Raw genomic sequence first — 164,320 nt, forward strand, 5'->3', positions numbered from 1 at the left:
AGTCGACCATTTTGCGGTTGCGCCACGAGCCATATTCCGTGACCAGATGCATCGGCACATCAAAATGGCAGAGCGTCACCAGCGGTTCGATATTGTATTTACGGCACTCTTCGAATACCGCGCGATAAAAAGCAATCCCTTCCGGATTAGGCGTCAGTTCGTCGCCGTTGGGATAGAGGCGGCTCCAGGCAATCGACGTGCGGAACACGCTGAACCCCATCTCGGCCATCAGCGCGATATCCTCCGGATAGCGGTGATAAAAATCGATGGCCTCATGGCTGGGATAGAATTCATCATCACGCAGGGTAAAACGCTTCTCCAGACCCAGCTTGACCGGCATACGGTGCGGACCATGCGGAATCATATCAACGGTGGTTAAGCCCTTTCCGCCTTCACGAAAACCGCCTTCACTCTGGTTGGCAGCCAGTGCGCCACCCCATAAAAACCCTTGCGGGAACCTTGAATCAGACATGCAATCCTCTTTTCCGGGTCAGCATGACCCTTTCCTTAAGTGGCAGTTTAAAGGCTATTAACCGCGTTGGTGCGCTCAGTAACAGGCGCAGGTGGCGGGACGGTCCCGGATTCGGGTTTCGTTTCAGGCTCTGTTTCAGGAATATCTTCAAACCCTAACAGCAGCGTCAGCACAAACGACAGCACCACCGACAACACCATGACCGCACCGACCCAGACAATACTCATGGGATTAGCAGGATCGAAGAACTGTACGCTGGTAAACAGGCCGGGAGAGGCCATTGAGTGGCTGGCCAGCCCGCCGATACCCGCGACCGCGCCACAGATAAAACCGCTGATCAGACAGGCGATCAGCGGACGCTTAAGCCGGACCGCAACGCCATACAGCGCCGGTTCTGAAATTCCGGCAATAATGGCGGAAGCCGCTGCCGCCAGCGCAGTCTGACGCAGTTCCCGGTTTTTGGTGCGAAACGCCACCGCCAGTGATGATCCACCCAGCGACAGGTTGGCACCGATCTCTGACGGCATTACCATGCCCTCTTTGCCGGTTTCGGCAATGGTCTGGATGATGGTCGGCGTAAACACCCGATGCATCCCGGTCATGACCAGCAGCGGCCAGATAGCCCCCATAATGGCGACGGACAACCAGCCAAGATAGCCATGGACGGTGTAAACCAGTGCGGAGATGCCGCTGCCGATCCAGATGCCAATCGGGCCAATCAGCACAATCGCGATAGGGGCAGCAATCAGTACGATCAGCATCGGTTTAAGGAAGTTTTTCGTCACGGCAGGCGTAATGCGATCTACGCCGCGCTCAATGTGCGACAGGATCCAGGTCATCACCAGCGCCGGAATCACCGTGTAGGTATATTTCACCGCCGTCACCGGGATGAAGGCGAATTCGACCGGTTGACCCTGTGCCGCTTTGGCCATCAGATCAACAAAGTTGGGATGGACCAGCACCCCAGCAATGGCGATCGCCAGCGACATATTGGTTTTGAATTTCAGCGCTGCAGAGGCGGCTACCATGATCGGCAGGAAGAAGAAGGCCCCGTCGCCAATGACGTTAAGGATCACCAGCGTTGACGACCCTTTTTCAAACACGCCCGCCATATCCAAAATCATCGCCAGCAGTTTAACCATCGACCCGCCAATAATGGCCGGGATCAGCGGCGACATGGTGCCCACCAGCGCATCCAGAATACCCGCACCGATGCCTCTCAGGGTGATTTTACGTTTCACCGGCACCCTCGGTGCAACGCCAGGCGATCCCAGTTGCAGTACCGCCTGATAAGCCTGCGAAACATTGTTGCCAATGATTACCTGGCACTGGGTATCGTTATGCACCACACCCATTACGCCCTTGATGGCTTTGAGGCGGGGAGTATCGACCTGCGTTTCATCTTTCAGCACGAACCGCAAACGGGTCATGCAGTGAGTGACGGCTTCGATATTGGTGAGGCCGCCTAGCGCATCGACGATGGCGCGTGACACCTCGGCATAATTTATGGGCATGATCGTTTTTCTCTGTAGGGTAAATCGGTCAAAGTTTTTTATGTTTTAGCGCCTGCACGCAGGCAAATAGGAAACCGGTTTCACAAAATCATGAAGTGCTTTGATTGCGTCGACAAGAGGTTAAATCAGCCACATTTATTTTTTGTGAAGTGGATCACCCGTCTGGCTCAGATTACTTCGTGCTGAGTCCGGGTAAATATTTCCAACATTGAGAGGCTTAGGTAAACTGCAGGACGACGCAGAAAAGGGACATCATCATGGCAACGATTCAGGAAGTGGCTAACAGGGCGGGCGTCTCAAAAGCGACAGTGTCACGTGTGCTCTCCGGCAATGGCTATGTCGGGCAGGAAAAGCGTGAGAAAGTGTTGAAGGCGATCGCAGAAACCGGCTACCGGCCCAATCTGCTGGCGCGCAACCTGGCGACGAAAACCTCTCAGACTATCGGGCTGGTCATCACGAATACGCTCTATAGCGGCAGCTACTTTACTGAGTTAATGGCGCATTCCGCGCGCATGATGGAGCAGCAGGGGCGCCAGCTGATTCTGGCGGACGGCAAACACACCGCTGAACAGGAAGAGGCAGCAATACAGTTTTTGCTCGACCTGCGCTGTGACGGCATCATCATCTACCCGCGCTTCCTGAGCATTGACGCGCTTGATGCGATTATCACCCGCCACAAACAGCCTATCCTCGTCATCAACCGGCGGCTGCGCGTCAATCATAGCTACTGCATTTACAGCGATCAGCACGCCAGCAGCGCTATGGCGGTAAGCCATCTGCTGAATCAGGGACATCGTGATATTGCATTTATCACTGGCTCGCTGGATTCCCCGACCGGTGCAGAACGCCTTTCCGGCTATCACGCTGCAATGGCTGCAAAGGGTGTTGAAACCGACGACCGTCGGGTGGTGGCGGGTAAATGGACGGCCAAGAGCGGGATGGCCGCCGTGGACACGCTGCTGGAACGCAGCGTGCCATTCACAGCGCTGGTGGCGAGTAATGATGAGATGGCGATTGGTGCCATCAAGCGTCTGACCGAGTGCCATATTGCGGTGCCTGAACAGGTCTCGGTGATTGGTTTCGATGATATCCCGCTGGCACCTTATATTACGCCGTCATTATCCAGCATGAAGTTGCCGGTCACGGAGATGATCGATGAGACGATTAACCGGCTGCTGACGATGCTGGATGGCGGTGACTGGCGTACCCCGGCGCCGTTCACAGCCAGCCTGATGTTGCGCGATTCCGTCACTAAAGGGCCAGGATTAACTTAACCCGCCGTGATCTGCATGACCTCAATCGTCTGATCTCTGAGCTGCGCGACCGTTGCTGCATCCAGCGTCTCATCAGTGATCACATGCCCGACCTGATAACCGGAGGAGAGCGGATAAGGGTGAATCAGACCAAATTTGGAGGCATCAGTCAGGGCATAGCTTTCAGCGCCTTTCGCCAGCACCGCATCCACCACATCACAGCGCAGCATGTTGCGGCCGGTAAAACCGGTCTCCGGATGCCAGCCATCCACGCCAACAAACGCCCGGTGAAAGTGGATCTGTTGAATGGAATAACGCGTCAGCGGACCGACTACAGACTCACTGCTTTTCTGCAGTAATCCCCCGAGCACAATCACTTCACAGGCGGCTTCCCGAAGAAGCTGGGCAATATAGTGGCTGACGGTAATCAGCGTGAGATCGGCCCGGTCAGCCAGCGCACGCGCCAGCAGCGCATTGGTACTGCCGCCTTCGATGAATACCGATTCGCCTGCCTGAACCAGGCTGGCCGCATGTCTCGCCAGCGCCTGCTTGATGGGATAACGGGTATTCATTCGGGTGCCGACGTTATCGCTGTCCAGCGCCAGCGCTGAGCCGTGAACCCGGCGCAGCAGACGATCGCGTTCCAGCAGCGTGAGATCCTGACGCACCGTCACTTCAGAAACCCCGGTGAGCTGCGCCAGTTCACTAACGGTCACGCTGCCACGGCTATTAACCAGTTGAATAATCTGATGATGTCGCGGATTCATAATTGCGTTTCGCAGAAAAAAAGGAGCTTCAGTGTAACAGGGATATCCCGCGCCGGTGTACAACGCGGGATTCGGGTCAGGACAAATCCAGCGATCGGCGTCCGTTAAGATTGAGATCCTGCAGCGTAAAACGCTGGTCCCACTCTGTTTCATAATCTTCCGGTGGAAAATCTCCTGGCGAACGTCCGTGCTCCAGCGCCTGTGCAACCCGCCGGGCATAGGTGCGATTTTTGTCGCACATCGGCGCAGCGGGGATATACATTACATTGCCCCAGCCCTGCTGATCCTCCACCGGCGCTACAGCGTGGATCACATCACAATGCCACCATACCGAATCGCCCGCCTCTAAGGCAGGTATCGAACAGAGTCCGGCCATCAGGTGTGGATGCCACTGCTCATTGACGGGCAATACCCGACCCGGTGCGACGCCGCACAGTTCATCTTCTGGCACATCTGAAAGCAGCGGACGCAACAGAACATAAGCCATCGCCTGCGGCACAGGCACCACATGCAGCAGCCCCTGACCTGGGATCATGTCGGACATTGCGGTCCAGCCCTGAAAAGTGCGGAATACGGAACATTTGGTGGTACCCGGCAGATCGTATTCATCCACTTCGGTGCGGTATGCCGCATCCCAGGGATCGTAAGCGGCAAAATCACCGTGAAAAAGCTTACTGAAAACCTGCTGATACGCGGGGAGTAACCAGCGTTCCAGCGCGCCAGAATCAGTGTGGGCGCCCAATCCTTTTGAGGTCGTGCCCGGCAAGCGGCGACGGATACGATCGGGATAGATAACGCTGATATCCGGATTGAACCACTGCTTACCCTGAGATTCAAACGTCCATAACCGGTTCAGAAAGGATTGCGCATCAGCCATTGCCGCGCTCTGCCGCGCCTGCATTTGCGCCTGCGACCAGTAAACGGGATAGATTTCGGGGCGGGAGGCGGCCAGCGATCCAAAGAAGTCATCGCCAGGGCCGCGATACTGTTCGTCAAACCGGTTGTGATCGAGATAGTCGAACATTGACTTATCCCATGCCAGCGCCTGCTCACGCGCGAAATGCTGCTTAATTACCACACAGCCGCGACGTTTAATCCGCGCCCGGGTTTCATCCGAAACCCTTCCTGCTGCAATGTCCTGCATTGGCACCCTCGGCCAGGCGCTGCCCGTGCGCTTTTCATCTGCTTTTGCTTCATCAATCGCGGCTGTGATGTTGTCGCACACCTGTTGAAACAGCGTATCGACATCACCGATTTGCTGGCGTAACTGCTTTTTCATCGCGCGGATTGCAGCTTTAACGTCGTCAGGTAATGGGGTAGATCGGGTTTCATCACGCATCACATGCTCCTCAATATTCGGGTTGAGTTACGAATGTAATTAAAATAACCTTCATTCGTAATTTGCGATTGAGGCTAACATTTTTTTAACGGAGAAAAACGTGCTTGATAACACAACTTTTGAACCGGAACGCTCTGAAAGCCGTTAGCAAAGTCACTATTTGCATTCTCATTAATCCACACAGCGAGTAAGCTTTATGAATCAAATCAATCAGCCGAAAGGACAGAACGGCGAACGTAAAGGGGCAGGCGAGATGGCGGTTAAGATGATTGCGGTGGATATGGATGGCACCTTTCTGGACGACAATAAGCAGTACAATGTTCAGCGGTTTTCACGTCAGTATGCGCTGCTGAAGCAGAAGGGCATCCGTTTTGTGGTGGCCAGTGGTAATCAGTATTACCAGTTGCAGCGCTATTTTCCCGATATCAAAGATGAGATCGCTTTCGTGGCGGAAAATGGCGCATGGGTCTCTGACTGCAACGAAGAGATTTTCTGCGGCGAGTTAGCGCAGGAGAAGGTGCATAAGATCCTCGATATTCTGGCGCATGAGCCTGACATCGCGGTGGTGGTCTGTGGACGCAATGGCGCGTATATGCCTTCATCCACCTCTGACGAGGTGATGGCGATGCTTGCTAACCACTATCACCGGCTTGAAAAACGCGATGACCTCTATGCCATCGACGACACCATTTTCAAATTCTCGCTGAAGCTGGAGAATGAAGGTGTAGAAGCACTGCTGCAAAGACTGCATTCCAGCCTGGGCGAACTGGAGAACATCATGCATCCGGTTTCCAGCGGGTTTGGCTTTATCGATCTGATTATCCCCGGCTGCCATAAAGCACATGGTATTGCGCTGCTCCAGGAAAAATGGGGTATCAGCGACTGCGAAGTACTGGCGATTGGTGACAGCGCCAATGACATCGAGATGCTGCGTCAGGCCTGCTTTAGCTTCTCAATGGCGAATGCTGCTGATGCTGTAGCCGCCGTGGCGCGCTATCAGACTCAGAGCAACAATGACGAAGGTGCGCTGAATGTGATTGCGCGCGTGCTGGCGCGCGAATTCCCGTTCGATTAACCTCTTTAACGTGCAACACGGGCGGTTCTACCCGTTACTCTCGTGATGGCTGCGCGCGTGATTTTCCATTTCATCCAGCGCAGCCTGATTCTCCAGACCCCACTCATACATCAGTTCAATCGGCTCTGCGAAAGTATGACCGAGTGCCGTGAGGCTGTATTCCACTTTTGGCGGCACCACCTGCCAGACCCGTCGTGACACCAGTCCGCGCTGCTCCAGCTCCCGCAGCGTCTGAATCAGCATCTTCTTTGAAATGCCCTGCAGGCTGCGCTCAAGTTCCCCCGTGCGTGCCCTGTTATCTGGCCAGTGATAGAGCGCATGCAGCACCATCGTGCTCCATTTCACTGAAAAAAGTTCCAGCAGTCGGCGCGGCGGTGAGTCCGCATAAAAGCACAGTTTTCCTTCAACCCAGACCGGCATAATCACACATCCTTTTTCATGGTAACCAAAAGGTAACTACTACCAAATGAGTTTCCGTGTGTCTATAGTTGGCCGCTTTCTTTACGACCATCAGGTGATAAGAGGCAACAGATGAAAATTAACGCGCTGGTAGCATTCCACTCAGATCAACCGCTAAAGGCCGGCCAGATTGAGCTACGTGACATGCAGGCTGACGATGTCAAAATCGAAATCCTTTTCTGTGGCGTCTGTCATTCTGACCTTCACATGGCGCGCAATGAATGGGGCGTCAGCCGCTATCCCCTGGTTCCGGGGCATGAGATTGTTGGAAACGTCGTTGCAGTGGGTGACAACGTCACTAAGTTTTCGGTCGGTGATACGGTAGGTGTTGGCGTAATGGTCGACTCCTGCCGCGAATGCCACTTCTGCAGGCAGCATGAAGAGCAATATTGTGAGGCGGGTTTCACGCCAACCTACAACGGCACTGATAAATACACGGGTAACACAACCTCTGGCGGCTATGCGCAGCATGTTATTGCCGACCAGCATTTCGTGGTTACGGTACCCGACAATCTGGCGCTGAACGCGGTGGCTCCACTGCTGTGCGCTGGCGTGACTGTCTGGTCACCATTGCAGCACTTCAATGTCAAAGCGGGCGATCGTGTAGGTGTGGTGGGTCTTGGCGGGCTGGGTCACATGGCAGTCAGGCTGGCTAGCGCGATGGGCGCAGAAGTTACCCTGTTTACGACCTCTCCGGCGAAAGGGGTGGATGCACGCCGTCTTGGCGCTGAACATGTAGTGATCTCGCGCGACGCTGCACAAATGGCAAGGTGTCAGGCATCGCTGGATATCATTCTGGACTGTGTCGCTGCGCCGCACGACCTCGATCCCTATCTCAACGCGCTGAAAACCAACGGCCAGCTGGTACTGGTTGGGATCCCCGATCAGCCGCATCCATCACCGAATGTCACACCAATGGTGTTTCGCCGCCTGAGCATTACGGGCACCTCAATTGGCAGTATTCAGGAAACGCAGCAGATGCTCAACTTCTGTGGTCAGCACAACATCACAGCTGACGTAGAGATGATCTTGGGGGATGAGGTGGAAACGGCTTTTGAGCGTATGCTGACCAGTGATGTGAAATATCGTTTTGTCATCGATATGCAGAAAACCCGCTGGTAAGTCATTGACCCGCTGTGAAAGCGGGTCTATTTCCTCCCTGCAGCAGGTCTGAACAGAGAAAGGCAGATGAGAGGCTTATAGTTACAACATACTTTAATCTGCTGACGTTATTGCCTGTTGAAGCCTCGGTACTCAATCGGTCTTGCAACAAAATCCGGGCAAAAAAAAACCCGGTTTAATGACCGGGTATCTGTTTAACCTTATAAAGATGCCAGTTAATCCTGCTCTTTATCCCCGTCACGCTTTACTGTTTGATCCTGCTCAACCACATGAATAAAAGGTTTAAGCAGCTGAATGTCCAGGATCACATACACCATGGTGCTAATGAACAGAGAAATCACACTGCCAAACACGCCGCTGGTGGTAAAGGTCAGATAGTTGTAAATCACCAGCCAGGTCACGCAGATAAACAGCGAGAGCGAAATGGAAAGATTGGGCACAGAGTAATTGCTGGTGCCACCGCCCTGGGTGTGTGTCGCTTTGAACAGGTTTCCGATGGAGTATTTCTCCAGCACCAGAATACTCTTTTCCCAGTTGCGCTGTTTCCGCGCACTGGTACGGGTCAGAAACAGATAGAGGATGGAGATGAAGAACCCGGAGAAGGCGATGAGTACCGGTATGGCTTCCAGCGCATAGGCAATACTCTTATGTGCCGTGCCGGCGGCGCTGAGATCAAGCGTCAGTGAGGCGCCCAGTGCAGCATACAGAAAGAGAAACAGCAGCAGAAAGGTCAGGCTACGTTTCCAGTCGCCATCGGCCTCTAATCCTTTTTGCTGAATGGCCAGCTGTAGCGATTGCTGAATCTGTTGAGCTTCAGGTGAGCCTGTTTCAATGGTGTGGCATGGCGCGGCAAAGAAGTTGTGCATAAACAGCTCATCTTCTTTGTGAATGGTGATTTTCATCAGAAACCTGTATTCGGGGAATTTTCTTTATTCTAATCAGCACGCGATGAATTAACAGTAACTTTGGCTAAACCGGCGGCCCCACACCGGCTTACCGGGATATCAGGCTCAGCAGACTGCTTATTACTGAATCAGTTGCAAAGGAGTGTGCGGCATTCTCTTCTTCATAACGCATCTGTTGATAGCGCAGCAGGGCGGCATCCGCGTTATCGGCATGCACCTCGTGCCACACTTTCTTATAACCCTCGGAAGTTAACGCGTCTTGCTGCTCCTGCCGCACTATGTTCACGGCTTTGAGTGTGTGATCTTTCTGAAACAGGCGATAGTCTGGCATGGTTATTTCTCCACAGGATTATCCAGCGCTTTAAACTGTCTGATGGCTTCATTAATATTATTCGTATCGACAGTCGCAATGCAGCGATCACCGTTAAAAACATCATATCGGGTATTGTGCAGCTGAAACAGCAGATCCCTGCCGCGAAAGTGTATACGTTTTTGTTTCACGCCAATCCCATGCCGCCGTAATAATGCCTGTGACAGGCGATCGGTCTCTTTTATCATTCCTTCAGCTCCTCGGCAGTACGTGGTCACTGCCAGTAAACCTGATAAACATTAGTTTTATATTAAGAGATAACCCTGTTTTTAGCAGGGCTTAAGCGTGAGTTTCTGAAGAATTACCCGGTGGGTGGGCTGTAGAAACTATCATGCGATCTGATTAATGCCATTCGCTGCGTTAACGGACCGCAAATGCGGTACACTTGCCCGGATAACTCGCCACAGGACACGCCGCTATGAACGATAAAAAGATGATTTCCATTGATCAGTTCAACGCTGATGAACGACTGGCCGTCGAGCAAACCTATAAGGGCCTGGCGGAGAAGTACCGTCAACGAACCGGTAAAGAGCCCGATAGTAAGAAAGATAAAGAATTTAATAGCGAAGCGCGTCAGATCGTTATGACCAGTAAAATGGAGAAGGAAAGAGCGCTGGCAGAAAAGGCGAAGAAAAAACCGCTGCGCAAAAAGAAACCTTCTTCACTGACCGCCAGTGAAGTCAGCGATTTCAACTGGTCGGCTTCAATCGTTAAAGGCCGCAGATAATCCACAACCGCGTGCCATGCAATGGCGCGCGGCCTGTTTTCCCCGCTGGTTTCGTTTCAGGCCTGCCACTAACGGCTATAATTTGCGAGAATTTTAAGCTGCAATAAGAATATTCTGCAAAATACTAACCCTGCTCCATCATTTGCCGATAAACTGCCATAACCTTTAGCTGCTTCAGTACGCATATGAATTATTACACACACGATGATGTTCAACTGAAGCAGCGCTCAAAGCGATTTGTGCGTCGCATGTTTATGATGCGCCAGCTGGGCACTTTTCTCTGTTTTCTGCCTATTTTGTCCGTTCTGATGGAGATGGGTAAAAGCCCGGAACTCTGTGCTCTGCTGTTTACTAATGCCTTTGCCTGGCCTTATGCAGCCTACAGACTGGCATTGCAGTCGCGCGATCCCACAGGATTTGAGCGTAAGAATCTGACGCTGGATGCGGCTTTTGGCGGTTTCTGGGTGGCCTCCATGGCGTTGAGTCCGCTCCCCTCGATTATTATCATGGCGGTGCTAATCTCCGATCGTTATTCGGCGGGAGGCTGGGTCCAGCTTAAGTCCGCATTGCAGGCCTTTCTGTTAGCTTTCGTGCTGGTGTGGCTGGCGGAAAGGGCAACTCTTTTACTGACCTTTAGTACCCGTACCGTCTGGCTGACACTACCGCTTGCAAGCGTATATCTACTGGCATTAAGTATCGTTTCGCACAATCTGACCCTGACTCTGCGCAAAAAGAACCGCGAACTCGAACGCATTGCGCTGATGGATCCCGGTCTGAAGATTCCAAATCGTCGTCTGTTTGAGCGGCGGCTTGAAAGTGAATTTTTGCGGACGCAGCGAGGTGAGGGTAAAGCCTGGTTAATGCTCCTGGATGTCGATCACTTCAAACAGGTTAACGACACCTTCGGGCATGAAGCGGGTGACTTTTTACTGTCAGAAATCTCGGCACTGCTGCGAGACAGCGTCGGCCTGAAGGATATTCCTGCCCGTTTTGGCGGTGACGAATTATGTGTGATTGTACGGGACGCGGATGAACCCAGCATCCTGTTGCTGGCAGAAAAGATTAAACAGGGGATTGCCCTGTTGCGGTTGCCAGCGTCATCCACCTTTCAGTGTTCGGTGAGTATCGGCATTGCACCAGCGAGTGATGCATCATCAATTCATGAGTGGCTAAGATGCGCTGATGAGGCGCTTTATCAGGTCAAGCGCGCCGGACGCAACAATGTTCAGGTGTGGCATGCCGGTACGCGGGAAACGCTGAGTGAAGTCAGCAGCAAACAGAGAATCTAGCCTGAGACAGCATCTCAGGCTGAAGGGTTAAATCGCCGGGTAGTCGCCGGTGCCTTCAGGCCACGGCGTCAGCAAATCAAAACCCTTTTCGGTGACGGCGATGGTATGTTCCCATTGCGCAGAAAGCGAACGGTCTTTGGTCACGACCGTCCAGCCATCTGACAGCACGCTGGTTCCGGCTTTACCGGCGTTAATCATCGGTTCGATGGTGAAAATCATCCCCGCCTTTAGCGGCATGCCTTCGCCTGGCGTGCCGTAGTGCAGCACCTGCGGATCAGTGTGGTAAATCTCACCGACGCCATGACCGCAATACTCCCTCACCACAGAGAAGCCAGCGCCTTCCGCTACACGCTGAATCGCCGCGCCCACATCGCCCAGCGTTGCGCCAGGACGGACGGTTTTAATGCCTGCGACCATTGACTGATAGGTGATCTCAACCAGACGTTTGGCGCGAACCGACGGCGTGCCGACAAAGTACATCCGGCTGGTATCGCCGTACCAGCCATCTTTAATAATCGCCACATCGATATTGACGATATCACCATCCTTGAGCTTCTTGCTGGCCGGAATACCGTGGCACACTACATGATTGACCGACGTGCAGGTGGTGCGGGTATAGCCGTGATAACCGATGTTAGCGGGCGTCACCTTAAGTTCATTCACAATGAAGTCGTGGCAGATATCATCCAGCTCTTCAGTCGTAATGCCAGGGCGGACGTGAGGGGTGATCATTGCCAGCACCTGAGCCGCAGCCTGTCCGGCTGCCCGTGCCATTTCAATCTCCGCGGCGGTATGAATTTTAACGGTGTTCATGACACGTCTCCTTGTGTAGTGAGGCTCTCTTTAGGGAGCATATTGCGGATGTCAGCGCTGCCTTCCAGTTCGAGCCGGATCAGCATCTGCGCCAGTTGGTGTTGAGTTTTCTGTGGATAGAGTTCAGCCAGCATGCCAAGCTTAAGCCAGTGTTCTGCCTGCGAATTAATTGAGCGGCTCATCGCCTGACTGGCGATGCGCAGATTCTCATGCATCAGGTCGGAGATTTTTACGATACCCATGTGAGCCTTATATAAAACGTATATGTTTTATATATATTAACGCCAGCGGGGTGGTTTGAAAAGAGGTGAAATTGTTGCCTGGCTGAAAGGCGGTATAGCGCTTTCACCTGCAGCCATGCATTTGTTGAAAACAGAAAGACTTACACGTCACAGAGAAGTTCATTTGGCCGGGTAACTGTGATGCAAGCCTCAACAAACCACACTGAAGCGATGCGAGGTTCGAATGAGCTGTGTATGCGCTGGCGGAGAGTGAGTAAATCTATCGTCTGCTGCGTGGCTGTACATCATAGCCGCTGAAACCTGCCTGGAGTAAGCGATCAACATGGCGATCTCTGGCGTCATAGGTTCCGGGACCGACTGCTTAAACGTGAAGTGCAGATGTACACTGTGAACCGTCATGCGTCATACGTTGCCAGCTGCAGACTGCAAATTCTTACGTCGGTACGCACTCCATTCTGGCCAGCAACGTTCAGGATTGATATCAAAATAACCGCGGCATTCAGCCATAGCGAAAGCAACGTCACCCGGCACTTCAATACAGATAGCATTATCCCGGATGTGGCTGACTTCTGCCTCTGTAAGCGGGCTGCCTTTCTCATTCTCATTTTTCATCAGTAATGGGATAAGCGCGGGTATGTAAACAATGCTCATTAGCCATTTCCTTTAATGCTTAAAGTCCACATTGCCAGGGAGAAATCAGCATGTGGCCTCTCCGTTATGTTGCAAATACCGTTCCGGACGTTTCTGCTTCCTGTAATATATTGATTCATAGTCGTTCCAGTGCCGCGAGGCTTCTAAATAAATTGATGTTGTCCTTACAGACAGTCAGGGCAGAACGCCATTTATGACTTCTCCCGTTTTATTCTTATTCACTAGTCATATTTTCGACAAGCGTCGGGATATCTTCAGCCATATATGCAATATTTTTCAGATTGACTTAAGTTATTAACGACAGGCTGTTTATGCACAACATCCGTAATTTGACTTACCGGGACTGAAGACCGATGAAATTATTGATATCGCATTGCTACTATGCTGGTCAGGTGAGATATTTACTTCGTGATCGGCGCGTTTAAGGCGGTTATTATCAGATATAGCCTTTTCTAAAACCAAATTCAGGAGGTTCTTTTGCAGCCAGACGCTATGCGGTTGTTTATACGTCCCGTCACGCCAGCAGATGTCGATGATCTTTTCAGAATCTATGGCGATCCAGCGACCAACACGTTTAATCCAGCGGGTCCGCATCCGGATATTCATCATTCCTGGGAGGTTTTGTCCCGCGCGATTAGCCACTGGAAATCGCATGGTTTTGGCAGTTGGGCTATCCTGCTCCGGGACCATCCTGAAAGAGTCATCGGTTTTGGCGGATTGAGCATCAGAAAATTTGCCGATATCACCATCAACAATCTGGGTTATCGCTTTTCTACTGATTCCTGGGGGAAAGGTCTGGCGACGGAGTTTGCGAACTATGCGGTCGGTTACGGATTCAATGAATTAACACTCCCTGAGATATCTGCAGTCGTGAGAGCGAATCACCTGGCTTCACAAAAAGTTCTCGTCAAAGCGGGACTAAGGCATATCAGGGATATTCATGATGTCGAAAACGCGCCCGCCAGCATGCTGTTTAGCCTGAAGCGGGATGAGTGGCACCATGGAGAAGGGTGAGGCACTCCCGTCAATTTTTGCCATTGCTTTCACGGTTGCTCAGTTTGACACCAAACACGCAGAAACCCAGTAAATCCTTTGCTTCATCTTCCACTCGCGTCACCATGACAAGATCGGACGAACCGTCAGGCAGCACCACCTCATAAGGAGGATAGGGAAGTCCTTTTTTACGGAACGCCTGCAACCAGAGTAACTTGTCAGCCTGAGACGGTATCACCTCATAAATATATTTATGGATAACATCCTGCGGGGCCCAGCCGACCCTTTCCGCAACTGTGTCGCTTGCATCAACAATCATTAACTCTGGATTAAGAAAGCAAATGGAGGTGCCTGGAACAGCATACATTGATGATATCTGATGCGCTCGCTGATCGAGAGAAAGTCTCGCAACCCGCTGGATGAACCCCTTGTCATTGGCCGTCGTTAGCAGCTGGCAGCTTTCTGCAGCTGATACCGGCCGTCCAAAAAGATAACCCTGCGCATACAGACAGCCAATGCCCCGTAACATTTCAGCCTGCTCCACTGTTTCAACCCCTTCAGCAATGACATCCATATCAAGGCTTCTGCCCAGACCGACCACGCTGGAAATAATTTTCCGGCTGTCTTTTTTGTCCAGCATGGACCGGATAAAGCTGCTATCAATTTTAAGTGTGTTTACTGGTAATTGAATCAGCCACGCAAGGCTGGAATAGCCTGTACCAAAGTCATCCATCGCGATCGTACAGCCCATCTCTGATAAGGCTTCAATTTCGGTCCGGGCGGATTTTATGTCATTTAGCAGGGCCGTTTCGGTAATCTCAATCTTTAACCTGGCCAAATCAAACTGAGATTTAAGGGCCGTTTTCCTGATGGTTTCAGTAAGATACCTGCCGTTAAGCTGAGATGGGGAAACATTCATTGATAAAAATTGATGGTCCGGCCACGCCGCCGCCGCTTTAAACCCCTGGACCATAAGACTGAACATCAGTTCGTCAAGCAGGCCTGCTCGCTCCATAGCCGGAATGAAATTTGCCGGAGGCGTGATCGACCCTTTGGGCGAAATGTGTCGCGCAAGCATTTCAAACCCCATCACGCGCAGATCTTCCAAAGAGACTATCGGCTGGAAAAACGGATGAAATTCTCCTCTTTTTATACGCTGCTGCAAAAGTTCGCGCGGCTCGCCATTTCTTACGCCATGTTTCATTTTATTCCTGTTACGACCTGATTTTCTGAGGGTTAACAGACAATCGTTCAGGTCTTATGCGTGGTAATATTCAGCAACATCAGTTGAGCTTAATTATTTTATATTGTGTCAGTAAAGCTATTCAGGAGAATACTGTTTCACGGGGTGGATATATTGAGACTCCCTTAATTTAGATGGGTCATTAACAATTCAAAGTAAGTACAGTTATATTATAACTCTGACACAGAATACAATTTTATCATTATCGGCTAAGGCTCATTTTTCATTAGATCGCAATAGCAGGACCGTTAGTAAAATATCGCTCGGCATTATGGCATTCGTTTAGCCTTTCTGAGGTCGGGAGCGTGTGCGCAACCGGTTCCGTACGAAATCACGAGGTCATAATCCGAATCAATGTGGGCTCGTTACGGCGTTTCCGTAAGAGAGTATAAGAACATTTATATCATGTTGTAAAAGATCATGAACGATTGAGTAGTCTGGGTCATTTACATGATACAACGTAACATCATCAAAAAATAATGGTGTCCAGCATGATCAAAATCGAGGATTTTTGATGGCCATTCATATTGTCATTCCAGATGATTATCAGCTTGCAACTAAGCCGTTAGGTTTCCTCCAGCAAAACGAGAAATTCCACTGCTCAGCATTGGGAGACCTTAGCAAGGACTCGCGGGCAGATCTTCAGTTATCCTCTGCAGAGGCATTAATTCTGATCCGGGAAAGGACAGTGATCGATGAAGCCTTTCTGCGACGCACACCAAAACTTAAATTAATCAGTCAGACGGGCAAGCTTGCCAGAAATGTAGATATTGATGCCTGTACACGGGCGGGTATCGCCATTGTGGAAGGCAGTGGATCCCCGATTGCGCCTGCTGAGCTAACCTGGCTCCTGATCATGGCCTCCCGAAGGAAATTAGTCTCGTCAGTGCAAGCGATGGTTCAGGGGAACTGGCAAACAGAAATCGGCTCGGCGGTTCACAATCAGGTCATTGGCATTCTGGGTTATGGAAAAATAGGTAAACGCATCGCGGCCTGTTCAGCCGTTTTTGGGATGCAGGTGCAGGTATGGGGAAGCCCGCGTGCGCAGGAAGAGGCGCGTGCTGACGGATGGCGGGTTCCCGGAAGTCGCGAGCAATTTTTCGCCACGTGTGATGTATTAACCGTGCACCAAAGGCTGGTGACGGCTACGGAAGGTAACATTACGCCAACAGATCTTGCGTTGATGAAAACAGATGCGTTATTCGTGAATACCAGCCGTGCCGAACTTGTTGCTGAAGGCGCGTTGTTGAACGCCCTGAAACAGGGTCGACCTGGATTTGCGGCACTGGATGTTTATGAAGAAGAACCGATCTACAACACCCAACACCCTTACCTGCAGATGCCGAATGTGCTTTGCACGCCACATCTGGGCTATGTCGAGAAGGCCAGCTATGAACTTTATTTCAAAACGGCCTTTGATAATGTCGTGCGTTACTTTGAGGGCGACAGGTCACATGTCATTAATGGCTGAGGACCTGGGAGTGAAAACTGCTTACTAACAGGCCGATTAATCGCTCTGTCCTGATAGGGAACGGCTTGTGACTCAGTCAGATATTTTTAGCCAAATCGAAGAAACGGTGATGGGGTCTACTGTTTTGCGTAGGAGAGTGTCATGTTAATACTGCTTCTGATTTACAAAATTGACTCTGCATACTGGAGCGATGATGGCCGTCGATCTTAATGCCGTAATTTCTCTGCCTAAACGGATAGAAATCCAGCCTGCATATTCAGAGGTAGTTAAATCTGTTGTCACCAAACTCACACTTAGTTTTCCTGAGCTTGTACATAGCTTATACGTCTATGGGAGTGTGGCTGAAGGCAGGGCAGAGGCTGGTAGATCTGATCTGGATATGACTATTATTCTCACGCATAAAGCCAATCAGGCTGATTCAGAGGAACTTGAAACTGTTCAGTCGATGCTTGAAAAAGCTAATCCACTTATCAGCAAAATTGATTTTGATTATGGTCATCTGGAACAGGTGCTGGATCCGGAAAATCTACTCAGCTGGGGATACTGGCTTAAACACCACTGCCGCTGCGTTTATGGCGAGGATCTAAGCTGTCGTTTTCAGGCCTTTAAACCTTCAAAAGCTATTGCTTTAGCCGTAAACGGGGATTTTTTGCAGGTACTGTACAGTCTGCTCATTCAAATGAAAACCTCTTCTGATGTGCATAAAAAGTTGCAGCTTCAGCGCTCTGCTGCGCGAAAACTCATAAGGGCAACCAATATCCTTCGAAGCGAAGGGGATAAGGACTGGCCTTTCTCGCTTGAAGAGCATCGTTACAGATTTAATGCACGATATCCGGGTTTGGCTAAGGAGATGGATTACTTACTCAAGATGAGTAATCAACCCGCAGGAAGCGTCAGTGTATTCGAAAATCGGCTTCTGGACTTTGCTCGCTGGCTTAATGCTGAGTTCCATTACGATACAACCTAAAAATTTTGCCTATAAGCTCTACGAACTTTAAAAGTAACCTGTCGTTTGCTATCTTTAAGAAAAAGAGTCACTTCGATTTATTCATATTTTAATGCTTATCTGAACTCTCAAATTTGCTTCCCGCTGAGTTACTTTCGACATTCAATCATTAAGGTCTTTATGTTAATAGCGCAGATTTCAGATATTCATGCGTTTTCAGATAATGATCACTTATGCCGATTTGACCGGTTGCTGACGTGGCTAGCGAACCTGCAACCTGCCGTACTGGTCCTGACAGGTGATCTTACAGATGGACATTGGCGTGAAGGTTACAAACAGATTGCCGCGCGTCTTGACCAGCAGAGTTATCCTTCATTTGTGTTGCCGGGTAATTCTGATGACCGTGATTTAATGCGTGCAGAGTGGGGTAGTAAAAAATGGGCACACGATAGCCCTGATGAAGCTCTGCACTTCTCATATGATGCTGGGGATCTGCGATTAATCGGACTGGACTCGACGGTTGATGCACAAGCTCATGGTAGCGTTTGTGAACATGTCGGGTGGCTGGAAAAACAATTCAATGATGCTGATGCCGCCCCAGCATTGCTGTTTATGCATCATCACGTAGTTAAATCAGGTATACCTACGTTGGATGAAACGATTTGCAGAGGCGGGGACAAGTTAGAAAAGTTCATCAAAGATAATCCGCAACGCGTGCTGGCTGTTTGCTCCGGGCATGTTCACCGACCGATAGCTGGCACGTTTGCGGGAATTCCGGCTTATATCTGTGGCTCCGTCTGCCCGGCCAATCCTGTATGGTTTGGAACACCCAACATCCCCCCTGTAAGTGACCCTCCCGCGTTAATGATTCACCGCTTCGCCAGTAATATTCTTACCAGCCATCATGTCTGTGTTTAACAATTAAATGCTGTCCCTGTTTATTCAAATGTCAGGTGCTGTCCTCATTCCTGGATATACAGAGGTGGCGTGACAGAATATAGGAAATGTGGGGCTTACGGATAACTTCATACTCCATCCAGACGCAGCTTTGGATGTTTTAATGACCCTTGAAGCGCTCTTTGAACTTATTCTTATCGACGCTAATAAAGTGAATAGTCCACAGTATCTGGAATGAGCAATAAGATTATCGCATTCAGGCTCTATTATTATCGATGATAATACGGTGCATGGTAGCAGTGTTATTGATTCAGGAACTCATGATCCAAATGTCATAGGCTTTAAAAAATTATTCAGATGATCTCTGGAGATGAGCGACTTGATTTTACCGCGATTCAGACTGTGCGTTAAAAGGGATGGGTTAGTAATATCTATCGTCAGGGTGATATAAATCATCTAAAAAAAACTCATCAAAAGAAAATAATATTTATCGTTCTTAACCCATTTTTTGCTAAGGTTGATTTTACTAATGTATTTTTTTGATATTAAAAGTAGATGCTCGTCACTCCTGGCGGGCCGCAATGCAGCCAGCCAACGCTAATAGGCGCCGGAGCGTCTTTATTATCAACTCACACATTGTCGTAGTAAGGATCTTTACCAGTATTACGTCATGCGCGCCAACCAGCAACACAGCGTAAACTGCCAGCAGCACCCGCATAAATTCACTTTTTGTCTGGCTTACATCCCCGTTAGTGAAGGTCCTTAAACCGCCCAGGATTCTTCTGTTTGCTACCAACACACTTTATGTGCACATGACCAGCAAAAATAGTCATTGCATCCCGCCTCATCTTATTTTAGTGTTTACTTAATTTAGCAATCTCTAAAGTAATGAAATGAAAAAAAGTCAGCTTGTCCGGTTGCAGGAAAGCGCTTCGCTGGCAACCACGTTGCTTAAGTCGATGAGTAACAGCCATCGACTTTTAATCCTCTGCATCCTTATCGAAAAACCCGGAACATCGTCAGGGGAGCTGGCCCTGCAGAGCGGTCTGACGCCTTCAGCCACGTCTCAGCATCTGGCGAAAATGAAAGAGGACGGTCTGATTTCGTCTTCGAGGGTGGCGCAAAGAGTGAATTATTTCATCAAAGACGACGCCGTCAAAAAAGTGGTGTCCACGTTAAAAGAGATTTACTGCCCGGAGGATTTCAAATGAAGCCAGAAATACTATCGCCGTTGCAAGCCAGTAAACTCCTGGAGCAGGGCGCGGTGTTGGTCGATATCAGGGATCGTGCTGATTTTCTTAGAGAGCATATTCCACAAGCCCTCTCCCTGCCGCTGACAGAAATTACCACGGGTAAAACCGTTGAAGGTTCAGACCAGCAGCCAGTGATTTTTCACTGTCAGGCAGGCATGCGAACCACCAATAATGCTGAACAACTCATGAGAGCAGTCAGTTCCGGGAACGTGTTCCTGATGTCTGGTGGTATTAATGCGTGGAAGAGTGCCGCACTCCCGATTATTGAAGATAAAAAACAACCACTGCCCATCATAAGACAGGTTCATATCACCGCAGGTATTCTTGTTCTGGTGGGTGTGATAGCGGGTTATGCCGTTGATAGTCGCTTATTTTTACTGTCAGGCTTTATTGGTGCCGGGTTAATTTTTTCTGGCGTCAGTGGTTTTTGTGGGATGGCGAGCCTGCTGCAAAAAATGCCCTGGAACAAAGCCGCTAAATAAACGTGTGCCCTGTTTACCCATAATAATCGCAGCGCCTGACGGGTTACTGCGTTCGCCTGAAGGTTTCAGTCTGAAAAAATCAGGGCGCGCGGCATGCAACGCACTTCCTGTCATGCACCGTCATTCAACGCGAGTTGCAGATGATGCTCAATAAACTTCGCTTTTAGCGCACTGTAGCCTTGCGGATCGTTGTGACAAACCCGTGCAGCAGCACGCTTTATCTCCGCATAGGCTCCAGCAGAATCACTGTTTTTTCTGAGATAATCACGAAAGGCAAGGTGCCTTTCAATCTGTTCATGTCCCGTCGAAAAGGCATGAACCTGGTGGCTGCGGCGATTGCCACCCTTTATGAAGTATCTGCGCCCCGGTATGTCGTTCTCACCGCGACCAACGTATCCAGCGTTGCTCATTGCTGTCTGGCACTTATCCAGTTCGTCTATAGTTGAAACCTCCAGCAGTATGTCGATCACGGGTTTTGCTGACAGACCCGGTACTGCTGTACTGCCAATGTGGTAAATAGTCACCGCGACGTCGCCGAGCATTTCCTTTATCAGCGAACGTTCATCAGAAAAGGCTTCAGGCCATTTTTCATCGTATGGCACCACTACGATTGCGCGCATAATTACGTCCACTCTTTATGTATCGATGCCTGCATTCAAACTGTTTGAATGATCTTGGCAGGACTGATTAGCCGGTTGGTCAGCATATAATTATCAGGACAAACATGAATATGCTGAACTTCATAAAAAAATGAATCTCTTAGTCCTTCATATTTTCTCCCTTTAACAGGCTGACATCAAACCTGAGTTTGCCAGCCTGCTCCGCACAAAATCGTGACGTCTGCGTTTTTTCATTACTGTAATTTCCTTGATTGCTACCGATAACCAGATCAAGTACCAGCGAGCCATAGATGCGGAACGTCGGTGATAACCCAATAAATCAGACGTGAGGTCTTCTATGTATCGGAATAAAAAAATGAAATTGAGCGTGATGCTCACTGGCGCATTCCTTGCTGTCATCTTAACGGGTATTTTTGTGACAGGCTTTGCCGGATTCAAGCTCAACACGGCCAGCGATCAGCAGGAATTGACGCGCGCGCGACTGGGTGATCTCCAGGCCCTTCAGACGCTGAAAGACAACTTAACCCAGCAAACGGTGCTTTTACTTTCGGTAGCATCAGGCACTCAGCCTGAGGAAAAATTAAAAACGCAGTTCTTTGCATTGCAGACCAACAGTGACAACACCACTGCGCATTTTCGGGAACTGATCAACGGTGCCAAAAGTATTCCGGGGATCAATCTTGCTGAAGTTGAAGAGGCTTCCACGCAACTGAATAAAATTGAAGTCGCGACGGGTCCGCTTCAACAGGCAGAGAAAAATCTGTTTATGTCCGATGCCGTTGCATTCCAGCAAAAACTGCGTAGCGAACTGATTCCCGCACTCTCTGTTTACCGCAGTGCGGTGGATGGGATGGTTGATTATCAGGCGAGGGTAACGAGTAAAACGGCGGAAACGTCCACGCAGGCGCTCTCTGGTGTCTACATGACGCTGGCTGGACTGACTACTCTGTTTGTGATTATGGGCTTTGTGATGAGTGGCCTGATTACCCGCTGGCTTAAGGTGCAGCTGGGTGGGGAACCTTCCCATGCGCAGGGCCTGGCTGCCGCGATCGCGGCTGGTGATCTGACGACAACCGTAACCCTTCGTCAGGGAGATACCACCAGCATGATGGCGTCGCTGGATAGCATGCAGAACAATCTGCGCAGCCTGGTTTCGCATATCAAAGACTCTTCCACTTCGGTCGCGATGGCCGCCGATGAAATTTCTCAGGGCAATACCGAACTCTCTTCCCGCACCGAGCAGCAGGCCGCCGCTTTGCAGGAAACCGCTGCCAGTATTGAGCAGCTTACCGTCACGGTAAAAAGTAACGCGGCAGGCGCACAGCAGACCGCAGATTCAGCCCGTGAAACCGCTGCGCTGGCGCGTTCGGGTGAACACAATATGCAACGCATGTCAGAGACAATGAATGATATTTCAAAAAGCGCGGTGAAAGTCCGGGACATCACTTCCGTCATCGAAGGGATTGCATTTCAGACCAACATTCTGGCGCTTAACGCTGCGGTCGAAGCCGCAAGAGCAGGCGAGCAGGGCCGCGGTTTCGCCGTTGTTGCGGGTGAAGTCAGGACGCTGGCTCAGCGCAGTGCGACGGCAGCCAGAGACATTAAACATCTGATTGAAGAAGCTGTGGCGCAGGTTGAAAGTGGCGTCGTCGTGGCAACCGGAACCGGCAAGAGCATTCTTGATATCAATGAGATGGTCGGAAAATTAGCCGTCGCGATGGATAACATATCACTGGCCTCCGCTGAACAGATGCAGGGTATTTCACAGGTCAGCATCGCGGTAAACGAGATGGATGGCGTCACGCAGAATAACGCCGCGCTGGTTGAGGAATCCTCTTCCGCTTCGCAATCGCTTTCAGCTCAGGCGCACTCTTTACGTGAAGCAGTGAATGCCTTCCGCATTTAAATGATGGGATAAGATGAGCCCTGCTCAGGCGGGCTCATGCGATATCGCCTTAGCCTGAACGTCCCTGCTCAAAAAAATTAAATTTTTTTGCATCCGTTTTCCTTCCTCATTCGTATTAACAGGTAAGGGCACTCTGGCCCTGCCTGTAAACTCAATAGGGGAAGTGAAAATGAAACCAATCCTGCCAACTCTGATTTTTTCTGCCTTAGTCTTCAGCGGCGCCTCTTACGCGGCCAGCATGAACAGTGACACGGTGATGGTCGGTGGTGCTGCCATGTACCCATCTAAGAATATTGTTGAGAACGCTGTTAACTCGAAAGATCACACCACGCTGGTGGCCGCCGTTAAAGCTGCCGGACTGGTCCCGACACTGGAAGGCAAGGGGCCGTTTACCGTTTTTGCCCCGACGAATGCCGCTTTTGAAAAACTGCCTAAGGGCACTGTTGACTCCCTGCTTAAGCCTGAGAACAAACAAAAACTCACCAGCGTGCTGACCTATCACGTGGTCGCAGGAAAACTGGACATGAAAGCACTGGAGAAAAAAATCAAAGCCGGAGGCGGTAAAGCCGAGCTTAAAACGGTCAATGGTGAATCGCTGTGGGTGATGGCGAACGGGCCACACAACATTCAGCTTAAAGATGCTCAGGGCAATGTTGCCAGTATCACCACCTATGATGTGAACCAGAGCAACGGTGTGATTGACGTTATCGATACCGTTCTGATGCCGTAAAGCATTACCTATACTGAGTGTGGCCACTTATTTCGTGGCTACACCATTTACAGGGAAGCCGATGACAAAAAATGTGCCCCACATTCAGGCCGACTTAATGAACCTGATAGCCTGCGGCGATAAAGCTGCTCTTGAGCAGCTTTATCGCGTCCTGTCGCCCCGACTTTATGGGATCATCCTGCGGATGGTCAGACGCCGGGACTGGGCAGAAGAGATTCTGCACGACACGTTTATTCATATCTGGCAGTCGGCAAATTATTACGACGATAAGCGCAGCGAACCGCACATCTGGCTCAGCCACATCGCCAGAAATCGGGCGATTGATTTCCTGCGTAAGCATGAGAACAGATGCTGTTCAGTGGATGATATCAGTGAAGCGGAAGCGGGTGTCCAGATGCCACTCGTTTCAGATGAGAGTCATGCGGAGGCTCGTCGCCTCCAGCACTGTATGGCGCACTTACCTTCAGAACAGCGACAGAGCATCTCGCTCGCCTATTATCGTGGCCTGTCGCAGAGTGAGATTGCGCTCTCCATGAGCCAGCCTGAGGGTACGGTGAAAAGCTGGATCCGTCGCGCGTTAATCCATCTTCGGGAGTGCATAGGCCTATGACTGCTCAGGAACACCATGATCTAACTGCGGCGGAATATGTGCTGGGTCTTACCGACGATGCGACACGTCATCGGCTTGATAAACGCCTCAACGACGATTCACACTTTGCTGCAGAAGTGCTGCACTGGCAGAAAGCATTCAGCGGCATCGATCTGCTCACCCACGATGTTATCCCGCCTCCTACAGTCTGGCCGCTGATTGTGCAGGATCTTCACCTGAATGCTGGCATCTCAGGCACGTCATCAATACGCAGGCAACCTGGCTTTTGGCTCGGCTGGGGTCTTGCAGCAGCAATGGCAGGCATCCTCATATACAACCAGGTGATTAAACCGGATACCCCGCATTCCCTGCAGCCCATTGCGGTACTCAATGGCGCGCAGCCCAACGCACAGTTTGTTGTGAGTCTGGATAAGTCAGCGTCACGCATTCAGGTCTCCGCGCTCAACATCACGCTGCCAGAGAATAAAGCGCTGCAACTCTGGCTGATCAGGGGCAGTGCTGCGCCACAATCGTTGGGACTGATCAATCACACGAATAACAATGCTTTCCGTTTACCGCCCGGTGAGTTGAATAATCAGACGGTACTGGCGGTAAGTCTGGAGCCGGTGGGGGGATCTAAGCTCAGCGGGCCGTCCGGGCCGGTGATTTTCCAGGGCAAAGTGACGCTGCTTTAAGCTTTGGTGGTGCGGATTAAGGAGGCGTGCGTAAAAATGGAAATCCGGGACGCGACTGCATCAGATACGGTAAGCATCAGTAAGCTGATACATGAGGTATCGTTGCAATGTAATTTTTCAGAGATGGAGCCCTGTCCGCAATGGTTTGCCGACAGTATAAAACCCGATGTGCTTAAGCCATTTATCGTTTCAGATGACTATCTCTGGCTGATTGCCGAGGAAAGAGGTGAGGTAACAGGCGTACTCACCCTTTTCGAAGGCAACTTAGTGAAATACTTTTTTGTGCATCCGAAGTTTCACCGTAAAGGGGTAGCGAGGGCACTCTGGCAGCAGGTAGTTCCCGTGCTACATTCAGAAATCAGTGTACGGTCCTCACTCTTCGCTGTTTCCTTCTATGAAAAACTGGGATTTAAGAAAGTGGGCGAGGTTAAGTTTTTCAACGGCGTATCATTTCAGACAATGATGGCTACGTTCTGAAAGAGCATAGGAATGTTCAGACTCTCTGCTTCTGCACTAAACGACCCGGCGACGCATTCATCAAACCCGCTTCGGGGGCGAGTAGACCTGGGGCACCCCCTCCTCTTTATTTATTACTGCATGCCCTCCCTGTATTCAACTCGCTGATTTTTCGCGGCCGCTCATGTTGAGACGGCGGAGACTTTGCGGCGTTTTTACATTTCATCTGCCACTTTTTACGCCTTTTTTACAGGCCGAACGGTTTAATTAACGGCACCGGGCGCTGATGCGCCTATCTTCAGGGAAGCCGTGGATGAAATGTATTAACAAGCCCTGGTCCATATCGGGATGCAGCGATGCTGCAGTTGCTGAGCTTGCTGAACAGCAGCGTCTTCGCCTTATTTCGCCTCGCAAATGGTTCAGAGATGCCATAGAAGCCAGTACCGATCCGGCACTGCTGAACTATCGCCTGATTGCTCAGTGGCTGGGCGAATCGATACCGGATACCCGTTCTCTGACTCTGGCGCTGAACAACAGCCTCTGTTTTGGACTTTATCGCAATGGCCGTCAAATTGGGTTTGCCCGTGTTGTGACTGACATGGCGGAGACCTGGGTAATCCGCAATTTGTACATCTCGCCGGAATATCGCTTTATCGGCCTCGGCTCATGGCTGCTGCACTGCTGTCTGTCTCATCCTTGCGCCAGAGGCTGCCGCAGCATCGTTGCGATGGGTGAGCCCGCACCGGATTTCTTCGAACGCAACGGATTTATGGCTTTTCCCTCTTTGCCCGGCATCTATGTAACAACGTTGCACGATGGGGGCTACGACCCGATTTGCGCCCAAAGCCGCAGCCGGCATTAAGTCCAGGTGCACGCTTATGAGCGGTTTTCTCCAGTTCATTCTCCGACCTCCGATTAATAGCGGCTCGCTGCCAGGCACGATTGCCTTTTCGCAGCGGGTTCTTAAGGAACACACCATGTCAGGCCTTGTCCTTGTTTCTCATAATCAGTGTCAACGATCGACGCTTACTGCCGTCTATGAAGGCATACTTTCCCGTCAGGGAGGGCTGTGGATTAGCTGGGATGGTGAAAGCGCTGTCATGCCTCGGGATGTGTCAGGATCCTACTCCGTGCAGCAGGCCGGCCAGTATGAAATCGTAACTTTCCCCTATACGCCGGGCGAATTGAATGAGGGTTACCACAACTATATTCACAAAGGACTCTGGCCTGTGTTTCACCAGCGCCCTGACATGGCCCGATTTTCAACCAGTGGCTTTCAGGAATATAAAAACCTTAATAAGGCCTATGCGCGCGCCATTTGCGAAAATGCCACACCCGACGATGTTATCTGGATTCAGGATTATCATCTGCTTGGCTGTGCTTTTTATATTCGTGAGGAAGGACTGATTAACCCGGTGGGTATTTTTCTGCATCAGCCTTTCCCGGCTGGCAGAATGTTTGAAACCATTCCCGAATGGCGCTGGTTGACGGACTCATTACTGTGTTGTGACCTTATTGGCTTCCAGACAGTACAGGATATGAATAACTTTCTCGTCTGGCTGGAGAGCGAATTCCGGCTGGAGCGGCTGGAGGCCCAGAGCTTCCGCATTCATGGCCGGATTATCCGGGTGGGTGTGTTCCCGGTCGGAATTGACCTTGATGACGTCCAGTGTCTTCGCGAGAGCAACAGTTGTGCTTACATGGAGATGCAGTGCCGTGAAAGCCTGCCAGAAAATACCGTGCTCAGCGGTGGCCATCTTGATGAGAGTTCAGGGCTGCCTTACCGGATCAGCACCCTGGAGGTGCTACTGAGAAGGCATGATTGCTATCAGAAAAATATCACGTTGTTGCAACTGGCACCGCCGTCAGCCGGACACGCACATGATGCGTCAGAACTCGGCCATGCACTGGAAGCACTGTGCGGCGAGCTCAATGGCGTGCATGGCACAATGAACTGGTATCCGGTCAACTATCTGACTCACACCTACAGCCGGGAAGAACAGGCCGGTATCTATCGTGCCTCACGCGTTGCGCTGGTAACGCCATTAATGGCGGGCATGAGCCTCATGGCGAAAATGTATGTCGCCCTGCAGGACCCGAAAAATCCCGGCGTGCTTATTCTCTCGCAGTTTGCCGGGGCAGCAGAGCAAATGGAGGGTGCCATCATCGTCAATCCTTATGACCCAGATGCCATGGCGAGTGCAGTGCATCGTGCCCTGCAGATGCCGTTACACGAACGGCGAAGTTTGCATGCCCGTCTGATGAAAGGTCTGCATATGCACAACAGTCATCATTGGGCTGGGTCATTTTTGCGCCTGCTGAACGCTGAGCCTGCTGCCCCGGAAGCCTTGCCGCCGCCTGCCTTTTCTCCGCGCCTTAGCAGTAGCCGGGCGAGGTACTGAGTTTTAAAGTTATAAAGCAGGAATTGATAAACTGAGTGTATCGGAGATCAGGATTCACTATTAATTAAGGGGGCTTTGTGCGTATTCGACCGTCATCCCGACTCATCATTCTTTCACCTGAAAATCACGTTCTTCTTTTTAGTTTCTGCCATAAAGGTGATGCTCTGAGCGGAAAATCATACTGGGCGACACCGGGTGGCGGGCTTGAGGACCAGGAATCTTATGAGCAGGCGGCTTTGCGCGAGTTATTTGAAGAAACGGGTCTGAGAAGAACAACGCCAGGGCCGCAGATAGCGTCGCGGGACTTCACCATGATGTTGCCCGATGGGGAGAATGTTCTTGCTAAAGAGCGTTACTTCATCATTTATGCAGAAAGATCAGATCCTGACGCCTCAGGATGGAGTCGCAATGAAAAGGATGTCATTCGCGGGCATCATTGGTGGACTTTAGAAGAACTCATAAAGTCTGATGAAACGATCTTCCCACGCGACCTCATCATTAACCTGCTTAAAAGCAAATTAGCGGGTTCCTCAGCGCTTACGCCATCCTGATCCGACGTTCGCTAACCCGTCTGTTGAGGGGCAGTCTGACTCACAGGTGTGCATGATGCATGTGCGGTACAGCACAGACGACCCCGTTTTTCGGGCTATCAGGCTACTGATCGGCTCATACCGAGCCGATCAGTAGAACGTAGCCGGCACGTTGAACTATTTTATTTACTGATTGCGTCAGCTACCAGGTTTGCTGCGCTGGCCAGTACATCTTTCCGCGCGGCTGCGTTTTTACCGTGCTGCGTGAAGTAGGCCGTCAGAATGATGGGGGCGTGATTCTTTGGCCAGATGACGGCAATGTCATTAGTTGTGCCATAGTCTCCGCTGCCGGTTTTATCTGCCACTATCCAGTCAGCCGGAAGACCCGCTTTAATGCTATTTACACCCGTAGTATTGCCCTTCATCCATTCTGAAAGCTTTGTTCGTTGCTCTTCTTTGAGTGCAACTCCCAGAACAAGCTTGTTAAGTGTGTCAGCCATCGCTGATGGTGTCGTTGTATCACGCACATCACCCGGAATTGCTGTATTAAGTTCAGGTTCCTTTCTGTCCAGACGAAAAACTGTATCACCTGTTGTCCGGGCAAATTTGATGGCCTGCTGCGGGCCCCCCAGATAAGTGAGTAATTTATTCATCGCAGCGTTATCACTGTATTGCAACGCCGCAGCACTCAACTCAGCGACAGTCATGGATGAGTCGATATGTTTCTGGGTAATTGGGTTGTAATTAACCATGTCACTTTTATTTATATGAATTTTTTTATTAAGCAAACCAGGGTTACTTTCACTTTTCTTTAATATTGCCGCAACCACCATCACTTTACTCGTACTGCAGAGCGGAAATCTCTCATTGCCTCGCCATGAATATTTTGAACCATCTGAGGTGTCAAAAACTGTCACGCCGAGTCTTCCACCTGATTGCTTTTCCAGTGTCTCAAACTGGCTTTTTAACGTTTGCTGGTCGAACGCAGCATAGGCTGAGACTGAGCAACCTGCAGCGGCGAGCAGTGCAATGCCGGCCAGGCTTGTTTTAAAATTCACCTTCATATTTTACCTTTTTCAGAAATCAATAAATCAGAGTGTGCTTGAGTTCACGCGGGAATAACTTCTCATCCCTTAAATTACTTGCCTCAAAATAAATCAATTTTCCTGTAAGAAAAAACGGTATAAATTGATGCCAGTCATAAGGATTTCTGGGGTCTGATGTGAAAAGTGACATCCCGCTCAATGCGCTGCGTGCGTTTGAAGCTTCTGCCCGACACCTCAACTTTACGAGGGCTGGCATGGAACTGTTCGTCTCTCAGGCGGCGGTCAGTCAGCAGGTCAGGCTGCTTGAAGAAAGATTAGGGTTGGTTTTATTTAAAAGGCTTTCACGGGGCCTTGAGCTGACCGATGAAGCCCGGTTACTTTTCTCCAAAATTTCAGAAGAATTTCATGGAATTGAAAAGGCTTATCGCCAGTTTGAAGGAGGGAAAGTCAGGGAGGCACTGACTATTTCCTGTGTGGGCACATTTGCACTGGGCTGGCTTTTACCACAAATTGAAGATTTTCAGCAGAGGCATCCTGCTATCGAACTGAGTATCCAGACGAACAATAACGTTGTAAGCCTCGCCGGAGAGGGTGTCGACTTTGCTATAAGATACGGTTCTGGCAACTGGACCTCATCGCATAACCTGTTAATCATGGATGCGCCGCTAACGCTACTGTGTCGGGCTCAAACAGCGAAGAGACTGCTAAAGCCTGGTGATATATCCGGCGAGACTTTATTACGTTCTTATCGTCTGGAAGAGTGGGAAAATTGGTTTGCTGCGGCAGGCATCCCGCCATTCAGAATTAATGGACCTGTTTTCGATTCTTCACGCCTTATTATTGATGCCGTGATGATCACTGGCGGCGTAGCACTGGCTCCTGATGTCATGTTTCAACCGGAAATAAAGCAAGGCTTACTTGCCAGACCCTTTGATATTTATTCAGGACATGATGGGTACTGGTTAACGTGGCAGAGATCCAGAAAAATAACCCAGTCGATGCATATATTCCGGGAATGGATTATTCAGCAAATAATTACACCGTGATTTATCCAGTTCGATCTGTCATTACGTTACGCAGTTCCTCCCTGAGCCAGCTCAGCGGCATATCGTTATCAAAGCGTTTATGCCAAAGCAATGAAAGGGCGATTTCAGGCGTTGCTACTGGTACAGGACTGCAGCATAAGCCGTAATGAGTCACCCAGTCATCGGTCAGCCCGGCAGGGACGGTAGCCAGGGCGGGTGTGCGAACCAGCAGTGGAGGCAAAGAGGAAAAATGCGGCGTCACGTAGCGAATCGAACGTGCCTTTCCCACTGCTGCAAGCTGGTCATCAATGGCGCTCCAGGTCGCTCCACGATAAGAGACCAGCAGATGATCGTGCGCCACGTAATCCTCCAGTGTTAGTGGTGCAGGCAACGAAAGCTGTCGCGGGTGCCACACCGTACAAAATTCATGTGAGACAATCTTCTCGCGCCGCAGCGTGGCGAGCATATTATCACCCACTGAAATAGCAAGATCGATCTCTCCACGCGCGACCAGTTCCGCATCCCGAAAGGGATCGCTGGCTATGACCTGAAGCGTAACGCCCGGAGCGGTGCGCGAAATGCGCGTATACAGTTCTGGCATCAGCCAGCGTTCAACCCAGTCACTCATCCCCAGTCGGAAAACATGCGTCGCCTTAGAAGGCGTGAAGGATGCTGGCTGAAACAGAATGTTCTGCATATGCGCCATTAAAGGGCCCAGCTCAGCGATCAACGATTCAGCTCGCGGGGTAGGCTCCATGCCTCTCGCCGTGCGCACAAACAGGGGATCGCTGAACATCACCCGCAACCGGGCCAGAGCATTACTGACCGCAGGCTGACCCAGATGCAGCTTTACTGCTGCACGAGTAACGCTGCCTTCCCGCTTCAGAACTAACAGCACCATCAGTAAATTCAGATCGATACGATGAAAATCATCTTCTTTGATAGTCAGCATCAGTTTAATCAATTTGAGTGATACAGGTTGCGTAAGGATACTGCCCACCAGGTTGTGATGACACTTTCCAGGAGAGAAATTGATGAAAATTTCACTAATACTGTTGGCTTCACTTATCGCGTTCGGTTCTGTCCAGGCTGCCGAACAGCCGTCTGCACTGGATCAGCAGGCCCCGGGCTATTACCGGATGAAGTTGGGGAAATTGCGCATTACCGCCGTTTCCGACGGCACGGTGACGATTCCTCTTGATACATTACTGACAAATATTTCACCGGATAAACTCAGCAAAGCAATGGCCACAGACGCAATGACGCCGCAGGCCGAAACATCGATTAACGCCTTTGTCATAGACGATGGCAAACAGCGAATCTTAATCGATACCGGAGCCGGCGAGCTATTCGGTCACCATGGCGGCCATCTGCTAACTAATCTGGCAGCCGCTGGCTATCCGGCAGAGTCGATCGATGCCGTGCTTCTGACCCATATCCATGCCGATCACTCAGGCGGTGTCTCGCGTGCAGGCAAGCCTGCCTTTCCAAATGCCGGGGTGTTCGTCGATAAACGGGATGTCGATTTCTGGCTTGATCCGGCTAATGTCAGCAGGGTGGAGGCCAGTCAGACTCATACCTTTGCTGAGTCTGAACGGACGCTTCGCCCGCTCATCAATGCTGGCCTGCTTAGAACGTTCATGGCGCCAGCCACCTTACCGGGAGGAATTCGCGCTGAGTCGACAGCCGGTCACACACCGGGCAGCGTACTTTATCACGTAGAGAGTGAAGGGCAGACGCTGGTATTGTGGGGCGATATCATCCATGCCAGAGCAGTGCAAATGCCCGATCCGGAGGTAGCTATACACTTTGATGTCGATCAGAAACGGGCTGTCACTACACGTGAAAGGGTACTGAAACAGGCTGCTGATAAGGGCTACTGGGTCGCTGCGGCGCATATCGCCTTCCCTGGTCTGGGCCATGTTATGTACGAGGGTGATGCTTATCGCTGGGTGCCTGCTAATTACACCACGCAGCTCGGGCAGTAAGTTTTTAGTGAGGCTAACTATTGCAATACGTTATAAATAATTGGTTTAGTTAAGCGTTTTAGGCGGACTTATCCGTCACAAGCGTAAAACTAAGCAGGTTGAGCCATCATCGGGCATCCATTCCGGATGCCCCTTAAATTCACTCTTTCATCGTGCTGCCTCTGGCACCAGGCCTGAAGGCATGCTCTCTTGCACGCCAGGCGATGATAAACGCAACAACCATAAAGGCCAGGAGCGCCCAGGGGAAAGAGACCGCACCGGCGTTATTAAGAAGCAGACCTCCAATGACGCCACCGCTGGCGATGGCCAGATTCCATGCGGTTGTCACCATCGCCTGAACGACATCGACATGATTGCCTGCCGCGTCAGCAGCGGCCGTCTGCATCTGAGTGGATGCCCCCCCAAAAGACCATCCCCATACAATGACAGCCACATAGACCACAATCTGTTCCCACATGCCAGCGGCCAGCGCCACAGAAACCGCCGCCAGTGCCACAAGGCTGAGCAGAACCAGATTACGCAGATGGCGATCCACCAGCATGCCGGTAATCCAGATGCCAGCCAGTGCCGCAATGCCAAACATCAGCAGAATAAGCCCAACGTTTTCGGTCAGCCCCGACAACTGCAGAAACGGCCCGATGAACGTATAAAGAATGTTGTGAGCCGTCATCCACAGAAAGATAACCGCCAGAACGGGTCTGACGCCGGGCATACGGAAAACCTGCCATACCGGCAGTCGACGGTCAGCCTGCTGGCCCGGCAAGTCAGGAACCGCGACCCATGTCCAGATAAAGAGAATAATGGCCAGTGCTGCCATGATCCCAAAGGGGACTCTCCATCCCATCATACTGCCCAGCCATGCGCCTGCCGGGGTTCCCAGCGACAGGGCAACCGGTATTCCGACCATCGCAATGGCCAGCGCGCGGCCCTGCAACTCAGCAGGAACGAGGCGGCGCGCATAGCCCGCCAGGATTCCCCATGCAAGTCCGGCAGCCACACCGGACATGAAGCGGGCTGCCATCGTCAGCCAGTAGCTGGACGAAAGGGTGGTAACGGTGTTGAAAATCAGGAATATCCCAACGGCAAGCAGCAGCACTTTTTTACGTCGCCATCCACTGGTCAGAACCGTTAACGGGATCGCCGCCAGCAGCGATCCAAGCGCATAGATGCTGACCAGCTGGCCTGCCATTACCTGAGAAACACCCAGCCCTTTTCCGATCTCCGGCAGCAGACCCGCCGGAAGGGTCTCGGTCAGGATGGCAATAAAGCCTGTCATGGCAAATGCCAGCAGGGAGGCCAGAGGCAGGCCTCGGTGTGTTGTGGTTTCACTGAATGCGCTATTGGCGTGCACGTTGAGTCCTTTTTTAAGTTTGTAACGCTTAAAAATTGAGAAAATCCGTGTGGTCACGGGTGGGTTGATATATATAACGATCGGTATATATATTCGAAAGTATAGGCCGTCACGTAGCTTGTCAAGCACATATGTATCGATTAGTATTTATCTAAGGCAAGTTTAAAAAGGAACGGATGTGGCTCAGATGGGACGTCCACGAACATTTGACCGTGACGCGGCAATTCGTCAGGCAATGACACTTTTCTGGCAGCATGGTTACGAGTCCACTTCGCTTGCCATGCTCAAGGCGAATCTTGGTAACGGTATCACCGCACCCAGTTTTTACGCCGCGTTTGGGTCTAAAGAGGCGCTATTCGAAGAGGTTGTCGAATGCTATATGACGACATATGGTCAGGTGAACGATTGTCTTTGGGACGACACGCTTGAACCACGACAGGCTATCGAACTCGCGTTGCGGCGTTCCGCAAAGATGCAGACCGATCAGGGGCATCCCAGTGGTTGCCTGATCGCGCTATCCGTTAATACCTGTTCACCTGCAAACGCACACATTCGTGAGATTCTGGCAGCGCAACGCGCCAGGACCAGAGCGGGATTTTTGCGATGTGTTAACAGCGCGAAAGAGGCGGGAATTCTGGCTTCCGATACAGACGTGCAGGCACTGGCCAGGTTCTTTCACAGTTTTGAAATCGGCCTGTCTACCGAAGCCCGCGATGGTGCAACCGGTAAAGAACTTGATGCGGCGGTATTAACCGCCATGAAGACCTGGGATGCCGCTGTCCTTAACGCTGTTGATTGACAGAAAACGACGCCCAGGCTTAATACGACGCGTGTTCATCTCAGAGGGCAGTTGTGCGTGAACGTAATACCCGCCGTTCTCAATAAGGAAAAGACGAATCGTGGCAATCAAGCTTATTGCTGACGCGAAAACGTGGGCGCGAAACATCAAACGAGATGTGCATGCGGTATGGCTTGCCGCACGCGATCCCCTTACGCCGTTGGTTGCTAAAGTGCTGGCGTTGATCGTCGCGGCTTATGCGGTTTCACCCATCGATCTGATACCCGACTTTATTCCCGTTATTGGCTATCTCGACGACCTGATTATTGTACCGCTGGGGATCATGCTGGTGGTGCGTCTTATTCCCCCCGAGGTGATGCGCGAACATCGTGAAACTGCAGCGCAAGCCAGTGAACGTCCGGTCAGTCGTATAACGGCTGGGATCTTTATCGTGATATGGATTGTTTGTACCACCGTACTGTTAAGTCAGCTCATGGCTGCGTTCAGGCATCATTTTTTCTGAAAGCACGGTAGTCGATTTTCCATGCATTCAGCTTGTTATATAACGCCGTGCGTGAGATCCCGAGCAGTTGCGCCGACTGACGCAGATTCCCCTGTTGTTCACTGACAACCTGTAAAATATGCATGCGCTCCAGGTTTTGCAACGAGGGTTGACTATCCCCGGACGCATCACTGGCTAAGACGTCCTGCAGAGATTCAGGCAAATCGGCTCGGGTAATCTCTAACCCTTCACTCAGGTTGATGACCCGCTCGATGACATTTTCCAGCTCGCGCACATTTCCCGGCCAATCCCAGGCTTGCAGACAGGCCATTGCGTCAGGCGCGACCACCGGCGGAATACGCTTTATACGGGTACAGAGTGCCTGAATAAAGATGTTAACCAGCTCCGGAATGTCTTCGCGACGATCGCGCAGCGGCGGGATTTCCAGTGAAATCACATTAAGACGATAATAGAGGTCGCGCCGGAAGGCGTTTTTCTCCACGGCGTCCAGTAAGTTGCAGTGGGTTGCCACGATAATGCGCACATTCACTTTCACTGGCTGCGCCGCGCCGATACGCAGCACTTCGCTCTCCTGTAAAACCCGTAATAAGCTGGTTTGCGCTTCGAGTGGCATCTCACCAATCTCATCCAGAAAAAGGGTGCCGCCGTCAGCCAGTTCAAATTTGCCCGCTGAACCGCCACGCCGTGAACCCGTGAAGGCACCATCGGCATAGCCAAACAGCTCGCTTTGCACCAGATCCCGCGGTAACGCGCCGCAGTTCAGGGCGATAAATGCTTCCTGCTGGCGCGGACTGGCATTATGAATGGCCTGAGCAAATAACTCTTTGCCGGTGCCGCTTTCACCGCTGAGCAACACTGTGCTGTCGGTACGGCTGCTGATACGTGCCTTGTGTATCGCCTGCTGCAGGCGGGGTGAATGGCCGCGAATCATCTCAAACGTGTAACTGGCGCTGACACCCATTACCCGTCGCGTAATGGCGCGGATACGCTGATTTTCACGCAGTGACAGTACCCGCCCGCCATCCGGTGCGGGCATCAACGATATCAGGCAGGAGAGGGGCGCGAGGCCGTCAGGCCGGAACTGCAGTTCGAGGTCATTACAAAAAGGCATAGAAAGCAGCGATCCACTCTGCGGCTTGAGCAGTTCATCAATCGGAGTATCGCGTGGATCCAGCCCGCTGAAAATCTGGCGCGCATAGCGGTTAAGCGTTTTGATGCGCCCCTGTTTATCACAGACAATGACACCTTCATTCAGCGTCTCAAGAATGGACTGCTGTTCAGCCAGCAGGCGTCGTAACATCAGTTGCTGCCCGACAGCTTCCGCTGCCGCCTGTACGGTACCGAGCGTGTGGGCGTTAAAGTTATCCGGCGTGGCGGTCAGCGTCAGCACGCCAATCAACTGTCCATTTTCATCGCGCACTGGTGCCGCAGCACACTGGCGGCGACGTTTACGCAGATCAAATTTCCAGTTCTCACCGCTCAGCACATACACCAGCCGCTGTTCAATCAGGCAACGCGCAGTACAGTTAGTGCCCAATATCTCTTCACGCAGAATACTGCCGACGGGTGTCAGGTCGGCACCGCAATAATGCAGCGTCACGCCCTGGGCGTCGGTGAGGTTTATGTGCCCGTCCGGATTATAGGCGAGCAAATTTTCCATAATGCTGCGCGCAACAAGTATCAGTTCAGCATTGTTCTCAAGAATTGCTGTCAGCTCACTGGCTGGCGGGGCGGTATAGCTAAAACAGTGGGGATCGATAGCGTACTGCTGCGAGCGCTGCCAGGAGTGCAGAATCGTTTGTCGCAGCGCTGGCGGTTGTTCGCCCTGGGTAAAACGCTGCCAGCTCTGCCATAGCAGGGCGTCCCAGCTATCAGCGCCTTCCCGGTCCGGCAGGCTGAAAATCGCATCACTCTCATCCCGTAATAACAGTTGCTGATTCACCGGCTACTCCCTCTCAATTTAATGTCCATTTTATTGACATGTTAAGTTGACATGTAAACTTTGCTGCCAGTTTGTGACGTGGCGCTGTGGCAGCGCTCACAAAATTTGCCCGATTCCGGTTGGCATCACCTTTGCAACAGGAGTTGCAACGACATAAATCCAACAAGCCAGGGGAAATAAGTGGTTATGCGCAAACATAATTTACGGCTGATTCTGTTTATCTGTGCCATTGCTTCACTGAGTGGCGTGATTCTGGGTTATGACGCTTCCGTGATTTCAGGGGTTATCGATCCGCTGACAGAACATCTGAATTTAACCCCGTGGGAAAGTGGCTGGGCGGTGTCAAATGTCATTCTTGGCTGCATCGTCGGTGCATGGGGCGTTGGCTTTATTTCAGATCGCATCGGCCACAAATCAACCTTAATTGTCACCGCCATACTCTTTTTGATCTCTGCGGTGGGCGCTGCGCTGGCCAGTTCGCTGACGGATTTCGTTATATGGCGACTCACCGGCGGGCTGGCGGTCGGGATGGCTTCTGCGATTACGCCGCTTTATATCGCGGAGATTTCGCCGAAAGACTGGCGCGGACGGATGCTGGGCCTGCAGCAGATGCTGATGGTCGGCGGACAGGTAACGGTCTATATCGTGAATTACCTGATTGCACGCGGTATGCCGCATCAGTGGATTGTCAGTGAAGGCTGGCGCTGGATGCTGGCCTCGGGCGTTGTGCCCTGTTTGCTATTCCTGTTGCTGGTGCCGTTCATGCCAGAGTCGCCGCGCTGGCTGGCACTGAACGGCAAAAAAGAACGTGCCCTCGCCGTGCTGACCCGTCTTTCAAATGCCCGGCACGCCGAGCGGCTGCTACAGGAAATCCTGACGGCAAATCGGGATGACAACATCCAGACCAGTCAGCGCGGCATCCTGCGTGATGCGCGCGCCCGCTATATCCTGATGATTGGCTGTGCCATTGCTATTTTGCAACAGATCTCAGGTATCAACATCCTGCTCTATTACGCGCCGTCACTCCTGCAAAACATCACCGGCAGTACGCAGGCTTCCCTGTTTCATAGCATTTTCCTTGGCCTTGCGCTGCTGGCAGGTGTGGCCGTTTGTCTGAGTACCATTGATCGTCTGGGCCGGACGCTGCTGCTGCGCTGGGGGGCGCTGGGATGTGCACTTTCAATGGCCTTCACTGCCTGGGCTTTTATCGCCGATGCAGGTGGCATGCTGCCAGTGATTGGGCTGTTAGCCTTCGTGCTGATATTTGGCCTCTCATGGAGCCTGGGTGCCTGGCTGTTGATCTCAGAAATCTTCCCTAATCGTATACGCGCCGTGGCGATGGGCTTTGCCTTTGCCTCCATGTACGTCGCGAATTTTATCGTTACCCAAAGCTTCCCAATGATGAACCGCAGCCGGGTGCTGATGGAGCAGTTTCATGGTGCCTTCCCGCTGATGCTGTGTGCAGTGGGATGTGTTATCGCATTCTGGTTTGTCCGCCGTTTTTTACCGGAAACCCGGGGCGTTTCGCTGGAGCAAATTGAACCGCTGATGCTCTCCAAATCCCGTCGTTTCGCCGCTGATGCGCAGCGACCTGATCAAAACCCTTCCTCGCCCGCCTGGGCTAAAGCGAAATAATAAGGAGTTTCTATGAACCATCAAACAGTGCGCGTGGGTTTAATCGGCGCAGGGCGCATGGGCAGCTTCCATGCAGAAAATCTGGCCTGGCGTGTGCCTGGTGCTACTCTGGCGGCGGTGGCCGATCCGTTTCCTGGCGCGGCGGAAAAGCTCGCCAGCCGGCTTGGGGTTAGCAAATCATACAGCGATCTGCATGCGCTGCTTCAGGATGATGAAATCGACGCCATTGCGATTGCCGCGCCAGCGCGGACGCATGCGGAGTGGGTGATTGCCGCGGCCAGAGCCGGTAAACATGTGTTCTGCGAAAAGCCTATGGCTGTCACGCTGGAAGAGGCTGATCGCGCCATCGCGGCGGCAAAACAGGCAGGCGTTGTGTTACAGGTGGGCTTTAATCGCCGCTTTGATTCCGGGTTTGCGGCAGCGATTGCGGCGGTAAAAAACGGTGAAAATGGCACGACGCAGCTTAGCCGCTCGGTGACCCGTGACCCGGGCCTGAACGATCCTGCCCCGATTCCGCAATGGACAATCTTCCTTGAAACGCTAATCCACGATTTTGACACGCTACTGCACTTCAATCCTGGCGCAAAGCCGGTAGAAGTCTATGCGCTGGCCGATGCGCTGGTACGGCCAGATTTTAAAGACAAAGGACTGCTGGATACCTCAGTTGTCACTATTCGCTTCGACAACGGCGCTATTGCTATTGCTGAGGCTAACTTTCAGGCGGTCTATGGCTATGACGTGCGCGGCGAAGTCTTTGGCAGCAAAGGCATGCTTCAGGCGGGCCACATTAATGCCAATCACTGTGTGCGTTACACCGCCAGCGGAATAGCGGTCGATACGTCGAGGCTGGATTCAGATCTGCTGCGTGAAGCTTATGTGGCTGAAATGACAGAGTTTGCCCGCTGTATTCGCAGCGGTGAGACGCCTCGCGCCACCGGAGAAGATGCGCGTAACGCGCTGGAAATTGCGCTGGCCTGTATTGAATCTGTGCAGTGCAACCTGCCCGTTAAGCTGGGAGTTCGCTGATGGCCGGTTATCAACTTTCCGTATGCGCTGAAATGGTTTTTCTGGAACTGCCATTTGTTGAGCGCGTAAAACGCATTCACGAACTGGGTTTTGGCGTTGAAATCTGGGGGTGGGCCAATAAGGATATTGATGCGCTGGTGTCGACCGGTGCGCGCTTTACCTCTATGACCGGTTACCTGAGCGGCAACCTGACGGATGAGGCGGAAATACAGCTGTTGCTACAGAGTGCTGAAGCGTCGCTGGCGGTGGCTGAACGTCTCGGTTGTCCGGTACTGAATCTGCACGGAACCGGGCTGGATGAGCGCGGCTTGCCGGTAAAACCTGTGGAAACGGTAACGGGCGCAATGTGGCTCAGGGCCGCCGATACGCTGCGCCAGGTCGCGCTACTGGGCGAACGTGCCGGACGGGTTTTCACCCTGGAGAACCTTAATCTGCCTGTTGATCATCCGGGCACGCCCTTTGCCCTGGCCTCTGAGACACTGGCGCTGGTTGAAGCGGTTAACAGCCCGGCCCTGAAGATGAATCTCGATCTCTATCATGCACAAATTGGCGAAGGCAATCTGATTGAACTGTTGCGGCGCTGCGGAACCGCCATTGGTGAAATTCAGGTTGCCGATGTCCCGGGCCGTCAGCAGCCCGGCACCGGAGAAATTAATTACCGTGCTATTGCCCGGACGCTACAGGAGATGGGTTACAGCGGCACCGTCGCCATGGAGGGCTGGGCCAGCGGCGATAGCACGGTCGCTATCCAGCAGTTCCGCGATCACTTTACGTTGTAAGCAGCATGCGTCGGGTATTTGCCTGTTACCCGACGCAGAAATAGTCAGTGAAAACAATAACAACCTTAACCCTACAGGAACACACTATGAACATCAGAAACCTTTTTCTTTGCTTTTGCTCCCTGCTAGTGAGTTTAAGTGTCAGCGCCAAAACGCCGACCGTTGGCGTCGCGCTGGCTAACTTTGATCTTAACTTTGTCTCGATCCTGCGCACTCAGATGCAGCAGGAACTCAATGCCAGCCAGCTCAACAGTCAGTTTGTCGATGCCAAAGGCGATGTCGCACTACAGGTACAGCAGGTGGATGACTTTATTAACCAGGGCGTGGACGCCATTATCCTCAATCCGGTTGATACCCAGGGCGTTTTACCCATGATCAATGCGGCAAAACAAGCCGGTATTCCGCTGGTTTTTGTGAACCGAAAACCGGAAGTGAAACTACCCGCAGACATGGCGTATGTCGGCTCTGATTCGGCGCTGGGTGGTGACATGCAGATGGAAGCACTGGCCAAAAAAATGAACTACAAAGGCAATGTTGCGATACTGATGGGCGCGCTGTCGAATGAAGAGGCCCGTGAGCGCACCCGCGCCGTGGAAGCGGTGATCGGCAAATATAAAAACATGAAAGTTATTGAAAAGCAGACGGCGAAATGGCAACGCAATGAAGCGGTCGATGTGGTGTCTGGCTGGCTGCTGAATCAGCGCCCGATTGACGCCATTGCTGCGAACAACGACGAGATGGCCATTGGTGCCATCATGGCGTTAAGCCAGGCGAAGAATGACAAAATCCTTGTGGCGGGTATTGACGGAACCCCGGACGGTCAGCAGTTCATTAAAAACGGCAAGATGGCACTGACCATTTTTCAGGATGCGAAAGGGCAGGCCACCGGCGCCGTTCAGGTGACTAAAGCCCTGCTGAATAAGCAAAAGGTAGAGACGCTTAACTGGGTGCCTTACAAGCTTATTACACCTGAAAATTACCAAAGTTTTACTGCTGAAAATTCAAAATAGTTTTTCGGTTAACATTTTTCTCACTCGCACATCATCCATGAGAAGGTGAATCACCCTGACGGAGAAATAATGAATATGCGCGCGGGTTCAGGATCGCTCTAAGTAAAAAGCGGTAAGTGGTCAGGACCGTGCGCATATTGCCAGTTTACCTTTCTTACATTTTCATGCCCATCAGCGACCCACTGCTGTTTATTCAGGACGCGCATGATGTTCTGTTCCAGAGCGGCAGCCCTGATGGACGGCTTCTCTACCGTTCTATCAGAGTGCCTGGTCAAGATAACGTGAGCACCAGGCCACGATGCATTCCCCCACATAGTCGGCATCTTTATTATCCGACAGGAGGTGATCGGCACCGTGCAGGGCAATGAAGCTTTTCGGATGCCGTGCCGATCTGAATATATGCTCAGCCTGCTCTATCAGAACCGTATCATCTTCCGGCGCGTGAAAGACAAGAAGGGGCTTATTCATGCTGAAAACTTTTTCCGCTACTTTCTGATGTAACCGCGGGCCGGGTCCGCCTGTTGATCGATATTGCTTCGCCTTATCCGCTCTTTTACTGGACGTTCTGCCCGGTTGCGGTGGCGATACAGATTCACGGACTGCGGGACTTTTCAGCGCCACTGATCAGGCCAATGCCAGCCAGAATAATGACGGCAGACACGATGATGTGCAGATCCAGCGTTTCCCCCATGAACATGACGCCGCCCAGCACGGCCAGACAGGGAACGCTCAGCTGGACGGCTGAGGCCATCGTGGAGGAAAGACCGGGCAGGACCGAGTACCAGACTACGTAGGCAAGGGCAGACGTGATGGCGCCTGAAGTCAACGCCAGCAGGATACCGGCACTCTCTGCATGGGCATCATGCCGGTTCAGCAGCATTAACAGCGCAGCAAAGGGCGCTGCCATCAGAAAATTGCCGGCGGTGGCCGCAGTTGCGTGCCTGACTTTTTTACCGGTAATACAGTAAGCTGCCCACGCTGCGCCAGATATCACCATCAGCAGTGCCGCAGAGGGTGATGGCGCTCTGGCTGTCGGGAACAGTAAAATGCCTATCCCCGCCACGGCCATCGCGACCCCTGTTGCTTTAAGCACCGTCATTTTTTCACCCTTACAGAGCCCCCATGCCGTCATAATCAGCTGAACCGTGCCGAATAAAAGCAGGGCACCTGTTCCGGTATCTATCGCAACATAGGCCACCGAGAAGGCAAATGCATACGCTGACAGCAGCGATGCATTGACCCAGCTTAATTCCGGATATCGCCGGGGGCGGGAGCCCAGAAGCATAAGACCCAGCATTACCGCGCCACCGACGATCCTGAGCCCGCTAAAGCTGATGGGATCGATGTGCTGCTGTTGAAGTGCAAGGCGACAAAGCACTGAATTAGCCGCAAAAGCCACCATTGCCAGTGCAACCCGGCTGTACATAGGCATTCCTTCATGTTCAGAAATAAGGGAGTCAGGACGGTAAATTACGTAATAACCTGATCACCTTCAATGAGCATCCCTTTACCGATAATCCATCGGTTAGGCGAGGTGGCTATGACGGACTGATGGATCTTTTCAAACTGGGAAACGGAGCCGGAACCGCTTACGGTGATTACGTAGCGCACGATTTCCCGTCCCGGTGTTCCTGTGATTTCCAGACCCAGAAAGCGATTCACATCGAGCGTACCTGACGTCATGATCTTCAGCCTGTCGAGATGCACTTTTTCTGCTCGCGCCGCCATGACATAAGATGCGGTCAGGCAGGCATTAAACGCGGCCAGAAGTAGTTCCTGAGGGCCTGGTGCGGAACCGCTGCCGCCCAGCAATTCAGGTTCATCAGAATAAAGGCGGTGTCCTTCGCCGTGGAGTGTCTGGCCATTGACGACGGAGGCATGACAAACCGTCTCACTTTTCAGTCCACCCTGCCAGCACGTACTGACGCTGAAAACCGCCTGTCCGGGAGCCTGTTCAGCTGAACAGCTCCCCGGCTGATGATGCAGCGGGACCGGTACAGCCTTATTCGTGTATGTGTCCATTTGAATGACCTTTCTGGCCCGGACCCAGGGGGCCGGGCCGGGTAAAATCAGGCATTACGGCCAGCCATCACCCCACCATCAACGTCCCATACAGCACCGGTGACCCAGCCGGCTTTGTCAGACAGCAGGAAACACACGGCTTCAGCAACGTCCTGCGGTGTGCCGACACGTCCAATCGGATGGAAGCTGTCAAAGCTGTTCATTACGCTCTTAACGTCATCTTTGGGAATAAAGCCTTCATAGATTGGCGTATGAACCACTGCCGGGGAAACAGCGTTCACGCGGATCCCTTTTTCACCCAGTTCAACAGCCAGATTTTTTGTCAGGGCATGAAGTCCGGCCTTCGCCATGGAATAGGCGGATGACGGCGTTGCGCCGATAGCCTGCTGTGCCCACATAGAACCGATGTTCACGATAGAGCCTTTGATATTCCCGCTCACCATATTGCGGACCACGTCACGGGTAATGAAGAATGACGCACGGTTAATGGACATATACATGTCGTAATCCGCTTCTTCATGTTCGGTGAACGGTTTTGGGAAGAAAACGCCGGCAGCGTTAACCATCAGGCTGATATCTTTGTGCTCACGGTTGATGACGTCAGTCACGTGCTTCAGGCCTTCTTCTTTCATCAGATCGGCAATAATGATCGAGACCTGACCGTCTGCTGACAGCGTGCTGCGTGCCTGCTCAGCTTTATCCTGACGATTCCCTACCAGAACCACGCTGCCGCCGTTTTTGAGCACCTGACGGGCGGTTTCAAAACCCATACCGCTTGTACCACCAACAACCAGAAGCTTTTTACCTGAAAATAATGCTGTCATCGTATACCTCGACCTTTAAATTAATTTATGGAGTAGCGGAATATGCCGCTCTCTCCCTGCCAGAAAGAGATTGCCATGTCAGCATGCGCTGCACGAGGCATAAGAACTAACCTAACGGGAAAGAAAAACTATCTCACTGCGCGGCACTGTGGCAGCATAAAGGCCGGAGGGAACGTATGCGATCACTTAACAGGTTGAAATGGCTTCATGCTTTTGAGGCAACAGCGCGTCATGGAAGTTTTAAAGGGGCTGCTGACGAGCTGGGCGTAACGCCTGCAGCCGTTGGCCAGCTGGTCCGGGCACTGGAAGAGTGGGTCGGACATCCTCTGCTGTTGCGTTCACGCAGTGGAAAAACGCGATTAACGCTGGTCAGTGAGGCTCAGGAGGCCTTGCAGGACATCTCACATGGTCTGGATGAGCTTGAATCAGGGCTGAACAAGCTGCGCGGGCGCAGAGCACGTTCAGTGATCCTGTTGACGGCTTCTCAGGTTCTGCTGATGAACTGGCTGATGGAGCGCCTGAACCGCTTTTCTGAGCAGCATCAGAACATCGACATCCGTTTTGATGTGACAGAAAGGTTGTCTGATGTGATTCACGGCGAAGCCGATCTTGGTGTGAGATGTGGACCTGGCGACTGGGCAGGGCTCAGCAAAACCTGGTTGATGAATGAAGAAGCCGTCATCGTCTGCAGCCCACGGCTTCTTGCGTCGGGCGTCCGCCCCTCGCCGCAGTGCCTGGCCAGCGAAAAACGGATACAGGACGATACCCCCCATCCGGGTGCCGGATTTCCTTCATGGGAAACAATTTTTGAACGCCTGAAGGCACCGCCTGCAGACACGACAAATTTACACATTAACTCAACGGCAGCTGCGATCATGACTGCGCTCAGCGGACGAGGCGTAGCGGTCGTCCGACGCGCACTGGTTCAGCAACTTATCGACACTAACCAGCTGATATTACTTTTCCCGGAGTATCGCTGGCCCCTGACGTGGTCTTATTATCTCGTTATGTCAGAGCACTCAAGGATGCGTCCTGAAGTTAAAGTGTTGCATGACTGGCTGGTTCAGGACGTCACAGATCTTCATACTGGAGATTAAGGTTTATCGCTACGGCCTGCTCAAAGTATCCACTGCCATCACAGCCCATCGTATCCTCAAGCGTTTTGACCCGTTGTCAGACGGCTGCCGGGGTGACATCGCATTCTTCTGGCGCCGGGCAAAAGCTTTATGGTGCGTGCTGGCTTCTGCTGCACGCAGCACATTCAGAAGGACAGCTATTCTCACCTGAGAAAGAAATTCTTTTTCGGTAGTCAAGATTATCTGAGTTGTCCACCCCTGGCAATCTTCCCATAATGCCTAACAGCAACAGGGTACTGCATGATGCGGTCGGGCAAGTTTCCCACTGAAAATATTAAGCTGTATGAATTTATTGCGATGTCAGGTTACGGAGACCGTTTCCGCCACGACCTCCGACAGGCAATACCGTATGGCTTATCTGCAAATTACGCTGAACATCAGTGAAGAATATCGCTGCCGCTCGTTCCAAAGAACGGCTCGTGCAGGATGACGACGTGCATGTGTGACATGGCGTTATGTCTGTCACTCAGGCGCCTGCCTGCATGCCTGCCTGACCTCACCGTTGTCTGACATGCTGGCGAACACTTCGCTTTAATTTTTTATTAACTACCGGAGATTATTATGCTTTTAGACTGGAATGGCCATCGCGATGAACTGCTTGGCGTAGTGGGCGAATATGCAAAACTGCAACCAGAGTTCATGAAAGGCCTGATGAAAATGGATGCCGGTGCGTCGGCAATGGGGCATCTGGATAAGAAAACGCACGAACTGATTGCGCTGGCCGTGGCAATCACCACTCGCTGTGATGGCTGTCTGTCCGTTCATGTTAAAGCGGCAGCCAGACATGGCGCTACGCGGGAAGAAATCGCCGAAGCGCTTGCCGTTGCGATTTCACTGAATACCGGTGCCGCACTGACCTACACGGCTCACGCACTTGATGCGTTTGATGCATTACCCAACGCATAAGCAACTGATGACGGCGCTTCGCACCCGCGTGCTGAGCGCCGCCTTTTCTGAAATGGATATAACCATGTTAGTTAATCACGATTTCACTCGCCGGGCCTCTGTCAGACCCACAGATTATGACTGGGTTTCTTCGCCCCGGGCCGGAGTCGATCGTGTCATGCTTGATCGTACCGGCGCAGAAAAAGCACGTGCCACCAGCATTGTTAAATACCATCCGGATTCTCATTTTCCTGAACATCATCATCCGGATGGTGAAGAAATCCTGGTGCTCGCCGGCGTGTTTTCAGAAGGAGAGCATCACTATCCTGCTGGCTGGTATATGCGTAATCCGCCTGACTCTACACATCAGCCATCAAGTGTCAGTGGTGCCACGATTTTTGTGAAACTCCGGCAGATGCAGCAGGGCGAACATACCCATTTAAGGCTGGACACAAACGACAGTGATAACTGGCATAAAACTGTTGACGGTGAGGAGTGCCCGCTTTTCAGCAGTGCGCATGAAAATGTGTCGCTCCGCCGGTTTCATCCCCATCGCCCGATTCTGCCGGATGACCTGAACAGGGGAGCTGAAATTCTCGTGCTAAGCGGCACCCTTTATGAAAAGGGAGAGGTGTGGCCTGCAGGTAGCTGGCTCCGGTTTCCCGCGGGTGACATTCCTGGCCTGACTTCCGGAGAGACGGGTACGTTGATTTATCTTAAAACCGGCCATCTTGATCAGGTCGCGCTGACAGGAGCCCAGCATGAATGAACATGTGCAGGTCGCCATTATCGGCGCGGGCCTCAGCGGGCTTTATGCCGCTTACCAGCTTGAAAAGGCTGGTATCAGTTATGTGGTCCTGGAAGCGCGAGCGCAGACCGGAGGCAGGATCCTTTCCTGCGCTAACGAACCGGCTGACGCCGCACGCTCTGCGGACGCGGAAGGGCGGGTTGACCTTGGCGCAACCTGGATCTGGCCTGCTTTTCAGCCCCTACTGGCAGCCCTGACGACAGAGCTGGATATTGCGCTGATACCGCAGGCTGAAGAGGGCGACATGCTCTATGAACGCGCTCACCATCAGCCTCCCTCCCGCCATCCCGGCTATGCGTCGTCTCCTCCGTCTATGCGGATCGCCGGCGGGATGCGCCAGCTCACTGAGCGGCTGGAGGCGCGGATAGCGGCTGAGCAGGTTGTCACCGATGCCCGCGTCATGCGCATTGAACGGACCGTCAGTGAGGTTCAGGTTCATACCGTTTCGTCTGACGAACACGGTCGCATGTTTACGGCGCAGACCGTTCTGCTCGCGCTTCCGCCTGCTCTCGCTGCCGGTATCGAATACCTTCCGACACTCCCTGCCGGTTTAGCCGGTGAGTGGGCCGGAACCGGCACATGGATGGCTCCTCATGCCAAATACGTAGCCATTTATGAGCACGACTTCTGGCGACAGGCGGGACTGTCAGGTGAAGCCCGGAGCAGCGTCGGCCCGATGGCTGAGATCCATGACGCCTCCGTTCCCGGCCAGGTTCATGCTCTTTTCGGCTTTATCGGCATCCCGGCACGGTCCCGCTGGACTACCAGTGAAGAGAACCTGAAGGCCTTATGCCGGGCGCAGCTCACCCGGCTGTTTGGTGAGAAAGCCTCAAAGCCCGTGGCTGAATACTTCAAGGACTGGGCAGATGATCCCTTTACCGCCACGGAAAAAGATTTACTTATTCAGGCCGGACATAGCGTGCCTGCGGCTTATGCCGATCGGGGACCCTGGGCGGACTGCCTGCGCGGAATAGGCAGTGAATGGTCAGCGCAGTTTCCGGGATACCTTGCAGGCGCAATTGAGGCCTCACTGGAGGGCGTCAGGCAGGTGCACCAAAGCATCGCCCAAAAGAACTGAGCAAATATGGCTGGCGGCCTGAATCAGCACGCGCCGGTTTCCCGTTTCTGAATACAGGCTGGAGAATAATGATGACCCGACACTTTGATTACATTGCAATTGGCGGCGGCAGCGCCGGAATCGCCTCCGTAAATCGCGCGGCTGCACATGGACAGAAATGTGTCCTTATTGAGAAAGGGCCCATCGGCGGAACCTGTGTGAACGTGGGATGTGTGCCAAAAAAAGTGATGTGGTATGCCGCACAGGTGGCAGAAACCCTCCGCACTTACAGTCCTGGCTATGGCTTCAGCGTGTCGGGATGGGAATTTGACTGGGCTACACTGGTGAAAAACCGCAGCGAGTACATTGAACGCATTCACGGTTCCTATGATGCGGTGCTCAGCAGGAACGCGGTTGAAGTCATTCACGGAACAGCCCGTTTCACAGGCCCCCGCAGCATTGAGGTCAATGGCGAAACGCTGACGGCCGATCATATTCTTATCGCCACCGGCGGGCACCCCGTTCGTCCTTCTGTACCCGGCGCAGAGCTGGGCATTGACTCGGATGGTTTTTTTGAACTGAGCGCACTGCCCCGCAGGGCAGCCGTCATCGGCGCTGGCTACATTGCCGTTGAACTGGCGGGCGTGCTGCATTCTCTCGGGACGGAAACACATCTTCTTGTTCGAGGTGATAAACCTCTGCGCCATTTTGACCCCCTTCTCGGGGATACCCTGGCTGCCATGATGGAAGAATCCGGGCTCCGCCTCCATCGTCAGACCGTTACCACGTCACTTTCAGAAGAGCCGGATGGTTCTGTCGCAGTGGTCACGGGTTCAGGAGAAAAGATTGTTGTGGATGTCGTGATCTGGGCAACTGGCCGCAAACCCAATACCTCTGGCTTAAACATCAAAGCAGCAGGGGTGGCGCTCAGTGACGAAGGTTACGTCACTGTGGATAAATATCAGAACACCTCTGCGGAAGGCATCTATGCCGTTGGTGATATTACCGGTCAGCTTGAACTCACACCGGTTGCCGTTGCCGCCGGTCGTCGCCTGGCTGAGCGCCTGTTCAACAACAGGCCGGATGAGCATCTGGATTACCAGAATGTCCCCACTGTCGTATTCAGTCATCCGCCTATCGGCACTGTCGGACTTACTGAACCCCAGGCCCGTGAAAAATTAGGCGACCAGAACGTTAAAATTTACAGTGCGTCATTTACCGCGATGTTCACTGCAGTAACGTCCCACCGTCAGGCGACAAAGATGAAGCTGGTATGCGCCGGGCCCGATGAGAAGGTTGTGGGTATTCACGGCATCGGAGAAGGTATGGACGAAATCCTTCAGGGCTTTGCGGTGGCCCTCAAAATGGGCGCAACCAAGCGGGATCTGGACAATACCGTGGCCATTCATCCCACCGCTGCCGAAGAGTTCGTCACGATGAAGGGCTGAGCGGATAAATAGCCGCCGAATGTGGCTCTACCCAATCGGTGACCAAATTTGCGCTTCCCGGCAGTCTCACGGCACCTGCGCGGCAACCAGTTTTACATATCAGAGAGTGGGGTAAAAATGAATACATTCAAGGCAATGCAGATTACCGAACCTGGCAGGATGGAGATGGTAGAGCGTCCTGTGCCGGAACCCGGTCACGGCGAGGTTCTGCTGAAGGTGGAGGCCTGTGGTATCTGCGGCGCGGATGCAGGTGCAGTCGAAGGCTTTGAAAAAAGCACAACCTATCCGCGCATTCCCGGCCACGAAGTGGTGGGCCGCATCCTGGCATTGGGGCAAGGTGTGCCCTCATATCTTTCTCCAGGGCAGCGGGTCGGCGTAGGGCGCCTGGGGGGATACTGCGGCGAGTGCGAGCAGTGCCGGCAGGGTAAGTTTGTTCTGTGTACTGACCAGCCCGTCACCGGCAGCTCCTGTGATGGTGGCTATGCGGAAATGATGCTGGCACGTGCCACGGGTCTGGTGATCATTCCCGACGAGCTTCAGGCAGCAGAGGCCGCTCCGCTGCTTTGTGCAGGCATTGCCACTTTCAACGCGCTGAGCAGGTCAGGCGCCCGACCCGGCGATACAATTGTTGTTCAGGGTATCGGTGGTCTGGGTCATCTGGCCATACAGTATGCACAAAAAATGGGTTACCGGGTTATTGCGGTCGGACGCGGAAGTGACATCCGGCAGGATGCCCTGAACTTAGGGGCACATCAGTATATTGATACGTTACAGTCAGACGCCGTGGCAGAAATCAAAAAAGCGGGTGGCGCGCAGGTTATCCTGACCACCATCACTGACAGTGAAGCGGCTTCAGCACTGGTAAAAGCACTCGCGCCACAGGGTAAATTTTTGGTCGTGGGCGCAGGCAGTTCTCCGCTTTTAATCATGCCCGGCGCGATGGTCGGAAACGAGCTAAAGCTGGAGGGCTCTCTTACCGGTACGCCTTACGAAACGGAACGTGCCCTTAAATTCAGTCTGCTGACCAGCGTTCGCGCACAGATTGAAACCGCGCCGCTGGCTGAGGCTGAAAAAGCTTACCAGCGTATGCGATCCGGTGATGTGAAGTTTCGTATGGTGCTCACAATGGATCTTTAACTTTTGTGAAAGATGTTTGCCCGACACACGACCCTTTGCTGGGGTTGGCACCCTGATAGGTGTGCCAGCTGTATAAGCGCTTATGCATGGCGGCGAGCATTGAAATAATGGACAGGCATCGTCTGAATAACGCGACAAGAGGCTTGATGTGAATAAGGTTGTATCGGTTATGTGTTGAGAGCACAACAACGTCCTGAAAGCGAGGAGGAAGCCTGACGCAGAATGTCATAGCGGGTGTCTGTTTTGCGCTTCCAGATTCCTCTCCTGACAGTCTAAACCCGCGCTACACGGGCTTTGTCTGCATTACAAACCCACCAGCGTAATATGCTTTTTGGTTGTCAGCGCTTTATACAGCGCCTGTGCCAGGCTGCCGGGTTCCACGCCCGAATGAACCCCATCTGGATCGGTCCAGAAAGATTTAATGCGCAGTATGGTGTTGATACTGGTGACACGCTCCATTTCCAGCACGGCCAGCACAGGATGGCGCATTTCGCCGTGTTCCTCTGTCGCGTCCGCCTCAATTACCGCGGCGCGGGAGGCCTGACTATCGAAAATAACGTGGCAGCGTATGCTATTCAGGTTGAGCATACCGATGACTTCATAAAGGCACTCAACAGCCTCTGCACTGTAGGAGGCGGACGCAATAAACATAACAGATCCCTCTGACCCAAAACGTAGTGAGCAGCCAGCATAGGCGAACTCTAATCAGAGGAGAAGTTACTGTTTTTGAATGAGAAATGTAGAGTTCTAATGTTACGATAACGCGCGTTATTTTAACTCCAGTTTAGACTGGCACTATAAATAAACGAAGCGTAAGCGGCTCCTGGCGGTAGAGCGCGGATTTGACTTAAATAAACGCCAGCACAGTGAAGACTAATCGTTCCAGTGAGGAATGTATTTACAGACGCGCTTAACGCTTTAAGGGCGTGTTTCAGCCATTTTACAGAATGAACATTAGATTAAGTTTAAGATTTATCGCTGTGTTAAGGCATCGATTCTTACTCTGACCATCATGTTTAATTAAAGGGCCTGTATGTGAAATCTGCTGATGACTCACTCGCGTTGCCTTCAGCGCACAAACGTCACACACAGGTGATGTCGGTATGCCTTGCTGCGGAATACCCTTAACCGAAGGCGGTTGTGAAAGATGACGAGCCTGTCATTAGTAACAAGTAAACTCCTAATAATCATCTAATAATTTACTGGTATAGTGACGCACAAAAATAGTGACGGGAGTTTATTTATGCTGAAGAAATACAGAGGTTCTCAAATCCTTTTTCACTGGCTGACGGTTTTGCTGATTATTGTGGCCTACGCTACGGTTGAGCTGCGCTGGATGGCGGAGAAGGGAACCTGGCAGCGCAATGTGGTGATGATCACGCACTTCTCCGCAGGCTTCTGCGTGATGATTCTAATGATGGCCCGTCTTTTCCTGCGCACCCGGACAAAAACCCCGCCGATCACGCCACCTGTTGCGCGATGGCAGACCGGTATTTCTCATCTGGTGCACACGCTGCTTTATGCGCTCTTTGTGGTCCTACCGGTGCTGGGGCTGAGCTCGCGTTTCCTGCGTGGCAAGGAGTGGGCCCTGTTCGGGATAAACATGCCTGTCGCGACGACTCCGGATCCCGTCACAGCCAGTATGCTAATTGACTGGCACGAAACCCTGGCGCCACTGGGCTACTGGTTAATTGGTCTGCACGCGGTAGCGGCTTTATTTCACCACTATTTTATGAAAGACGACACGCTGCGCAGAATGATGCCGTAACCACGCGTTTAACAATCCTGAGCGTGATGTCCTGGCAGCCAGAGGAAAGTAGCTCCTGGCTGTCAGTAACCAGGCACTCACTCTTCTTCTGGTCGTGCCGTTTTTAGCTACAGTTGATATCACCACAATCAAAGCACAATGGTTTTACGATGCCGACATCTTTAACTGCCACGCTTTATGCACGCCTGCGTTTGCTGCTCTCTATCACGGCCGGACTGATTTGTTATTTTTTGCTCTCAGATAACTTTGGACAGATGCAGCGTTTATTGATTAGCTGGAACGTCTGGGCCTGGCTCTATCTCTGTATTCTCTGGTTTCGCATGTTGCGTACCGATGCGGCGGGGATCAAGCGGATTGCTCAGCAGCAGGATCAGAGTGCCGCGCTGGTGCTCGGCATTGTGATCGTCGCCTGTATGGTTAGCATTGTTGCCATTCTGAGTGAACTCCCCACGCTTAAAGGGCTCTCTGACACGCCGCGATTGCTGCATCTGCTGCTGACAGCCATGACGTTAATAGCCTCGTGGGCCATGCTGCCCAGCGCGTTTGCGATGCATTATGCCCATCAGCACTACCTTTACCGTAACAACGAGGTGAGTCCGCTGATCTTCCCGGATAAAACGAAGAATCCCGGCTACTGGGATTTCCTCTACTTCTCCTTCACCATCGCGGTTGCCTCGCAAACGGCGGATGTCGCCACCGGCACCACAGAAATGCGTAAACTGGCGCTGCTGCAGTCTGTCATCTCTTTCATTTTTAATCTGGCTATTCTTGGGTTATCAGTAAATGTCGGGGCAGGGTTGCTTAACTAAGCTGTTTTATAAATCGACAGACAAGCGTCATTTTAACGGCATGACCTCGCGCAACCATCTTGTCACTTATCGTGATTATAACAATGTGTAATAAGGTATTATCAGCCTCTTCAACAGACACCTGATGCCGTGTAAGTTCCTAAGTGTCTTACGCTTGTTGTCCCCATAATCCGATAAGGAGATAGAGAGTGAAAGTAACCGCAATGGTCACGACCAGCCTGTTAATGATGATGAGCAGTGTTCATGCTGAAGGTCTGACAACGGCAGAGGGTAAAAATCTCACCGTCAGTTTCGGCCGGCCTGCTATCAAACAGGTTCTCCACTACCGCAAAATGTATGACAAAAAGCCGTTTCCTGATGCTGAGATTTATTATTACGACAACGGGACGTATAAGATCATTTCTCAGGGCGAAAACCACTATGGCGTTTATGTTTTGCAGGGGAAGTTTGATGATGAAACCTTCACCGTGCGTTTTATCTCTTTGCCTTCTGCTGACTGGGGCAATAAAACGGCCTTTCACCAGTTAACCTTTATTAAAAGTGAGAAGCAGAACGTCTTTATTCAAAACGCCATTGTGGATACCGGCGAGGCCATCGCGCAGCAGAATGGCACCTATACTCAGGAACAAAATACGGTTACCAATCCGGTCTCCACCCGCTGGGAAAACAAATAATCATCGGGTGGCAGCGGGTCTGCCGCCCTGATTCAACCTGATACAACCCCATCATTCTTTAAAGCTCCTGAGGCGTAAAAATGGACGATGCTTTGCCCCTGCTGGATGTTAAGGACGTTGCTTTTTCAGTCGGGGACCGTCAGCTACTGCGACCGGTGTCTCTGCAGTTACATGAGGGCGACTGCGTGTTACTGACCGGACCATCCGGCAGCGGAAAAAGTACGCTCCTGAAAATTATTGCTTCGCTTCTCACCCCCACTTCCGGGCAACTTATTTTCAGGAACAGTGACATCACCACGTTGAAAGCAGAGGCCTATCGGCAGCAGGTGTCGTACTGTTTTCAGACGCCGCAGCTGTTTGGCCAGACGGTTTATGACAATCTTGCGCTGCCGTGGCAGATTCGTCGCCAGAAACCTCAGCAGGAGAAACTCGTTGCGCACCTGGAAAGCGTTAACCTCTCACCGGACATGCTGAATAAATCGATTGAACAACTTTCAGGGGGAGAAAAACAACGTGTCGGACTGCTCCGCAATCTGCAGTTTATGCCTCAGATACTGCTACTGGATGAAGTCACCAGCGCGCTTGATGAAGAGAACAAACTGGCCGTGCTTTCCCTGATTAACCGGATCGCAGCGGAAGAGAAGGTGGTCGTGGTGCGGATCAGCCATGATGTTAACGATATTCAGCAGGCTGAGCAGGTGCTTCGCCTTGAGCCACCAGAAAAGGAGAATGCGCGTGAATCAGCATAATATCAGTGACACTTCTCTGATGCTGTCGCTGACGCTGGTCGTTATCGCGCTGCTTATCAGCCAGAAAGAAAAGCTCGGTATGAGCAAAGACATTATCTGGAGTGTCTGCCGGGCGATTATTCAGCTGGTCATCGTGGGCTTTGTGTTGAAGTCCATTTTCGATATCAATAACAGCTGGCTGACGGTGTTAATGGTGTTGTTCATCTGCGTGAATGCTGCGATCAATGCACGCAAACGTGGCCGCAATATCGATAACGCCTTTACGATATCGTTTGTCGCTATCCTGAGTGGCACCGTCATCACGCTGACTATTCTGGTGCTTAGCGGCGCGATAGCCTTTGTGCCGATGCAGGTCATTCCCATCTCAGGCATGATCGCAGGTAATGCGATGGTCGCGGTCGGACTCTGTTACAGCAATCTGAACCAGCGCTTTCGCGATAATCACCAGCGCATCATGGAGATGTTGAGCCTGGGCGCATCGGTGAAGCTGGCGTCGGGACGTATTATCGCTGACAGCATTCGTACAGCCATGATCCCGACCGTAGATGCCGCCAAAACCGTTGGTCTGGTCAGTCTGCCAGGTATGATGTCAGGATTAATTTTCGCCGGGATAGATCCGCTTAAGGCGATTAAGTATCAAATTATGGTAACGTTTATGCTCATTGGTACCGCCAGTCTGTCCACCATCATCGCAGTCTACTTATCGTATCGACGTTTTTATACTGCAAGGGCGCAGCTGAAAGTTATGGATGGTTCGCTGGGTGAGTGAGACAGGTTTGCGGCTCGGTAGGTCAGGCCACTGACATAAGCACTACCACCGTGCACTACCACCGGAACATAATTACCCTTGGGGAGCCGGTAGTTCGGGCAATTGCAGAATCATCTCTCTCAGCTTTGCACGATGACTTATATCTTCTCTTCGACAAAACCTACATTTCCACCGAGCCAGCAGCCCTGAACCTGCCCCTCGGCATTGTGCCGAAAGCGCAATGAAATTTCGGAAGGTCGGCCCATGGCTCGGCCCTGCCGAATTCTCACCGTTCGATCATCTGCGCTGACCAGGCCGAGTTCCAACAGTCCGAAGGCCAGTGCGGCCGCAGCAATGCCGGTTGCTGCATCTTCGGGATATCCAGAGGACCTGGGAAACTGCCGCGCATCGAATTGTCGGGCATCAGGATCCGAGGCAGCGTAGGGATATAAACCGGTCGAGCCAATACGCTCACACAACGGTTCTATTCTGCGGAAATCAGGTTTCAGACTGTCCAGCACGGCGACGTCCCTGAGTGGGATTAAAGTTTTGACCCTGCTGGTTGAGGCATTCTGGATTGGTAGCGGTGCTAATTCATTTGAACTGATGCCAAGCACCGAAAGGATCTCTGCTTCGATGTCTGGCGCCAAAAGTGTCTCAACTGAGCCTTGAGGCTGGGTGATTTCAACGTGCGCCCTATGGGCTTCGTCACGCGACACTCTCGCCTCTACCCGGCCACTCAGCGTCCAGATTGACAACTGATCCTTCGGCAGCAGTCCGAGTTTGTCCAACAACCATACCGCCCCGACCGTGGCATGTCCGCACATCTCCATCTCATGATTAGGCACCCAGAAACGGAACGCGAAATCGTAGTCCGAATTGGCCGGCGGTGAACAAACAAAGCCACATTCATGCCCGTACGCGTGGGCGACCGCCTGCATGTCGGCTAATGTCATGCCATCCGCATGAGCCACGATGGGCGCCGGATTACCGCCGTTACGGTCCGCAGGAAAAACATTAATCAAATGAACTTCTGGTGTCATTTCGGTGTTCCTTAAGCTTGAGGCATCGCAGGTGCAACTGCGTCTACGATAGCTTTTGTGTATTCCGCTACAGACGCCGTGCGTCCGTTTTGCTCATCGTTGAAACATAGCAGTCCATGCCTCGGCACCACGAGCGCCGGTTTCGTAAGCACCGCTGGAATTAAAGACGCTGTAAATCCCACGCATTGGCGGCACCTATTGCGCATCTGAAAGCCAATATTGGGACATGGCAGTCGGCTGTAGATTCAGTCGGTGGATGCAACACACTGGCCAAACCTCTGGGCTTGCGTGTCATAGTTTAGTGTATTGCGCGGTCGTTGATTAAGGACGCGAGCAATATCGTGGCGTTGTCTCTGTAAGTAGAGGGGGAGGTCGCTCCCTTCTGAAAGGTATTGTCCTGGCAAGCCGTTAGTCTTTCCGATGGCCCTCATGACCCTGGCTTTCGAGGTTCACAGAAACTGCTATATCAGCAGACTTCAGCCTATAATTTCTACAAATCTTTGGCGTGGGTATCAGATATGTTTGAGGGATTTACGCACACACAAATCAGCACTTCAGAAGCAGTACTCGATGTTCGTTATGGCGGCTATGGTCCGCCGGTGCTGCTATTGCATGGCCATCCCCGTACGCACGTAACCTGGTCAAAGGTGGCCCCGCAACTTGCCAAATCTTTTACCGTTGTTTGCACTGATTTGCGGGGCTTTGGCCGCTCATCTAAACCTGCTGACGAGCCTGATCACGCTGGCTCTTCTAAACGCGCTAAAGCAAAAGATTGTATTGAGTTAATGAGCCAGTTAGGGTTTCAGCAATTCGCGATAGTGGGGCATGACAGAGGAAGTTACACCGCTTACAGGGCCGCACTTGACTACCCGGAGCGAATTACGCGACTCGCTGTACTGGACTGCATCCCAATCCTCGAAGCGCTCAATCGTTGCAATGATAAGTTTGCCAGACAGTGGTATCACTGGTTCTTTTTTGCTCAGCCAGAAAAACCTGAGCGGGCAATTTTAGCCGATCCGGATAAGTGGTATGGAGGCCAGCCTGAAACAATGGGGAATGAGGAGTACACCGAATTCAGGCGCGCCATACATGATCCTGACACGGTACATGGAATGATAGAAGATTATCGCGCTGGTTTTTCTATAGACAAAGAGCATGAGCTTGATGATCGTCAGAATGGGCGACAGATCAAATGTCCGACACTCTGTTTATGGTCAAAGTATGATGATCTGGAAGATATTTATGGCGATGTACTGGGTATCTGGAAATCATGGGCACCGCATGTTCAGGGTCATGCCATAGCCAGCGGTCACCATATGGCTGAAGAGGCCCCGCAAAAAGTTACCGCTGAACTCCGGCATTTTTTATCGCAAGAAATCCAGTAGCCAGCGTCACTGCTAATGAGGCATCAACCTTAATGCCCCATAAGCCATAGACATTGCTCATTCTAAGAAACGTGGATCACGACAGGGGCTGCCCCCATGGCCAGTGACTCTTTTGAACCCGTCATTGAAACTAAAAACAACACGAACATAAGCATACACCAGCGCCCTAGCTGGTGACATTACCGGTCAGATGGCCTGATTTTTCTAACATGTTTAGCGCATATTCAATGCGTTTATCGATAGCTTCAGAAGAGGTTTCTTCAGAATGGCCTATCAGCGCTGCCAGCAAAATTGGCGAAAACGTCAAATCTAAAAAGTGCCGGGTAAGGGCATTCGCATCAGCCTTACTGAGCATATCGTTTTCCATCAAGCTTTCAGACACAATCTCTATGACACGATCCCGAGCCATTTGGTCGAAAGATTGAATAAGCCCATTAAAGCGTGGGGCTTCAGTCAGAAAAAGCCGCATCAATCCAAGCGGAACGGGCTCTATTGCTTGCCTGATTACGGCTTTACCTGCCATCGCCAGTCGGGTACGGAGCGAAGCCGAAGGGATGTCTGCTTTCGTCAGTAATAATTCGCTGTTATCAATCGCCTGGCGGATAACGGCCTCAAACAACGCATTTTTGCCAGAGTATCGTGAATAAAGACTGGCTTTCCCAACCTTAGCTTTTGCAACGACTGCTTCGCAACTCGTCGCAGCCAATCCTCTTTCTAAGAAAAGCGCTGTCGCGGCAGAAAGGATTCTTGTGTCTACATCCCCTGCGGCTTCGCGTCGGGGACGACCGACTCTTGAAGGCTTGTCTGTTTTAGGTTCATCTGTCATGTGCCGAGTATACCAACAATCAACAGAATATAAAATTGAACGGTGCCGTTCCATTTTTTGCAGAAGTGCCTATACTGACTTTTTAGTCCACCTGAATGCGGGAATAAAATATGGGACTGAACACAGTGGTTCTGGCTGGTGTTACCGGAGACCTTGGAGGTCGCATTGGTCTGCAGCTTATGCACAAAGGGGGGCTGGTTCGGGCCATCATAAGGCCGACAACATCAAATGAAATCAGACGTACTCTTCAGGCACAAGGATTTGAATGTGTTGAAAGTTCGTATGATTTAGCCTCTTTGACCGCCTTATGTCGCGGGGCTGACTGTGTGGTATCTGCTATTAACGGTCTTGAGGATACGATTATCACTCAACAGGGTGCCTTACTTGATGCGGCTGTGGCCGCTGGCGTACCACGATTTATCCCTTCAGATTTTTCACTGGATTATACCAGGACACAGCCGGGCCAGAATCGGAATATGGATCTACGGCGTTTATTTCGGGCACGGTTAAACGCAGCACCGATTCAGGCTACATCAATACTGAATGGCGCTTTCTCAACGGTCCTGACTCAGGATGCACCTATCTTGCTGCCGAAATGGAACCGTGTGTTGCATTGGGGACACAAGAGTCAAATGCTGAACTTTACGACTAAAAATGATGTTGCTGACTTTACGGCAGATGCGGCATTAGATAGAAACTCACCGCGTGATCTCCGAATTGCGGGTGGCAGCGCTTCACCTCAGGAAATAGCAAGTATTGCCTCCCAGCTCTCTGGAAAGAAGTACCGAACTATACGCGCGGGCAGTATTAACACGCTTAGCTGGGCAATTTCATTGATTAAAACAGTGGCACCCTCTCCTCATGATATTTTCCCTGCCTGGCAAGGTATGCAATACCTGCGCGATATGATGAGCGGACGAGGTTTGCTGACGCCGCTGGACAACGAGCGTTATGGAAAAAAAGACTGGACGAATATTGAAACAATGTTGGCGACGCTCTTAATTACCTGAATTAAAAAGGATGTATCATGAAAGCCATTATTTCACCCATGAAACTGGATATTGCTCAGGCAGATCTTGATGACCTTACCGATCGTCTTGATCGAATTCGCTGGCCGAGTGCTTCGCCAATAGAGGGTACTCAGCAAGGGCCGTCATTACAAAATCTTCAGGCACTTGTAACGCACTGGCGTACATCGTATGACTGGCGGCGATGTGAGCATAAGTTAAATTCTTTAGGTCAAAGCCTCACGACTATTGACGGCATTGACATTCATTTTTTGCATATTCGATCAAAACACGAAAACGCAATGCCGTTGCTTCTTACACACGGATGGCCTGGCTCGGTACTTGAATTCAGACATATCATTGACCCCTTAGTTAACCCTACAGCGCATGGAGGCACTGAACAGGACGCTTTTCATTTAGTTATACCGTCTATGCCCGGTTTTGGCTTTTCGGGTAAGCCAACTGAACCTGGCTGGCATATCGGTCGTATTGCGCAGGCCTGGGTTGAATTAATGTCCCGTCTTGAATACAGCCGCTGGGGAGCACAGGGTGGAGACTGGGGGGCTTTGGTCACTCAAACACTCGCTCAAATGAATCCGCCAGGCCTGACCGGTATTCACTTAAACTTTGTGCCTTTTCAGCCCACCGGGCAGGAAGTCGCAGACGCAACAAAAGAAGAGCAAAAAATGCTCGCTGATGCCAAACGATACAGTACTGACTATGCTGCTTACATGAATCTTATGAGTACACGTCCACAATCAGTTGCATTTGGTCTGTCCGATTCACCAGTGGGTTTGGCTGCCTGGATCTATGCTTTATTTCAGGACGTTTCAGACAGCGACAGGCAGCCTGAACGTATATTTTCACTCGATGATATGCTCGATGACATTATGCTTTATTGGCTTCCAAACGCTGGCCCCACTTCTGCCCGATTATATTGGGAGAGTATGCAGGCAATGCGTAACCGTCCTGAAGCGTATGACAAAATACGGATACCCACCGGCATCAGTATGTTTCCTGCAGAACAAGTCCGACTGTCCGAACAATGGGCAAAGAATCGATTTGAAAAGTTAGTGCACTTTGCAGAACATATTCGTGGTGGTCACTTTGCCGCAATGGAGGCGCCTGAAAGTTTAGTTTCAGATATTCGCCAGACTTTTCTCACGCTGCGCTAACAGGTTTATTATCGGGAAAGCCCATTTAGCGCTGTCCTTTTTTTGATCACGTACTACTGATAAATTCTTATTACTGTCAGCGTTCATGTCGGGAATGAAGCCTGACCGCTCAGTCTTGCGCCGCTGGCTGCTAAAGAGGGTTCCTTTTCGAAGCTGAATGTTATTTTTTCTATAAAACCATGAGGGAGTCCCTGCATACGTACTTTATTTTCTAACGAACTGCGGACGCAATCTGTTGCTGACTGTGTGAATTCATTTAATTCTCTTCATGGGTCCTGTGCAGCATCGCTGCTGCTTTACGGGTACAGAAAAAAAGGGGGGTGAGTGGCGCAACAGCCATAATGCATAAATTATCGCGGAAAAGTATTTTAACGGCGGGGAATATTAACGATCAGCTGAGTACATCATCTTAGTAGATCTGCTGTTATCCTGAAGCAGTGTTAATAATTAACAGATTCAGAACAGTTGACGCTCATTAATTACCGGACAAAACGTGTCCGGTAACCGCTGGTTTACCTCAGCATTAGCTTTCAGCTTAGTTTTGTGCCGGCTGAGCCTGCTGGTTTTTGTCAGCTTCTTTATGTTTTTTCTTCGCCATATGATGGCCGACTGCGCAGCCTGCTGCTGCCCCGGCGACACCATGATGAGCAACATGACCTGCAACGCCTCCCACTGCGGCGCCTTTCAGACATCCTTCGGCATTAGCCGGTAAATTCACTGACAAAAACAGGCCAGTAGCAATAACGATAACTGATAATTTTTTCATCACGTAATATCCTGATAGTCATAGTTGCACATTGAACTCATCAGAGCATAGCCATAGTCTGTGGCGTTTCGCTGTCCGCGATACAGTAATCATGAAGTTAGTTACCTGTGGTTACGCTTTTCACACAATAAGCAGAGCAGTTGGCGATTTATTAATCATAACTTCAACTCTTCAGCACCCTGAGATGGCATTTCAGTCAGATTTTATAAGCCACCTGCCCGGGGGACTGGCCTTCACACCTGGAAGCCATCAGCCTCGCGTTCAATGTAAAACATGCCAGTGGCCCGAGCAGAGTAGCCAGTTAAGACTCCCGCAAGGTAAGCATCACTTCTGACAACGGTCACTGCGCGCCTCAGGATTCTGCTGGCAGTTATTTTAAGACAGGAAAAAATTGATATTAATTAAACAATGATTAAACACAGTTGCTGAATAATAATTTAAACCTGCTTCGTTTAACATGCAGAAATAGTGTGCAAAGCTTCCGGCCTAAATAAATTCTTAAGAAGCCGCATTTATAAAATCCCTATAAAGTTCATCAAAAATAAAATAAATAAAACTTGATCCTGAATAGCGGAAATTGTTCAAATCAGATCATGCAATCAGCAGGAGTGTGAGTGTTTAAGCATTCTTTTTTGAGCATTAAGCATAAACAGAATCTAAATAGAAAATTTTCATAAAATATCTGCAGTGCTGTTTAACCTGGCGATACTTATTAGCGATATACTGATTTGGTGTAACGTGATGTGTGATTAAGACATGAGGATGAGATTTAGCGTCAAACCTTAATTTATCCTTAAGCTCAGCATAAATAATCCATCCACAACAATTTCTTTTATTTTTAACCTGTTCGGAAAGCGTTCCGTTAATGCTCTCCTTTGATCAACTAATTTAAATGGCACTATCATGAAAAAAATCCTTATTACTGGTTCTACTGGTTTTTTAGGCGGGGCTGTCGTTGCAAATTTATTACAGAACAGGGTTAAGGATCGACTGTTGCTGCTGGTCAGAGGCGAGACTGTTGAGGAGGCGCTAAACAGGCTTAAAGCAAACCTGAAAAATTTTGGCTTAAGTGAGTCAATTATCAACACGATAGCACCTGAAAACATCATTCTGGGTGATCTGGCTTTAACTGAGAACTTTATTAGTGACTCACGTATTGACGACATTACCCACGTCATTAACTGTGCTGCCGTTGCCTCTTTTGGTAACAATCCCACTATCTGGAAAGTGAATGTTGAAGGCACATTCAGGTTCGCTGAACGCATGAGCCGCGTCGCGGGACTAAAGAAATTCATTCACGTTGGTACCGCAATGTCATGCGCGCCGGAACCTGGCTCGCTGGTCACTGAGGGCGGACTCAATTCCAGCCGGGATCAGCATGTCGTCGAATATACGTGGAGTAAGGCCTCGATTGAAAAGCTAATGACCGAAAAGCTACCGGATCTGCCGCTGGTTATTGCCCGGCCATCAATTGTAGTGGGTCATTCCGATCAAGGCTGTCTGCCGTCAGCCAGTATTTTCTGGGTATTCCGCATGGCGCTGGCACTCGGAAAATTCACCTGCGACCTGGATGATCGTATTGATGTGGTTCCGGTTGATTACTGTGCCGATGCGCTGGTCTTACTGCTTGACGCACAAGACGTCATCAATGAGGTGATCCATATCTCTGCCGGCACACAGAGTAGTGTGACTTTCGCAGAAATTGACGAGGCAATGGCAAAAGCATCCGGGAGCAGGGCGCTCGGCGTTGATTATCAGAAGGTTTCCTATAAACAGCTTTCTGACAGCAGAAGAACCTTTAAGGATCTGTTCGGGCCTTGCAACGAACGAATCATGCTGCGCGCCATGAATTTGTACGGGCATTTCTCAAACCTGAATGTGGTCTTTGATAATTCCAAACTGCTGCAGCTTGGCATGAAGAAACCTTCCCGGTTCACTGATTATCTGGATCGCTGCGTAGTAACGACGCGTGATTCAACGATTGCCGAACTGATGCAGGTCGATTTCAAATAGTCAGTCAGGATAGCCCGGGAATAAAACCCGGGCTATTGCCCGTTAAAACCCCATAGAAAGACCTGCATCAGACATCGAAAACTTTCTCAGAATCCGTCAAAACACGCCTTAATGACTCCAGACTTATTAGGTCTGGAGTCACAGATAAAGTGTCGTTAGAATGGCCCGCTTCACATGTAGTAAACAGGCATCAAAATGACGACAGATTTAACTCACACCGACGACCATTCTGCGCATGTCGGGCGCCATGTCATGATCTGGCTGAAGCAGGTGAAGACCGCTTCGCTTGGCGAGCTGGATAATTTTGGTGATGAAGGCACGGTAGAGCAGGTGATGAAGGTCTGGGTAAAACTGTCTTTGCTGATCAGCCGGCGACGGCCTGAGATCGCCATCTCTTCTCTGCTGAAACATGTCCTGCCCAACATCGGTTCGCAGCCACTCAAAACGCTAAACCGTCTCCGCCTCAACCGGCTTTACAACATCCTGATCGCTGACGGTAAAAAAGAAGAGGCGCGTCGGGTATTTGCACTGACCAAACAATTCCTCGCCTGGGCGGAGATGCAGGGCTATCTCGAACATTCACCCCTCGCTTCCATGAAAAAACGGGATGTTGCAGGTCGTGCTACGCCGCCGCGCAGTCGGCAACTCACTGACGCGGAAATCTGGGTTTTCTGGCACGGACTGGATAACTGGGCATTATCGGAGCAGGCGCGCTGGGCGCTGCGTTTATGTCTGGTCAGCGCCCGACGGCCGGATGAGATTGTTCAGGCGCAGAAAGCCGAGTTTGATCTGCCGTTAGGATTGTGGATGCAGGGTACACGCAATAAATCGCAGCGCGAGCATGTGCTGCCGATTTCACCCCTGATGCGTCAGTGCATTGAAGCGTTGCTGCGCGCCGCCGATCCCGACTCACCCTGGCTCGTTCCCGCGCCCCGCGATCCCCAACAACCGCTGTCAAAAGGCGCGCTGAATCAGGCACTGCGCCGGATGATCCGCGCGCCAAGAGGGCTGGGGCTGGAGGCTTTTACCCCTCGCGACCTGCGTCGCACCGCGCGGTCCAAACTTTCCGCCCTCGATTCGCCGAATGACGTTGCCCGAAAAATCATGAACCATGCGCTGGAAGGCATCGACAGGGTTTACGACACTCATGACTATCTGAGCCAGATGCGCAGCGCGATGAACATCTTTTCAGATGCGGTTGAGCAGATTATTGAGTGCGACAGTTATCATCTTCTGCGACATCGCTATGAGGGTGAGACTCTCTCCCTGGACGATCTCTCTGTCATGGCGATGTCGCGCTAAATAACGATCAGAAGTGATAGCGAAGCCAGGCAAAATAAACATTCCCGTTGTTGTGGGTGCCCGGAATATAGGTCATCTGGAAGTCGAGATCGCCATAGCCGATGGAAGCCAGCGGCAGGACGGCAGGCACCGGCATATAGTCCCAGTTATGCCTGGCAGTGACGCCCACTGTGTAACCTGCGCCCCAGTGAAAATTCTGGTCGGCCAGCGGCCGCCAGGTTGCCACCCAGCCATAGCCACCAAAGGGTTCCCATTTGTTAAAAGAATCCTTAAATGCCATCAGGTAGAGGCCGTGCCAGTTTCCTTTTTCATCGTAGCGGGAGATACCACCGCCCGCGCCCCAGGGTCTTTCATTATATTTATCGATGTGTTCACGGTCATAAGTGGCACGATTGTGCCAGGTAATGGCGGGCAAATAAAAGTCGATACCCTCTGGCTGGTGCCATGTCGTGGCAACATTATCACTGAAGCTTTCCCAGCCCGCATTTACATTCTGCATTAACGTGGCGGCATGAGCTGAAAACAGACTAAAAACGGACGTCATCATCAGCGCTTTAAGAGGTAAGATTTTGCGCATGTACTTATTCCTGCAATATCTGGTGTTAAATAAGGAAAAAAATGGCTTAAGGCGGGTATTGTTGCATCAGGAAGGAAAACTTCAGTTAAATGAGCGGCTATTACAGGATTTTTTAATTAATTAAAGCGAACGAAATTCACCTGGCCTTGCTCATTCAGCAGGCATAATCAGGTAAAGCATGTCTTCTTCTGGTTATCGCCTTGTATAACCTCATCTCGCCCAAAAATCCCCTGAAAAATTTCGCATTATTCATTAACAAAATCTTGCATTGATAATCGCAATGCGTATATTTCTCATTTGCTTTAAATGTTAATCACACCCGCGCGAAGGCGCTCACGGAAAGGTTTTGATTCCTCAAACCTTAAGCAGGGCAGCAATGCTCGCAGGACGCAGGGTCGTGACAGTGGCAGCTCAAAAACATAAAGATAATTGAGGAATTAATGAACGCTTTCGATCTTCAGCACGCCAGGGTGAAGAGCGCCTCTGCTCTTCAACGTCCATTCCGCCTCTCCTTACTGACTTTTTTGGTCGGCTCATCGCTGACGCATAATATTGCTCATGCGGCAGAGACGCCTGTCAGCAATGATAAGACTCTGACCGTGACAGCTTCAGCCGATGATGCCGTGACAACGTCACCTCAGACCGATTACAGCGTTCCGGTTACCCGTGCGGGCACGAAAATGCTGGGTACCGTGCGTGATGTGCCGCAGTCAGTTAGCATTGTGAGTAAGCAACGAATGGCGGATCAGCAACTTCAGTCGCTGAATGATGTGCTGGTAAACACCACCGGCATCCGGGGCATCAGTGGGGATATGGACCGCACCAACTACTATGCGCGCGGGTTTATGATCGACAACTACATGGTTGATGGTATTCCTACCGCGTTTGCAGAACGCTGGAATCTGGGCGATGCGCAGACCGATATGGCGCTGTATGAGCGCGTTGAAGTGGTTCGCGGGGCGACCGGCCTGTTGACCGGGCCGGGAAATCCTTCAGCCGCCATCAACATGTTACGCAAACATGCGGACAGCAAAGAATTCGGCGGCACCGTCTCTGCCAGCTACGGCAGCTGGAACAAACAGCGTTATGTTGCCGATCTCTCTGCGCCGCTGAGTGAGTCAGGCAATGTGCGTGGCCGCCTGGTGGCTGGCTGGCAGGACAACAATAGCTTCATCGAACGCTACGGCGCGAAAAAACAGTTCATCTACGGCGTGGTAGACGCCGATCTGACTGACTCTGCCACACTCTCTGTCGGTTATGAGTTCAGCCAGGTTAATACCGACTCCACCATGTGGGGCGGTGCACCACGCTGGTATACCGACGGCACACAGATTCATACCCGTCGCGGCTACAACACCGCGCCTGACTGGGCCTACAACGACAAAGAGAACCGCAAACTCTTTGTGAATCTGAAGCAGGATTTCGACAACGGCTGGAACATCACCCTGAACGGCGCGCACAACGAGATGCGTCTGGACAGTAAGCAGATCTATCTCGATGGTTATTTCGATCGTAATACCGGCGCGGGTGTCTCTTCCTATGCTAATTATCCGGTAGTGGGCGGAACCGGTTATAACACCGGCAAACGCAAAGTGGATGCAGTGGATGCCTTTGCCAGTGGACCGTATGAACTGCTGGGGCGTCAGCATGAGCTGATGGTGGGCGTCAATTACACCCGTCAGGATAACAAGTACTTCAGCACCTTTGAGAACATCTCTTCAGCGTCACTGGGTAATTACAATGACTTTAACGGTCAGTATCCGGAATCTGCCTGGACGCCACGTTTGCCAGCCAGTGATAGCCAACTGGTCCGTCAGAAATCGACTTACATGGCGACCCGTCTGTCACTTGCCGATCCGCTGCACCTGATTCTCGGTGCCCGCTATACCAACTGGAACCGTGAAACCTTAACGGGCGAAGCGGAGGAAAATAATATCACTCCGTATGGCGGGCTGATTTATGACTTCGCAGAGAACTGGTCGGCTTACGCCAGCTATACCTCGGTATTCCAGCCTCAGGATTATCGTGATGCCAGTGGCGCCTACCTGTCGCCGGTCATCGGTAAAAACTACGAGGCAGGCCTGAAATCGGACTGGCTGGACAGCCGCTTAACCACCTCGGTATCGGTATTTCGCACTGAGCTGGATAACGCAGGTGAAGCGACTACCCAGACGATTCAGGGTTCAGGCGATGTTGCCTACATTGGTCGTAAAGGCGTGGTGAGTCGTGGCGTGGAATTCGAAGTCAACGGTGCATTAACTGACAACTGGCAGATGACTTTAGGTGGCACGCGCTACATTGCGGAAAACCGCGATGGCAGCACCTTTAATCCGCAACTGCCGCAGACCAGCTTTAACCTGTTCAGCAGCTATCGTCTTCCGATGCTGCAACAGCTGACGCTGGGTGGCGGCGTGAACTGGCAGACCCACGTCTGGAACGACGTCGGCGGCCCGGAAGGCAATGGCACCTGGCGCGCGCGTCAGGGCAGTTATGCGCTGGTTGATCTCTTTGCCCGCTATCAGGTGAACAAAAATCTTTCGCTGCAGGGCAACCTGAACAATCTGTTCGACAAAGAGTATGACACCAACGTGGCCAGCTCCGTGGTCTATGGTAAACCACGTAACGTCTCGGTAACGGCCAGTTACACCTTTTGATTGTGGTAACGGTGAAAAACGCCTCAGTTGAGGCGTTTTTCACCTCTGTCTGTGCCTTGCGCCGCCACAATCTGCAGCGCACGCGGCACCAGCTGGGTGAAGTACGCCACCGCCGGGCCGATCAGGGCTTCATCCGGATCGAAGGCGGCATGATGCAGCCCAAATTTACTGGCGCTGCCGATGCTGACAAACGCACCCGGCACCTGTTGCAGATAGAAGGCAAAATCTTCCCCGCCCATCTGTGGCGACTCAGCATGCTCCGCGAGATAGCCGCTTTGATGTGCAACCTCCAGGGCTACATCTACCCAGCCTGGCGTATTAATCAGGGCAGGCGGACCCTCTGTCCACTCCAGCTCAGCCGTTGCGCCAAATCCGGCGGCGATACCCTGGATCAGCGTCTGGATGCGGTGCGGGATCTGCGCGCGGATCTCGCCGTTGTGAGTGCGCACAGTGCCCTCCAGCTCTACGCTTTGCGGCAGCACGTTCCAGGTATTCCCGGCGGTAAAGCGGGTCACGCTCAGCACCACCGTTTCCAGCGAGCTGAATACCCGGCTCGGCAGAGTCTGCAGAGCCGTCACGATATGGCTGGCAATCACAATTGAATCGATCCCCTCCTGTGGTCGTGCGGCATGTGCGCCTTTGCCCTCAATGCGGATCGCAAAGCGGTCGACGTTGGCATAAAACGCGCCCGCCCGGCTCTGAAGCGTACCCAGCGGTAAATCGGGCGCGTTATGCAGGCCAAATATCGCCTGAACGCCTTCCAGCGCACCGGCTTCAATCAGCTGACGTGCGCCATTAAACGTCTCTTCAGCGGGCTGAAACAGAATTCTCACCCGACCCGGCAGTGTTTTTTCCTGCTGCTGGAGCTGCAGGGCGACGCCGAGCATCACGGCGCTGTGAACGTCGTGACCACAGGCGTGCATCACGCCCGGCTGTTGTGATCGCCACGGGCGCCCGGTGGTTTCTTCAATCGGTAACGCATCAATATCCGCGCGCAGGGCGATCAGGGGTTCGCCTTGACCGATTTCTGCCACAACGCCGGTTTTCAGCCCCAGCGGCAATAGCCGGATTCCGGCCTGACCCAGCCAGCGGGTAATACGTTCCGTGGTGGCAAATTCATGATTCGAAAGTTCGGGGTGCTGGTGCAGTTCGCGACGCCACTGCACCAGTTGTTCGGTTAAAGGCAAAGTCATGGTTATCCCTGTTATTCCGGCAGAAAAGGTTCGCCCAGCGTCGATCAGGATGCGTTTGTCAGCCAGGATGCTGTCACGGGTCAAAACGTAAATACCTTTAAAGGAGCCTGCGGGGGCATGAAGAATGATGTGCCTGCTAAATCAGCGTATGGCTTTTAGCCAGCGTGTAAGTTGAGATTGCCTCAGCAGGCGGAATCATCATCGAATGACGCAACACACAGATAAAGTAACGATTTGGTCAAAGCTTATCTGAAAATAATCAATGCGGAATCACAGGGATTTAAACGGTGTGGTGAGTTTGCGGAATGACTAATAAGGTTCAGCCATTCCGCGATTTCTTTAATTAATGGCTTACCGCAGGTTAATTATGTTTCCACGCATAATTTTCGCTCACCTGCGCGCAGGAAAGCACTCACCAGACCCAGCCATAGCAGACCGCAGACCATATTCACCATGCTGAAGCCCCCGTTGCCAAAGCTGAAATAGGCCGTTTTGGCGGCTTCAATGCCCAGCGCAATGATCAGAATACTCACCATGCCGAGCATCGCCGCCACGCTGCCTTTTCCGCCACTGCTGGAAAACAGCGTCATGCGATACAGTCCGGCGTTAACCAGCCCGGTGCCGAAACCGTAGAGACTCATTCCGGCGGTGAGCCACAGATAGCTTTGCGCGTTCAGCACAGTGGCGGTCACCGCGATTGCCAGCCCGCAGACCACCGGCCAGGCACCGAGTCTTATTGGCTGTTCAATCGGCAGACGGCTGGATAAGCGCCCCAGCGTCAGGTTGCCTGCAATCATGGCGGCAAAAACGGGCAGCTGAAGCAGGGCATAGTCGATGCGGCTAAGTTGTGCGCCGTGAATTAAAATCACGGGCGACAGCGCAACCCAGGCGATGCAGGGCACAGTGACCAGTCCGATAGCCAGCGAACCGCGCATCACCTGACGCTCTTTCAGCAATGCCGCATAACCGCTGATAATCGATCGCAGTGACAGCGGTGTCTGCCGGTCACCCGCCGTTTCAGGCATGGCATACCACAACCCCGCCAGTGACAGCGCCGCGACAGCGCCAATCAGCCAGAACAGGGTACGCCATTCTCCTACGGTAAGAAAAGCCGCGCCGGCCAGCGGACCGGCCAGGGGGGCCAGCAGGGCGACGTTGGCCATCAGCGCCATCATTTTTATGCTGAGCGACTCCGTAAAGGCTTCCTGCACCGCCGCGTAGCCTACTGCGCCGATAAAGCAGAGGCTGATTCCCTGCAAAAACCGCAGCAGGACGAACTGCTCAATACTCTGCACCCAGTGGGTTGCAATGCACGAGAGCATAAAAAAGGCCACGCCGCTGAGCAGCACCGGACGCCGCCCGATACGATCCGATAGCGGGCCAAGCAGCCATTGCAGCAGTATGCCGCCGGCCAGATAGGCGGTCAGCGAGGTAGAAACCCATTCAGGCCCAACCTTAAATTCCTGCGTCACCAGCAGCATGCCGGGCTGGATCATGTCGTGGGCGATATAGGTGGCGAATTCAAACAACACCAGCGACAGCGGAAAGATCAGATGTCGGCGGGTCAGTTGCGCCACCGGTAGAAAAGAAGCCATTACGAATACCTGCAATAAAACCATTAAAAAGCGGCCACCAGGGTGACCGCATAGCATTAGAGTGACAGCGTAACGTTTAGCGCCAGCGCGCTATCGGGTTGACCAGCGTTCCAGCGAACTTCAGGTTCTCCGCGGGATCAGCGAGGTTGATCATCTGCTGATTATTCGCCAGCTGCAGGCGGTTCAGGCAGGAGCGGGTAAACTCCGGCGCGAACATGTCATAGCGCGCAAACTTAGTGGCATGCTCCGGGTGCGCCTGCTGGTAATCCTTTACGCACTGCGCCACCGCCTGCCAGAATTCATCCTCGGGTAGCGTCGCTGACTGATGCAGGATCGCGCTGACAAAGCGGAAGATGCAGTCAAACACATCCGTGAAGATCGACAGTAATTTGAGGTTCTCCGGCACATCCACCGCCAGGCGCTGCACGCCCTCCGGCAGCACCGCATCCGGGTTCATCACGGCGATCTCTTCGCCGATATCCTTCATGTATGCACTGACCGGCACATTGTTTTCCAGCAACATGATCAGGTTTTCACCATGTGGCATAAAGACCAGGTCATGCTGATAGAAGCAGTGCAGCAGCGGGCTGAGATAGCAGGTCAGATAGCGATCAATCCACTGCTTCGCAGGCAAACCGGAGTCCGCTATCAGCGCGGGCAGCAATGCCTGCTGGTGGTGATCAACGTGCAGGAATGAGGCCATGGTCATCAGACGCTGGCCGGGTTGCAGGCTGGCCGCAGGATTATCCCGCCAGAGCGCCGCGAACATCTTTTTATAGGCGGAATCGCCTTTGATAGCCTGCTCGTAGTAGCGGTTTTGATAGCCGACGGAGGCGACTTCGCGCAGGATGCGGAAATCACAGCGCTGCAGCCAGGCATCGCCCGCCACCAGCTCCTCAAGCCAGCCGTTTATTGCGGGTGTTGTCGCCATATAGTAGGGCGACAGACCGCGCATAAAGCCCATATTCAGCACCGACAGCGCGGTCTTCACGTAGCGCTTCGCGGGCTGGCTGCGATTAAAGAAGGTGCGGATAGACTGCTGCGCCTGATAAGCATCGTCACCGCTGCCGAGATAAACAATATCGTGATTAGCAATGTCCGCCGCAAACACAGTCAGCAGTTTGTTCTGCCACTGCCACGGATGCACCGGCATCAGGATATAGTCTTCAACCGCCAGCCCTTTGTTCACCAGCTGCGTATTAAAGTGTTCCACGGTGCTGTCGCCCAGCTCATCACGCATCAGCTGCTCATAGCTCAGCTCGCTGAGGCTGGAGAAGTGGGCGTTGCGCCGGTGAACCGCAACCCAGATGAGGTGAACGGGCGCGGCGGCTTCCGGCGCGTACGCCAGATAATCCTGTGCATCGAAGCCAATACGGCCGTTGTTGGCGACAAAGCAGGGATGGCCTTCGGTCATCGCCGCTTCTACCGTCTGGAAATCGGCTGCGACCAGCGCCTGGCTGTCAGGATTATTCTTCTGCAGCTTGTAAACGCTGCTGCACAGCGTGCTGCTGATCTCTTCCATGTAGGTCGCCAGCAGCGCCTGCGGAATCCCGATCTCTCCGTTGAACTCGACAATAAATTTCAGCGCATCCAGTGGCAGATCACGACCGTTCTCCTGCTTGCGCAGTGAATCTGCATCGATCTCCCAGTGATCCAGCGCCAGCCGCGCTGCCCGGAAATGGTATGTCGCTTCACCGCCCGGCACCGCAAGCTGATAAGTTCCGTTACCGGATGCCTGCGGGGCAATGATTTTTTCATGCGCGAACTCGGCAATTGCTTTGCGGATCAGCATGCGGTTTGCCTTCGTCCAGTTGTCGCCCGTCAGATGTGTGCCGTCGGTCAGTGAAGAGGGGGTGTTCATAGTCTGCGACTCCTGCTGTAACGCGTGTTGATAATCTTCCCGCTGGCAAAAGGCCAGCCAGGCGGTTTTATGACCCATGTCGATGGTGTGCTGGTAGCGGAATCCGGCGCGTTTATTCAGCACGTGAATCTTTTCGTTGCGCTCGTCCGGCTCCACCACCACACGCTGCACCTCGGGGCGGCTGAACATGTAGTCCATCACCAGCGTGAAGACCTGCCAGCTAAAGGCTTTGATCGGCTGGCTGGCCGGGGCAATCAGAATGTGCATGCCGTAATCATCAGGCGCGGCCGGATAAAATTTGCCCACCTCGTCGTCGCAGGCGCGATAGCACTCAATCAGGCAGACGGGCTCGTCATTGCAACATCCAATCAGCGCGGCATGGGGATCAGATGCGGTCAGCGTCTGATAAAACGCCGCGACCTGATCCAGGCTCTGCTGCTGCATGCCCCAGAAGCGGGCGTAATCGCGGGTGACCCAGCTGTGGATGAGCGACGCATCGCTCTCAAGCATCGGTCTCAAGGTAAAACGGCCTGCGGGACGATCGGCCCTGAACAGTATGGGTGAACTCATCTCAGTGCTCCGATTTAGCCGGGAAGGTCTGGAAGGCGATCTGACGTTCGATGGGATAAACCTCGCGTCCGGTCAGTTCACGCAACAGCACCGAGTTGCGGTAGCAGGCCATACCAAGATCAGGCGTGACAAAACCGTGTGTATGCAGCTCGGCGTTCTGCACGAAGATCTGATTGTGATGGTCGATGCTGTAGTTGCGCTGCACGTCATAGCGGCCTTTGTCATCCCAGCGCAGACGGGCGTGGATGCCTTCTAAAAACATCGGTGGCTGGTAGTGATAGCCGGTTGCCATCACCAGTCCCTCGGTGCGACGGGTGAAGGTGCAATCCTGCTCCTCCTGATGCAGCGTCAGCTCGAACTCGCCCTGGGGCAACCAGCGCATCGCGGTCAGCGCCGAATGGGTAAAGAGGTTGACGTTGAGATCCCCGTCGAGCTGTTTGACATACATCAGGTCGTAAATATCGTTGATTAAGCTGCTGTTAATCCCCTTGTAGAGATTCTTATGGCGGGCATTCAGTTCGTCGCGGGTGCTGGCGGGCAGGGCGTGGAAATAGTCCACCCACTCCGGCGAGGTCATCTCCAGCGTCAGCTTGGTGTACTCCAGCGGATAGAAACGCGGCGCGCGGGTGATCCAGTTGAGCTGATAGCCAAAGCGATCGATATCGGTCAGCAGATCGTAGTAGATTTCCGCCGCGCTCTGGCCGCTGCCCAGTACCGTAATTGAACGCTTCTGCTGCAGTTCCGCTTTGTTGGCCAGATAATGGCTGGAGTGTGTCAGGCGCTGACGGTGCGGCTGGCTGCACGCCGGCATCCAGGCTTTTGGTCCGGTGCCGAGCACCAGATGACGCGCCTGATAGTGCTGCTTCTCGCCGCTTCGGGTATCGGTCACCTGAAGCTGATAGATCCCGGCTGCTTCATCGTAGCTGACATACTCGACATGGCTGTTCCACCGCAGGTTGGACAGGCGCGAGCTGGCCCACTGACAGTACTGGTTATACTCTTTGCGCATCAGGAAGAAATCTTCACGGATATAAAAAGAGTATAGTTTTCCTTTTTCCTTCATGTAGTTAAGCAGGCTGTAAGGACTGGTGGGATCGGCAAGTGTCACCAGGTCGGCCATAAACGGCGTCTGCAAATGAGCACTTTCCAGCATCATGCCGGTGTGCCAGTCAAAGCCCGGATTCTCATCCAGGAAAATACCGTTCAGTCCCTCAACCGGCTCACTCAGACAGGCCAGACTCAGGTTGAAAGGGCCAATGCCGATGCCAATAAAATCGTAAACAGGATTATTCATTTCAGATTGCTCCCTGATTTGCCGCGCTCAACGCTGAGGCACGAACCTGTTCGCGGCCATAATGCGCAATCAGGCTCAACACATCTTCGATGTCGGCAATGGTCGTGGTGGGATTTAACAGGGTGAATTTCAGATACTGGCGTCCATCCACTTTGGTTCCCGCAATCACCGCATTACCGGAGCGGAACAGCGCTTTACGGATGGCAGCATTGATCTCATCGATCTGCGCGTCGCTGGTATGTTTGCCGGGAACGTAACGGAAAATCTGCGTGGTCAGCTCAGGCGCGTGCAGCACTTCAATGGCCGGATGCGCCGTTAACAGCTGATGCGCGGCCTGTGTCAGATCTATCAGGGTATCGAAAGCGTCACCCAGCGCCGCCGGGCCCATGACGCGCAGTGTCAGCCACATCTTCAGCGCATCAAAGCGGCGGGTGGTCTGAATACTTTTATTGACCAGATTCGGCGTGCCTTCCTGCTGTGCGCTGAGTGGATTGAGGTAATCCGCATGGTGCGTGACATGCTTCAGATTGTGGCTGTCCCGCACAAAGAACGCGCCACAGCTGACGGTCTGGAAGAACGATTTGTGATAATCAACGGTCACGGAATCCGCGCGCTCAATGCCATTCAGACGGGAACGATGATTTTCAGAAACCAGCAGGCCACAGCCATAGGCGGCGTCAACGTGCATCCATAAACCGTAATCGTCACAGAGACGAGCGATTTCCGGCAGCGGATCGATGCTGCCAAAGTCGGTGGTGCCGCTGGTGGCGACCACGGCAATCGGGATCAGCCCTTCACTGCGGCAGCGCGCAATCTCCTGCGCCAGGCACCCGGCGTCCATGCGGTAATGATCATCGTGATCGACGGCGATAACCGCGTCATAGCCCAGCCCTAAAATCGCCATCGACTTCTGAATGCTGAAGTGGCTCAGTTTTGAGGTAAACACCCGCCATTTCGACGCGGTCTCTGGCAGGCCACGATGCTTGATCAGGTGTCCCGGATGATGCGCGGCACACCAGCTGTCTCGCGCCAGCAGCATCGCCATCAGGTTGGATTGGGTGCCGCCGCTGGTAAAGATCCCATCGGAACCGGCAGGCAGACCGATACGACCAAGCGTCCAGTCAATCACCTTCTGCTCAATCAGCGTGCCGCCTGCACTCTGATCCCAGGTATCCACTGAACTGTTCACCGCGGCCATGATCTGCTCTGCCATCAGCGAGGGCAGCACCACCGGGCAGTTCAGGTGGGCCAGGTATTTAGGGTGGTGAAACCAGACGGCGTCACGAAGATAGAGCTGGCTCAACTCCGCCAGTGCATCATCGTTATTGCCCAGCGGGCGATCGAGATCGACCTCGCTGAACTCCGCCGCCAGTTCGTGGGGCAGAATACCGCTGAAGGGCTTCTCTACGCCGGTAACGGTACGGGTCATCAGCGCCAGCACCTCCTGAGTCTGCTGCGACCAGGCCGCCAGTTGCTGATCGTTAAAAATGGCCGTTTCGGCACCGCTGGCATTGGAGGCTGGCGCGAGATCCAGAGCCGCCTGAGTGGATGAGCGTAAAAGCATGTTCAGTTCCTGTGCGTGATTACCAGTGACCCTGCCAGCAAAAAGCCAGCAGCGTTGGATGTCCGCTCAATAACTCCAGTACACATAAAACTAACTAACCAGATAAAAACCCTGACAACACTGTGGGCCAGGGTTTTTACCTTAAAAAGGGAAAATACCGCATATTATTTGTGGATTTAGCAGCGTTTAACGCTTTGTTATATGCGGATGAGAGTGTAAATGTTAATCATTATCATTCAAATGTTTTGTTGTTAAATTTTATTTATTAGCATGCCTAATGTGGAAAATGTGATTCAGATCACGTTATGCGATCGGAATCGTCCTTTTTTTGCAGCAGTCAGTGCCAGTAAATGTCAGGTAAAGAGGGCTGCGATGAGTGACTACACATCAGTGGCGGGCAAAAAAGAGCGGGAAAAGAGACTTTTGTTGACGTTAAGCGCGGGTCATTCTGATGGGAACCAGGGTGGAATTTAAGCGGAGCCGGTAAGGGATTTACAGAAACTCCCGGAAAGGGCGCATTGCCCTTACCGGGTTGCATTACACGTTATGTTTACTCTGTATGGGTTTCAGCAGGGACCTTCTTTTTGGCCATGAAGTTATAAATCACTAACAGGCCAAATATACCCGTGATGATCAGGGTAATGGTGCCCTTATTCATAAAGTGAGCCATATTACCCAGCAGGATGCCGGTCACGCCGAAGTCAGTATCTGAGAAGGTGGTATTGGTCAGTCCAATCTGTCCAAGTACCGGTAGCAGGGCAACAGGCAGGAAAGTAATTAACAGGCCATGAGCAAAGGCACCGCAAATCGCCCCGCGCTTACCGCCGGTAGCATTACCAAATACACCCGCCGTGGCACCACAGAAAAAGTGGGGAACCACACCCGGCAGAATCAAAACCCAATGTAGCTGACCGAGGACAAACAGCCCCACCAGGCCACCCACAAAGCTGGAGATAAAGCCAACCAGTACTGCATTCGGCGCGTAGGGGAAGACAATCGGGCAATCCAGCGCAGGTCTGGCATCCGGGACCAGTTTTTCAGAGAAGCCGGTAAAGGCCGGGACGATCTCAGCCAGGATTAAGCGCACACCCTGCAGAATGATAAAGACGCCCGCTGCAAACGTTATGGCCTGAATGAAGGAGTAAACCAGGTAGTTCTGACCATTGCTGAAGTTGGCCTCTACATACTCTTTACCTGCAGACACCGACAGGATTAAGTAGATAATCATCATCGTAAGAGAGATGGAGATCGTACTGTCGCGCAAAAAACTGAGGTTTTTGGGCATGTTCATTTCTTCGGTGGATTTCGAGCCTTTACCCACTAAAGAGCCTATCCAGCCTGATAAGACATAGCCAATGGTTCCGGTATGCGCCAGGGCGACATGGTCACCGCCGATGATCTTACGCATATAAGGTTGTGCAATCGCCGGGAAGGTGGCCATCAGAATACCCAGGAGCAGTGACCCGGTGTAGATCAGCTGAATACCTTCAAAGCCAGCAACCGATAAAATAATCGCGATCATACAGGCCATATAGAACGTCACATGCCCTGAAAGATAAATATATTTCAGTCGGGTAAATCGGGCGACAATGATATTGGCGACCATACCAAAGGCCATGATCATCGTGGTCGGTGCACCATATTTTGCCAGTGCGATAGAGACCATCGCTTCGTTATTAGGAATGATGCCCTGAACATCAAACGCATGTTTGAAAATGTCGCCCAGTGGCGTCAGGGAACCGACCAGGACAGTCGCTCCGCCAGCCAGCACCAGAAAGCCCAGAATGGTTTTAACCGTTCCCTTGATAACATCAGGAAACGGCTTCTTCTGCGCAATGAGTCCGAAACATGCCACCAGTCCGACTAATATGGAGGGCACTTTCAGCACATCGACGACGAACTGCAAAAGATTTTGAGTAAACATATTAACCTCGAGGGTAAGGTGTTTATCTGATTATTCGTGTCAGTTTTTCTCAAAATACTCGCGTATTTTTTGCTCCACTTCGTTCAGGTCGATAATGTTATTGATGATGATGACCTTCTGTTCCGGAAGGTTAGCGCTGTAGGCAATGTCTTTCGCCATAACAAAAACATCTGCCACATCAGGTGTAACAGAACCGAGATCCGAATGTTCGACTTCCGCTTCAACACCGATTTTTTTAAGCACCTTCTTGATGTTCATTTCCATCATAAAGCTGCTACCCAAACCGGAACCACAAACCGCCATAATTTTCATATCCAACCTCATTAACTGTTAATGATATTTCGCGTTTCAGCGGGCAGATTAGACGCCCGATAAAATCGCCATGAGCGCTTCTTTGCTGGTCACATTAAAGAGCTGTGTCATGATCTCTTCATCGGACAGCACCTCTGCCAGTTCGGAAATCATTTCGATATGGCTATTACTGTCCGGTGCGGCAAACATAAACAGGGCCTTTACCGGATCGTTCTCTTCAGAGTCAAACTTCACGGGTGTACCCAGCAGCACAATCGACAATCCCAGCTTGTGTGCGCCCTGTTCCGGACGCGCGTGGGGCATGGCAATCTGCGGAGCGATAACAAAAAAGGGCCCGATCTCCTCTTTTTGTCGAATGATGGCATCAATGTAATCCTGCGATATAGCGCCCTCAAGGAGCAGAGGACGCCCCGCAATGACTAACGCTTCCCGCCAGTCTGCAACGCTTTCGACGTACTGGATTTTTTCGTTATTTAACCACTTAGCCAGGTGTGACATCGCCTTGCTCCTGCTGAAAAATGTCTGAATATGTACAGTCAGTTTATTGAAAAAGCTGCCTTTTAACGTTGTCACTTAAATTCCTGACAACCACTGTGCATGAAAAGCGAAACAAACTGAAAAACACAAAATGGTTAAAAAAAACGTTTTTCATAGAGTTACGGAAACAATAGTTTCTCACTGTGTTCCTGAGTTAATATTTCGCCGGCGCTATCAAATCTGTACATGTTTAAGGTGTCTAGTCATCCTGATGATGTCCTTCGACGTGTACGGACACAACATGTAAAGTTAAAATTTGGCTGCACAGGCTTAACATCAGTGCCAATTTGATAAGTTGATCACATATTCAGCGAGCCGTAGTGGTACTCATCCGGCAATGTCAGGCAGAACTGTACTGACACGGATTAGAGGGAGACTGTCCTTCACTCAAATGGGAAGAAAGCCAATGGCTGATGGCATGACTGAAAAGCAAAAAGAGGTGGTTAATTACATCCTCAATAAAATTAAGGATGATGGCCTTCAACCCGGAGAAAAGCTGGATACCGAAATATCAATTGCCAAAAATATTGGCATTACACGTGCTACGGTGCGTGAGGCGACACGTATTCTGGTGGAACAGCAGAGAATATATCGGGTAAAAGGTTCGGGTATTTTTGTAGGTTCCACGGAGATAAGTAGCCAGGCGCACAGGTATCATGTGCTTTCACCTTTTGATTATCAGGCGCAGAGAAACGGCCATAAAGGTGTCAGAAAAATCATTTCTGTGAGTATCATCAGGGTGCCTTCAGCGGACATGGCCCAGGCACTGCGTATCAAGAACAGCGATCAGATTTATAAAATTTTACGACTGATGTGTTTCGATGATATTCCCGTGGCGCTGGAACATATTCATTTGCCAGTAAACCTGTTCAACAGCATGGAGTTCAGCAAGCTGGAAATCTCCAAATATGCCTACATTGAAGAGGTTACTGGTAAGAAAGTCCAGCTCAGAGATCAGCATTTAACGGCCGTCAATCTTGCGGATACACAGTCAATTGCGTTACTTAATTTAACGGAAGGCGATGCGGTCATTCAGCTGAATGAAACCGTTTTTCTCGACGACGGTGTCCCCTGTGAAGTCAATGTAGCAATCATTAATACCCGGTATTTCCCGTTGAAACAAAATTCGCAACGGCCGTAGAAAAAATAATGCTGTAGTCACTTATCTTCTCCTCAATTGAAAGCTCAGTATGCTTATTTAATTGCCTGACGTTCTGCGCTTTCTTCCGCCAGTACAGAATGGACTTCAATGTATTGTATTGCAGATGTCTGTTATTAAGGCAGCGTCGATGCAGAACGCTTGAGAGCTTTCCATACTTAAGATGATTTTCTGCATAACTTTGCCAGTTTGCTGGTTTTAATCGCATTTCCTTCAGGTAATAAGCCGTGTTATCCGCGAGAGCTTACTATCAAACCCTGTTTCAGCGCCGTTACCCGCCTTTTTCCTTTCAGCCTTTCCCATTATGACGAATCCAGAAAATCATAAAACAATATGATGTTTTACCAATATTCGACTGCGCAGCACACTGGTCAGCAACCGGAATCAACAAGGACCAGGTGAATGGCATATCGATTAAGTCTGTTAGATAAGGCACCCGTGCTGCAGGGCGAGACGCCCACCGCAGCATTGCAGCGTACCCTGGAGCTGGCCCGGCTGGCAGAAGAGTGGGGATATCATCGTTTCTGGCTGGCGGAACATCACAATACCTCACAGCTTGCCAGTCCTTCACCGGAAGTGTTGATTGCCTGGATCATTGCCCAGACCCGTCATATTCGCGTCGGGTCAGGCGGAGTGATGTTGCAGCATTACAGCCCCTATAAAGTGGCAGAAAACTTTAATCTGCTCGCCTCCCTGGCCCCGGGCCGTATCGATCTCGGCGTAGGGAAGGCACCAGGCGGGTTACCGCTCTCAACCCATGCGCTGCAGCAGGGTGTCGATGCCGCCAGAAAAGGAAGCTTTGCTGAACAGCTTCAGCGGCTGGATAACTGGCTGAAGCCTGCGCAGGCACATCCTGACGACGAGGGTTTAGCCGCGACGCCGCTGCCGTCACGTCCGGCCAATCGTTTTCTGCTGGGTGCCAGTGAAGAGAGCGCCCGGCTGGCCGCCTCTCTGGGCTGGCAGTTTGTCTTTGCAGCCCACCTGAATGGCGATCGTCAGTTGCTGGAGCACGCATTGAGTACCTTCTCCCGTCTGAGTCATGGCCAGCGCGCATTGGTTGCCGTGCAGGTGGTGGTGGCCGATTCACCCGCCGGAGCAGACCTGCTGGTTTCCGGTCTGCGTCATTATCACGTGGCGGTGAAAGATGGCCCGGGCGTTAACGTTGCCAGTCTGGAGCAGGCTGAACGTTATGTACGGCAGGGTGGTTATCAGGATTACACAATAGAGCCACGCACGCCGTCACTGCTGAAAGGCACGGCGGCACAGGTTCATGCCCAGCTGGACGCGCTTCATCATAATTTTGATATCGACGAGTTCATTATCGACACGCCGATTACCGAGCCGGTTGCCCGCCTGAAGTCACTTGAACTGCTGGCCACGCATCATCTGGTCGCAGCCTGAACCTCAGTGGAGAATCATCATGAACCCTACGTCACAACTGATCGAATGGCGACGCGAACTGCACATCTGGCCAGAGCTGTCGGGGCAGGAGTTTGCGACCACCGCGCGACTGCGGGGCTGGTTAGAGGCCGCGGGCATCAGGCTGCTGGATTATCCACTGGAAACGGGCCTGGTGGCGGAGACGGGCAGTGGGGAGACGGTCATTGCGCTGCGCGCCGACATTGATGCACTGCCGATCCATGAAGCGAGCGGGGTACGTTTTCATTCCCGCCATCCTGGCGTGATGCATGCCTGCGGTCACGACCTGCACAGTGCGGTGATGCTGGGCGCGGCGCTGCAGCTCAACGCGCAGGCCGATCAGTTGCCTGGCCGGGTGCGTATCCTGTTTCAACCCGCCGAGGAGATTGCTCGCGGTGCGCGTCAGTTTATTGACGCGGGCGTACTGGATGAGGTGCAGGCCATTTTTGGTATGCATAACGAACCTTCGCTGCCCGTCGGCACCTTCGCTACCCGCAGCGGGGCGTTCTACGCCAATGCGGACAAGTTTATTATTCGCGTTACCGGCAAAGGCGCACATGCTGCGTATCCGGAACAGGGCGTCGATAGCATTGTCACCGCCAGCCAGATCATTCAGGCACTGCAGGGACTCACCAGCCGCAGCTTCAGTGCGCTGGATAGCCTGGTGCTAAGCATTACCCGCATTGACGGCGGCAAAAGCTGGAACGTGTTGCCGGGTGGCGTTGAGTTTGGCGGCACGGCCCGAACCCACGATTTGCAGCTGCGTGCGGAACTCGAACAGCGGGTGCGCACACTGGTTGAACACTTTGCCGCAGCCAATGGCGCGCAGGCGACACTGAGCTGGCATCCCGGCCCGCCGGTGCTGATCAACGACGCGCACTGGGCGAACTTCAGCCGTGAAGTGGCGCAGCAGTCGGGTTATCGGGTGCAGGCCGCCGATTTGCATCTGCTGGGTGAAGATTTTGCCTTCTATCTGCAACAGGTGCCGGGTGCGTTTGTCAGCATCGGCAGCGCCAGTGATTTTGGTCTCCATCACGCCAGTTTTACCCCGGATGAGGCGCTGATTGCCCCCGCCGCCGACTACTTCGCCCGACTGGCCCGCCAGGCGCTGCAACATCTTAATGCGCGATGTCGGGAAGCCATTCTGAACTGACTTCATCTGCAGCCCACTCAATCACGACGGTTCTGATAACCGCCGTCGGGCATCGCTACGACAAAAAAAGAGAGAGCATCATGACTACAAGACAACTTCGGCTGGGCACTATTCTGCATGGCGCATCGGGAAATATGTCCGCCTGGCGTCATCCGGCGGCGCAGGCCGATGCCAGCATCAATCTGGATTATGCAAAAAAAATCGCCCGCAAGGCGGAGCAGGGCAAGCTCGACTTTCTGTTTGTCGCCGACGGATTGTTTATTAATGAAAAGTCGATCCCGCACTTTCTCAATCGCTTTGAGCCGCTGACACTCCTGTCTGCCCTGGCAGGCGTCACGGAACACCTGGGGCTGGTCGGCACAGTCTCCACGTCCTACAGCGAGCCATTCACCGTGGCGCGTCAGTTTGCCAGCCTCGATCACCTCAGCGGCGGTCGCGCGGGCTGGAACGTGGTTACATCACCGCTGGAAGGGTCTGCGAAAAACTTTTCCCGCCAGAAACATCCCGAGCATGCGTTGCGATACCGCATTGCGGATGAGTATCTGCAGGTAGTGAAAGGCTTGTGGGATTCGTGGGAACAGGATGCCTTTGTACGCGACAAAGAGAGTGGGCAGTTCTTCGATCCGGCAAAGTTACATACTCTCGATCATCACGGTGATTTCTTCCAGGTGCAGGGGCCGCTGAACATCGCCCGCACGCCGCAGGGGCGTCCGATTATCTTCCAGGCTGGTGCCTCTGAGGACGGTAAAAAGCTGGCGGCACGCCATGCTGATGCCATCTTTACCCACCAGCCTACCCGGGAAGAGGCGCAGGCGTTTTATCAGGATGTGAAGCAGCAACTGGTGGCGAACGGTCGTCAGCCAGAGGATCTGCACATCTTCCAGGGTGTCAGTGTGATTGTTGGCGATGATGCAGCCGACGTGGAGCGACAGTATCAGACTACGGCGGCGCTGGTATCGATTACCGATGCGCTCAATTACCTTGGGCGTTACTTCGACCATCACGACTTTTCACAATACCCGCTGGATCAGCCATTCCCGGACATTGGCGACATCGGTCAGAACAGCTTCCGCAGCACCACCGACGAGATAAAACGCAAAGCCAGAGAGCACGGTCACACCCTGCGTCAGGCGGCGCTGGAAGCGGCAACGCCGCGCCCGCTGTTTCACGGCACACCGGAACAGGTAGCCGATGGTCTTCAGCAGTGGTTTGAGACCCAGGCCGCTGACGGCTTCATCATCAATGGCGGCACGCCCGATACTTTTGAGCGTTTTGTCGATCGTGTGGTGCCTATTCTGCAGGCTCGCGGCCTGACGCGCCGCGACTATCCGGGCAGCACCCTGCGCGACAGCTTCGCCCTGAAACAACCCGTTAATCAGTTCACCTTAAAACAGGGCACAAGCCATGAATAAAAACTCGCGTCTTCTCGCCCTGCTTGTTCTGGCGGCCAGCAGTCATGCGCTGGCTGAAGAGAGCAGCGTTTCCTATAACGGCCAGCGCGTCAGCCTGGAAGCGAATAAAGCGCCGATTAATACCGTGAAAAATCCGGACGCCATCGCTCAGCTACCTGCCAGTCATCACTTTGTGGTGCCGGGTTCGTTTACCGTGGCGGTCGCGGCACTTAACTCGCCACCGCTGACCGTGTTTTCCGATGACAACAAAACCCTGCTCGGCAGTGAAGTCGATATTGCACGGCTGGTTGCTGACAGTCTGGGACTGAAACTCAACGTCGTGCCTGCGTCGTGGGAAGACTGGCCGCTGGGCGTGACCTCGGGCAAGTATGACGCGGCGATCTCCAACATCACCGTGACCAAAGATCGCAAAGAGAAGTTTGACTTTGCTACCTACCGCAAAGACTCCCTGGGTTTTTATGTCAAAACCACTAGCCCGATAAAGTCACTGACTAAAGCAGAGGATATCGCCGGGCTGCGGATCATTGTGGGGTCCGGTACCAATCAGGAGGCGATCCTCCTGGCGTGGGATAAAGAGAATCAGGCAAAGGGCCTCAAAGCCTTTACGCCTATCTACGCCAAAGATGACGCTGCTCAAACGCTGGCGCTGCAGGCGGGCCGTGCGGATGCCTACTTTGGTCCTAACGTGATTGGCGCCTGGAAAGCGGCACTGACCGGTAAAACCCGCCTGGTGGGCAGCGTCGATGGTGGCTGGCCAAAAGCGGCGCACATCGCCGTTACCGTGAAGAAAGGCAGCGGCCTGGCGGTACCGATCAGCACCGCGCTGAACGGCGTGATCGGCAACGGTGACTATCAGAAGGTGCTGAACCGCTGGGGCGAGGGTGTTGAGAAGATCGACCGTTCAGAAATCAATCCCGCCGGGCTGGGCGACTAAGGAGCTGACTATGTGTGAATCCACTTTTCGCGAAGTTTCACCCGATGCACCAGAGCTCCAGCCCATTCTCAGCGGCCTGTTTGGTGAATATTCCGCGCGCTACGGCGACTACTTTGCCCGGCATAAAGAGCAGGAACTGACCGAATGGTATCTGCCGCCGCAGGGGCTGTTTATTGTGCTGGAACGTGACGACGAAATCATCGCGATGGGCGCTTACAAACCCTATGACTCGCAGACTGCCGAGCTGAAACGCATCTGGACCCGCAGCGATCTGCGCCGTCAGGGGCTGGCGCTGGTGGTGTTGCAGGCGCTGGAGCAGCGTGCGCTGCAGGCGGGTTATCAGCGGCTGTTCCTCACCACCGGCTTCCGCCAGCCGGAGGCGGTGCGGCTCTATACCGGTCACGGCTATCAGCCTCAGTTTGACCTCAGCGGCGATCTGGAGCGCTACGGCCAGCCCCCGCACGACGGGCGACTGCGGTTTATCAAAGTGATCGGCGGCTATAACGTCGCCGAAGCGAGTTAAGGAGTAAAAATGAGCAAACATCAACAGTTACAGGTGGTGCCGGCGCGTTATCCGGCACGCACTGCCGGGGCTATCGTGGCGCTGTTTATTCTGGCGGGCGTGGTGCAGTCGGTCGCCTTTAATCCGCGCTGGGAGTGGAGCGTATTTGCCCGCTGGTTCTTTGATCCGGTGATCCTGCATGGACTGGGCCAGACGCTGCTACTGACCCTGCTGGGTACGGTATTCAGCCTGTTTTTTGGCGGTCTGCTGGCGCTGGCACGGCTCTCCTCGTCGTGGCTGCTGAGCACGCTGGCGTGGGGGTATATCTGGCTGTTCCGTTCACTGCCGCTGATTGTGGTGCTGATTATTCTTTATAACTTCTCCTATCTCTACGACACCCTGTCGCTTGGCATTCCATTTACCAGCCTGTCGTGGGGCGCGTTTCAGACGATTAACGTGCTGGGTCAGTTTCAGGCAGCCGTTATCGGTCTGACGCTGGTGCAGGCGGCTTACAGTGCGGAGATTATTCGCGGCGGAATCCTCGGCGTCGATCACGGTCAGGTAGAAGCCGCCTCCGCGCTGGGTCTCTCCGCCACGCGCCGCACCTTCCGCATCATTCTGCCGCAGGCGTTGCGCGCCATTATTCCCACTGCATTTAACGAGATCATCAGCCTGGCGAAGGGCACATCCGTGGTTTACGTGCTGGCGATGCCGGAGCTGTTTTACACCATCCAGATGATCTACAACCGCAACCAGGAAGTGATCCCGTTGCTGATGGTGGGGGCCGCCTGGTATCTGATCATTACTACCGTCTTGTCCGTGATTCAGTACAACGCTGAACGCTGGATGGCCCGCAGCGTCACGCGTGAACCGCAACTCTCTCGCTGGCGACAGTGGCGCAACCGCGTTACACCCCTTCATCCAACCGAGGAGACCAGCCATGTCCGAAGCCATTGATTACCGCACCTCAAACACGACAGGTGCCATCAGCATTACCGGCGTCAGTAAACGATTTGGTAAACACAACGCGCTGGATGATGTCTCGCTGTCGCTGGAACCCGGATCGGTTACGGTGATCCTCGGACCGTCCGGTTCCGGTAAATCCACGCTGCTGCGCACCATCAATCATCTGGAGCGGGTTGACAAAGGATTCATTCAGATTGATGGCGACTATATTGGCTATCAGCAGCGCGGCAATAAGCTCTATGAGCTGAAAGAGAAAGCGATTCTGCGCCAGCGCATTAACGTCGGCTATGTGTTCCAGAATTTTAATCTGTTCCCGCACCTCAGCGTGCTGGATAACCTGATTGAAGCGCCGATTGCGCATCGGCAGTTAACGAAAACGGAAGCGATACAGCGTGCGGGCGAACTGCTGGATATTGTAGGGCTGCGCCATAAAGCGGATGCCTGGCCGCGTCATCTGTCGGGCGGACAGCAGCAGCGTATCGCTATTGCGCGCGCACTGATGCTTAATCCGCGTGTCATGCTTTTCGATGAGCCGACCTCGGCGCTGGACCCGGAGCTGGTCGGTGAAGTGCTCGACGTGATTAAAAAGCTGGCGCGTTCCGGAACTACGCTGGTGATTGTGACGCATGAGATCGGTTTTGCCCGTGAAGTGGCAGACAATGTGGTCTTTATGGTGGATGGCCGGATTGTAGAGCAGGGCAGCACGTTGCAGGTGCTCAATAATCCGCGTCATGAACGTACCCGCCGTTTCCTGGCGCGCGTGTTATGAGAGCGCTGACGTTAACGGTACTGGCGTTGCTCCCGTCACTGGCTTGTTCGGCGGACGAAAGGCTCAGTGTCCAGCAAAACGAGACGCCGATACATGCCCCGGCCAATCCGCAGGCAATCAGTAAAATTCCGGCTGACTTCCACTTTATTGAACCCGGTACGCTGACGGTGGCGACCTCGGCGACCAACTCACCGCCGCTGTCACTGCTGGCGTCAGACAATGTCACACGGATCGGCAGCGATCCTGATATTGCCAGGCTGCTGGCTGACAGCCTGGGATTAAAGCTGAAACTGGTTCCGGCTTCGTGGGAGGACTGGCCGCTGGGCATCAGCGCCGGACGCTATGATGTCGCGATGTTCAATATTGCCGTTACCGAAGAGCGCAAAAAGAAGTTCGATTTTGCGACCTATCGCGCCGACAATCACGCCTTTGCGGTGAAAAGCGACAGTAAAATCAGCCGTATTAACAGTCCGGCTGATATTGCCGGTAAGCGGATTATCGTCTCGTCGGGCACCAATCAGGAGCGCATATTGCTGAGCTGGGATCAGCAGAACCGGGCCAAAGGTCTGCCTGCGGTAACGCCTGTCTATCTGACTGATGATGCATCCGCAACGTTGACATTGCTGTCGGGGCGGGCCGATGCAATGTTCGGGCCTCACTCCATGGCGGCCTGGAAAGTGGCGTCACGCGGGCAGACAAAGCTGGTTGGCAGTGGGCCGTTTCGCGCCTGGGTTGCCGTGACCACCAAAAAGGGCAATGGTCTGGCCCCCGCGCTGCAGGCTGCACTCGATGACACCATCACGGGCGGGCAGTATCAACAGGTGTTGTCCCGCTGGGGCGAACAGGATGAAGCCATTGCGCACTCCACGATCAATCCACCGGGCATTGTTTACTGAGTCTGCAGAACCGGCTCGCCTGCTGCGGCCGGTTCTCAACCTGATGAGCACAGAATTGAACTACACTCTCCAGCGTTAGTGATTTATCCTGCCCGCCTGTTTCCGTAAAATCCTCACTGTGTGGCGGAGTAATTGACCTGGAAGCCCCATGAAAATCAGATTCCTTTCTGCCAATGAGCCAAAACTGGCTGAGGTGCGCAAAATACTCGAACCCATCGGGGTCGAAGTCCTGCCCATCGCCCGTCGCATCGAAGAAATTCAGACAGAAAATGAGCTCGACCTGGTACGCGATAAACTGACCAAAGCTTTTTCACTGATTGGGCGACCGCTGTTTGTGGAGCATACCGGCCTCTATCTGGATGGCCTCAATGGTCTGCCTGCCGGTCTGACCCGCATCTTCTGGAACCGTCTGGACGCGGAGCGCTTTACCGCGCTGGTGCAGGGGCTGGACAGTCAGGCCGTGACGGCCAAAACGGTGCTGGGCTACTGCGATGGCCGCAAAATGTACCAGTTTTCGGGTGAGCTGCGCGGTACTATCGCCGCGAAACCTGCCGGGACGCGCGGCTTCCAGTGGGACTGCGTGTTTATTCCTGAAGGCTATGAGCAGACCTTTGCCGAAATGGGCGAACTCAAGAATGAGATTTCGATGCGGCGCATCGCGCTGGATCGCTTCGCCACCTTTTTAAAAACCTCGCGGGGAGTGGCATGAAACCTGAACTCAAACGCGCCTATGATTCCGGCAAACTGATTCTGTTTGCCGGTGCCGGTATTTCGCGCAATTTTGGCCTTCCCGAGTGGCATGAACTGATCGCTCATCTGGCTAACGAACTGGGCTATGACCCAAAAATCTTCAATACTTATGGCACGCATCTGTCGCTGGCGGAGTATTACAAACAGAAAAAGGGGTCGCTTGGCCCGCTGCGCAGCTGGATGGATCGTGAGTGGCATCGCCCGGATATCGATGTCCGGTCTTCTGAAATTCATACCATGATTACGCAGGGTAACTTCTCGCGTATCTACACCACCAATTACGATCGCTGGCTGGAAGCGGCGCATGAAGCGCACGGCGTACCCTATTACAAAGTGGCCAACGCTGCCGATCTCGTCTCTTTAACAGAAGATAAGCGTCACATCATCAAACTTCACGGTGACTTCGATGATGACACCTCAATCGTGCTCGATGAGAGCAGTTACTTTGAACGTCTCTATTTTGACTCGCCGCTCGACATCAAACTGACTCACGATGTGATGGGCAATTCCGTGTTGTTTGTCGGCTACAGCATCAGTGATTTCAACATTCGCCTGCTGTTTTACCGCCTGACCAAAATGTGGGGCCGCACCGGGCTGGCGACCGCCAGGCCAAAATCGTATCTGTTCACCAACCGCAATAACCCGGTGGCTAAAGAAGTGCTGGGGCAGTGGGGGATCGAGGTGATCGTTTCCGAAGAGGACGATCCACGCAAGGCGCTGGCGATGTTCCTTGAAGAGTTGCTGGTGTAGTCGGCCTGATTTCCCGCAGAGAAGCGTCAGGAAAAAGAAAAAAACCTGCGCCCGGTTAAGGTTAGCCTGCGCACGACGGATATATCCTATTCTCTGCTGGCAAAGGCTAACTGGCATGATATACTGTATGTATACACAGTACCTGAGGGCGAAAAGATGGCTGTTGAAACAAAATTTGTTGTAGTCAGAAAGGGTGAAGAGAAGATGACGTTTGCCAACAAGAAAGAGGCCGATGCCTACGACAAAATGCTCGATATGGCCGAAGCTTTCACCGACTGGCTGTTACAGCATCAACCTGCACTGGATGAATCTCAGGCGGAAACGCTGGGCCTGCTGATTGCAGAACAGAAAGATGCGGTTCAGCATATTCTGCGTACCAGCAAACTGCCTGAAGCCGCAGCAACGATCACCCAGGCTGAAGCCGTGCCAGACGATGGTACGGATGAGCAGGCAGACGAGCCTGCAGCAAAGAAAGTGCGCGCCGTTAAAGCCGCTTAATCGCCACAACGCCGGAAGCGAACCTTCCGGCGTTGCTGTTTCAGAGGGGATAATTCGTTCCTCCCTGACTATTTATAACTTTTGCTTTTGTCGTTACATTCTCCCTATTCTGTCGCCTGTAATTTCTTATCCCAGCACCTCATTGTTATCCGGAATGTTGATCTGATTCACCCTTATTCTCTGCGCTTGTCTCTGTTGCATTAAGCTGGAGCCAATAATATTGATTTTACACTATGAATTTTAGAATCTCGTTTCCACTGGCTTCGTTCCGCCCTTCGCTAATAATTATCATCAGGTTTCATTACATGCGTTAGTGGGAAGGGTTATCTGACCTGCTGTTATATTTCTCTTGCTCTGACTCCAACAAAAAAACCTGTCATAACCAGGCGGGAATAATAGTGCTGTTAATTTTTAATTAACTCACAGTTTCTCGAAATAGAAATATTCGTTCCTGTTCATTTTCAAAAACCAATGATAAGGTGGCCCTGTTTTCAGCGAAGGGTTGTTACTGGATAACAGGCAAAACCTAAGCGTCCCCTGGTGTTTACCGCTATGGGTCGCTTAGGTTTTTTTTTGCACTTTATTTAATTTTTTTGAAAAGCACTGTTAATCAATAGTTTATTTAATTAAAGCACCTCAAGGTAGTTAAGGTCTGAGCATGATGATAGGAGAGCTGACGCTCTCTTGTGAACCATGACGCCATTAATATTTAATAACAGGTTGCCAAAATGAAATATAAAAGCATGCTGTGCGCATTTTCATTTTTAATTTTCTCGCCCCTATCAGAAGCACAGGAGTGGAACGGGGCTGTGCCAGGATTTGAATCTCCACCTGACCCTCTTTTCGGCGAGATGTTCGGCCTTCGTAAAACGCTTAGTGATAATGGATTTACCTATAACTTTGGCTACCTCAGTCAGTTCGGATGGAATGGCGGTGGCGGTTATAACCATGATTCACATCTCGCCTATATTGATCAGTTCGCACTAACGTTCAATCAGGATCTCGAACACTGGACAGGTATTCCCGATGCGCGTATCGAAGGAAATATCGTTAACCGTAATCACAATGATAACCTCACTACCAAACGGACACAGGATACCCGAGTCAATTTTAATGATTTAACGCAGGAGAGCTGGGGCGGACAATCAATTACCCGACTGGGTTGGCTGACTTTTGCCAGGAGTTTCGATGACAGGCGTCTGACATGGCGTATCGGAATGATGAACAAGGTTCAGACCTTCGATCAGATTATACCCTGTGACTTTCAGATGCTTTCTCAGTGTGGCGGAAAATCCGCAAACTCACTGACCTGGAACAACTGGAATGTTCACACCTGGGGAACCACACTGGAATATAACGTGACGCCTGTCGTCACCCTGAAAGGCGGTGTGATGGAGCAAAACCCTGACGCTTCCAGTCGTCATCACGCCTGGAGTAGTTCCACCAGGGGCAGTAAAGGCGTCTTGCTGCCGGTGGAGATCGAAGCCCGCCCGATATTTAATGGTCTGCCCGGTGCCTACAATCTGGGGGTGGTTTTTACCAATGCCCCACAAACTGATCTCTACCGCGGCCGCTCAGGCGGCGCGGGTGCAGATGATCCCAGCGGTTATGATAAGCACAATCGAACGTGGTTTCTTTACGCCGGGCTTAACCAGCAGTTGACGCGACATCAGGATGATGTGAATCGCGGGTTAAGTACCTCCGTCAGTATGAGCCTGGCCGATCAGCGCACTAACTACATGCATTCGGTTTATGCGGCTTCGCTTCGCTATCGTGGTCTGTTTGACGCCCGTCCGGAGGACTGGATCGGCGTTGGCCTGACCTGGACGGAGATGAGCAATCAATACGCGCGTAATCAGCGCTTCATGAATACAATGGGCGCCTTTTCTGACTATAACGATTCTGCTTATCATCCGGTGCCGGGGCATTCGCTGAATGGGGAATTTTATTACCGGTTTCGTCCCTTCTCATGGCTGGAGCTACAACCTGGTATTCAATACTGGCACCATCCGGCTGGGATTTCCCGCACGCAGGATGCCTGGGTCACTGAACTTAAAACGGTCGTCACTTTTTAAGTTCATCAGCGGATGACGATCGCTGTCACGTTTCTGTTGGTGAGATATTGAGGTCACAACTGGAAATGATACAGTGCCCGAACTGGATTGTTACTGCTTAGGCAGGCAAAACCTGATTTCTGGCCTTTGCCGGAGGTCAGGTTTTTTTGTTTCTGGGGTTCCGATGAAAATCGCCAAAATTCTTAATAATAACGTGGTGATGGCTCAGGATGAACAGGGGCGCGAGCAGGTCGTTATGGGGCGTGGGCTGGCGTTCCAGAAGCGCGTCGGTGACGCTCTCAATAGCGCGCAAATTGAGAAAGTGTTCGCACCGCAAAGTGATCTGCTGGTCCGTCGGCTGGAGGAGCTATTAAATCAGATCCCGCCAGAAGTGATGACCACCTGTGACCGCATAATTGATCTTGCGACACAGCGCCTGGGTAAACTGCAGGAGAGTCTGTATATCACTTTAACCGACCACTGCTTTTTTGCCATTGAAAGGCAGAATAAAGGACTGCCGATTAAAAATGTGTTGCTGTGGGATATCAAACGCCTCTATCCCAAAGAGTTCGAACTGGGGCAGGAGGCCAGGGCAATCATTGCTCGTCGTCTGAACGTTGAACTGCCTGAAGATGAAGCTGGTTTTATCGCGCTACATCTGGTGACGGCACAGCTTCATAACGAAATGCCGGAAGTGATGGATGTCACACGGGTTATGCAGGAGATTCTGCAACTGGTGAAGTATCAATTGCAGCTGGAGTACAACGAATCGTCGCTGAGTTATCAGCGGTTCGTCACCCATCTGAAATTTTTTGCCCAGCGGATGCTGACGCGGACCGTGGTAGAGGATGACGATGTTTCGCTGCATACAGCAGTAAAAGATAACTATCCCAAAGCCTGGGAATGTGCGGTGAAAATCGCGCTGCATTTGCAACAAAGTTATCAGCGTGAGCTGACCGCAGAAGAGATCATGTTTCTCGCCATTCATATCGAACGGGTGAGAAAAGAGGGGCATTAAGTCCCATAAACTGGATTGTTACTGCTTACCGCAGGCAAAACCTGAGCGCGGCCTCTGAAAAGAGGCCGTTCTCGGGTTTTTTTATTTTTGGCTCAGTACCGGATTATCCACTGACATTGGGTGTAAGGAAATAGAGATGGAATATCACACGCTGGCGCAGGATATCCTTAGCCATATTGGTGGCAGGGAGAACATCGTAAGCCTGGTGCATTGTGCCACCCGGCTTCGTTTTAAACTGAAAGATAACGACAAAGCGGATGCTGAAGGACTAAAAAAAAATCCGGGCGTCATTATGGTCGTCGAAAGCGGCGGGCAATTTCAGGTGGTGATCGGCAACCATGTTCATGATGTCTGGCAGGCAGTCCGTGCTGAAGCGGGACTGTCGGATGATAGCCCCGCATCAACAGAGGATGAGAAGTCAGGAAACCTTTTCAGTCGCCTGATCGATATTGTGTCAGGCATTTTTACGCCGTTTATCGGCATTCTTGCCGCTTCCGGTATTCTCAAAGGTCTGCTGGCGCTGGCCGTGGTCTGCGGCTGGCTCTCTGTTGAAGGTGGAACGTATAAAATCTGGTTTGCGGCAAGCGATGCACTGTTTTACTTTTTTCCGCTGATATTGGGCTACACCGCGGGTAAAAAGTTTGGTGGTAATCCCTTTATCACCATGGCCATCGGCGGAGCTCTTACCCATCCGACATTGATTGCCGCCTTTAATGCCAGCCAGCAGTCTGGTGAAATGACCCAGGCGTTTCTCGGCATCCCCGTTATCTGGTTCAACTATAGCGCGTCGGTCATTCCTATTATTCTTGCCGCCTGGGTAAGCTGCTGGATGGAGAAAAAGAGCACCCGACTGCTGCCCGCCTCGATGAAGAACTTTTTTGCGCCATTGATCTGTCTGAGCGTCACTGTGCCGCTGACCTTCCTGTTAATTGGCCCACTGGCGACGTGGCTGAGTCAGCTACTGGCGAACGGCTACCAGTGGATTTATGCGTTTGCACCCTGGCTGGCTGGCGCCGCCATGGGGGCGCTGTGGCAGGTCTGTGTGATTTTTGGTTTGCACTGGGGACTGGTGCCACTGATGATCAACAATCTTGCCGTACTGGGACATGACTCAATGCTGCCTATGCTGTTGCCAGCTGTTATGGGCCAGGTTGGCGCAGCGCTGGGGGTGTTTCTGCGGAGTCGGGATACACGACAGAAGATGCTGGCAGGTTCATCCGTGACAGCAGGGATCTTTGGTATCACTGAACCCGCTGTCTATGGTGTTAACTTGCCGCTGCGCCGTCCCTTTATCTTTGGTTGTGTAGCCGGTGCCATCGGCGGTGCCGTTGTTGGCTTCAGCAGCACCCACGTTTATTCCTTTGGCTTTGCCAACATCTTTACCATCGCTCAGATGATCCCGCCTGGCGGTGTCGATGCCACGTTATGGGGCGGAATTGCTGGCACGCTACTGGCACTGCTCCTGAGCTGTGGTATGACGCTGGTAGCGGGTATGCCCCGTAACAGCACACCAGACACAGCGATCCCGATTCCCCCTGGCGATGATGACATCCTGTCACCGATGACCGGCACGGTGCTGGCGCTTGATCAGGTGCCGGATTCCACCTTCGCCAGTGGCCTGCTGGGACAGGGCGTGGCCATCATTCCTTCCGACAATAAAGTCATTGCGCCCTTCGCGGGTGAAGTTGCCTCGCTGTTTCAGACCCGACACGCTATCGGACTGTTGAGTGACAGCGGGATTGAGCTGCTGATCCATGTGGGTATCGATACCGTCCGGCTCGACGGCAAACCTTTCACGTCACATGTCCAGGCAGGCGATAAGTTTAAGTCCGGCGATCTGCTGCTGGAGTTTAATCGTCAGGCCATTCTTGATGCCGGATATGACCTGACAACACCGATCATTATTACTAACAGCGATGAGTATCGTGAGGTAATGAAAGTAGCAGGGAGCGCTGTTACTGCCGGAACACCTTTACTCAGCATCATTCATCAATAAAAGGAGAACAGGATGAAAACTTTTCCGGATTCATTTTTATGGGGCGGTGCGATTGCCGCTAATCAGGTTGAAGGTGCATGGCGCGAAGAGGGCAAAGGCCTCTCAACCTCTGACATGCAGCCACAGGGGATTTTTGGCCCCGTAGTGGAGCGCGTTGCGGGAAGCCAGAGTCTTAAAGATGTGGCGATCGATTTTTACCACCGCTACCCGGACGATATCAGGTTATTTGCAGAGATGGGATTTAGCTGTCTGAGGGTTTCAATCGCCTGGACGCGTATTTTCCCGAACGGTGACGAGCAACAACCCAACGAGGCGGGACTGGCTTTTTACGACCGATTATTCGACGAACTGGCCGCACATAACATTACTCCTCTAGTGACACTGTCACATTACGAAATGCCCTGGCACCTGGTTATGCAGTATGGTGGCTGGGGGAATCGTGAGGTGATTGGCTTCTTTGAGCATTATGCCCGTACGGTGTTTGCCCGCTACAGGAAAAAAGTCAGGCTCTGGCTGACCTTTAACGAAATCAATATGTCTCTGCATGCGCCACTCACCGGCGTGGGTCTGCCGGAAACCAGCAGCAAAAGTGAGGTTTATCAGGCTATTCATCACCAGTTGGTCGCCAGTGCGTGGGCGGTGAAAGCCTGTCGCGAGATCAACCCTGATGCCAGCATCGGTAATATGTTGCTGGGTGGTCTGGTCTATCCGCTAAGCTGTAAGCCTGATGATGTGCTGGAAGCACTGCAGGAAAACCGGAAATGGCAATTTTTTGGCGACGTTCAGTGCCGTGGCGCTTATCCGGGCTACATGTTGCGGTTCTTTCGCGAAAACGACATTCACCTCGATATCACGGATGCCGATCGCCAGATACTCCAGTCGACCGTCGATTTTATCTCGTTCAGCTACTACATGTCCGGCTGTGTCACCGCCGATCAGGCGCTGAATGAGAAGATGCGCGGTAACATTCTGAGTATGGTGCCCAATCCCCATCTGCAGAGTTCTGAATGGGGCTGGCAAATTGACCCGGTTGGCTTGCGTACCTTGTTGAATTTACTGTGGGATCGTTATCAAAAGCCGCTGTTTATCGTTGAAAATGGCCTGGGGGCCAAAGACGTTTCGGATGCTACGGGCGTCGTGCAGGATGACTACCGCATCAGCTACCTCAATGATCATCTGGTTCAGGTGCGCGAGGCCATTGAAGATGGCGTTGACGTCATGGGATATACCAGCTGGGGGCCGATCGATCTGGTCAGCGCATCAAAAGCCGAATTGTCTAAACGTTACGGTTTTATTTATGTTCGCCGCGATGATAACGGGGAAGGTTCGCTGGCCCGCAGCCGTAAGAAAAGCTTTTACTGGTATAAAGAGGTTATTGCGACAAACGGGGCCTCACTGAAAGCCTGATTCCCGTGCTCAGTGGTACAGCGCGGTTGCCGCGCTGTACCACTTATTTTATTCCCACTCAGTCCGTTTCGCGGGATTTAACCTGATAGCGGGTGCTCCTGCCACCTCCCTCAAGCCGGTAAAGACAGCCTTTTTCAACCAGATAGGCCAGATGACGGGTCGCGGTGGCTTTACTCACTTTCGCCACCTTCTGATACTGGCCGGCACTGATTCCCAGTTCAAAACCCTGCTCGCCGCCATCTAACAGTCGGTTCAGTACTTTTACCTGCTCCGGACTCAATCCTATCCCCTGATGCCGGAGCCAGAAACGCGCTTTGATCTGGATACGATCAATAACGCTCATCGCCTGTTTCAGGCTCTCATCCAGAATATCCAGAAACCACACCAGCCAGCTGGTGATGTCCAGACCGCCTTTCTGAGTCTGCTCCAGGATGCGGTAATAACCGGCACGCTGCGCCAGAATGGCCGGTGACATGGCATAGAGGCGAATACTCTGGCTGTCGGCCTGCGCCAATGCCAGGTCGGTTAACGCGCGCGTGATACGACCGTTACCGTCATCAAAAGGATGCAATGTGACAAACCACAGATGGCAGATGGCGGCACGCAGCAGCGGGTCCAGCATCACATCATTCTGACTGCTATTGAACCACTCAATAAATTGCGTCAGCTGGGATTCCAGACCCTGTCGCGGTGGAGCCTCAAAATGAACCCTGGGCCGATCGATTCGTCCCGAGATGACCTGCATCGGTTCACTGCCACGCAGCGTGCCAACGCTCAGGCGCTGCACTGTCCATTCATCGGCCGGGAAGAGCCAGTGATGCCACTGACATAATCGTTCCAGCGTCAGCGGCTGGCTGCGATTGTTTATCGCATCCAGCATCATCGCGGCCAGGCCTTCTGATCGATCAGAAACCGGATAGGGTTGTTCTTCCGTCACGCCTAACCGGCGCGCCAGCGAGGAGCGCACTGACTGCACGTTGACCCGCTCCTCTTCAATCGCAGAAGAGGAGAGGATATTGCTCAGCAGGGTATCAAGTGTCTGGGACTCGCTGTCTGACTGAAGGCTGGCACGGCCCAGCAGCAAACCGCGCTGCTGTTGCAGGTGGCGCAGACGAGGTAACAGCACAGCATCCTGCCACTGAAAATGGGGCCAGTCCGGCTGTTGCCAGATCCAGTTCACGCTCATAGTCGGCTCACAATCAGAAAGAATGAGCCGAATAGATGATTCTATTCGGCTCACATAATGAGTCGATAATAACGCATATTTGGCTCACAGGCCAGTCGGGCGGAATTGAGTGCAAAAAAAAGGACCCGAAGGTCCTGTTTGCTTAGCGGGAGAACTGCATAAAGGTGTCTGAATAGTAGTGAACGATCCAGGCGACATACGCTAACCAGACAACCATCCCAACAGCCAGTCCTGATTTACCGATCATTGTTTTTTCTCCACTGCGATAAGGGGGCTACAACAACTGTTGACATAAACTGACAGTAATAGCGGGCAGCAGTATTGTTGCAGATCAAAAAAAGCCCCGGTGATGAGCAAAGGCATAACCCCTTTGCGATCAACTTCCCTGCATCACGCCCAGTGAGACGCCTGTCACGTCGGGATGACCCCCATTAAAGTTCAAAAAAACGCCGCCGATAGATGATCTCAGGAGCACCACTAACAAAAGGAGTTATAGAAACGGGTAAATTCCAGGGGAATCACTATGGCCAGTCAGGTAACACATAAGAAAAAAATGAGCACCCGTGCGCAGATGTTAATCATGGGTGGTTTAACGATAGTGCTGGGATTTACCGTGACTATCGGGGTCCTCAGCTGGCAGTCAGGTAAAGAACAGAAAGAACTGGCAGAAAAGTATCTGCATCAGATTGCCCAGAGCCGCGCCTTACAGGTACAGCAGGAGCTGGGTCATGCACGCGATGTCGCCAGTCTTCTCGGCCAAAGTCTGATCGCGTTACCTCAGGCTGGCATTACCGATCGTAAAGCCGCCGATAAGGTGATGGAGTATGCGCTGCGCGCGAATCCTGACTATCTGTCGATGTCAGTCATATTCGAACAGAATGCCTTTGATGGCCGTGATGCCTCGTTCGCCTCACAGCCGGGTCAGGCCCCCCAGGGCCGCTATGCCTTTTTTGTGGATCGTGACGCATCAGGGAAATACGCGATGCATCCGCTGCTCTCCTATCTGACGCCGGGTCAGGGCGACTACTATCTGGTCCCGCAAAAATCACAAAAAGATACGCTCACCGAACCTTACAGTTATGCCTATAACGGCGTGCCGACTCTGCTCACCTCCGTCGCTGCCGTGATTGTGGATCAGGGCAACTTAAAGGCGGTTGTCACCTCTGACATTTCACTGGCATCACTGCAACAGAAAGTGAATCAGATTAAACCCTGGCAGGGCAGCGGCTATGCGCTGTTGCTCTCCAGTAACGGGAATGTCGTCTCCTCGCCGGTGAAAGATGAAGCCGGGAAACCCTGGAAAGGCGAGAAAGATGGTTTTACGTCCAACGTCGTACAGCATTTTGATGCCGTACTGGGTGAAGACGCACTGGTCACCTGGCAGCCGGTAGTGATTGGAAACAGTGACAAGCCCTGGTATCTTGGCGTCGTTGCACCAGTCAGTCAGGTAATGGCGGCGACTAACCGTCAACTGACCTGGGCCGTAGGTTTAATGGTACTCAGTGTGCTACTGGTTGGCGCCGTACTCGGCATGCTGTTCAGCCGTAAAGTGCTGCGCCCAATTGGTGGCGAGCCAATTGAAGCAGCCCATATTGCGCTGGCCGTGGCCGATGGCAAGCTGGATAACAGGATTGCGGTGAAAAGCGGCGACAGTAGCAGCCTGTTCTTCGCGCTTCACACTATGCAAAGCCAGCTCCGGCAGATTGTTGGGCAGATTAAAGACTCCAGTGAATCGGTGCGTCAGGGCGCGGGCGAAATTGCCAGCGGTAACCTGAACCTGGCATCACGCACTGAAGAACAGGCTGCCGCGCTGGAGCAGACTGCAGCCAGCATGGAGCAGATCAGTGCCACGATTCGCCTGAATGCCGACAACGCGCAGCAGGCAACCAGCCTGACTGAAAATGCCACGCATATTGCCAGTCGCGGTGCGTCGCTGGTGGGTGAGGTGGTGCAGACTATGGCGCAGATCGACGATAGTTCGAAAAAGATCGGCGACATTACTACGATGATCAACAGCATCGCCTTCCAGACCAATATTCTGGCACTGAACGCGGCGGTAGAAGCGGCACGTGCTGGTGAACAGGGCCGGGGTTTTGCGGTGGTCGCCTCCGAAGTGCGTAATCTGGCCCAGCGCAGTGCGAATGCGGTAAAAGAGATCGGCGCACTGATTGAAGAGTCGAGTGTACGGGTTGAGAGCGGTGTCCGGCTGGTAAACGATGCCGGTAAAACCATGCAGGAGATGATGCACGCGGTGAATTCGGTGCAGGGCATAATCGGTGAGATTGTCACAGCGTCAAGCGAACAGGCGCGTGGTATCAGCCAGGTAACGATTGCCGTCAATGAAATGGATGGTGTCACTCAACAGAACGCCGCGCTGGTGCAGCAGATGTCGGCAGCCGCCAGTTCGCTGGAAGATCAGGCGCAGCAGCTGTCACAGACGGTGGAACAGTTCCACCTGGCATAAGGCGAGCGCAGGGTTCCTGAGCCAGCCTCCGCTTTGCAAAAAAACAGACCCGCCATCGGCGGGTTTGTTTTTATCCCTGTTCCATCAGCCGCACGCCGCTGCTGGCATCAAACAGATGCATTTTATCTGGATTTACAGTCACCGAAAGCGTGCCGCCCGGCACGGCGTCACTGCGGCCACTCAGCTGCATATGCAGCGGAAAACCCTGCCAGTTCAGATGCAACAGCGTCGATTCGCCGGTAATTTCTACAATATTCACCGCCGCCGGTTGCCCGCTGACATCACTGATCAGATCGTGAGGGCGTACGCCCAGCGTAACAGGCTGATCAGCCTGCTGCTGCGCGGCACTGTGCCAGCGAGTCGGCAGTGGCAGCCACTGCTCACCACAGAGAACGCCAGGCACGCGGTCTCGTATCTGAAAACGGGCATCCAGCAGATTCATCGGCGGTGAACCGATAAACCGCGCCACAAAGGTGTTAACCGGACGATCGTAAATCGCCAGCGGCGCACCCTGTTGCACTATCACCCCTTCTTTCATCACCACAATCTGATCCGCCAGCGTCATCGCCTCGACCTGATCGTGAGTGACATAGACCATCGTGGTTTTGAAACGCTGATGCAAAGACTTAATCTCGGCGCGCAGCTCCATGCGCAACTGCGCATCAAGGTTAGAAAGCGGCTCATCGAACAGAAAAACCTGCGGGTTGCGCACCATCGCCCGTCCCATCGCCACGCGCTGCCGCTGTCCACCCGACAAGGCGCGTGGATAACGCTGCAGCAACTGATCAATACCGAGAATACCGGCGATTCGGGCAATTTTGCTTTTCTGCTCGTCGCGCTTCACCTTTTTTACCTGCATATGAAACGCCAGATTCTCGGCGACGGTGAGGTGCGGATAGAGTGCATAGCTCTGAAACACCATGGCGATATCCCTGTCGGCAGGATCGAGATCGTTAATCTGCTTTTTATCCAGCATGATCGCGCCGTCAGAGACCGTATCCAGACCCGCAAGCAGTCGCAGCAGGGTGGATTTACCGCAGCCGGAGGGGCCGACCAGCACGGTAAAACTGCCGTCAGGGATGGTTAAATCCAGCGGGTGCAGCACGCTCTGTTTACCGAAGCGCTTTGCCACCTGTACAAGTTCAACACTGGCCATGTTCAGCGCACCTCATGTGATAGTTGGAGTTGTTGCCAGCTGGGGTAGCGGCGCGGAGAGCTGCTTATCGCCTGTGAGGCCACGTCAATGCCCCAGCGCAGCGCGGTGAGCGATGACTGGCGGTAGAGCAGTGCAGTGAGAAAACCGGCATTAAAACTGTCACCGGCACCAATGGTATCGACCACCGTCACCGGCTGGCCGGCGGCAAATTGCACAGAGGCGGCAGACCAGAGACGCGCGCCCTCTGCGCCACACTTAATCACGCAGCCGCCGCGGCCACTGAGCTGAGAGGACAGCCATTTACCGCTTTGTTCCAGCAGGTCTGCACCTGCTAAACCCAGCGCTTCTACCTCATTCAGCAGCAGCCAGTCACAATCCGCTAACCAGGCCCCCATCTCCAGACGAAGCCCATCGCTCCAGCCCGCGGGCGGCCAGCCGGTGTCCACGGCCACACAAAAGCCACGCTGCTGCAGCTCGGCCAGTAGCGCCGGATAGTGATCATAAAGTTCAAGACAAAGAAAGGTGCCGCATAGCAGCACGATGTCGCCGGGTGTCGCCTGCAACGGCAGCTGGGCCAGCACATCGTCTGCGGACAGTACGGTAATATGGCCGTGATTGCTGAGAAACGATCGTTCGTTATCGGGATGGGTCACGCCCACCGTCAGTGAGGTTTCACAGGCATAACGCGGCCAGTGTGCGGCGCTGTGGGGAAAGTGACTGGCGAGCCAGTGGCTGAATCCATCGTCACCCTGATTGGCGATGGCCCGATGCGGCACCTGCATTGCCTCCAGCGCCAGCGCGCAGTTACCGGCCGATCCACCAGGACGTAACTCGCTGTGCTGCAGCATGACTTCTGTGCCGCGCTTCGGCCAGTCGCTGAGCGTACTCATGATTAAATCGACATTAATATTGCCCACCACATAAAGCGTGGACGCGTGGGTAGTATCCATATTTATCCCTTACTTCCGCCGCTGGTGAGGCCGCTGACCAGCGTCTTCTGCAACCAGATGGCAATAAACAGAGGCGGCACCGAAGCCAGAATGCCAATCGCCGCGACCAGTCCGTCGTCAGTCGCGCGTCCGGCGGTAAAACCGGCAATGGCGACCGGCAGGGTCTGTGCCGAAATGTTGCTGGTGAACAGCAGCGCGTAGAAAAACTCATCCCAGGCGAGCAACCAGCCAAACAGCGCAGCGGCACCCAGAACCGGTTTCGCCAGCGGCAGTGTGATGCGCAGCAGAACCTGCCAGAAGCGCAGGCCATCCAGCCGTGCCGCCTGTTCGATGTCACGTGGCAGCGAGTCGAACTGGTTCTTGAGCATCCAGGTCAGGAACGGCAGGATTAGCGAGCAGTAGACCATCACCAGGCCGGGACGGGTGTTGAGCAGCCCCAGTTGTTGCAGCAGAAAATAAAGCGGCAGCACAAACGCCACCGGCGGCACCATGTAGATTGCCAGTGCGCCGGAAAGCCAGGCATCGCGACCGCTGTAGCGTGAGAAGCTGAACGCCGCCGGTATCGCCAGCAGCAATGAGATCACCGTGGCCACCGTCGCCACCAGCAGGCTGTTCCCCAGCGCATGCAGGAAAATGTTGCCTGGCTGGTTCGGTGCCAGCGAAACCAGCCCCTGATAGCGACTGAAATCCCACTGACGCGGCACCCACTCCAGCGGCACGCGGGAAAGATCGCTGGCAGAACTGACGCTCATCAGAAACAGCCAGCCCATCGGGGCCAGAATGCTGATGGCCACCAGCAGCGCCGCCCCATAACGCAGCACCCGTCGCAGTTTAGTTTTCATAAGCAGAACTCCGGCGGCGCTGATGCCATAACATCAGCAGATAGAGCGTGATCAGCAGGGCGCACATCAGGGTCATGAGTATCGCATAGGCGGCACCACTGCCGGCACGCAGGTAACTGAACGACTCCTGATACACGAAAAAGCTCAGGGTTTTGGTACTGTCTACTGGCCCGCCGCGCGTCATCACGTAGATGATGTCGAAGATCTTAAAGGCATCGATAGTGCGTAACACCAGCGCGACGCCGAGTGGAGCGACAATCGCCGGGAAAGTAATTGCCCGGAACCGGCGCCAGGCAGATGCGCCATCCAGTCGTGCTGCTTCAAACAGATCTTCCGGGATTGACTGCAGCGCCGCCAGCACCAGCAGGGTGACCAGCGGATAGTTTTTCCAGATATCCGCGAACATCACCGCATTGAGCGCTGAATCCGGCGATCCCAGCCAGCTGCGATAGCCATCAATGAAGCCGATCTGACTGAGCAGGGCGTTGATGCTGCCGTAATCGGGGTTAAAGTTGAGTCGCCACATCATCGCGTTGACGATGGTCGGCAGCGCCCAGGGCAGAATCACCAGCACCCGCAGCACATTACGCCCGATGAATTTCTGATTCAGCAGCAGCGCGACCAGCACGCCGATGATTCCTTCAACGGTGACAGAAACCAGAGTGAAATAGAGTGTGCGCCAGATCGACGCCCGGAAATCGGGATCGCTAAGCGCATAAAGATAGTTTTCCAGCCCAATCCAGGCAGGGGTTTCACCGCTGCCAATGAGCGCCGCATCGGTAAAACTAAGCCAGATGGTACGCAGAAGAGGCCAGGCGGTTAACAGCAGCATCACCAGCAGCATGGGTGCCAGTAGCACCCATGCCTGACGCTGTTCGCGTTGACGCAAACTCAGCATCATGACTCCTTAACGCAACCGGGCGGCGCTTTTATCAACCGTCGCCATCGCGTCCTGCGCGGGCATTTTACCCAGCAATACCTGCTGTAACTGCTGCTGCAGCTGGTTCGACAGGCGCGAATAGTCAGCCGTCTCCGGACGTGACAGCATCACGTTTAACGATTTGTCCGCTGCGGCAATCAGGCTCTCCTGATCCTTTTTCACCGCCTCATCCTGATAAGAAGATTTCCAGATCGGCAGGCTGAGCTTCGCATACTGGTTCTGAACCGGCTGTGAGGTCATGTACTGGATGAACTGCCACGCCTCATTAGCATGCGTACTGCCTTTGGTGATACCCAGTCCCATTGAGCCGTTCACTGCACCCACTTTTCCAGGCGCATCGCCCGGCGCGGGCATGATGCCAACGTCGCCCGCCACTTTGCTCTGCTTAGGATCGTTCGCCATGTTGTACATGTAGGTCCAGTTCAGCGCGAAAGCTGCATCACCATTAGAGAATGATTTACGCACATCTTCTTCCAGATATTCACGCGAAGCCGGATTGCTCAGCCCATCATCGAGCGAACTTTTCATCATGTTCAGCGCTTTAAGTGAGGCCGGACTGGAGAAGTCGAGTTTGCCGTTCTGATAGAACTTTCCACCAAAGCCCGACACCAGCGTGGTGTAGTCACACACCAGCGCCTCAGCCTGAGACCAGCTCCAGACCAGCGGATAGGTGACAATCTTCTTATCTTTGATGATCTTCGCGTCATCCAGCACCTGCTGCCAGGTCTGCGGCGGCGAGGTGATGCCCGCTTTAGCCAGCATCGCTTTGTTGTAATAGAGGTATTTGGTATCAAGGATCCACGGCATACCCAGCGTTTTACCTTTGTAGACCACCGTGTTCATTGCGCCGGGGAAGACCTTCTCTTTCTCCTCTGGCGTAATGCGTGCGCTCACATCCTGCAGCAAATCGAAACGGGCAAATTCCGCAGGCCAGATGGCATCGAACAGCACGACATCATAGCCATTACCGCCTGCGCCGCGCGCCGCCACGATTTTGTCGTGCAGCGCTTCATAAGGAACAAACTCCAGATTGACGGTGACATCCGGATGCTGCTTCTGAAAATTTTGCGTCATCGCGCGGATATCATTTTCGCTATAGGCCGCCTGGGTCATAAACAGCGCATTGATCTGGCTGGCCGCCGCCGCGCTGCCTGCGCTTAACATCAGTAAGGCGGCAAACCCGGCTTTCAGTTTAGGGGTATAACGCTGTGACATGGTCTTCTCCACTATGCAGCAACAGGCTGATGGTTAATTAAATCAATTTGATTGATTTAATCAGGGGCAAAATTCTGGTCAGTGTGCAGACTGACCGTAGAGAACTAAGCAAACGGCGTGCCACAAGTAGTAGAAAGCAAGCAACAAAGCCGTAACAACGCTGAAACTCAGACTGCACTTTTATGGCAAAATTGCCTATTCTGATGCGCGAGAATTGCGTGCTGCATCAAAGATATTGTTTGCCGGAATGCTCCCGGGGACGAATACTGTCGGGTCCCGCTGTAATGGAAAACAACATGAAAACCTCGGGTACCAACCTTGAACATGCGCGGGCGCATAACCGGCGTGTGGTGATTGAAGCCATTCGTCTGCACGGTGAGCTGACCCGTGCCGAACTGGCCCGAATGACGGCACTGACGCCGCAGACCGTTTCGAATATCGTGGCAGAGCTGGAGCAGGCCGAACTGCTGACCAGCCGCCAGCCGCGCCGTAGCGGACGCGGTCAGCCATCCATTCCGGTCACGCTTAATCCCACCAGTGCCTGGTCGATCGGCATTCATCTTGATCATCAGACATTGCTGCTGGTGCTGGTCGATCTTAGCGGCGAAGTCCATTTCCGCCGCCTCGTTATGGTGCAAAAGCCGCAGCCTGCTGCCACTCTGGCGTGCATTGCCGGCGTGCTTGAGGAGATGCGTGCCTTCCTCGGCGCGCAGTGGCAGAAAGTCCTGGGGATTGGCGTGGTGATGCCGGGTCCTTTTGGGGTTGAGGGCATCTCTTCAGTGGGGCCAACCACACTGAACGGCTGGGAGCAGGTTGATATCGGGACGGAGCTCGGCACCCTCAGCGGCCTGCCGGTGACGCTGGAAAACGACGCCACAGTAGCCGCTATTGGCGAACGCTTCCACGGTACGGCGCGCCACCTTAACTCCTTTATCTATCTCTACATCGGCACCGGCCTTGGCGCGGGGATCTTCACTGATGGCCACATCTATACCGGCCACGCCCATAACGCAGGCGAGATTGGACACATTGTGGTGGAGCCGGGCGGTCGCGACTGCTACTGCGGTAATCAGGGCTGCCTGGAACGGTATGTCTCGTTACAGGCAGCTTATGAATTCTGCGGTCTCGATCCGATGCGGGCGTTACCTGACGATCTGCTGCAGATTGAACCCGCGCGTTTCACCGCATGGATTGAGAGCGTGATGACGCCATTGCGCCAGGCGATCAATATTCTGGAGTCGGTGTTTGATGCAGAGGCGGTGATAATTGGTGGGATGATGCCTGCGTCCTTGCTGGAGCAGATCGTAGAACGGTTGCCACCCCTTTATCAGTCAGTGCGGGGACGGTATCTCTTTGATATGCGATTAAAGACTGGCATGACCGGTAGCGATACCGCTGCGCTGGGTGCTGCAGCCTTACCGATTTTTGATGAGTTTAACCCGAAGTTTCAGGTGCTGATGAAGTAGGCAATGAAAACGGCGCTGTTGCAGGCAACAGCGCCATAAGCATTAACCCGGATAGATACCGCGATCTTTACGCGCCATCAGAATACGTTCGCAGGCCACGATATAAGCCGCCGTGCGCAGTGAGCAATCTTTCTCCTTCGACTTCTCCCAGACGTGAACCATCGCTTCCGTCATAATCTTGTCTGAGCGACGATTGATCTCATCTTCACTCCAGAAGAAGCTGGCCATGTCCTGAACCCATTCGAAGTAGCTGACGGTCACGCCGCCGGCATTACAGACCACATCCGGAACGACGATAATGCCGCGCGTTGCCAGCATGTCATCCGCATCCGGATAGGTCGGACCGTTTGCCCCTTCCAGCACGATTTTGCAGCTCAGGACTTCAGCACGCTCGCGGGTAATCTGACCTTCCAGTGCCGCCGGAATCAGAATATCCATTCCTGTGGTCCAGAACGCCTCTTTCTCAATGCTCTGCGCGCCAGGGAAGCCGGCAATCTGCTTGTTGGCAATCTGCCACTCGGTCAGGGCAGCCATGTTGATGCCATCGGCATTAAAGAGTGTCGCGGTATGATCCTGAATCACAACCACGCGGGCGCCCGCCTCTTCAAACAGGCGTGCCGCTTCGCTGCCAACGTTACCGAAACCCTGCACTGCAACGCGCGCGCCTTCAATCTCAATGCCGGCACGACGTGCCACTTCTCGTCCAGTGATAAATACACCGCGACCGGTGGCTTTTTCACGGCCCAGAGAACCACCCAGATGAATCGGTTTGCCCGTGACAACGCCGGTAATCGTTGTGCCGTGGTTCATGGAATAGGTATCCATCATCCATGCCATCACTTTGCTGTTGGTGCCGACATCTGGCGCAGGAATATCTTTTTGCGGTCCAATGATGATGCCGATCTCGCTGGTATAACGGCGGGTCAGTCGCTCAAGTTCACCATCGGACAGTTTGAAAGGATCAACGCGAATACCGCCCTTAGCGCCGCCATAGGGCAGGTTAACCGCCGCACATTTGATGGTCATCCATGCGGAGAGCGCCATGACTTCATTAAGGTCGACATCCGGATGATAACGAATACCGCCTTTACCTGGACCGCGCGAAAGGTTGTGCTGAACGCGATAGCCTTCGAAGTGGCGAATTGAGCCATCGTCCATCTGAAGAGGAATATCAACAATCAACGCACGTTTTGGATGACGCAAAGTATCTATCCAACGTGAAAGATCGCCCAGATAAGGCGCAACCCGGTCAATTTGCTGTAAGTAGGTGGACCAGGCAGATGTGCTGCTTTCAGACGCATAAGATAACTTATCCATAAAAAACCTTTCTTAATGAAGTCATTTATTGGGTGGAACAGTGGACGGTGAGCGCATTATCTTGCGCGGACATAATCTAACACTTCTGAAACAAATATGATGGGGGCACTGCCCTGTTTAAGTGCAGTGGCGCCCCGTTTTGGGGCAGAGAAAGTGAATAGATAAGGTTCAATGACCGCTTTAAGGCGAATAAAGATGCGACAGAAGTGCGTAATGACTGCATATCAAAGAAAAATCGCTATCTTTCAATTCTTTGAGGATGTTCAAAAAGTTAAATAATTGATCGTTACCTGATTGACTTTGATGCCCCGGTTCAGTGCATGAGAATAAGTAATCAAAGGATTACCTTAAGTAATGAATCGAAGAAGAATTGCACAGGCTAATCAGTGATTTAGAGCAGTAAGAACAGTGATAAGTAAAAAGTGTATAGCAGTGGGCCAGCAGACGGGTCTGGCCCGGAAGGATTACTGATGCAGAGCCTGTTCGGCTTCTTTCAGCTCCTGGCGAGCGTTGACCAGTTTATCTTCACGCTTCTGGATTTTGCTGGCGCTGCGTCCTTCCGCTTTCGCTTTTGCCAGTTCCTGTTCGCGTTCCTGCACCTTAACCTTTTTCTCAGCTACTTTTTCCTGGCGCTGCTTTAACAGACTGCCTTCGGTGCAGTTCTGATTCACTTCGCGAAGGGCGGTCTCAAGGCCGGCAACCTGATGGGTATTATTGTGCTGGCGGGCAAAAGAGAGCTGGGTCTCAATCTCCTGCTTTTTGGCGGCACAACCGGTCAGGGCAGACGCCGCATGAGCAGCAGTGAAAGTCAGTGGAAACAGGCAGAGGCTGAATGTCAGTAACGTTTTTTTCATCGTAGTCTCGTCAATGAGTCAGGGTTGAGGCGTCAGTATACGCAGTCACCTTAAGTGATTCTTAACGGGAAAAAATATTTACTGGAGCAGAAAAGCGGAGAGCAGAAGGAGCTGCCTGCTATCAGGCAGCGCTGGAGGCGTCAGAGTGTGAATAATGCAGGTTACGATCAGGGCCACTAAGCATCACAGGATGACCATCCTGACTCTGCTGTTCGAAATAATCCTGCATCTGCTGACTAATCCCGGCCCCACACCACATTACATGATGCTGATGGAGTTCAGTTTTTATGGCGGGCAAGCCGGTCGCACGTGAGTCAACCGCAACATTAAAGCCCATCGCAGTAAGACGAATCGCTTCCAGCCAGATTTCAGTTTTATCAAGCACGCTCACCGCTTCCAGGAACAGAGGAATCGCAGATTCATTACGCGATGAAACGCGCATAACTTTGTCAGCCTGCTGCTTAACGGATTGCTCAAAACGATCAAGGCGTCGTGACGCTCCCCGACGGTGATCAGCATTAAGCCAGACACTCAGCGGCCGCAGCAGATTAATGATGAAATCATCACCGCTGTAGTTACTGGACATGTTATGCATCTGACGTGAAAGCGACAGCGGTGTGCCAAATTCCAGTTGCCAGAGCATGTCGCCTTTGCGCGCCGCCCAGCCATGCGTGATCACCGTTGAGGCGGCCAGCTGCCCCTGTCTGATTTCTTCGAGCGTGGCACCTGTGGCAGTTAAGCCAACCAGGGTATAGATTTCGCTGAGGTGTTCATCACTCCAGCAATCCGGATTTTGCTGTGGCGTCAGCAAACCCTGCTTCATCCAGCGTTTAAGGTTCGCGGGATGGGCGCCCGTTATGGCGCAAACAGTATCGGTAGTAAAAGAATGCATATCGTGCCCTCTTTTGAGGGAAAGGCCGCCGACAGTAGCCGGGGATGAGCAACCACTATGAACCTTCTTACAGCCGATTAACAGGGAAAAGCAGTCTGAAATCAACGAACAGGCCCTGTTACGCTACGCTTATTCACCTTTATTCGCTGGTTAAATTCATGATGATCAGAGGGTTAAAAGCGCCTCTGCAAGTCAAAAAAGACTGTGTATTTATTCAGTAAATATTCTTTACACAAACTGAACCGGTTATGAGCCTGATCTATCGTTTTTAAGAGCATGCCGACTCTTTTCCCTCTTACATCCGCCGATCAAATTGCTAAAATAGCGGGTTCTGATGATCAGGAGAAAGAGTGCCCAATGCGTTATCGTTATACTCTCGCCGTTGTGACGGTTGCTGCTGTGCTGACCGGCTGCGCGAAGAAAAATGCCGCCGCCGATGCACAAAATGAATTTGCTGCTGGTCCGACACAAATTGATGTCTCACACATTTTGACCCGCGCAGATGATGGCTCCAGTGTCTTCCTGACTGTAGATGGTAAAGACGCAGGCAGACTGCCTAACGGCGAAAGCATGCTGCTGCATGTTCCGGCCGGAAAGCATCAGATTGGTGGCTATGTGCCAACGCTGTTTGGTATGGGACGGGTTACCATTGCGCCGGTAGAAGTGACCACGTCACCGGAAGATGTCAAAAAAGTGGCTTATACAGTCACGCGCAACAAAGCTACCTTTGTTGAGAACAAGGGCGAGCAGGGCTGAGCAGATAACGGCGGAGAGCAGCGCTCTCCGCTGAATGCGCCTCCGCTATAAGCCGAGTTCGCTTAGTGAAGGGTGGTCGTCAGGGCGCCGTCCCTGTGGCCAGTGAAACAGCCGCTGTTCTTCACTGATTTTCAGATCATTAATGCTGGCAAAGCGCTGCATCATTAATCCCTGCTGATCAAACGCCCAGTTCTCGTTGCCGTAAGAGCGATACCACTGGTGCTCCTCGTCATGCCATTCATAGGCAAACCGCACCGCAATCCGGTTCTGGTCAAAACTCCATAACTCTTTGATCAGCCGATACTGCTGCTCCCGCTGCCATTTCTGCTGCAGGAAGGCGACAATGGCTGTCCGACCGGTCAGGAAAGTATCGCGATTACGCCACTGGCTTTCCGCTGAATAGGCCAGCGCAACGCGCTCAGGATCCCGGCTATTCCAGCCATCCTCAGCCAGCCGGACTTTTTCAATCGCCTGTTCGGGCCGGGTAAAGGGGGGTAAGGGCGGACGTGAATTTTCCAACTTTCTCTCCTTAACAACACAGGAAGATGCGTGAGCCGCATCCAGAATAATCAGAGTTCCAGTGCGTGGATCTGGCAGACGGCACGCGCCGCTTCCTGACCTTTCTTCACGAAGTGCTGCGTATAGAAGTCGATAAACTCTGCTGATGGCTGGAAATTATGAGGCGTCAGGGACACCGAGAAAATGGGTACGTTGGTCGCCAGTTGTGCCTTCATCAGACCACTGACCACCGCCTGTGCGACGAAATCATGGCGATAAATGCCACCATCGACGACCAGTGCCGCACAGACAATCGCATCATAGTTGCCGGTCTGCGCCAGACGTTGCGCCAGCAGCGGCATTTCAAAAGCGCCCGGCACGTCCCATGTTTTCATCTCATATACCGCACCACGGCTTTCCAGTTCCTGTTCGAAACCGGTAAGAACCTGATAAACGATCTCGCTGTGCCAGTTTGCTTTAATAAAGGCGACTTTCAACGGCTGCATGACTTACTCCTGTAAAAGGTGACACCCAGTGGTAACGGGCCAGATTGCGCCCCTGCACCCCGAATCAAAAAATAGTGTGCCTGACAGGTCAGTAACCTGCTGACAACCTTCACTATACTGTAATGTAAAGAGTCTGTGTCCATCATTGTGATTATATGTAAATAACAGATGCCCTGATTACCTCTGTATGCTGCAGCAAAGGCAAGCAACGCGTGCTTTTCGGCGTTCAACACTCACTCCCCAGCGCCCCTCACTGACCTGTTTGCGTAATCGCTTCCAGTTACGTCACTGCTTAAATAAAATACTGGATATTTGAACAGGTATTTGTATAATAAATGGACTGCCCGCCGGGTATTGGTAGCGTAAGTGAGGGGTGAACCCATGATGATTTCGACTGAAAGCCTCAGGTCTCTGGAACAATCGGTCACAATGAGCAGCCGCGAGCTGGCTCAGATGACGGGTATTACGCACGGAGAAGTGAAGCGGTTAATCAAAAGTCTGGAGACGGCTCAGCGTCTTTCCCAGCCACTCATCGTGAATGACTATGAGCGTGAAGGGGAAGTGCGTCAGGAGTACAGTCTGAACAAGCGTGACTCGCTGCTGGCTGTGGCGCGCCTGTCGCCGGGTTTCACTGCTGAAGTGCTGGATCGCTGGCAGGATCGCGAGAAAACTACCCATCTTCCTGACTTTACCAACCCGGCTGAAGCGGCTCGCGCGTGGGCAGAGCAATTTGAGCAGCGTCAGGCGGCAGAGCAGCAGCTGGCTCTCTCAGCTCCCAAGGCAGCGTTCTTTGATAACTTCGTCGAGGTCGATGACTGTCTTGGCTTTCGCCAGCTCTGCAAAATGCTGAAAGTGAAAGAGCCGGAATTCCGCCAGTTCCTGCTGGAGCGCAATATTATGTATCGCTCCAAAGGCACCCTGACGCCGCAGCACTATCATCTGCAGGCGGGCTACTTTACGCTGCATACCGGCACGGGCGAAAACCAGCACGCGTTCTCTCAGGCGCGCTTCACTTCTAAAGGGGTGAAATGGGTCGCCAGCCTGTGGGCAGGGCATCTCTCAGCTCAGCCTAAGGGCGCAGCCGCGTAATTGCGTCTCTGCAATTCCGGGGAATGCTGACGGGTGAGCGCAGGCTGAAAACGCAAATGTAAAAAAGGCCGCAACAGAGTGCGGCCTTTTTGATCATTCAGGATCGATTAACGGGCGAATTACCAGCCTTTAATCGCATCCCCTTTATAGACTTCTTCCGCTTTAGCCGCGACTTCCGGTGACTGCAGCGCAGCCTTCAGTTTCTGAATTTTATCGCTATCTTTATTGTCTTCACGTGATACCAGCGCATTCACGTAAGGCGACGAGGCACTTTCCATAAATAACCCATCACGGTGTGCTGACAATCCAGCCTGAGCCGAGAAGTTAGTATTAATGATCGACAGGCTGACGTTTGGATCATCCAGCGTGCGGGTCAGTTGGGGAGTGTCGACTTCAACCAGCTTCAGGTTTTTTGGATTTTCGATGATATCCAGCGAAGTGGGTAAATAACCCACACCGTCTTTCAGTTTAATAAGTCCCTGCGCCTGCAGCAGCAACAGGCTGCGACCCAGCGTGGTGGCTTCGTTAGAGATGGTGATAGTGGCACCATTCTGCAGCTCACTGATGTTTTTGATTTTGTGCGAATAAGCCGCAATCGGGAAGACAAAGGTTTTACCCACTACCGCGAACTTATAGCCTCGCTCTTTAGACTGTGACTCAAGATACGGCAGACTCTGGAAGGCGTTGGCATCGACTTCTTTGTTATTCAGCGCTTCATTAGGCAGCACATAGTCATTGAAGTTAAGCACTTCAACATCGAGCTTGTATTTATCTTTAGCAACCTGCTGAACCACCTGCCAGATCGCTTCATCGGGCCCGGTATTAATCGCGACTTTAACTTTGTTATCGTCGTCTTTTGAACAGGCAGATAATAATAAAACAGAACTGGCGAGTAATGCCGTAAACAGACCTTTCATTATCAGAAATCCCTCAGATGGTTGATGGCTTAAAAGATAATACAGAACGCACAGGTTGCGTACTGACTGGGGAATATATCTTATAACCACAACACTGTTTTCGAACATTAATTAACCAGACTCTTAATGTTTCTCTGTACGTATTACGGGATTTAAAGGCCTTATCTTTCCGGTCAATAATCGCAACAGGCACCCATGTGATTTTCTTCTACGCTTATTAACGAGTCACTACTGGATTTCCATTGAATATTTACAGGGATTAATCATGTCTAAGCAAGATAGCGGGATCACCGCAGTTGAAGTTATGCGCAGCAGTCAGGCCTGGAATGGTGAAGTTATTGAATCCTATCCTGCTGGCGAACCTGAAATCACGGTTATGCGGCTGTCACTGCCTGCTCACACTTCATTGCCCTGGCACACCCATCCGATGCCGAATGCTGCGTTTATTCTTTCCGGCACCCTGATCGTTGAGGATAAAGAGAGCGGCGAGCAGCGTACATTCCATGCGGGTGAAGCTCTCAATGAAACGGTCAACAGCGCGCATCGCGGCTATACCCTGGATGAGCCTGCCGAACTGGTGATCACCTATGCCGGAGTAAAAGGGCAGGAACTGACCGAGCCCTTGCCGGGCGAGCCGGAAGAGTTTTAAATCATGACGCCTCACGGCAGTGTCTCCCGCTGCCGTAAGGCAGCACTGTAGTAAACCCCGCTTCCTCAAGAACCGCTTTTGCCTGTTCCGAACGCAGAAACGCCGCCAGACGTCCCGCCTCTGGCGTGATAACCGCACAGGCATAGCGGGCGACGGGGTTAACAGCCTCTGGGATATCAATCACCGTCAGCCCGGTAATCTGACTCAGGGCATCCCGATAACTGGCATAACCGATAAACAGATCTGCCTGATACGTGTTAATAACCCATTCCGCCGCGAGCCTGCCTGCGGGAATAGCTGCGGAATCCCGTCCGCCCACCAGCGGGATTGCGCGCTGTCGCACTGCTTTACCCGCCTTGCCCATCCGGGTGAAAAGTACCTGCGCGTAATCTCCCGACGGATCGGCGGCTGGCGTGGAGGTTGCGATCCGCAGTGAGTCACGGGTGAGCAACTGATACCAGTCATCTCCCGCCTGAAGCCGATCGCTGCGCACCGTGATGCAGAGCTTATTGGTCGCAAAAGAGATGATCGCCAGTGCCCGCCCGGCAGCCAGCAGTCTCTGCGGATGTGCCTCACTGGCGGAAGCAAAGAGATCGCAGGGCTCACCGGCTTCAATCTCTTCGCGCAGCAGACCGGCGGGGCCAAATCGGGTATCGACTGATTCCTGGAAGTGCGACATCAACGTGGGCCAGACTGTTTTCAGGCTACCCGCCGCCAGTACGCGCATTATTCGGGCCCCTGATATGTGGTGCGATAGAAGCGCTGATACCAGCGGTTAGCCAGCTGGTTCATGTCCACATCCTGAAACTTCTGCGGATAGAGTTTTTTCGCCATCCACACTTCGCCAATCCCCATCGCTTCCGGCATCGGATAACCCCAGGCTTTGGCGTAGTCCGGCATCAGCCAGACGCGATGATTTTTAACCGCGTCAATTGCCTGCCATTGCGGTGAGCTATTGATTTCATTCACAACAGCGGGATAGCGATTCTGAACAAAAATCACCTGCGGATCCCAGGCGATCACCTGCTCCATCGACACGGTTTTAAATCCTTGCACGGTCGCCGCAGCGACGTTGACCGCGCCCGCATGCAGCATCATCAGGCCGGTATATTTCCCTGAGCCATACGTGGTCAGTTCCGGATTGGCCATATAGGCGCGAATACGTTTCTCCGACGGGATATCCTTCAGGCGGTCGCTGACAATTTTGCGCCCCTGATCGGTCGCCTCAATCAGCGCTTTCGCTTCTGCGGGTTTATTCACGATCTCGCCAATCAGCGTAATCCCTTCGCGCAGCCCTTTGTCGTAAGCCATCTCCTCGTCATCAAGCGTCGGATTCATTTTAGCTTTTTCACCCGGCTGGTCATGACGCAGCGAAATAGCCACGACAGGGATCCCTAGCGCGGTAATGCTGTCGATCATCTCATGCGGCGCATAGTTGGTAACAAACACGACCTGCGGATGCAGCGCCACCAGTTTTTCAGGATCGACATGCGTCAGATCGCCCAGCGTGGCTTTCTGCCTGAGTTCGGGAGCCAGACGGGCATAGCTGTCGCCGAGCTGCTGCTTCCAGTTCGCCATCAACCCCACGATTTTATCGGTGGCGTTCATCTGCACCAGCAGGTTGAGGGTCTGATGCTGGAGCACCACAATGCGATCGACGTGGTCTGGAATCGTGACCTGGCGGCCAATCTGATCGGTAATCTGGCGTGATGCCTGGGAAGAGAGCGGAAGGAGTATCAGTAAACCGAGTGTGCATACCTGGCAGAAGCGCTTCATTAACTATCCTCAAAAATCGTTATGCATGCGATTATATAGCGATGGGTTGTGCACGTCACGATTTGGGTCATCATTTTGGGAAAGCAGTATGAGGATAAATCAAATTGTTATAGATAAGACTCACGGTAATTCGACATTTTCCATTGCACGGTCAATAAAATCCTGAGCGAATCATAATGATTTGCCGTTTTCCCTGTCTGTCATCAACTTTTGCATAATTGAAAATGCGTTAATCTGCGACCTCTAAGATTTCAGACCTGACAGGAAGTCAACTGTATGATAATCAGCCCGCCTTTTATCCGTCCCCGGAACACCAGAGAAAATGACCGGTCATGGGTCAGCAGAATGATGCCCGTGGATATAAATCGGGATTTCCCGCTCAACCGGCACGCATCATGGCACGGGGGCGTGCACGTTCTCCACACCGACCGTACTGAGGAAGGCTACGACCGCGTTGAGTTTGTCCGCGCGATTGCGGATGGGGAAGTTGTTTCTTTTCGGTCTCCTTCTTCCACAAACAAACGTGATACTTTTCCGCTGAATTACAATGGCAGAACTGATGACGGCTATGTCCTGCTAAAGCATGAAACCGATATAGGAGAAAACTGCAGCGTCGTGTACTACTCCGTGTACATGCATCTCCGGGAGCGGCTGGACGCCGCCATCAGGGACGGAGCCAGAGTCTGGCGCAAGGACCGCATCGGGCAGAGTGGTATGGTTAGCGAAACCAATGCCTTTCATTTTCAGGTATTCTGTGACAACGAGAACATGCTGAAGCTGGCTGGACGCACCACCCCAGAACTGGATATTACCCGTGACGGCAGAACCGATACCCTTTACGGCGATATCCATTTTTATCTGCCTCCCGGTACGCGCTTTTACGAATCTGTGCCTGACGCGGCCTCGCCAGATACGGGGCGCCTGGATGCTGTTCATACCAGTGCCGAATCACTGTTCGTCAGCATGACCTTCGAAAAAGGCGACTGCTCGATGATTACCCGCAGGCAGAACACCATCACCGAGGCACGTTTCGACATGGTGGGAGAGCCTCTGGTGAATGCTGATGCTGACCAGCTTGATAATGGCCAGGATACTGTGCTGAAGTATGAGTACAACCTGTACAATACGGCTAAACGTCTGTACCCCCAGAACCCATCAGCTGGATTTGAATTGCTTCGTTTCGGGCGGGTAATTAACACCGAATATGAAATCCTGACGCCTGCCGATGCCCCGCTGTGGCGTACCGTCAGATTCCCCGGCGGAACGGGTATGGTCAATCTGGCCTCCCCTGGCATCAAAAAATTCAGCGATGCTGACTTTCCACACTGGATGGGGTGGCGGATGGTGGACGATGACACCGACAATAACAGCCAGTGTAATTCTCCCCTTATCGCCGGATTGCAGGATAGTGGGCATTTCAGCGATCTGAGCGGCTGTCTGGTCTGTCATTTTCCGCTGGAATGGAATGCCACCACCTTTGACCAGCGCTATGCCTGGCTTAAAGCAGGCTCTGACGATGCGCCTGCCATGTCAGAAGAAGACTTTGACCGGCTGAAAAGTCATGCTTCGGCGCTGTGTTTTGACACGGGCGAACTCGGTACAAGCAGGATGTGGCATTTTCATCCGACGGCTTTTATTGCCCATTTCCGCAAGTGCTGTTGGATAAGTAAGCAGGAGCTAAAACAACTTATCCCCCTTAACGTGATAAGAATGGCTCGTCGTAATAGTTATCTCTGGGAACCAATAGCCTATAGAGATGCGACTGGAAGTATGGCTGATAGTATTCGTATTCACCTGAACAAGGGAATGCAAAAATATCTGATCAATACACCTCTTCGTATTGCCTGCTTTCTTGGGAATGCTATACAGGAAACTCAGTGGTTATCCCAAAGAGAAGAGGTTGGAAGCCGACAAATTTGGTATTATCCATGGCATGGCCGAGGGTTATTGCAACTAACTAGCCCAGGTAACTACTTTGACTACTTTAGTTTTCGTGGTCTCATATATATTAATGATATAAAAAATAGATTATCTGCAGAATACAATCGTCTATACAAATAGAAATGCCAGACAAACAGATAATCATCTATCAGATACAGAAAATGATATTCCGCATAATATTATTACATGGAGAAATAACGTCAGCAGTGACGATCATGATGTCGTTGGCAGTGCTGGTTTTTATTGGGTTTCGGCTTATATGGCTTATCATTCAGATGCAGAGCATGAGCTTGAAAGATGTAGCGTAAATACAAACTCCAGAATAAAAATATACTACCGTAGTTCTGCCTTCTGGAAGGCCAGTGCTTCAGTTAATCTACCTGGAAGAATAAACACTCTATACTCAACAGCCCTCAATGGATTCAATGATCGCTGCTGCGTATATGGCAGTGCTATTACAGTACTCACTGAGCAAAAATTCCCAGATAACAATGGCATTAAAATAGTCGAAAAACCTGAGTCAAACCAGTTAAGGAGAGGGTGATGAAAAGAGTCCTATTATTTCCAATTTTAACTTTCTTTATCGTATCACCACTTTTCGCTGCTCAACAACGCAGTCAACATGATGTAGAGTCTGACAATTCTGCATTGACATTACTTCATAATACCATGGCAGAGATGCTTCAAAAAGAGCCAAGGCAAGGGCTGGAAAAAATAGCAGATAAATTTCCATTATCCAACTACACTGACTTTAAAATCAACACTGAAGCATCAATAAAAACAATTAAAAAGCCTTCCACTGAAATTAGTAAAGATGAGTGGCAGGCTTTTATCAAGACAACTTTCAATGCTGACTCGGAAAGTGGAGAGGTTAATTGTAAGCTTGTTGATCTTGATGATGATGGAGAGCGAGATCTAATTATTAGTAGCTACTCAGGAGGGACCGGATTATTTAGTTACACGGGGGTTCTGAAACGGGTTGGTGATAAATTTGTCGATATAAATAATTATACAGAAAATGACACTCAGGTTATAACAGGTGCTCTATATTCAGAAAATGGGCGAGGAGCCAATCAGTGGGGGCAGTGGGTTCGCATTAATAATCAAGTCTATGCACTTTGGTTTAATGGTGAATATGATGAAGATACCTTTTATTTATTGCGGCCATTTAATAAAGACAATAAAATTCCAAGTATAACCATTTATTATCAGTACGAATACGATAATACCGCGATTGAACCGCAAGACGAAGGAAAACAGTTAAACCTGGCATTAAACGATCACGATAAAAAACAGTTAATTAAGTCACTCAATACTAAGAAGTATTATTTCAATAAGCAAAAAGAAGAACAGGAACAAGAGACTATTTGCCCAATCCCAGCAGGTACATCATCTGAAGATGCAGCGCATTATTGGACTGAAATTGCTGGAAATTATGTGACTCAACCCGTCGCAGTTATCCCTGTTTGGTTGAACGGGACGTGTTTCATCGGTTCTGTTGAAAGCTATTTTGGTCGCGGTGAGCTAATGACAATTAGTTCACCGAAAGATTTGAATATACTTGGCACTTACTCGATTACGGGGGTACGCCATATAAAATCAATAAAAAGTGGATGGAAATCCAGAGAGGAAAACATTCCCTTATAATCGGAACTTTTGAAGATTCAGAGGAACCGGCTGAGCATTACATCCTCTTTCAGCGACAGTAGTAAGACACTGCGGCGTTGATGGAGGACCGTTTGCTAAATTTAAATTCAATATAAACAATGAATTATCGTCTTAACGTACGTTTGCGTTCCATTGGCCCTCAACCCCTATGATAATCAGCCCGCCGTTTGTCCGTCCCCGGAACACCAGAGAAAATGACCCGTCATGGGTCAGCAGAATGTTGCCCGTGGATATAAACCGGGATTTCCCGCTCAACCGGCATGCATCATGGCACGGGGGCGTGCACGTTCTCCACACCGACCGCACTGAGTAAGGCTACGACCGCGTTGAGTTTGTCCGCGCGATTGTGGATGGGGAAGTTGTTTCTTTTCGGGCTCCGTCTTCCACAAACAAACGTGATACTTTTCCGCTGAATTATGATGGCAGAACCGATGACGGGTATGTGCTGTTAAAGCATCAGACCGATATCGGTGAAAAATGTAGCGTCGTATATTACTCACTGTACATGCATCTCATGGACCGGCTGGACCCGGCAATCAGAGCCGGAGCAAAAGTCTGGCGCAAGGACCGTATCGGGCAGGGTGGTATGGTTAGCGAAACCAATGCCTTTCACATTCAAGTGTTCTGTGACAACGAGAACATGCTGAAGCTGACCGGACGCATCACCCCTGAACTTGATGTCACCCGTGACGGCAGAACCGACACCCTTTATGGCGATATCCATTTTTATCTGCCGCCCGGTACAAACTTTTATGAATCGGTAACTGATGCTGCCTCATGCACACCGGCATCTTCGCTACACCGAGAATCACCTGTCTGATGCAGAAAACCACGTCCCGGAGAACATTATCCGGTGGCGGAATAACGTCAGCAGCGACCTGCATGAGGCGGCCAGCAGCGCCGGATTTTACTGGGGGGCAAGGGATATGGCCACCTACGCGGATGCCGAACATGTGCTGGAGCGGTGCAGCATCACTCCCCGGTTTAGCGGGATAAAGATTTACTACCGCAGCCCGGCCTTCTGGCGGGCCAGTGCCACCGTCAACTTGCCCGGCCAGATCGATAACGACCGATATCAGAGGCTGAATGGCTTTGATACCCGCTGCTGTGTCTACGGCAGTGCGATAGCCGTCCTCACCGAGCAGAAATTCCCGGACGGCCATAACAACCCGGCCAACGAAAAACCCGAATCAGACCAGCTAAGGAGAGGCTGATGAAAAAATTATTACTGTTGATAATAATCCCGTTTTTTTCCTCAGGAGAAATAACCCCGGAGATTAACACTCCAGATAACTTCAGTGAGTTGTCTTTCGACCAGCTAACATTACAGAGAGGCAACTACCTGGCAGATGCAATTGACTGCAAAATAATTTCATTAAAATTATTCCACCCATCTGAACATAATAAATACCCCCCATCAGCATCCTGGCTTCGTCTGTTCGCTGTTGATGTCATCAGAAACGGATACGGACCGGGGCAAGCATTACCTGAAAAAGTCTATCTTGATAAAAAAGCATGACTCTGGAGAAAGAAAAAGTCCATTTTGAACAAGGAAGGGACTCAGCGATCCCTTGAAATCTATGGCATCAAAAGCCTGAGCGAGTTACAACCTCTGGAATTGTATAATATCCGGTCCGTCAATGCCCGTGGCTATGCGGTAGTAAACCGCAACATTCCACTGGAGGAAAAAAAGAAAGGGGTGAAGAAAAAACTCTCATTCTGCCTGCTACAAAACCAGGGTTCTGCTGCTTTCTGCGGTTTCGGCTCAATAACTAATCTCATTGACGGTAAGGAAGTCGATTTCACCACCTATATGCTCAAATCACTTGAGACAGTTGAAATGGGGCTACCGAAAAGTGAAATAATTTTCAGTGATTAAATTCACCATAGGCCTGATTCAAATTTATATAAACAGCTAAGATGCTCATAAGCAAAAGGATCTGATAAGGATCTTTTTGCTTGTCCAGGCCTATCCTGAATTCTTACTCTAAGTTTACATTCCACAGAGCGTCAGCCACCCTCATCGCTTACTCCCCCAGGGCACTGATTATGTGCAACGCCCGTTACTGGCTCACCATCCCGGTGCCTTACGAATTCTGTTGCCGCTATTTATCTGATTATTATGATTTTAATTCCTGGCACGCCATTTGCTGAAGTCTGAACAGTAAGCAGCGTTCGACACAACTGATAGCAAATAGCTGGCTAGGGTTCCGGTTCACGCAGGTGAATGTCTGGTCCGAGAGCTGGCGACCTCTGCGAGGTTACACGGCGGGACAAAAGCCCGGGAGACAGCGGCACCATCTGGTGTCTTGCGCTGCTCCCGTTTTTTTGTGCCAACCAGAGGTCAACCATGAAGAAATTACCCCTCCTGACGCTTGTTATGTCTCTGGCGCTGCTGGTCAGCGCGCCGTCTTCCGCCGCAGTCAAAAAAGAGTTCAACATCTGCTGGACCATTTACGCAGGCTGGATGCCGTGGGGCACCATCAGCAATGAGAAAATCATTGATAAATGGGCCAGTAAATATGGCATTAAAATTCATATCACCCAGCTCAATGACTATATCGAGTCGATTAACCAGTACACCGCCGGACAGTTCGATGGCTGCACCATGACCAACATGGATGCCCTGACCATTCCTGCGGCAGGTGGTGTTGATTCCACGGCGCTAATCACCGGCAGCTATTCCGAGGGTAACGATGGCGTGGTGCTGAAAGGGGAAAATAAGAAACTCAGCGATCTGAAAGGGATGTCGGTCTATCTTCCGGCGCTGTCTGTTTCTCATTACCTGCTGGTGCGAGGTCTTGAGAAGGCCGGACTGCAGGAAAAAGATGTCAAAGTCGTGAACACCTCCGATGCCGATATCGTTTCGGCCTTCGGCACCAGCAACGTCAAAGCGGCCGTGGCCTGGAACCCGCAGCTTTCGGTCATTAAAAAGACCCCGCAAACCACTGAGGTCTTCAGCTCATCGGCCGTGCCGGGCGAGCTGATTGACATGATGGTGGTGAATACCGACACCCTGAAAGACAATCCCGCACTCGGCAAGGCGCTGACCGGCGCGTGGTTTGAGATGATGGCGAAAATGCAGGCCGGGGATACGCAGGCGCTGAGCGCAATGGCTGCCGATTCCGGTACTGACCTCGCAGGTTACAAGGCGCAGCTGAAAACCACCCACCTGTTCTGGACCCCCGCCGAAACCCAGACTTTTGTCGCTTCACCTGATATTGCGAAAACCATGCAGCGCGTCGCCGCGTTCTCCTTTGATAAAGGCTTACTGGGCGATGGCGCACAGAGCGCTGACTTCATCGGCATGAGCTTCCCTGGCAACGTCACCGTCGGCGATAAAGCCAACATCAAACTGCGCTTTGACGACAGCTATCTGAAGATGGCCGCTGCGGGCAAGCTCTAATCACCGATCTCAGGAGTTTTTGCCATGCGCCACATTAACCGCTATCCCCGACAGGGAATGCGCCTGACGCTGATGCTATTACCTTTTGTGTTGCTGATCGCCGTCTGGTTCATCAGTTCGGCGGTGCGTCTGGAGGCTAATCCCCAGGACAAACTGCTACCCGGTCTGTCGCAGATGATCGCGGCCATCGACCGGATGGCGTTTACCCCGGACAAGCGCAGTGGGGAATATCTGCTGTGGGCGGACACGTGGATCAGCTTAAGCCGCCTGCTGACCGGCCTCGTCATCTCTTCACTGATTGGTCTCTGCATCGGAGTGGCGGCGGGCGTCTTCCCGATGACCCGTGCCGCGCTGTCTCCGTTTATGACCGTGGTATCGATGATCCCGCCGCTGGCGCTGCTGCCGATGCTGTTTATCGTCTTTGGGCTGGATGAGCTGTCAAAAGTGATGCTGATCGTCATCGGCATTACGCCGATGCTGGCGCGTGATCTGGAACATCGGGCGCGCGAGATCCCCGCCGAACTGTTCATCAAAGCGCAAACCCTTGGGGCAAATAGCTGGACGGTGGTGCTGCGGGTCGTGCTGCCACAGCTCTTATCGCGGCTAATCACCTCGCTGCGTCTGCTGCTTGGCTCCGCATGGCTGTTTCTGATCTCAGCCGAAGCCATTTCCGCTACCGCCGGCCTGGGCTATCGCATTTTTCTGGTGCGTCGCTACATGGCGATGGATGTGATCATTCCTTATGTCATCTGGATCACGCTGCTGGCGTGGCTGATGGATCTTGCGCTGCGTCAGCTGCACAAAGCCTGTTTTCCCTGGGCGGAAGGAGGCCGGGAATGAGTTTTATCGATATCAAAAATATCTGGCAGGAGTATGGCGACCACGTGGTGCTGGAACGCATTAATCTGCAGGTGAAAGAGGGCGAGTTCTGCTCGCTGGTGGGGGCGTCCGGCTGCGGTAAGTCGACGTTTTTACGCCTGCTGCTCGGTCAGGAAAAGCCAACGCGGGGATCGATCACGCTGGATGGTGAACACCTGCCCGGAGAGCCGGATCGCAGTCGTGGCGTGGTGTTTCAGCGCTATTCCGTTTTCCCTCACCTCAACGTGCTGGATAACGTCGCCATTGGCCTCGAACTTCCGGCTTCACCCTTTACCGGTCGGCTGTTTGGTGCCAGGAAACGTCAGGCCCGGGAACAGGCAAAACAGATGCTGGTGAAAGTCGGGCTGGGCCATTCGCTGGATAAATATCCGGCTCAGCTTTCTGGCGGAATGCAACAGCGGCTGGCCATTGCTCAGGCATTTGTGATGCAGCCACGGGTGCTGCTACTGGATGAACCCTTTGGCGCGCTCGACCCCGGCATCCGCAAAGATATGCATGCACTGCTGCTCCAGCTGTGGAGCGAAACCCGGATGACGGTGTTTATGGTCACGCATGACCTCGCCGAAGGCTTCAATCTGGGTACCCGGCTGCTGGTGTTCGACAAAGTGCGCATCGACCCGCAGGCTCCCAATGCGTGGGGTGCGCGCATCACTTACGACATCCCGCTTAATGAAACGCGACTCTCTCAGCTGGCGGCCGGCAGTAAGAACAACATTTATCCTCTAAAGGAGATCGCTCAATGACAGAACTTTTTCATTCATCCCCAAGCCTGCGCGAAGAGCCGCTGCCCGGCGGCGCACATACCTCGCTGATTTTGCGCAAAGGGCAGATCCTGCGCCTGACCGATATCGAGGGCGGTGCGAACGTCAGCATGATGATGCTCAATCCGCACGAGAAAAGTGAACGGCTGAATCTGCCGGATACCCTGAAAGGCCAGCACACCGCACGCCTGACCACAGGCCACTGCTTCTACTCCGACATGGGCCGTGTATTGGCCGCGATCGTTGCGGATAGCTGCGGCTGGCATGATCCGTTTGGCGGCGTACTCAACGCGGCGGAAACACAGGAGAAGTACGGCGCCGGTCGCTATCAGGAACGGCGCAACGGCTTCACCCGTAACGGCATGGATAATCTGCTGGTTGAAATGGGCAAATGGGATCTGGGCCTGGAAGATCTGCTGATGGTCGTCAACTTTTTCAGCAAGGTTACCGTCGATGAACAGGGCCGCTTTGGGTTCAGCGCAGACAACAGCCGGGCCGGAGATTTCGTTGAGCTTTATGCGCCCATGGACGTGCTGATGGTACTGACCGCACTGCCACATCCGCAGGATCCTGCCACCGACTATCTCCCGCGTCCGGTCCAGCTGAGCTGGTATCAGGCCGACGATATACATGCCGTCAGCGCAGCAATGGTCACGCGCGGTGAAAACCAGCGCGCGTTTCACAACACCCAACTTTTTTCCCTGTAAGGAGACTGCGATGACACTTATCAATTTTGATCGTCGTCCTGAAGATGCTGTCTATCGCCACGTGATCCCGGCAGGTGAGCCGTGGCTGTTCGAGGTGAAAAAAGGGCAAACGCTGCGCCTGCTCGACCTCGAAGGGAATCAGGCGATTGATACCCTGTTTTACAACACCGATAACCCGCGGGAACGCTACGACCCTCAGCGAACGCTACGTCGTCAGGGAAAGGTCTATCTGACCACCGGCAGCGTGCTCTATTCGAATCTTGGTAATCCGCTGCTGACGATCATTGCCGATACCTGTGGCCGCCACGATACCCTGGGCGGTGCCTGTTCGCAGGAGAGCAACACCGTCCGTTATGCCCAGGATAAGCGTTACATGCACAGCTGTCGGGATAACTTCCTCTGCGCCTGCCTGCACGATGGCCGTCTTCATAAGCGCGATATCGGCGCTAACATCAACTTTTTCATGAACGTTCCGGTCACGCCTGAAGGCGGCCTGACCTTTGAAGACGGGTTATCTGCGCCCGGCAAATACGTTGAACTGGTCGCGATGTGTAACGTGATGGTGCTGATCTCCAACTGTCCGCAGCTGAATAACCCCTGCAACGGCTGGAACCCGACACCCGCTGAAGTGCTGGTCTGGAACTAAGCCAGCCCGCTGAACCACCCGCCGGCCGCCCGTTACGTGCCGGTCAGCCCCGGGGACGGCCCCAGGGAATTTCGAATTTTGCGGGACGACCCGCATCCCTGAGAGTTCGCTTATGTTTGATACCTTACTGATTGCCAATCGCGGTGCGATCGCCTGTCGCATCCTGCGCACGCTGCGTGCCATGCAGGTGAAAGGGGTCGCCGTCTATTCTGAAGCTGACCTGAGCAGTTTACATATCCGTGAGGCGGATTTGGCGCTGAGCCTGGGCGAAGGGCCTGCTGCACAAACCTATCTGGTGACGGAAAAAATCATCGCCGCCGCGCAGCAGAGCGGAGCCAAAGCGATCCATCCGGGCTACGGTTTTCTTTCTGAAAACGCCGCCTTTGCTGAGGCATGTGAGGCTGCGGGACTGATTTTTGTCGGTCCGACGCCCCAGCAGCTGCGGACCTTTGGCCTTAAACACACGGCCCGCGCGCTGGCAAAAGCCGAAGGTGTGCCGTTGCTTGAAGGCAGTGAACTGCTGACGGATGTCAGCGAAGCGCATCGCGCCGCAGAGCGTGTCGGCTATCCGGTGATGCTCAAAAGCACCGCGGGCGGCGGTGGCATTGGTATGCGCGTCTGTCGTGATGCGCAGGCGCTGTCAGACGCGTTTGAAACCGTGCAGCGTCTGGGCCAGAACAACTTCAGCGACGCCGGTGTGTTTCTTGAAAAATATATCGAACGCGCCCGGCATCTTGAAGTGCAGATTTTCGGTGATGGCAAGGGCAAGGTTATCGCGCTGGGCGTCCGCGACTGCTCGGTGCAGCGACGTAATCAGAAAGTGATTGAAGAAACCCCTGCGCCGAATCTGCCAGCTGGCATGGCCGACGCACTCTGCTCGGCGGCTATCGCCCTAGGGAAAGCGGTCAACTATCGCAGCGCCGGAACCGTAGAATTTGTCTATGACAGCGCAGCGCAGCAGTTCTATTTCCTCGAAGTGAATACGCGCCTGCAGGTTGAACATGGCGTGACGGAGCAGGTCTGGGGCGTGGATCTGGTGCAATGGATGATTGAGCTGGCGGCAGGCGATCTCCCCTCGCTTACCGCATTAGCCGCCGGGTTGCATCCGCAGGGCCATGCCGTGCAGGCACGCATTTACGCCGAAGATCCGGGTCGGCAGTTCCAGCCTTCGCCCGGACTATTAACCGAAGTCGTTTTCCCGGTGGCGGACGGTAAATCCCTGCGCATTGACCGCTGGGTGGAAGCGGGATGTGAAGTCCCGCCATTCTTCGACCCGATGCTGGCAAAAGCGATTGCTTTCAGCGCTACACGCGATGAAGCCATCGCCACCCTGGCACAGGCACTGGCGGAAACCCGTCTCTATGGCGTAGAAACCAACCGCCTCTATCTGTTACAGATTTTAGCCTTTGCCCCTTTCACGGCGGGTGAACCCTGGACCCGCTGCCTGGAGCAGCTCGGCTATCAGGCGGCAACGGTTGAGGTGCTGAGTGCAGGAACCCAGACCAGCGTTCAGGACTACCCCGGACGTCTGGGATACTGGGCAGTTGGTGTGCCGCCGTCAGGGCCGATGGATGATCGCGCCCTGCGTCTCGGCAACCGTCTGCTGGGCAATGCTGAAGGCGCCGCCGCGCTGGAAATCACCCTTAACGGACCCACCCTGAAATTTAACACTGCGATTCAGGCGGTGATCTGTGGCGCGCCGCTGAGTGTCGCGCTGGATGGCGTTGAACAGGCGATGGACACCGTGTTTACCATACCGGCCGGATCAACGCTGAAGCTGGGCGCGATGAATGGACCTGGCGTCAGAAGCTATCTCTGCCTGAGCGGTGGCATTCAGGTGCCAGACTATCTGGGCAGTAAAAGTACCTTTACCCTCGGACAGTTTGGCGGACACGCCGGACGGGCGCTGCGCAGCGGTGACGTAATGCATCTGGCTCCACAAGCCGCGAGCCCAGGCGGCGCGGAGCTGCCCATTGCGCTGCGCACAGAACTCGCTACGGTGCGCACGCTGAGAGTCATTTATGGTCCACATGGTGCACCTGAGTTCTTTGCGCCGGACTATATTGCGACGTTCTTTGCGACAGAATGGGAAGTGCACTTTAACTCCAGCCGTACCGGCGTGCGTCTGATGGGACCAAAGCCGATCTGGACCCGCGACAGCGGCGGCGAAGCGGGGCTGCACCCCTCGAACATTCATGACAACCCTTACGCCATCGGCGCGGTCGATTTTACCGGCGATATGCCGGTCATTCTGGGACCGGATGGCCCGAGTCTCGGCGGATTTGTCTGCCCGGTGACGGTTATCGAGGCGGACCTCTGGCAGCTGGGACAGCTCAAAGCCGGTGACAAAGTCCGGTTTGTGGCGGTGGATATCCCGACGGCCCGGAGACTGGCAGAGGGCAGACGCAGCGAGCTGACCATGCTCCAGCCACAGAACATTCACTGGAAGCCTGCGCCGCTGACTTCGCCCATCGTGATGACCTGCGGTGAAGCGGCTAAACGCCTGGTGGCGCGTCTCTCTGGCGATACGCACTTGCTGCTGGAGGCAGGCGAGCCGGAACTGGATCTGGTGCTGCGTTTTCGCATTCACGCGTTAATGCAGGCGCTGGAAGCGCAATCCCGTATGGGCATTATTGATATCACGCCAGGGATCCGCTCGCTGCAAATCCACTTCCAGCCGGAAACACTGACGCTTGATGTGCTGCTGGCATGGGTGCGCGGAGAGTGGGAGAGGGTTTGCATGAGTGATGACCTGCAGGTGCCCACACGTGTGGTGCATCTGCCGCTCTCCTGGGACGATCCGGCCTGTCAGAAGGCCATTGAAAAATATATGACCACCGTGCGACCGGATGCGCCCTGGTGCCCGAGCAATCTTGAGTTTATCCGCCGGATAAACGATTTGCCGGATGAGCAGGCCGTCTGGAATACCGTGTTTGAAGCCAGCTATCTGGTGATGGGGCTGGGCGATGTCTATCTTGGCGCGCCGGTCGCCACGCCGCTGGATCCCCGCCATCGGCTGGTGACCACGAAATATAACCCGGCCAGGACCTGGACGGCGGAAAACTCGGTTGGTATCGGCGGCGCTTATCTGTGCGTTTATGGCATGGAGGGGCCAGGCGGCTATCAGTTTGTCGGACGCACGCTGCAGATGTGGAACCGATATCACGAAGTGGCCGATTTTGGCGGTAAACCCTGGCTGCTGCGCTTTTTCGATCAGATCCGTTTTTATCCGGTTTCAGCGGAAGAACTATTGCAGATTCGTCGCGATTTTCCACTGGGTCGCTATCCGCTGCGTATTGAGCACAGCACACTGCGGCTGGCGGAGTATCAGGATTTCCTCGTCCGTGAAGCGGAAAGTATCGGCGAGTTTCGCGATCATCAGCAAAGCGCATTTAATGCTGAACGTGACCGCTGGATAGCCAGCGGCCAGGCGCATTACGACAGTCAGGAAAGTGCGGTGAATGAAGGCGGCGATGCACCGCTGCAGGCAGGTGAGCAGGGCGTTGAAAGCCCGGTTTCGGGTAATCTATGGCAGGTGCAGGCGACGGCGGGCAGCCGGGTGCGTGAAGGCGATATCCTGGTAGTGCTGGAGTCGATGAAAATGGAGATCCCGCTTCTGGCGCCGTGCGACGGCATTATTCAGCAGGTCAGCGTGCAGCCAGGCAGCGCAGTGCGTGCAGGGCAGCGCGTGGCGGTCATTGTTGAGGATAATGCACGAGGATGAGCAGAGTAGGTGGTGCCGTGAAAGTTGCGCCCACTGCTTTAGAACCGGGCGCAGGTTATGAGCTCGCGCCCGGCTCGCTTAACCAGCGGAACATCGCCTCACTGCCAGGCTGGCTCAGCGTACGTTGCGGCCAGGCAAGGAAGTAGGGCTTGCTCAGCGGCAGGCAAAGATTATCCACCACAACCAGATCGCCACGCGCCAGTTCCGGCGCGATGAGGCGTCGCTGCCCCAGCAGCAGTCCTGTACCCGCGACCGCCGCGTCAATGGCCAGCGAGGTCAGATTGAAGCTGAATGCGGGCTGCGGCCGGGGTTCATCCATGCCTTTGGCCTGAAACCAGCTTTGCCAGTCCGGCAGGAACCGTCCTTCATTACCCCAGTCGAGATGGATTAAGGGTGCCTCGCTCAGAACCGTTTCTGGGGTGAAGCGTTGCAGCAGAACCGGACTGGCCACCGGCAGCACCTCATCATGAAAGAGCTTAAGTTTGTCTAACTGTGGGTAACGATCTTCACCAAAGCAGATGACAAAATCGGCAGGCATCGCGGTGAAATCGACCTGAGCATGCGTGCCGTATAATGAGAGATCAATATCCGGACAAAGGTCACGCCAGCTCGCCAGCCGGGGCAAAAGCCATTTCGACGCCAGCGCCGGTAATGCGTAGACCGTGAGTTTTGGCGCACTGGCCGCATGGCGGATGTTTTGCTGACCGAGGTGAAGAATATCAAAGGCTTCGGTGACATAGCGCAGATACTCTTTACCCGTGTCAGTCAGCATCACGCCGCTCTGCGTGCGCAGAAAAAGGGTGCTGCCGAGTTGCTCCTCCAGCTGGCGAATCTGCTGACTAACTGCCGCGGGGGTTATTGCCAGCTGGGCGGCAGCTTTTGCCAGGCTGCCCAGTTCGGCGGCCACCTTAAATGACTGTATAACGCTGATTTTTGGCAGCCGTGGCAATTGGGCAGGCATTAACTCTTCCTTATGCGTGCAGTAAGTTTTTATCGTTACGCAGCGTGGCGGGTGACAGGTAGAGTACCATTACACCTGCCCATCGTGAGAATGGTTACTATGTCTGGTTCCCTTGTTCGTCTCGATCTTCATCCGCTGGCCGATCATGGCTGGCGTCAACGCTGTCGTGAGCAATTAAAACAGTCGGGCGCGCTGGTACTGCGTCAGTTTTTAAAACCACAGGCTTTAGAGGCGATCATTGAAGAGGGTAATGCGCAGCGTCATCTGGCCTATCACACCCACAGCAAACACAATGTCTATCTGATGAAGCCTGATGACGCTTTCAGCGCCGATCATCCGCGCAATCGGGATGTGCTCAGTACCAAAGGTTGTATCACGGATGATGTGATCGCTGCCGACTCACCGCTGCGTCAGCTTTATAATGACATCCTGTTCCAGCGTTTCCTGTGTGATGTGCTGGAAGAGAAAGCGCTCTATCCTTACGCTGATCCGCTTTCCTCAATCAACCTGCATTACGCGCCTCACGGACAGGAACTCGGCTGGCATTTCGACAACTCCTCCTTTGCTATCACCTTGCTGGTACAAAAACCACTGGCGGGCGGGCTGTTTCAGTATGTGAAGGATCTGCGGGATGCCGATGCCGGTGAGATGAACTTCGCAGGCGTTGACGCAGTGCTGGACGAGCGCCAGCCGGTTGACGCGCTAGAGATTGACGCCGGCGATCTGGTACTTTTTCGCGGTCGGAACTCTTTGCATCGCGTAACCCCAACCGAAGGCGAGGTCACGAGGATGCTTGCCGTGCTGGCTTACAATACTCAGCCGGATATTGCCTTATCAGAAACCGCGCGTATGACGTTTTACGGCAGACTCTGACATCAGGGCGCGTCGGTCAGGGCACGCCAGCCGATTACTTCAGCGTCATCGGCAGGTTGCCAGCAGAAGCCAGATGAGGTTTGATTACAGGATTAACCTCTGTCAGGCTTCCAATCACAAGTGCGCATAATCTATCTTATGTTAAATAAGAGAGAATGACGCATTGCCAACCCTGCTACCACCTCACAAAGGTGCGTTATAAGCAGAGCTGACGCCGGGTATCAGGCATTGAGCTGATTAATGACAGTAGAAAACTCATTCACGCCGCTATTAATTTCCTGGAAGCTTCTTCCCAGATCGCTAATTTTGTCATTTTCACTTGAAATGATATTTTTTATTTCATCAAGCTGATGATACATATCATTGATAAGCCGGTTGTTCTCTTCAATGACAGCGGTAATTTTCTGCGTTGATGTGGAGGTGGATGCTGCCAGTCGCCTGACCTCTTCCGCCACTACAGCGAATCCTCTGCCAGCTTCGCCGGCTCGTGCAGCTTCTATAGCTGCGTTGAGCGCCAGAATGTTGGTCTGAGACGTGATACTGCTGATTGTTGATATTATCTCACTGATATTGACTGCAGATTCGTAAAGTTTTTTGCTAACTTCAGCAGCGACTTCCACCTTATCGGATACCAGCATGGAATTTCTGACAGTTTCATCTAATACTTCTTTGGCATTATGCGAGATCTGAGAAGTCTCTTCCGAAGTAGTCACTGCAATATCAGCAATTCTTCTCGCATTTTCGACTCTGACAGTGATGTCCGACGCAATTTTGATGACTTTTTCGATCGCGCCATTGGCATCAAGAACGGGTGTATAGTTCGCTTCGAGCCAGACCCGCTCACCTGCAATGTTTTTTCTTTCAAATCGCCCGCTGAAAGAGTGTCCCCCTCTTATTTTCGCCCAGAAATCCGGATTTTTAGTATAAAAATCATTAAAACAAAATATCCGATGATGTTTACCGATAATATTATCGCGCTGATAACCCATTAACTTCAGAAAGTTGTCGTTTGCGCCTAATACCTCACCCTCTGTGGTAAATTCTATCAGGGCCATCGAAGCGTTAATCGCACTGATTATGGCTTCTTTACTTTTGAGTTTTTTATGTTCTTCTGTGATATCACTCGCTATTTTTATTACTCTTATCACCTCATTATGTTTATTCCTTACAGGGAAATATGAACCGCCAATATAAAAAACGGATTTATCTTTCCTGCAACGTTCAAACACACCGTTTATCGACTCTCCTGAAGATAAAGCCTGCCAGAACCTCGCATACTCCGGGGTTTTGGTGTACCTGCTTTGGCAGAATAAACTGTGATGCATACCGACAACTTCATTCAGGGAGTAGCCTGTCATATCGAGGAACATATCATTCGCCATAATGACCTGACCCTGGGGAGAAAACTCTACCCATCCCATCGCGCATTTGATTGCGCTGACGTCATCAGCCATGTCCAGGGAATTGGGTTTTGTCACCCTGTGTACGACTTTACTAAGATTAAACATGCAAACCTCACGAGGCGACGGTTATCTATCTTCGTTTTTCATTCACGTAATTCCGCATCAGCTGAATACCTGTGACATGCAATAAAAATCGTTTTGCACACATGTGGCGTTACTGATGTAGTCCTGCCAATCTGGTTATTCCCGGAAAAACATGTTTATGCCTGAAAGCATACCTTCTGTGTATTATCGGAAGAGATTATCGGGACTTTAGTTTTAGTTAAGTTTTCAGGGCGCATCGAATCAGCCAGCGTTAAATGAAATTATTGGAATTAACAGGCGCGTCAGTGAAAGGAAGAGATAAGTCCGAAGAGCATCAGGCAGGCACGGTAGTTTCGCGCTTAAGAAACGTTAAGGAGTGAACAGCAATTTCAGGTCAGTCAGATTAAAATGGCCCCGGCACACTGACCGGGGCGTTATGATGATTACTCTTTTGCTATCGGCGTCTCGCTCACATCAATCTTCGTCTCACCCTGCATGCCCTTAATGCGTTTCTCAACGTCATTGACCTGCTCGCTGCTGTGCAACAAGGTGTATGTCAGATCAAACGCTGTGCTGGCTCCAGGCTGCAGTTGCTTAACACGCTTTTGTTCGCGTTCAATTGTGACCGGATAGGCATAACTTGTCCCTGGCTCGATGCCGGTCACATAGCCCTGTTTCAGCGTGTCGGTGTTTTTCCATAACGTCAGCATCGGAAGCTGACGGGTATCGAACTGAATCGATGCACCGCTGTTTCCGGCTTTATTGATCACCGCAGCGACAGTCTGATGATTGCTGTCTGAAAGTGGCTTGATGTTGAACACCATCTCATCAAAGTCTTTGGTCGGACCTTTGTAGGTCTGCCAGTCCTTTAGCCCGGCTTTCGCGTAGTCATTGAACGGGCTGATGCCGGACATGGGTGCCAGGAAGCGCGCGCCCTCTTCCAGAATAGGTTTACCGAAGTTGCTGTGATAGATGATCTGGTAATCGTGCGGATAGTCACCGTGATTCGTTAACACATCGTGCAGGCTGAAACTGTTGCTGCCTGGCACGTAACGCAGCTCGGTCATGGTCTGCAAATCAGCTTTCTTGAAGGTACTCTCTTTTATCAGGCCGCGAATACGGATTTCGTGTGGTGCCGCATCTGCCACTTCAACTTCCAGCTGAGAAACCGGAGTATTCCCCGCTTTACCGTGCAGCGTATAGATTCGTCCCTGATCGGTGACCGGATGACCGGTCCATTCGTAGCCGCAGCGCACCATCATCTCGTTGAAACCGTCCAGCCAGCCCAGACCGTTGCGGCTCTCAAGATTGATGTAGGCAGGATTGACGACCTCTTTAACCGGTGAATCCCAGCCCATACGAGTGCCAAAGCCTTCAACGCGCAGTAAGTTCATGCCACGGGTCGGGCTAAGCGTGATGGTAAGACCATCCTGACTGTGGATTGTGATGATTTTACTGCCTTCCTGCTTGCCGCCATGCAGGACTTTCTGCTCGATGCTGAACGGCTTGCCCTGAGACTTCAGCTCACTACTGGAAATCTTCCAGTTTCCCTGTTCTGTGCCCTGTTCAGCACTTGTCAGCACCCAGGTTTTTGCCGCTGCAGAACCTGAAACCAGTACTGCCAGTACCGTTAACGCCAGTTTGATCTTCATCATTCGCCCCAATTTGCTGAATCGTTTTTTCATGCCGTAAGGGAAATTTACTTAATGGGACTGAAGATAAACGTGATGATGCTCACCTGTTGAGAAAAGGCAGTGAGTTAGCCGCATTATTGTGGCCTGAATCACACTGATGACAGCGAGAGAGGGATAAAAACAGGGAATCAGGTGAAATTTGCTGACACTAGCTTTATTCGATTCAGCTTAAAGGCAAGGTTCTGATAAAGGCGGGCTGATGAAGCACAATGAAAAAAACATGAAAAAAAAATCTTCTGCCGCGCAACTTTTTCCATTTTTAAACGAACCTTTTATCAGAGCCGTCAGACAACCCCGTCTGTTCGTCAATGGAGAGAGTAATGCCAATGAAAAACACCCTGAAAACCCTGGCCGTCGCAACGCTACTGGCACTGAGTGTTCCGGCAACATCCGCCTTTGCGGCGTTACAGGTTGGTGAAAAAGCGCCGGACTTCAAACTCGACGCCGCTCTCGCGGGTAAATCGACCACCTTCTCTTTGCAGCAGGCCCTGAAAAAAGGCCCGGTTGTCCTTTACTTCTTCCCGGCTGCGTTCAGCGCTGGCTGTACGCTCGAAGCACATGACTTTGCTGAAGCGACAGATGAATTCAAAAAACAGGGAGCGACCGTGATCGGTGTCACCGCAGGCAATACCGATCAGATTGCTAAATTCTCGCAGCTGGAATGCCGTGACAAATTTACCGTCGCAGCCGATCCCGGTGCCAAAGTGGCGGCAGAATATAAGAGCACGATGGAGATGAAAGGTCAGAAGCTCTCAGACCGCACCTCTTATGTGATTGCGCCCGACGGCAAGATTCTGCTGAGCTTCACCGATAAAAATCCTGATACGCATATTCAGAAAGCGATGGATGCCGTTAAAAAATATCGTCAGGCCAATCCGGCATAACTTCATCTTCTGAGCAGGTACATCATGCTGACTGCGATTGCAGCCGCCTTCCTGGGCGGCATTATTCTGAACCTTATGCCCTGCGTGTTTCCGGTGATCTCGCTGAAAGCGCTGAGCCTGATCCGCCATCATGAATCGCCTTCGCACGCCCGCGCAGAGGGCCTGGCCTTCTTACTGGGCGTCGTAGTGACGATGGTTGCGCTGACCGCGGTATTGCTTCTGGCAAGAGCAGGTGGTGCTTCGGTGGGCTGGGGGTTCCAGCTGCAATCGCCGCTGGTGATCGCCGCGCTGATTCTGGTGATGCTCGGCTCAGCACTGAACCTGCTCGGACTGTTTGAAGTGGGATTATCAGTACAGCGGGTTGGCGAAATGGGCGGCAGTCGCGGAGGTTTCGTGGGTTCAGCACTGACCGGCGCGCTGGCCATCATTGTCGCCACCCCCTGTAGCGCTCCCTTTATGGCCAGCGCGGTAGGCTATGCTCTGACTCAGCCTCCACTGGTGAGTCTGGTCATCTTTATTTCACTGGCGCTGGGCTTTGCTGCGCCTTTTACCCTGATCTCTTTCTTCCCGGTGCTGGCGAGGATATTACCAAAGCCGGGTGCATGGATGATCACCTTAAAACAGGGTCTGGCGTTCCCGATGCTGGGCGCGGTCGGCTGGCTCATCTGGGTACTCGAACGTCAGGCGGGATCGTCGGCACTGGCTGCGATTCTGGCCTGCTGCTTACTGTTTAGTTTTGCCGCCTGGCTGTATGGTATGGCGCAGAAACGCCGTATGATGGGACAGCGCCATGTGGTAATGCATGTTGCGACTGCTTTCTTCCTGGCGCTGGTCATGGTGCCATTATTAAATCTGAACAGTTTTGCCAGCGCGCCCGCTGAAACGGAAACGGCCTCACAGGCCGCTGCCGCCGTAGCCTGGTCGCCGCAGAACGTTGATGCTATTAAAGGCCAGGGCAAGCCCATCCTGGTGAACTTTACCGCGTCCTGGTGTATTACCTGCCAGGTGAACGATCGCACCTCGCTCTCGACGCAGGCGGTAAAAGCCGCAATGGCGCGGACCAGTACCATTTATATGGTCGCAGATTCGACCAAATACAATCCTGATGTTGAACAGGCGCTGAGCGATTTCGGACGCGGTGGATTGCCACTCTACGTGGTCTACCCGGCCGACGGCGGTAAACCGGTGGTGCTGCCGCAGGTGCTCACCCCTGGCATTGTGATTTCAGCGCTGAATCAGGCGACGGAAAAAGGAAAGAAAACCTGAGACGATTAATGAAGCGATTTTCTGGCGTGTTGTCAGGCCACGGCGACTGTGTGCTGAACTGCTGATGATTGATGTCAGCCACTGATCCACGCGCACAGCAGTGGCCAGCCTTAATGGCCCGGGCGCAGGCGGGCGACAAAGCTGCCTATAACCAGTTACTGAAAGCGATGGTTCCGGCCATCCGGGCACTTGTGTGCAGAAAAATCCGTGACGAGGTGCTGGTCGAGGATGTGATTCAGGAAACGCTGCTGGCTATCCATCGTGTACGACATACCTACGAGCCGCAGCGCCCGATACTTCCCTGGGTTGCCGCCATCACGTCTGCCCGAACTGTTGATGCATTGCGGCAACACGGTCGTCGTCAGGAAGTTCAGGACGATGAGGAGCTTGAACGACAGCCTGCTGAAAGCGCAGAGTCCGCCTGGGATACAGATATCCTTTCCGGGTATCTGGACACCCTTCCGCTGCGCCAGCGGGAGATCGTCGAATCGGTGCATCTGCGCGAACAGAGTCTTGCGCAGACAGCGGCTGAAACTCATCAGTCTCTCTCTGCGGTCAAATCCCTGTTGCATCGCGCAATGGTCAATCTTCGAAAATATGGACGGGGTCATCATGAGAAATCATGACCAGTTAATTAATCACCTCAGCGCGTCTGCGCAGCCGGTGCAGCGCATCTGGCCTGTTACATGGCGCGTTGCGGGCTGGATCGCGCTTGCCCTGCCTTGTGGGGCGCTGAGCAGCTGGGCGTTTCATACCCGTCTGACTGACTGGTCTCAGCCTGGCGCGTTGTTTGCGCTGGTTGCCGTGATGCTGTCGCTCGTTATCGCGGGCAGCACGCTGGCGGCCGCTTTTACGCTAAGTATTGCAGGACGAAAACCGATCAACCTGCGCTGGCCACTGCTGATGGCCGTTTTGTGGCTGGGGCTGAATCTGATCAATATGTCATCTGAATCCCCGCCTGCGGGCGGGAACCGGTTTGGTGAAGGGATACACTGTTATCTGTTTATGCTGTCGGCCAGCGTGCCGATGATGCTGTTGTCGGTGATTGCCCTGCAGCGCACCCGTTCACTCTATCCTTCGCGCAGCCTGGCGTTGAGCGGTTGCGGCAGCGCGTTTACTTCATCAATGCTGCTGTCGCTGTGTCATGACACCCATCTGCATATCGTTGATTTCTCCATGCATCTGGCTGCAGGCATTACTATTGTGGCGCTGACGGTGCTGGCCGGACGCCGCTGGATTCGGCTGGGAGAGTAATGACTTTGTTAATATTCTGTTTGCTCAGGCATTTATTGGCGGCTGTGCCATGAGTCCCGAGGCCGGGCTGACCGGTTTTAACCGCACGATGTATCGTGGCGAAATGGCGTGAAATCTCAACGCGGGTCGTGGAAGAAAAGCTTGATAAATAATGGCATGAGGCGTTTGAGGCTGAAGAGATAGGTGTGAACCTGCGCAATAGTCAGCATGGAATAAACCCGCTCCTGCGAGCGCGCGACAGAGGTCAGCGAACACCAAATAGGAGCGAGCCTGATTCAGATTACAAATGTGCCGCGAACCACGCCGTCTGCACCTTAATCACTGACGCGAAGTGCTGACCGCTGTAAATATCGTAATGGCGGGCCTCTTCGGCCACAAAGAGCTGCTTATCCGTTGCGGCTACCGCATCAAACAGCGCACGTCCTTGTTCCGGCGGGTTCACGCTATCCTGACCAGCGACCACGACCAGTGTCGGACAGGTGACCTTCGCGGCATTGATCGCGGGTTTGTAGAGCAGCGTTTCCCGTACGGTTAAAAACGGGATTTTGATGTCCATTTTCGGGTGCTGATAACGGTTCTCCTCGAAGAACGCCTTTGACTCATCATCGTTCAGGACGCGAGTAATGGCCACAAACATCTCTTTGCCGCTGGTCTGCCGCTTTTGATCCATCTTCTCCAGCGTAGCAATAAAGCCCGCCTTCTCTGTCACGTCCAGTTGCCCGGTGACAATCTCTTCCCCGTCCGCAAAGGCGAGCTGGCTGACAACACATTTTACATCCGGGTTGTTCGCTGCCGCGCCAAAGAGGTGACATCCGCCAAAAGAGGTGCCCCATAAACCTATTCTGCTCGGGTCCAGCGCCGGTTGTTGTTTTGCCCACGCGATAACCGAGAGGATGTCCGCGATCTGCATCGCAGGCACCAGACGGCCCCGCTCGCCTTCGCTGTCACCAAATCCGCGATAATCAAAGGTCACGGTAGCGAAACCTGCCTGGGTAAATGCCTGTGCGAACGCAGGCAATAAGATCTCCCGGATACCGCAGAAGCCGTGACACAGAATAATCACCGGGGATTTAGTGGCCGCTGCAGGCTGACGCAGCGTCAGCACGATGCCTTCTGGCAGTGTGTGGGTGGATAACGCCATCGTGGGTCATACTCCTTGCTGAGGTTGAAGATCATAAAATTCAGCAAGCACCCTTTCACATCTCCACCGTTTTTACTTCGATCCAGATCAGACGGGCGACACTTTCCGTCTGAGTGGTCGACAAATCAGCACCCGATGCTGCCAAATCGCAGGCTTTGGCGTAGGCTGAAAGCGGGCGTGTTTAACAAAACAGGAGATCACGATGCAGAATGAAATGACAGCACAATGCCACTGTGGCGCGGTGGCGTACCGGGTGACGCTGAAGGATGGATTTAACACGGTGCGCCGCTGCAACTGCTCGTTTTGCCGGATGCGCGGCGCGGTGGTGGTGTTTGCAACAAAGGTTGAGCTGACGCAGGGTGAAGCGCAGCTAACCGAATATCGCTTTAACAGCAAAGAGGTGGGGCACTACTTCTGCTCCGTATGTGGTATCTATACTTTTCATCAGAGCCGCTCTCAGCCCGATCAGTTTGGGGTCAATGTCGCCTGTCTGCAGGGTGTTTCACCGTTTGATTTCACCGATGTGCCCGTCTCCGATGGCATCAATCACCCAAAAGATGGCGGCAAAGGCGGTGTAGCCGGTCATCTGGTCTACACCCCCACCCAATCCTGAATAACCGCGGACTGAACTACTGCCGGGTGGGCTTGCCACTGAAGCGGGTAATCGGCTTCTCCTCTTCACGGTCGATCTGTTGTGAGAAGACTTCCAGCGCAGCGAAGATCGGCCGCAGTCCGCGCCACAGATCCTCATCATTGAGTAACCGGATGATGCCACGTATGCCCGGCGCGACTTTTTCCTGCCGCGCCTCATCCCGCGCCGGCTTAACGGCCATCGCAGCATCACGCACCGCCAGCAGCAGATGACTAAAATGCTCCGGCGGTACGCTGCCCAGTGTCATCATCAGCAACGAAAGATTCTGAAGCGCATTCTGGGTGCCGGGCTGATTAAGGCCTGATACCAGAATTTTCCCTACTTCGTTATTCGACTTAACCAGATCGTTCGCCAGCCGCAGAAAGCCGTGCTGGTGGAGATTTTCGATCAGCTCATCCATTGCCTCCCGCGCAGTCGGCTCGGTGCGTGTCGGCGGGACCTGATACTTCATCCGTTCTGCCATTAGAATTTCTCCGGTTTTTCGACATGTTCTGGCGGTTCACGATAGCCAGCCTGCTGCCATTTCTGCTCAATCGGCAGGTGATCCAGTGGCGTACGACTGCCGTAGCGAAAGTTATGTAGGGGCATCGGATTAGGCTGCGGACGTCGATCGACGCGTTTCATGTTGACGGCGATCTCTTTGTAAGCAGGCGTATTCACATCGGGATCGTGATGTTCGCCAGTCAGCGCGTTGACGCCATCTTTACCGTGATGAATCGGCATAAACAGCACGTTGCCCGCCACACGTTCCGTGATTACAACCGGCACATCCAGCGATCCGCGCCGCGAGGTAATGCGCACCCACTCTCCTTCATTCAGCGAACGCTCGGCAGCCAGCTCCGGTGAGATCTCAACAAAGGCATTGGGCGACAGCGACATCATGCGGCCACCCTGCCCGGTCTGATTCATCGACTGGAAATGCTCCAGCATCCGGCCATTATTCAGCAGCAGATTGTATTCGGCATCCTCCTGCTCGGCGGGCGGCTGCCAGCTTAGTGGATAGAGGCGCGCTTTGCCATCCGGGAAATTGAACCTCTCGGTGTAGAGACGCGGCGTGCTTTCACCCTCAGCGCTGACGGGCCAGAGCTGCGACTGCCAGCCGATCAGTTGCTCATAGCTGACTCCCGCGAAAATCTCTGCGATGCCTGCTGCTTCTGCCATAATCGCGCCTGGATTCGGGTAATGCCACGGATGACCAAGGCGCGCAGCAAGTTCGGTAAAGATCTGCCAGTCAGGACGACAGTCGCCCAGCGGTTTCATGGCGGGCGAAAAGTGCTGGATGCGCCGCTCGGTATTCACAAACGTGCCCTCTTTTTCCACGCTGGGCGCACCGGGCAGCACGACATCGGCAAATTCGGCGGTGCGTGACATAAAGATGTCCTGAACCACCATAAATTCCAGCTTGCTGAAGGCGGCATGCACCGACGTGGCGTCGGCATCCGCAAAGGCCGTCTCTTCTCCGGTGATGTACATCGCGCGAATTTTACCTTCACCGGCCTGCTGCACCATTTTGAAATTATCTGCACCGGGCTGATCGGAAAGCGCTTCAGGCGAGACGCCCCAGGCACGCGCCCATTTTTCACGTACCGCTGCATCAGTGACTTTTTCATAGCCCGGATAGAGATTGCTCAGGCAGCCGAAGTCACTGGCGCCCTGCACATTGTTGTGTCCACGCATCGGGTAGCCGCCGGTGCCGGGTCGTCCATAGTTGCCGGTGACCAGCAGCAGGTTTGACAGCGCTGTACTGGTGTCAGCCCCATGGCTGTGCTGCGTAATGCCCATCGCCCACAATACGCAGGCGCTACCCGCCTGGCCGATCATTTCCGCTGCCTGAATCAGTTCGGATTCACTCAGTCCACATATCTCACTGGCAAAAGCCAGCGTAAAGGGAGCAAGTGAGCTGCGGTACTCCTCAACCTGATTGACCCGCTGGGCCAGAAAAGCGTCATCCGCATAATCGTGATCGAACATATATTTCGCCATCGCCGAGGCCCAGACAATGTCAGTGCCAGGTCGGATGCGCAGATAGCAGTCCGCCCGCTCCGCCATTTCATGACGGCGGGGATCAACGACCAGCAGTTTCTGACCACGATGTTTGTGGCTTTGTTTGATGTGCGATGCAATCACCGGATGGTTCTCGGAGAGATTGCTGCCGACCAGCACAATCAGAGCGGTCTGTTGTAAATCTTCAATCGTTCCGGCATCGCCACCATAGCCCACCGTGCGGAACAACCCTTCTGTCGCCGGGTTCTGGCAATAGCGGGAGGAGTTATCGACATTGTTAGTGCCGAAGATTAAACGGGCGATTTTCTGAGTAAGATAGGCTTCTTCGTTACTGGCTTTACTGGAACCGATAAAGCCAATCGCATCGCCACCATAATTTCGGGCAATGCCCTGTAAACCTTCGGCAACCCGCTGCAAAGCCTCATCCCAGCTGGCAGGCCGGAACCGGCCATTTTCACGTATCAGGGGCGTCGTCAGACGCGCCGGGCTGTTAACGAAATCCCAGCCGAACTTACCTTTAACGCAGGTAGAGATGCCATTAGCTGGCGCTTCCGCGACCGGTTGAATTTTCAGGATGTGACGATCGCGGGTCCAGATTTCAAAGCTGCAGCCCACCCCACAATAGGTACAGACCGTTTTAGTGCGTTTGATCTCCGACTGGCGCAGCGCGACATCAATGTTGGAGACGCCGGTAATCGGACCCATGCCGATACTGTTTTCCATCGTTTTGACGAAATCGATTAACGGACGCTTCAGTCCCTCATCCATCGCGGTAAACGGACCTGCATCGGGCTGCATGGTTTTTTCCAGCAATGCATTACAGGGGCAAACTGTGACGCAGTGTCCACAGCTGACGCAGCTGGAACCAGCAATTTCGGTTCCGCCATCCCACAGCACGCGCGGATGAGCCTGAGTGTAGTCAATCGACAGCGTCTCATTGACCTCGACATTCTGGCACGCCTCGACACAGCGCCCGCATAAGATGCACTGATCGGGATCGTAGGTGTAAAACGGGTTGGAGTGATCTTTCGCGTATGGCTTGGGCTGATGAGGATAGTACTGAATCGGGATGTGCATATCGGCCACGGCATTATGCAGCGTGCAGTCACCGGTATTGTGCTCACAGACAGTGCAGTAAAGCTCATGGCGGTTGAGCAGCCGATCCATGCCTTCCTGCTGTGCGGCTTTGAGTGCACTGCCTTCACTCTGCACCGCCAGGCCCTCTTCAGTGCGAAGCGTGCAGCCGCGAACCCGCTGGCCATTGGCATCTACCCAACAGACATCGCAGCTTTGCAGCGGCGGCAAGGCTGGGTGATAGCAGACATGAGGTAATTTTTTTCCGTGTGCGTCCAGAAAGTCGATCAGCGGTTGATCAGCTAACCCTTTTAACCGTTCACCATTGAAGAGAATGGTACAGTAATTTTCACTCATATAAGCCTCATGACGACAATGCAAAAAGATTCCGGCTGGAAAAATACCCCTGTATTTAAAGGGTTGCATCACAAGCTTAGTGAGGATTAGCCGCCGCGCCATGGATACCGCTACGCTTATTGAGGTTAATAGCTGACAGGTAAGGTTTTTTTAAATGTAATGACTTCTTACCGCGTGAACTCCGTCGGGTTTTCTGGCACATCATTAATAAATGTGAGCGGGACTTTTTATGGTGCCAGGCGATAGCGGCTCGGTGGTTTAAGTTGCAATGGATAATGAATATATTTGTATGTTGTAACTATATAAAGCGCCAAATCTCCCTTATTTCGAAAAGAGGTGAGATCACCACCAATCTGCACATTTTGCCGTATTCAGGCTGCGGTCATTATTAACCCTGCCCTCATCTGCAGTACCGATTAATACCTGAATTAATTACGCACCGTCACTTCGTTATTGCACATTGGGTTCTGCTGAAAAAAGGTAAACCGGCTTATGGACTATTTTCACCCTTTCAGGGCACTATCCTCCTGGCCGCAAATAAATAACTCATGCATGGCAGGAATATGGCGCTTAAATGACAACGCACGACAATCACAACGAGGATTACTTTACAGCCCCATGACTGGATGCTCATAATTTAATCATATCTATCAGTGATTTATCTTAAATTTAACAGGACGTTATTTATAAGATGATAATGATTACTGTTATGGTAACATCCTGTTAACCCTGCCCGATGTACACTCCTCAGGGCCTCTTTACGCATCATGCTTGATTAAGTCATCATTTAAACTCTGGCTGAAATGAGGTCATTATGAATCCCATCGTATATATAGTTGACGACGACGCGGCAGTGACTTCTGCACTGTGCAATCTGCTCGCCGCCGAGGATTACACGGTTATCTCTTTCTCTTCAGCTGATGATTTCCTGGCTCACGCTTTGACTCCCCTTCCCTGTTGCCTGATTCTGGATATTAATTTGCCCGGCGCAGATGGGTTTGATGCTGCTCAGGCGTTGATCGATCGCGGCTATGCCATTCCCACTATCTTCCTGACCGGCTTCGGAACTATTCCGGTCACGGTGCGGGCGATGAAAACCGGCGCTTACGAGTTTCTGACGAAGCCCGTTGATCCCGAGCGTATTTTGCAGGCGGTTTCGGAAGCGTTACAGATTGCAGAGCAGAATCTGGCCTCTTCTGAAGAGCGGCGTGAGATTGTGCAGCGACATCAGACCCTGACGCCGCGTGAAACCGAGGTGATGATGCTGGCCATTAGCGGCCTGCTGAATAAGCAGATCGCCGCCGAAATGGGCGTCAGTGAAATTACGGCTAAAGTCCACAAGCGCCGCGTCATGGAGAAGATGAATGCGCGCTCGCTAACCGATCTGGTGCGGGCTGCAGAGCGGCTCAATATTGATCATAGCCGACGTCGCTAAGGCGAGGCAGACAAAGGGGCCCGCTCGCTTATCCCAGCGGCAGCGTAAACCAGAAACGGCTGCCCCCTTCCGCCCGATTCTCTGCACCCAGCTCCCCACGATGCTTTTTGATGATCCCTTTACTGATGGTCAGCCCCATGCCCATACCACTTTTTTTCGTGGTATAGAACGACTCAAAGATCTTTTCCCGCACGTCGTCAGCCAGACCACAACCGCTATCCAGCACCTCAAAACGCAGTGTATCGGGCGTCGGATTCTCTGAGGTCAGGCGCAACACTGCCACACGCGGTAAATCGTCTGACATGGCATCGAACGCATTGATCACCAGATTCAGCAGCACCTGCTGAATCTGAACACGGTCACAGAAAATATCAGCCTTAGCGGCCCGCAGTTTCAATTCCAGCGAAATCCCGCGTCGCTCCAGCTCAATCCGGGAAAGCGCCAGAATGTCACGCGCAATCAGATGCAGGTTTTCCGAAGCAAAACTCGATTCATGATTGCGGGTCAGCGCCTGCAGACCACGAATAATCTCCCCGGCACGCTGTCCCTCTTTGATAATTTCATCCAGACCACTTTTGGCATTTTCCAGCATCAGCGGTTCCCGCTTCAGCCAGCGCAGGCTGGCACCTGCATTCGCCACGATCGACATCAACGGCTGGCTGATTTCGTGGGCAATGGATGCGGTCAGCTGCCCGACGGTGGTGGCGCGGGTGACACGCGCCAGATCCGCCTGTGCCATTCGCGCGCTATCCTCCGCCAGACGCTGCGAGGTGATATCGGAAATGGTGCCGAAATACTCTTTTACCTCGGGGAAGTTGTCTACCGGCTCCCCTATACCCTTGATGTAGCGACATTCACCATCCGGCCTGAGCACACGGAACTCAGCCTGCATGCTGCGTCCCTGACTGACGCTTTGCGTTACCAGTTCGCTGATGCATTCATGATCATCAGGATGAACGCGGGTCAGGAAGTCTGCCATCGACAATCCCTTCTGATCTGCTGGCAGGCCCAGAATACGGCCATACTCTTCAGAGACCATCATCATGTCCTCGGTCACTTCCCAGCGCCAGGTCCCGGTATGACTGATCTTCTCGCCAAGCATTAGCGAAGTTTTACTGGCACGCAGCTGTTTCTCAACCCGCCGCCGATGGTTGTTCTCCTCCAGCAGTTCCGCGTAGAGTCGCGCCGTCTCCAGGGAAACCGCCGCCTGCGCACTCAGTGTTTTCACGATATGAGAATGCTCAGCGGTGAAGGCATCGGGCATCAGCCGATTTTCCAGATAGAGCACCCCGACCATGTTGGCCTGTCTGAACATCGGAACACAGAGCACCGCCGCACCTGAGGCGACCAGGTAAGGATCCTGACTGAACGGACTGAACGTCTCTGGTTTGCCAGTGCGAATCTCCTGGCCAGTGCGGATTACCGCTGACAGCACCGATAATGGCAGGTCGGTCGCGTCGGGCCGCTCTTTGACAATCTGCACCCGGACGCCATCGGCCGTGCTTTCCGCCCAGGCCTGCGTCTCTGGCAAATTGCCATCCAGAATGCGGATAAGGCGACAGCGCTGGGCACCGGCCCGCTCCAGCAGCATCCGCATCAGGGTGTGAATCAACCGATCCAGGTTGATCTCTTCCGTCAGGACTCGCACGGCGGTCAGGACACTTTCAAGGTCGTAGAAAGTGGCATCCTGGGTAAACGGAATGGTCGCCAGCGCGCTGTTTTGCAACGGCGCAGCCAGATGCGGATAGTGCTGTTCCAGCTGACGTACCATAGCCTGTGCACCCCAGTTCTCCCAGCTGACCATGGCGGCCTTAATGTAAGCCTCTGCGGCGGTATCCAGCTGCAGGGCTTTACAGCAGCGGCCCGCCAGCTGATTTGCCAGCGCATGAATGTGAAGATAGCCGGCCTGACGGGAAAGACGAATCGCACTTTCATACTGCTTCAGCGCCTCGCCTGTGTCGCCCTTAAGTCGGGCGCACTCGGCCCTCAGCAGGGCATATTTGTCCGCAAACAGACCAGGATTGAGATCAGTCCAGCCGGCAAACTTATCCAGATGAAAGCGTAGCGCGTCGCTGTCAGCCGCTTCTGGCTGATGACTCAGGGACAATGCACTGTAGAAATGTAAATCCATCAGGTAGATATACGCAGGCACCGCATTAATCAATGACTGGATTTCTGTCAGGCAGCGCAGGGCGTCACCGTATTCAGCTGCATAGAAATGGGCCATTCCCCGATACAGCCCCGACCAGAACCGCACCATTGCTTTAGGGCCGGAGAGTAGCCCAGGCTCACTGCCCGCCACCAGCGGCAAAACCTCATCGCGTTCACCCGCTCTGAATCCGTTACTGTTACGCACCTGCATCACCAGTTGCTTTTGCATCAGCAAGACGTTCTCTACATCGGGATAAACCGATTTGCGGGTAAAGGCGAGTCCGCGCTCAATGGAGGTCATCACCGACTCCAGGTGATCGCCTCGTGTCAGCGAATTCATGATCTGGTGCCGCAACGAGAGACAGGCAAAGGAGCGATCGCCGTGCCTTACCGCAACGCGGAAACTTTCACGGGCGCATTCTACGGCGACAGCCAGCGGCTGCGTCCAGATCCCCACCTGATCCAGCGGCAGTAGCGTGCGGGCTTTGTAGCGTATAAAGTCATGCTGCTCCACCAGCTCCCGTGCTACCCGGCCACAGGCATAGCTAAAATGCCAGGCCTGATAGCGTTCGCCCGTCAGTACGCTGAACCAGGCCAGGCCAAACGCAGAAGCACCGGTCATGCCGTGTTCCAGCGTCATCTCCAGCATCCGGCACACCAGAATCAGATGCAGCTGCGGGCAGTCGTAGGCAGAGACAAAAATGGTGCTGGCCATCAGATTAAGCACCGATTCAATTTCAGAATCCGTGTTCAGCGGCAGCCGGGAAAAAGCAGTTTGCGGTGAATCGCCGATACGCGCCCTGAGCGCCAGCCATGCGGCGTCAATTTCCGCGTCACCAGGATCCCGGTTCAGATGCACACCAAAGACCGCCAGCCAGGCCAGCGCCGTTTCCAGCGCAAGATGGTTGTCAGACTGGCGCATGTGAATTTCCGCAGAAAGACAGGCGGCCATCGATTTTTCGCTCAGCGTGCCCGGCTCACCAAGCAGTCGGGTACAGAGCGTTTGTGCTGTAGTGAGATTACCCTGCAGAAACTCGCACTCCGCCTCATCAAAACCGAGCATAAAGTCATTGCCGGTCACCATCCTCAGACTGAGGCGCTGAGCGGTGCGCAGATAGCGCAGCGACGAGAGATAGTCCCCGGCACGTTTCGCCGCCTGCGCCGCGCGCAGACAGAGAGGATAGTAACGCTCGCGGTCTGCGACACTGAGCGGCAGTTCAGCAATCATGCCAATGTGATAAACCGCGCGGAACAGCATCTCACTGTTATCAGCGCGGATAACTGTTGCTGATAGCCATGCTGCTGCCTGCTGGTGAAGATGCTGTTGCTGGCGGAGGTCGGGAAGCAATAACGCCGCGTTGTGCACCCGATCGTGAGTAAACGCATAGTGCACACCCGTCAGAGTGATGAAACGTCCGCTGACAGCCGGTTCAAGCTGCCGCTGGATTAACGTCACAGGCGTCGCGGAGAGATGACTTAACAGCGACAGCTCGCCACTGGCGCCCAGGCAGGCCAGCGATCCCAGCAGTTGTCGGGTGATCTCCGGCATCCGTGCCAGCTGATTTAACACCAGCGTGGCCACATTGTCGGTGTAGTGACGCGCAGTCAGTGCCTGGCTGTCGTAATGCCATTTCGGTGGGTTCTGACGAAAGTTAATCACCCCATCTTCCACCGCCTGCCGAAAGAACTCCTGCATCGAGAGCGGGTTACCACCGGTTTTCTCGAAGAGAATCTGTGCCAGCTCACGATTGCCGCCGGGTCGTGAATGAAGCATTCCCGACAACCAGCGGCCGATGCTTTTAACACTCAGCGGCTGCGGCGTTAGTGACACGACCCGTGGCGCAGCGGCTCTGAGCCGCAGAAGAAACCCGGCAATCATCGGACAAGGCATTGATTCGCCCTCCCGGAAGGCAAGCACCAGCATAAACGGCAGGTGCTCATTGCGGGTTACCAGGTTTTCCAGCAGTTGCAACGTGGCATTGTCAGCCCAGTGAACATCATCAATCAGCATCACCAGCGGACGGCCCGGCGTGGCAAAAGCCTGTATGAGCGCAGAGGCCATCTGATTAAACTGCTCGCGGGCATCCGGCGCATGGCGCACCAGCGGCTGTAAGGTCTGGATATTCAGCAGCTGTTTTAACTCAGGCACCAGCTCAATGGCCAGATCGGTATACCCACCTAGCAGCCGCAACAATCGTCCACGCCATTTGCTGACTTCCAGCGATGACAGTCCCAGCAGATAAAGCGTAACCGTGCGGAAAGCGGAGGCCACTGCGGCATAGGGCGCGCCTGGCGAATGTTGATCGGCTTTGCTGGCGGCAAGGAGAATTTGTCGGTGCTGCAGCGTTTTAAGGGCGGAAGCGATAATAGCCGATTTGCCCGAACCGGGCGCACCGCTCAGCATCACCAGACTCTGCGTTCCCGTGCGGTTGACCGACTCCAGCGTGGTCAGCAACACGCGGGCCTGCGGATGCTGAGTGAACAGTGTCTCGGCCCGAAAGCTGGTGCTGAACCGCTCCTGCAGACCAGGCGTAAACGGTGCAATGGTGTTCTCTGTTGTCAGCGTCGCCTGGCAACGTCGCAGATCGGCCATCAGTCCCTGTACGCTCTGATAGCCGTCAGCGGGTGACTTTGCCATCAGACGCAGCAGAATCATCGAAAGCATCGGCGGCACATCTTCTCTGACCTGATCGGCGGGTCGCGGGGCAGTGGCAATGTGATGATGAATCCACTCCGCTTCACCTGCATCAGGCGAGCCAAACGGCAGCTTGCCAGTGAGGTATTCATACAACACCACACCCAGACTGTAGAGATCGCTCAGGCTACTGACTGGATGTGGCGTGCGCCCGGTATGCTCAGGAGACATATACGCCAGCGTGCCGCCTGAGGCGCGCAGGTTGTTTTTTTCTGCTGACTGCGCCGCCAGCGAGGCGAGTCCAAATCCGCCCAGCCGGAACCGGCCATCGTCAGTGATGAAAAAATGGCCCGGCTTGATATCTCCATGCACGATGCCCTGATGATGCGCCTGACCCAGCGTGTAGCAAAGCTGCAACGCGACCTGCAGGAAGTCGGCGATTTTATCAGGCGGTGTCGCGAGATTGTTAGCCAGGGTTCGAAAAGGAAACGTGGGGTATATCAACGCATAACGGTTGAGATAACGGGTAGAGCCGGTGGCGGTGATGGCCCAGCGAGGGGAAAGATAAGCGGCCAGCGCACGCTCATTTTTGAGCTGCTGCGTCGCCTGAAACGTGACGTCGTCACTGTTAGCGGTGGCGATAATCACTGACTCACCCGTGTGACGGCGCGCCAGCATCCAGAGCAGACAGCCCTGCTGCGCCAGCGGCATCAGCGTGTCACAATCTTCGATCGCGATCCCTGCGTCGTCATTCTCATTGAAATTAATCGAAAGGATGCTCATCAGCGCACATCTTCCTGAGATAACTGGCCATGTATCAGTGTCAGCAGATTATCAACATCAATTGGCTTGCGCAAAAAAGTGACGGCACCCAATGCAATGGCGTACCACAAGGTAGTTTCTTCGGGATCGGCCGAAATAAAAATCACTGGCGGTAAAACGGGTCGTTGCTTCAGGATTGTGTACAGCTCAAAACCAGACATGCCTTTGAGTCCAACATCAATAATCAGCATGCCCGCCTCAGAAAGCGCATCATCATCGCTCAGCAGCGCCTCACCGGACTCAAATAATCGGGTTGAATAGCCGTCTGAATGCAACAGATTGCTCAGTCCACTGCGGACCGCGCGTTCATCATCAACAATGACAATACGCTGAGAGAGCGCCATGCAGGTTTCCTCTGGAACGCCTCACTGTGCGGCATGCGAGGACTTAGGGGGTATGATCACCGTCGGGTGGCGGCGTCCCACTGATTTTTGGCACACACTCATGGCGGAACCACTTCAGCGTCACCGGCTGTCGACGGATCAGACGTTTAGCCAGCGGAATTAACTGTTCGCCCACCAGCATGCCAAACAGCCCCACCAGGGCAATAATCGGCGGTGCCGGGGAGTTGACGTCAATCAGGGTATAGATTACCCCGGCGAGCAGGCCCACCGCGAGTGATATTATGTAGGATTTCAACATGTTCAGCTTATCCGGATTAAGATGAAACGGATGTCGCATCGGGTTGTTCCAGGGCGGTTGACGGCTTTTCAGCGGGTGTGACCGCATGCACCAGTGCACCACCCAGCAGCATTCCCAGCAGACCCACCAGCGCAATCGCGGGCGGGGCCGGTGAACGCACCTTAAGCAGACCATAAAGCAGGCCTATCGACACCCCGGCAGCCAGGGAAACAAGTAACGGATTCATGACCAGCTCCTGTTGTGCCTCGCTGCTGACTGGCAACAGCTGCCAGTCAGCAGGACGCCGCTTAGCGGACCGGTGCGTGAACCGGTGCCAGGGTACGATGTTCACTTTTCTGACGTGAAGGTGCTTTGTGTACCATCGTATAGGCGTAATCCACACCGATGCCGTAGGCACCTGAATGCTCTTTGGCGATGTTCATCACCGCATCGTAAGTGTCACGATTGGCCCAGTCACGCTGCCATTCCAGCATCACCTGCTGCCAGGTCACCGGCACAACTCCCGCCTGAATCATGCGCTGCATGGCGTAGTCGTGTGCTTCCTTAGTTGTGCCGCCTGATGCATCCGCCACCATATAGATCTCGTAGCCGCCTTCCAGCATTGCGCAGAGCGCAAAGCTGTTGTTGCACACTTCGGTCCAGAGACCTGACACCACGATTTTTTTCTTGCCGTTGGCCGCCAGCGCATCACGCACCTTCTGGTCATCCCAGGAGTTCATTGAGCTGCGTTCCAGAATATCAAGGCCCGGGAACACGTCCAGCAGCTCCGGATAGGTGTGACCCGAGAAGCTTTCTGTTTCAACGGTTGTGATGATGGTGGGGATATTGAAGACTTTCGCCGCCTTCGCCAGCGCAACGGTGTTGTTTTTCAGCACCTGGCGGTCAATAGATTGCACGCCAAAGGCCATCTGCGGCTGCTGGTCGATGAAGATAATCTGGCTGTTATGTGGCGTGAGGACTTCAAGTTTAGCGTTGGACATGCGTTCACCCATAGAGGTTATGTACCGAATTTTCCGCCAACTGGCGCGGAGCAAAATGACGGTCAGTGCAGGTTTATCGCGCTGCTGCTGGCTGTCTGGTCGTAGTGTAGGGCGACGTGCAACTGCAAACTATTATCTCTGCGTATAACTATACGAAGGTATAGGTATCCCTCTGTATAACTAGACGACCCATTAGCCCGCTCACCATAATCCGGCGTATTCGTGCCCTGTTGTCTGCGGCACTTCCTGTCCCGCGCTGAGTGGGACAACCCCGTTGAGGAGCATCTATGGTTACGCTGGGTAAAGCAGAACTGATACTGACCCATGGCAAATTTCATACCGTCGACCGCAGTAATCCGGTGGCAGAAGCGGTTGCGATTCGCGATGGCAAGTTCGTTGCGGTAGGCACGCTGGCAGAGGCGATGGCGTTTCACTGCGACGGCACCAAAGTGGTCGATCTTAAGGGCCACACCGCCGTGCCGGGTTTGAACGATTCACACCTGCATTTGATTCGCGGGGGACTGAACTACAACCTTGAACTGCGCTGGGAAGGTGTTCCATCGGTTGCCGATGCGCTGCGGATGCTGAAAGAGCAGGCGCTGCGTACGCCATCACCGCAGTGGGTTCGCGTAGTGGGAGGCTGGACCGAGTTTCAGTTTGCCGAGCGCCGGATGCCGACGCTGGATGAGATTAACGAAGCGGCACCCGACACGCCGGTCTTCGTTCTGCACCTCTATGACCGCGCCCTGCTCAATCGCGCCGCACTAAAAGTGGTTGGCTACACCAAAGAGACGCCAAACCCGCCGGGTGGTGAAATCCAGCGCGACAGCAATGGCAATCCCACTGGCCTGTTAATTGCCCGTCCCAATGCAATGATCCTTTACGCCACGCTGGCGAAAGGACCGAAACTGCCGCTGGAACAGCAGGTCAATTCCACCCGTCAGTTTATGCGCGAGCTGAATCGTCTGGGCCTGACCAGCGCCATTGATGCGGGCGGCGGCTTCCAGAACTACCCCGAAGATTACGAAGTGATCGCGGAACTGCATCAGAAAAAACAGATGACGCTGCGTATCGCCTACAACCTCTTCACGCAGCGTCCGGGTCATGAACTGGAAGACTTTGAGAAGTGGACGGACATGCTGACGCCAGGTCAGGGCAGCGACTATTTCCGTCACAACGGCGCAGGCGAAATGCTGGTGTTTTCTGCAGCTGACTTTGAAGATTTCCTGGAGCCGCGTCCGGACTTAGCACCCGGCATGGAAGATGAGCTGGAGCGCGTCGTGCGCCACCTGGTTGAGCATCGCTGGCCTTTCCGTCTGCATGCGACCTATGACGAGTCGATTAGCCGGATGCTGGATGTGTTCGAAAAAGTGAACCGGGATATTCCGTTCAATGGTCTGCACTGGTTCTTTGACCATGCGGAAACTATCACTCAGCGCAATATCGATCGTATCAAAGAGCTGGGCGGCGGCATTGCCGTGCAGCATCGTATGGCGTTCCAGGGTGAATATTTTGCTGAGCGTTATGGCATTGAAGCCACTCGCCATACTCCGCCGGTTCAGAAAATGCTGGAGACCGGCGTGCCGGTCGGCCTGGGCACCGATGCGACCCGCGTGGCCAGCTACAACCCCTGGACCGCACTCTACTGGCTGGTTTCTGGCCGCACCGTAGGCGGCATGCAGATGTACGATGTCAGTGCCCGCCTTGATCGCGAAACGGCGCTGATGCTCTGGACACAGGGCAGCGCCTGGTTCTCCAGCGAGCAGGGCAAAAAAGGCCAGCTTAAGATCGGACAGCTGGCGGACCTGGCGGTGCTGAGCAAAGACTTTTTCAGCGTGTCTGAAGAGGAGATCAAAGGCATTGAGTCGGTGCTGACCGTGGTGGATGGCAATATCGTCTATGCCGCCGGATCGTTCAGCGCGGATGCACCGCCTGCTATTCCGGTCCTGCCGGAGTGGTCACCGGTGGTGAATGTGCCGGGTCACTATCGTAGTGCCCCACCGGTTGCGCAGAGCCGGGCAGGCATGATGCCCGCCGTCCACCACTGCAGCGGCCCGTGCGGTGTTCATCGTCACTCGCATGAGATCGCCCGTGGATCCAGCGTACCCGTCGCCGAAGATAACGCCTTCTGGGGCGCGCTCGGCTGCAGCTGCTTCGCGTTTTAATCATGAATAACGCTATCACGCTTTCGCCCCGCATCAACGCGGGGCTGTTCTTCCTGCGCCTGACCGGCGGCCTGCTGCTGTTAAAGGTGCATGGGCTGCCGAAAATTCTGCACTTCAGCGAAGAACTGACACGCATCGAAGATCCCTTCGGGCTGGGACCGATGATGAGCCTGTTACCGGCCATAGTGGCGGAGGTCATCTGCCCGATTTTTATCATTACCGGCTGGGGAACCCGGATTGCCTGCCTGCCGATCATCGCGGTACTGCTGGTCGCCATGCTGGTGGTTCATCCTGGCTGGTCACTGGCGGAAGGTCAGTTCGGCTGGCTGCTGCTCATTATCTTTACCACGCTGGCGCTGACCGGGCCAGGCGGCTGGCGCATTGGCGCGGCAAAACATCAGGGGGTCCGTCATGGCACAGGTTAATGATATCCACCAGCTGGAGCAGGAGCAGCCCGAGGTGCGGCCCGCTTCGGAGGTTTCGCCGTTACAGCCACTGCGCCAGCCGGTGTTCCGCATGCTGTGGATCGCCACCGTAGTCTCCAATATCGGTTCATGGATGAACGATGTCGGCGTGAACTGGACCATGCTGACGCTGAGTGCCGATCCCCTGGCCGTGGCGCTGGTGCAGGCAGCCAGCAGCCTGCCGATGTTTCTGTTCGCACTGCCTTCCGGCGTCATGGCAGATATCGTTGACCGCCGTAAGTATTTGCTGTTTTCTCAGCTGTGGACCTTTACCGCCGCCGCCGGGCTGACCGTACTGGCCTGGACCGGCCATGTGACACCCGACGTGCTGCTGGCCGCTGCCTTTTTACTGAGCGCAGGTGCCGCCATGAGTTCGCCGCCCTTCCAGGCGATCGTGCCGGATCTGGTAACCAAACCGGAACTCGGGCCTGCCATTGCTCTTAACTCACTGGGCATTAATATCAGTCGCGCCATCGGACCGGCCCTGGGTGGCCTGATCCTGTCGTTCGCCGGCCCCTGGATGGTCTTCCTGCTTAATGCGCTATCCGTGCTGGGTGTCACCTGGGTGCTCTGGCGCTGGAAAGCGGAGCCGAGCGTGCAGCGCCTTCCGCCCGAACACTTCTTCCCGGCGGTACGGGCGGGTTTGCGCTACGTTCACGCGGCACCGGTCTTACGTAACGTGCTGGTGCGAACCTTCTCGTTTTTCCTGTTTGGCAGCGCGGGCTGGGCATTGCTGCCGCTGGTAGCGCGCCGTGAGCTGGGCCTCGGCCCTGGCGGCTACGGTGTCATGCTGGCCTGCATCGGGGTTGGCGCGATTACCGGCGCGGTGCTGCTGCCGCGTCTGCGTCGTCACCTCAGCTCCGATCGCCTGATGGTGCTCGCCAGTCTCCTCTTCGCCCTGACCATGCTGGCGCTGGCCTATGTGCGGCACGTCTGGCTGCTGAATGCGTTTGAGTTCTTTACCGGATTCGCCTGGATTGCGGTGCTGTCGACCCTGAATCTTGGCGCGCAGCGCAGTGCCGCGAAATGGGTGAAAGCGCGTGCGCTGGCGGTCTATCTGACCGTGTTCTTTGGCTCGATGACCGCAGGCAGTGCCCTCTGGGGACAGCTCGCCTCACACTTCGGCATTCCGCTGTCGCTCTGCATCGCCGCGCTGGGCATGGTGCTCGCCAGCACTACCGTCTGGCGCTGGCGGCTCGATCAGGATCCCGATCTTAATCTCGATATGATCGGCGATGGCGTTAATGCCCCTGCGCTGGATATCCGACATGAACGTGGACCGGTAATGGTGAATTACGAATACCGGATTAATATTGATGATGCACATGCCTTTACCGTCTGCATGCAGGATATGCGGCGGGTAAGGCGTCGTGGTGGCGCCATCAACTGGTCACTTTATGAAGATATCCTGCAGCCCGGCATTTTCGTTGAGACGTTTGTGGTCGGCTCCTGGGTCGAACATCTGCGTCAGAAAGAGCGCTACACCATCAACGACAAAAAGATAGAGCGGCGGGTTTTCGCTTTTCATCAGGGTGAAAACTCTCCCGAGGTTCGTTATCTGGTGGCGCCAGTGTGACTGGCTTCACCTTCTTATCATTCATCACGTCATACAGAGGGCAATACCATGAGCACCTTTAAAACGACCGACGGTACACAGATCTACTTTAAAGACTGGGGCACCGGCAAGCCTGTTTTGTTCAGCCACGGCTGGCCGCTGGATGCCGACATGTGGGACAGCCAGATGCACTTCCTGGCCGACCACGGCTATCGGGTTATTGCGTTTGACCGTCGTGGCTTTGGCCGCTCAGATCAGCCCTGGACAGGTAATAACTACGATACCTTTGCTTCTGACATCAACGACCTGATCACCCATCTCGATCTGCAGAACGTGACGCTGGTGGGTTTCTCCATGGGTGGCGGCGACGTCACGCGCTATATCGGCAGCTATGGCAGCGATCGCGTCGGGGCACTGGTGCTGCTCGGGGCCGTCACACCTATCTTTGGCAAAACGGCAGACTATCCGCAGGGTGTCGATATGTCGGTATTCGAAGGAATACGCGATGGCCTGCTCAAGGATCGCGCGCAGTTTATCAAAGAGTTTGCTACACCGTTCTATGGTACCAACGCCGGACAGACCGTTTCTGATGGCGTTATGGCACAGACGCTGAACATCGCGCTGCTGGCCTCACTGAAGAGCACCGTGGATTGCGTGACCGCCTTCGCGGAGACCGATTTCCGTGCTGACGTGGCGAAAGTGAATGTGCCGACACTGGTGATTCATGGCAGTAACGACCAGATCGTGCCGTTTGAATCCACCGGCAAAGTGGCGGCTGAGATGATTGAGGGGGCTGAACTCAAGGTCTATGACAACGCGCCGCATGGTTTCGCGGTGACGCATCAGGATCAACTGAATCAGGATCTGCTGGCGTTTCTTAACGCCCGGTAAGGCAAAAAAGCTGCGCGGTGTAAACCGCGCAGCTTTCGTTTTAACGGCCTGGATGATTCACTTCATTTGGGCGCAGATCGAATAGCAGCACCTCCGCGCCTTCACCATGGCTGAACGACAGCGTTTTCTCGTCGCGAACCCGTGCGCCATCTCCGGCATTAAACTGCAGGCCATTAACTCTGACACTGCCGCGCGCCACATGAATATAGGCGTAGCGATCGTCCGGGAGCGTAATCGTCTGCTGCTCATCGCCCTGGAACAATCCCGCATAGATGCGAATATCCTGACGTACCCGTAATGCCCCGTTTTCACCTTCCGGCGAAATAATCAGTCGCAGATTACCGCGTTTATCCGCCTCACTGACGGAGATCTGCTGGTAGCCTGGCGGGCTGTTTTTCTCTGCCGGTACCACCCAGATTTGCAGGAAATGCACACCCTCGGTGCCGGAGTGGTTGAACTCGCTGTGGGTCACACCACTGCCCGCACTCATCAGCTGCACGTCGCCTGGGACAATCACCGAGCCGGTCCCCATCGAGTCTTTATGCTCCAGCGCGCCTTCCAGCACATAAGAGATAATCTCCATGTTGCTGTGCGGGTGGGCACCAAAACCGCGTCCTTTGGCAACCCGGTCATCGTTGATCACCAGCAGATCGGAGAAGCCTGCCTGTTTCGGATCCCAGTAGTTTGCAAAAGAGAAAGTGTGGCGTGAATTCAGCCAGCCGTGATCGCCCACACCGCGTTGCTCTGACAATCTTTGCTCAATCATATTCTGCCCCTTAGTTATCCTGATGAAGTGCGGATGCCCTTCGATAGAGACAGCATATAAGTAAACCTGTCAGTCACACAATGACGTGAATCGGCAATTACTGTCTCATTTAAGTGGACAATATGAGCGCAGGTTTAGCGCAGGAAGGGGTTAAGGATGACGCTTTCAGCTGCTGGCTCGCACGACCAGCTCACCCTGCATGATCACACATTGCGGCAGAGCGTCGGGCCGGGCAATTTTTTGCAGTACCAGTTCACAGGCACGACGTCCTATCTCTTTTGAGGGCTGCGCCAGCGTTGTCAGCGGCGGTGAGACCATCCCGGCCAGTTCACTACCGTCAAAACCCACCACAGCGATGTCCTGAGGGATACGCAGGCCCGCCCGTTGAATCGCAGCCATTGCCCCGGCGGCCAGCGTATCGGAAACCGCAAATACCGCGTCAGGCGGTATCTCAGCAGCTAACAGCTGATCCATCGCCGCTTTACCGGCGCTGAAACTCAACTCCCTGGCGAACGCGACAGCCTGCCAGGTCAATTGCTGGTTATCGAGCTGGTGGATGTAGCCCTGCTGACGCAGACGGGCATAGCGGTAGCTGAGGTCGTGGTTGATCAGCGCGATCCGCTGACGCCCGTGCTCAGCCAGATAGCGCACCACTGACTGCGCAGCCGCGTCATCATCAATGCCGACGCAGGAGATCTGCCCGTTATCATCATGTTCGGCACACTGTACCCAGGGCGCCGTGCCTATCAGCTGACTCAGCTCCGGCAGTTTGCTGAAGGCATCCATGGTGATAACGCCATCCACCATCTTGCCGGAAAGCAGTTGCAGGCTGGATCGCGAACGGGCGATATCCGTGCCCGAGTTACATAACAGGATACGATAGCCGTTTTTCTCCGCCTGCTCCTCAATGCCTTTGACCACCTCGGCGCAGAAGGGATTGGAGATATCGGAAACCAACACCAGAATCATTGAGCTACGCGCCGTGCGCAGCTGGCGCGCCAGCAGGTTAGGCTGATAGTTACTCTCTTCGATTGCTGCGAGGACTTTCTGCCGGTTCGCCGGTTTTACGCTGTCACTGTTATTCAGCACTCTGGAAACGGTAGCGACTGAGACGCCGGCCATCCGCGCGATTTTCTGAACAGACATAGAGTTCCTTCTGTTTTAACGCCTGCAAAACTCACCCACAGTAACCCCGCTTCAGGCGTCGCGATTCAGACCCAGTTGCTGACGAACCGACGGGCCGTTTTCTGCCAGAGCAAAATCATCAAAGGCGCGGTCAGACACAGGAATGATGTGCCGACGGATAAACGCGGCCCCTTCACGCGCCCCGGTTTCACCCTCTTTCAGGCAGCATTCCCATTCCAGCACCGCCCAGCCGTCATAGTCGTACTGCGCCAGCTTGCTGAAAATACGACTGAAGTCGATCTGGCCATCGCCCGGCGAGCGAAACCGTCCGGCACGCGCCAGCCACGGCTGATAGCCGCCATACACCCCGCTGCGCCCGTTGAGCTGATACTCAGCATCCTTGACGTGAAAGGCTTTGATACGCGAATGATAGAGGTCGATAAACTGCAGATAGTCGATGTGCTGCAGCAGGAGATGGCTGGGATCGAACAGAATATTGCAGCGCGGATGATGGTTCACCTCCGCCAGAAAACGCTCAAACGTGACACCGTCATGCAGGTCTTCGCCAGGGTGAATCTCATAACAGAGGTCAACGCCATGCTGATCAAACACCTCCAGCACCGGCAGCCAGCGGCGCGCCAGCTCGGCAAACGCCTCGTCAAACAGCGCCTTATGATGCGGTGGCCACGGGTAGAACCAGGGCCAGGCGAGCGAGCCGGAAAAGGTGGCGTGAGCCCGCAACCCTAACTTCTCAGAGGCCGCGGCGGCCCGCTTCAGCGTGGTGATAGCCCATTCGGTACGCCGGGCGGGATCGCCTTTTAGCGCCGCGGGCGCAAAATTATCAAACGCGAGGTCGTATGCCGGATTAACCGCCACCAGTTGCCCTTCAAGATGGGTTGAAAGCTCACTGATCTCCAGATCAAAACCGGCCAGCAATCCCCGCACCTCGTCGCAGTAAGTCTGACTCACCGCTGCCTTTTCAAGGTCGAAAATAGTGGGTTGATGACAGGGAATTTGAAGGGCGCGGTATCCCAGCCCGGCGGCCCATTCTGCCAGACCCGCCAGCGAGTTAAATGGCGGCTGCGTGGTGATGAACTGTGACAGGAAGATGCCCGGTCCCTTAACTGTTTTCATCAGTCACCTCTGTGTTCCGCTACCGCCTCATCACGGTATTTGAACGAGAAGAAGAAGATCATCGCGATCAGCGCGGCGGCAAATGCAGGGATCCACCAGAAGATTGCCCAGCTCTGTGCGCTGGCATGCCCTGCAACCACGTGATTGTAGAGCGCGCCGGAGATTTGCGATCCCAGCAGCATGCCGATGCCATAAGTGAACATCACCACCATGCTCTGTGCCTGGCCTTTCACCTTTTCCCCGGCTATACGATCGGTGTAGATAAATCCCACCACGAAGAAGAAGTCGTAACAGATGCCATGCAGCAGGATACCTGTGTAAATCAGCATGCGTGTCTCATCGCTCATGCCCAGCGCAAAAAAGGCATAGCGAATGAACCACGCCGTCATCCCCATCAGCAGCATGGTTTTAACGCCCAGGCGACGAAACAGCAGCGGGATGATCAGCATGAAGGCAATTTCAGATACCTGCCCCAGCGACATGAGCGTACTGACTTCCCGGATACCGGCATCGGCCAGCCAGGAAGCGGTAAAGGCGTAGTAGGTACCTAGCGGAATTGAAATGAGCGTGGCACACAGCGCGAAAACCATGAAATGACGCTCTCTCAGCAGTGCAAAGGCATCGGCGCAGAAGAGATCGCGGACTTTTAAGGGTAAACCTTTGGCGGGTGCCGGCGTATGCGGCAGCGTCAGGCTGTAAATCGCCAGCAGTACCGAACAGAGCGCAGCCAGCTGGAACACCGCTACACTGTCAGCAATGCCGGTCACACCGATAAAGATCCCCGCCACGATCCAGCCGACGGTGCCAAAGACCCTGACGATGGGAAAACTCAGCCTGCTGGCGAGACTGTGAAAGGCGATGTTATTTGAGAGTGCCAGCGTCGGCATAAAGCAGAGCGTATAGCCAAATAACAGGGCGATCAGCAGCACGCCGTTCTCCGCAATCAGTGCCTGCGGCACAAACCAGAGGATGACTGCGCCTGCCAGGTTCATCACCGCCATCATTTTTTGCGAGGGAAAGAAGCGGTCTACCAGCATGCCGAGCACAAATGGCGAGAGAATTGAGGCTATAGGTCCGGCTGAAAACGCATCCCCAATCAGCAACGGCATGTTGTGTCGGGTCATCACCAGCCCCAGCGTTACCGACCAGCTCCCCCAGATAAAGAACTGCATGAACATCATCAGAGAGAGGCGCGGCACCAGCAACTTATGCTGCATCCGCTGGCCTGCACTCTCCTGCACCGTTGCACTCATAAGAACCTCTGGAATAAGTAATCGATTACTTTTGATGGTTTGAAAGTAAACCATTACCGCAGCAGGTTCTCTTACCCTGATCACAAATTACTAACCCTGCGTTATCATTTTGTTGGCGGCAGAGCCCGTAGCGTGAGTCCGGTGATTAGCTGGTGGCGTTGACCACCCGCGCTTTACGGAAGCGGTAGCGCTCATACAGCACCGAATAGAGGCCGCCGATGACCACCAGAATTGCACCGATCACTGTGGTGGACGTGGGCAGGTTGCCGAGCAGCAGATACCCCACCGCTACTGACCAGATTAAGGTGGTGTAGTCGAACGGCGCCAGCAGTGAGGCTTCGGCATAGCGCAGACTCAGTGTCATCAGAATCTGAGTGATACCGCCCAGCAGTCCACATCCCACCAGTAATGCCAGCTGATTACCGTGCGGCACTTTCCACCCTCCAGGCAGGGTGACCAGCGAGGTTAACGCCGTGGTGACAGCAAACCAGAATGCGATAGCGCCCGGCTTCTCTTTGCCATTTAGAAAACGGATCTGCACCAGCGCGCAGGCGGTACATAAGGCCGCCATCAGCGCCAGCAGAATGCCCGCCGATGCAGAGAGCGAAAATGTTGCCTGACTTGTCAGCGAGAGGTGCCCGGAGAACATCACCAGAATGCCGCTAAAACCGGTAAAGACAGCAACCCAGCGATGGTGCCGGACTTTTTCACGCAGAAGCAGCGCCGCCAGTAGCACGGTAAACAGCGGCGCAGCATAATTAATCGCGGTGGCGTCGGTCAGAGAAATGTAGAGTAGCGACAGATAGCTGAAATAGAGACCGCCGGTTCCGGCCAGCCCGCGCACAAAATGTCCGCGAATGTTGCGGGTGCGGATGCCATCCAGCACGCTGCCCTGACAGCGCAGCCAGATGAGCAGCGGAACCAGTGCCAGCACAGAGCGGAAAAATATCACCTCGCCAACAGGGATTGCACCATCCAGTCCTTTTACACAAGCCAGCATCAGGGTGGAACTCAACGCAGCTGTGATCTTCATCGCTATGCCAGCGGAAGCGTTCATCAGGTTTTTGATCTCTCAGTGGGGAAAAATAAGCAGGGGAATCAGTACACTTAACATTCATACTGGCACAAAGCGATAAAGCAATCTGCCGGGATTACGTCGCAGACGGCATTTTATCTTTTTTTGGCGCAGCGTCACGGCATGAACAGGCATGTGGCTCAGCCCCCCGGCTGGTACACTCTGCCTTCTGCCCTGCTCTATGGGCCGCTTCTCAAACGGAACAGGAGTCTCCGATGTCCACGCTGCGTTTACTGCTATCTGAATCTAACGATCCCTGGTTTAATCTGGCGGTTGAAGAGTGCATTTTCCGGCAGATGCCCGCCACCCAGCGGGTGCTATTTTTGTGGCGTAATGCGGAAACGGTGGTGATCGGGCGGGCGCAGAATCCCTGGAAAGAGTGCAACACCCGACGAATGGCGGAAGATGGCATCCGGCTGGCACGTCGCAGCAGCGGCGGTGGCGCAGTATTTCACGATCTCGGTAACTGCTGTTTTACCTTTATGGCTGGCAAGCCCGAGTACGATAAAAGCGTCTCGACCGCCATTATCCTGCGTGCACTTAATGCGCTGGATGTTCCTGCGGAAGCGTCCGGACGTAACGATTTAGTGGTCAACACCGCTGAGGGACTGCGTAAAATCTCCGGTTCCGCCTACCGTGAAACACCGGACCGCGGTTTTCATCACGGCACCATTCTGATGGATGCCGATCTTTCCCGGCTGGCGGACTACCTTAATCCTGATGTGAAAAAATTGCAGGCCAAAGGGATTACGTCTGTCCGCGCCAGGGTAACCAATCTGGCGGAATTAACACCGGGTATCAGCTATCAGACGATCTGCTCCGCAGTGACTGATGCCTTTTTCGACCATTATGGAGAGCGTTGTGAACCGGAGAGGATTTCGCCAGAAGCCTTGCCCGACCTGCCGGGTTTCACAGAGCAGTTTGCGCGGCAGAGTAGCTGGGCGTGGAATTTCGGTCAGGCACCTGACTTCTCTCACCTGCTGGACCAGCGTTTTGTCTGGGGCGGCGTGGAGATCCACTTCGATGTTGAACGCGGCGTGATCACCCGCTGTCAGATTTTCAGCGACAGTCTCAATCCTGCGCCGCTCGAAGCGCTGGCGCAGCGGATGCAGAACGTCACCTACCGGCCAGACGCGCTTGAGCCGGTACTAAGTCAGCTGGTTGCGGATTTTCCGTTGCAACAGGCAGAGCTGACAGAATTGCAGCACTGGCTTGTCGCCAGCGTACGCTGAACAGTTTTTGTCACTTGCCCGCGCGGAAAACTGTTGCGGGCAACCCTCTCCATCCCAGCATCCCGTAAATCACCAACGCAAAAAACCCGCACAAGGCGGGTTTTATTAATTATCAATTTCAGGCTTAACTGCTCAGGCTGTTGCCGTCATCGCGATCGTAAGCGCTATTGATAACTAAGGCTTACATAGGCACTACGTTTGCCGCTGAAGGGCCTTTAGCGCCGTTTTCAATCGTGAATTCGACCTGCTGGCCTTCGTCAAGAGTTTTATAATCGTTGCTCTGGATTGCAGAGAAATGTACGAATACATCTTTGCTGCCGTCCTGAGGAGAAATAAAACCGAAACCTTTACCAGCGTCAAACCATTTTACTAAACCAGTCATTTTATTAGACATCGATATTTCCTTAATTTATGAGCCACTACGTGGCGAAGATGGCCTGTCTTTCAGAAGGTAACTTACCAGGCTTTTAGGAGGAGACTCAC

At 53.2% G+C, this 164,320-nt stretch carries 153 protein-coding genes, 1 pseudogene and 1 riboswitch (1 of these 155 cut by a window edge); of the genes and pseudogenes, 89 read left to right on the top strand and 65 right to left on the bottom strand.

The annotated features are described in order from the left end of the window. Nucleotides 1-472: the 5' end (the start) of a 6-phospho-beta-glucosidase gene (locus HZZ01_RS14095; protein WP_179898226.1), read on the bottom strand. 959 nt of this gene lie to the left of the window's left edge; 472 of the gene's 1,431 nt are visible here — the first part of the coding sequence; its start codon is at nucleotides 470-472; the stop codon falls past the left edge of the window. 47 nt (nucleotides 473-519) lie between these two features. Continuing rightward, nucleotides 520-1,986, bottom strand: a complete 1,467-nt coding sequence (ascF, locus tag HZZ01_RS14100) for a PTS cellobiose/arbutin/salicin transporter subunit IIBC (RefSeq protein WP_179898227.1) — start codon at nucleotides 1,984-1,986, stop codon at nucleotides 520-522. A 257-nt stretch (nucleotides 1,987-2,243) separates the two neighbouring features. Between ascF and HZZ01_RS14105 the strand changes: the two genes are divergently transcribed. Continuing rightward, nucleotides 2,244-3,260, top strand: a complete 1,017-nt coding sequence (locus HZZ01_RS14105) for a LacI family DNA-binding transcriptional regulator (RefSeq protein ID WP_179898228.1) — start codon at nucleotides 2,244-2,246, stop codon at nucleotides 3,258-3,260. Here the strand turns inward: HZZ01_RS14105 and HZZ01_RS14110 are convergent. After that, nucleotides 3,257-4,006, bottom strand: coding sequence for a DNA-binding transcriptional regulator YciT (locus HZZ01_RS14110; protein WP_179898229.1), 750 nt, complete (start codon nucleotides 4,004-4,006; stop codon nucleotides 3,257-3,259). The two genes, HZZ01_RS14105 and HZZ01_RS14110, sit on opposite strands and share 4 nt — an antisense overlap. 76 nt (nucleotides 4,007-4,082) lie before the next feature. Continuing rightward, nucleotides 4,083-5,345: a DUF1479 domain-containing protein gene (locus tag HZZ01_RS14115; protein WP_179898230.1), complete on the bottom strand. Its 1,263-nt coding sequence runs from the start codon at nucleotides 5,343-5,345 to the stop codon at nucleotides 4,083-4,085. A 253-nt stretch (nucleotides 5,346-5,598) separates the two neighbouring features. On the opposite strand from HZZ01_RS14115, the gene HZZ01_RS14120 reads away from it, so the two are divergent. Further along, a complete protein-coding gene (locus tag HZZ01_RS14120) occupies nucleotides 5,599-6,420 on the top strand; it encodes a Cof-type HAD-IIB family hydrolase (protein ID WP_179898385.1) in 822 nt (273 codons plus the stop codon). 27 nt (nucleotides 6,421-6,447) lie between these two features. Here HZZ01_RS14120 and HZZ01_RS14125 read toward each other — a convergent pair whose 3' ends face one another. Further along, nucleotides 6,448-6,840, bottom strand: coding sequence for a helix-turn-helix domain-containing protein (locus tag HZZ01_RS14125; protein ID WP_179898231.1), 393 nt, complete (start codon nucleotides 6,838-6,840; stop codon nucleotides 6,448-6,450). Between the two features lie 111 nt (nucleotides 6,841-6,951). Between HZZ01_RS14125 and HZZ01_RS14130 the strand changes: the two genes are divergently transcribed. Beyond that, entirely contained in the window at nucleotides 6,952-8,001 is a 1,050-nt protein-coding gene (locus HZZ01_RS14130) for an NAD(P)-dependent alcohol dehydrogenase (RefSeq protein ID WP_179898232.1), read from the top strand. 215 nt (nucleotides 8,002-8,216) lie between these two features. Here the strand turns inward: HZZ01_RS14130 and HZZ01_RS14135 are convergent, their stop codons facing one another. The 3 genes from HZZ01_RS14135 to HZZ01_RS14145 form a co-directional block, all read right to left on the bottom strand. Continuing rightward, entirely contained in the window at nucleotides 8,217-8,903 is a 687-nt protein-coding gene (locus tag HZZ01_RS14135; protein WP_179898233.1) for a hypothetical protein, read from the bottom strand. A 91-nt stretch (nucleotides 8,904-8,994) separates the two neighbouring features. Then, nucleotides 8,995-9,237 carry a hypothetical protein gene (locus HZZ01_RS14140; protein WP_179898234.1) on the bottom strand — a complete coding sequence of 81 codons (243 nt, stop codon included), beginning with the start codon at nucleotides 9,235-9,237 and terminating at the stop codon, nucleotides 8,995-8,997. Between the two features lie 2 nt (nucleotides 9,238-9,239). Then, nucleotides 9,240-9,407 carry a hypothetical protein gene (locus tag HZZ01_RS14145; protein WP_255434236.1) on the bottom strand — a complete coding sequence of 56 codons (168 nt, stop codon included), beginning with the start codon at nucleotides 9,405-9,407 and terminating at the stop codon, nucleotides 9,240-9,242. 287 nt (nucleotides 9,408-9,694) lie between these two features. Between HZZ01_RS14145 and HZZ01_RS14150 the strand changes: the two genes are divergently transcribed. Both HZZ01_RS14150 and HZZ01_RS14155 read left to right on the top strand, forming a co-directional pair. Then, nucleotides 9,695-10,003, top strand: a complete 309-nt coding sequence (locus HZZ01_RS14150; RefSeq protein ID WP_179898236.1) for a hypothetical protein — start codon at nucleotides 9,695-9,697, stop codon at nucleotides 10,001-10,003. A gap of 185 nt (nucleotides 10,004-10,188) precedes the next feature. Continuing rightward, complete coding sequence (locus HZZ01_RS14155) at nucleotides 10,189-11,292, top strand: diguanylate cyclase (RefSeq protein ID WP_179898237.1); 1,104 nt, start codon at nucleotides 10,189-10,191, stop codon at nucleotides 11,290-11,292. Between the two features lie 27 nt (nucleotides 11,293-11,319). Here the strand turns inward: HZZ01_RS14155 and map are convergent, their stop codons facing one another. From map to HZZ01_RS14170, 3 genes are all read right to left on the bottom strand, one after another. Continuing rightward, nucleotides 11,320-12,105, bottom strand: coding sequence for a type I methionyl aminopeptidase (gene map, locus HZZ01_RS14160; protein ID WP_179898238.1), 786 nt, complete (start codon nucleotides 12,103-12,105; stop codon nucleotides 11,320-11,322). Beyond that, entirely contained in the window at nucleotides 12,102-12,347 is a 246-nt protein-coding gene (locus HZZ01_RS14165; RefSeq protein WP_179898239.1) for a ParD-like family protein, read from the bottom strand. Before HZZ01_RS14165 ends, map begins: the two co-directional genes overlap by 4 nt. A 402-nt stretch (nucleotides 12,348-12,749) precedes the next feature. Beyond that, on the bottom strand, nucleotides 12,750-12,998 hold the full coding sequence (locus HZZ01_RS14170) for a hypothetical protein (protein WP_179898240.1): 249 nt from the start codon (nucleotides 12,996-12,998) through the stop codon (nucleotides 12,750-12,752). 492 nt (nucleotides 12,999-13,490) lie between these two features. Between HZZ01_RS14170 and HZZ01_RS14175 the strand changes: the two genes are divergently transcribed. Next, nucleotides 13,491-14,012, top strand: a complete 522-nt coding sequence (locus HZZ01_RS14175) for a GNAT family N-acetyltransferase (RefSeq protein WP_179898386.1) — start codon at nucleotides 13,491-13,493, stop codon at nucleotides 14,010-14,012. Between the two features lie 10 nt (nucleotides 14,013-14,022). Here HZZ01_RS14175 and HZZ01_RS14180 read toward each other — a convergent pair whose 3' ends face one another. Further along, on the bottom strand, nucleotides 14,023-15,195 hold the full coding sequence (locus HZZ01_RS14180; protein ID WP_179898241.1) for an EAL domain-containing protein: 1,173 nt from the start codon (nucleotides 15,193-15,195) through the stop codon (nucleotides 14,023-14,025). 553 nt (nucleotides 15,196-15,748) lie between these two features. Between HZZ01_RS14180 and HZZ01_RS14185 the strand changes: the two genes are divergently transcribed. The 5 genes from HZZ01_RS14185 to HZZ01_RS14205 all read left to right on the top strand — a co-directional run bounded on the left by HZZ01_RS14185 (nucleotide 15,749) and on the right by HZZ01_RS14205 (nucleotide 20,283). Beyond that, nucleotides 15,749-16,705 carry a D-2-hydroxyacid dehydrogenase family protein gene (locus HZZ01_RS14185; protein ID WP_179898242.1) on the top strand — a complete coding sequence of 319 codons (957 nt, stop codon included), beginning with the start codon at nucleotides 15,749-15,751 and terminating at the stop codon, nucleotides 16,703-16,705. 190 nt (nucleotides 16,706-16,895) lie between these two features. Further along, on the top strand, nucleotides 16,896-17,672 hold the full coding sequence (locus tag HZZ01_RS14190) for a nucleotidyltransferase domain-containing protein (protein ID WP_255434237.1): 777 nt from the start codon (nucleotides 16,896-16,898) through the stop codon (nucleotides 17,670-17,672). 159 nt (nucleotides 17,673-17,831) lie between these two features. After that, nucleotides 17,832-18,569 (top strand): metallophosphoesterase, encoded by a 738-nt coding sequence (locus HZZ01_RS14195; RefSeq protein ID WP_179898243.1) that lies wholly within the window; start codon nucleotides 17,832-17,834, stop codon nucleotides 18,567-18,569. Between the two features lie 872 nt (nucleotides 18,570-19,441). Beyond that, entirely contained in the window at nucleotides 19,442-19,759 is a 318-nt protein-coding gene (locus HZZ01_RS14200) for a helix-turn-helix transcriptional regulator (RefSeq protein WP_179898244.1), read from the top strand. Next, nucleotides 19,756-20,283, top strand: coding sequence for a rhodanese family protein (locus tag HZZ01_RS14205; protein WP_179898245.1), 528 nt, complete (start codon nucleotides 19,756-19,758; stop codon nucleotides 20,281-20,283). The genes HZZ01_RS14200 and HZZ01_RS14205 overlap by 4 nt, the downstream gene beginning before the upstream one ends. 110 nt (nucleotides 20,284-20,393) lie before the next feature. Here HZZ01_RS14205 and HZZ01_RS14210 read toward each other — a convergent pair whose 3' ends face one another. Continuing rightward, complete coding sequence (locus HZZ01_RS14210) at nucleotides 20,394-20,903, bottom strand: GrpB family protein (protein WP_179898246.1); 510 nt, start codon at nucleotides 20,901-20,903, stop codon at nucleotides 20,394-20,396. 337 nt (nucleotides 20,904-21,240) lie between these two features. On the opposite strand from HZZ01_RS14210, the gene HZZ01_RS14215 reads away from it, so the two are divergent. The 8 genes from HZZ01_RS14215 (at nucleotide 21,241) to HZZ01_RS14250 (ending at nucleotide 28,232) form a co-directional block, all read left to right on the top strand. Next, a complete protein-coding gene (locus tag HZZ01_RS14215; RefSeq protein WP_179898247.1) occupies nucleotides 21,241-22,809 on the top strand; it encodes a methyl-accepting chemotaxis protein in 1,569 nt (522 codons plus the stop codon). Between the two features lie 169 nt (nucleotides 22,810-22,978). Continuing rightward, nucleotides 22,979-23,539, top strand: coding sequence for a fasciclin domain-containing protein (locus HZZ01_RS14220; RefSeq protein WP_179898248.1), 561 nt, complete (start codon nucleotides 22,979-22,981; stop codon nucleotides 23,537-23,539). A 61-nt stretch (nucleotides 23,540-23,600) separates the two neighbouring features. After that, nucleotides 23,601-24,149, top strand: coding sequence for a sigma-70 family RNA polymerase sigma factor (locus HZZ01_RS14225; protein ID WP_179898249.1), 549 nt, complete (start codon nucleotides 23,601-23,603; stop codon nucleotides 24,147-24,149). Further along, the gene (locus HZZ01_RS14230; protein WP_179898250.1) at nucleotides 24,146-24,823 is read left to right on the top strand and encodes an anti-sigma factor domain-containing protein; all 678 of its coding nucleotides are present in this window, start codon (nucleotides 24,146-24,148) and stop codon (nucleotides 24,821-24,823) included. The genes HZZ01_RS14225 and HZZ01_RS14230 overlap by 4 nt, the downstream gene beginning before the upstream one ends. Nucleotides 24,824-24,859: 36 nt before the next feature. After that, nucleotides 24,860-25,300 carry a GNAT family N-acetyltransferase gene (locus tag HZZ01_RS14235; protein WP_179898251.1) on the top strand — a complete coding sequence of 147 codons (441 nt, stop codon included), beginning with the start codon at nucleotides 24,860-24,862 and terminating at the stop codon, nucleotides 25,298-25,300. 292 nt (nucleotides 25,301-25,592) lie between these two features. After that, a complete protein-coding gene (locus tag HZZ01_RS14240) occupies nucleotides 25,593-26,141 on the top strand; it encodes a GNAT family N-acetyltransferase (RefSeq protein ID WP_179898252.1) in 549 nt (182 codons plus the stop codon). Nucleotides 26,142-26,256: 115 nt separating this feature from the next. After that, a complete protein-coding gene (locus HZZ01_RS14245) occupies nucleotides 26,257-27,681 on the top strand; it encodes a trehalose-6-phosphate synthase (protein WP_179898253.1) in 1,425 nt (474 codons plus the stop codon). Between the two features lie 77 nt (nucleotides 27,682-27,758). Next, nucleotides 27,759-28,232 carry an NUDIX hydrolase gene (locus HZZ01_RS14250; protein WP_179898254.1) on the top strand — a complete coding sequence of 158 codons (474 nt, stop codon included), beginning with the start codon at nucleotides 27,759-27,761 and terminating at the stop codon, nucleotides 28,230-28,232. A gap of 161 nt (nucleotides 28,233-28,393) precedes the next feature. Here HZZ01_RS14250 and bla read toward each other — a convergent pair whose 3' ends face one another. Beyond that, complete coding sequence (bla, locus tag HZZ01_RS14255; protein WP_179898255.1) at nucleotides 28,394-29,275, bottom strand: class A beta-lactamase; 882 nt, start codon at nucleotides 29,273-29,275, stop codon at nucleotides 28,394-28,396. A 158-nt stretch (nucleotides 29,276-29,433) separates the two neighbouring features. Between bla and HZZ01_RS14260 the strand changes: the two genes are divergently transcribed. After that, nucleotides 29,434-30,303, top strand: a complete 870-nt coding sequence (locus tag HZZ01_RS14260; RefSeq protein WP_179898256.1) for a LysR substrate-binding domain-containing protein — start codon at nucleotides 29,434-29,436, stop codon at nucleotides 30,301-30,303. 1 nt (nucleotide 30,304) lies between these two features. On the opposite strand, the gene HZZ01_RS14265 is transcribed toward HZZ01_RS14260, so the two are convergent. Next, a complete protein-coding gene (locus HZZ01_RS14265) occupies nucleotides 30,305-31,234 on the bottom strand; it encodes a LysR family transcriptional regulator (protein WP_179898257.1) in 930 nt (309 codons plus the stop codon). 82 nt (nucleotides 31,235-31,316) lie between these two features. Between HZZ01_RS14265 and HZZ01_RS14270 the strand changes: the two genes are divergently transcribed. After that, the gene (locus tag HZZ01_RS14270) at nucleotides 31,317-32,270 is read left to right on the top strand and encodes an MBL fold metallo-hydrolase (protein ID WP_179898258.1); all 954 of its coding nucleotides are present in this window, start codon (nucleotides 31,317-31,319) and stop codon (nucleotides 32,268-32,270) included. Nucleotides 32,271-32,409: 139 nt separating this feature from the next. On the opposite strand, the gene HZZ01_RS14275 is transcribed toward HZZ01_RS14270, so the two are convergent. Then, nucleotides 32,410-33,621 (bottom strand): MFS transporter, encoded by a 1,212-nt coding sequence (locus HZZ01_RS14275; RefSeq protein ID WP_179898259.1) that lies wholly within the window; start codon nucleotides 33,619-33,621, stop codon nucleotides 32,410-32,412. A gap of 178 nt (nucleotides 33,622-33,799) precedes the next feature. On the opposite strand from HZZ01_RS14275, the gene HZZ01_RS14280 reads away from it, so the two are divergent. Both HZZ01_RS14280 and HZZ01_RS14285 read left to right on the top strand, forming a co-directional pair. Next, nucleotides 33,800-34,420, top strand: a complete 621-nt coding sequence (locus tag HZZ01_RS14280; protein ID WP_179898260.1) for a TetR/AcrR family transcriptional regulator — start codon at nucleotides 33,800-33,802, stop codon at nucleotides 34,418-34,420. Between the two features lie 100 nt (nucleotides 34,421-34,520). After that, nucleotides 34,521-34,922: a YkvA family protein gene (locus tag HZZ01_RS14285; RefSeq protein WP_179898261.1), complete on the top strand. Its 402-nt coding sequence runs from the start codon at nucleotides 34,521-34,523 to the stop codon at nucleotides 34,920-34,922. Here HZZ01_RS14285 and HZZ01_RS14290 read toward each other — a convergent pair. Further along, nucleotides 34,903-36,864, bottom strand: coding sequence for a sigma-54-dependent Fis family transcriptional regulator (locus HZZ01_RS14290; RefSeq protein ID WP_179898262.1), 1,962 nt, complete (start codon nucleotides 36,862-36,864; stop codon nucleotides 34,903-34,905). The genes HZZ01_RS14285 and HZZ01_RS14290 overlap by 20 nt on opposite strands. A gap of 186 nt (nucleotides 36,865-37,050) precedes the next feature. Here HZZ01_RS14290 and HZZ01_RS14295 point away from each other — a divergent pair, with 186 nt between their 5' ends. The 4 genes from HZZ01_RS14295 to HZZ01_RS14310 all read left to right on the top strand — a co-directional run bounded on the left by HZZ01_RS14295 (nucleotide 37,051) and on the right by HZZ01_RS14310 (nucleotide 41,314). After that, the gene (locus HZZ01_RS14295) at nucleotides 37,051-38,499 is read left to right on the top strand and encodes a sugar porter family MFS transporter (protein WP_179898263.1); all 1,449 of its coding nucleotides are present in this window, start codon (nucleotides 37,051-37,053) and stop codon (nucleotides 38,497-38,499) included. 12 nt (nucleotides 38,500-38,511) lie between these two features. Then, nucleotides 38,512-39,525, top strand: a complete 1,014-nt coding sequence (locus tag HZZ01_RS14300; RefSeq protein WP_179898264.1) for a Gfo/Idh/MocA family oxidoreductase — start codon at nucleotides 38,512-38,514, stop codon at nucleotides 39,523-39,525. Beyond that, nucleotides 39,525-40,304, top strand: coding sequence for a TIM barrel protein (locus HZZ01_RS14305; protein WP_179898265.1), 780 nt, complete (start codon nucleotides 39,525-39,527; stop codon nucleotides 40,302-40,304). The genes HZZ01_RS14300 and HZZ01_RS14305 overlap by 1 nt, the downstream gene beginning before the upstream one ends. 86 nt (nucleotides 40,305-40,390) lie before the next feature. Further along, a complete protein-coding gene (locus HZZ01_RS14310) occupies nucleotides 40,391-41,314 on the top strand; it encodes a substrate-binding domain-containing protein (RefSeq protein WP_179898266.1) in 924 nt (307 codons plus the stop codon). Between the two features lie 258 nt (nucleotides 41,315-41,572). On the opposite strand, the gene HZZ01_RS14315 is transcribed toward HZZ01_RS14310, so the two are convergent. The 4 genes from HZZ01_RS14315 to HZZ01_RS14330 form a co-directional block, all read right to left on the bottom strand. Beyond that, nucleotides 41,573-41,782 (bottom strand): S9 family peptidase, encoded by a 210-nt coding sequence (locus HZZ01_RS14315; protein WP_255434238.1) that lies wholly within the window; start codon nucleotides 41,780-41,782, stop codon nucleotides 41,573-41,575. A 124-nt stretch (nucleotides 41,783-41,906) separates the two neighbouring features. Next, complete coding sequence (locus HZZ01_RS14320; RefSeq protein WP_179898267.1) at nucleotides 41,907-42,740, bottom strand: DMT family transporter; 834 nt, start codon at nucleotides 42,738-42,740, stop codon at nucleotides 41,907-41,909. Nucleotides 42,741-42,784: 44 nt separating this feature from the next. Next, entirely contained in the window at nucleotides 42,785-43,336 is a 552-nt protein-coding gene (locus HZZ01_RS14325) for an OsmC family protein (RefSeq protein WP_179898268.1), read from the bottom strand. 47 nt (nucleotides 43,337-43,383) lie between these two features. Further along, nucleotides 43,384-44,160: an SDR family NAD(P)-dependent oxidoreductase gene (locus tag HZZ01_RS14330; protein WP_179898269.1), complete on the bottom strand. Its 777-nt coding sequence runs from the start codon at nucleotides 44,158-44,160 to the stop codon at nucleotides 43,384-43,386. Nucleotides 44,161-44,336: 176 nt separating this feature from the next. Between HZZ01_RS14330 and HZZ01_RS14335 the strand changes: the two genes are divergently transcribed. From HZZ01_RS14335 to HZZ01_RS14360, 6 genes are all read left to right on the top strand, one after another. Next, nucleotides 44,337-45,257 carry a LysR substrate-binding domain-containing protein gene (locus HZZ01_RS14335; RefSeq protein WP_179898270.1) on the top strand — a complete coding sequence of 307 codons (921 nt, stop codon included), beginning with the start codon at nucleotides 44,337-44,339 and terminating at the stop codon, nucleotides 45,255-45,257. Nucleotides 45,258-45,857: 600 nt separating this feature from the next. Further along, on the top strand, nucleotides 45,858-46,202 hold the full coding sequence (locus HZZ01_RS14340; RefSeq protein ID WP_179898271.1) for a carboxymuconolactone decarboxylase family protein: 345 nt from the start codon (nucleotides 45,858-45,860) through the stop codon (nucleotides 46,200-46,202). Further along, nucleotides 46,174-46,950: a cupin domain-containing protein gene (locus HZZ01_RS14345; protein WP_255434255.1), complete on the top strand. Its 777-nt coding sequence runs from the start codon at nucleotides 46,174-46,176 to the stop codon at nucleotides 46,948-46,950. The genes HZZ01_RS14340 and HZZ01_RS14345 overlap by 29 nt, the downstream gene beginning before the upstream one ends. Beyond that, the gene (locus tag HZZ01_RS14350) at nucleotides 46,943-48,067 is read left to right on the top strand and encodes an FAD-dependent oxidoreductase (RefSeq protein ID WP_179898272.1); all 1,125 of its coding nucleotides are present in this window, start codon (nucleotides 46,943-46,945) and stop codon (nucleotides 48,065-48,067) included. The genes HZZ01_RS14345 and HZZ01_RS14350 overlap by 8 nt, the downstream gene beginning before the upstream one ends. Nucleotides 48,068-48,138: 71 nt before the next feature. Next, the gene (gene gorA, locus HZZ01_RS14355) at nucleotides 48,139-49,494 is read left to right on the top strand and encodes a glutathione-disulfide reductase (RefSeq protein WP_179898389.1); all 1,356 of its coding nucleotides are present in this window, start codon (nucleotides 48,139-48,141) and stop codon (nucleotides 49,492-49,494) included. 117 nt (nucleotides 49,495-49,611) lie between these two features. After that, the gene (locus HZZ01_RS14360) at nucleotides 49,612-50,631 is read left to right on the top strand and encodes an alcohol dehydrogenase (protein ID WP_179898273.1); all 1,020 of its coding nucleotides are present in this window, start codon (nucleotides 49,612-49,614) and stop codon (nucleotides 50,629-50,631) included. A gap of 303 nt (nucleotides 50,632-50,934) precedes the next feature. Here the strand turns inward: HZZ01_RS14360 and HZZ01_RS14365 are convergent, their stop codons facing one another. Continuing rightward, nucleotides 50,935-51,282 carry a hypothetical protein gene (locus HZZ01_RS14365; RefSeq protein ID WP_179898274.1) on the bottom strand — a complete coding sequence of 116 codons (348 nt, stop codon included), beginning with the start codon at nucleotides 51,280-51,282 and terminating at the stop codon, nucleotides 50,935-50,937. Between the two features lie 592 nt (nucleotides 51,283-51,874). Between HZZ01_RS14365 and cybB the strand changes: the two genes are divergently transcribed. The 5 genes from cybB (at nucleotide 51,875) to fetB (ending at nucleotide 55,400) form a co-directional block, all read left to right on the top strand. Beyond that, complete coding sequence (gene cybB, locus HZZ01_RS14370) at nucleotides 51,875-52,399, top strand: cytochrome b561 (RefSeq protein WP_179898275.1); 525 nt, start codon at nucleotides 51,875-51,877, stop codon at nucleotides 52,397-52,399. A gap of 149 nt (nucleotides 52,400-52,548) precedes the next feature. Next, entirely contained in the window at nucleotides 52,549-53,208 is a 660-nt protein-coding gene (locus HZZ01_RS14375; protein ID WP_179898276.1) for a DUF1345 domain-containing protein, read from the top strand. A gap of 203 nt (nucleotides 53,209-53,411) precedes the next feature. Beyond that, nucleotides 53,412-53,882 (top strand): hypothetical protein, encoded by a 471-nt coding sequence (locus tag HZZ01_RS14380; protein ID WP_179898390.1) that lies wholly within the window; start codon nucleotides 53,412-53,414, stop codon nucleotides 53,880-53,882. A gap of 80 nt (nucleotides 53,883-53,962) precedes the next feature. Then, the gene (fetA, locus tag HZZ01_RS14385) at nucleotides 53,963-54,631 is read left to right on the top strand and encodes an iron ABC transporter ATP-binding protein FetA (RefSeq protein ID WP_179898277.1); all 669 of its coding nucleotides are present in this window, start codon (nucleotides 53,963-53,965) and stop codon (nucleotides 54,629-54,631) included. Next, entirely contained in the window at nucleotides 54,618-55,400 is a 783-nt protein-coding gene (gene fetB / locus HZZ01_RS14390; protein ID WP_179898278.1) for an iron export ABC transporter permease subunit FetB, read from the top strand. Before fetA ends, fetB begins: the two co-directional genes overlap by 14 nt. Nucleotides 55,401-55,537: 137 nt before the next feature. On the opposite strand, the gene HZZ01_RS14395 is transcribed toward fetB, so the two are convergent. Beyond that, nucleotides 55,538-56,422 carry a PhzF family phenazine biosynthesis protein gene (locus tag HZZ01_RS14395; RefSeq protein ID WP_179898279.1) on the bottom strand — a complete coding sequence of 295 codons (885 nt, stop codon included), beginning with the start codon at nucleotides 56,420-56,422 and terminating at the stop codon, nucleotides 55,538-55,540. A gap of 518 nt (nucleotides 56,423-56,940) precedes the next feature. Here HZZ01_RS14395 and HZZ01_RS14400 point away from each other — a divergent pair. Continuing rightward, on the top strand, nucleotides 56,941-57,807 hold the full coding sequence (locus HZZ01_RS14400) for an alpha/beta fold hydrolase (protein ID WP_179898280.1): 867 nt from the start codon (nucleotides 56,941-56,943) through the stop codon (nucleotides 57,805-57,807). Nucleotides 57,808-57,973: 166 nt separating this feature from the next. Here the strand turns inward: HZZ01_RS14400 and HZZ01_RS14405 are convergent, their stop codons facing one another. Further along, entirely contained in the window at nucleotides 57,974-58,633 is a 660-nt protein-coding gene (locus tag HZZ01_RS14405) for a TetR/AcrR family transcriptional regulator (RefSeq protein WP_179898281.1), read from the bottom strand. 110 nt (nucleotides 58,634-58,743) lie between these two features. Here HZZ01_RS14405 and HZZ01_RS14410 point away from each other — a divergent pair, with 110 nt between their 5' ends. Then, entirely contained in the window at nucleotides 58,744-59,643 is a 900-nt protein-coding gene (locus tag HZZ01_RS14410) for an NmrA family NAD(P)-binding protein (protein WP_179898282.1), read from the top strand. 17 nt (nucleotides 59,644-59,660) lie between these two features. Then, nucleotides 59,661-60,815 (top strand): epoxide hydrolase family protein, encoded by a 1,155-nt coding sequence (locus HZZ01_RS14415; protein WP_179898283.1) that lies wholly within the window; start codon nucleotides 59,661-59,663, stop codon nucleotides 60,813-60,815. 535 nt (nucleotides 60,816-61,350) lie between these two features. Here HZZ01_RS14415 and HZZ01_RS14420 read toward each other — a convergent pair. Further along, nucleotides 61,351-61,581, bottom strand: coding sequence for a hypothetical protein (locus HZZ01_RS14420; RefSeq protein WP_179898284.1), 231 nt, complete (start codon nucleotides 61,579-61,581; stop codon nucleotides 61,351-61,353). Nucleotides 61,582-62,484: 903 nt separating this feature from the next. On the opposite strand from HZZ01_RS14420, the gene HZZ01_RS14425 reads away from it, so the two are divergent. Both HZZ01_RS14425 and HZZ01_RS14430 read left to right on the top strand, forming a co-directional pair. Next, nucleotides 62,485-63,594, top strand: a complete 1,110-nt coding sequence (locus HZZ01_RS14425) for an SDR family oxidoreductase (RefSeq protein WP_179898285.1) — start codon at nucleotides 62,485-62,487, stop codon at nucleotides 63,592-63,594. A gap of 195 nt (nucleotides 63,595-63,789) precedes the next feature. After that, complete coding sequence (locus tag HZZ01_RS14430) at nucleotides 63,790-64,896, top strand: site-specific integrase (RefSeq protein WP_179898286.1); 1,107 nt, start codon at nucleotides 63,790-63,792, stop codon at nucleotides 64,894-64,896. Nucleotides 64,897-64,903: 7 nt separating this feature from the next. Here HZZ01_RS14430 and pagP read toward each other — a convergent pair whose 3' ends face one another. Next, the gene (pagP, locus tag HZZ01_RS14435; protein WP_179898287.1) at nucleotides 64,904-65,473 is read right to left on the bottom strand and encodes a lipid IV(A) palmitoyltransferase PagP; all 570 of its coding nucleotides are present in this window, start codon (nucleotides 65,471-65,473) and stop codon (nucleotides 64,904-64,906) included. Nucleotides 65,474-65,913: 440 nt separating this feature from the next. Here pagP and fhuE point away from each other — a divergent pair, with 440 nt between their 5' ends. After that, complete coding sequence (fhuE, locus tag HZZ01_RS14440; RefSeq protein WP_179898288.1) at nucleotides 65,914-68,127, top strand: ferric-rhodotorulic acid/ferric-coprogen receptor FhuE; 2,214 nt, start codon at nucleotides 65,914-65,916, stop codon at nucleotides 68,125-68,127. 23 nt (nucleotides 68,128-68,150) lie between these two features. On the opposite strand, the gene HZZ01_RS14445 is transcribed toward fhuE, so the two are convergent. From HZZ01_RS14445 to HZZ01_RS14480, 8 genes are all read right to left on the bottom strand, one after another. Next, nucleotides 68,151-69,320 (bottom strand): amidohydrolase, encoded by a 1,170-nt coding sequence (locus tag HZZ01_RS14445; RefSeq protein ID WP_179898289.1) that lies wholly within the window; start codon nucleotides 69,318-69,320, stop codon nucleotides 68,151-68,153. A gap of 365 nt (nucleotides 69,321-69,685) precedes the next feature. Next, on the bottom strand, nucleotides 69,686-70,915 hold the full coding sequence (locus tag HZZ01_RS14450; RefSeq protein ID WP_179898290.1) for an MFS transporter: 1,230 nt from the start codon (nucleotides 70,913-70,915) through the stop codon (nucleotides 69,686-69,688). Nucleotides 70,916-70,991: 76 nt separating this feature from the next. Further along, complete coding sequence (locus HZZ01_RS14455; RefSeq protein ID WP_179898291.1) at nucleotides 70,992-73,346, bottom strand: GNAT family N-acetyltransferase; 2,355 nt, start codon at nucleotides 73,344-73,346, stop codon at nucleotides 70,992-70,994. Nucleotide 73,347: 1 nt separating this feature from the next. Then, on the bottom strand, nucleotides 73,348-74,640 hold the full coding sequence (locus HZZ01_RS14460) for a lysine N(6)-hydroxylase/L-ornithine N(5)-oxygenase family protein (RefSeq protein ID WP_179898292.1): 1,293 nt from the start codon (nucleotides 74,638-74,640) through the stop codon (nucleotides 73,348-73,350). A 1-nt stretch (nucleotide 74,641) separates the two neighbouring features. Continuing rightward, on the bottom strand, nucleotides 74,642-76,204 hold the full coding sequence (locus tag HZZ01_RS14465) for an aspartate aminotransferase family protein (protein ID WP_179898293.1): 1,563 nt from the start codon (nucleotides 76,202-76,204) through the stop codon (nucleotides 74,642-74,644). A gap of 550 nt (nucleotides 76,205-76,754) precedes the next feature. Further along, on the bottom strand, nucleotides 76,755-78,128 hold the full coding sequence (locus tag HZZ01_RS14470; protein WP_179898294.1) for a PTS ascorbate transporter subunit IIC: 1,374 nt from the start codon (nucleotides 78,126-78,128) through the stop codon (nucleotides 76,755-76,757). A gap of 39 nt (nucleotides 78,129-78,167) precedes the next feature. Further along, the gene (locus HZZ01_RS14475; protein WP_179898295.1) at nucleotides 78,168-78,440 is read right to left on the bottom strand and encodes a PTS sugar transporter subunit IIB; all 273 of its coding nucleotides are present in this window, start codon (nucleotides 78,438-78,440) and stop codon (nucleotides 78,168-78,170) included. A gap of 48 nt (nucleotides 78,441-78,488) precedes the next feature. Further along, nucleotides 78,489-78,938 (bottom strand): PTS sugar transporter subunit IIA, encoded by a 450-nt coding sequence (locus HZZ01_RS14480; protein WP_179898296.1) that lies wholly within the window; start codon nucleotides 78,936-78,938, stop codon nucleotides 78,489-78,491. 445 nt (nucleotides 78,939-79,383) lie between these two features. On the opposite strand from HZZ01_RS14480, the gene HZZ01_RS14485 reads away from it, so the two are divergent. The 16 genes from HZZ01_RS14485 (at nucleotide 79,384) to HZZ01_RS14560 (ending at nucleotide 96,660) form a co-directional block, all read left to right on the top strand. Then, on the top strand, nucleotides 79,384-80,118 hold the full coding sequence (locus tag HZZ01_RS14485) for a GntR family transcriptional regulator (protein ID WP_179898297.1): 735 nt from the start codon (nucleotides 79,384-79,386) through the stop codon (nucleotides 80,116-80,118). A gap of 420 nt (nucleotides 80,119-80,538) precedes the next feature. Next, complete coding sequence (locus HZZ01_RS14490; protein WP_179898298.1) at nucleotides 80,539-81,537, top strand: MsnO8 family LLM class oxidoreductase; 999 nt, start codon at nucleotides 80,539-80,541, stop codon at nucleotides 81,535-81,537. 19 nt (nucleotides 81,538-81,556) lie between these two features. After that, nucleotides 81,557-82,708 (top strand): amidohydrolase, encoded by a 1,152-nt coding sequence (locus HZZ01_RS14495; RefSeq protein WP_179898299.1) that lies wholly within the window; start codon nucleotides 81,557-81,559, stop codon nucleotides 82,706-82,708. Between the two features lie 80 nt (nucleotides 82,709-82,788). Further along, the gene (locus HZZ01_RS14500) at nucleotides 82,789-84,120 is read left to right on the top strand and encodes an LLM class flavin-dependent oxidoreductase (protein WP_179898300.1); all 1,332 of its coding nucleotides are present in this window, start codon (nucleotides 82,789-82,791) and stop codon (nucleotides 84,118-84,120) included. Then, the gene (locus HZZ01_RS14505; RefSeq protein WP_179898301.1) at nucleotides 84,113-85,054 is read left to right on the top strand and encodes an ABC transporter substrate-binding protein; all 942 of its coding nucleotides are present in this window, start codon (nucleotides 84,113-84,115) and stop codon (nucleotides 85,052-85,054) included. The genes HZZ01_RS14500 and HZZ01_RS14505 overlap by 8 nt, the downstream gene beginning before the upstream one ends. Before the next feature lie 10 nt (nucleotides 85,055-85,064). Then, nucleotides 85,065-85,577 carry a GNAT family N-acetyltransferase gene (locus HZZ01_RS14510; RefSeq protein ID WP_179898302.1) on the top strand — a complete coding sequence of 171 codons (513 nt, stop codon included), beginning with the start codon at nucleotides 85,065-85,067 and terminating at the stop codon, nucleotides 85,575-85,577. A gap of 9 nt (nucleotides 85,578-85,586) precedes the next feature. Continuing rightward, a complete protein-coding gene (locus tag HZZ01_RS14515; protein ID WP_179898303.1) occupies nucleotides 85,587-86,513 on the top strand; it encodes an amino acid ABC transporter permease in 927 nt (308 codons plus the stop codon). Further along, nucleotides 86,497-87,291 carry an amino acid ABC transporter ATP-binding protein gene (locus HZZ01_RS14520; protein WP_179898304.1) on the top strand — a complete coding sequence of 265 codons (795 nt, stop codon included), beginning with the start codon at nucleotides 86,497-86,499 and terminating at the stop codon, nucleotides 87,289-87,291. The genes HZZ01_RS14515 and HZZ01_RS14520 overlap by 17 nt, the downstream gene beginning before the upstream one ends. After that, the gene (locus HZZ01_RS14525; protein ID WP_179898305.1) at nucleotides 87,288-88,187 is read left to right on the top strand and encodes an ABC transporter substrate-binding protein; all 900 of its coding nucleotides are present in this window, start codon (nucleotides 87,288-87,290) and stop codon (nucleotides 88,185-88,187) included. Before HZZ01_RS14520 ends, HZZ01_RS14525 begins: the two co-directional genes overlap by 4 nt. 148 nt (nucleotides 88,188-88,335) lie before the next feature. Then, complete coding sequence (locus tag HZZ01_RS14530) at nucleotides 88,336-88,896, top strand: non-canonical purine NTP pyrophosphatase (protein ID WP_090965337.1); 561 nt, start codon at nucleotides 88,336-88,338, stop codon at nucleotides 88,894-88,896. Continuing rightward, a complete protein-coding gene (locus HZZ01_RS14535) occupies nucleotides 88,893-89,687 on the top strand; it encodes an SIR2 family protein (protein WP_010247078.1) in 795 nt (264 codons plus the stop codon). Before HZZ01_RS14530 ends, HZZ01_RS14535 begins: the two co-directional genes overlap by 4 nt. Nucleotides 89,688-89,843: 156 nt before the next feature. Next, nucleotides 89,844-90,185: a YebG family protein gene (locus HZZ01_RS14540; protein ID WP_179898306.1), complete on the top strand. Its 342-nt coding sequence runs from the start codon at nucleotides 89,844-89,846 to the stop codon at nucleotides 90,183-90,185. A gap of 743 nt (nucleotides 90,186-90,928) precedes the next feature. Further along, nucleotides 90,929-92,260 (top strand): carbohydrate porin, encoded by a 1,332-nt coding sequence (locus HZZ01_RS14545; RefSeq protein ID WP_255434258.1) that lies wholly within the window; start codon nucleotides 90,929-90,931, stop codon nucleotides 92,258-92,260. A 163-nt stretch (nucleotides 92,261-92,423) separates the two neighbouring features. Beyond that, nucleotides 92,424-93,257 carry a BglG family transcription antiterminator LicT gene (licT, locus tag HZZ01_RS14550; protein WP_179898308.1) on the top strand — a complete coding sequence of 278 codons (834 nt, stop codon included), beginning with the start codon at nucleotides 92,424-92,426 and terminating at the stop codon, nucleotides 93,255-93,257. A 136-nt stretch (nucleotides 93,258-93,393) separates the two neighbouring features. After that, nucleotides 93,394-95,253 carry a PTS beta-glucoside transporter subunit IIABC gene (gene bglF / locus HZZ01_RS14555; protein ID WP_179898309.1) on the top strand — a complete coding sequence of 620 codons (1,860 nt, stop codon included), beginning with the start codon at nucleotides 93,394-93,396 and terminating at the stop codon, nucleotides 95,251-95,253. A 12-nt stretch (nucleotides 95,254-95,265) separates the two neighbouring features. After that, a complete protein-coding gene (locus HZZ01_RS14560) occupies nucleotides 95,266-96,660 on the top strand; it encodes a glycoside hydrolase family 1 protein (RefSeq protein ID WP_179898310.1) in 1,395 nt (464 codons plus the stop codon). 58 nt (nucleotides 96,661-96,718) lie between these two features. Here the strand turns inward: HZZ01_RS14560 and HZZ01_RS14565 are convergent, their stop codons facing one another. Further along, the gene (locus HZZ01_RS14565) at nucleotides 96,719-97,846 is read right to left on the bottom strand and encodes a Fic family protein (RefSeq protein WP_179898311.1); all 1,128 of its coding nucleotides are present in this window, start codon (nucleotides 97,844-97,846) and stop codon (nucleotides 96,719-96,721) included. Nucleotides 97,847-98,369: 523 nt separating this feature from the next. On the opposite strand from HZZ01_RS14565, the gene HZZ01_RS14570 reads away from it, so the two are divergent. Continuing rightward, nucleotides 98,370-100,310, top strand: coding sequence for a methyl-accepting chemotaxis protein (locus HZZ01_RS14570; RefSeq protein ID WP_179898312.1), 1,941 nt, complete (start codon nucleotides 98,370-98,372; stop codon nucleotides 100,308-100,310). Nucleotides 100,311-100,380: 70 nt separating this feature from the next. Here the strand turns inward: HZZ01_RS14570 and HZZ01_RS14575 are convergent, their stop codons facing one another. From HZZ01_RS14575 to HZZ01_RS14595, 5 genes are read right to left on the bottom strand one after another with little or no spacing between them, the layout of a single operon-like run. Beyond that, nucleotides 100,381-101,466, bottom strand: coding sequence for an ABC transporter ATP-binding protein (locus HZZ01_RS14575; protein ID WP_179898313.1), 1,086 nt, complete (start codon nucleotides 101,464-101,466; stop codon nucleotides 100,381-100,383). Between the two features lie 2 nt (nucleotides 101,467-101,468). Continuing rightward, on the bottom strand, nucleotides 101,469-102,416 hold the full coding sequence (locus HZZ01_RS14580; RefSeq protein WP_179898314.1) for a carbohydrate kinase family protein: 948 nt from the start codon (nucleotides 102,414-102,416) through the stop codon (nucleotides 101,469-101,471). 2 nt (nucleotides 102,417-102,418) lie between these two features. After that, nucleotides 102,419-103,258, bottom strand: coding sequence for a carbohydrate ABC transporter permease (locus tag HZZ01_RS14585; RefSeq protein ID WP_179898315.1), 840 nt, complete (start codon nucleotides 103,256-103,258; stop codon nucleotides 102,419-102,421). Next, on the bottom strand, nucleotides 103,248-104,156 hold the full coding sequence (locus tag HZZ01_RS14590; protein WP_179898391.1) for a carbohydrate ABC transporter permease: 909 nt from the start codon (nucleotides 104,154-104,156) through the stop codon (nucleotides 103,248-103,250). Before HZZ01_RS14590 ends, HZZ01_RS14585 begins: the two co-directional genes overlap by 11 nt. A gap of 9 nt (nucleotides 104,157-104,165) precedes the next feature. Then, complete coding sequence (locus HZZ01_RS14595; RefSeq protein WP_179898316.1) at nucleotides 104,166-105,413, bottom strand: extracellular solute-binding protein; 1,248 nt, start codon at nucleotides 105,411-105,413, stop codon at nucleotides 104,166-104,168. Nucleotides 105,414-105,709: 296 nt separating this feature from the next. Here HZZ01_RS14595 and HZZ01_RS14600 point away from each other — a divergent pair, with 296 nt between their 5' ends. Further along, nucleotides 105,710-106,879: an ROK family transcriptional regulator gene (locus tag HZZ01_RS14600; protein ID WP_179898317.1), complete on the top strand. Its 1,170-nt coding sequence runs from the start codon at nucleotides 105,710-105,712 to the stop codon at nucleotides 106,877-106,879. A 42-nt stretch (nucleotides 106,880-106,921) separates the two neighbouring features. On the opposite strand, the gene HZZ01_RS14605 is transcribed toward HZZ01_RS14600, so the two are convergent. The 3 genes from HZZ01_RS14605 to HZZ01_RS14615 form a co-directional block, all read right to left on the bottom strand. Next, nucleotides 106,922-108,196 (bottom strand): Glu/Leu/Phe/Val dehydrogenase, encoded by a 1,275-nt coding sequence (locus HZZ01_RS14605; RefSeq protein WP_179898318.1) that lies wholly within the window; start codon nucleotides 108,194-108,196, stop codon nucleotides 106,922-106,924. 464 nt (nucleotides 108,197-108,660) lie between these two features. Next, complete coding sequence (locus HZZ01_RS14610) at nucleotides 108,661-109,050, bottom strand: DUF1090 domain-containing protein (protein WP_179898319.1); 390 nt, start codon at nucleotides 109,048-109,050, stop codon at nucleotides 108,661-108,663. Nucleotides 109,051-109,171: 121 nt separating this feature from the next. Continuing rightward, nucleotides 109,172-109,942: a MerR family transcriptional regulator gene (locus HZZ01_RS14615; RefSeq protein ID WP_179898320.1), complete on the bottom strand. Its 771-nt coding sequence runs from the start codon at nucleotides 109,940-109,942 to the stop codon at nucleotides 109,172-109,174. Nucleotides 109,943-110,299: 357 nt separating this feature from the next. Between HZZ01_RS14615 and HZZ01_RS14620 the strand changes: the two genes are divergently transcribed. After that, nucleotides 110,300-110,698, top strand: coding sequence for a hypothetical protein (locus HZZ01_RS14620; RefSeq protein ID WP_179898321.1), 399 nt, complete (start codon nucleotides 110,300-110,302; stop codon nucleotides 110,696-110,698). A gap of 45 nt (nucleotides 110,699-110,743) precedes the next feature. Here HZZ01_RS14620 and HZZ01_RS14625 read toward each other — a convergent pair whose 3' ends face one another. Continuing rightward, on the bottom strand, nucleotides 110,744-111,217 hold the full coding sequence (locus HZZ01_RS14625) for a nuclear transport factor 2 family protein (protein WP_179898322.1): 474 nt from the start codon (nucleotides 111,215-111,217) through the stop codon (nucleotides 110,744-110,746). A gap of 50 nt (nucleotides 111,218-111,267) precedes the next feature. Further along, a complete protein-coding gene (locus tag HZZ01_RS14630) occupies nucleotides 111,268-111,702 on the bottom strand; it encodes a 6,7-dimethyl-8-ribityllumazine synthase (protein ID WP_179898323.1) in 435 nt (144 codons plus the stop codon). A 381-nt stretch (nucleotides 111,703-112,083) separates the two neighbouring features. Here HZZ01_RS14630 and HZZ01_RS14635 point away from each other — a divergent pair, with 381 nt between their 5' ends. Next, complete coding sequence (locus tag HZZ01_RS14635; RefSeq protein ID WP_179898324.1) at nucleotides 112,084-112,791, top strand: phage antirepressor KilAC domain-containing protein; 708 nt, start codon at nucleotides 112,084-112,086, stop codon at nucleotides 112,789-112,791. Nucleotides 112,792-112,910: 119 nt separating this feature from the next. Here the strand turns inward: HZZ01_RS14635 and HZZ01_RS14640 are convergent, their stop codons facing one another. After that, complete coding sequence (locus HZZ01_RS14640; RefSeq protein ID WP_162303273.1) at nucleotides 112,911-113,708, bottom strand: MetQ/NlpA family ABC transporter substrate-binding protein; 798 nt, start codon at nucleotides 113,706-113,708, stop codon at nucleotides 112,911-112,913. A 265-nt stretch (nucleotides 113,709-113,973) separates the two neighbouring features. On the opposite strand from HZZ01_RS14640, the gene HZZ01_RS14645 reads away from it, so the two are divergent. After that, nucleotides 113,974-114,357: a cupin domain-containing protein gene (locus HZZ01_RS14645; RefSeq protein ID WP_179898325.1), complete on the top strand. Its 384-nt coding sequence runs from the start codon at nucleotides 113,974-113,976 to the stop codon at nucleotides 114,355-114,357. A 1-nt stretch (nucleotide 114,358) separates the two neighbouring features. Here the strand turns inward: HZZ01_RS14645 and HZZ01_RS14650 are convergent, their stop codons facing one another. Next, the gene (locus HZZ01_RS14650; RefSeq protein WP_179898326.1) at nucleotides 114,359-115,084 is read right to left on the bottom strand and encodes a molybdate ABC transporter substrate-binding protein; all 726 of its coding nucleotides are present in this window, start codon (nucleotides 115,082-115,084) and stop codon (nucleotides 114,359-114,361) included. Continuing rightward, complete coding sequence (locus HZZ01_RS14655) at nucleotides 115,084-116,133, bottom strand: ABC transporter substrate-binding protein (protein WP_179898327.1); 1,050 nt, start codon at nucleotides 116,131-116,133, stop codon at nucleotides 115,084-115,086. Before HZZ01_RS14655 ends, HZZ01_RS14650 begins: the two co-directional genes overlap by 1 nt. 276 nt (nucleotides 116,134-116,409) lie before the next feature. On the opposite strand from HZZ01_RS14655, the pseudogene HZZ01_RS14660 reads away from it, so the two are divergent. The 12 genes and pseudogenes from HZZ01_RS14660 to uca all read left to right on the top strand — a co-directional run bounded on the left by HZZ01_RS14660 (nucleotide 116,410) and on the right by uca (nucleotide 129,865). Next, nucleotides 116,410-118,618: pseudogene (locus tag HZZ01_RS14660) on the top strand (M23 family metallopeptidase). Then, on the top strand, nucleotides 118,618-119,721 hold the full coding sequence (locus HZZ01_RS14665) for a hypothetical protein (RefSeq protein ID WP_179898328.1): 1,104 nt from the start codon (nucleotides 118,618-118,620) through the stop codon (nucleotides 119,719-119,721). Before HZZ01_RS14660 ends, HZZ01_RS14665 begins: the two are co-directional and overlap by 1 nt. A 535-nt stretch (nucleotides 119,722-120,256) precedes the next feature. Continuing rightward, nucleotides 120,257-120,562, top strand: a complete 306-nt coding sequence (locus tag HZZ01_RS21030) for a hypothetical protein (RefSeq protein WP_255434240.1) — start codon at nucleotides 120,257-120,259, stop codon at nucleotides 120,560-120,562. After that, nucleotides 120,510-120,956, top strand: a complete 447-nt coding sequence (locus HZZ01_RS21035) for a hypothetical protein (RefSeq protein ID WP_255434241.1) — start codon at nucleotides 120,510-120,512, stop codon at nucleotides 120,954-120,956. The genes HZZ01_RS21030 and HZZ01_RS21035 overlap by 53 nt, the downstream gene beginning before the upstream one ends. Continuing rightward, nucleotides 120,956-121,261 carry a hypothetical protein gene (locus HZZ01_RS21040; protein ID WP_255434242.1) on the top strand — a complete coding sequence of 102 codons (306 nt, stop codon included), beginning with the start codon at nucleotides 120,956-120,958 and terminating at the stop codon, nucleotides 121,259-121,261. The genes HZZ01_RS21035 and HZZ01_RS21040 overlap by 1 nt, the downstream gene beginning before the upstream one ends. 24 nt (nucleotides 121,262-121,285) lie before the next feature. Beyond that, the gene (locus HZZ01_RS21045; protein WP_255434243.1) at nucleotides 121,286-121,621 is read left to right on the top strand and encodes a hypothetical protein; all 336 of its coding nucleotides are present in this window, start codon (nucleotides 121,286-121,288) and stop codon (nucleotides 121,619-121,621) included. A gap of 312 nt (nucleotides 121,622-121,933) precedes the next feature. Next, nucleotides 121,934-122,032, top strand: a riboswitch (guanidine-I (ykkC/yxkD leader). 60 nt (nucleotides 122,033-122,092) lie between these two features. Then, nucleotides 122,093-123,148: a putative urea ABC transporter substrate-binding protein gene (locus tag HZZ01_RS14680; RefSeq protein ID WP_179898329.1), complete on the top strand. Its 1,056-nt coding sequence runs from the start codon at nucleotides 122,093-122,095 to the stop codon at nucleotides 123,146-123,148. Nucleotides 123,149-123,172: 24 nt separating this feature from the next. Continuing rightward, nucleotides 123,173-123,988, top strand: coding sequence for an ABC transporter permease (locus tag HZZ01_RS14685; RefSeq protein ID WP_090965396.1), 816 nt, complete (start codon nucleotides 123,173-123,175; stop codon nucleotides 123,986-123,988). Further along, a complete protein-coding gene (locus tag HZZ01_RS14690; protein ID WP_179898330.1) occupies nucleotides 123,985-124,770 on the top strand; it encodes an ABC transporter ATP-binding protein in 786 nt (261 codons plus the stop codon). Before HZZ01_RS14685 ends, HZZ01_RS14690 begins: the two co-directional genes overlap by 4 nt. Further along, the gene (locus HZZ01_RS14695) at nucleotides 124,767-125,495 is read left to right on the top strand and encodes an urea amidolyase associated protein UAAP1 (RefSeq protein WP_179898331.1); all 729 of its coding nucleotides are present in this window, start codon (nucleotides 124,767-124,769) and stop codon (nucleotides 125,493-125,495) included. Before HZZ01_RS14690 ends, HZZ01_RS14695 begins: the two co-directional genes overlap by 4 nt. A gap of 10 nt (nucleotides 125,496-125,505) precedes the next feature. Further along, nucleotides 125,506-126,141: an urea amidolyase associated protein UAAP2 gene (locus HZZ01_RS14700; protein WP_179898332.1), complete on the top strand. Its 636-nt coding sequence runs from the start codon at nucleotides 125,506-125,508 to the stop codon at nucleotides 126,139-126,141. 112 nt (nucleotides 126,142-126,253) lie between these two features. Continuing rightward, on the top strand, nucleotides 126,254-129,865 hold the full coding sequence (gene uca / locus HZZ01_RS14705; RefSeq protein WP_179898333.1) for an urea carboxylase: 3,612 nt from the start codon (nucleotides 126,254-126,256) through the stop codon (nucleotides 129,863-129,865). Between the two features lie 55 nt (nucleotides 129,866-129,920). Here the strand turns inward: uca and HZZ01_RS14710 are convergent, their stop codons facing one another. Beyond that, complete coding sequence (locus HZZ01_RS14710) at nucleotides 129,921-130,826, bottom strand: LysR substrate-binding domain-containing protein (RefSeq protein WP_179898334.1); 906 nt, start codon at nucleotides 130,824-130,826, stop codon at nucleotides 129,921-129,923. Between the two features lie 99 nt (nucleotides 130,827-130,925). Here HZZ01_RS14710 and HZZ01_RS14715 point away from each other — a divergent pair, with 99 nt between their 5' ends. After that, nucleotides 130,926-131,699: a 2OG-Fe(II) oxygenase family protein gene (locus HZZ01_RS14715; RefSeq protein ID WP_179898335.1), complete on the top strand. Its 774-nt coding sequence runs from the start codon at nucleotides 130,926-130,928 to the stop codon at nucleotides 131,697-131,699. 221 nt (nucleotides 131,700-131,920) lie between these two features. Here the strand turns inward: HZZ01_RS14715 and HZZ01_RS14720 are convergent, their stop codons facing one another. Together HZZ01_RS14720 and HZZ01_RS14725 are read right to left on the bottom strand one after the other, a co-directional pair. Continuing rightward, a complete protein-coding gene (locus HZZ01_RS14720) occupies nucleotides 131,921-133,207 on the bottom strand; it encodes a PAS domain-containing methyl-accepting chemotaxis protein (RefSeq protein WP_179898336.1) in 1,287 nt (428 codons plus the stop codon). A gap of 422 nt (nucleotides 133,208-133,629) precedes the next feature. After that, a complete protein-coding gene (locus HZZ01_RS14725) occupies nucleotides 133,630-134,838 on the bottom strand; it encodes an aldose 1-epimerase family protein (RefSeq protein ID WP_179898392.1) in 1,209 nt (402 codons plus the stop codon). A gap of 362 nt (nucleotides 134,839-135,200) precedes the next feature. Between HZZ01_RS14725 and HZZ01_RS14730 the strand changes: the two genes are divergently transcribed. The 4 genes from HZZ01_RS14730 (at nucleotide 135,201) to HZZ01_RS14745 (ending at nucleotide 138,284) form a co-directional block, all read left to right on the top strand. After that, nucleotides 135,201-135,764, top strand: coding sequence for a peroxiredoxin (locus HZZ01_RS14730; protein ID WP_179898337.1), 564 nt, complete (start codon nucleotides 135,201-135,203; stop codon nucleotides 135,762-135,764). Between the two features lie 24 nt (nucleotides 135,765-135,788). Continuing rightward, the gene (locus HZZ01_RS14735; RefSeq protein ID WP_179898338.1) at nucleotides 135,789-137,030 is read left to right on the top strand and encodes a protein-disulfide reductase DsbD; all 1,242 of its coding nucleotides are present in this window, start codon (nucleotides 135,789-135,791) and stop codon (nucleotides 137,028-137,030) included. A 71-nt stretch (nucleotides 137,031-137,101) separates the two neighbouring features. Beyond that, nucleotides 137,102-137,656, top strand: a complete 555-nt coding sequence (locus HZZ01_RS14740; protein ID WP_179898339.1) for a sigma-70 family RNA polymerase sigma factor — start codon at nucleotides 137,102-137,104, stop codon at nucleotides 137,654-137,656. After that, nucleotides 137,643-138,284, top strand: coding sequence for an NrsF family protein (locus tag HZZ01_RS14745; protein ID WP_179898340.1), 642 nt, complete (start codon nucleotides 137,643-137,645; stop codon nucleotides 138,282-138,284). Before HZZ01_RS14740 ends, HZZ01_RS14745 begins: the two co-directional genes overlap by 14 nt. Nucleotides 138,285-138,564: 280 nt before the next feature. On the opposite strand, the gene HZZ01_RS14750 is transcribed toward HZZ01_RS14745, so the two are convergent. Next, entirely contained in the window at nucleotides 138,565-139,425 is an 861-nt protein-coding gene (locus tag HZZ01_RS14750; protein ID WP_179898341.1) for an alpha/beta hydrolase, read from the bottom strand. Nucleotides 139,426-139,627: 202 nt separating this feature from the next. On the opposite strand from HZZ01_RS14750, the gene HZZ01_RS14755 reads away from it, so the two are divergent. Further along, nucleotides 139,628-140,038: a GFA family protein gene (locus tag HZZ01_RS14755; RefSeq protein ID WP_179898342.1), complete on the top strand. Its 411-nt coding sequence runs from the start codon at nucleotides 139,628-139,630 to the stop codon at nucleotides 140,036-140,038. A gap of 16 nt (nucleotides 140,039-140,054) precedes the next feature. On the opposite strand, the gene HZZ01_RS14760 is transcribed toward HZZ01_RS14755, so the two are convergent. Further along, nucleotides 140,055-140,540 carry a DUF1641 domain-containing protein gene (locus HZZ01_RS14760; protein ID WP_179898343.1) on the bottom strand — a complete coding sequence of 162 codons (486 nt, stop codon included), beginning with the start codon at nucleotides 140,538-140,540 and terminating at the stop codon, nucleotides 140,055-140,057. Further along, nucleotides 140,540-143,512 (bottom strand): formate dehydrogenase subunit alpha, encoded by a 2,973-nt coding sequence (gene fdhF, locus HZZ01_RS14765; RefSeq protein WP_179898344.1) that lies wholly within the window; start codon nucleotides 143,510-143,512, stop codon nucleotides 140,540-140,542. Before fdhF ends, HZZ01_RS14760 begins: the two co-directional genes overlap by 1 nt. An 814-nt stretch (nucleotides 143,513-144,326) precedes the next feature. On the opposite strand from fdhF, the gene HZZ01_RS14770 reads away from it, so the two are divergent. After that, nucleotides 144,327-144,947 carry a response regulator transcription factor gene (locus HZZ01_RS14770; protein WP_179898345.1) on the top strand — a complete coding sequence of 207 codons (621 nt, stop codon included), beginning with the start codon at nucleotides 144,327-144,329 and terminating at the stop codon, nucleotides 144,945-144,947. A 28-nt stretch (nucleotides 144,948-144,975) separates the two neighbouring features. Here the strand turns inward: HZZ01_RS14770 and HZZ01_RS14775 are convergent, their stop codons facing one another. The 5 genes from HZZ01_RS14775 to HZZ01_RS14795 all read right to left on the bottom strand — a co-directional run bounded on the left by HZZ01_RS14775 (nucleotide 144,976) and on the right by HZZ01_RS14795 (nucleotide 152,177). Beyond that, on the bottom strand, nucleotides 144,976-150,516 hold the full coding sequence (locus HZZ01_RS14775) for an AAA family ATPase (RefSeq protein WP_179898346.1): 5,541 nt from the start codon (nucleotides 150,514-150,516) through the stop codon (nucleotides 144,976-144,978). Beyond that, nucleotides 150,516-150,899 (bottom strand): response regulator transcription factor, encoded by a 384-nt coding sequence (locus HZZ01_RS14780; RefSeq protein ID WP_179898347.1) that lies wholly within the window; start codon nucleotides 150,897-150,899, stop codon nucleotides 150,516-150,518. The genes HZZ01_RS14775 and HZZ01_RS14780 overlap by 1 nt, the downstream gene beginning before the upstream one ends. Nucleotides 150,900-150,942: 43 nt before the next feature. Further along, nucleotides 150,943-151,197, bottom strand: coding sequence for a XapX domain-containing protein (locus HZZ01_RS14785; protein WP_179898393.1), 255 nt, complete (start codon nucleotides 151,195-151,197; stop codon nucleotides 150,943-150,945). 16 nt (nucleotides 151,198-151,213) lie between these two features. Next, nucleotides 151,214-151,423: a XapX domain-containing protein gene (locus HZZ01_RS14790; protein WP_179898348.1), complete on the bottom strand. Its 210-nt coding sequence runs from the start codon at nucleotides 151,421-151,423 to the stop codon at nucleotides 151,214-151,216. Between the two features lie 61 nt (nucleotides 151,424-151,484). Beyond that, nucleotides 151,485-152,177 carry a hydrolase gene (locus HZZ01_RS14795; RefSeq protein WP_179898349.1) on the bottom strand — a complete coding sequence of 231 codons (693 nt, stop codon included), beginning with the start codon at nucleotides 152,175-152,177 and terminating at the stop codon, nucleotides 151,485-151,487. Between the two features lie 287 nt (nucleotides 152,178-152,464). On the opposite strand from HZZ01_RS14795, the gene HZZ01_RS14800 reads away from it, so the two are divergent. From HZZ01_RS14800 to HZZ01_RS14815, 4 genes are read left to right on the top strand one after another with little or no spacing between them, the layout of a single operon-like run. Continuing rightward, nucleotides 152,465-154,342, top strand: coding sequence for an amidohydrolase (locus tag HZZ01_RS14800; RefSeq protein ID WP_179898350.1), 1,878 nt, complete (start codon nucleotides 152,465-152,467; stop codon nucleotides 154,340-154,342). A gap of 2 nt (nucleotides 154,343-154,344) precedes the next feature. After that, nucleotides 154,345-154,767 carry a DoxX family protein gene (locus tag HZZ01_RS14805; protein WP_179898351.1) on the top strand — a complete coding sequence of 141 codons (423 nt, stop codon included), beginning with the start codon at nucleotides 154,345-154,347 and terminating at the stop codon, nucleotides 154,765-154,767. Further along, nucleotides 154,754-156,382: an MFS transporter gene (locus HZZ01_RS14810; protein ID WP_179898352.1), complete on the top strand. Its 1,629-nt coding sequence runs from the start codon at nucleotides 154,754-154,756 to the stop codon at nucleotides 156,380-156,382. The genes HZZ01_RS14805 and HZZ01_RS14810 overlap by 14 nt, the downstream gene beginning before the upstream one ends. A gap of 48 nt (nucleotides 156,383-156,430) precedes the next feature. Beyond that, nucleotides 156,431-157,252 (top strand): alpha/beta fold hydrolase, encoded by an 822-nt coding sequence (locus tag HZZ01_RS14815; RefSeq protein ID WP_179898353.1) that lies wholly within the window; start codon nucleotides 156,431-156,433, stop codon nucleotides 157,250-157,252. A 40-nt stretch (nucleotides 157,253-157,292) separates the two neighbouring features. Here the strand turns inward: HZZ01_RS14815 and HZZ01_RS14820 are convergent, their stop codons facing one another. The 5 genes from HZZ01_RS14820 to HZZ01_RS14840 form a co-directional block, all read right to left on the bottom strand. Further along, nucleotides 157,293-158,018 (bottom strand): pirin family protein, encoded by a 726-nt coding sequence (locus HZZ01_RS14820; RefSeq protein ID WP_179898354.1) that lies wholly within the window; start codon nucleotides 158,016-158,018, stop codon nucleotides 157,293-157,295. A gap of 165 nt (nucleotides 158,019-158,183) precedes the next feature. Continuing rightward, the gene (locus HZZ01_RS14825; RefSeq protein WP_179898355.1) at nucleotides 158,184-159,164 is read right to left on the bottom strand and encodes a LacI family DNA-binding transcriptional regulator; all 981 of its coding nucleotides are present in this window, start codon (nucleotides 159,162-159,164) and stop codon (nucleotides 158,184-158,186) included. 51 nt (nucleotides 159,165-159,215) lie between these two features. Further along, nucleotides 159,216-160,277 (bottom strand): sugar phosphate isomerase/epimerase, encoded by a 1,062-nt coding sequence (locus tag HZZ01_RS14830; RefSeq protein WP_179898356.1) that lies wholly within the window; start codon nucleotides 160,275-160,277, stop codon nucleotides 159,216-159,218. Then, entirely contained in the window at nucleotides 160,277-161,530 is a 1,254-nt protein-coding gene (locus HZZ01_RS14835) for an MFS transporter (RefSeq protein WP_179898357.1), read from the bottom strand. Before HZZ01_RS14835 ends, HZZ01_RS14830 begins: the two co-directional genes overlap by 1 nt. A 145-nt stretch (nucleotides 161,531-161,675) precedes the next feature. After that, nucleotides 161,676-162,587: a DMT family transporter gene (locus HZZ01_RS14840; protein ID WP_179898358.1), complete on the bottom strand. Its 912-nt coding sequence runs from the start codon at nucleotides 162,585-162,587 to the stop codon at nucleotides 161,676-161,678. Between the two features lie 233 nt (nucleotides 162,588-162,820). Here HZZ01_RS14840 and HZZ01_RS14845 point away from each other — a divergent pair, with 233 nt between their 5' ends. After that, on the top strand, nucleotides 162,821-163,837 hold the full coding sequence (locus tag HZZ01_RS14845) for a lipoate--protein ligase A (RefSeq protein WP_179898359.1): 1,017 nt from the start codon (nucleotides 162,821-162,823) through the stop codon (nucleotides 163,835-163,837). A 181-nt stretch (nucleotides 163,838-164,018) separates the two neighbouring features. On the opposite strand, the gene cspA is transcribed toward HZZ01_RS14845, so the two are convergent. Beyond that, nucleotides 164,019-164,231, bottom strand: coding sequence for an RNA chaperone/antiterminator CspA (gene cspA / locus HZZ01_RS14850; protein ID WP_003855207.1), 213 nt, complete (start codon nucleotides 164,229-164,231; stop codon nucleotides 164,019-164,021). Nucleotides 164,232-164,320: the final 89 nt, after the last annotated feature.

The organism is Pantoea sp. WMus005, from assembly GCF_013415305.1.
GTDB lineage: Bacteria > Pseudomonadota > Gammaproteobacteria > Enterobacterales > Enterobacteriaceae > Pantoea > Pantoea rara.

Coding starts and splice junctions, on each gene's coding strand:
- ascF (WP_179898227.1), bottom strand. CDS start 1,986: ATGCCCATAAATTATGCCGAGGTGTCACGCGCCATCGTCGATGCGCTA.
- HZZ01_RS14105 (WP_179898228.1), top strand. CDS start 2,244: ATGGCAACGATTCAGGAAGTGGCTAACAGGGCGGGCGTCTCAAAAGCG.
- HZZ01_RS14110 (WP_179898229.1), bottom strand. CDS start 4,006: ATGAATCCGCGACATCATCAGATTATTCAACTGGTTAATAGCCGTGGC.
- HZZ01_RS14115 (WP_179898230.1), bottom strand. CDS start 5,345: ATGCGTGATGAAACCCGATCTACCCCATTACCTGACGACGTTAAAGCT.
- HZZ01_RS14120 (WP_179898385.1), top strand. CDS start 5,599: ATGGCGGTTAAGATGATTGCGGTGGATATGGATGGCACCTTTCTGGAC.
- HZZ01_RS14125 (WP_179898231.1), bottom strand. CDS start 6,840: ATGCCGGTCTGGGTTGAAGGAAAACTGTGCTTTTATGCGGACTCACCG.
- HZZ01_RS14130 (WP_179898232.1), top strand. CDS start 6,952: ATGAAAATTAACGCGCTGGTAGCATTCCACTCAGATCAACCGCTAAAG.
- HZZ01_RS14135 (WP_179898233.1), bottom strand. CDS start 8,903: ATGAAAATCACCATTCACAAAGAAGATGAGCTGTTTATGCACAACTTC.
- HZZ01_RS14140 (WP_179898234.1), bottom strand. CDS start 9,237: ATGCCAGACTATCGCCTGTTTCAGAAAGATCACACACTCAAAGCCGTG.
- HZZ01_RS14150 (WP_179898236.1), top strand. CDS start 9,695: ATGAACGATAAAAAGATGATTTCCATTGATCAGTTCAACGCTGATGAA.
- HZZ01_RS14155 (WP_179898237.1), top strand. CDS start 10,189: ATGAATTATTACACACACGATGATGTTCAACTGAAGCAGCGCTCAAAG.
- map (WP_179898238.1), bottom strand. CDS start 12,105: ATGAACACCGTTAAAATTCATACCGCCGCGGAGATTGAAATGGCACGG.
- HZZ01_RS14165 (WP_179898239.1), bottom strand. CDS start 12,347: ATGGGTATCGTAAAAATCTCCGACCTGATGCATGAGAATCTGCGCATC.
- HZZ01_RS14170 (WP_179898240.1), bottom strand. CDS start 12,998: ATGAGCATTGTTTACATACCCGCGCTTATCCCATTACTGATGAAAAAT.
- HZZ01_RS14175 (WP_179898386.1), top strand. CDS start 13,491: ATGCGGTTGTTTATACGTCCCGTCACGCCAGCAGATGTCGATGATCTT.
- HZZ01_RS14180 (WP_179898241.1), bottom strand. CDS start 15,195: ATGAAACATGGCGTAAGAAATGGCGAGCCGCGCGAACTTTTGCAGCAG.
- HZZ01_RS14185 (WP_179898242.1), top strand. CDS start 15,749: ATGGCCATTCATATTGTCATTCCAGATGATTATCAGCTTGCAACTAAG.
- HZZ01_RS14190 (WP_255434237.1), top strand. CDS start 16,896: ATGATGGCCGTCGATCTTAATGCCGTAATTTCTCTGCCTAAACGGATA.
- HZZ01_RS14195 (WP_179898243.1), top strand. CDS start 17,832: ATGTTAATAGCGCAGATTTCAGATATTCATGCGTTTTCAGATAATGAT.
- HZZ01_RS14200 (WP_179898244.1), top strand. CDS start 19,442: ATGAAAAAAAGTCAGCTTGTCCGGTTGCAGGAAAGCGCTTCGCTGGCA.
- HZZ01_RS14205 (WP_179898245.1), top strand. CDS start 19,756: ATGAAGCCAGAAATACTATCGCCGTTGCAAGCCAGTAAACTCCTGGAG.
- HZZ01_RS14210 (WP_179898246.1), bottom strand. CDS start 20,903: ATGCGCGCAATCGTAGTGGTGCCATACGATGAAAAATGGCCTGAAGCC.
- HZZ01_RS14215 (WP_179898247.1), top strand. CDS start 21,241: ATGTATCGGAATAAAAAAATGAAATTGAGCGTGATGCTCACTGGCGCA.
- HZZ01_RS14220 (WP_179898248.1), top strand. CDS start 22,979: ATGAAACCAATCCTGCCAACTCTGATTTTTTCTGCCTTAGTCTTCAGC.
- HZZ01_RS14225 (WP_179898249.1), top strand. CDS start 23,601: ATGACAAAAAATGTGCCCCACATTCAGGCCGACTTAATGAACCTGATA.
- HZZ01_RS14230 (WP_179898250.1), top strand. CDS start 24,146: ATGACTGCTCAGGAACACCATGATCTAACTGCGGCGGAATATGTGCTG.
- HZZ01_RS14235 (WP_179898251.1), top strand. CDS start 24,860: ATGGAAATCCGGGACGCGACTGCATCAGATACGGTAAGCATCAGTAAG.
- HZZ01_RS14240 (WP_179898252.1), top strand. CDS start 25,593: ATGAAATGTATTAACAAGCCCTGGTCCATATCGGGATGCAGCGATGCT.
- HZZ01_RS14245 (WP_179898253.1), top strand. CDS start 26,257: ATGTCAGGCCTTGTCCTTGTTTCTCATAATCAGTGTCAACGATCGACG.
- bla (WP_179898255.1), bottom strand. CDS start 29,275: ATGAAGGTGAATTTTAAAACAAGCCTGGCCGGCATTGCACTGCTCGCC.
- HZZ01_RS14265 (WP_179898257.1), bottom strand. CDS start 31,234: ATGCTGACTATCAAAGAAGATGATTTTCATCGTATCGATCTGAATTTA.
- HZZ01_RS14270 (WP_179898258.1), top strand. CDS start 31,317: ATGAAAATTTCACTAATACTGTTGGCTTCACTTATCGCGTTCGGTTCT.
- HZZ01_RS14295 (WP_179898263.1), top strand. CDS start 37,051: ATGCGCAAACATAATTTACGGCTGATTCTGTTTATCTGTGCCATTGCT.
- HZZ01_RS14300 (WP_179898264.1), top strand. CDS start 38,512: ATGAACCATCAAACAGTGCGCGTGGGTTTAATCGGCGCAGGGCGCATG.
- HZZ01_RS14305 (WP_179898265.1), top strand. CDS start 39,525: ATGGCCGGTTATCAACTTTCCGTATGCGCTGAAATGGTTTTTCTGGAA.
- HZZ01_RS14310 (WP_179898266.1), top strand. CDS start 40,391: ATGAACATCAGAAACCTTTTTCTTTGCTTTTGCTCCCTGCTAGTGAGT.
- HZZ01_RS14315 (WP_255434238.1), bottom strand. CDS start 41,782: ATGAATAAGCCCCTTCTTGTCTTTCACGCGCCGGAAGATGATACGGTT.
- HZZ01_RS14320 (WP_179898267.1), bottom strand. CDS start 42,740: ATGTACAGCCGGGTTGCACTGGCAATGGTGGCTTTTGCGGCTAATTCA.
- HZZ01_RS14325 (WP_179898268.1), bottom strand. CDS start 43,336: ATGGACACATACACGAATAAGGCTGTACCGGTCCCGCTGCATCATCAG.
- HZZ01_RS14330 (WP_179898269.1), bottom strand. CDS start 44,160: ATGACAGCATTATTTTCAGGTAAAAAGCTTCTGGTTGTTGGTGGTACA.
- HZZ01_RS14335 (WP_179898270.1), top strand. CDS start 44,337: ATGCGATCACTTAACAGGTTGAAATGGCTTCATGCTTTTGAGGCAACA.
- HZZ01_RS14340 (WP_179898271.1), top strand. CDS start 45,858: ATGCTTTTAGACTGGAATGGCCATCGCGATGAACTGCTTGGCGTAGTG.
- HZZ01_RS14345 (WP_255434255.1), top strand. CDS start 46,174: ATGCGTTTGATGCATTACCCAACGCATAAGCAACTGATGACGGCGCTT.
- HZZ01_RS14350 (WP_179898272.1), top strand. CDS start 46,943: ATGAATGAACATGTGCAGGTCGCCATTATCGGCGCGGGCCTCAGCGGG.
- gorA (WP_179898389.1), top strand. CDS start 48,139: ATGACCCGACACTTTGATTACATTGCAATTGGCGGCGGCAGCGCCGGA.
- HZZ01_RS14360 (WP_179898273.1), top strand. CDS start 49,612: ATGAATACATTCAAGGCAATGCAGATTACCGAACCTGGCAGGATGGAG.
- HZZ01_RS14365 (WP_179898274.1), bottom strand. CDS start 51,282: ATGTTTATTGCGTCCGCCTCCTACAGTGCAGAGGCTGTTGAGTGCCTT.
- cybB (WP_179898275.1), top strand. CDS start 51,875: ATGCTGAAGAAATACAGAGGTTCTCAAATCCTTTTTCACTGGCTGACG.
- HZZ01_RS14375 (WP_179898276.1), top strand. CDS start 52,549: ATGCCGACATCTTTAACTGCCACGCTTTATGCACGCCTGCGTTTGCTG.
- HZZ01_RS14380 (WP_179898390.1), top strand. CDS start 53,412: ATGGTCACGACCAGCCTGTTAATGATGATGAGCAGTGTTCATGCTGAA.
- fetA (WP_179898277.1), top strand. CDS start 53,963: ATGGACGATGCTTTGCCCCTGCTGGATGTTAAGGACGTTGCTTTTTCA.
- HZZ01_RS14395 (WP_179898279.1), bottom strand. CDS start 56,422: ATGACACCAGAAGTTCATTTGATTAATGTTTTTCCTGCGGACCGTAAC.
- HZZ01_RS14400 (WP_179898280.1), top strand. CDS start 56,941: ATGTTTGAGGGATTTACGCACACACAAATCAGCACTTCAGAAGCAGTA.
- HZZ01_RS14405 (WP_179898281.1), bottom strand. CDS start 58,633: ATGACAGATGAACCTAAAACAGACAAGCCTTCAAGAGTCGGTCGTCCC.
- HZZ01_RS14410 (WP_179898282.1), top strand. CDS start 58,744: ATGGGACTGAACACAGTGGTTCTGGCTGGTGTTACCGGAGACCTTGGA.
- HZZ01_RS14415 (WP_179898283.1), top strand. CDS start 59,661: ATGAAAGCCATTATTTCACCCATGAAACTGGATATTGCTCAGGCAGAT.
- HZZ01_RS14420 (WP_179898284.1), bottom strand. CDS start 61,581: ATGAAAAAATTATCAGTTATCGTTATTGCTACTGGCCTGTTTTTGTCA.
- HZZ01_RS14425 (WP_179898285.1), top strand. CDS start 62,485: ATGAAAAAAATCCTTATTACTGGTTCTACTGGTTTTTTAGGCGGGGCT.
- HZZ01_RS14430 (WP_179898286.1), top strand. CDS start 63,790: ATGACGACAGATTTAACTCACACCGACGACCATTCTGCGCATGTCGGG.
- pagP (WP_179898287.1), bottom strand. CDS start 65,473: ATGCGCAAAATCTTACCTCTTAAAGCGCTGATGATGACGTCCGTTTTT.
- fhuE (WP_179898288.1), top strand. CDS start 65,914: ATGAACGCTTTCGATCTTCAGCACGCCAGGGTGAAGAGCGCCTCTGCT.
- HZZ01_RS14445 (WP_179898289.1), bottom strand. CDS start 69,320: ATGACTTTGCCTTTAACCGAACAACTGGTGCAGTGGCGTCGCGAACTG.
- HZZ01_RS14450 (WP_179898290.1), bottom strand. CDS start 70,915: ATGGCTTCTTTTCTACCGGTGGCGCAACTGACCCGCCGACATCTGATC.
- HZZ01_RS14455 (WP_179898291.1), bottom strand. CDS start 73,346: ATGAGTTCACCCATACTGTTCAGGGCCGATCGTCCCGCAGGCCGTTTT.
- HZZ01_RS14460 (WP_179898292.1), bottom strand. CDS start 74,640: ATGAATAATCCTGTTTACGATTTTATTGGCATCGGCATTGGCCCTTTC.
- HZZ01_RS14465 (WP_179898293.1), bottom strand. CDS start 76,204: ATGCTTTTACGCTCATCCACTCAGGCGGCTCTGGATCTCGCGCCAGCC.
- HZZ01_RS14470 (WP_179898294.1), bottom strand. CDS start 78,128: ATGTTTACTCAAAATCTTTTGCAGTTCGTCGTCGATGTGCTGAAAGTG.
- HZZ01_RS14475 (WP_179898295.1), bottom strand. CDS start 78,440: ATGAAAATTATGGCGGTTTGTGGTTCCGGTTTGGGTAGCAGCTTTATG.
- HZZ01_RS14480 (WP_179898296.1), bottom strand. CDS start 78,938: ATGTCACACCTGGCTAAGTGGTTAAATAACGAAAAAATCCAGTACGTC.
- HZZ01_RS14485 (WP_179898297.1), top strand. CDS start 79,384: ATGGCTGATGGCATGACTGAAAAGCAAAAAGAGGTGGTTAATTACATC.
- HZZ01_RS14490 (WP_179898298.1), top strand. CDS start 80,539: ATGGCATATCGATTAAGTCTGTTAGATAAGGCACCCGTGCTGCAGGGC.
- HZZ01_RS14495 (WP_179898299.1), top strand. CDS start 81,557: ATGAACCCTACGTCACAACTGATCGAATGGCGACGCGAACTGCACATC.
- HZZ01_RS14500 (WP_179898300.1), top strand. CDS start 82,789: ATGACTACAAGACAACTTCGGCTGGGCACTATTCTGCATGGCGCATCG.
- HZZ01_RS14505 (WP_179898301.1), top strand. CDS start 84,113: ATGAATAAAAACTCGCGTCTTCTCGCCCTGCTTGTTCTGGCGGCCAGC.
- HZZ01_RS14510 (WP_179898302.1), top strand. CDS start 85,065: ATGTGTGAATCCACTTTTCGCGAAGTTTCACCCGATGCACCAGAGCTC.
- HZZ01_RS14515 (WP_179898303.1), top strand. CDS start 85,587: ATGAGCAAACATCAACAGTTACAGGTGGTGCCGGCGCGTTATCCGGCA.
- HZZ01_RS14520 (WP_179898304.1), top strand. CDS start 86,497: ATGTCCGAAGCCATTGATTACCGCACCTCAAACACGACAGGTGCCATC.
- HZZ01_RS14525 (WP_179898305.1), top strand. CDS start 87,288: ATGAGAGCGCTGACGTTAACGGTACTGGCGTTGCTCCCGTCACTGGCT.
- HZZ01_RS14530 (WP_090965337.1), top strand. CDS start 88,336: ATGAAAATCAGATTCCTTTCTGCCAATGAGCCAAAACTGGCTGAGGTG.
- HZZ01_RS14535 (WP_010247078.1), top strand. CDS start 88,893: ATGAAACCTGAACTCAAACGCGCCTATGATTCCGGCAAACTGATTCTG.
- HZZ01_RS14540 (WP_179898306.1), top strand. CDS start 89,844: ATGGCTGTTGAAACAAAATTTGTTGTAGTCAGAAAGGGTGAAGAGAAG.
- HZZ01_RS14545 (WP_255434258.1), top strand. CDS start 90,929: ATGCTGTGCGCATTTTCATTTTTAATTTTCTCGCCCCTATCAGAAGCA.
- licT (WP_179898308.1), top strand. CDS start 92,424: ATGAAAATCGCCAAAATTCTTAATAATAACGTGGTGATGGCTCAGGAT.
- bglF (WP_179898309.1), top strand. CDS start 93,394: ATGGAATATCACACGCTGGCGCAGGATATCCTTAGCCATATTGGTGGC.
- HZZ01_RS14560 (WP_179898310.1), top strand. CDS start 95,266: ATGAAAACTTTTCCGGATTCATTTTTATGGGGCGGTGCGATTGCCGCT.
- HZZ01_RS14565 (WP_179898311.1), bottom strand. CDS start 97,846: ATGAGCGTGAACTGGATCTGGCAACAGCCGGACTGGCCCCATTTTCAG.
- HZZ01_RS14570 (WP_179898312.1), top strand. CDS start 98,370: ATGGCCAGTCAGGTAACACATAAGAAAAAAATGAGCACCCGTGCGCAG.
- HZZ01_RS14575 (WP_179898313.1), bottom strand. CDS start 101,466: ATGGCCAGTGTTGAACTTGTACAGGTGGCAAAGCGCTTCGGTAAACAG.
- HZZ01_RS14580 (WP_179898314.1), bottom strand. CDS start 102,416: ATGGATACTACCCACGCGTCCACGCTTTATGTGGTGGGCAATATTAAT.
- HZZ01_RS14585 (WP_179898315.1), bottom strand. CDS start 103,258: ATGAAAACTAAACTGCGACGGGTGCTGCGTTATGGGGCGGCGCTGCTG.
- HZZ01_RS14590 (WP_179898391.1), bottom strand. CDS start 104,156: ATGCTGAGTTTGCGTCAACGCGAACAGCGTCAGGCATGGGTGCTACTG.
- HZZ01_RS14595 (WP_179898316.1), bottom strand. CDS start 105,413: ATGTCACAGCGTTATACCCCTAAACTGAAAGCCGGGTTTGCCGCCTTA.
- HZZ01_RS14600 (WP_179898317.1), top strand. CDS start 105,710: ATGAAAACCTCGGGTACCAACCTTGAACATGCGCGGGCGCATAACCGG.
- HZZ01_RS14605 (WP_179898318.1), bottom strand. CDS start 108,196: ATGGATAAGTTATCTTATGCGTCTGAAAGCAGCACATCTGCCTGGTCC.
- HZZ01_RS14610 (WP_179898319.1), bottom strand. CDS start 109,050: ATGAAAAAAACGTTACTGACATTCAGCCTCTGCCTGTTTCCACTGACT.
- HZZ01_RS14615 (WP_179898320.1), bottom strand. CDS start 109,942: ATGCATTCTTTTACTACCGATACTGTTTGCGCCATAACGGGCGCCCAT.
- HZZ01_RS14620 (WP_179898321.1), top strand. CDS start 110,300: ATGCGTTATCGTTATACTCTCGCCGTTGTGACGGTTGCTGCTGTGCTG.
- HZZ01_RS14630 (WP_179898323.1), bottom strand. CDS start 111,702: ATGCAGCCGTTGAAAGTCGCCTTTATTAAAGCAAACTGGCACAGCGAG.
- HZZ01_RS14635 (WP_179898324.1), top strand. CDS start 112,084: ATGATGATTTCGACTGAAAGCCTCAGGTCTCTGGAACAATCGGTCACA.
- HZZ01_RS14640 (WP_162303273.1), bottom strand. CDS start 113,708: ATGAAAGGTCTGTTTACGGCATTACTCGCCAGTTCTGTTTTATTATTA.
- HZZ01_RS14645 (WP_179898325.1), top strand. CDS start 113,974: ATGTCTAAGCAAGATAGCGGGATCACCGCAGTTGAAGTTATGCGCAGC.
- HZZ01_RS14650 (WP_179898326.1), bottom strand. CDS start 115,084: ATGCGCGTACTGGCGGCGGGTAGCCTGAAAACAGTCTGGCCCACGTTG.
- HZZ01_RS14655 (WP_179898327.1), bottom strand. CDS start 116,133: ATGAAGCGCTTCTGCCAGGTATGCACACTCGGTTTACTGATACTCCTT.
- HZZ01_RS14665 (WP_179898328.1), top strand. CDS start 118,618: ATGAAAAGAGTCCTATTATTTCCAATTTTAACTTTCTTTATCGTATCA.
- HZZ01_RS21030 (WP_255434240.1), top strand. CDS start 120,257: ATGGACCGGCTGGACCCGGCAATCAGAGCCGGAGCAAAAGTCTGGCGC.
- HZZ01_RS21035 (WP_255434241.1), top strand. CDS start 120,510: ATGCTGCCTCATGCACACCGGCATCTTCGCTACACCGAGAATCACCTG.
- HZZ01_RS21040 (WP_255434242.1), top strand. CDS start 120,956: ATGAAAAAATTATTACTGTTGATAATAATCCCGTTTTTTTCCTCAGGA.
- HZZ01_RS14680 (WP_179898329.1), top strand. CDS start 122,093: ATGAAGAAATTACCCCTCCTGACGCTTGTTATGTCTCTGGCGCTGCTG.
- HZZ01_RS14685 (WP_090965396.1), top strand. CDS start 123,173: ATGCGCCACATTAACCGCTATCCCCGACAGGGAATGCGCCTGACGCTG.
- HZZ01_RS14690 (WP_179898330.1), top strand. CDS start 123,985: ATGAGTTTTATCGATATCAAAAATATCTGGCAGGAGTATGGCGACCAC.
- HZZ01_RS14695 (WP_179898331.1), top strand. CDS start 124,767: ATGACAGAACTTTTTCATTCATCCCCAAGCCTGCGCGAAGAGCCGCTG.
- HZZ01_RS14700 (WP_179898332.1), top strand. CDS start 125,506: ATGACACTTATCAATTTTGATCGTCGTCCTGAAGATGCTGTCTATCGC.
- uca (WP_179898333.1), top strand. CDS start 126,254: ATGTTTGATACCTTACTGATTGCCAATCGCGGTGCGATCGCCTGTCGC.
- HZZ01_RS14710 (WP_179898334.1), bottom strand. CDS start 130,826: ATGCCTGCCCAATTGCCACGGCTGCCAAAAATCAGCGTTATACAGTCA.
- HZZ01_RS14715 (WP_179898335.1), top strand. CDS start 130,926: ATGTCTGGTTCCCTTGTTCGTCTCGATCTTCATCCGCTGGCCGATCAT.
- HZZ01_RS14720 (WP_179898336.1), bottom strand. CDS start 133,207: ATGTTTAATCTTAGTAAAGTCGTACACAGGGTGACAAAACCCAATTCC.
- HZZ01_RS14725 (WP_179898392.1), bottom strand. CDS start 134,838: ATGAAGATCAAACTGGCGTTAACGGTACTGGCAGTACTGGTTTCAGGT.
- HZZ01_RS14730 (WP_179898337.1), top strand. CDS start 135,201: ATGCCAATGAAAAACACCCTGAAAACCCTGGCCGTCGCAACGCTACTG.
- HZZ01_RS14735 (WP_179898338.1), top strand. CDS start 135,789: ATGCTGACTGCGATTGCAGCCGCCTTCCTGGGCGGCATTATTCTGAAC.
- HZZ01_RS14740 (WP_179898339.1), top strand. CDS start 137,102: ATGTCAGCCACTGATCCACGCGCACAGCAGTGGCCAGCCTTAATGGCC.
- HZZ01_RS14745 (WP_179898340.1), top strand. CDS start 137,643: ATGAGAAATCATGACCAGTTAATTAATCACCTCAGCGCGTCTGCGCAG.
- HZZ01_RS14750 (WP_179898341.1), bottom strand. CDS start 139,425: ATGGCGTTATCCACCCACACACTGCCAGAAGGCATCGTGCTGACGCTG.
- HZZ01_RS14755 (WP_179898342.1), top strand. CDS start 139,628: ATGCAGAATGAAATGACAGCACAATGCCACTGTGGCGCGGTGGCGTAC.
- HZZ01_RS14760 (WP_179898343.1), bottom strand. CDS start 140,540: ATGGCAGAACGGATGAAGTATCAGGTCCCGCCGACACGCACCGAGCCG.
- fdhF (WP_179898344.1), bottom strand. CDS start 143,512: ATGAGTGAAAATTACTGTACCATTCTCTTCAATGGTGAACGGTTAAAA.
- HZZ01_RS14770 (WP_179898345.1), top strand. CDS start 144,327: ATGAATCCCATCGTATATATAGTTGACGACGACGCGGCAGTGACTTCT.
- HZZ01_RS14775 (WP_179898346.1), bottom strand. CDS start 150,516: ATGAGCATCCTTTCGATTAATTTCAATGAGAATGACGACGCAGGGATC.
- HZZ01_RS14780 (WP_179898347.1), bottom strand. CDS start 150,899: ATGGCGCTCTCTCAGCGTATTGTCATTGTTGATGATGAACGCGCGGTC.
- HZZ01_RS14785 (WP_179898393.1), bottom strand. CDS start 151,197: ATGTTGAAATCCTACATAATATCACTCGCGGTGGGCCTGCTCGCCGGG.
- HZZ01_RS14790 (WP_179898348.1), bottom strand. CDS start 151,423: ATGAATCCGTTACTTGTTTCCCTGGCTGCCGGGGTGTCGATAGGCCTG.
- HZZ01_RS14795 (WP_179898349.1), bottom strand. CDS start 152,177: ATGTCCAACGCTAAACTTGAAGTCCTCACGCCACATAACAGCCAGATT.
- HZZ01_RS14800 (WP_179898350.1), top strand. CDS start 152,465: ATGGTTACGCTGGGTAAAGCAGAACTGATACTGACCCATGGCAAATTT.
- HZZ01_RS14805 (WP_179898351.1), top strand. CDS start 154,345: ATGAATAACGCTATCACGCTTTCGCCCCGCATCAACGCGGGGCTGTTC.
- HZZ01_RS14810 (WP_179898352.1), top strand. CDS start 154,754: ATGGCACAGGTTAATGATATCCACCAGCTGGAGCAGGAGCAGCCCGAG.
- HZZ01_RS14815 (WP_179898353.1), top strand. CDS start 156,431: ATGAGCACCTTTAAAACGACCGACGGTACACAGATCTACTTTAAAGAC.
- HZZ01_RS14820 (WP_179898354.1), bottom strand. CDS start 158,018: ATGATTGAGCAAAGATTGTCAGAGCAACGCGGTGTGGGCGATCACGGC.
- HZZ01_RS14825 (WP_179898355.1), bottom strand. CDS start 159,164: ATGTCTGTTCAGAAAATCGCGCGGATGGCCGGCGTCTCAGTCGCTACC.
- HZZ01_RS14830 (WP_179898356.1), bottom strand. CDS start 160,277: ATGAAAACAGTTAAGGGACCGGGCATCTTCCTGTCACAGTTCATCACC.
- HZZ01_RS14835 (WP_179898357.1), bottom strand. CDS start 161,530: ATGAGTGCAACGGTGCAGGAGAGTGCAGGCCAGCGGATGCAGCATAAG.
- HZZ01_RS14840 (WP_179898358.1), bottom strand. CDS start 162,587: ATGAACGCTTCCGCTGGCATAGCGATGAAGATCACAGCTGCGTTGAGT.
- HZZ01_RS14845 (WP_179898359.1), top strand. CDS start 162,821: ATGTCCACGCTGCGTTTACTGCTATCTGAATCTAACGATCCCTGGTTT.
- cspA (WP_003855207.1), bottom strand. CDS start 164,231: ATGTCTAATAAAATGACTGGTTTAGTAAAATGGTTTGACGCTGGTAAA.